Origin of the sequence: Caballeronia grimmiae (genome assembly GCF_022879615.1) — a bacterium.
Lineage (GTDB): Bacteria > Pseudomonadota > Gammaproteobacteria > Burkholderiales > Burkholderiaceae > Caballeronia > Caballeronia grimmiae.
Genome location: NZ_CP084273.1, coordinates 115,343 through 346,028, shown reverse-complemented (window position 1 = coordinate 346,028; position 230,686 = coordinate 115,343). Strand labels below are relative to the sequence as shown.

General features: G+C 63.4%; 194 protein-coding genes and 5 pseudogenes (1 of these 199 only partly in view). 122 read left to right on the top strand and 77 right to left on the bottom strand.

Annotated elements, in window-relative coordinates; all coding sequences use genetic code 11:
* Positions 1–167: 167 nt before the first annotated feature.
* Both LDZ21_RS20845 and LDZ21_RS20840 read left to right on the top strand, forming a co-directional pair.
* Entirely contained in the window at positions 168–1,139 is a 972-nt protein-coding gene (locus tag LDZ21_RS20845) for a serine hydrolase domain-containing protein (RefSeq protein WP_244796582.1), read from the top strand.
* Positions 1,140–1,357: 218 nt separating this feature from the next.
* Positions 1,358–1,771: a hypothetical protein gene (locus LDZ21_RS20840; RefSeq protein WP_244796581.1), complete on the top strand. Its 414-nt coding sequence runs from the start codon at positions 1,358–1,360 to the stop codon at positions 1,769–1,771.
* Between the two features lie 61 nt (positions 1,772–1,832).
* On the opposite strand, the gene LDZ21_RS20835 is transcribed toward LDZ21_RS20840, so the two are convergent.
* Positions 1,833–2,300: a response regulator gene (locus LDZ21_RS20835; RefSeq protein WP_244796580.1), complete on the bottom strand. Its 468-nt coding sequence runs from the start codon at positions 2,298–2,300 to the stop codon at positions 1,833–1,835.
* Positions 2,301–2,513: 213 nt separating this feature from the next.
* Between LDZ21_RS20835 and LDZ21_RS20830 the strand changes: the two genes are divergently transcribed.
* A complete protein-coding gene (locus tag LDZ21_RS20830; RefSeq protein WP_244796579.1) occupies positions 2,514–2,753 on the top strand; it encodes a hypothetical protein in 240 nt (79 codons plus the stop codon).
* 104 nt (positions 2,754–2,857) lie between these two features.
* Positions 2,858–3,376, top strand: a complete 519-nt coding sequence (locus tag LDZ21_RS20825; protein WP_244796578.1) for a universal stress protein — start codon at positions 2,858–2,860, stop codon at positions 3,374–3,376.
* Between the two features lie 33 nt (positions 3,377–3,409).
* Here LDZ21_RS20825 and LDZ21_RS20820 read toward each other — a convergent pair whose 3' ends face one another.
* Positions 3,410–4,162, bottom strand: a complete 753-nt coding sequence (locus LDZ21_RS20820; protein WP_244796577.1) for an IclR family transcriptional regulator — start codon at positions 4,160–4,162, stop codon at positions 3,410–3,412.
* Positions 4,163–4,285: 123 nt separating this feature from the next.
* Between LDZ21_RS20820 and LDZ21_RS20815 the strand changes: the two genes are divergently transcribed.
* Positions 4,286–5,467, top strand: a complete 1,182-nt coding sequence (locus LDZ21_RS20815) for a fumarylacetoacetate hydrolase family protein (RefSeq protein WP_244796576.1) — start codon at positions 4,286–4,288, stop codon at positions 5,465–5,467.
* Between the two features lie 6 nt (positions 5,468–5,473).
* Here the strand turns inward: LDZ21_RS20815 and LDZ21_RS31430 are convergent, their stop codons facing one another.
* From LDZ21_RS31430 to LDZ21_RS20805, 3 genes and pseudogenes are all read right to left on the bottom strand, one after another.
* Entirely contained in the window at positions 5,474–5,902 is a 429-nt protein-coding gene (locus LDZ21_RS31430; protein ID WP_404980716.1) for a type VI secretion system baseplate subunit TssG, read from the bottom strand.
* A 254-nt stretch (positions 5,903–6,156) separates the two neighbouring features.
* Positions 6,157–7,137: a substrate-binding domain-containing protein gene (locus LDZ21_RS20810; RefSeq protein WP_244796575.1), complete on the bottom strand. Its 981-nt coding sequence runs from the start codon at positions 7,135–7,137 to the stop codon at positions 6,157–6,159.
* A gap of 47 nt (positions 7,138–7,184) precedes the next feature.
* Positions 7,185–7,692: pseudogene (locus LDZ21_RS20805) on the bottom strand (GAF domain-containing protein).
* Positions 7,693–7,920: 228 nt separating this feature from the next.
* Between LDZ21_RS20805 and LDZ21_RS20800 the strand changes: the two are divergent.
* The 6 genes and pseudogenes from LDZ21_RS20800 to lpdA all read left to right on the top strand — a co-directional run bounded on the left by LDZ21_RS20800 (position 7,921) and on the right by lpdA (position 14,708).
* The gene (locus tag LDZ21_RS20800) at positions 7,921–9,180 is read left to right on the top strand and encodes an ROK family transcriptional regulator (RefSeq protein ID WP_035968729.1); all 1,260 of its coding nucleotides are present in this window, start codon (positions 7,921–7,923) and stop codon (positions 9,178–9,180) included.
* The gene (locus tag LDZ21_RS20795; protein WP_244796574.1) at positions 9,170–10,726 is read left to right on the top strand and encodes a sugar ABC transporter ATP-binding protein; all 1,557 of its coding nucleotides are present in this window, start codon (positions 9,170–9,172) and stop codon (positions 10,724–10,726) included. The genes LDZ21_RS20800 and LDZ21_RS20795 overlap by 11 nt, the downstream gene beginning before the upstream one ends.
* 18 nt (positions 10,727–10,744) lie before the next feature.
* On the top strand, positions 10,745–11,767 hold the full coding sequence (locus LDZ21_RS20790) for an ABC transporter permease subunit (RefSeq protein ID WP_244796573.1): 1,023 nt from the start codon (positions 10,745–10,747) through the stop codon (positions 11,765–11,767).
* Between the two features lie 118 nt (positions 11,768–11,885).
* Complete coding sequence (locus tag LDZ21_RS20785) at positions 11,886–12,779, top strand: ABC transporter substrate-binding protein (protein ID WP_244796691.1); 894 nt, start codon at positions 11,886–11,888, stop codon at positions 12,777–12,779.
* 126 nt (positions 12,780–12,905) lie between these two features.
* A pseudogene (locus LDZ21_RS31205) lies at positions 12,906–13,124 on the top strand (biotin/lipoyl-containing protein); the annotation flags it as partial.
* A 174-nt stretch (positions 13,125–13,298) separates the two neighbouring features.
* Entirely contained in the window at positions 13,299–14,708 is a 1,410-nt protein-coding gene (lpdA, locus tag LDZ21_RS20775; RefSeq protein WP_244796689.1) for a dihydrolipoyl dehydrogenase, read from the top strand.
* A 17-nt stretch (positions 14,709–14,725) separates the two neighbouring features.
* Here the strand turns inward: lpdA and LDZ21_RS20770 are convergent, their stop codons facing one another.
* The 6 genes from LDZ21_RS20770 to LDZ21_RS20745 form a co-directional block, all read right to left on the bottom strand.
* A complete protein-coding gene (locus LDZ21_RS20770) occupies positions 14,726–15,037 on the bottom strand; it encodes a hypothetical protein (protein WP_244796572.1) in 312 nt (103 codons plus the stop codon).
* A gap of 115 nt (positions 15,038–15,152) precedes the next feature.
* Positions 15,153–15,371 carry a hypothetical protein gene (locus LDZ21_RS20765; RefSeq protein ID WP_244796571.1) on the bottom strand — a complete coding sequence of 73 codons (219 nt, stop codon included), beginning with the start codon at positions 15,369–15,371 and terminating at the stop codon, positions 15,153–15,155.
* 101 nt (positions 15,372–15,472) lie between these two features.
* Positions 15,473–16,216 carry an acetoacetyl-CoA reductase gene (gene phbB, locus LDZ21_RS20760; RefSeq protein WP_244796570.1) on the bottom strand — a complete coding sequence of 248 codons (744 nt, stop codon included), beginning with the start codon at positions 16,214–16,216 and terminating at the stop codon, positions 15,473–15,475.
* Positions 16,217–16,335: 119 nt separating this feature from the next.
* Positions 16,336–17,517, bottom strand: coding sequence for an acetyl-CoA C-acetyltransferase (locus LDZ21_RS20755; RefSeq protein ID WP_244796569.1), 1,182 nt, complete (start codon positions 17,515–17,517; stop codon positions 16,336–16,338).
* Between the two features lie 810 nt (positions 17,518–18,327).
* The gene (locus tag LDZ21_RS20750) at positions 18,328–20,634 is read right to left on the bottom strand and encodes a cytochrome P450/oxidoreductase (RefSeq protein ID WP_244796568.1); all 2,307 of its coding nucleotides are present in this window, start codon (positions 20,632–20,634) and stop codon (positions 18,328–18,330) included.
* Between the two features lie 147 nt (positions 20,635–20,781).
* Positions 20,782–22,122: an Nramp family divalent metal transporter gene (locus LDZ21_RS20745; RefSeq protein ID WP_244796567.1), complete on the bottom strand. Its 1,341-nt coding sequence runs from the start codon at positions 22,120–22,122 to the stop codon at positions 20,782–20,784.
* Between the two features lie 177 nt (positions 22,123–22,299).
* On the opposite strand from LDZ21_RS20745, the gene LDZ21_RS20740 reads away from it, so the two are divergent.
* The 5 genes from LDZ21_RS20740 (at position 22,300) to rpoD (ending at position 30,418) form a co-directional block, all read left to right on the top strand.
* Positions 22,300–24,264, top strand: coding sequence for a site-specific integrase (locus LDZ21_RS20740; protein WP_244796566.1), 1,965 nt, complete (start codon positions 22,300–22,302; stop codon positions 24,262–24,264).
* 162 nt (positions 24,265–24,426) lie between these two features.
* Positions 24,427–25,605, top strand: a complete 1,179-nt coding sequence (locus tag LDZ21_RS20735) for a ParA family protein (RefSeq protein WP_309775141.1) — start codon at positions 24,427–24,429, stop codon at positions 25,603–25,605.
* A complete protein-coding gene (locus tag LDZ21_RS20730; protein WP_244796564.1) occupies positions 25,606–26,574 on the top strand; it encodes a ParB/RepB/Spo0J family partition protein in 969 nt (322 codons plus the stop codon).
* A 317-nt stretch (positions 26,575–26,891) separates the two neighbouring features.
* On the top strand, positions 26,892–28,196 hold the full coding sequence (locus LDZ21_RS20725) for a replication protein O (RefSeq protein ID WP_244796563.1): 1,305 nt from the start codon (positions 26,892–26,894) through the stop codon (positions 28,194–28,196).
* Between the two features lie 218 nt (positions 28,197–28,414).
* Positions 28,415–30,418 (top strand): RNA polymerase sigma factor RpoD, encoded by a 2,004-nt coding sequence (gene rpoD / locus LDZ21_RS20720; protein ID WP_244796562.1) that lies wholly within the window; start codon positions 28,415–28,417, stop codon positions 30,416–30,418.
* A 74-nt stretch (positions 30,419–30,492) separates the two neighbouring features.
* Here rpoD and LDZ21_RS20715 read toward each other — a convergent pair whose 3' ends face one another.
* Both LDZ21_RS20715 and LDZ21_RS20710 read right to left on the bottom strand, forming a co-directional pair.
* A complete protein-coding gene (locus LDZ21_RS20715; protein WP_244796561.1) occupies positions 30,493–30,819 on the bottom strand; it encodes a hypothetical protein in 327 nt (108 codons plus the stop codon).
* A 365-nt stretch (positions 30,820–31,184) separates the two neighbouring features.
* A complete protein-coding gene (locus LDZ21_RS20710; RefSeq protein ID WP_244796560.1) occupies positions 31,185–31,889 on the bottom strand; it encodes a glutathione S-transferase N-terminal domain-containing protein in 705 nt (234 codons plus the stop codon).
* Positions 31,890–32,111: 222 nt separating this feature from the next.
* Here LDZ21_RS20710 and LDZ21_RS20705 point away from each other — a divergent pair, with 222 nt between their 5' ends.
* Complete coding sequence (locus LDZ21_RS20705) at positions 32,112–32,627, top strand: hypothetical protein (RefSeq protein ID WP_244796559.1); 516 nt, start codon at positions 32,112–32,114, stop codon at positions 32,625–32,627.
* 94 nt (positions 32,628–32,721) lie between these two features.
* Positions 32,722–33,489, top strand: a complete 768-nt coding sequence (locus tag LDZ21_RS20700; RefSeq protein WP_244796558.1) for an SDR family oxidoreductase — start codon at positions 32,722–32,724, stop codon at positions 33,487–33,489.
* Between the two features lie 19 nt (positions 33,490–33,508).
* Here LDZ21_RS20700 and LDZ21_RS20695 read toward each other — a convergent pair whose 3' ends face one another.
* On the bottom strand, positions 33,509–33,739 hold the full coding sequence (locus LDZ21_RS20695) for a hypothetical protein (RefSeq protein ID WP_035959924.1): 231 nt from the start codon (positions 33,737–33,739) through the stop codon (positions 33,509–33,511).
* A 221-nt stretch (positions 33,740–33,960) separates the two neighbouring features.
* Between LDZ21_RS20695 and LDZ21_RS20690 the strand changes: the two genes are divergently transcribed.
* From LDZ21_RS20690 to LDZ21_RS20660, 7 genes are all read left to right on the top strand, one after another.
* Complete coding sequence (locus LDZ21_RS20690; RefSeq protein ID WP_244796557.1) at positions 33,961–35,967, top strand: sigma-54-dependent Fis family transcriptional regulator; 2,007 nt, start codon at positions 33,961–33,963, stop codon at positions 35,965–35,967.
* Between the two features lie 197 nt (positions 35,968–36,164).
* Positions 36,165–37,250 (top strand): ATP-NAD kinase family protein, encoded by a 1,086-nt coding sequence (locus LDZ21_RS20685; RefSeq protein WP_244796556.1) that lies wholly within the window; start codon positions 36,165–36,167, stop codon positions 37,248–37,250.
* Positions 37,247–38,245: a thiamine pyrophosphate-dependent dehydrogenase E1 component subunit alpha gene (locus LDZ21_RS20680; RefSeq protein WP_244796555.1), complete on the top strand. Its 999-nt coding sequence runs from the start codon at positions 37,247–37,249 to the stop codon at positions 38,243–38,245. Before LDZ21_RS20685 ends, LDZ21_RS20680 begins: the two co-directional genes overlap by 4 nt.
* A gap of 27 nt (positions 38,246–38,272) precedes the next feature.
* Positions 38,273–39,289: an alpha-ketoacid dehydrogenase subunit beta gene (locus LDZ21_RS20675; RefSeq protein WP_035959932.1), complete on the top strand. Its 1,017-nt coding sequence runs from the start codon at positions 38,273–38,275 to the stop codon at positions 39,287–39,289.
* On the top strand, positions 39,289–40,419 hold the full coding sequence (locus LDZ21_RS20670) for an acetoin dehydrogenase dihydrolipoyllysine-residue acetyltransferase subunit (RefSeq protein ID WP_244796554.1): 1,131 nt from the start codon (positions 39,289–39,291) through the stop codon (positions 40,417–40,419). The genes LDZ21_RS20675 and LDZ21_RS20670 overlap by 1 nt, the downstream gene beginning before the upstream one ends.
* A gap of 90 nt (positions 40,420–40,509) precedes the next feature.
* Positions 40,510–41,274, top strand: a complete 765-nt coding sequence (locus LDZ21_RS20665; protein ID WP_244796553.1) for a lipoyl protein ligase domain-containing protein — start codon at positions 40,510–40,512, stop codon at positions 41,272–41,274.
* Between the two features lie 24 nt (positions 41,275–41,298).
* On the top strand, positions 41,299–42,132 hold the full coding sequence (locus tag LDZ21_RS20660) for a hypothetical protein (protein ID WP_244796552.1): 834 nt from the start codon (positions 41,299–41,301) through the stop codon (positions 42,130–42,132).
* 7 nt (positions 42,133–42,139) lie between these two features.
* On the opposite strand, the gene LDZ21_RS20655 is transcribed toward LDZ21_RS20660, so the two are convergent.
* Together LDZ21_RS20655 and LDZ21_RS20650 are read right to left on the bottom strand one after the other, a co-directional pair.
* On the bottom strand, positions 42,140–42,652 hold the full coding sequence (locus LDZ21_RS20655) for a glycine zipper family protein (RefSeq protein WP_244796551.1): 513 nt from the start codon (positions 42,650–42,652) through the stop codon (positions 42,140–42,142).
* Between the two features lie 28 nt (positions 42,653–42,680).
* Positions 42,681–43,019 carry a hypothetical protein gene (locus tag LDZ21_RS20650; protein WP_404980717.1) on the bottom strand — a complete coding sequence of 113 codons (339 nt, stop codon included), beginning with the start codon at positions 43,017–43,019 and terminating at the stop codon, positions 42,681–42,683.
* A gap of 195 nt (positions 43,020–43,214) precedes the next feature.
* Here LDZ21_RS20650 and LDZ21_RS20645 point away from each other — a divergent pair, with 195 nt between their 5' ends.
* The gene (locus tag LDZ21_RS20645) at positions 43,215–43,817 is read left to right on the top strand and encodes an NUDIX domain-containing protein (protein WP_244796550.1); all 603 of its coding nucleotides are present in this window, start codon (positions 43,215–43,217) and stop codon (positions 43,815–43,817) included.
* Here LDZ21_RS20645 and modC read toward each other — a convergent pair.
* From modC to modA, 3 genes are read right to left on the bottom strand one after another with little or no spacing between them, the layout of a single operon-like run.
* The gene (gene modC / locus LDZ21_RS20640) at positions 43,792–44,901 is read right to left on the bottom strand and encodes a molybdenum ABC transporter ATP-binding protein (RefSeq protein ID WP_244796549.1); all 1,110 of its coding nucleotides are present in this window, start codon (positions 44,899–44,901) and stop codon (positions 43,792–43,794) included. The genes LDZ21_RS20645 and modC overlap by 26 nt on opposite strands.
* On the bottom strand, positions 44,894–45,574 hold the full coding sequence (gene modB, locus LDZ21_RS20635; RefSeq protein ID WP_244796548.1) for a molybdate ABC transporter permease subunit: 681 nt from the start codon (positions 45,572–45,574) through the stop codon (positions 44,894–44,896). The genes modC and modB overlap by 8 nt, the downstream gene beginning before the upstream one ends.
* A gap of 7 nt (positions 45,575–45,581) precedes the next feature.
* The gene (gene modA, locus LDZ21_RS20630; protein WP_244796686.1) at positions 45,582–46,334 is read right to left on the bottom strand and encodes a molybdate ABC transporter substrate-binding protein; all 753 of its coding nucleotides are present in this window, start codon (positions 46,332–46,334) and stop codon (positions 45,582–45,584) included.
* A gap of 263 nt (positions 46,335–46,597) precedes the next feature.
* On the opposite strand from modA, the gene LDZ21_RS20625 reads away from it, so the two are divergent.
* A complete protein-coding gene (locus LDZ21_RS20625) occupies positions 46,598–47,395 on the top strand; it encodes an enoyl-CoA hydratase/isomerase family protein (protein WP_244796547.1) in 798 nt (265 codons plus the stop codon).
* Positions 47,396–47,417: 22 nt separating this feature from the next.
* Positions 47,418–48,083 carry a glutathione S-transferase family protein gene (locus LDZ21_RS20620; protein WP_244796546.1) on the top strand — a complete coding sequence of 222 codons (666 nt, stop codon included), beginning with the start codon at positions 47,418–47,420 and terminating at the stop codon, positions 48,081–48,083.
* A 79-nt stretch (positions 48,084–48,162) separates the two neighbouring features.
* Here the strand turns inward: LDZ21_RS20620 and LDZ21_RS20615 are convergent, their stop codons facing one another.
* From LDZ21_RS20615 to LDZ21_RS20605, 3 genes are all read right to left on the bottom strand, one after another.
* On the bottom strand, positions 48,163–48,348 hold the full coding sequence (locus LDZ21_RS20615) for a hypothetical protein (RefSeq protein ID WP_244796545.1): 186 nt from the start codon (positions 48,346–48,348) through the stop codon (positions 48,163–48,165).
* 367 nt (positions 48,349–48,715) lie between these two features.
* Positions 48,716–49,015, bottom strand: a complete 300-nt coding sequence (locus tag LDZ21_RS20610; protein ID WP_244796544.1) for a c-type cytochrome — start codon at positions 49,013–49,015, stop codon at positions 48,716–48,718.
* Between the two features lie 8 nt (positions 49,016–49,023).
* Positions 49,024–50,292 (bottom strand): PQQ-dependent sugar dehydrogenase, encoded by a 1,269-nt coding sequence (locus LDZ21_RS20605; protein WP_244796543.1) that lies wholly within the window; start codon positions 50,290–50,292, stop codon positions 49,024–49,026.
* Between the two features lie 272 nt (positions 50,293–50,564).
* On the opposite strand from LDZ21_RS20605, the gene LDZ21_RS20600 reads away from it, so the two are divergent.
* Positions 50,565–51,809, top strand: coding sequence for a polysaccharide pyruvyl transferase family protein (locus LDZ21_RS20600; protein ID WP_244796542.1), 1,245 nt, complete (start codon positions 50,565–50,567; stop codon positions 51,807–51,809).
* A 25-nt stretch (positions 51,810–51,834) separates the two neighbouring features.
* On the opposite strand, the gene LDZ21_RS20595 is transcribed toward LDZ21_RS20600, so the two are convergent.
* A complete protein-coding gene (locus tag LDZ21_RS20595; protein ID WP_244796541.1) occupies positions 51,835–52,278 on the bottom strand; it encodes an SET domain-containing protein in 444 nt (147 codons plus the stop codon).
* Positions 52,279–52,613: 335 nt separating this feature from the next.
* Between LDZ21_RS20595 and LDZ21_RS20590 the strand changes: the two genes are divergently transcribed.
* The 4 genes from LDZ21_RS20590 (at position 52,614) to LDZ21_RS20575 (ending at position 55,091) form a co-directional block, all read left to right on the top strand.
* Positions 52,614–52,904: a hypothetical protein gene (locus LDZ21_RS20590; protein WP_244796540.1), complete on the top strand. Its 291-nt coding sequence runs from the start codon at positions 52,614–52,616 to the stop codon at positions 52,902–52,904.
* An 84-nt stretch (positions 52,905–52,988) separates the two neighbouring features.
* Positions 52,989–53,318, top strand: coding sequence for a cupin domain-containing protein (locus tag LDZ21_RS20585; RefSeq protein ID WP_244796539.1), 330 nt, complete (start codon positions 52,989–52,991; stop codon positions 53,316–53,318).
* Positions 53,319–53,455: 137 nt separating this feature from the next.
* The gene (locus tag LDZ21_RS20580) at positions 53,456–54,532 is read left to right on the top strand and encodes an MBL fold metallo-hydrolase (RefSeq protein ID WP_244796538.1); all 1,077 of its coding nucleotides are present in this window, start codon (positions 53,456–53,458) and stop codon (positions 54,530–54,532) included.
* A 169-nt stretch (positions 54,533–54,701) separates the two neighbouring features.
* On the top strand, positions 54,702–55,091 hold the full coding sequence (locus tag LDZ21_RS20575) for a hypothetical protein (protein WP_244796537.1): 390 nt from the start codon (positions 54,702–54,704) through the stop codon (positions 55,089–55,091).
* 40 nt (positions 55,092–55,131) lie between these two features.
* On the opposite strand, the gene LDZ21_RS20570 is transcribed toward LDZ21_RS20575, so the two are convergent.
* On the bottom strand, positions 55,132–55,446 hold the full coding sequence (locus LDZ21_RS20570) for a hypothetical protein (protein ID WP_244796536.1): 315 nt from the start codon (positions 55,444–55,446) through the stop codon (positions 55,132–55,134).
* Between the two features lie 384 nt (positions 55,447–55,830).
* On the opposite strand from LDZ21_RS20570, the gene LDZ21_RS20565 reads away from it, so the two are divergent.
* Positions 55,831–57,642: a RecQ family ATP-dependent DNA helicase gene (locus LDZ21_RS20565; RefSeq protein WP_244796535.1), complete on the top strand. Its 1,812-nt coding sequence runs from the start codon at positions 55,831–55,833 to the stop codon at positions 57,640–57,642.
* Positions 57,643–57,663: 21 nt separating this feature from the next.
* Here the strand turns inward: LDZ21_RS20565 and LDZ21_RS20560 are convergent, their stop codons facing one another.
* The gene (locus LDZ21_RS20560) at positions 57,664–57,867 is read right to left on the bottom strand and encodes a CsbD family protein (protein ID WP_035959991.1); all 204 of its coding nucleotides are present in this window, start codon (positions 57,865–57,867) and stop codon (positions 57,664–57,666) included.
* A gap of 460 nt (positions 57,868–58,327) precedes the next feature.
* Here LDZ21_RS20560 and LDZ21_RS20555 point away from each other — a divergent pair, with 460 nt between their 5' ends.
* Complete coding sequence (locus tag LDZ21_RS20555; RefSeq protein WP_244796534.1) at positions 58,328–59,479, top strand: porin; 1,152 nt, start codon at positions 58,328–58,330, stop codon at positions 59,477–59,479.
* 74 nt (positions 59,480–59,553) lie between these two features.
* Here the strand turns inward: LDZ21_RS20555 and LDZ21_RS20550 are convergent, their stop codons facing one another.
* Positions 59,554–61,947 (bottom strand): ATP-binding protein, encoded by a 2,394-nt coding sequence (locus LDZ21_RS20550; RefSeq protein ID WP_404980724.1) that lies wholly within the window; start codon positions 61,945–61,947, stop codon positions 59,554–59,556.
* 176 nt (positions 61,948–62,123) lie between these two features.
* Entirely contained in the window at positions 62,124–62,999 is an 876-nt protein-coding gene (locus tag LDZ21_RS20545) for a manganese catalase family protein (RefSeq protein ID WP_244796532.1), read from the bottom strand.
* Between the two features lie 338 nt (positions 63,000–63,337).
* Here LDZ21_RS20545 and LDZ21_RS20540 point away from each other — a divergent pair, with 338 nt between their 5' ends.
* The 4 genes from LDZ21_RS20540 (at position 63,338) to LDZ21_RS20525 (ending at position 69,805) form a co-directional block, all read left to right on the top strand.
* Entirely contained in the window at positions 63,338–64,507 is a 1,170-nt protein-coding gene (locus tag LDZ21_RS20540) for a zinc-dependent alcohol dehydrogenase (RefSeq protein ID WP_035960002.1), read from the top strand.
* A gap of 328 nt (positions 64,508–64,835) precedes the next feature.
* A complete protein-coding gene (locus LDZ21_RS20535; protein WP_244796531.1) occupies positions 64,836–66,542 on the top strand; it encodes a glycosyltransferase family 4 protein in 1,707 nt (568 codons plus the stop codon).
* A complete protein-coding gene (locus LDZ21_RS20530) occupies positions 66,539–67,327 on the top strand; it encodes a hypothetical protein (RefSeq protein ID WP_244796530.1) in 789 nt (262 codons plus the stop codon). Before LDZ21_RS20535 ends, LDZ21_RS20530 begins: the two co-directional genes overlap by 4 nt.
* A gap of 126 nt (positions 67,328–67,453) precedes the next feature.
* The gene (locus tag LDZ21_RS20525; protein ID WP_244796529.1) at positions 67,454–69,805 is read left to right on the top strand and encodes a glycogen debranching N-terminal domain-containing protein; all 2,352 of its coding nucleotides are present in this window, start codon (positions 67,454–67,456) and stop codon (positions 69,803–69,805) included.
* A gap of 28 nt (positions 69,806–69,833) precedes the next feature.
* On the opposite strand, the gene LDZ21_RS20520 is transcribed toward LDZ21_RS20525, so the two are convergent.
* The 3 genes from LDZ21_RS20520 to LDZ21_RS20510 all read right to left on the bottom strand — a co-directional run bounded on the left by LDZ21_RS20520 (position 69,834) and on the right by LDZ21_RS20510 (position 72,672).
* Positions 69,834–70,202: a hypothetical protein gene (locus tag LDZ21_RS20520; protein ID WP_244796528.1), complete on the bottom strand. Its 369-nt coding sequence runs from the start codon at positions 70,200–70,202 to the stop codon at positions 69,834–69,836.
* A gap of 74 nt (positions 70,203–70,276) precedes the next feature.
* Positions 70,277–71,386, bottom strand: a complete 1,110-nt coding sequence (locus LDZ21_RS20515; RefSeq protein ID WP_244796527.1) for an NADH:flavin oxidoreductase/NADH oxidase — start codon at positions 71,384–71,386, stop codon at positions 70,277–70,279.
* Positions 71,387–71,526: 140 nt separating this feature from the next.
* Positions 71,527–72,672, bottom strand: coding sequence for a porin (locus tag LDZ21_RS20510; protein ID WP_244796526.1), 1,146 nt, complete (start codon positions 72,670–72,672; stop codon positions 71,527–71,529).
* A 265-nt stretch (positions 72,673–72,937) separates the two neighbouring features.
* On the opposite strand from LDZ21_RS20510, the gene aldA reads away from it, so the two are divergent.
* The 7 genes from aldA (at position 72,938) to LDZ21_RS20475 (ending at position 83,157) form a co-directional block, all read left to right on the top strand.
* Positions 72,938–74,362, top strand: a complete 1,425-nt coding sequence (gene aldA / locus LDZ21_RS20505) for an aldehyde dehydrogenase (protein WP_244796525.1) — start codon at positions 72,938–72,940, stop codon at positions 74,360–74,362.
* Between the two features lie 87 nt (positions 74,363–74,449).
* Complete coding sequence (locus LDZ21_RS20500) at positions 74,450–75,754, top strand: MFS transporter (RefSeq protein ID WP_244796524.1); 1,305 nt, start codon at positions 74,450–74,452, stop codon at positions 75,752–75,754.
* Positions 75,751–76,968 carry a mandelate racemase/muconate lactonizing enzyme family protein gene (locus LDZ21_RS20495; protein WP_244796523.1) on the top strand — a complete coding sequence of 406 codons (1,218 nt, stop codon included), beginning with the start codon at positions 75,751–75,753 and terminating at the stop codon, positions 76,966–76,968. The genes LDZ21_RS20500 and LDZ21_RS20495 overlap by 4 nt, the downstream gene beginning before the upstream one ends.
* 50 nt (positions 76,969–77,018) lie before the next feature.
* Positions 77,019–78,668 carry a GMC family oxidoreductase gene (locus LDZ21_RS20490; protein ID WP_244796684.1) on the top strand — a complete coding sequence of 550 codons (1,650 nt, stop codon included), beginning with the start codon at positions 77,019–77,021 and terminating at the stop codon, positions 78,666–78,668.
* 179 nt (positions 78,669–78,847) lie between these two features.
* On the top strand, positions 78,848–79,759 hold the full coding sequence (locus LDZ21_RS20485) for a LysR substrate-binding domain-containing protein (RefSeq protein WP_244796522.1): 912 nt from the start codon (positions 78,848–78,850) through the stop codon (positions 79,757–79,759).
* A 3-nt stretch (positions 79,760–79,762) separates the two neighbouring features.
* Entirely contained in the window at positions 79,763–80,644 is an 882-nt protein-coding gene (locus LDZ21_RS20480; protein ID WP_244796521.1) for a LysR substrate-binding domain-containing protein, read from the top strand.
* Between the two features lie 242 nt (positions 80,645–80,886).
* Positions 80,887–83,157: a multicopper oxidase family protein gene (locus tag LDZ21_RS20475; RefSeq protein ID WP_244796520.1), complete on the top strand. Its 2,271-nt coding sequence runs from the start codon at positions 80,887–80,889 to the stop codon at positions 83,155–83,157.
* A 409-nt stretch (positions 83,158–83,566) separates the two neighbouring features.
* Here LDZ21_RS20475 and LDZ21_RS20470 read toward each other — a convergent pair whose 3' ends face one another.
* Both LDZ21_RS20470 and LDZ21_RS20465 read right to left on the bottom strand, forming a co-directional pair.
* On the bottom strand, positions 83,567–84,013 hold the full coding sequence (locus tag LDZ21_RS20470) for a type II 3-dehydroquinate dehydratase (RefSeq protein WP_244796519.1): 447 nt from the start codon (positions 84,011–84,013) through the stop codon (positions 83,567–83,569).
* A gap of 4 nt (positions 84,014–84,017) precedes the next feature.
* On the bottom strand, positions 84,018–85,361 hold the full coding sequence (locus tag LDZ21_RS20465; protein ID WP_425306864.1) for an MFS transporter: 1,344 nt from the start codon (positions 85,359–85,361) through the stop codon (positions 84,018–84,020).
* A 128-nt stretch (positions 85,362–85,489) separates the two neighbouring features.
* Here LDZ21_RS20465 and LDZ21_RS20460 point away from each other — a divergent pair, with 128 nt between their 5' ends.
* Entirely contained in the window at positions 85,490–86,275 is a 786-nt protein-coding gene (locus LDZ21_RS20460; RefSeq protein WP_035960030.1) for an IclR family transcriptional regulator, read from the top strand.
* 367 nt (positions 86,276–86,642) lie between these two features.
* Here the strand turns inward: LDZ21_RS20460 and LDZ21_RS20455 are convergent, their stop codons facing one another.
* The 4 genes from LDZ21_RS20455 to fae (LDZ21_RS20440) form a co-directional block, all read right to left on the bottom strand.
* Positions 86,643–88,022, bottom strand: coding sequence for an MFS transporter (locus tag LDZ21_RS20455; RefSeq protein ID WP_244796518.1), 1,380 nt, complete (start codon positions 88,020–88,022; stop codon positions 86,643–86,645).
* An 82-nt stretch (positions 88,023–88,104) separates the two neighbouring features.
* Positions 88,105–89,544, bottom strand: a complete 1,440-nt coding sequence (locus tag LDZ21_RS20450; RefSeq protein WP_244796517.1) for an NAD-dependent succinate-semialdehyde dehydrogenase — start codon at positions 89,542–89,544, stop codon at positions 88,105–88,107.
* A complete protein-coding gene (locus LDZ21_RS20445; protein ID WP_244796516.1) occupies positions 89,541–90,578 on the bottom strand; it encodes an aldo/keto reductase in 1,038 nt (345 codons plus the stop codon). Before LDZ21_RS20445 ends, LDZ21_RS20450 begins: the two co-directional genes overlap by 4 nt.
* 10 nt (positions 90,579–90,588) lie before the next feature.
* Positions 90,589–91,101 carry a formaldehyde-activating enzyme gene (fae, locus tag LDZ21_RS20440; RefSeq protein WP_244796515.1) on the bottom strand — a complete coding sequence of 171 codons (513 nt, stop codon included), beginning with the start codon at positions 91,099–91,101 and terminating at the stop codon, positions 90,589–90,591.
* A gap of 300 nt (positions 91,102–91,401) precedes the next feature.
* On the opposite strand from fae (LDZ21_RS20440), the gene LDZ21_RS20435 reads away from it, so the two are divergent.
* Positions 91,402–92,064, top strand: coding sequence for a 4'-phosphopantetheinyl transferase family protein (locus LDZ21_RS20435; protein WP_244796514.1), 663 nt, complete (start codon positions 91,402–91,404; stop codon positions 92,062–92,064).
* A 78-nt stretch (positions 92,065–92,142) separates the two neighbouring features.
* Here LDZ21_RS20435 and LDZ21_RS20430 read toward each other — a convergent pair whose 3' ends face one another.
* Genes LDZ21_RS20430 through LDZ21_RS20420 form a run of 3 tightly spaced genes read right to left on the bottom strand, consistent with a single transcriptional unit; the run spans position 92,143 to position 94,847 of the window.
* A complete protein-coding gene (locus LDZ21_RS20430; RefSeq protein WP_035960047.1) occupies positions 92,143–93,003 on the bottom strand; it encodes an ABC transporter permease in 861 nt (286 codons plus the stop codon).
* Positions 93,004–93,027: 24 nt separating this feature from the next.
* A complete protein-coding gene (locus tag LDZ21_RS20425) occupies positions 93,028–93,816 on the bottom strand; it encodes an ABC transporter ATP-binding protein (protein WP_244796513.1) in 789 nt (262 codons plus the stop codon).
* 8 nt (positions 93,817–93,824) lie between these two features.
* Positions 93,825–94,847, bottom strand: coding sequence for an ABC transporter substrate-binding protein (locus LDZ21_RS20420; RefSeq protein WP_244796512.1), 1,023 nt, complete (start codon positions 94,845–94,847; stop codon positions 93,825–93,827).
* A 163-nt stretch (positions 94,848–95,010) separates the two neighbouring features.
* Here LDZ21_RS20420 and LDZ21_RS20415 point away from each other — a divergent pair, with 163 nt between their 5' ends.
* Together LDZ21_RS20415 and LDZ21_RS20410 are read left to right on the top strand one after the other, a co-directional pair.
* Positions 95,011–95,688, top strand: a complete 678-nt coding sequence (locus LDZ21_RS20415; RefSeq protein WP_244796511.1) for a response regulator — start codon at positions 95,011–95,013, stop codon at positions 95,686–95,688.
* Positions 95,678–97,063 (top strand): sensor histidine kinase, encoded by a 1,386-nt coding sequence (locus LDZ21_RS20410; RefSeq protein ID WP_244796510.1) that lies wholly within the window; start codon positions 95,678–95,680, stop codon positions 97,061–97,063. The genes LDZ21_RS20415 and LDZ21_RS20410 overlap by 11 nt, the downstream gene beginning before the upstream one ends.
* Positions 97,064–97,066: 3 nt before the next feature.
* On the opposite strand, the gene LDZ21_RS20405 is transcribed toward LDZ21_RS20410, so the two are convergent.
* The 6 genes from LDZ21_RS20405 to LDZ21_RS20380 all read right to left on the bottom strand — a co-directional run bounded on the left by LDZ21_RS20405 (position 97,067) and on the right by LDZ21_RS20380 (position 102,213).
* Positions 97,067–97,696, bottom strand: a complete 630-nt coding sequence (locus tag LDZ21_RS20405; RefSeq protein ID WP_244796509.1) for an HAD-IB family hydrolase — start codon at positions 97,694–97,696, stop codon at positions 97,067–97,069.
* Positions 97,693–98,553 carry a hypothetical protein gene (locus tag LDZ21_RS20400; protein WP_244796508.1) on the bottom strand — a complete coding sequence of 287 codons (861 nt, stop codon included), beginning with the start codon at positions 98,551–98,553 and terminating at the stop codon, positions 97,693–97,695. Before LDZ21_RS20400 ends, LDZ21_RS20405 begins: the two co-directional genes overlap by 4 nt.
* Before the next feature lie 66 nt (positions 98,554–98,619).
* On the bottom strand, positions 98,620–99,291 hold the full coding sequence (locus tag LDZ21_RS20395) for a TerD family protein (protein ID WP_244796507.1): 672 nt from the start codon (positions 99,289–99,291) through the stop codon (positions 98,620–98,622).
* A gap of 26 nt (positions 99,292–99,317) precedes the next feature.
* Positions 99,318–100,325 carry a DUF475 domain-containing protein gene (locus LDZ21_RS20390; RefSeq protein WP_244796506.1) on the bottom strand — a complete coding sequence of 336 codons (1,008 nt, stop codon included), beginning with the start codon at positions 100,323–100,325 and terminating at the stop codon, positions 99,318–99,320.
* Between the two features lie 61 nt (positions 100,326–100,386).
* A complete protein-coding gene (locus tag LDZ21_RS20385) occupies positions 100,387–101,157 on the bottom strand; it encodes a VWA domain-containing protein (protein ID WP_244796505.1) in 771 nt (256 codons plus the stop codon).
* A gap of 24 nt (positions 101,158–101,181) precedes the next feature.
* Positions 101,182–102,213 (bottom strand): toxic anion resistance protein, encoded by a 1,032-nt coding sequence (locus tag LDZ21_RS20380; RefSeq protein WP_244796504.1) that lies wholly within the window; start codon positions 102,211–102,213, stop codon positions 101,182–101,184.
* Positions 102,214–102,502: 289 nt separating this feature from the next.
* Here LDZ21_RS20380 and fae (LDZ21_RS20375) point away from each other — a divergent pair, with 289 nt between their 5' ends.
* The 5 genes from fae (LDZ21_RS20375) (at position 102,503) to LDZ21_RS20355 (ending at position 108,999) form a co-directional block, all read left to right on the top strand.
* Positions 102,503–103,036 carry a formaldehyde-activating enzyme gene (gene fae, locus LDZ21_RS20375; RefSeq protein WP_244796503.1) on the top strand — a complete coding sequence of 178 codons (534 nt, stop codon included), beginning with the start codon at positions 102,503–102,505 and terminating at the stop codon, positions 103,034–103,036.
* A 123-nt stretch (positions 103,037–103,159) separates the two neighbouring features.
* Positions 103,160–103,855 (top strand): ABC transporter ATP-binding protein, encoded by a 696-nt coding sequence (locus LDZ21_RS20370; RefSeq protein ID WP_244796502.1) that lies wholly within the window; start codon positions 103,160–103,162, stop codon positions 103,853–103,855.
* Positions 103,852–106,413, top strand: a complete 2,562-nt coding sequence (locus LDZ21_RS20365) for an FtsX-like permease family protein (RefSeq protein WP_244796501.1) — start codon at positions 103,852–103,854, stop codon at positions 106,411–106,413. The genes LDZ21_RS20370 and LDZ21_RS20365 overlap by 4 nt, the downstream gene beginning before the upstream one ends.
* On the top strand, positions 106,413–107,516 hold the full coding sequence (locus LDZ21_RS20360; protein WP_244796500.1) for a lipocalin-like domain-containing protein: 1,104 nt from the start codon (positions 106,413–106,415) through the stop codon (positions 107,514–107,516). The genes LDZ21_RS20365 and LDZ21_RS20360 overlap by 1 nt, the downstream gene beginning before the upstream one ends.
* Positions 107,517–107,784: 268 nt before the next feature.
* Positions 107,785–108,999 carry a YeeE/YedE family protein gene (locus LDZ21_RS20355; RefSeq protein WP_244796499.1) on the top strand — a complete coding sequence of 405 codons (1,215 nt, stop codon included), beginning with the start codon at positions 107,785–107,787 and terminating at the stop codon, positions 108,997–108,999.
* 3 nt (positions 109,000–109,002) lie between these two features.
* Here the strand turns inward: LDZ21_RS20355 and bluB are convergent, their stop codons facing one another.
* The gene (gene bluB / locus LDZ21_RS20350) at positions 109,003–109,647 is read right to left on the bottom strand and encodes a 5,6-dimethylbenzimidazole synthase (RefSeq protein ID WP_244796498.1); all 645 of its coding nucleotides are present in this window, start codon (positions 109,645–109,647) and stop codon (positions 109,003–109,005) included.
* A 185-nt stretch (positions 109,648–109,832) separates the two neighbouring features.
* Between bluB and LDZ21_RS20345 the strand changes: the two genes are divergently transcribed.
* Positions 109,833–110,852, top strand: a complete 1,020-nt coding sequence (locus tag LDZ21_RS20345) for a polysaccharide deacetylase family protein (protein ID WP_244796497.1) — start codon at positions 109,833–109,835, stop codon at positions 110,850–110,852.
* 24 nt (positions 110,853–110,876) lie between these two features.
* Here the strand turns inward: LDZ21_RS20345 and LDZ21_RS20340 are convergent, their stop codons facing one another.
* Together LDZ21_RS20340 and LDZ21_RS20335 are read right to left on the bottom strand one after the other, a co-directional pair.
* Complete coding sequence (locus tag LDZ21_RS20340) at positions 110,877–111,887, bottom strand: MraY family glycosyltransferase (protein ID WP_244796496.1); 1,011 nt, start codon at positions 111,885–111,887, stop codon at positions 110,877–110,879.
* Between the two features lie 513 nt (positions 111,888–112,400).
* Positions 112,401–112,955 carry a serine O-acetyltransferase gene (locus LDZ21_RS20335; protein WP_244796495.1) on the bottom strand — a complete coding sequence of 185 codons (555 nt, stop codon included), beginning with the start codon at positions 112,953–112,955 and terminating at the stop codon, positions 112,401–112,403.
* A 119-nt stretch (positions 112,956–113,074) separates the two neighbouring features.
* Between LDZ21_RS20335 and LDZ21_RS20330 the strand changes: the two genes are divergently transcribed.
* Both LDZ21_RS20330 and LDZ21_RS20325 read left to right on the top strand, forming a co-directional pair.
* Positions 113,075–114,079: a right-handed parallel beta-helix repeat-containing protein gene (locus tag LDZ21_RS20330; protein WP_244796494.1), complete on the top strand. Its 1,005-nt coding sequence runs from the start codon at positions 113,075–113,077 to the stop codon at positions 114,077–114,079.
* An 88-nt stretch (positions 114,080–114,167) separates the two neighbouring features.
* Positions 114,168–115,250, top strand: coding sequence for a hypothetical protein (locus LDZ21_RS20325; RefSeq protein WP_244796493.1), 1,083 nt, complete (start codon positions 114,168–114,170; stop codon positions 115,248–115,250).
* Between the two features lie 56 nt (positions 115,251–115,306).
* On the opposite strand, the gene LDZ21_RS20320 is transcribed toward LDZ21_RS20325, so the two are convergent.
* Complete coding sequence (locus tag LDZ21_RS20320; protein ID WP_244796492.1) at positions 115,307–116,311, bottom strand: GNAT family N-acetyltransferase; 1,005 nt, start codon at positions 116,309–116,311, stop codon at positions 115,307–115,309.
* Positions 116,312–116,786: 475 nt separating this feature from the next.
* On the opposite strand from LDZ21_RS20320, the gene LDZ21_RS20315 reads away from it, so the two are divergent.
* The 3 genes from LDZ21_RS20315 to LDZ21_RS20305 all read left to right on the top strand — a co-directional run bounded on the left by LDZ21_RS20315 (position 116,787) and on the right by LDZ21_RS20305 (position 120,029).
* The gene (locus LDZ21_RS20315) at positions 116,787–117,929 is read left to right on the top strand and encodes a GNAT family N-acetyltransferase (RefSeq protein ID WP_244796491.1); all 1,143 of its coding nucleotides are present in this window, start codon (positions 116,787–116,789) and stop codon (positions 117,927–117,929) included.
* 489 nt (positions 117,930–118,418) lie between these two features.
* Positions 118,419–119,594 (top strand): right-handed parallel beta-helix repeat-containing protein, encoded by a 1,176-nt coding sequence (locus LDZ21_RS20310; RefSeq protein ID WP_244796490.1) that lies wholly within the window; start codon positions 118,419–118,421, stop codon positions 119,592–119,594.
* Between the two features lie 192 nt (positions 119,595–119,786).
* Entirely contained in the window at positions 119,787–120,029 is a 243-nt protein-coding gene (locus LDZ21_RS20305) for a hypothetical protein (protein ID WP_244796489.1), read from the top strand.
* Positions 120,030–120,140: 111 nt separating this feature from the next.
* Here LDZ21_RS20305 and LDZ21_RS20300 read toward each other — a convergent pair whose 3' ends face one another.
* The 9 genes from LDZ21_RS20300 to LDZ21_RS20260 all read right to left on the bottom strand — a co-directional run bounded on the left by LDZ21_RS20300 (position 120,141) and on the right by LDZ21_RS20260 (position 132,136).
* Complete coding sequence (locus tag LDZ21_RS20300) at positions 120,141–121,337, bottom strand: glycosyltransferase (RefSeq protein ID WP_244796488.1); 1,197 nt, start codon at positions 121,335–121,337, stop codon at positions 120,141–120,143.
* Positions 121,334–122,509, bottom strand: a complete 1,176-nt coding sequence (locus LDZ21_RS20295; protein WP_244796487.1) for a glycosyltransferase family 4 protein — start codon at positions 122,507–122,509, stop codon at positions 121,334–121,336. The genes LDZ21_RS20300 and LDZ21_RS20295 overlap by 4 nt, the downstream gene beginning before the upstream one ends.
* Positions 122,510–122,524: 15 nt before the next feature.
* Complete coding sequence (locus tag LDZ21_RS20290; protein WP_244796486.1) at positions 122,525–123,691, bottom strand: glycosyltransferase family 4 protein; 1,167 nt, start codon at positions 123,689–123,691, stop codon at positions 122,525–122,527.
* Complete coding sequence (gene murJ, locus LDZ21_RS20285; RefSeq protein ID WP_244796485.1) at positions 123,688–125,058, bottom strand: murein biosynthesis integral membrane protein MurJ; 1,371 nt, start codon at positions 125,056–125,058, stop codon at positions 123,688–123,690. Before murJ ends, LDZ21_RS20290 begins: the two co-directional genes overlap by 4 nt.
* Before the next feature lie 10 nt (positions 125,059–125,068).
* Complete coding sequence (locus tag LDZ21_RS20280; RefSeq protein ID WP_244796484.1) at positions 125,069–126,154, bottom strand: SDR family oxidoreductase; 1,086 nt, start codon at positions 126,152–126,154, stop codon at positions 125,069–125,071.
* A gap of 35 nt (positions 126,155–126,189) precedes the next feature.
* A complete protein-coding gene (gene tviB, locus LDZ21_RS20275) occupies positions 126,190–127,467 on the bottom strand; it encodes a Vi polysaccharide biosynthesis UDP-N-acetylglucosamine C-6 dehydrogenase TviB (protein ID WP_244796483.1) in 1,278 nt (425 codons plus the stop codon).
* A 70-nt stretch (positions 127,468–127,537) separates the two neighbouring features.
* A complete protein-coding gene (locus LDZ21_RS20270; protein ID WP_280519437.1) occupies positions 127,538–129,784 on the bottom strand; it encodes a succinoglycan biosynthesis protein ExoP in 2,247 nt (748 codons plus the stop codon).
* Positions 129,785–130,102: 318 nt separating this feature from the next.
* Positions 130,103–130,909, bottom strand: coding sequence for a class I SAM-dependent methyltransferase (locus LDZ21_RS20265; RefSeq protein ID WP_244796481.1), 807 nt, complete (start codon positions 130,907–130,909; stop codon positions 130,103–130,105).
* A gap of 201 nt (positions 130,910–131,110) precedes the next feature.
* On the bottom strand, positions 131,111–132,136 hold the full coding sequence (locus tag LDZ21_RS20260) for an AraC family transcriptional regulator (RefSeq protein WP_244796480.1): 1,026 nt from the start codon (positions 132,134–132,136) through the stop codon (positions 131,111–131,113).
* 166 nt (positions 132,137–132,302) lie between these two features.
* Here LDZ21_RS20260 and kce (LDZ21_RS20255) point away from each other — a divergent pair, with 166 nt between their 5' ends.
* From kce (LDZ21_RS20255) to LDZ21_RS20170, 18 genes and pseudogenes are all read left to right on the top strand, one after another.
* On the top strand, positions 132,303–133,241 hold the full coding sequence (gene kce, locus LDZ21_RS20255; protein ID WP_244796479.1) for a 3,5-dioxohexanoate:acetyl-CoA acetone transferase: 939 nt from the start codon (positions 132,303–132,305) through the stop codon (positions 133,239–133,241).
* A gap of 57 nt (positions 133,242–133,298) precedes the next feature.
* Positions 133,299–134,633 carry an MFS transporter gene (locus LDZ21_RS20250; protein WP_244796478.1) on the top strand — a complete coding sequence of 445 codons (1,335 nt, stop codon included), beginning with the start codon at positions 133,299–133,301 and terminating at the stop codon, positions 134,631–134,633.
* A gap of 28 nt (positions 134,634–134,661) precedes the next feature.
* The gene (locus tag LDZ21_RS20245) at positions 134,662–135,402 is read left to right on the top strand and encodes a beta-ketoacyl-ACP reductase (protein ID WP_244796680.1); all 741 of its coding nucleotides are present in this window, start codon (positions 134,662–134,664) and stop codon (positions 135,400–135,402) included.
* 37 nt (positions 135,403–135,439) lie between these two features.
* A complete protein-coding gene (locus LDZ21_RS20240; RefSeq protein WP_244796477.1) occupies positions 135,440–136,231 on the top strand; it encodes an SDR family oxidoreductase in 792 nt (263 codons plus the stop codon).
* A 210-nt stretch (positions 136,232–136,441) separates the two neighbouring features.
* Positions 136,442–136,864, top strand: a complete 423-nt coding sequence (locus tag LDZ21_RS20235) for an NUDIX domain-containing protein (RefSeq protein WP_244796476.1) — start codon at positions 136,442–136,444, stop codon at positions 136,862–136,864.
* A 108-nt stretch (positions 136,865–136,972) separates the two neighbouring features.
* Positions 136,973–138,007 (top strand): PDDEXK nuclease domain-containing protein, encoded by a 1,035-nt coding sequence (locus tag LDZ21_RS20230; RefSeq protein WP_244796475.1) that lies wholly within the window; start codon positions 136,973–136,975, stop codon positions 138,005–138,007.
* Between the two features lie 124 nt (positions 138,008–138,131).
* On the top strand, positions 138,132–139,874 hold the full coding sequence (locus tag LDZ21_RS20225; protein ID WP_244796474.1) for a DNA-binding protein: 1,743 nt from the start codon (positions 138,132–138,134) through the stop codon (positions 139,872–139,874).
* A 107-nt stretch (positions 139,875–139,981) separates the two neighbouring features.
* Complete coding sequence (locus LDZ21_RS20220) at positions 139,982–140,380, top strand: ester cyclase (protein ID WP_244796473.1); 399 nt, start codon at positions 139,982–139,984, stop codon at positions 140,378–140,380.
* Positions 140,377–140,718 (top strand): GFA family protein, encoded by a 342-nt coding sequence (locus tag LDZ21_RS20215; RefSeq protein ID WP_244796472.1) that lies wholly within the window; start codon positions 140,377–140,379, stop codon positions 140,716–140,718. The genes LDZ21_RS20220 and LDZ21_RS20215 overlap by 4 nt, the downstream gene beginning before the upstream one ends.
* Positions 140,719–140,847: 129 nt before the next feature.
* Positions 140,848–141,456, top strand: a complete 609-nt coding sequence (pssA, locus tag LDZ21_RS20210; protein ID WP_035960079.1) for a CDP-diacylglycerol--serine O-phosphatidyltransferase — start codon at positions 140,848–140,850, stop codon at positions 141,454–141,456.
* A gap of 157 nt (positions 141,457–141,613) precedes the next feature.
* Positions 141,614–142,561: a DUF3034 family protein gene (locus LDZ21_RS20205; protein ID WP_244796471.1), complete on the top strand. Its 948-nt coding sequence runs from the start codon at positions 141,614–141,616 to the stop codon at positions 142,559–142,561.
* Positions 142,561–143,001, top strand: coding sequence for a group I truncated hemoglobin (locus tag LDZ21_RS20200; RefSeq protein ID WP_052005592.1), 441 nt, complete (start codon positions 142,561–142,563; stop codon positions 142,999–143,001). Before LDZ21_RS20205 ends, LDZ21_RS20200 begins: the two co-directional genes overlap by 1 nt.
* Complete coding sequence (locus LDZ21_RS20195) at positions 142,998–143,606, top strand: methylamine utilization protein (protein ID WP_244796470.1); 609 nt, start codon at positions 142,998–143,000, stop codon at positions 143,604–143,606. Before LDZ21_RS20200 ends, LDZ21_RS20195 begins: the two co-directional genes overlap by 4 nt.
* Position 143,607: 1 nt before the next feature.
* Entirely contained in the window at positions 143,608–145,947 is a 2,340-nt protein-coding gene (locus LDZ21_RS20190; protein WP_244796469.1) for a putative bifunctional diguanylate cyclase/phosphodiesterase, read from the top strand.
* Between the two features lie 223 nt (positions 145,948–146,170).
* Entirely contained in the window at positions 146,171–149,983 is a 3,813-nt protein-coding gene (locus LDZ21_RS20185) for a hemagglutinin repeat-containing protein (protein WP_244796468.1), read from the top strand.
* Positions 149,980–150,450: a hypothetical protein gene (locus tag LDZ21_RS20180; RefSeq protein WP_244796467.1), complete on the top strand. Its 471-nt coding sequence runs from the start codon at positions 149,980–149,982 to the stop codon at positions 150,448–150,450. Before LDZ21_RS20185 ends, LDZ21_RS20180 begins: the two co-directional genes overlap by 4 nt.
* A 1-nt stretch (position 150,451) precedes the next feature.
* The gene (locus LDZ21_RS20175) at positions 150,452–151,051 is read left to right on the top strand and encodes a hypothetical protein (RefSeq protein WP_244796466.1); all 600 of its coding nucleotides are present in this window, start codon (positions 150,452–150,454) and stop codon (positions 151,049–151,051) included.
* Between the two features lie 461 nt (positions 151,052–151,512).
* Positions 151,513–153,313: pseudogene (locus tag LDZ21_RS20170) on the top strand (ShlB/FhaC/HecB family hemolysin secretion/activation protein).
* Positions 153,314–153,470: 157 nt separating this feature from the next.
* On the opposite strand, the gene LDZ21_RS20165 reads toward LDZ21_RS20170, so the two are convergent.
* Positions 153,471–154,577, bottom strand: a complete 1,107-nt coding sequence (locus LDZ21_RS20165; protein WP_244796465.1) for a helix-turn-helix domain-containing protein — start codon at positions 154,575–154,577, stop codon at positions 153,471–153,473.
* Positions 154,578–154,888: 311 nt separating this feature from the next.
* Here LDZ21_RS20165 and LDZ21_RS20160 point away from each other — a divergent pair, with 311 nt between their 5' ends.
* On the top strand, positions 154,889–156,469 hold the full coding sequence (locus tag LDZ21_RS20160; protein WP_244796464.1) for a methyl-accepting chemotaxis protein: 1,581 nt from the start codon (positions 154,889–154,891) through the stop codon (positions 156,467–156,469).
* A 300-nt stretch (positions 156,470–156,769) separates the two neighbouring features.
* Complete coding sequence (locus LDZ21_RS20155; RefSeq protein WP_244796463.1) at positions 156,770–157,114, top strand: hypothetical protein; 345 nt, start codon at positions 156,770–156,772, stop codon at positions 157,112–157,114.
* A gap of 395 nt (positions 157,115–157,509) precedes the next feature.
* Here LDZ21_RS20155 and LDZ21_RS20150 read toward each other — a convergent pair whose 3' ends face one another.
* The 8 genes from LDZ21_RS20150 to LDZ21_RS20115 form a co-directional block, all read right to left on the bottom strand.
* Positions 157,510–159,864, bottom strand: coding sequence for a putative bifunctional diguanylate cyclase/phosphodiesterase (locus LDZ21_RS20150; protein WP_244796462.1), 2,355 nt, complete (start codon positions 159,862–159,864; stop codon positions 157,510–157,512).
* Between the two features lie 166 nt (positions 159,865–160,030).
* Complete coding sequence (locus LDZ21_RS20145) at positions 160,031–160,393, bottom strand: YybH family protein (RefSeq protein WP_244796461.1); 363 nt, start codon at positions 160,391–160,393, stop codon at positions 160,031–160,033.
* A 285-nt stretch (positions 160,394–160,678) separates the two neighbouring features.
* A complete protein-coding gene (locus tag LDZ21_RS20140; RefSeq protein ID WP_244796460.1) occupies positions 160,679–161,401 on the bottom strand; it encodes a FadR/GntR family transcriptional regulator in 723 nt (240 codons plus the stop codon).
* Between the two features lie 8 nt (positions 161,402–161,409).
* A complete protein-coding gene (yjfF, locus tag LDZ21_RS20135; RefSeq protein WP_244796459.1) occupies positions 161,410–162,444 on the bottom strand; it encodes a galactofuranose ABC transporter, permease protein YjfF in 1,035 nt (344 codons plus the stop codon).
* Complete coding sequence (locus LDZ21_RS20130) at positions 162,441–163,499, bottom strand: ABC transporter permease (RefSeq protein WP_244796458.1); 1,059 nt, start codon at positions 163,497–163,499, stop codon at positions 162,441–162,443. The genes yjfF and LDZ21_RS20130 overlap by 4 nt, the downstream gene beginning before the upstream one ends.
* Positions 163,492–165,033 carry a sugar ABC transporter ATP-binding protein gene (locus tag LDZ21_RS20125; protein WP_244796457.1) on the bottom strand — a complete coding sequence of 514 codons (1,542 nt, stop codon included), beginning with the start codon at positions 165,031–165,033 and terminating at the stop codon, positions 163,492–163,494. The genes LDZ21_RS20130 and LDZ21_RS20125 overlap by 8 nt, the downstream gene beginning before the upstream one ends.
* Positions 165,034–165,039: 6 nt before the next feature.
* A complete protein-coding gene (locus LDZ21_RS20120) occupies positions 165,040–165,999 on the bottom strand; it encodes an ABC transporter substrate-binding protein (RefSeq protein ID WP_244796456.1) in 960 nt (319 codons plus the stop codon).
* A gap of 347 nt (positions 166,000–166,346) precedes the next feature.
* Entirely contained in the window at positions 166,347–167,846 is a 1,500-nt protein-coding gene (locus LDZ21_RS20115) for a tyrosinase family protein (RefSeq protein WP_244796455.1), read from the bottom strand.
* Positions 167,847–168,294: 448 nt separating this feature from the next.
* On the opposite strand from LDZ21_RS20115, the gene LDZ21_RS20110 reads away from it, so the two are divergent.
* Positions 168,295–169,197 carry an ATP-grasp fold amidoligase family protein gene (locus LDZ21_RS20110; RefSeq protein WP_244796678.1) on the top strand — a complete coding sequence of 301 codons (903 nt, stop codon included), beginning with the start codon at positions 168,295–168,297 and terminating at the stop codon, positions 169,195–169,197.
* Position 169,198: 1 nt separating this feature from the next.
* Here the strand turns inward: LDZ21_RS20110 and LDZ21_RS20105 are convergent, their stop codons facing one another.
* Positions 169,199–169,768: a CpsD/CapB family tyrosine-protein kinase gene (locus LDZ21_RS20105; protein ID WP_244796454.1), complete on the bottom strand. Its 570-nt coding sequence runs from the start codon at positions 169,766–169,768 to the stop codon at positions 169,199–169,201.
* Positions 169,769–170,138: 370 nt separating this feature from the next.
* Between LDZ21_RS20105 and LDZ21_RS20100 the strand changes: the two genes are divergently transcribed.
* The 28 genes from LDZ21_RS20100 to LDZ21_RS19965 all read left to right on the top strand — a co-directional run bounded on the left by LDZ21_RS20100 (position 170,139) and on the right by LDZ21_RS19965 (position 201,982).
* Positions 170,139–170,741, top strand: coding sequence for a DUF1326 domain-containing protein (locus LDZ21_RS20100; protein WP_244796453.1), 603 nt, complete (start codon positions 170,139–170,141; stop codon positions 170,739–170,741).
* Between the two features lie 22 nt (positions 170,742–170,763).
* On the top strand, positions 170,764–171,555 hold the full coding sequence (locus tag LDZ21_RS20095; protein WP_244796452.1) for a DUF2182 domain-containing protein: 792 nt from the start codon (positions 170,764–170,766) through the stop codon (positions 171,553–171,555).
* 180 nt (positions 171,556–171,735) lie between these two features.
* Positions 171,736–172,398 (top strand): carbonic anhydrase, encoded by a 663-nt coding sequence (locus LDZ21_RS20090; RefSeq protein ID WP_244796451.1) that lies wholly within the window; start codon positions 171,736–171,738, stop codon positions 172,396–172,398.
* 81 nt (positions 172,399–172,479) lie between these two features.
* Complete coding sequence (locus LDZ21_RS20085; RefSeq protein ID WP_244796450.1) at positions 172,480–174,039, top strand: SulP family inorganic anion transporter; 1,560 nt, start codon at positions 172,480–172,482, stop codon at positions 174,037–174,039.
* A 400-nt stretch (positions 174,040–174,439) separates the two neighbouring features.
* Positions 174,440–175,225, top strand: coding sequence for an SDR family oxidoreductase (locus tag LDZ21_RS20080; protein ID WP_244796449.1), 786 nt, complete (start codon positions 174,440–174,442; stop codon positions 175,223–175,225).
* Between the two features lie 64 nt (positions 175,226–175,289).
* A complete protein-coding gene (locus LDZ21_RS20075) occupies positions 175,290–176,624 on the top strand; it encodes an MFS transporter (RefSeq protein ID WP_244796448.1) in 1,335 nt (444 codons plus the stop codon).
* Positions 176,625–176,855: 231 nt separating this feature from the next.
* Positions 176,856–179,078 carry a TonB-dependent receptor gene (locus tag LDZ21_RS20070; RefSeq protein ID WP_244796447.1) on the top strand — a complete coding sequence of 741 codons (2,223 nt, stop codon included), beginning with the start codon at positions 176,856–176,858 and terminating at the stop codon, positions 179,076–179,078.
* A 25-nt stretch (positions 179,079–179,103) separates the two neighbouring features.
* Positions 179,104–179,379 carry a DUF3649 domain-containing protein gene (locus LDZ21_RS20065; protein WP_244796446.1) on the top strand — a complete coding sequence of 92 codons (276 nt, stop codon included), beginning with the start codon at positions 179,104–179,106 and terminating at the stop codon, positions 179,377–179,379.
* A 41-nt stretch (positions 179,380–179,420) separates the two neighbouring features.
* Positions 179,421–180,995: a PepSY-associated TM helix domain-containing protein gene (locus LDZ21_RS20060; RefSeq protein ID WP_309775145.1), complete on the top strand. Its 1,575-nt coding sequence runs from the start codon at positions 179,421–179,423 to the stop codon at positions 180,993–180,995.
* A complete protein-coding gene (locus tag LDZ21_RS20055) occupies positions 180,992–181,267 on the top strand; it encodes a DUF3325 domain-containing protein (RefSeq protein ID WP_244796444.1) in 276 nt (91 codons plus the stop codon). Before LDZ21_RS20060 ends, LDZ21_RS20055 begins: the two co-directional genes overlap by 4 nt.
* A gap of 134 nt (positions 181,268–181,401) precedes the next feature.
* A complete protein-coding gene (locus LDZ21_RS20050) occupies positions 181,402–182,142 on the top strand; it encodes a GntR family transcriptional regulator (RefSeq protein ID WP_244796443.1) in 741 nt (246 codons plus the stop codon).
* A gap of 34 nt (positions 182,143–182,176) precedes the next feature.
* Complete coding sequence (locus tag LDZ21_RS20045) at positions 182,177–182,983, top strand: SDR family oxidoreductase (protein WP_244796442.1); 807 nt, start codon at positions 182,177–182,179, stop codon at positions 182,981–182,983.
* A gap of 21 nt (positions 182,984–183,004) precedes the next feature.
* Positions 183,005–183,937, top strand: a complete 933-nt coding sequence (gene kce, locus LDZ21_RS20040; protein ID WP_244796441.1) for a 3,5-dioxohexanoate:acetyl-CoA acetone transferase — start codon at positions 183,005–183,007, stop codon at positions 183,935–183,937.
* Between the two features lie 52 nt (positions 183,938–183,989).
* Positions 183,990–184,736, top strand: coding sequence for an N-acyl homoserine lactonase family protein (locus LDZ21_RS20035; protein ID WP_035966557.1), 747 nt, complete (start codon positions 183,990–183,992; stop codon positions 184,734–184,736).
* 64 nt (positions 184,737–184,800) lie between these two features.
* Positions 184,801–185,928, top strand: a complete 1,128-nt coding sequence (locus tag LDZ21_RS20030) for a sugar ABC transporter substrate-binding protein (RefSeq protein ID WP_244796440.1) — start codon at positions 184,801–184,803, stop codon at positions 185,926–185,928.
* A gap of 25 nt (positions 185,929–185,953) precedes the next feature.
* Positions 185,954–187,495 (top strand): sugar ABC transporter ATP-binding protein, encoded by a 1,542-nt coding sequence (locus tag LDZ21_RS20025; RefSeq protein WP_244796439.1) that lies wholly within the window; start codon positions 185,954–185,956, stop codon positions 187,493–187,495.
* 27 nt (positions 187,496–187,522) lie between these two features.
* Entirely contained in the window at positions 187,523–189,622 is a 2,100-nt protein-coding gene (locus LDZ21_RS20020; protein WP_244796438.1) for an ABC transporter permease subunit, read from the top strand.
* 23 nt (positions 189,623–189,645) lie between these two features.
* On the top strand, positions 189,646–190,587 hold the full coding sequence (locus LDZ21_RS20015) for a 3-hydroxyacyl-CoA dehydrogenase (RefSeq protein WP_244796437.1): 942 nt from the start codon (positions 189,646–189,648) through the stop codon (positions 190,585–190,587).
* A 23-nt stretch (positions 190,588–190,610) separates the two neighbouring features.
* The gene (locus LDZ21_RS20010; RefSeq protein WP_244796436.1) at positions 190,611–191,513 is read left to right on the top strand and encodes an SMP-30/gluconolactonase/LRE family protein; all 903 of its coding nucleotides are present in this window, start codon (positions 190,611–190,613) and stop codon (positions 191,511–191,513) included.
* A gap of 154 nt (positions 191,514–191,667) precedes the next feature.
* The gene (locus LDZ21_RS20005; protein WP_244796435.1) at positions 191,668–194,169 is read left to right on the top strand and encodes a glycogen/starch/alpha-glucan phosphorylase; all 2,502 of its coding nucleotides are present in this window, start codon (positions 191,668–191,670) and stop codon (positions 194,167–194,169) included.
* On the top strand, positions 194,162–196,255 hold the full coding sequence (gene glgX / locus LDZ21_RS20000) for a glycogen debranching protein GlgX (RefSeq protein ID WP_244796434.1): 2,094 nt from the start codon (positions 194,162–194,164) through the stop codon (positions 196,253–196,255). The genes LDZ21_RS20005 and glgX overlap by 8 nt, the downstream gene beginning before the upstream one ends.
* Positions 196,256–196,342: 87 nt before the next feature.
* Positions 196,343–197,932, top strand: coding sequence for an aspartate:alanine exchanger family transporter (locus tag LDZ21_RS19995; RefSeq protein ID WP_244796433.1), 1,590 nt, complete (start codon positions 196,343–196,345; stop codon positions 197,930–197,932).
* 37 nt (positions 197,933–197,969) lie between these two features.
* On the top strand, positions 197,970–198,965 hold the full coding sequence (locus LDZ21_RS19990) for a 2-hydroxyacid dehydrogenase (protein WP_244796432.1): 996 nt from the start codon (positions 197,970–197,972) through the stop codon (positions 198,963–198,965).
* Between the two features lie 57 nt (positions 198,966–199,022).
* Positions 199,023–199,952, top strand: coding sequence for a DUF2950 family protein (locus LDZ21_RS19985; protein ID WP_342346300.1), 930 nt, complete (start codon positions 199,023–199,025; stop codon positions 199,950–199,952).
* An 18-nt stretch (positions 199,953–199,970) separates the two neighbouring features.
* On the top strand, positions 199,971–200,444 hold the full coding sequence (locus LDZ21_RS19980) for a glycine zipper domain-containing protein (protein WP_244796430.1): 474 nt from the start codon (positions 199,971–199,973) through the stop codon (positions 200,442–200,444).
* Positions 200,445–200,482: 38 nt separating this feature from the next.
* Complete coding sequence (locus LDZ21_RS19975) at positions 200,483–201,070, top strand: hypothetical protein (RefSeq protein WP_244796676.1); 588 nt, start codon at positions 200,483–200,485, stop codon at positions 201,068–201,070.
* On the top strand, positions 201,067–201,570 hold the full coding sequence (locus tag LDZ21_RS19970; RefSeq protein ID WP_244796429.1) for a hypothetical protein: 504 nt from the start codon (positions 201,067–201,069) through the stop codon (positions 201,568–201,570). Before LDZ21_RS19975 ends, LDZ21_RS19970 begins: the two co-directional genes overlap by 4 nt.
* A 13-nt stretch (positions 201,571–201,583) precedes the next feature.
* On the top strand, positions 201,584–201,982 hold the full coding sequence (locus LDZ21_RS19965; protein ID WP_244796428.1) for an RT0821/Lpp0805 family surface protein: 399 nt from the start codon (positions 201,584–201,586) through the stop codon (positions 201,980–201,982).
* A gap of 24 nt (positions 201,983–202,006) precedes the next feature.
* Here the strand turns inward: LDZ21_RS19965 and LDZ21_RS19960 are convergent, their stop codons facing one another.
* Positions 202,007–202,993, bottom strand: a complete 987-nt coding sequence (locus LDZ21_RS19960) for a hypothetical protein (RefSeq protein WP_244796427.1) — start codon at positions 202,991–202,993, stop codon at positions 202,007–202,009.
* A gap of 177 nt (positions 202,994–203,170) precedes the next feature.
* On the opposite strand from LDZ21_RS19960, the gene LDZ21_RS19955 reads away from it, so the two are divergent.
* The 8 genes and pseudogenes from LDZ21_RS19955 (at position 203,171) to LDZ21_RS19920 (ending at position 211,017) form a co-directional block, all read left to right on the top strand.
* Positions 203,171–203,359: a DUF2964 family protein gene (locus tag LDZ21_RS19955; RefSeq protein ID WP_244796426.1), complete on the top strand. Its 189-nt coding sequence runs from the start codon at positions 203,171–203,173 to the stop codon at positions 203,357–203,359.
* Between the two features lie 133 nt (positions 203,360–203,492).
* Entirely contained in the window at positions 203,493–203,750 is a 258-nt protein-coding gene (locus LDZ21_RS19950; RefSeq protein ID WP_035966586.1) for an RNA recognition motif domain-containing protein, read from the top strand.
* 19 nt (positions 203,751–203,769) lie between these two features.
* A complete protein-coding gene (gene ppk2, locus LDZ21_RS19945; RefSeq protein ID WP_244796425.1) occupies positions 203,770–204,573 on the top strand; it encodes a polyphosphate kinase 2 in 804 nt (267 codons plus the stop codon).
* Positions 204,574–204,750: 177 nt separating this feature from the next.
* Positions 204,751–207,065 (top strand): annotated as a pseudogene (locus tag LDZ21_RS19940) (DUF3141 domain-containing protein).
* 11 nt (positions 207,066–207,076) lie between these two features.
* Positions 207,077–208,015, top strand: coding sequence for a phosphate acetyltransferase (locus tag LDZ21_RS19935; protein WP_244796424.1), 939 nt, complete (start codon positions 207,077–207,079; stop codon positions 208,013–208,015).
* A gap of 4 nt (positions 208,016–208,019) precedes the next feature.
* Complete coding sequence (locus LDZ21_RS19930; RefSeq protein WP_244796423.1) at positions 208,020–209,213, top strand: acetate/propionate family kinase; 1,194 nt, start codon at positions 208,020–208,022, stop codon at positions 209,211–209,213.
* Positions 209,210–209,992, top strand: a complete 783-nt coding sequence (gene fabI / locus LDZ21_RS19925; protein ID WP_244796422.1) for an enoyl-ACP reductase FabI — start codon at positions 209,210–209,212, stop codon at positions 209,990–209,992. Before LDZ21_RS19930 ends, fabI begins: the two co-directional genes overlap by 4 nt.
* A gap of 59 nt (positions 209,993–210,051) precedes the next feature.
* A complete protein-coding gene (locus LDZ21_RS19920; protein ID WP_244796675.1) occupies positions 210,052–211,017 on the top strand; it encodes a hypothetical protein in 966 nt (321 codons plus the stop codon).
* 226 nt (positions 211,018–211,243) lie between these two features.
* Here LDZ21_RS19920 and LDZ21_RS19915 read toward each other — a convergent pair.
* From LDZ21_RS19915 to LDZ21_RS19890, 6 genes and pseudogenes are all read right to left on the bottom strand, one after another.
* Positions 211,244–211,687: pseudogene (locus LDZ21_RS19915) on the bottom strand (PqiC family protein); the annotation flags it as partial.
* A 35-nt stretch (positions 211,688–211,722) separates the two neighbouring features.
* On the bottom strand, positions 211,723–213,324 hold the full coding sequence (locus tag LDZ21_RS19910; RefSeq protein WP_244796421.1) for a PqiB family protein: 1,602 nt from the start codon (positions 213,322–213,324) through the stop codon (positions 211,723–211,725).
* Positions 213,321–214,607 (bottom strand): paraquat-inducible protein A, encoded by a 1,287-nt coding sequence (locus tag LDZ21_RS19905; RefSeq protein ID WP_244796420.1) that lies wholly within the window; start codon positions 214,605–214,607, stop codon positions 213,321–213,323. Before LDZ21_RS19905 ends, LDZ21_RS19910 begins: the two co-directional genes overlap by 4 nt.
* Positions 214,604–216,091: an efflux transporter outer membrane subunit gene (locus LDZ21_RS19900; protein ID WP_244796419.1), complete on the bottom strand. Its 1,488-nt coding sequence runs from the start codon at positions 216,089–216,091 to the stop codon at positions 214,604–214,606. The genes LDZ21_RS19905 and LDZ21_RS19900 overlap by 4 nt, the downstream gene beginning before the upstream one ends.
* Position 216,092: 1 nt before the next feature.
* Positions 216,093–219,308 carry an efflux RND transporter permease subunit gene (locus LDZ21_RS19895; RefSeq protein ID WP_244796418.1) on the bottom strand — a complete coding sequence of 1,072 codons (3,216 nt, stop codon included), beginning with the start codon at positions 219,306–219,308 and terminating at the stop codon, positions 216,093–216,095.
* A gap of 59 nt (positions 219,309–219,367) precedes the next feature.
* Positions 219,368–220,657: an efflux RND transporter periplasmic adaptor subunit gene (locus tag LDZ21_RS19890; RefSeq protein ID WP_244796417.1), complete on the bottom strand. Its 1,290-nt coding sequence runs from the start codon at positions 220,655–220,657 to the stop codon at positions 219,368–219,370.
* Positions 220,658–221,139: 482 nt separating this feature from the next.
* On the opposite strand from LDZ21_RS19890, the gene LDZ21_RS19885 reads away from it, so the two are divergent.
* Positions 221,140–222,243: an AI-2E family transporter gene (locus LDZ21_RS19885; RefSeq protein ID WP_244796416.1), complete on the top strand. Its 1,104-nt coding sequence runs from the start codon at positions 221,140–221,142 to the stop codon at positions 222,241–222,243.
* Positions 222,244–222,289: 46 nt separating this feature from the next.
* Here LDZ21_RS19885 and ptsG read toward each other — a convergent pair whose 3' ends face one another.
* Complete coding sequence (gene ptsG, locus LDZ21_RS19880) at positions 222,290–224,080, bottom strand: PTS glucose transporter subunit IIBC (protein ID WP_244796415.1); 1,791 nt, start codon at positions 224,078–224,080, stop codon at positions 222,290–222,292.
* 44 nt (positions 224,081–224,124) lie between these two features.
* Positions 224,125–226,662 carry a phosphoenolpyruvate--protein phosphotransferase gene (ptsP, locus tag LDZ21_RS19875; RefSeq protein WP_244796414.1) on the bottom strand — a complete coding sequence of 846 codons (2,538 nt, stop codon included), beginning with the start codon at positions 226,660–226,662 and terminating at the stop codon, positions 224,125–224,127.
* Between the two features lie 192 nt (positions 226,663–226,854).
* Here ptsP and LDZ21_RS19870 point away from each other — a divergent pair, with 192 nt between their 5' ends.
* The 3 genes from LDZ21_RS19870 to LDZ21_RS19865 all read left to right on the top strand — a co-directional run.
* A complete protein-coding gene (locus tag LDZ21_RS19870; RefSeq protein WP_244796413.1) occupies positions 226,855–227,532 on the top strand; it encodes a CBS domain-containing protein in 678 nt (225 codons plus the stop codon).
* 300 nt (positions 227,533–227,832) lie between these two features.
* Positions 227,833–228,375 (top strand): PAAR domain-containing protein, encoded by a 543-nt coding sequence (locus LDZ21_RS31425; RefSeq protein ID WP_425306863.1) that lies wholly within the window; start codon positions 227,833–227,835, stop codon positions 228,373–228,375.
* Between the two features lie 764 nt (positions 228,376–229,139).
* Positions 229,140–230,686, top strand: partial view of a type VI secretion system Vgr family protein gene (locus tag LDZ21_RS19865; RefSeq protein ID WP_244796412.1) — the 5' portion only. 826 nt of this gene lie beyond the right edge of the window; the window shows 1,547 of its 2,373 coding nt (coding positions 1–1,547); it begins with the start codon at positions 229,140–229,142; the stop codon falls past the right edge of the window.

The window sequence follows — 230,686 nt, the reverse complement described above, 5'->3', positions numbered from 1 at the left end:
TGGCTGATTATGTAGCACGATTCGGTCCTGTTGCAGCGTGGCGCATCGATCGCGCATTCCGACACGTCTATGCTTCGGGTTCCTACACATCTCGCATTGACGCCTGATTCCGGCGCGCTTACAGTGAGGCAGCATTTCGCTCTCACGGGCTCACCACTACTCTTGTCATGCGAAGCAACCACGAAAGCGGGTCCAACGGCCGGCATCAGGAACGTCATTTCACTGCCTTGCGGGAGGCACTCGAAGCGGAAGGCAGCGGTGTGCGCGCGTTCGTCGTCGTGCGGGACGGTCACATCGCGTTCGAGCATTATCGGGGCGACGCATCGCCCGATACGCTCGAGAACATCAACTCGGTCACGAAGAGCGTGGTGGGCCTCGCGGTCGGCATCGCGCTCGGAGAAGGATTGCTGCCGAGCCTCGATGCGCCCATCTGCGACTTCATCGATGCGGCGCGCAATCCTAAGCTCGACGAGCCCGTTCGAAGCATCACGTTGCGGCATCTGCTGACGATGACGGCGGGCTTCGAATGGGAACAGAGCGACATCGACGACTGCGTGCTCGGTCCGTGCGAGCGCTTCGCCGGCGACGAGGACCGGCTGACGTTCGTGCTGTCGCGGCCCATCGTTCATGCGCCCGGCACGCAGTTCGTCTATGACTCGCATGCGGTGCAAATGCTATCGATCGCGGTCGAGAACGTCGCTGGAATAACGCTCGCGCAGTACGTCCGCGAGAGACTGTTCGATCCGCTCGGCATCGCTACCGACGAATGGATCGCCGATGAAGACGGCCACACGTTCGCGGGCCGCGGTCTCATGTTGCGCGCACGCGATATGGCGAAGCTCGGGACGTTGATGCTCGACCGCGGAAAGTGGCAAGACGCGCAACTCGTCGATGCGTCGTTCATCGACGACGCCATCTCCGTGCACAGCGAAGGCGGCCCGCCGATGCACGACGCGCGCTACGGCTACCTTTGGTGGATCGCGCCGCGTTACTTCTTCGCGGCGGGATTCGGCGAGCAGTTCATCTTCGTGTCGCCGGAGGAACGTATCGTCGCGGCGGTGACATCGGATAACGACGATGCGACGAAGCACGCGCGCGCGTTGTTCGAGCAGCATGTGTTGAGGATCGGCGGCGATTGATTTTCAGGCTACGCGGCAAGCGTTTCCTTCTCCGACCGCTCGTCTCAAAATTAGTTATTTTTTGTCGATAGGCGATGTGAAGCATTTTCGATACGGTATCTTTATACCCTCGCGCAACAAGGTATCAATATCAAGAATGACGGGAGAGGCCCCGGCTTATTCCCGACGCGAACGGGACACGCCGCGCCACAACACGACCATCAAAAATAAAGGACGCCATGCAGCCGCCCGCCGACCAATCTATCGAAAGAACGATGTACATCCTCGGCCAGATCGGCGCGATCATCTGTCACGAGCGCGGGCCGCGCCCGGACACGACGATTCTCACGATGATGGCGTCGCGCCCCGCCGAAGGTTTCTGGCACGCTGTCGCGCAGATGAACGAGCTTTGCCCGGCGATACGCGGCCCGCGCCGCACGCTGCTTCAATGGAAACGCAAGGAAGTTGTCCGGCTGAGCCGCATGCTGCCACATCCGTTGCCGGGCGATGCCTGCTCGCAGACGCAGATGCCGTTCTGGGCCGGCTACTGTCACTATTGGGACGACGTGCTCAGGCAGCACGTCGAGTGCGAGACCGAACAGCCCGCCGTCGCGATGGACGAAGTGTCCGCGAGGCGCATCATCAACGCCTGACCGCGCGGGCGTTCGAACGCGATTTGCCGGCGCACCTCGGCCCGGGCGCACTTCACGCACTTCAGCACTCGCGCACCCGCCGATCTGCCTCGTGCGCCGAGTAATATGTTCGCATCACGCGGATCATGCGATCCAGTTCGGTCGGCTTGATGAAATAGCCATTGAAGCCGGTGCGCTGCGCACGCGCCCGGTCGTCCGGCGACGTGCGGCCGGTGTGCGCGATGAGCAGCATCGACAGGTCGAGCGCGCGGATCGCTTCGGCCGCTTCCCAGCCGTCGCCGAGCGGCATCATCAGATCGAGCAGCACTACGCCGGGCCGCCACTTGCGCGCGATCGTGACCGCATCGAGGCCGGTATGCACGGCGCGCACGTTGAAGTCGGCGTCTTCGAGCGCGAGACACAGCGCGCGCGTGGCGTCGAGATCGTCGTCGGCGACGAGGACGCGCGGCTCATCGTGATGAGCCGCGCGCTCGGGGATCTGCCAGACGGCTTCTTCCGGTAGCTGTGCCTGTCGTTGCATGGTTTGCATGTTCTAGCCTCGAATGGACCGTGTCGATGAGCAACCGGCGTTCCGCGCCGCAGCATCCGTCGACGGTCCTTGACTGGATGCGGGTCGCCGAATGCGCACTTCGGGAATACCCGGTGCTTGGGTATAGCTCCGTCGCCGGCGGAATCGTGAAGGTTTTGCATCGGCGGCGCACAACGGCGAGCGCCACGCGTTCGTCACATTCGAGAGGAAACGATGTTTGTCGTCTATTGGCTCGATGGCGATCCGGGAGCGGAAGGCAACGCCCGCCATCGAAGATTCGAACCGACCGCGCTCGCGGAAGCCTTGCGCTTCGCCGAGGCGTTGCGCCAACGCCAGGCGAAGGGCGACGCGATCAGTTTTGTTACGCTATGCAGCGAGAATCCGCAGTCGGTCGGCAAGCCGGGCGTCGCCGATCCGCCCGCCGGCTACGACTGGAAGAAGCGCCGGCGCTAGTCGACGAGATCGCCCTTCCCGCTCATTCACCGCTAACTCTCCCGGCCGATCATGCCTCCCATGCCGCTTCGACTCCGAGGCGGCGATCCGAACCGGAGGTCATCATGTACAAGCACATTCTCGTCGCGGTCGGCACGAGTCTCAGCCAGAGCGCACTTTCTACCGCGATTGCCCGCGCCCGCGAGTGCGACGCGCGCCTGACCGCGCTGCATGTGGTCGATCGCACGCCGTGGTGGGCGGTCGTCACCGGCGATTGCAACGTGCGCGATACCGCCGCTCTCATCGACGATCACGCTCGCGCGCTTACCCGCTACAGCTTGCGGCAGATCGAAAGCGCCGGTATCGACGGAACAGGGGTGAGCGTGACCTTGCCGCCGGGCGTGACGGTCGGCGAGGCTATCGCGAAGGCGGCGAACGAAGCGGGCGCGGATCTCATCGTGCTCGGCGGCGAGACAGATTCGGGCTGGGGCCGGGGCCGCGAGCGTCTGCGCGATGTCGTCTGCACGCAAACGCGATGCGATGTGCTGATCGCTGCACATCGCGCGAGGGACGCTCACGCGGACATCGAACGCGAGACGGGGAACACGCGCGCGATGGAAGCGGCGTCGGCGGCGCGGGTATGACCGCGCGACGGAAGACACGGCGGCAATCGTGCATCAAGCGGACAAAGCGCTTCTCAACTGCTCCGCAAGCTGCACGATGCCAATGGATATCTGCTTCTCGCGGCGTGCATCGAGCCGGCCAATCGGCATGCTCGTCGATACCGCGACGCGCTTGCCCGCCGGCGTCGTGCCGACATAGGCCGCGAAGCATGCGAGCCCTTCCGCGACTTCTTCGCGCTCGACGGCGAGACCGCTCGCGCGTATCGCCGCAAGTTCGCGCAACAGCGCGGCGCGGCGAGTGATGGTGCGCGGCGTCACCGCTTCGAGACGTTCGGGCAGGCGCTTGATGACCGCTTCATCGGACAGCCCCGCGAGCAGCGCCTTGCCGAGCGCGCAGCAATGCGCGGGCAGCCGCGAACCGAGATCGGAGACGAGCCGCACCGGCCGATGCGCGTCTTCCCGCGCGACATACACCACCTGCACGCCGTCGAGCACGGCCAGTTGCACGACCTCGTTGTGCTTGTTGATGAACGCGCCGGCGCCCTCGCGAAACGCGGCCTGCAGCTTGTCGTGGCGCACATACGCGTTGCCGAGCTCGAAGAGTCCGACGCCGATCACGTAGCCGTCGTCGCGCTTCTCGATCCACTGCATGCGCGCGAGCGTTTCCAGCATCAGATACAGCGTGCTGCGCGAGAGCCCCGTCTGCTCGGCGAGCGTCGCGGCACGCACGGGCTTCGCGGCGGCGGCGAGCGTTTCGAGGATATCGTTCGCGCGACGCAACGCGGGAACGTCGTAGGCTTTTTCCATGGGAGTCGTCGTCTGAAGTATCGGCGATACTCCAACATATTGGACAAACATGCAACCAATGGACAGTGACGAACACGCGGGATACGATCGATTCTCCCTTTTTTGACGCACGGTGATTGACTCATGCAGCCCGTTTCCATTGCTTCCTGCTTGCCCGAAGACCTGACCGATGCCGTGCTGATCGGCCGTGTATGGCGTCCCGCGCCGGTGGATGGCCCCGCTGTCGTCGCCGTGCGTAACGGCGAAGTGTTCGACATCACCCGCGCCGCCCCGACGACCGCCGATCTTTTCGACCGCCCCGACGCCGTCGATATCGCGCGCAACGCGCCGGGCGAGTCGCTCGGGTCCGTTCAGGACGTGCTGCAAGCGACGCTGGACGCGACGCCGGGCGGCCCGCGTCTGCTTGCTCCGTGCGACGTGCAGGCGGTCAAGGCGTGCGGCGTCACGTTCGCGGTGAGCCTGCTCGAGCGCGTGATCGAGGAGCAGGCCGGCGGCGACGCGACGAAGGCGCAGGAAGTGCGCGACACGATCAACATGCTGATTGGCGCCGATCTGTCGAAGATCGTGCCCGGTTCGGAAAGCGCGGCGAAGCTGAAGGCGGAGCTGGAGCGGCGCGGGGCGTGGTCGCAATATATGGAGGTCGGCATCGGCCCCGATGCGGAAGTGTTTTCGAAGTCGCAGCCGATGTCGTCGGTGGGCTTCGGCGCGGATGTCGGGCTATATCCGACGTCGCAATGGAACAATCCGGAGCCGGAAATCGTGCTGGCGGTGAATGCGCGCGGCGAGATCGTCGGCGCGACGCTTGGCAACGACGTGAACCTGCGCGATATCGAAGGCCGCAGCGCGCTGTTGCTCGGCAAGGCGAAGGACAACAACGCGTCGTGCGCGATCGGGCCGTTCGTGCGCCTCTTCGACGGCGGCTTCACGCTGGACACCGTGCGCGGCACGAGCGTGTCGCTGCGCATCGAGGGCAAGGATGATGGCTTCGTGCTCGAAGGCGTGAGTCACATGAGCGAAATCAGCCGCGATCCCGCGGACCTCGTCGCGCAGACGCACGGCGCGCATCACCAGTACCCGGATGGGTTCATGCTTTTCCTCGGCACGATGTTCTCGCCGATCAAGGATCGCGACAGCGCGGGCGGCGGCTTCACGCATCATCTTGGCGATGTGGTGACTATTTCGACGCCGACGCTCGGCGCGCTCGTCAATACGGTGCGGCTGTCGACGGAAATTGAGCCGTGGACGTTCGGGGTGCGGGCGTTGTATCGGAGTCTGGCGGCGCGGGGCGTGTTGGGGGGAGAGTGAGGGAATCTAGTCGAATTGCGTGTCTGGATGCGCTTGTCCAATACACGGAAAGGCGCTTCTTCTGATCGCGTCGATTGAGACTCGCCGTGGCCTGCGTTGCCGCCCACACGCGATCCAGCACGTGATAAAGATTTGCTGGAAGTTGCCGAGCGTCGGGTGCTCGCGGTGTTCTTTGCGTTTGCCTGCGATTTCGGTGATGTGGGGCGGCAGCGGTCCATGGGGGCCTAGCATGCTCAGGCCGAAGAGCCGGATATGCGGTCTTCGGTCGTTCAGCCGGGCGTCCGCAATTTCGTTTCGGGTGAAGGCGAGACTGAGACGCGGGCCGATGCGAAACGGCGCGCTTGCCAGCAGTTGCGCGGATCGGATCGACGTTAGGCGTCGCGCAATGCGGCGCTTGGGCGGGAAGAAACCGTAACGCCAAGGTTGATGATGCAAGTGCGACTTGCACTGCCGAGATCGGCTCGTGCCGCAGCAGCGTTCGAGGCAATGCCCCGCTCCGTCAGCTCATAGTTTGACTATCCAACTCCACCGGGCGGCGCTCCTAAACCGGCATCAACGACGTCGTTGCATGCTCTTGTCACCGAGTCCACCATCGCGCCTACGCCCTAGGCCGTGTCCCAAACCCCGGCCTACAAGCGCTTCGTTCGAAGCGCATAGCGTTGGACGTCCGGCAGCATACGGTGTTCGTCTCACTTCCCCCCAAACCGTCCCCCCCGCCCCTTCGTCACTACTTGCACCGGCGTCTCCATAAACGGCGACAAGTCTCCCTGCCGCCGCCGTTCCACCAACGCCTTCACCGCCACGTCGATTCCAAACACCGCCTGCCGCGCGCCAAATTGTTCGACGGTCGCGAGCATGCGGCCGTCATCGAGCATCGGTTGGACGGCGTCGATATTGTTGTACCCCGTCACCAGCACCTGCCCCTTCTTGCCCGCGATGCGGATCGCATCGATCGCGCCCATCGCGATGTTGTCGTTCGCGCACAGCATGCCGCGCAAGCCGGGATGCGCGTACAGCATCCGCAGCGCGATAGACTTGCCGCTCTCGAAGGTCCAGTCGCCGGTGTCGAGCGCCGTGACGCGCATCTGCGCCGCCGTCATCGCTTCGCGAAAGCCGGTGGTGCGTTGCTGCGCATTGCGATCGTTGGGCGGCCCTTCGATGATGCCCACCTCATCGCCCGCCTTCAGCCTGGAGCCCAGATACGCACCGACGAGCCGCGCGCCGCGCCGGCTGTCCGGGCCGACGAACGGAATCGTCACGTGAGCGGCGTCCTGCGCATCGTCGTCAAAGGGATTGTCGATAGCGATCACGATGGTCCCCGCCGCAATCGCCTTCGCGACGGCCGGCACGAGCGCCTTCGAATCGGTCGGCGCAATGACGATCGCGTTCACCTTCGCCTCGACCAATGACTCGATAATGCGCGCCTGACCCGCGACATCGTTGTCGGTGAGTGTGCCGTGCGTCGTCAGGTCCAGTTGCGATGCGTAATGGCGCTGGTAGTTCTTCGCGCCGTCGATCATCGAGGCGACAAACGGATCGCCGAGCGACTTCATCACGAGCGCGACGGTGGCTTTGGCATCGGGCAGCGCAGCCGCGTCGCGAATGGTCGCGAGTCCGCACGCGCTCAGGGCGCAGGCGGTGAGCAGACGGCGGCGGACAGGGCTTCTCATGGAGGCGAGACGGGAATCGGCGGTCGCCTCATTTTAGACGGACGAGGTCACGATTCGTCACGCTCTTCCCACGCCAGCGCGATGAACGCCGCACATAGCGCTTCCATGCCCGCCGCGTCTTCATCGTCGAAGCGGCCGGGGACGGGGCTGTCCACGTCCCACACGCCGATCAGCGTGCCATCGCCCGCGACGAGCGGCACGACGATCTCCGAGCGCGATGCCGAATCGCACGCGATGTGTCCGGGAAACGCATCGACGTCGGGGACGACTTGCGTCTTGCGTTCGCGCGCCGCCGTGCCGCACACGCCGCGTCCAAGCGCGATGCGCACGCACGCCGGCTTGCCCTGGAACGGGCCGACGACGAGCTCGTCGCCATCGAACAAATAGAAGCCCGCCCAGTTGAGATCCGGCAACGTGTGATAAACGAGCGACGCGAAGTTGGCCGCGTTCGCGGTGAAGTCGATTTCATCGCCGATCAGCGAGCGCGCCTGCTGCAACAGGGTCGTCGTATTGCGCGGCCTTCGTCGCGTGAGCGGTGGTGGAAAGCGTGTACATGGCGGCATCCCGAAAAGTGTCGATGAAGATAGCACAGCAAATATCGCAAGCCGACTGCAAGCCCTGACGCCTACTGTAGTTTCGGCGGCCTGCCGCAGCCGTCTTTCGAAGCCGGATTCGGGATATCCCTCGTTTACAGCAAGCAGCAATCGTTATTAAATAAATCAACTTGATTTAATTAATGGCCGCAGATCGCAAACGACGGCCAGTCACCCCCGGAGACGTCGCGTGAAATCCCCGAGCGGCAGAGGCAGCAACTCTGCAACCGTGCGCCGTTACAACGAGCGTTTGCTGCTGCAAACGCTGCGCCGCAACGAACCGGCATCCAAAGCCGAACTTGCGCGTCACGCGAATCTGACGAGCACGGCGGTCGGCGGCATCGTCGATTCGCTGGCGCAAGACGGCCTCATCGAATACACCGGACGGCGGCTCGACGGCCAGCGCGGCCAGCCCGCGTCCCTGCTGCGGCTCGATCCGCGCGGCGCGTTCGGCATCGGCGTGCGGCTGGATCGCACGAGCATCGAGACGGTGCTCGTCAACTTCGCCGGCGATGTGCTCGCCCGCAGCGCGCTCGACACCGTGCTGCCGCATCCGTCGGACGTGCTCGGCATCGTGCAGCGCGACATCGACAACATGCTCGGGTTGCTGAGCGCGGCCGAACGCGAGCGGCTGACGGGCGTCGGCGTCGCGCAACCGTACAACCTCGGCGCGTGGCTGCGCGAACTTGGCGTCAGCGCCGACACGGTCAGCGCCGACACCTTCCGCGCCTGGGACGAAACCGATTTCCCCGCCGCGCTTTCGCGCGCCATCGGCCTGCCGGTATTCGGCGAAAACGACGGCAACGCCGCCGCGATCGCCGAACTGTTCTACGGCCACGGCCGCCGCTGCGACGACTTCGTCTATCTGTTCCTAGGCTCGGCGATCGGAGGCGGCATCGCGATCGACGGCGACTGTCTGCGCGGCGCGACCGGCAACGCGGGCGATATCGGCGTCATTCCGGTGCCGCCGAGCCGCCTGCCGTCGGCGCCGCAGCCGCCGCGCCAGTGGGACATCCTGTTGTCGCGGGCGTCGCTCAATGCGCTCGCGCGGCATCTGCGCCATTGCGGCGCGGCGGCGGACAACCGCATCGACTTGCAGGCGTGCATCGAGCGGCGTCTGCCCGCCGTCGACGAATGGATCGACGACTGTATCGAAGCCCTCGCGCCCGCCCTGCGCACGACGCTGTGCGTGCTCGACGTGCCGATGGTCGTGCTCGACTCCGATATCGACGGCGGCCTGCTCGACCGCATCATCGGGCGTCTTGTTGCGACGATGACCGCCAACGCGCCCGAAGCGCGCGGCACGCCGGCGATCGTGCGCGGCAGTTTCGGCCCGGACGCGGGTGCGATCGGTGCGGCCACGCTGCCGATGTTCTTCAACTTCTCGCCGCGCGTGGGGCTGCATCGCGGCGCAGGCGTCAAATCGCAGGAGGTCAACCATGCCGCATGATTCCCCCGGATCGCCTAAATCCGGCACGCCGCTGCTCGAAATGCGCGGCATCAGCAAGACTTTTCCCGGCGTGCGCGCGCTGAACGACGTGCGCCTGTCCGTCTATCCCGGCGAAGTGCATTCGCTGATGGGCGAAAACGGCGCCGGCAAATCCACGCTGATGAAAATTCTGTCCGGCGCGTATCAGGCCGACGCGGGCGGCGAGATTTTCATCGACGGCAAGACCGTGACCATCGACGGCCCGCTCGCCGCGCGCTCGCTCGGCGTCGCGGTGATCTATCAGGAGCTGAGTCTCGCGCCGAATCTGTCGGTCGCGGAAAACGTCTACGCCGGGCGCGAACTGCGTCGCGGGCGGCTGGTCGATCGCGCGGGCATGGAGCGCGGCTGCACCGATGTGCTCAAGCGACTGGGCGCAGCGTTCAAGCCGCATACGCTCGTCGGCGATCTGTCGATCGCGGAGCGGCAACTCGTCGAAATCGCGCGAGCCGTGCATGCGAACGCGCGCATCCTCGTGATGGACGAACCGACGACGCCGCTCTCCTCGCGCGAAACCGATCGCCTGTTCGAGCTCGTGCGCCAACTGCGCGCGGAAGGCATCGCGATCATCTACATCAGTCACCGGATGGCGGAAATCTACGAGTTGTCGGATCGCGTCTCGGTGCTGCGCGACGGCGCTTACGTCGGCACGCTGATGCGCGACGAACTGTCCGCCGAAAGTCTCGTGCGGATGATGGTCGGCCGCGACATTTCCGGCTTCTACAAAAAGGAACACGCGCCGTACGATCCGGGCAACGTCGTGCTGTCCGTGCGCGATATCGCCGATGACAACCGCGTGCGCGGCTGCAGTCTCGATCTCCACGCGGGCGAAGTGCTCGGCATCGCGGGGCTGGTTGGCGCGGGCCGCACGGAACTGGCGCGCCTGATCTTCGGCGCGGAAGAGCGCACGCGCGGCGAAGTGTCGATGCACGGCAAGCCGCTCAGACTGCGCACGCCGCGCGACGCCATCGACGCGGGCCTCGTCTATCTCACCGAAGACCGCAAGGGCCAGGGCCTTTTCCTCGACATGAGCGTGCGCGACAACATCAACATCACGGTTGCCGGACGCGACGCGAAGGCCGGCGTAATGGACGTCGCACGCGGCAACAGCCGTGCGAAGGACGCGATCGCCGCGCTGACGATCCGTGTGCCGAACATGCGCGTGAACGTGGGCGCGCTGTCGGGCGGCAACCAGCAGAAGGTGCTGCTCTCCCGCCTGCTCGAAACGAAGCCCGAAGTGCTGATCCTCGACGAGCCGACACGCGGCGTCGATATCGGCGCGAAGTCGGAGATTTATCGAATCATCAATGACCTCGCGCGTTCGGGCGTCGGCGTGATCGTGATATCGAGCGAGCTGCCGGAAGTGATCGGCGTGGCGGATCGCGTGCTCGTGATGCGTGAAGGCGAGATTGCGGGCGAACTGGGCGGGCATTCGGGCAAGCCGATCTCGCAGGAAGGAATCATCGAACTGGCGACCGGCTCGCGGGCCGCGCTCGATCAGGCGGCGTAGGACATATCGGAGAGAGACATGAGCAACATGACCAAGCAGCACGACAAGGTCGCCGCGTCGAGCGTGGCGGAGCGGCAGACGCGCATCGAGCATCGCGAGCGCATGCAGGTTCTCATGCGCACCGCCGGCATGCTGCCGGTGCTGATCCTGCTGTGCATCGGCTTCGGCATCGTCACCGATGGCTTCTCCAGCTTGCAGAACATGTCGATCGTCACGCAGCAGGCGTCGATCAACATCGTGCTCGCGGCGGGCATGACCTTCGTGATTCTGACGGGCGGCATCGATCTGTCCGTGGGGTCAGTGCTGTCGGCGGCGGCGGTCACGGCGCTCCTCGCATCGAACCTGCAAGGCATGGGCTGGCTCGGCATTCCCGCCGCGCTCGCGGTCGGGCTCGGCTTCGGCGTCGTCAACGGCGCACTGATCGCGCTGCTGAAGCTGCCGCCGTTCATCGTGACGCTCGGCTCGCTGACGGCCGTGCGCGGCATCGCGCGGCTGATCGGCCACGACACGACGATCTTCAATCCGCAACTGCCGTTCGCGTTCATCGGCAACGACACGGTGCTCGGCGTGCCCTGGCTCGTGATCATCGCGCTTGCGGTGGTCATCATTTCGTGGTTCATTCTGCGACGCACGGTGCTCGGCCTGCGCATCTACTCGGTCGGCGGCAATCCCGAAGCGGCGCGGCTGTCGGGCATCAAGGTGTGGGGCATCCAGATGTTTGTCTACGCGATCTCCGGCCTGCTCGCAGGACTCGGCGCGGTGATGTCGGCAGCGCGGCTTTATGCGGCCAACGGCCTGCAACTGGGCCAGTCGTATGAACTCGACGCGATCGCGGCGGTCATTCTTGGCGGCACGAGCTTCGTCGGCGGCGTCGGGTCGATCGTCGGCACGCTGATTGGCGCGCTCATCATCGCCGTGTTGTCGAACGGGCTCGTGCTGCTGGGCGTATCGGATATCTGGCAGTACATCATCAAGGGGCTCGTGATCATCGGCGCGGTGGCGCTCGACCGTTACCGTCAGCGCGGATCGGCGCGGACCTAGCGTGGCCTTGCAAGTTGCAGCATCCATATCAACGAAACCAACGAAACAACCGGAGACAACCAGCATGCGCAAGCACAACAGGCTGTTCGCGAGCGTCGCACTCGCGCTCGGATTCACGATGACGCTCACCGCTCACGCCGCCGACAAGCCGCTGAAGGCGATCGGCATCACGGTCGGATCGCTCGGCAATCCGTACTTCGTGACCATTGCGAAGGGCGCGGAAGCGAAGGCGAAAACGATCAATCCGAACGTGCGGGTGACGGCCGTATCGTCCGATTACGACATGAACAAGCAGTTCACGCAGATCGACAACTTCATCTCCGCGCACGTGGACATGATCCTCATCAACGCCGTCGATCCGAAGGCGATCGAGCCGGCGGTGAAGAAGGCGAAGGCGGCGGGCATCGTCGTGGTCGCGGTCGACGTCGCCGCGGCGGGCGCGGACGCCACCGTGCAGACCAACAACGTGCAGGCGGGCGAACTCGCGTGCGACTTCCTCGCGAAGAAGCTCAACGGCAAGGGCAATGTCGTGATCGAGAACGGGCCGCAGGTGTCGGCGGTGATCGACCGCGTGAACGGCTGCAAGACGGTGCTCGCGAAGAATCCGGGCATCAAGGTGCTGTCCGACGATCAGGACGCGAAAGGCTCGCGCGAAGGCGGCATGAACGCGATGCAGGGCTATCTCACGCGCTTCCCGAAACTCGACGGCCTCTTCGCGATCAACGATCCGCAAGCGATCGGCAGCGATCTCGCGGCGAAGCAGTTGCAGCGCAAGAACATCGTAATCACGTCGGTGGACGGCGCGCCCGATATCGAGACCGCGCTGAAGGCGGACACGCTGATTCAGGCATCCGCGAGCCAGGACCCGTGGTCGATGGCGCAGCAGGCGGTAAGCGTGGGCTACGGGCTGATGAACGGCCAGAAGCCCAGCAGCACGATGATCCTTATGCCGTCGACGCTCGTCACGCGTGAGAACGTCGCCAACTACAAGGGCTGGTCGGCACCGCATTGATCGGCGATTGACCGCTGCATGCGCGGCCGGCGCGGCGTTCGCACGCCGGCCGCGCACACGGCGTATCCTGTGGCTTCTCGCCGTCCCCTTAGTCGATTGCGCGATAGCGCTCACAGGAGAAACTGAATGGCCAGGGTCGAAGTCAAGGTTCCGCAGCTTTCCGAATCCGTCACGGAAGCGACGATGCTGCCGTGGAAAAAGAAGGCGGGCGACCCCGTGACGCAAGACGAGATCCTCGTCGAGCTCGAAACCGACAAGGTCGTGCTCGAAGTGCCCGCGCCATCGTCGGGCGTGCTCGCGGAAGTGCTGAAGCAGGAAGGCGATATCGTGCACGCCGACGAACTGCTCGCGGCCATCGACACCGAGGCGAAGGCCGCTGCGCCTGCTTCTGCTTCTGCTTCTGCGTCTACACCCGCGCCTGCTTCTGCGCCTGCACCCGCTGCCGCTGCGCCCGCAAAGCCTGCCGCGCAAGCAGCGCCCGCGCCCCAGGCATCGGGCGAGAAAGCCGACTTCGATGTCATCGTGATCGGCGCCGGACCCGGCGGATACATCGCCGCCATCCGCGCCGCGCAACTCGGCATGTCGGTAGCGTGCGTGGAAGAATGGATCAACCCGGCCGGCAAGCCGAAGCTCGGCGGCACCTGTCTCAACGTCGGCTGCATTCCGTCGAAGGCGCTGCTCGCGTCATCCGAGCAATTCGAAAACGCGCGCTTACATCTGGGCGATCACGGCGTCAACGTCGAGAACGTGACGCTCGATCTGGCCAAGCTGATCGGCCGCAAGGAAGCGATCGTCGACAAGATCACGGGCGGCGTCGAGTTCCTTTTCCGGAAGAACAAGATCACGTGGATCAAAGGACACGGCAAGCTCGCGGGCAACGATGGCGGCAATTTCCGCATCGAAGTCAGCGGCGGCGATGCGACCGGAAGCCATACCGCGAAGCACGTCATTATCGCGACGGGTTCGAAAGCGCGGCATCTGCCGAACGTGCCGGTGGACAACCGCATCGTCTCCGATAACGAAGGCGCGCTCGCTTTCGACGCCGTGCCCAAGAAGCTCGCGGTCATCGGCGCGGGCGTGATTGGTCTCGAACTGGGCTCCGTGTGGCGCAGGCTCGGCGCGGACGTGACGATCCTCGAAGCCCTGCCCGACTTCCTCGGCACCACGGACGCGTCGCTACAGAATGAGGCCGCCAAGCTCTTCAAGAAGCAGGGCCTGGCGATTCATCTGGGCGTGAAGATAACGAAGGTCGAGTCATCCGATGCCGGCGTGACCATTTCCTATACGGACAAGGACGGCGCCCCGCAAACGCTCGAAGCGGACCGGCTGATCGTATCCATTGGCCGCGTGCCGAACACCGACAATCTCGGGCTCGATTCGATCGGCCTGTCTGCCGACGAGCGCGGCTTCATTCCCGTCGATGGCCATTGCGCGACCAAAGTCCCGAACGTCTATGCGATCGGCGATGTCGTGCGCGGACCGATGCTCGCGCACAAGGCCGAGGACGAAGGCGTGCTGGTGGCGGAGATCATCGACGGCCAGAAGCCGCATATCGACTACAACTGCATACCGTGGGTCATCTACACGCATCCGGAGATCGCGTGGGTCGGGCAGACGGAGCAGGCGCTGAAGGCCGAAGGCCGCGAGTTCAGGAGCGGACAGTTCCCGATGATGGCAAATGGCCGCGCGCTCGGCATCGGCGAGACGGACGGCTTCATCAAGGTCATCGCCGATGCCAAGACCGACGAAATTCTCGGCGTTCACATCATTTCGGCAAACGCGTCGGATCTGATCGCGGAGGCGGTCGTCGCGATGGAGTTCAAGGCGGCGTCGGAGGATATCGGCATCATTTCGCATCCGCATCCGTCGCTGTCGGAAGTGATGCGCGAAGCGGCGCTCGCGGTCGGAAAGCGGGCGTTGAATATCTGACGCACGCTATCGTCGACTCAACCGCTCGCCTGCGACGATACGCACGTGAAGTTGACCGTCGACGTCTGCTCTTCCAGTGACCGCACGCCGCTCGTCGACTCCGAACGCAAGCGCATGGTTTGCTGGCGTTGCTTGCAGTAGTCGCTGGCGGCGTCCATCGCCCGGTTGCGCGCGGTCACCCAGGACATGCGCGTGCCGGTCGCCTTGCCGGTGACGCTGTATATATCGGCTTGGGGGCCAGCGGTGATTTCGCTCGCGGTGCCGCATGCGGCCAGCACGAGAAAGAGCAGCGACGCCGCCATCGTGCGGCGTGGAATGAAGTGAGTCATACGTTCGTGAAGCGACAATTCGAAAAGGCGGCATGGTACCGCCGTCCGCGAATTTCTTCACGAATCGCTCGAATGCGGCCGGCGTGCATCCGTGCACCCGGCCGTTTTTGTTTGCTCAGGACGTTTCAATTCGATGCAGCAATCGCTGCAACCGCGCATGCTGCGACGGCATGAGTCCCGGCGTGGCTAACGCCTGTTCGACGCGAGCGCGCCAGTAGGTCTTGGAGAAAAGTGAGTTCGCGCCATCGAAGTTCAGCACCTGTTCGAGATGCGCGATGGCCGAGTCGAGTTGGTTCACGTTATAGGGACGTGCGCCCGTGCAGGAATCGTCCATGGAAGCGATGCCGGAACGCGCCGTGGCGCGCAGAGCCGGCGATGTTCGTTTGAAGAAGTGACGACGGCGCGCGAAGTCAGCGCTTCGCGCGCATCGGTGCATCAGTGCATGTGCTGCCCGCCGTTGATCGCGATGTTCGAGCCGGTCACGAAGCCGGCGTCATCCGAACACAGGAACGCAACGAGCGCGGCCACTTCTTCAGGCTTGCCGAGACGGCCCGCCGGAATCTGCGGAAGAATCTTCGAATCGAGGATGTCCTGCGGAATCGCGGTCACCATCTTGGTCGCGAGGTAGCCCGGCGAGATGGTATTGACCGTCACGCCCTTTCGCGCCACTTCGAGCGCGAGCGACTTCGTAAAGCCGTGCATCCCGGCCTTCGCCGCCGCGTAGTTCGTCTGGCCGATCTGCCCTTTCGATCCGTTCACCGACGAAATATTGATGATGCGCCCCCAGCCGCGCGCGACCATTTCTTCGCACACCGGCTTCGTCATGTTGAACACGGAGTCGAGATTCGTGCGCAACACGGCGTCCCAGTTCACCTTCGTCATCTTCTTGAAGGTGGTGTCTTGCGTGATACCCGCGTTGTTGACGAGGATGTCGATCGGCCCGACCTCGCGCTGAATCTTCGCGATGCAGTGCTGGCTCGCGTCGTAGTCGGCGACATCGACGGGATACGCGCGGAAGTTGCGGCCCTGACGGTCCCTCTCCGCGAGCCATTCCGACACGATCGTGTTGCCCGGCGAGTGCGTGACGACGACCGCGAAACCCGCGTCGTTCAGCTTGATGCTGATTGCTTCGCCCAGACCGCCCATGCCACCGGTTACCACTGCGATACGCTTAGTCATGCTAATAGTCCTCTCAGGTACTTGACACTCGAATTAATCCCGGCGGCGCATCGATTGTTTTTTATGCCGCGACGCCGGGTGAAGGGCGGACTCGGTCCGCCCTTGTCTTGCGCCCCGAATCAGGGACGCTCGACCGCCAGCGCGACGCCCATGCCGCCGCCGATGCACAGCGACGCCAGGCCCTTCTTCGCATCGCGCTTCTGCATCTCATGCAGCAGCGTGACGAGAATGCGGCAGCCCGATGCGCCGATCGGATGACCGATCGCAATCGCCCCGCCGTTCACGTTGATCTTCGACTGGTCCCAGCCCATCTGCTTATGCACGGCCAGCGCCTGCGCCGCGAACGCCTCGTTGATCTCCATCAGGTCCAGATCGTTCACGCCCCAGCCCGCGCGCTCCAGACAGCGCCTCGAGGCCGGCACCGGACCCATGCCCATCACCTTCGGATCGACGCCCGCGTTCGCGTACGCCTTGATGCGCGCCAGCGGCGTCAAGCCCAGCGCCTCGGCCTTCTTCGCCGACATGACGACGACCGCCGCCGCGCCATCGTTAATGCCCGACGCGTTCGCCGCCGTCACCGTGCCTTCCTTCGAGAACGCCGGCTTCAGCCCCGCGAGCGCCTCGGCCGTCACGCCGTGACGCACGAACTCGTCGGTGGTGAACTGCAGCGGCTCGCCCTTGCGCTGCGGAATCGCGATCGGCACGATTTCGTCGTTAAAACGGCCGGCCTTCTGCGCGGCTTCCGCCTTGTTTTGCGACAGCGCCGCGAACTTGTCCTGGTCCTCGCGGGAAATGCCGTACTCGCGCGCGACGTTCTCCGCCGTCGTGCCCATGTGATAGTTGTTGTACACGTCCCAGAGACCATCGACGACCATCGAGTCGATGAGCTTCGCATCGCCCATGCGGAAGCCGTCGCGCGAACCCGGCAGCACGTGCGGCGCGGCGCTCATGTTCTCCTGACCGCCTGCGACGACGATCTCGGCATCGCCCGCGATGATCGCGTTGGCCGCCAGCATCACCGCTTTCAGGCCCGAGCCGCAGACCTTGTTGATCGTCATGCCGGGAACCATTTCGGGCAGGCCGGCCTTGATCACCGACTGACGCGCCGGATTCTGACCCGAGCCCGCCGTCAACACCTGACCCATGATGACTTCGCTCACCTGCTCCGGCTTCACGCCCGCGCGCTCCAGCACCGCGCGAATCACCGTTGCACCCAGATCCGGCGCCGCAATCTTCGCGAGCGAACCGCCGAACTTGCCAACCGCCGTACGCGCGGCCGATACGATCACTACGTCAGACATGTTTGATCCTCGTCGAACAACCAAGATAATTCCGAAGCCTGGTCCGGCCAGAACCGCCAGCCGGAGCGCTGCGCCCCAAGAATAGAGTCCCGCATTAGGCGGGGCGTGAGAGGGCGCACGGCTGGAGCAGACTGGAGTTGTCTGCCCGGGCGGCGCCGCGCCTTGTTTCTAGGCGCGTTTGTGAAATCGGCGGAAACAGCCAGCCGACGTCGGTATGCAGCGATTCTTCAATGCCGATACCCACAGGTTAAAGCTAACTACTTGGTCCATTTATATGGGCCTTTTAATATGTATCTCTCAGGTTAATCACCAGCCCTTCCCGCAGCCATGCCAATTGTGAATCGCAGCTATGCATATTCGCAGCAGCGGAAATCACACGTCGTTTCAGCAGGGCTATAAGAAGATATTGGGTGCGACGGCTTGTGCGTCGCACCAACTGAAAGTTATTTTAAACGTAAACCATCGACAAAAATTTGCATATTTCTAAGTAATAACCCTAGTGACGGTACATTTTCCCGGCGCAATGATGCGAAGAACATGAGAGTCGATCGAACGTACGTACGGTCGAAGGCCCGAATGCGGCGAAAAATTGCACAGGTGATATGAAGAATACGTGCCTTGTGCGAATTCGGGCGACGAATAAACGCGCCCTTGGTCTTGTCGTTACTTCGCAGATTGCAATGGACACTTAATGTATCGGCGACAGCGAAAATCACCCGGAGCATGGCTTAATGCGCCGTTGTGACGCAGAGATGAATCGGTTCCATTTATTGTTTCATCCCTGCGACGCTTAAAAGCGTGTGATCACAGTTAAAGCGCTAATACCAGTTTGGAACCTTTAGCGCGAGAACAACAGGCCATCATTCGCTGATTCGTTTGCCGCTCGCTTTTTGTCAGGACGAGATCGCGGTGATCGATCTCTCCGTCGATCACGCGAACCTCGCACGATCCGCACAGCCCTTCTTCGCAGTCGCTTTGAACATCGACGTTGGCGCGACGCAGCGTCGCGAGCAGGGTCTCTCCGGCCGGTACAGTCAGCGTGAATCCGGAATCTTTCAGTTCGACTTCGAACGCGTGTTCCTGCGCGGGATCCAGCGTGCCGAGCTTCGCTTCGAAGTGTTCGATTTTCAGTGCATCGTCGGGCCAGGCGGCGCTCGCGGCGATGAGCGCGTCGAGCATCCGCGCCGGCCCGCATGCATAGACCTGGGTGCCCTCCTCGACGCGCAAGGCCGCGATATCGTTGCGCGCGTCCTCTTCCGATGCGAACACGCGCAGACGGTCGCCATGCAGCGCGCGCATGTCGTCGAGCAGCGCCATCGATGCGCGTGAGCGTCCGCTGTAATGCACTTCATAGTCGATGCACAGCTCGCGAGCGCGGCGCGCCATCGCGCTGATCGGCGTTATGCCGATGCCGCCCGCGATCAGCACGAGCTTGCGCGCGGTTTCATCGAGCCGGAAGTGGTTGCGCGGGCCGCGAATGCGCCACGACGCGCCGGGCCTCACGTTGTCGTGGACCCATGCGGAACCGCCGCGGCTCGCCGTTTCGCGCAGCACGGCGATCTCGAACGCGCGGGCGTCGGCGGGATCGCCGCAGAGCGAATATTGGCGCGAGAGTCCGCTGTCGCCGCACAGCACGTCGATATGCGAGCCGGGCGTCCAGCGCGGCAACGGGCGGCCATCGGCGGAAACGAGCCGCACGCGCACGATGCGATCGGCGCACGCCGTCACCGATTCGACGACCACCGCGCGGCTCACCGCATGCGACGACGGCTCCCCGATACGCACCGCCGCGCGCGCCTCGCGCACGGATGGATCGGTGCGCTCGGGATTCATCGACGGGTCCCATTCGACGAACAGATGCTCCGGCCCGCGAAACGACGTGTTCGGCACGTAAGTGAAGCGCTGCTCGGCGAGCCGCATGTGCGGCAGGCGGCGCGTGAGCTCGTCGAGGAAGACCTGCATTTCCATGCGCGCGAGGTTTTTGCCCATGCACTGATGCGCGCCGTAGCCGAAGGTCAGTTGATCGCTGGCGTTCTCGCGGCGAATGTCGAAGAGGTCCGCGTCCGCGAATCGATGCTGATCGTGATTCGCCGATGAAGTCACGATCAGCAGCTTCGCACCCGCTGGAATGTCGATGCCGCCGATCGTCACATCCTTCGTCGCGAGCCGCCGCCAGGCGGCCACCGATCCGTTGTGCCGCAGGCACTCTTCGACTGCGTTCGGAATGAGCGCGGGGGCTTCGCAGATGTCGCGCCATGCGTCGGGATGCTGCAAGAGCAGCTTGATCGCATTCGCCGACGCGTTCGCCGTCGTTTCGTGCGCGGCGACGATGCCGGCCATCATCATCGAATGGAGATACGAGTCGGTGACGACCTCGGGCAGTTCCTTCTGCTTGCGGATGCCGTACTGCATCCAGCCGTCGCCCGACGGGTCTTCGCGCATCTTGTCGAGCACTTTGCCCGCGTACTGCCAGAACTTGCCGACCGCGTGCGCGACCTGAACCTGTTCTTCGGGCCTCGGGCGGCCCCACGTGTTCACCGTATGCGCGATCGAATATTCGCGCAGCGTGTCCATGTCCTCTTCCGGCACGCCGAGAAAATGCAGCGCGACGGTGAGCGGCACCTCCCACAGCATTTGGTCGACGAGATCCGCGCGGCCATCGTCGATGAAGCGATCGACATATTCGCGGGTGAGCGCGCGCACCATCGGCTCGTGGTGCGCGAGCGCCTCGGGCGTGAACGGGTCCATCAACGCGCGGCGGCGCGGCATGTGCGCGGGCTCGTCCTCGTTGACGAGCGTGCGGTTCAGCGCGAAGCCATATGACGCGAGGACCGCATTCGCTTCGAGGCCAGTGGGCGTGATCTTTTCGAGCGCAATCGACGGACTGAACGTGAGGTTGTCGCGGAAGATGGCTTTGATGTCGTCGTAACGCGTGACGACCCAGTAACCGAGCTTCGGACTGTAGAAGACGGGCTCCTGCTCGCGCGCCCAGCGCACGTATTCGGGCGGGTCTTGCTGATAGCCGTCGCTGAACGGGTCGAAGTCAGCGGCGCGCGTGCTCACCGGGCAACCGGTTGGCGCGTTCATGTGGATAGGGCACTGGGCCGCGTCGGTCATTCAATGTCTCCTCTTATATATATAGACGGGTGCGTCGGACTGGCGTGGCTTCGGTCAACGCCCGGTTCGGCAAAGTTTCGTCGGTAAGCTTGCGCCCGATCTTTCGATGAAGTCGCCGGCCATCGCGCGCGTCTGGGTTTTCGCGAACTAGAAGAGCAGCGTATCGGCAAGCAGCTTTACGTTCAATACGATGATCACGCCCGTCACGAGCCAGGCGAGCGCGGCAATCCACCGGTTGATCGTAAAGACGCCCATCTTGCGGCGGTCGGACACGAAGCGCACCAGCGGGACGACGGCAAATGGCAGTTGCATCGACAGGATGACCTGGCTCAGGACCAATAGCTGGCCGGTGCCTTTTTCACCGTAGATCGCCGTGACGATCACCACCGGCACGATGGCGATCGCCCGCGTGATGAGCCGCCGCGCCCAACTCGGCAGGCGGAGCCGGAGGAAGCCTTCCATCACGATCTGGCCGGCGAGCGTCGCGGTGACCGTCGAATTCAATCCCGACGCAAGCAACGCGACGGCAAATAGCGTCGACGCGATCCCGAGTCCGAGCAAGGGCGACAGCAAGCGGAAGGCATCGCCGATCTCGGCGACTTCCTTGTGGCCGCTCGCGTGGAAGACGGCCGCGGCCACGATCAGGATCGCCGCGTTGATGAAAAGCGCGAGCGTCAGCGCGATAGTGCTGTCGATGGTCGCCCAGCGGATCGCATCGCGCCGCGCCTCGACCGACTGCCCGTAAGCGCGCGTCTGAACCACCGACGAGTGCAGATACAGGTTATGTGGCATGACCGTCGCGCCCAGGATGCCGATCGCGACGTACAACATCTCCCGGTTGGTGACGATCTGCGGCGACGGCACGAAGCCGCGCAGCACCTGCGCGATCGGCGGCGACGCGGCGACGATCTGCAACGCGAAGCACACCGCGATGATGACCAAAAGCGAGATGACGAAGGCTTCGAGCAGGCGAAAGCCTCTGTTGACAAGCAGCAGCAGCAGGAACGCGTCCAGCGCGGTGAGCAACGCGCCCGCAATCAACGGAATGCCGAAGAGAAGTTGCAAGGCGATAGCCGTTCCGATCACTTCGGCCAGATCGCACGCGACGATTGCCGTCTCGCAGGCAACCCACAGCGCGAAGTTGACCGGCTTCGAGTAGTGATCGCGGCAAGCCTGCGCAAGATCCCGCCCGGTCGCGACGCCGAGCCGGACGGCGAGCGCCTGCAGGAGAATCGCCATCAGGTTCGACAGCAGGATGACAGCGAGCAGCGTATAGCCGAATCTCGATCCCCCGGCGAGGTCGGTCGCCCAGTTCCCGGGGTCCATGTAGCCGACCGAAATCATGTAGCCGGGGCCGGCGAAGGCGAGAAAGCGCCGGAGCCATCCACCACCGACGGGCACCCTCACCGACGCGTACACCTCCGGTAGACTCGGGCGAAATTCATCGTTGCCCGGCTCTTTGTACGCGGGGCGGCGGGGGTCGCGCATCGGCACGTGCCTCCATCAGATTGCTCGGGAGAGTTGATCGGAATATGCTCCGCACGCGGCGAAGATTCAAGCGGGCACTTCTCGACCAGAGTCGGATCTCTCTATCTGATAACCGGTCTTATCAGACGTAGGGATTTAGCTTGTCAAACTGGACTGTACTTGATAACCTCGCGGCAAATGGCTGATAACAAAGGCGAAAGCTCTATAGGCGGACAACCTTCGGTGCACACGGCCGCACCGCGAAGACTTACGCGCCAGCACTTCGCACTTTATCGCGGTTATCTCGACGGCGTTACAGAAGCGCAGCTTCACGCGTCGTACGGCGAGGCCGGCTCTGATGTCCGCAGCACCCGGCGACTCATCGCCGCATTGCGCGACACGCTCTCGGTGATGGCCCGCCGCGCACACGATGTTGAAGCGGCGCATCTGCTGCGATTGCGCCCGGGCAGCATTCCACCATCGTCCGACACGCCTGCGCCTGAAACGCCGACGCTCGAAGCATTCCGCGAGCGTATCGATCCTGACGGCGTCTACAGCGAGTCCGAGCTGTTGGCGCTCTATAAGGAAGAGCATCGTGATAGCGTCTCCGCAGCGTCCGATCGACGCACAGCGCGTAACGCGCGCTTGCGACGGCGGCAAGCGAACGCCCTTGCCCGCATGGAGGCGAGCCTCGTCCAGGACCCGAGCCAGGAGCATCCGATCGACGGATGGTTCGAGCCGGTCGTCACCGCGCGATTGGCGGCTGCCGGGTTGACGACTATCGCGGATCTCATCGCGCTGATCGAGCGTCGACGGCATCGTTGGTATGCCTCCGTGCCGCGGCTCGGGCCCAAGGGCGCGCAGCGAATCGTCGATTGGCTGGTCCTGCACGCGGAGCCGTTACGGCACACACTTTCACCGCTTGCCCTCGTGCCTCGGCGGCAGTGGCGGAGCGAACAGTTGTCGACCCGGCCGGCGGATTCGGATGTGGATGCCATCGTGATCGCGCCCTTGGAGGCACTGCGCGTGCCGCGGGCGGTCGACGGGTCGACGGGCACTAACCGGGCGCCCACCGGTATCGGAAATCTGGACACGGACGTGGCTGCCATCAAAGCGTGGCTTGACGCGCGCTCGGCCAGCGAGCACACACGACGGGCGTATCGGCGGGAAGCCGAGCGGCTGCTGCTTTGGGCGTTGATCGAAAAGGAAAAGCCGCTGTCGTCGCTCGACCCGGACGACTGTGCGCAGTTTGTATCGGAGTTTTTGACGGATCCGCAGCCGGCAGAGCGGTGGATTTCCAGACAGCGCATCGAGCGATGCCTTCCCGGATGGAAGCCCTTCGCCGGTCCGCTTTCCGATCGGAGTCGTGAAACGTCGCGCGCCATTCTTAATGCGATGTTCCAGTGGCTCGTCGACAGCGGTTATCTGTCGACGAATCCGATGCAAGGACACGATCGCGTGGTGACGCCGCCGGCCTTCGACGCGAGAGAGCGCGCGCTCAATCCGGAAGAATGGCAAGCCGTGCTTCGCTCCGCGACGCGGCCGCAGTACACGTTCGCCGAACACCGCGACCGCCTCGCCCTCCTCCTCGCCTACGCGACCGGCTTGCGGCGAGCCGAACTCGCGGATGCCACGACGGACGCCCTATCGGTGGGCCGCTTACCCGGGATCGACACGCCGGTATGGCGGTTGCGCGTCGGTCAGACGACCGGAAAGCGTTCGGTGAGGACGGTGCTCATACCGCCCGCAGTCATCGATGTCCTACTGGAGAACCTCTCACTCCGCGGACTTCCGAGCCCGCTCGATTGTGCGGAAGGCACGCCCATCCTGGCTCAGAGCCGCGGAGGGCAAGCCATCACTCCGGACGGGATCGGTCGAATTATCAAGAACGCCTTCTCGAACGCGGCTGCCGAATTCGAATCGGCCGCCCCGGGCACGGGCCGGCCGCTGGCACGCGCGAGCACGCATTGGCTGCGCCACACCCATTCGATACACGCACTGGCCCACGGTGCCGAGTTGGCCGATGTAAGCAAAGGGCTCGGACATGCTGACGCATCGACGACGGCGCTATATCTCCAACATGAGGACGCCAGCCGTTTACTCGGCGTCGAACGGTTCATTCGCCACACATTGGCGTTAGGAAACGCTTCGGAATCAGCTTAAGCCAGAGGTTTACGCGGCCGCAGCGTTGTAATATGGCCCTGCAAAGACTTGAGAGTTTACTTGAGGTTTACCGGTTGGCCGTTTATTCTTCGGTTTGCAGTATGTTTTCCACAAACCGAAGAATTATTTGCTTACCCAGGCCCGCCAGTGACCGCGAATTCCATGCTAAGCGCTCGGCTTCCCGAAGTCGACCAGTCCGTTTCGATCGAAACGCTCTTGGGGGTGGCCGCCCAAGCCACTGATATCCTCAACCAGATCCGCGATGCGATGCTGGAGCCTTATCCACGCAAAAGCGCTCCGACGTTCACGAGCGCGCAGGTCGCATCGCTTTGCGGAATCGACAAGCAGCGGTTTCAATACCTGACCACCAAGGGCGAACTGCCTGCGGGGACGTCGAAGGGCGCGGGCCGAAGCAAGGAATTTACGCTCGAAGAAGCGTTGACTTGGATTCGGGCAACCAAGGAGCGCGCTCGTCGGCCGGAGGGTAAGCGCGGGCGTATTGTGACCGTCGCGAACTTCAAGGGCGGCGTCGCCAAAACCACGACGGCCGTGTCCGCTGCTCAGGCGTTGACGCTGCTGGGCCGGCGGGTTCTCGTGATCGACTGCGATCCTCAGGGAACAACGACGCAACTTTGCGGATGGGCGCCCGACGCTGAAATTTCCGATGATCAAACGTTGCTGCCATTGATCTATGGCGATCAATCGACATTGCACTATGCCGTGCAAGAGACGTATTGGCACAACCTGGATCTCATACCGGCATCGTCGTCCCTCTTCGATGCGGAGTTCGAGATTCCTGCGAAGGTGCTGAACGACAGCACTTTCGAGTTTTGGGAAATCGTTCGGCGAGGCCTGATGCCGTTGACGGAGGAATACGACGCTGTCGTCATCGATACGCCGCCCGCCCTCAGCTATCTGACCATTAACGCACTGCTCGCCTCCGACGCGATTCTTCTGCCCTGCCCGCCCGAGGCGCTGGACTTCGCCAGTTCGACTCAGTTTTGGCATCTCTTCGCCGACATCGCCAAGAAGTTACCCGGCGTGCTCGAGCAGAAGCGCTTCGACTTCGTCAACGTCATTCTTACGAAGGCCAAGTCAGACGACGTGTCTCGCGTCGTCCGAGGATGGCTACAAAAAGCTTACGGCGATCGGGTGCTGCCCTTCGAGATCCCTGAATCGACCGTACCAAAGGGCGCATCGGCACAGCTTTCAACGGTATATGACCTGTCGAAGCCCGACGGGAGCACGGCGGCGTACAACCGTTTCAAGGAGCCGCTCGACCGGCTCGCAGAACATCTAGACGCGCAGTTTGTCCGCGCGTGGAATCAGGCGGAGGCGTAAATGGGCATCGGAGATCGGCTTCTCGCGAAGACCGCGAACATCGGCAGCAAACCGACTGAGCCGACGCAGCGCGCCACTAATTCGGAACCGCGCACGTCGCCTGGAAGGTTGATGGACGCGCAGCACCGAATTAACACCGCGCAGGCGCGAATCAAGGAACTCGAATCGCAACTCGAGGCGGGTGCCGCATTTGACGTGCATCTAGATGCGCTTGTCGAGGTCGACGGCAGACGGCGTAAGTTGACCGCCGAGCAGTTCCAGGAATTGAAAGCGAATCTCGCGCAGCACGCTCTCGCTACACCGATCTTGATCCGACCGCTATCCGAAGGCCGTTACGAGATCGTGGCGGGGCACAACCGGGTTGCGGCCTATCGTGACTTGGGACGTAGCACGATTCGGGCGAACGTCGCCTCGATCGACGAGGGGGAAATTGAGTTTGCAGCGTTTTTCTCTAACCTGCTCTCGCCGTCCCTCACGGATTTTGAGAAGTACTGGAACTTCAAACGGCTTCAAGAGTTGAGCGGACTTTCACGCACGGAAATCTCGGAAAGCGCGGGTCTCAGCAAGAGTCACGTGACGCGCATCTTCTCCTTCGATTCCCTGCCCGATGCTGCGAAGCAAGCGCTCGCGGTAAAGCCGGAACGACTTGGAAGCAACGCTGCGCAGAAGCTCGCGGCTCTCGTCGAAGCTGGCAAGGCGGAGAAGGTCGTGGAGGCCGTTCGTCGATTGGTCGACGACGAAACCTTTACGCAAGATAAAGCCGTTGCTTTCGCTGCAGAGAAGCCGAAGGCTGCCGTGCCTAGCACAACGGTAATTCGCTCAGGCAGGAGGAAGGTATGCGAGGTTTCGACGAGAAGCGGCGTTGTAGGCATTCGCTTCTACGACAAAGACTCGAACGACGCGGAAGCGTGGGCACAGCGAATCGCGGATTTCATCAATAGATCGATCGACGAATCACCGCAGGACTGAGGGCCTACTAGAGTTCCCAATGAAATCAACGGCTTAGCGCCGCCAGATTTCGGCAAACACAGAGGCTCTGCTAGGAATCTCTTTCGAATCAACGACTAAGCAAATCAGCAACGATGAGGTTGCCATGTAACGAACTTGCTTCAGAAAGACAAAAGCCTTCGGCGCCAACCGAAGGCTTTTGAATTCGGGCTTTACTGCTGCTTGCCCGTCCGCTTCCCGACGCCAATCGGGTCACGAGCTACACAACTCGAAGTTTAGCGGATAGCGATCGGCAGTCAAGCGTTTGTCCTCCATTTTTCGAAATGGATGCACTTGACATGCATATCGCGCAACTTTCCGTTGCAGGCGAGGTTGTTTTTCGCCCGCAAATCCCCGAAGACCGGCCTGAGGGCGAGGATCAACAAGCCCTCGACGAGTACGCTTGTGACCGCTCAAATCTTCCGTGGATCATCTTCAGAGCTGCTCACCGAGCGAACCATTTGTCCGCCCTGCCCGCTCGCGCTCGCGCAGTTCTCGCCGCATTGGCGCGGACCGTCGACGCTGCCCGCCCGTTCGCTGCCATTTTCGCCCGACGCGAACTCTTGACCGGACGCGCTCTTCAGTCTATGCGCACGTTCTATCGCAGCCTGGACGATCTCGAGTCGTCCGGCTTCATCACGAGGCCGCCTCAAAGTCGATATGGCGGCGCCGGCCTTTTCGGGCGTGCATATCTGCATCTGACGAATAAGGCAGCAGTTCTCCTCGGCTTGCTAGATGAGCAGACACGCCCCGTCGAGCCCGAAGCCTGTATTCAGGAGGACGCTCCTCGCGAAGCCCACGCTGCTTTTCTGAGTACACCGTCTGTCAGCGTGGCAGACGGCGCTATATATAAGGATCTAAGCCCTTCTACTCAAAAGAGACAACCAGGACGCCTCCCCGCCGACCTTGAGCGCCTCACCGGACTGGGATTTCGTGAATTCCTGATCTTTAAACTCATGGCCGAAGCACGCTCACAGGGCAAGCGGCTTTCCGACGTCGTAGAAGCGGCGTGGGAACATCTTCGACGTGCAACCCATCCCATCAGCTATCTTCGGACCCTCCTACGCGCCCCGGTCGACTTCGCGTATAAAGTTCGCAGCAAGCGACGTGAAGCGGCAGAGCGCGATACCGTGTCTGCTCATAACGCACAGGATCAAGCCGCAATCCGCGCCCTAGCAGGGCGAGCCTTCGCGAGCGAAGACCAGCTAAGGCGCTATGTCGTGGCCGCAGATGCGAAGACGGTCACCGTGCACCATCGCGACGAAGCACGTCCTCGCGTACATGCAGGGGAGTGGGCACGCGATTTCCTGACAGCCCTGCGAAGCAGACGGATCGTCGAAGTTGATCGCGATGCATCGCTACAAGGCCATGCTCCTGCATCGCGCACCGCGAACGATGAACCGATACACGGACGAAGCACCGACAACGCCGCTCGCAATCTAGGCGCTCTCAAGCACTTCCTTCGATTGAAAATAGCCGGAGTTGTCACCACATCCGACACAAGCGGAGAGGGGAGCGCTTCTACGCAAGCAAGGGGCAACATGATTCCTGCGCAGCACAGTAAAGCGTCCGTTATCCCCAGCACCAATTTCGCTTGTAAATAAACCTGCTGCGTCGCAGCAAACCCTGATATACTCTAAGGTTGCGTCTGTGATGGCGCTTTGTAATTTCGCGATCCACGCCCCTAGCGTGGTTTGCGCGCTTTGCTCGATGCGATTCTCAGCAAGCCGTCCGTGGTCGAAGCTGTTGTCGATATTACGCGGGCTGTCACGCTCGCTCCCGGGGAACTGTCATCGCCGAGCAAACCTGTCGAGGAGAAAGTATGGCAAGTTTTGATCGGGAAGATTCGGAGCTGGATATCGTCGCGCCGGCGCGCAGGTCAGCGGGACGCAAGGCGGGTAAGAGCAAGGGCCAGGCCGGCACGATGCAGCCCGATGTCGTCATGACGGCGGAGCAAGACGAAGAGCGTCAGCGTCAGATGCGCGCGTTGATTCAACTCGGCAAGGAGCGTGGTTACCTCACGCATGCCGAAATCAACGATCACCTGCCGGACAACTTCGCACAAACCGCGGCGATGGAAACCATCGTCAGCACGTTCAACGACATGGGCGTCGCGGTGTACGAACAAGCGCCCGATGCAGAAACGCTGCTGCTGAGCGACAACGCACCCGCCGTGGTGGCAGACGAGCAGTCGGAAGAGGAAGCGGAAAATGCGCTTTCGACCGTCGACTCGGAATTCGGCCGCACGACGGACCCCGTACGCATGTACATGCGCGAAATGGGCGCGACCGAGCTGCTCACGCGTGCCGGCGAAATCGCAATTGCGAAGCGCATCGAAGACGGTTTGCACGAGATGATCCAGGCGATCGCCGCGTGCCCATCGACGGTTGGCACCATCCTTGCGGACGCCGCACTCGTCGAATCAGGCGAGATGAAAATCGACGACCTCGTCGACGGTTTGAAGGAAGACGACACGGTAGAAGAAGATATTTCGGTTTCCGAAACAACGGAGTCGACCGATATCGATACGGACACCGATGAATCGGACAGCGACGACGAAGAGGACAGCGACCTCGAAGGCGGCGATGCCGGCGCGTCGAACGAAGCGCGCCTCAAGCAGTTGAAGGCCGATTGCCTCGAAATTTTCGCACGTGTACGTGATCTCGCCGAACAAGCCAGCAATCCTAAGGGAACGGGCGCTGCAGCGATCAAGGCGGTCGAGCGCGCGCGCAGCGAGATTCAGCGCGAACTGGGTTCGATCCGCTTCACTGCGAAAACCATCGACCGCTTGTGCGCGGACGTGCAACAACAAGTCGCGCGAGTTCGCGAAATCGAACGCCGCGTTCTGCAGATTGCGGTCGATCGTTGCCGCATGCCACGCGACAAGTTCGTCGAATCGTTCCCGGGTCACGAGACCGATCTCGAATGGACGGCGCGCACGGCGGCGGCTTCGCGTCAGTATGGCGCGTCGCTCGAGCGCAGTTTGCCCGCGATTCAAGCCGAACAGCAGAAGCTGATCGACATTGAAGGCGTCGTTGCATTGCCGTTGCAGCAACTGAAGCAGATCAACCGTCAGATGACGGCGGCCGAGCTGAAGATGCGTCAGGCGAAGCGCGAAATGATCGAGGCGAACCTGCGTCTCGTCATCTCGATCGCGAAGAAGTACGTCAATCGCGGCATGCAGTTCCTGGACCTGATTCAGGAAGGCAACATCGGTTTGATGAAGGCGGTCGACAAGTTCGAATATCGTCGCGGCTGGAAGTTCTCGACGTATGCGACGTGGTGGGTGCGTCAGGCCGTGACGCGCTCGCTCGCCGATCAGGCTCGCACGATTCGCGTGCCAGTTCACATGATCGAAACGATCAACAAGCTGAACCGCATTTCGCGCGAAATCCTGCAGCAGACCGGCATGGAAGCGCATCCGTCAGTGCTGGCCGAGCGCATGGAAATGCCTGAAGAGAAGATTCGCGGCATTCTGAAGATCGCGAAGCAGCCGGTGTCGCTGGAAACGCCGGTCGGTGAAGACGCGGACGCCACGCTGGGCGACATGATCGAAGATCAGGGCGCGGCTTCGCCTGCCGATGCCGCCGTGCACGCGAACATGCGCGCCGCGATCGACGATGCGCTCAACGCGCTGTCGCCGCGCGAAGCGAAGGTTTTGCGCATGCGCTTCGGTATCGATACGGCTTCGGACTACACGCTCGAAGAGCTCGGCAAGCAGTTCGACGTGACGCGCGAGCGTATCCGTCAGATCGAAAGCAAGGCGATGCGCAAGCTGATGCATCCGAGTCGCGCCGACAAGCTGCGTCCGTTCCTCGATCGCTGATCCCCGACGCTTCATCGGGCAGCGACAAGCGTGCCGTCCCTCAGGGCGGCACGCTTTTTTTTCGCCCCGCGATGTCAGCCGCGTGCCGCACCCTTCGGCGCTGCAGTCGCCGAGCACGCCTGCAGCGCGACGATCGCCTTTCGCGCCAGGCTCAGCGTCTCTTCGCATGCGCGCTTGTTCGCGAAGATCGCACATCCGCCGCCCGCGTTGATCTTCGATACGGCGCCGCGCACCTTGTCCAGCGCCTCTTGCGGCGAACCGCTGTCCTTGATGATCGCGGCGATGTTGAAGGCGCTGCCGGCATCGGTTTCGACGTAGCCCGGACAGTCCGCATGCGCTGAAACGCCGATGACGAGCAGTGCGACGGCAGCCGATAAGTGACGAAAGGGAAGGGCGATCATGGCGTCGGTGTCCGTTACCGCATCGCTTGTGAAGTCGCTCAGGCGTCGCGTTGTTGTCCACAGAAAAGTTGGACAAGCATGTGGATATCCTGAGCATCGCCGGGCCAATGCGTTGATGCGAAACGCATTTCGCCCGCCGTGCGAATTACGCGCGTCCGCTCATTGTGAACCAACCGGGCGGGCCGGGTAGGGCGGTCAAAATCCGGCGCAACCAAGGAGAGGCGCAACGCATCGTTGTCCACAGAAAATGTTCACAAGCGTGTGGATATCCTGAGCATCGCCGAGGCAACACGTTGAAGCACAACGTCTTTCACCGTGCGTACGAATTCAACACAGCAACGCGGACGCCAGCGCACCGCGCAGCATCAAACCCGCTGAGGAATCTCCAACCCGCGCTGCACAGCCTGCCGCGCCAAGAACGCATCCAGCACTCGCTGCACATTAGCGAACTGATCGAACTCGACCAGCTCGCGCGCCTCATAGAACCCGACGAGATTGCGCATCCACGGAAACACAGCGATATCCGAGACGCCGTACTCATCGCCCACGATCCACTCGCGCCCGGCGAGGCGTCCGTCGAGTACGCCCAGCAGCCGCTTCGATTCCGCGACGTAGCGATCACGCGGCCGCTTGTCCTCGTAGTCCTTGCCGGCGAATTTGTGGAAGAACCCGACCTGCCCGAACATCGGACCGATGCCGCCCATCTGGAACATCAGCCATTGGATTGCTTCGTAGCGACGCGCCGGATCGCGTGGCAGAAACTGCCCGCTCTTGTCCGCGAGATAGATGAGAATCGCGCCCGACTCGAAAAGCGCGAGCGGCTCGCCGCCCGGCCCGTTCGGATCGATGATCGCCGGGATCTTGTTGTTGGGATTCACCGATAGAAACTCGGGCGACGTCTGATCGTTCTGATCGAAGCGCACGAGATGCGGCTCGTACGGCAAGCCGGTCTCTTCGAGCATGATCGACGCCTTCACGCCGTTGGGCGTCGGCAGGGAATAGAGCTGAATGCGATCGGGGTGTTGCGCCGGCCATTTGCGCGTGATCGGAAAATCGGAAAGCGTTGGCATAGGTCGATCCTGTCTGAATGAATCGCTCAATATAACCACTTCGGGGCCGGAACGCTGAGGCAGCAATTCCCGGTGGCACGCCATTTGTAGCAATGACGTTGTGGCCCGAATCAAGGGACAGCCTTGGAAAGCCAAGTCCGCTGGCTCGCAAATTGCATCATGCGCGGTGCATCAAACAGAGCGGTCCACGACCGCAACCTGACAACCGTGTTTGCCGCTGCCATGAAAAACGTTCCTCTCGCAAGGTCCATCACGCTGGCTGCCGTGGCTGGCGTTCTGGGAAGTCTCGGTCTCGTATCACCCGGCACGAGCCAGGCGCATCCGCTCGAAAGCCAGCTCGATTGTCAGTCGAGCGCGCACCGCTTCATTGCGCCGCTGCGCGACGAGCGCTACATCGACGCCACGCCGATGCGCGTCGAAGCCAACTCGGTCAACGCTTTCAAGCCGACGCACGGCAGCGACCTCACCGCGTATGGCTTCCGCGTCTACGCGGTGCTCGGCTACGAACACGGCGACGCGATGTTCAAGCAGGGCTCCGGCCAGCCCATCAACGATTCCGCTTACGGCGTCGTCGTGATCGGTTCGAAGGACAACGTCGAAGCGCGCGTGCGCGAGGCCGGCAGCACGGCGGTCGTCCATGAGGTCGTGCCGATGCTGATGACCGCCGTCTTCTGCGACGGCAGCGCGCTGCGCAACACGGCGGGCACCATTCAGGCCGATGCGTCGAGCAGTCACTGAAACGGCGTTGCAAGGGATTTCGTCGATAATGTTCTCCCGATCGCGATAACGACCGCGCGCACAGTCGCGCGGACACCAACAGGAGAACGGAGACATGCCCGAGACAACCAACACATCTTCACGCATCGCAATCGTCACGGGAGCGGGCAGCGGCATCGGCCGCGCGGCGGCGCTCGCACTGCTCGCGGACGGCTGGTCAGTCGTGCTCGCGGGCCGGCGCGCCGCGCCCCTCGAAGCTGTCGTCGCCGAAGCGGACGCGGGCGAGCGCGGATACGCCGTGCCGACCGACGTCGCCGATCCCCAATCCGTCGAGCGGCTTTTTGCGGCGGCGGTCGAGCGCTTCGGCCGAGTCGATCTGCTGTTCAACAACGCGGGCGTGAGCAATCCGCCCGGCCCGTTCGAAGACTGGACGCCCGAGCAATGGCAGGGCGTCGTCAACGTCAATCTGAATGGCATGTTCTACTGCCTTCAGCAAGCGTTCCGCACGATGCGCGCGCAGACGCCGAAGGGCGGCCGCATCATCAATAACGGATCGATTTCGACGAGCGCACCGCGCCCGAACTCGGCGGCCTATACCGCGACGAAGCACGCGGTCGCCGGCCTGACGAAATCCGCGTCGCTCGATGGCCGCAAACACGACATCGCGGTCGGACAAATCGACATCGGCAACGCGCTCACCGAGTTGTCGGAGCGCATGTCGCGCGGCGTGCCGCAGGCGAACGGCGAGATCGCCATCGAACCGATGATGGACGTGAAAATCGTCGGCCAGTCCGTGCTCTACATGGCGAATCTGCCGCTCGAGGCGAACGTCATGTTCCACACGGTGATGGCGACCAAGATGCCGTTCGTCGGACGCGGCTAAGCGCTCGCCGCTGCCCGTCCTATTCGGTGCGATACCAGACGCGAATGCCCGAGTACCAATGGCTGACGCTGGTATCGTCGCCGGCGCCGAACGTCGAAAGACTCTCCACGTTCAGCACGTCGATGCGATGTTCCGCAATCCACCGGTTCGCGCGTTCGACGAGCGCCGCGCCGTTCTCATACACGTTGCCCTTGATGAGGTGATGCTGCACCACCTGGCGCTCGAAGTCTTCATAGGCGATCTTCGTCATCGGTCGTCTCCTTGTCGTGGGTATCGCGCGATAGCCATTCCGCCGTGCCGCAGCGCAGCAAGCCCGGCGCATGACGCGTCCTGCCGATTCGAGCATCATATGGCCTGAACGACGCCGCGCGCGGACGGGCTGGCCCCGTGTTTTCCCGACATCGAGCGGCGCAAGACGACGCATCACCAAAAATAAAAGCGCGTCCGAAGGAGACACTCAAGGAGAGCACGATGGACATGCGGCAACGCGAGCACATCGAGGCGGTCGTCGCAGCGACTACGCGGGCGCAGGTTCTAGCGCCGGCGCCCACGCACGAGGGCATCATCCAGAGTTCGTGGCGGCGTTGCGTGCATCAGTACGGGCTCGATCCGTCGCGCATGCAGGAAGCGCGCATCCTGCCGCAGACCCGGCTGCGCGAGCATCAGCAGCGCATCGACGATTTCGCGCGCATCGCGCGTCACGGCCTGCAGACCTTGTACGGGCAGGTCGCGGGCATGGGCTACGTCGTGCTGCTCACCGATGCGCTCGGCGTGACGGTCGACTACCTGGGCGACGCCAATACCGATGCCGCGCTGCGCCGCGCAGGCCTCTATCTCGGCGCGGAGTGGAGCGAGGCGGGCGCGGGGACGTGCGCGGTCGGCACCGCGCTCGCAACCGGGCAGGCGCTGACCGTGCATCAGGTCGATCATTTCGACGCCACGCATATTCCGCTCACATGCACCGCCGCGCCGCTCTTCGATTCACGCGGCACGCTCGCCGCGATCCTCGACATCTCCGCGCTCTCCTCGCCGCAACCGCGCGACAGCCAGCATCTGGCGCTGCAACTCGTGCGCATCTACGCGCGGCACATCGAGAACGCCAATTTCTTGCGCGCGCATCGGCAGGACTGGATTCTCAAGCTGCATACGTCGCCCGAATTCGTCGATGTCGACCCGGAATATCTGATCGCGCTCGATGCAACCGGGCGCGTCGCCGGGCACAACCGGCGCGCGCACGAGATGCTCGCGGCGGAGATGGGCCGGCCGCTCGCACCGGTGTCTCCGGGCGAGGCGCCCGCGTCGCTGATCGGCGTGCGCTTCGATGCGCTGTTCGATGCGCGTATCGAAGATTTGGGGCGCTTCGTCTATTCACGCCCGAGCGAACTGCGCGCGGCGCCGCTCGCGCGAAGCGGCGCGCTGCTTTACCTCAGCGCGATGCCGCCCGCGCCGTGCGTGACACCGGCGGCGAGCGCAGGCGGCAGCGCAACGCGAAGCGCCGAGCTTCCGGCGCCGCTCGCCGCACTGTCGGGCGGCGATGTCACGCTCGCGCGCCAGCTCGAACGCGCCGCGAAGCTCGTCGATTCGCCGATCAACCTGCTCGTCAACGGCGAGACGGGCAGCGGCAAGGAGTATTTCGCCAAGGCGCTGCATCGCGCGAGCGCACGGCGCGCGGGGCCGTTCGTCGCGGTGAATTGCGCGGCGATTCCGGAGACGCTCATCGAAAGCGAACTGTTTGGACACCTGCCGAACAGCTTTTCCGGCGCAGGCGCGAAGGGCAAGCGCGGGCTGATTCAGGAAGCCGATGGCGGCACGCTCTTTCTCGATGAAATCGGCGACATGCCGCGCGAACTGCAATCCCGCTTGCTGCGCGTGCTGGCCGAAGGGGAAGTGCTGGCGATCGGCGCGTCGCGGCCCGTATCGGTCGATGTGCGGGTGATCTCCGCGACGCATCATTCGCTCGACACGCTGATGCGCGAAGGCCGCTTCCGCGAAGACCTTTACTACCGGCTCAATGGCGCGCGCTTCACATTGCCGCCGCTGCGCGAGCGGACCGATCTCGACTGGCTGATCCGCAAGTTTCTCGACGCCGATACCGCGCACGGTGCAGTCACGCTGTCGCCAGCGGCGCGGGAGTGTCTGCATCGGCATGAATGGCCGGGAAATCTGCGCGAGCTGTGCAATGTGCTGCGATATGCGCGGGCAGTCTGCTCGCACGGAACGATCGGTATCGACGACTTGCCCGAGGGCTTCGGCGCGCCTGCGCCGGCGGCGGACACGCGTGCGCAGCAACCCGCCGACGACTTCGACACGCATCGCCTGCCGCCCGAAGGCATGCTGCTGATGCAGTACCTGCGCGCCGCAAGCTGGAACCTCAGCGCGGTGGCGCGGCAGATCGGCGTCAGCAGGATGACGCTTTACCGGCGGATGGAGCGATACGGCATTCGCTCGCCCAACCAGCGCGACGCGGCCGGGCGATAAGGCACGCCGCCCGATACGACACGCCGCCCGATACGACTGTCCACTTCCGCGATACACCTGCGCTGTGACACCTGTCACGCGGGCGCGGTGCAGTCTCCGGCTTTGCCCCGTGGCAACGGCCTCTGGCGCATTGGCATACCCCTTGCCTTGATCCGCGCCACGACGATTCCAAAGCAGAGCACTCAGGAGACACAGGCATGCGTGATAGCGCGAACGCCGGGCCGCCGCTCGTCGGCATCATCGCGAATCCCGTATCGGCGCGTGACATTCGCCGCGTGATCGCCAACGCGAACAGTCTGCAACTCGCGGATCGCGTGAATATCGTGCTGCGGATTCTGTCGTCGCTTGCGGCGTGCGGCGTGCCGCGCGTCGTGATGATGCCGGACCGCGAAGGGCTCAAAGTCATGCTCCAGCGGCATCTCGCACGACGGCAAGGCCCCGACGCCACGCTGCCCGCCGTCGATTTCCTCGACATGCCCGTGACCGCCCGCGTCGACGATACCTTCCGCGCCGCGCGCATGATGCGCGACGCGGGCGCCGATGCGCTCATCGTGCTCGGCGGCGACGGCACGCATCGCGCGGTGGTGCGCGAATGCGGCGCGGTGCCGCTCGCAGGTCTGTCGACCGGCACGAACAACGCGTTCCCCGAGATGCGCGAGCCGACCATCTCCGGTCTCGCGGCGGGCCTCTACGCAACCGGCCGCATTCCGGCAAGGGAAGCGCTCGTCGCCAACAAGCGGCTCGACATCGACATCCGCGACCAGAACGGCGAGCTGCGCCACGACATCGCGCTGGTGGACGCGGTCATTTCGCGCGAGCACTTCATCGGCGCGCGGGCACTCTGGAAGATCGACACGCTCGCCGCCGTCTATGTGTCGTACGCCGATCCGCAGGCCATCGGCATGTCGGCGATCGCCGGTCTGCTCGAGCCGCTCGGCCGTCACGAGCCGGGCGGTCTTGCCGTCGAACTGGCGACGCCCGGCGACGGCGAATTCGACTTGCACGCGCCAATCGCGCCCGGCCTGACCGAGCCCGTGCCGATCGCGAACTGGCAGCGCCTGACCGATGGCGTGCCGCATCGCGTGAAGCAGCGCGCGGGCATCGTCGCGCTCGATGGCGAACGCGAACTCGCCTTCAACGCCGGCGACGAAGTGACCATCACGCTGCGCGAAAACGCCTTCCGAAGCATCGATGTCGCCGCGTGCATGCGTTACGCGGCGCGCGCCGGGCTCATGCGTCGAAGCACCACCGTTGTTCAACCAGTCGAAAGGAGACAGCAATGACAGCGTCGCAACAGCATGCGGGCCGCTTGCCTTTGTCGAAAGACGAGCTGCTGGCGGTCTATCGCAAGATGCGGACGATCCGCGATTTCGAAGAGCGTCTGCACGTCGATTTCGGACGCGGCGACATTCCCGGCTTCGTGCATCTGTACGCGGGCGAAGAGGCGGCCGGCGTCGGCATCATGCATCACCTGAACGATGGCGACCGCATCGCGAGCACGCATCGCGGCCACGGACACTGCATCGCGAAAGGCGTCGATCCTGTCGCGATGATGAAGGAGATCTACGGCAAGAAGGGCGGGTCGTGCAACGGCAAGGGCGGCTCCATGCACATCGCGGATCTGTCCCGGGGAATGATGGGCGCGAACGGCATTCTCGGCGCGGGCGCGCCGTTGATCTGCGGCGCGGCGCTCGCGGCGAAGTTTCGCGGCAAGGGCGAAGTGGGCATCACGTTCACGGGCGATGGCGCGTCCAATCAGGGCACCTTTCTCGAAAGCATGAACCTCGCGGCCGTGTGGAATCTGCCGGTGATCTTCGTGATCGAGAACAACGGCTATGCGGAGTCGACGGCGCGCGACTACGGCACCGCCGTCGATAGCTACGTGGACCGCGCGGCGGGCTTCGGCATTCCCGGCGTGACGGTGGATGGCACCGACTTCTTCGCCGTCCATGAAGCCGCGGGCGAAGTGATCCGCCGCGCGCGCGAAGGCGGCGGCCCGGCGCTGCTCGAATGCAAGATGATCCGCTTCTACGGCCACTTCGAAGGCGATGCGCAGACCTATCGCGCGCCCGGCGAACTCGACGACATCCGCTCGAACAAGGACTGCCTCAAGAAGTTCGCGCACGCGGTGACGAACGCCGATGTGATATCGCCCGCCGAACTCGACGCGATCGACCGCGACGTCGCCGCGTTGATCGACCGCGCGGTGCAGGAAGCGAAGGACGCGCCGCTGCCCACCGCCGCCGATCTTCTCACCGATGTCTACGTGAGCTACTGAACCGCCGACAACAAGGAGACAACCATCATGGCCCGCAAACTGAGCATGAAGATGGCGATCAACGAAGCCATCGATCAGGAAATGACCCGCGATCCGAGCGTGATCGTGCTGGGCGAGGACATCGTCGGCGGTGCAGGCGCGGACGGCGAAAAAGACGCGTGGGGCGGCGTGCTCGGCGTGACGAAGGGACTGTACGCGAAGCACGGCGACAGGCTGCTCGACACGCCGCTGTCGGAGTCCGCATACGTGGGCGCGGCGATCGGCGCGGCGGCGTGCGGCATGCGCCCGATCGCGGAGCTGATGTTCATCGACTTCATGGGCGTGTGCTTCGACCAGATCTTCAATCAGGCCGCCAAGTTCCGCTATATGTTCGGCGGCCGTGCCGAAACGCCGGTCGTCATCCGCGCGATGGTCGGCGCGGGCTTTCGCGCGGCGGCCCAGCACAGCCAGATGCTGACGCCGATTTTCACGCACATTCCCGGCCTCAAGGTCGTGTGCCCGTCGACGCCATACGACACAAAGGGCCTGCTGATCCAGGCGATCCGCGACAACGACCCCGTCATCTTCTGCGAGCACAAGAACCTGTACGGCTTCGAAGGCGAAGTGCCGGAGAACTCGTATGCGATTCCGTTCGGCGAAGCGAACATCGCCCGGGACGGCAAGGATGTGTCGATCGTCACGTATGGACTGATGGTGCATCGCGCGCTCGACGCGGCGGCGACGCTCGCGAAAGAAGGTATCGAAGCAGAAGTGGTCGATCTTCGCACGCTGTCGCCGCTGGATATCGACACGGTGCTCGAAACGGTGGAGAAAACGGGGCGGCTCGTCGTCGTCGATGAAGCGAATCCCCGCTGCAACATCGCCACCGATATTTCCGCGCAAGTCGCGCAGCAGGCGTTCGGCGCGCTGAAGGCCGCCATCGAAATGGTGACGCCGCCGCATACGCCGGTGCCGTTTTCGCCGACGCTCGAAGACCTGTATATCCCGAGCGCCGCGCAGATCGCCGACGCCGCCCGCAAGACCATGAAAGGAGGCAAGCACTGATGTCCGCAATCACACCGATCGTGATGCCCAAATGGGGCTTGTCGATGAAGGAAGGCACGGTGAACGAGTGGCTCGTGGAAGAGGGCGCGCAGATCACCGTCGGCATGCCGATTCTCGACGTCGAAACCGACAAGATCGCCAACGCCGTCGAAGCGCCGGATGCCGGCCTGTTGCGACGCCGGGTCGCGTCCGCCGGCGATACGCTGCCGGTGAAGGCGCTGCTCGGCGTGCTCGCGCCGGCTGAAGTGAGCGACGCCGATATCGACGCCTACGTCGCTTCGTACGTCACGCCCGCCGACGAGGAAGGCGAGGGCGAAGAGGCTGCGTCGGCGTATCACTTCGTCGATGTCGACGGCATTCGCGTGCGCTATGCGGCGCGCGGCGGCGACGATGCAAGCAAGCCTGCGGTGCTCTTCATTCACGGCTTCGGCGGCGATCTCGACAACTGGCTCTTCAACCTCGATGCGCTAGCGGAGCGCAACCGCGTGTTCGCGCTCGATCTGCCGGCGCACGGACAATCGACGCCGCGTCTCGCCGGGACGACGCTGCCCGAGCTCGGCGCGTTCGTCGCGCGCTTCATGGATGCGGTGAATCTCGACCGGGCGCATCTGGTCGGCCATTCGCTGGGCGGCGGCATTGCGGCGCAACTCGCCGTCGATGCACCGGAGCGCGTGTCGTCGCTGGCGCTGATATCGCCGGCCGGCTTCGGCGATGAAGTCAACAACGCGTACACCGATGGCTTCGTCAACGCGCAGTCGCGTCGGGAGCTTAAGCCGGTTGTCGAGTTGCTGTTTGCCGATCCTGAACTCGTGAGCCGTCAAATGCTGGACGACCTGCTGAAGTACAAGCGGCTCGACGGCGTGAGCGAAGCGTTGACGGCGCTTGGCGGCGCGTTGTTCGCGGAAGGGAAACAGAGCGCGCGGCCGGGACGCGATCTGGAGGCGACGGGCAAGCCGCTGCTCGTGATGTGGGGCGGGCAGGATCGCATCATCCCGTCGCGGCATGCGGAAAACGCACCAAAGGACGCGACCGTGCGCGTTTTCGACGACGCCGGGCACATGAGTCAGATGGAGAAGGCGAACGAAGTGAACGCATTGTTGAAGGAGCATGTGCAACGCGTCGCAAGCTGAACGGCGCACTTCGCGTGCATTTGGCCGCCGCCGCCGTTCTTCGCTACCATGCGGATAGCGTCGATGGCGGCGCGGCCAACCATCCATCCCATGTCCTTCGAACTGCTCGACCCCGCTTCGCTTCCCGGCGATCCGCTCGACGCCGAAGAAGCACTGCTCGCGCGTGCCGCCGCTGGCGACGCCGTCGCGCACTTGTGGAGCGCGCCGGTATCGCTCATCGTGCCGCGCAGTTATCAGCGATACGCGCCGCTCGCCGACGCTCGCGCTACCTTCGCGCAACGCGGCTGTCCCGTGTGGCTGCGCTTGTCGGGCGGCGGGCTCGTGCCGCAAGGCCCGGGCATCCTCAATCTGAGCCTCGCTTACCCGGTTCGAGCGACGATGGGCGCGCTCGCCGAGCCGGTCTATCTGCACCTTTGCGGCATCCTCGCCGATGCGCTCAACACACTCGGCGTCCTCACGCAGCATCAGGCCGTGGAAGGTTCGTTCTGCGATGGGCGGTTCAATCTGGCGTGGGGTCCGGGCGGCGATGCGCGCAAGATCGCGGGCACCGCGCAGTACTGGCGGCGCGCGCCACAGACATCCGCGCTGCCGTCCGGCGATCGGGATACGCCGCGCTATGCGCTGCTCGCCCACGCGGTCCTGCTCGTGAACGCCGATCCCATCGAGATCAACGAGCGCGCCAATGCGTTCGAAGCGATGATCGGCAGCGGGCGCCGCTACGAGGAAATGAAAGTGGTGACCGTCGCGCAGGCGCTCGCTTACGAGTGCTTCGACATCCCCGCCGACCTGTTCGATCGCGTGCGCGGAGCCATCGCGGCGCGCGTCGCAGAAGCGGCTTTGCCCGAGGGAAGTTGAGTCCTCATTCGCATCGAGGTGGCCATGCCGCTCAGACGTGCATCGAACGGCTTCTTTTTTGCGCTGTGGGTCGCCGTCTGCGCCGCCGCGCCCGAATTCCTATGGCAGGGCCTGTTTTCCCTCTTCGGACATTTCTCGCTCACGGACGCCGCCGCCGCGCTGCTGATCGGCGCAATTCTCGCGTTTTTCGTCGATCCGGTGCTCGAGCGCGTGCGCGGACTCGCGTCGGATTCCTCGTCTGAACGCGAGGCAAAGTCGCCGGCCTTTGCCGCCTGCGAGGCGTTGAGTTTCGCGTTCGTCGCGGTGTGCGTGCACGAGGCGATCACCGTGTATGTCGCGGCGAGCCATTCCAACGAGCAGGCATCCGAGAATCTCGCAAAGGCGGTTGCGCAGGCGCTGCAATGGGCGGCGCTGCCGTTCGTCATCACGATCGCGTGGCTTGCGGCGCGCGGCCCGGCGTGGGTCGCGTGGCCGGCGGCGATTCTCGCGGTCGTCGCCGGATTGCTATGCGGCCTCGTGTTCCAGTGGGACTTGCGGGTGCTCGTCACGAGTTTCATTCCCGCGCTGCTGATACTGCTGGCGGGCTGCGTCATCGTGCGGCAGCAGTGGGACGTATCGACGTTTGGCCGCTGCGCCCGCGCGACAGGCGTCATCGCGCTGACGTGGCTCGTGGTCACCGGATTGCTGCAAGCCGCGCTGTGGCTCGCGCACGTCCAGGCGTTTCGCGTGTATGAAAACGCCGAGTTCTGGAGCGATTTGCGGTTTTATATCGGCTGGGTGACAGGGCTGCTCGTTGCGCCGGGGCTGGTCGCCCCGGTGCATCCGCGTTCGCGGGCCGCCCACGGCGCGCGCCGCTGACGCGGTCTCAACTCGACGGCGGCGGAGGCGGCTGAATGCCCGGCGGTGGAAGCGGGGGCGCGTAAGAGGAGCCGTTGGGCGGAGCGGTGCGCAGCGGGCCGTACACCGGCACCTTGTCGCCGGCGGCGTACATGCATTGCAGATAGGCGTGGTCGTAGTGACGCTGCACGCCATAACCCGATGTCTGCGCCGCGCCGACGCCGAACGCGCTGCCCGTCAGCAGCCCCGCGCCCGCGCCGATGGCCGCACCCGATCCGCCGCCGAACGCCGCACCCGCCGCCGCGCCGATCGCCGTGCCGACCACCGCGCTGCCGACCGCGCTGTTCGTCGCCGCCTGATCGGCCGTGACGCCGCCGACTTGCTGAAACGCGAACTGCCTGCACGAGGCATCGTCGGCGCGGAACTGGTCGAACGTCTTGCCGCTGCCGGGCAGCGCCATCACGCTGGGGCCGGTCGGCATCACGGTACATGCGCTCAGCCCGGTGAGCGCGATAAGAATGACGAGCCTTCGGTAGTTCATAAAAAATGACTCTGCTATGACTGCGTTCTCAGTTCGAAGGCGGAGGCGGCTGGGCGGGCACTTCGCGCCATCCGCCGGGACATTCCTTCGCATACGGGTAATACATGCGCGAGCCGTCGCAGTAGTACCACGACCCGGCGGGCTGCGCGGGCGCGGCGACGGGCTGACCCTGCTCGACGTAAGTCGTCGGCGCGGCGGGCACCGCGACCACGGGCGGCGGCGGATAGTAGTAATACGGCACGGGCGCGACCGGGTAATACAGCGGCCCGCCGAACCATACGCCGACGCGGCCGCCCGCGTGAGCGGTTGCGGCGACGCCCGCCGTGGCGATCACCGACGCCACCATCAAAGCCTTGAGGCGAATCACGACGTTCTCCAGAAAATTGCTTGCGCCGTTGCCTCTTGGCAGGAAGTCATTCGATTCCCGCGCGGACCCTGTCCGGCGCATTTTTCAACGCTATGCCAGTTGCAGCAAAAACTCAATTACAGCGCGGCCGATGATTTTTTCCGCCCGTTACCCGGTAATAATCTCTGCCGGAAAAGCTGCTCAAAGGAGAGCCGAATGAGTCAGGAAATTGCGACGAAGGATCGCGTGCGCGTCATCGATACGGTCGTCTTGTCGGACGACTGGTACGTGCTCAGAAAAGTGATCTTCGACTTCCGCCGCCGCGACGGTGTCTGGCAACGTCAAAGCCGCGAGACTTACGATCGCGGCAACGGCGCGACGATCCTTCTGCACAACCCGCGCGAAGGCAAGGTGCTGCTGACGCGCCAGTTTCGGATGCCCGCGTTCGTCAACGGTCACGACGGCATGCTGATCGAAACGGCGGCCGGACTGCTCGACGACGCCTCGCCGGAAGAGCGCATTCGCGCCGAAGCCGAAGAAGAGACGGGGTATCGCGTGGAGCACGTCGAGAAAGTCTTCGAGGCGTTCATGAGCCCTGGCGCGGTGACCGAAAGGGTCTACTTCTATCTCGGCGAGTACGACGGCTCGATGCGCGTCAGCGACGGCGGCGGCATCGCCGATGAAGGCGAGGAAATCGAGGTGCTCGAACTGCCGCTACAGGAGGCGATGGCGATGGTCCAACGCGGCGAGATCGTCGATGGCAAGACGATCATGCTGTTGCAGCACCTCGCGCTCAGGCAAGCAGCGACACGGCCTTGACCTGCGCCCACAGGCGCATGCCGGGCGTGATGCCCAGCCGGTCCAGCGAATAGCGCGTGAGGCGCGCGAGCAGCGGCGAGCCGTCGACGTCCAGCCGCACGACGGCTTGCGAAGGATGCGTATCCGCAGCAATCGCGACGACGGTCGCCGGCAGCACGTTCAGCACGCTGCTTTGCGTCTCGCCGCGCTCCCCAGTGATGAGGCTCACGTCGCGCGCCTTGACGGTGACGCGCATCGCGTGGCCCATCGCGGCGGGCGCGTGCAGCACCGTCAGCGACGCGCGGCCGCCGGGCAGCGCGAGCGTCAGTAGTTCGTAGCGCGCGTCGTATCCCGCGACGACGCCTTCGAGGACGACGGACGCATCGTCGACGAGGGCCATCGGCAGATCGAGACGCGCGAGCGTGTCGGTGATCGGACCGCTCGCGAGCGCGCGGCCTGCATCGAGCAGCACGAGATGATCCGCGAGCCGCGCGACTTCTTCGGGCGCGTGACTGACGTAGAGCATCGGGATATCGAGTTCGTCGTGCAGGCGTTCGAGATACGGCAGGATTTCGAGCTTGCGCTTCTGGTCGAGCGACGCGAGCGGTTCGTCGAGCAGCAGCAGACGCGGGCTCGTCAGGAGCGCCCGTGCAATACCCACGCGCTGCCGCTCGCCTCCGGACAGCCCCGCCGGCATGCGCTCCAGCAGATGCGTGATGCCGAGCAATTCGGCCGCGTGCGCGAGATCGACGCGCCGCATCGCGCGGGGCACGCGATCCAGGCCGAAGCGCAGATTCTTCACCACGCTTAGGTGCGGAAACAGGCTCGCTTCCTGAAAGACATAGCCGAGCGGACGCTTGTGCGTCGGCACGAGGATGCGTCGGGCGGTATCGAGCCACACTTCGCCATCGACGACGAGCCGCCCTTCCGTCGGTCGCGCGAGACCTGCGAGACAGCGCAGGAGCGTCGTTTTGCCGGAACCGGAGTGGCCGAAGATCGCCGTCACGCCGCGCCCCGGCAACGTGAGATCGATATCGAGCGTGAAGCCGGCTTGTTCGACGACGAAGCGCGCTTCGATGTCCTTTGCGGGCGCGCGGCTACGCATGAATCGCCGCCCTTCGACGCGTCGAATACAACAGCAGCAGCACCGCGAACGAGAACAGCACCATGCCGCCCGCGAGCCAGTGCGCCTGCGCATATTCGAGCGCTTCGACGTGATCGTAAATCTGCACGGAGACCACGCGGGTGCGGCCGGGAATGTTTCCGCCGATCATCAGCACGACGCCGAATTCGCCGACCGTATGCGCGAAACCGAGCGTCGCCGCCGTCACGATGCCGGGCCGGGAAAGCGGCAGCGCCACCGTGAAAAACCTGTCCCACGGACCTGCGCGCAGGGTCGCGGCGGCTTCGAGCGGACGCCGGCCCATCGCTTCGAATGCGTTCTGCAGCGGTTGCACGACGAAGGGCAGCGAATAGATCACCGAGCCGGCGACGAGTCCCGCGAACGTGAACGGCAGCAGGCCGATGCCCGCCGCCGCCGTGAGCTTGCCGACGATGCCGTTCGGCCCCGCGAGCACGAGCAGATAGAAGCCGATGACAGTCGGCGGCAGCACGAGCGGCAGCGCCACCACCGCGCCGACGACGCCCTTAAGCCGCGACGCGGTATGCGCGAGCCACCACGCGATCGGCGTGCCGATGACGAGCAGCAGCGCCGTCGTCAGCGACGCGAGTTCGAGCGTGAGCGCAATGGCCTGGAGATCGGCGTGGTCGATCGGCATGTTCGGATCAGAGCTGATAGCCGAACGACTTGATGACCGCCGCGGCCTTCGGACCTTTCAGATAGTCGGCGAACTGCTTCGCGACGGCGTTGTCCTTGCCCTTCTGAAGGATGACCGCGTCCTGCCTGATCGCCTCGTGCAGCGAAGCCGGCACGATCCACGCCGAGCCGCTCGTGATCCTGCCGTTCTTGTAAATCTGCGACAGCGCGACGAAGCCGAGTTCCGCGTTGCCCGTCGCGACGAACTGCTGCGTCTGCGAGATGTTCTGCCCTTCGACGATCTTCGCCGACACGGCTTGCGTCAGTCCGAGCCTGGCGAGCGTTTGTGTCGCGGCGAGGCCGTAGGGCGCGGCTTTCGGATTTGCGATCGCGAGATGGGTGAACGCATTCTTCTTGAGCACGTCGCCGTTGGCGTCGACGTAGCCGTCTTTCGCGGACCACAGCGCGAGCGTGCCCGTCGCATAGGTGAAGCGGCTGCCCCGCACGGTCAGGCCTTCGCTTTCGAGCCTGGCGGGCGTGGTGTCATCGGCGGCGAGGAACACTTCGAATGGCGCGCCATTCTTGATCTGCGCATAGAACTGGCCGGTCGCGCCGTAGGAGGCGACGACCTTGTTTCCGGTATCCCTTTCGAAGTCTGCGGCGATTGCCTGTACCGGCGCGGTGAAATTGGCGGCGACCGCGACCTGGACTTCGCCCGCAAGCGCGTGCACGGAGGCGAAGCCGAACGCGAGCGGAAGCACGGCAGAAAGCAGCGAGCGCATCAGACCTATCTTCACGAGAGTTCCTTCCGAATGACCGCGCGAAGGCGCGCGAGGTTCGTAATATAGCCGACTATACGACGTCCGCGCTCGCGGGCTTCGTGACATCATGCTGATGGGCGAAACGCAGCGTATCGTGTGAGTCGGACTCATTCGCCTGAGTTGACGATGCGACCAGTTTTCGCAGAGACTAGCCGCATAGATACAACGAGCAACGCGCACCGAATTGAGCGACGCTCAAGCCACGCGCCAACGGAGAGACAGAGATGAGCGACGCAATGAACCTGCAACGCCTGAAGCTCGCGGTCGATGGCCCCATCGCCCGCGTGACGCTCGATCGGCCCGCCGTGCGCAACGCGTTCGACGACGCGGCCATCGTCGAGCTAACCGCCGCCTTTCGCGCGCTCAACAACGACGCCAGCGTGCGCGCGATCATTCTCGCCGCGAACGGCCCGGCGTTTTGCGCGGGCGCTGATCTGAACTATATGAAGCGCATGGCGGGCTTTACGGAAGCCGAGAATCGCGCCGATGCGCTCGGCCTCGCGACCATGCTCAACACCATCTACACGAGCGCGAAGCCGGTTATCGCGCGCGTGCAGGGCGACGCCTACGCGGGCGGCATGGGCCTGGTCGCCGCGTGCGACATCGCGGTGAGCGTCGACGCGGCGCAGTTCTGCCTGTCCGAGGCGAAACTTGGACTGATGCCCGCGACGATCGCGCCGTACGTGATTCGCGCGATGGGCGCGCGCGCCGCGCATCGCTACTTCGTGACCGCCGAGCGTTTCGACGCGGCTGAAGCGTTGCGGATCGGCTTCGTGCATCAGGTCGTTGCGAGCGATGCGCTCGACGCGACTGTCGACGGCATTGCGGCCAGCATCGCGGCGAACAGTCCGAACGCGGTAGGCGAGTGCAAGCGGCTCGTCGCGGACCTGGCGGATCGCGTCATCGACGACGTGCTCATTTCCGACACCGCCGATCGCATCGCGCGCATTCGTGCATCGGACGAAGGTCGCGAAGGCGTGCGCAGCTTCCTCGAGAAGCGCAAGCCGTCGTGGCTCGGCTGAACTGATTGTTGGGAGGGAGAAGGTGATTACGCTGCATCACTGTGTCAGCGCGCGTTCGTTCCGGCCGCTTTGGGCGCTGGAGGAAATCGGCGTGCCATATGAGCTAAAGATGCTGCCATTTCCGCCGCGCGTGATGGCGCGCGCGTTTCTCGACACGAATCCGCTCGGCACCGTTCCCGCGCTCGAAGACGGTGCGTTGTTCATGACGGAATCGGCGGCGATTTGTCAGTATCTGGCGGCGCGTTTTTCGCCCGGCGGGCTCGATGTCGCCTCGCACGAAGCCGATTTCGGGCGCTATCTCAACTTCCTGCATTTCGGCGAAGCGACGCTGACGTTTCCGCAGACGCTGGTGCTTCGGTACACGCATTTCGAACCGCCGGAGCGCAGGCAGCCGCAAGTCGTCGAGGATTACGCGAAGTGGTTCCACGCGCGGCTGCGCACGCTCGCGCCGTTGCTGGAGCGTCAAGACTTCCTGTGCGCGGGCCGCTTCACGGCGGCGGATATTTCCGTCGGCTATGCGCTGATGCTGGCGGAGCATCTGGGTTTGAGCGATCGATTCGCCGAGCCCATCGCCCGATACTGGTCGCGGCTGCGTGAGCGCGAGGGCTTTATCCGCGCGTTGCGCGCGCAGGATGCGGCGGCGCGGGCGCAGGGCGTGTCGCCGGTGCCTGCGCCCGATACGCGCTGACTCCCTCCTTCAAGTCCCTCCCTCCGTGGGGCTGTCTGTCCTGCTCCGGGACTCTACTCTGCACGTCAGGCGTCGGAAATCATGGGCGCCGATTCTGACGACGAGTTTCCTGCGAGGTGGCGGCGATGTACGTCTTTTCCTGGTTCTTATCGATGATTCTGGCGCTGATGGCAGCGGCCACCATCGCGTTTGCGATGCCCCGTTCCGCCGCCGATGAACTCAGCGCGGTGACGGCGCCGCAATCGGCGATCGGTGCGGAGATCAATCGGGTCGGAGCGATGGTTGCGTCGTGTACGGGTGGGGCAAGGTGAGCACTGGTGCTGCCGCCGGGATGCGTTGCGCAGCGCGGGCGGTTAGTGCTTTGGGATCAAAGCGTTAGGCGATTGCTCGGCAGGATATCCACATGCTTGTCCAAGTTTTCTGTGGACAACCACCGCTGCTTCTCAGCACCGCCAAAAACTCCGCCATCTCAAAATCGACAGCCAAAAAAAAAGCCCGCTCATTGAGCGGGCTTGAATCCACATCGGTTGAGACATGGAGGAGACAAGAGCTAGTATAAACCCTTAGTCCGCCAAGTCAAGCGTCAACTTCAAAAAACTTCGACAGCGGGTAGGCGGCGTGGCGCACACGCATCATTGCTTACCGAGGCTGTGGTAATAAGCCGCCAGATTCGCGATATCCGCATCGGACAGGCCCTTGGCCATCATCGTCATCATCTCGTTCTGGCGCGCGCCGGAGCGAAAGTCGTTCAGCGCCTTCACGAGATACTCTTCCGTCTGACCGGCGAGATTCGGCGCTTCCGGCAGCTTCGACATGCCGTCCAGCCCGTGGCACGCCTGACACTGCGCGGCCTTGGTGCGGCCCGCCTTTGCATCGCCGGCCGCGAGCGACGCCTGCGACAACATCATCAGCATGGCCGCGAGCGCCGACATCGCGGCCCTCATTTCGCCCCCGAGTAAGAGATGCGATAGATTGCGCCGGCATAGTCGTCGGAAACGAGGAGCGAGCCGTCCTGCAGCATCTGGACATCGACCGGGCGGCCCATGTACTCGCCGCTTTGCGTAAGCCAGCCTTCCGCGAAGACTTCCGCCTCGCCGGCGGTGCCGTCGTCCTTGACCGGCACGTACATGACGCGCGCGCCGATCGGCTTCGTGCGATTCCACGAACCGTGTTCGGCGACGAAAATGCCGCCCTGATATTTCTGCGGGAAGCTCTTGCCCGAATAGAACGACATGCCGAGGTCCGCGGCGTGCGCGGCGAATTCGACCTGCGGATACACCACGCCGGCCGGCGGGTTCTGATCCTTGTACTCCACCGTGCGCACCTTGCCGCCGCCATACCACGGGAATCCGAAGTTTTCGCCGGCCTTCGTCGCGCGATCCAGCTCGCCGGGCGGCGTGTCGTCGCCCATGCCGTCGACCTGGTTATCCGTGAACCACAGCGTCTTGTCCTTCGGATTGAAGTCGAGCCCGACCGAATTGCGCACGCCATGCGCATAGACTTCGCGGTTCTTGCCGTCCTGATCGACGCGGATGATCCCCGCCAACCCGTTGCGATCCAGCTCCGCCAGCTTTTCCTTCGGCGGCACGTTCCACGGCTGCCCAAGCGCGATGTACAGCTTCTTGTCCGGCCCGATGCGGCACGCACGCGCGCCGTGGTTGAAGCTTTCGAACTGCGTCGGGATCAGCTTGCCCTGCGCGAGCACGACGGCCGCCGCCACGTCCGGGCCGCCTTCGCCGAAGAACTGCGCAGCCGGGAAAGCGAGCACACGATTCTGCTCGACGACATACAGCACGCCGTCTGGCGAGAAGCACACGCCGTTCGGCACCTTGAACGTCACCGACGACGCGAACTGCGCCACATCGCTCGCCACGCGTTGCTTGGTCCGATCCGTCACCTGCCACACGCGATTCTTCCGCGTGCCGACGAAGACCACGCCCGTCGACGGCTCGATCGCGATGTGCCGCGCTTCGGGCACGACGGCATACAACTCGATCTTGAAGCCGGGCGGCACTTTGATCTGCTTGAGATTCTCGCGCAGGGCGTCGGCGGTCTTGCCGGTCTGCGCGATGGTCTCAGCCGGCTGCGAGTTGCCCGTCTGTCGAAAGTTGGACAGTTCGCTGACGTTGTCCTGCGCCGCGCGGGCGGCGGGCAGACAGGCGATCATCGCGCCGACGGCCAACGGCAAAAGCTTGAGCGTTGCGTTCATTCGTTGTCTCCAGTAGTTACCACTTAGGGAAGCTATTTTTCGAACAACACGAATACTTTCGCCGAAGCTGCGGCGGTGAGCCGACGCGTGCGTGCCAAGCCGCTGCCTACGGTGAGACGAATCTTACGATACGAATCGCGCAAAGTAAGCGACGTGCGAATGATTTTGCAACGATTCGCAATACACGCCGGCCGATCTTTCCGCTTGCCGGCGCGGGATACTCTTGCGGGATGCGCGCTTACGAAGTCTCGATCATTGAATCCGGAGGCTCATTGCCCGACTCTTCTATCTCGACGCATGCAGCAAGGCCGATCATCGTGTTCGGCGCATTCGACCGTCATAACTTCGGCGACATGTTGTTCGCGCACGTGGTCGACCGGCTGCTGCATGAACATCGCATGGACGTGCTGCCGGTCTTCGCCGGGCTGGCGGCGCGCGATATGCGCGGCTACGGCGGTCACGACGTCGTCGCGCTTGCCACGCTCGCGGCGAGCTTGCGCGATGCACCTGTCAGCGTCATTCACGCGGGCGGCGAAGTGCTGACCTGCGATGCGTGGGAAGCCGCTGTGATGCTGTCGCGGCCCGAAGATGCGCAAGCGTGCATCGCCCGATACGGCGCGCGCGACGACGACCGCCGCGCGTGGGCGCGCTCGACGCTCGGCACCGACGCGCTCGCGCCGTATCTCATTGGCAACGCGACGTTCGCGCAGGCGTCGTCGATCGGCTGCAACGCGATTGGCGGCGTGACGCTCGGCTCACGCGATGCGCCGTTTCGCGCGGAAGTCCTGACGAAGCTGCGCGGCGTCGATCACCTGAGCGTGCGCGACGCCCACACGCAGAGCGTGCTCCAGGCGGCCGGCATCGCGGCCCGGCTGATTCCCGATCCGGTATCGGTCATCGCGGAGCTCTTCGATGCGCGCATCCGCGCTCGCGCCCGCCACGATGCGATGGCCTCGTTACAGCGCGCATTCTCTCGCGGCTACCTCGCGGTGCAATTCAGCGCCGATTTCGGCGATGACGCGACGCTCACGCGCCTTGCCCATCAACTCGATGTGATCGCCGTCAGCAGTGGTGTGGGCATCGCATTGTTCCGCGCCGGCGCGGCGCCGTGGCACGATGACATCGCTGTGTATCGACGGCTCGTAGCATGCATGAGTCATCGTCAGGTGACGATCTTCGAATCGCTGGATATCTGGGATATCTGCGCGCTCATCGCGAACAGCGCGGGGTTCGCGGGCAGCAGCCTGCATGGGCGCATCGTCGCGATGGCGTATGCGTTGCCGCGCGTGAACGTGCTTCATCCCGACAATGCCGCGCAGACCGGCAAGCAGGCCGCGTACGCAGAGACATGGGAGATCGAGGCTATGCCGCGCGCCGTGGGTATCGACGAACTCGCGCTGGCCATGCGCGATGCGCTGGCTTCGGACCGCAATGCGCTGATGCGGCGCGCGCGCGAGATGGCGACGATGTATCGCGCGGGCGCGGCTTCGCTCGTGGCTCAGGCGCTCGAAGGTTGAAGCAAAAGCGGCCGCACGCGAACGATCAACGCGCGCTGCAGAGCATCGTTCCCCGGCATTCCTTCGCGAGGCACCGGCAGGCGTAGAGCCGTTTGAGCGCCGCCGTGCGCCGTCCTTCGACCGTCAGTTGATAGTCGATGAACAACTCTTGCCCCTTGCTGATCGGCCGGATTGCGCGGATGAACACGCGCTCGCCGTCCTGCTCCGCCTCGCAATTCGGCGCGCAACTGTGATTGAGCCAGCGCGCCGAGTTGCCGCCGCGTGCGCCGTCGATGACGCGGCCATCGTCGAGTCCGAAGAAGAAGGTGTGGCCGTCTTCCGCGTTCGATTGCTCGTACACGCGCTGCGCTTCCTTCCACGAAAGGCGCTTGCCCTTGTATTCGAAGAGCAGCGCGCAGGCGGGCAGATCGGCGAGGGCGAACACGCCCCGGCCATGAACGGGCGAATTGCGGACAATGGTTCGACGCATGGTGTGGCGGGTCGCAGTATCGAGTTTGAATGTTTGAGCGCGGGCGCGGCGATCGCCGTCATGCCCATGCCCGCAGTTTCCCCGCCGCAGCGCGAGACGCAGGGCGTGCATGCCATTGAGCAGCACGCTTGCGCGTTATCGTAACCGCATCGTGAAAGGATGGGGAGGGGCGCGCGGCAAGCACGTGACGATCCGCTCGATTCGTGACGACGGCGGACGTGCCCGCTTCCGCTCGACCCGGAACGCTACTGAGCCTCCTCATTCTTTGCTCATTCTCGCTAAGCACAATGCACCCATCGACGAACCGGACAGCCACTTCGAAAAGGGAGCATGAAATGAAGACGATCGGAACCGTGACACTGGCGCTGGCAATCAGCATGGGATGCGTGACGGCGGCGCAGGCGCATCCGTTCATCGGCGTGGGCATCGTGGGCGGGCCGGTGTTTCCGGTCGCGTCCAGCGGACAGAGCGCACCGCCGTTGCCGGTGTATCCGCGTGCAACCGATTCTGGCCCCGCCCCGTTGCCGCTCGATGCGCCGCCGCCCGTCTATGTGCAGCCCGCCGTCGGCAACATCGAGGCGGTGATGCATGCGGCCGAAGGCATCGGCGCGGCCAGTTCGATGTGAGCGGCTTTCACATCAGCGTCAAAAGCATTCGTTTGCCCGCGCGCCACACGCTGGATTAGCCTCAGGCTTTAAAGGGAGCCGACGATGATCCAGCCCGTCACACTCGAAGCCATTGCCGCGACGGCGCGCGATGGCTACATGAACCGCGTGATCGCACGCAACAACGATCACGACATCCATATCAGCGTGATGCACGCGCCCTACGCGTGGCACGTCCACCCGGATTCGGACGAGACCTTCATCGGCGTCGAAGGCACGCTTTCGATCGAACTCGACGATGGCGTCGTCGAACTGCGCGCGGGCCAGATCCTGACCGTGCCCGCCGGCACGCGCCATCGCACGCGACCGCTCGGCGGGCGCTCGGTCAATCTCACCGTCGAGCGAAGCGGCAACGCCACCGTGCTCTGCGACTGACCGCGACGCTTTGAAGTAAATGCTGCACGGCATATAGACGCGTGTCCGCAGCGAAGCCTAGTATCCCGACAAAGCCAGCTTTCGCATGATCCACGAGCTTTGGGTTCCCTGTCGGCAGTCTTCCTAGGAGACGTGTCATGAGAACGGCTGGTCTGTTGCGAGCTTTACCCGCGGCGCTGATTGCATCCGCGGCGTTGCTATCCGCGTGCGGTCACGATCACGGTTCCGGCATGACGCCGGCCAACGCAGCGGACGCCCCGCTCGCATCCGATCCCGCGTGCCAGAGTCTCGTGCCCGCATCGCAGGGCGGGCCGCTTCCGCAAGGCGACACCGCCGTGCTCCGCTGGCTTGGCACCGCGAACTACGAGCTTGCGTATCACGGCGTCGTCGTCATCATGGACACGTATTACGAACGCCCCGCGCGCACGGCGTCGCTCGGGTTCACGGTATCGCAGGTGCAGAAGGCGAACGTGATCCTGATTGGCCACGCGCACTCGGACCATATCAGCGATGTAGCCGCCGTCGCGGCGCAAACGAAAGCGCAGGTGATCGGCTCCGCGATCACCACGAAGGAAGCGCAAGTGCTCGGCGTGCCGGCGTCGCAAACGACCACCGTCACGGGCAACAACACCGAAAAGTTCACTTACGGCGATATCACGATCAGCCCGACGCACATCATCCACAGCACCATCGAGGCGGGATTGACGACGCAACTCGCCGCGCTCTATGCGCTCGACGCCCCGCCGCTCACCGCCGCCGAGCAGCAGCAACACGATGCGGTATCGGCGCGTGGTTCGAGCGATCCCAACATCATCACGCAGGGCACGATGGGCTTCACGTTCACGTTTCCGAACGGCTTCAGGATTGTCTGGTTCGACAGCGTGAGCAACCCGAGCCCGGAAGAACTGCAACTGGCGACGAGCGTCGCGCCGGGCGTGGACGTCGGTATCTTTCCTTGGACGCCGCATCCGATCGCCGAGACGCAACTCGGCTATACGTTCCAGCATTTGCAGCTCTTCAAGCCGAAACTCTTCCTGCCCGACCATCACGATGCGATCTGGGGCGCGTGGCTCGACAACGGGCTGTCGCCGCTCTTCACGAAGATCCGCGACGAGTTGCCGGGAACGAAGTACGCGGAGCCGCTGTATCGCTCGCCCATTTGCATTCGCACGACGGGCAACAGCCGTGACGAGCTCTTTATGGGCGGGACGTAAGCCGATGACCAGACACGCGGCGGCTCGCGGCCGCCGCGCGGGCGAGAGCAGGCGGTGCTATAACTGTTGAAGCCGACTCGCACTCATGCGCTGCGACGCTGGATCGTCCTTTGCTAAAGTCGTCGCTCCCCGACAGAACGCGCGTTCACTTCGACGCCAGCTCCACGACATGACCACCCAGCTCAGTGACGAATGCAAATCGCGGCTCTTTCGCTTGACATTGGCGACGCCAGTGGAAGGCGTCGCATTCGTCATGGCCGATAGCCGCGAGGCGGCATCGCGCATAGGCAGAACGGTGATCGCCGTGCTCAACAGCGTCGCCATTTACGACGTGACGCTCAAGGAAGTGCAGTCGTTCAGCGAACTGGTGCGCGGGGGCCAGTCCGATGATGAAGACATGCGCGTGTTCGAAGTCGCGAACGCTGATGCGAAAGCGCCCGCATGGACCGATACGCCTTATTTCCTCACCAACGATCCTTCGCTGCTCGGCAAATGGGCCGAGCTTCGAGCCGACATTGCAGCGAACGTGGCTCACGCCGTCATACGGCGCGCGAAGTAGGTAATCCGGGCAGGCTCGAGCGGGTAGCCGCTCGAATAAGTCAGGCGGCGACGCGCCTGTTCTGGCGCTCTTGCGCGTCAGCAGCGGCCGATGCGGAATTCAGCGCGGCATCGAGAAGGGCGAGCTTGCGTTGCAGCGATGCGACGCGATGGCTCTGCGAGGGCACGAGTTCGTATTCGCTATCGAGTTGCGCAACGCGCATGTCCCAGTACTTCGTCGGCAAGCGTCCGGGTGCGGCGCTGCCTTCGACAAAACACGCCAGAATCGATTCGAGATGTTTCAGTTCGCCCTCTGCCAGTTGTGCAGGGCGTCGCTGTCGGGAATCGGGGGCTGTGCTTGCATCGGTGCTTCGCATTATTTGATCCGGCTAGATTCGAGAAGCGACTATTAGAGCAAGCCTCATACCATTTGACTGTCAACGATACGCAAAAGATGTATCTGGATGAAACGTTCGTGCTCTGAACGTAGGCGGGGCGGGGCTTCCCCGATTTACTTTTTTTCAGCCGAGGAAACCGGTGGGCGCGGCGAGTGATGAATCGCGTTCCGCGACGCGCAATCTTTTCATCGCTCGTGTGGTTTATTCAAATGCATTCACTGGGACTGCAGCTTGCTTGATGCCTTCGAACATCACGCAGCAGGTCTCTCCAAATGCGAAGCGTCGATGACGGCGAGGTCGCCGTTATCGAACGACGCTTGAATAAACTCAATCACGCGGCGCGCTCCATCCGACCCGAACTACATGAACGACACCACTCGCACCGCCACCACGCGCGCGCGCAAGCCGCTCGACCGCGAACTCGAAATCGCGCTACGTAAAGTCTTCGGTTTTCCCAATCTGCGACCCGGTCAGGACGAGGTCATTCGCAGTGTCCTCGATGGCAACGACACGCTCGCCGTCATGCCGACAGGCGCAGGCAAGTCGCTTTGCTATCAACTGCCCGCATTGCAACTCGATGGCATGACGGTCGTCGTGTCGCCGCTCATCTCGCTGATGCGCGATCAGGCGGTGAAGCTCATTGAAGCGGGCGTCGCGACGGCGGTTATCAACAGCACGCTGTCGACGACTGAAGAGCGCGCGGCGATGGACGCGGTGACGTCCGGCGAGATTCGCATTCTCTTCGTGACCCCGGAGCGGCTCGTCAACGCGGAATTCACCGCGACGCTGACCGGCAAGAACGTGCCGGCGGTGCCGCTCGTCGTCATCGATGAAGCGCACTGCATCTCGCAGTGGGGCCACGATTTCCGCCCCGCCTACGTCGAGCTGATCCACGCGATCAGGACGCTCGGCAGGCCGCCGGTGCTTGCGCTCACGGCGACGGCCACGCCCTCCGTCATCGACGATATCGTGCGCGAATTGCAGATGCGCCGCGCCAATGTCATTCATACGGGCGTGTATCGCGACAACCTGCATTTTGTGGTCGAGCAGTTGACGAACCCCGAGGAGAAGCGGGCGCGCGCCATCGAACTGGCTCGCACGCTGGAAGGCAGCGGCATCATCTATTGCGCAACGGTGGCCGAATGCGAGGCGCTGCATGCCGCGCTCGTCGAAGCGGAAGTTTCGACGGAACGCTATCACGGCAAGCTCGCCGCGAGCGCGCGTTCAGAGGCGCAAGACGCCTTCATGGCGGATGAAGTGCGCGTGATGGTGGCGACCAATGCGTTCGGCATGGGCATCGACAAGCCGAATATCCGCTTCGTCCTCCATGCACAAGTGCCGGGCAGCCTCGACGCTTATTATCAGGAAGCGGGGCGTGCAGGGCGCGACGGCGAGCCCGCCAGGTGCATTCTGCTTTTCGAGCTGAAGGACAAGCAGGTGCAGCAGTTCTTTCTCGGTGGACGTTACCCGAACGCTGAAACGATCCGGCGCGTAGGCGAAGCCGTGCGCGATCTTGCACGCGAGAACGACAGCCAGACGCTGGACAAGCCGCTCGAACGCCTGCGTGAAGCGTTGCCGCACGTCGGCGCGAACAAGCTGCGCGTGGCGGCCACCCTGCTCAACGATATGGGCGTGACGCGCCGCACGCGTCGTGGCGGCATGAAGCTCATCGACGACGGCAAGGCCATCATCGACCTCGACAATGCGGCGCAAGCCTATGCTGCGCGCGCCGAACGCGATCGCGCGGTGCTGGAACGCATGATCGGCTATGCGCAGAGCGCGCGTTGCCGATGGCGCATGCTGCTCGACTACTTCGCATCCGATGCGGAGGACACGCGCGCGCTCGAGGCGGCGAGCAAGACCGAAGTAGAGTATCAAGCGCCCGACGACGAACTCGCAGGCGGCACCTGCGGCTCATGCGATAACTGCCTGCATCCGCCGGAAGTGATGGAAAGTCCGCGCGAGGTACGCGAGCACGCGATGTCGCAGGAAAGGTCCAATGACGACGCCAGGCCGAAGCGCGACGTGCAAGCCTTCAATCAGGGCGATCGGGTTCGCGTGCGCCGCTATGGCGAGGGCACGGTGGAGATGGTGAGCGGGGACCGGGTGGCGGTGCGCTTCCCGGACGACGAGACGCGCACCTTCATTGCGCGCTTTGTGAAGCGCGCGGCGTGATGCGTCGGGTGACGGGCGGGCTCAGGTATTGGTCGGCTCGCCCGGATCTTCGACGCCTTTCTCGATGTTGTCCTTCTGGTCGGCGTAGTCCTTGCGGCTCGCGCCGTTCGTGATTTCGACGTCACCCTTTAGCTTGCGTTCTTCGTCGCCGGTCACGGTGCCGATGGCCGTATCGACCCAGCCTTTGACCTGCTCCTTGATGCCGTCCGTCTTGTCCTTGTCCATGTGCGCTCCTTCGAGAGAGAAGTGATTCGCACAGAAAGGACGCAACCGTTATGCCCGGCTCAAGCGAGCGGGACGATTTCCTCTCGCGAAATCGTCCCATGTCCTCAAGCTGCAACTCATGGTCAAGGCTTCAGACGGCGCATAGGTTAGCAAGGGCGTCGCGCGTCATTAAGGCAGCGATCCGTAAGGCACCTCTGCAGATGCAGCATGAATAACGTCGCCCGTGCGCAACGCCGGATCGACGCTGCATGACGCGCCAAAGGCCGGTAAGCGACTGAGTTGAAACGTATATAAGTGTTCGGACTACTGCTATTTCTGTTTTAGCAAAGGATTCTTTCCGACGAATCCACTGAAAAAAGGGCGACGCGTTTGAAGCAGTCACATAAAGTGTGTCCGGTTTCTTGGGGCAAGCGCCGCATCGCCTTGAGAAGCCTTTGCTCTACTAGGACACATAGCAACCATGAAAAAAACTCTCCTCATCGCGGGCGTGCTCGGCGCCTTCGCTGCATCGGCTCAGGCGCAAAGCAGCGTCACGTTGTACGGCATGCTCGATGCCGGCCTCGTGTACACCAACAACTCCGCAGGTCACAGCAACTGGCAGCAAGGCAGCGGCACCGTTTCCGATACGTACTTCGGCCTGCGCGGCAGCGAAGACCTGGGCGGCGGGTTGCACGCGCTCTTCAGACTGGAGAGCGGCTTCAACCTGAATAACGGCGGCTTCGACGGCGACGGCATGTTCAACCGTCAGGCTTACGTCGGCTTGAAGAGCGACCAGTTTGGTACGGTCACGCTGGGCCGTCAATACGACTCGATGGTCGACTTCCTCGCGCCGCTGTCGGACGCAGGCGCCGGCTACGGCAACAACCTGGCCGCTCACCCGCTCGACAACGACAACCTCGACAACTCGATCTCGGTCAAGAACTCGGTCAAGTACCGCAGTGCGAATTACGCCGGCTTCACATTCGGCGGCCTGTATGGCTTCAGCAACCAGGCTGGCCAGTTCGCCAACAACCGCGCATGGAGCGCGGGCGCATCGTATAGCAACGGCCCGTTCAACTTCGCCGCGGCTTACCTGCAGACCAACACGTCGCGCAACGGCAACACGAACGGCGCGGTGTCGGCAGGCGACAGCAACAAGACGAACCTGACCGCCGACCTGCAGCGCACGTTCGGCGCTGGCCTGAACTACACGTACGGCCCGGCGACCGTCGGCTTCGTGTGGACCAACACGCACTACGACAACCTGATCGCGGCCTCGCAAGGCGGCGCATCGCTCGTCATTCCGTCGGGCTCGAACCTGCATCTGAACAACTTCGAACTGAACGGCCGCTATGCACTGACGCCGGCACTGAACCTCGATGCAGCGTACACGTACACCGACGGCAAGCTGAGCGGTTCGAACGGCTCGGGCGATCCGAAGTGGCATACGGTGTCGCTGCAAGCGGACTACTCGCTGTCGCGCCGCACGGACGTCTACGTCGAAGGCGTCTATCAGCACGCATCGGGTCAACTGGGCGATGCAGGCGCGAACGTCGCGATGATCAACACGCTGTCGCCGTCGACCACGCAGAACCAGGTCGCCGCAACGGTGGGTCTGCGTCACCGCTTCTAAGCACGTTTCTCGCTGAAGCAAGAACGGCCGCGATCGTTACGATCGCGGCCGTTTCCATTTGCGGCGTGAGGCGCTTACTTCTTGTCCTGCAGCGAACGCTTCACGAGCTGTTCGATGTCGTGCCCGGTGCCGCCCGTGCCCGCGGCGAGCCGCGCGAGCGCGGAGGCGGCCGTATCGCGCCGCACGCCGCTTTCGGGGCGAAGGTGCTTCGGCAGCGCCATGAAGAAGGTCGCGCCTTCGTTCAGCACCCCTTCGGCCCATACCTTGCCGCCGTGCCGCTCGATGATGCGCCGCACGTTCGCGAGCCCGATGCCCGTCCCCTGAAACTGCTCGTTGACATGCAGACGCTGGAACACGCCGAAGAGCTTGTCGACGTATCGCATGTCGAAACCCACGCCGTTATCGCGTACGAAATAGACGGTGTGTCCGGTCAGTTCGCCCGTGCCGTCGTGCGCGCCGATCTCGATCGCCGGCTGCTCGCGCGGCGCACTGAACTTCACCGCATTGGCGATGACGTTTGCGAACGCCACGTGCAGAAACACCTGATCGCCTTCGATGGACGGCAGCGCATCGACCGACCAGCGCACGCGCGACGAACTCTCTTCGTCGATATCGTTCTGGATGACGGCATGCACGAGCGCATGCACATCCACGTTGTGCGGACGCAGCGCGGCGCGGCCGAGTTGCGCGAACGAAAGAAGATCGTCGACGAGACGGCCGCCGAAGCGCGCCGACGTGACCACGCGTTCGAGATAGCCGCGTCCGCGGTCGGAGAGCTTGTCGCCGTCGATCTGACGCAGCAGATCGGCGAAGCTCACGATATGCCGCAGCGGGGCGCGCAGATCATGCGACACCGTGTACGAGAATCCTTCGAGTTCGTGATTGGCGCGGCCAAGCTCCGTCGCGAGTTGCGCGATCTCTTCGGCGCGGCGCAAGACGATGCCCAGCATCGCCGCGCGGAATTCCAGCGCGATCTCGCGTTCGGCGGCGCGCCACGGCAGCGAGCGATTGCGCACCACGTCGGTCCACGTGTCGAAGCTCACGCGCGGCGAAAGCGAACTGGCGAGCGACGTGAGCTTTGCACGCGGATCGCCGGCCCATTCGATCGTCTGCACGACCTCACGCCGAAACCACACCACGTAGTTGCGATACACCTTCGAAATGGATACCGCGAGAAAGCCCGCGATATCCGGCGAGTCTTGCAGCACCGCACAGTCTTCCGACGCGCGATCCGACATTACGACGTCTTCACTCTGATGATCGAGCCAGTCCACGAGCGCGTTCACGCTTTGCTCATCCGGCGTCACGCCGATCAGCGACGTGCGTCCTTCGAAGATCACCGCTGCGCCCGATGAACGCGTGAAGCCGAGCAGATCGGGGGCATCGTCGACGAGCGCCTCGACGAAGCTGTCCGTGTTCGCCATCGACGAAAGCAGCTTCGACAGCATGCGCCGCAATTCCAGCCGATATTGCGATTCAGACTGTGTCTCGCGCGCTTCGAGCTGCAACGAAACGATCTGCGCGACGTGCTCGCATGCGGTGCGGACTTCGAATGGCGGCAGGCGCGGCGTCGCGTGATGACAGGAGATGAGGCCCCACAGCTTGTCGTCGACGAGAATGGACATCGACATGGATGCAAGCGTGCCCATGTTGCGCATGTACTGCAAATGCACCGGCGAAACACTGCGCAACGACGCGTAGGTGAGATCGGTCGGCCGGCCCGTATGCGGATGCAGCGGCGGCACGAGCGGCGCGGCTTCGTAATGCGCGTTCGAGATCAGGCGGATCGGGTTGCGTCGATACAGCTCGCGTGCCTGAGCCGGAATGTCCGATGCCGGGAAGTACTGGTTCAGGTACGACGGATAGCCCGGCTGGATCGCTTCCGCCAGCACGTGGCCGTGGCCTTCTTCATCGAACTGATAGACGAGCGTGCGGCCGAAGCCCGTGATGCGCTGAATTTCCGTCGCGGCGAACCGGCAAATCTGTTCGACCGTTTGCATGGACTGCACTTCGGTGACGAAGGAGCGCACGAGCGGATACATCGTCGAGAACGGGTCGGCGGTGTCCTGCGCGGGCTCGACCTCGACGAACAGCAAGCCTTCGTGCCGATGCACGACAACCGCGAGCGGTCCGGTATGCGCCCATCCGTCGATACGCACGTTGCCGACGTGAATCGCGGCGCCGTCGCGCGTCAGCTCGGCAAGCCGCGCCAGCGCGCGTTCGCTTGCCTGTTCGCCGAGCAGGGTCGATAGCGGCTGCCCGAGACACGCATGCGGTGCGATGCGCGCAACCAGTTCGATGTTGCCGCTGACCTGAAGCACGACGCCTTCCGCGTCCACGCTGATGAGTACGCCGTGCGGCTGGATGCCGCCCGGAATGTGGATCGGTTCGCGAGCGCATTCGGCGAAAGCGGATACGTCGATAGCGCCGGTGGCGGTTGTCGCTGAAGGGGTGGTTTTGTCGATCATCGTCGGGAAGAGGCGTCGCGACAGGAACTCCATGCGCGAGACGTGGCAGTGTGCACGATTTATGCGGTGAGCGTGCACCAAATGTCATGCAGCCGACACCGCGCCCCCGACGATATTGCCGTGTCCATGTTTCGTCTGAGAGCCCGTCTCACGACGAGCCCTCCGTCGACCATCGTTCATACGATCTTGCCCTGTCCCGAGCCGAGGTCCACGCCGGTTGCCGGATCGGCGGCGGGATTGGACTCGGTGCGCGTCGCGAAGCTGGCGAGCGCCTGCTCTTCCGCCGCGCTGACATTGACGCTCGCGGTGCCATCGCCGCCATCGACGGCCGGCTGCGGCTGCTCGACATACTGCCAGTCGCCGCCTTCGTTCCACGGGCCGCGCATGTCATCGCCTTGTGACATGTTGAAGTACACGCTCGTGAACTCCGGCTTGCCCGGCAGCTTGCCTTGCGGGAAGTTCGGCTGAATCGAATGCAGCGCCTTTTCGAACGACTTCTGATGCGCGATTTCGCGGGTCATCAGGAAGCCGAGCGCATCCTTGATGCCGGGGTCATCCGTGACGTTGATGAGACGCTCATACAGGATCTTCGCGCGTGCCTCGGCCGCGATGTTCGAGCGCAGGTCGGCGGTCGGATCGCCGATGGTGTCGATGTACGCCGCCGTCCAGGGCACGCCCGCGGAATTCGTGAGCGGCGAGCCTGCGCCGAAAAGCAGGGACGTGGTATGCGAATCGTTACCGTTGCTCGTGATCGTGCGATACAACTCCGCTTCTCCCTCGACGGCTTCGGCAAGCGTGCCCTTCGCGCCCTTGTTGAGCATCGCGACGACATTGCCGATCACCTCGAGGTGGCTCATCTCCTCGGTGGCGATATCGAACAGCAAGTCCTTGCGGCCCGGATCGTCTTCGGTAACGGCTTGCGTAAAGTAGCGCATGGCGGCGGCAAGCTCGCCTTGTGGGCCGCCGAACTGTTCGAGCATGAGATTGGCGAGACCGGGATTCGGCGTTGAAACACGCACCGTGTACTGCAGGCGCTTGTTGTGAATGAACATGGCAGCCTCCTTGACTGTGATGTGAGAAACGCCGCCGTGTCGCGTGCATCGTCCGGCGGGCGCAATCATTCCGCAGCAGTGCCTATTCCCACGGCGTTTCAATTTGCCAATTGGGTCGATAGCCATCACGGCTCACGCGCTTTGCGGCGCGTTGCTGCAGTGCACGCCGTTGTGCGCGCGTTCGATATGCCGTCTGCGCTGCCTTTCACGGTTGCAAGACTTGCGTTGTTTGCGGTGCGGAACACGCGTTGCTTGAATCGGGCTACGGTCGTCGCTTGGTACGTCGAGCGAACGGACCCACGCGCGGCACGACTACTCACTCCCGCAGGAGGCAAGCAATGAAGGCGCTGATATGGCAGGGCAAGAAGGACATTCGATACGAAACCGTTCCGGACCCGGTGATCGAGCATCCGCGCGATGCGATCATCAAGGTGACGACGTGCGCGATCTGCGGCTCTGATCTGCACCTCTTCGACGGCTTCATGCCCGGCATGGAATCCGGCGACATCATGGGCCACGAGTTCATGGGCGAAGTGGTCGAAGTCGGCAGCGAGAACAGCGCGCTGAAGAAGGGCGACCGCATCGTCGTGCCGTTCACCATCACCTGCGGCGAGTGCGAGCAGTGCCGGCGCGGCAACTTCTCCGTGTGCGAGCGCAGCAATCGCAACAAGGATGTCGCCGACAAACTGTTTGGCCATACCACGGCGGGACTGTTCGGCTATACGCATCTGACGGGCGGCTATCCGGGCGGGCAGGCCGAATACGTGCGCGTGCCGTTCGCGGACAAGACCCACGTGAAGATTCCGGATGGACTCACCGACGAGCAAGTGCTGTTTCTCGGCGACATCTTTCCGACCGGCTGGCAGGCTGCGGTGCAATGCGACATCGAACCGACGGACACGGTGGCGATCTGGGGCGCAGGCCCCGTCGGCCAGATGGCGATTCGCAGCGCCGTGCTGCTCGGCGCGAAGCAGGTGATCGCCATCGACTGGGTGCCGGAGCGGCTCGAGATGGCCCGTGCGGGCGGCGCCATCGTCATCAATTTCAAGGAAGAGAGCGTGCTGGAACGCCTGCGCGATCTCACGCAGGGCAAGGGCCCGGAAAAGTGCATCGATGCGGTCGGGATGGAATCGCACGCAACGCGTTCCATCGACGCCATCTACGACCGCGCGAAGCAGGCCGTGATGCTCGAAACGGACCGCCCGCACGTGCTGCGCGAAATGATCTATGTGTGCCGGCCGGCGGGCACGCTGTCGGTGCCGGGCGTCTACGGCGGTCTCATCGACAAGATTCCGTTCGGCGCGTCGATGAACAAGGGGCTGACGTGGCGCATGGGGCAGACGCACGTGAAGCGCTGGACCGATGATCTGCTGCACCGTATTCAGGAAGGACAGATCGATCCGTCGTTCGTCATTACGCATACGCTGCCGCTGTCCGAAGGTGCGGGCATGTACGAGACGTTCCGCGACAAGAAGGACGGCTGTATCAAGGTCGTGCTGAAGCCTTGATGTTGATCGAGCCCGCGCGTCGTCCGGCGTGCGGGTGATTTGGTTTTCGTGCGTGTCGTACTCTCCGGTCGATCGCGTGAATGCGGCGATACCGCTGCCTCGACGCGCATACAGTCTCTTCCCCGGTTTTTCATCGCTAAGGGCCGGTCCTGCTTGACCGGCCACTTCCGTCGTGGTCTCCTTCGTTCATGCCGCCCGAGGTCGACGCGACCCTGGCCGCCTGCTACCGACGCAATGAGCCGATGAATCGATAACGGCAATCCGCTTCAACAGTCCTGAATCAAGAGCCTGAATAGCTTTCGCCGCCGACGCGCGGTAAGGAGCGCAAATGGCCAGGATTCTCTGGATGTCGGATGCACCCGACCGCCCCAGCGGCTTTGGACTCGTCACACGTGAGCTTTGCGCTTGCCTGCAAAGGCGCGGGCATGCGGTCACCGTACTGGGCTGGTGGACCGAAGGCGCCCGGCCGCCAACGGACGATCTGAACGTGATCGCCTGTCCGGTCAGTCCTGAAAGCTGTATCGAAGAACTGCGTCAGGCCATTCAGTCATTCCAGCCTAATGTGCTCGTTACACTCGGCGATGTGCCTTGGGTCTATTACCTTGCACAGCAATCCGTTCGAGATACGCTCGATGCGAGCGGGATAAGCTGGATCATCTACTATCCCGTCGACGGCACATTGCCCGATGGTTCCCTGCCCGACGCGTGGGTTCGCATTCTGGCGCAGGCGGACCAGCGCATCGCGATGAGCATGTTCGGCGTCGAATCGTCTGCGCGTTCAGGGATCGCCGCAGCGTACGTGCCGCATGGCTTCGATGAGCATCTATTTCGGCCGCCGCCCGACAAACACGCTGCCAAGCGCCGCTTCGATCTCGATGGAAAGTTCGTCATCCTATCCGATGCGCGCAATCATCGGCGCAAGTTGCTGCCGAGACTGCTCGATATCGTGAAGGCTTTCGCTTCGGGAAAGAACGATTTCGCGCTGCTGCTCAACACGAACATCGTCGCCGATGCCGAGCATGGCGCGTATCTCTACGATCTTCAGACAGACATCGACAGCCTCGGTCTTCGCGACATAGTCAAACTGGCGAATACGCACAGTTGCAAGGCATTGACAATGGATGAAGTGGCCAGCCTGTATCAGGCTTCCGACGTTCATCTGCTTTGCTCGTGGGGAGAAGGCTTCGGCCTGCCGACGCTTCAGGCGGCCGCTGCGGGCGTGCCGACCGTTGCGGGCGGCTTCAGCGCGACAAAAGAACTGGTGCAGCGTTGCGGAATGATCGTCGAGGATGCGGGAACCGTTGTCGATGAGTTCGGCATCGTCCGCCATTTCATCGACAGGGAATCGGCGGTGCGGGCCTTGGAGTCGTTGTATTCGGACGAGACGCTTCGAAATGATTTGAGCGCGAAAAGCATGGCGTTCGCGGGCGCGCTGACATGGAGCGCAGTCGCCATGAAGCTAGAGTCCATCGTCGAGTCATGCGAGCGCAGGACCGGTTGGAATGCGCCACAGCAGTGGTCGTTGAGTCATGTCGCCAGACCCACGGGCCACGACGCGACGTTCCTTCCGACGCCTACGATCACCGTTCCGGTGCGGCATGCAGTCCGTATGCCGCGCGCTGCCCCGATAGTCGTAACGTCGAGCGCGTTCGGCCGCGAACTGGCCCCGCTCGCTCGCCTCTTTCCGGGGCTGGTTATCGAGGACTGCGCGCCTGACGATGACCTTGGGTCGCTACTCGACTCGAGCGCAGTGGTGCTCGTCGTGGACCCGGAAGGGCAACTCGAAGTCGGCGCTGATTTGCGGTGTGCGCTCGCTGGCGTCAGTTTCATCGGCCCTAGCCCTTACTGGACGCAACTAAACGGCGATACCCTCCTGCTTCAAGCGCGTCTAGTGCTGACAGATCATCCGTTCGCGGCGGCACGCTGGGATCACGCACGAGTTGGCGCAAGCGCGACAGAGCGTGTAATCTGCCTGAGTCGATCGCAGGGCCTTGTCACCGCCTCAACCGGGAGCGTCGGATGGAAGGAGCCTTGAAGGAAGTAGGCAACCTCGCTGGAATGATCGGCAGCCGCGCACGACTTCTTATCCTCGGCGTGCTGACGCCCGGCTTTCTCCTGCTCTGCGAGGCATTGGCTGTCGTTTTCTGGACCGACATCAGCCAGCAAGGCGCGCTTATCGCGTGGCTCACGAAAAATTTCGGGTCGCAATCTTTTGCGCTGGCCCTGCTCGTCATGCTGGTGCTGGCCGTCTCGTACGTGCTCGGCTATATCTCGCGTGAAACCACCTTCGCCCTGAGCACGGCATGGCTGCGGCAGGGCTGGCGTCCGGCTCGTTATGTCAGCAAGATGCTCGAACAGATGCGCTTCATCTATGGAAGCGACAAGGTGGATAGCGTGATCGGCCAATACAAGGTTTTCGAACTGGCGAATCACGAAGCGGACTATAAGACTCACGGCCTCATCCGCCCCCCGGAGTTTTATGTGCGCGAGTATTGCAAGCTTTGGCTGCGCACAAAGGTTCCGGCGCTGTCCACCGATCACATGGAGGCGGAAATCAATCTCGTGATCGGGTTCATCGCCCCGGTTCTTTTCGTGGCGCCGTGCGTCGTTGTAAGACACGGACAGATCGGACCCTTCTGGACAGCGGCGACGGCGGTAATCGCCTTGCTGTTCGCAGTAAGGCTGTTCTACACTATCAACGGAGTTCGGGGCCAGGAGACGGAAGAGGCCATCATCAACTTCCTTTACGCTCACTGGGAAGGTCTTGCTGACAAGCCCAAGCCCAGCCTGAGAGTCTGCAAAGCCGCGTTGCCGCGATAGTTCGCAACGCACACGCAATCACGTGGTCAGACCGATGCATTGCCGTGGCCTAGACAAAAAGTGTTATAGGTATCCATCGCCGGGCGTCTCCCTCGACCATTTCAATCTGCGATAGAGGGCGCGCCAGTGGCGAAGTTCCAGATACCCGTTTCGCGAACGCGCTGGCGTTCCCGCAACCTTCATCGATGGTCGCCGCCATCGCGCTGGGCCATCTCCCGACGCGGCGCAGGCTCGCCGCGCGCAAGAACCGCGGGCTTACGCACTCCCGATCTCGATGACACCGTCGGCATCCCGCGCCTGAGCCCGGATTCGGCTGGCGAGCCCGCGCTTCCCGCATGGGACATATTCGGAAAACTAAGCAATGCGGGCGATGATCAGCCAGATCCGCAACGCGCCGTCTCGACATCGTTCATCAGCCGGGCGGGTGCGTCGGCGCTCGTCGTCATTTCCAACGATGGCGACATCGACAGTGCAAAGAACGGCGAAACAGGATTCTATGTCGACGACATGCGGATCGTGTCGCTGTTTCGCTTCCGGCTCAACGGCGCGGCTTGCCGGCTGCAAAGCTCCAGCACCGACTCGACGCTGTCGTATTTCGCGTTCACGTATTGCTCGGCGGCTCACGATCATATCGGTTTGACCGTCACCTATACGTTCGGCGAATCGGACCTGTGGATCAGCATGGAGACGACGAATAGCGGAAGCGGAATCGAAGACATATCCATAGACGTCGATTTCGCAGCCGACTTCTTCGATACCTTCTACGTCAGGTTCCCGCCGAAAGGCCCGCGAGGCACGCTCCATCCCGCGAAGCTCGGAACGTCCGGGCAGAGCGTGGAGTACGACACCCTGGACGGGCGGCGCTTACGCAGCGCAATCGAAGCATCGGAGCATCCGGTCGGCTCGCAAGCCGGAACGATGCGCTTTGCCAGAAGCCTGCAATCTGGCGAAACGTGGAAACTGGTCTTTCAGGCTGGAGCACAGGCATCGACCGTGGACGTGGAATCCTGGACGAAGGCCTGGGACGTCCTCAAACACAGCAGGCTTGCGGCGTTCGCTGGCGGCTGCAACGTCCGCTCCACGAATGCGGACGTGAACAATTGGGTCACGCGCGCCGAAGCAGACCTGTCGATCATGACCGTGACGCTGGACACTGGCCCTTATCCTGTCGCCGGATTGCCCTGGTTTGCGGTGCCCTTTGGACGTGACGGCCTCATCACCGGGTTGCAGACACTGCAGTTCAGCCCGCAAATCATGAAGGGCGTCTTGCTCCATCATGCGAAGTATCAGGCCACGGAGGTCGACACCTTCCGGCAGGCGTGGCCCGGCAAGACCATGCATGAAAGGCGTCTGGGCGAGACATCGAGAGCGAGGCTCAATCCGTTTTACTGCTATTACGGCAGCGTGGACACGACGATACTTTTCGTCATCTGCGTTCATGCCTATTGGGTGCGCTCCGGCGATGATGCTCTGCTGCGCAGCCTGTGGCCTCAGGTCGACCTAGCATTGCAGTGGATGAGCGACTACGGCGATCAGGACGGCGACGGTTTCATCGAATACGCAGCGGACCCGGGCCAGGGTCTCGCGAATCAGGGCTGGAAGGATTCGTGGGACGCGATCATGCACGAAGACGGTACGTTCCCTCGCGGGCCCATCGCTTTGTGCGAGGTACAAGGCTACGCGTATTCCGCCTGGCGCGCCGGATGCGAGATGGCAACCGCACTGGGCTTCCGGAAACGTGCCGGGTTCTGCGGTGCCGCAGCCGAAGTCATTCTCGCGCGCTTCGACGCGTCGTTCTGGCAGGAAGACAAGGGTTACTATGCGCTGGCGCTGGATGGCGACAAAAACCCGTGCCGCGTACGCGCTTCGAATATGGTCCATCTGCCGTGGTGCGACGTCGTTCCCGCGCACCGGGCGGCGTCGATCCTGGCTGATGCGCTCAGTGCGCCGCTGTTCTCCGGGTGGGGCATTCGTACCTTGGCGGAGGACGAAGCGCGCTATAAGCCCGACTTGTACCATCGCGGTCCTTGCTGGCCGCACGAAATGGCGATCGCTGCGTGGAGCGCAAGCAACGTGAGGTCCGCCGGAGCCGTCGAGAGCATTCTTTCCGCGACGCTCGAGACCGCAAAAGCGTTCAACTATCGCCTTCCCGAACTGTTTTGCGGATACGAACGCGAGGCCGGTGTTGCACCAGTCGAATACAAGTCGGCGAATCTGATTCAGGCCTGGACGGCCGGCATTCCTTTCTCGCTGATTCAGTCGGCGCTGGGCATCGTCGTCGATGGACGGACGTCGCACGTGACGATCGACCCCTTGGGCTTGCCGCCCGAGTGGGGCGACGTCACCGTCGAGAACGTTCAGGTCGGGGCAGGGTCGTTCAGCGTGAAGGTTTCGCGAGAGGCGTCCGGCAAGCATGCGGTGAAGATCGTTCGCAGCGAAGGCGCGACCTTCACCATCGCCGATAGCGCACGCGAGTGAGCATCGAAATTACGGATGACTGATTAGTCTATCGCGAGGGCCGCCCCCGCTGCGTCAACTCGATCACACATGCACTGAAGATGCGCTGCACCACGGCGCTGTCGTAGTCGAGTTCGTCGGCCTCAATCATCTGCTCGATGGCGCGGCGGCCGGCGTCGGTATCGAGCATCGGACGAAAGCGCGATGCAAGCGCCTGCGCCTTGACCGATAGCTTTGCGGTCTCGATCCAGTCGGCGGCGCGCTGATGCCGCTCCAGCCAGCGATGCGCCGCCCGCACCTGAAACGACGGATCGGGCCACGCGCCTTCGAGGTAATACGCGCCGAGAAAGCCGCATGTGAGCCAGCACAGGAGATGCACCCGATCGTCGGGGCCGAGTGGATAGCGGACTTGACTCATGATGGCGACAGCTTCGAACTTCCACGCGCGACGCTTTGAAGATAGCACGCCGCAGCGCCGGCGCGTGCCGCGCGTCAGTCCTCGTCGAACAAATCCCGGTACTTGTGAGGCTGCGAGCGCAAATACTGCTTCGGCGCCCGCACGTGCGCGCCGAGTTCCGCCGCCGCGTGCCACGGCCAACGCGGGTCGTAGAGCGCGGTGCGGGCCAGCGCGATCATGTCGGCGTCGCCCGTGCCGATGATTCCCTCCGCCTGCTCGATGCCCGTTATCAGCCCGACGGCCACGACCGGCATTTTCACCGCCGCCTTGACCGCCCGCGCAAGCGGCACCTGATAGCTCGGACCGACAGGAATCTGCTGCGCGGGATCGAGTCCGCCGCTCGACACGTGGATCGCATCGCAGCCGCGCGCGTCCAGCGCCCGCGCGAACGCAATCGTCTGCTCGATGTCCCATCCGCCATCGACCCAATCCGTGCCGGATACGCGAATCGTCACCGGGCGGTCATCGGGGAACGCGGCGCGCACGGCATCGAATATTTCGAGCGGAAAACGCATGCGGTTCTCGAGCGAGCCGCCGTATTCGTCGTCGCGCCGGTTGGAAAGCGGCGATAAAAACTGATGCAGCAGGTAGCCATGCGCCGCGTGAATCTGAATCAGGTCGATGCCGAGCCGGGCGGCGCGCGCAGTGGACGCGGCGAACGCATCGCGGATGCGTGCAAGCCCCGCGCGATCGAGTTCGACGGGCGGCGTTTCGCTGGCTTCGAACGACACGGATGACGGCGCTTCGGTCTGCCAGCCGTGCGGATCATCTGGCGGAAGCTGCGCTCCGCCTTCCCACGGCACTTCCGTCGATGCCTTGCGCCCCGCGTGACTCAGCTGAATCGCGATCGGCATGTCGGACCAGCGGCGAATGCCTTTCAACGTCCGGTCGATGGCGGCTTCTGTCTCGTCGTTCCATAAGCCGACGTCCGCCCAGGTGATGCGGCCTTCCGGCAGAACGGCCGTCGCTTCTATCGTGAGCAGCGCCGCGCCCGACATGGCCAGTTGCCCGAGATGAATCAGATGCCACTCGGTCATGCAGCCGTCGTCGGCGGAGTACTGACACATCGGCGCAATGACGATGCGGTTCGCCAGTTCCAGGCTGCGAACGCGCGCCGGTGTAAAGAGTGCGGGTGGTTGTGCCACGTGGTTCTCCGGTTCGTTGCAGCGCCGCCAGCAAGACGACGCCGTTGCGTGAACGGCAGCAATCGCTATTCCGGCGCGTGAAGCAAAAAAGGCCGCTTCGTACGAATACGGAGCGGCCTTCAGCGTCACGGCGGACTACGTCAGAACGCGTGCCTCAGCGCCACGCGCGCGACGAACTGCTCCGAATTCGACGACACGCCTTGCGCGCCCGGAACGTATGCATGATCGAGCACCGAGTCCGTCGACGATCCCGCGATCTTCTGATACACGCCCTGCACATACACGTCGGTGCGCTTCGACAACAGATAGTCGGCCATCACGCCCGCCGAGTGAATCTTGGGCTTCACCTTGCCGGCGGTCGAATCGTAGGTTTCCATCGAATAGACATACTGCGCGCCGACGAACAGCGCGGGGCTGAACTGGTACTTGCCGTTCACTTCGAAGTTCTGATAGCGCAGATTCCGCAGCGTATTGCCTTCGGCGGCGAGCGATCCGCCGATATAGCCGTTCGTCACGGGGTCGCGATAACTCGCATTCGTGTACGCGAATCCCGCCGTGGCCGCGCCGAACGTGTAGTTGATGCCCGCGCCGAACACCTGCATGCGCTTTGCGACGAAGCTCGCGTCGTTGGCCGCGATTGCGCCGTTATCGGTCAGGCCGGGATCGTTCGCATGCAGATACGCCGCGCCCATTGCAAGGCCGCCATTCGCATACGATGCGCCCACGCTGTATTGCCTGTTATTCGCGAAGCTCGACGCGTTGCTGAAGCTATACGTGCCGCCGAACCTGAAGCCGCCGAAAGAAGGGCTCGCGTACTTGACCGTGTTGTTGACGCGGAACGAATTGTCCGTGTTGTCGTTGTCGAACGGATGCGCGAACAGATAACCGGCGAAGTTGCCGTTGGCCGTCATCGGTGCGAGATAGTCGACTACGGAATCGTACTGGCGTCCGAGCGTCACCGCGCCGAGCCGGGCGCTCTGCACGCCGACATACGCTTGCCGGCCGAACATGCGTCCGCCTTGTCCGGCCGCGCCATTGCTGAGATTCACGCCGCTTTCGAGCTGGAATACGGCCTGGGCGCCGCCGCCCAGATCTTCGACGCCGCGCATGCCCCAGCGGCTGCCCGACGCATAGCCGCTCGTCAGTTCGTACACGTCTTTCGACGCGACATTGCTCGTGTAGTCGATGCCTTCGTCGAGCACGCCGTATAGCGTGACGCTGCTTTGCGCGAAGACGGTGGAGGATGCGCAGCCAAGCGCCGCGAGCAATAAGGTTTTGATTCTCATGAGTGTCTCGAACTCTTCTACTTATTTAGGAAAGCTAGCTTCTAAAGAAAGTTGATCGATCGGCGCGCGCCGAGCGACGAATTGTGCTTCAGCCGTGCGTGTTCTTCAAAGGATTTAGTCGCAGGCCAAGCGTGAGTTTTTCGAATGCTTTGCCAGCGAAAACTTCGCTTGTCGTTGCAGCGCGAGGCGCGAAAGAATGGCCCGCCGCCTAGTGGACAAAACGCCGCAAGCCGGCCCGTCAACCGACAAGGAAGAATCGAGACGCATGAAGCCAGAACGCAATTTCGTGAACGGACGTTTCATCGAGCCCGCCGGCGGTGATATTGCCGCTGTCCTCAATCCGGCCACCGGCGAAGTGGCGGGGCACGTGCATCACGCCTCGCGCGACGAGGCGCTTGCCGCCGTCGCGCATGCTGCCGCCGCGCAAAAGGGCTGGCGCGCGACGACCGCCGCTGAACGCGCCGCGCACATGCGCCGCCTCGCGGATGCGATCGTCGAAGCGTCGGGCCGCATCGGCGCGGCGCTCGCGATCGAATCCGGCAAGAGCGTGGCGGATGCCACCAACGAAGCGGTCTATGCCGCCGAGATCACGCGCTATCACGCGGAATGGGCGCGCCGCATCGAAGGCGAAGTCATTCCGAGCGACACGCCCGATGAGAACCTCGTGCTGCATCGCGAGCCGATCGGTGTCGTCGCGTGTCTGATTCCGTTCAACTTCCCGATCTACACGCTGATGCGCAAGGTCGCGCCCGCGTTGATCGCGGGCAATACGGTCGTCGTGCGTCCGAGCAACAACACGCCGCTGTCGGCGTTGGAACTGGCGCGCGCCGTCGAACGCGCCGCGTTGCCGGCGGGCGTCGTCAATATCCTCGCGATGGATCACGCGGCGGCCGAAGCCGTCTGCACGCATCCGTCGGTCGGCATGATCACGCTGACGGGCAGCGTGTCGGCGGGGCGCAAGGTGCTTGAGTACTGCAAGGCGAACATTGCGAAGCCGTCGCTGGAACTGGGCGGCAAGACGCCCGCGATCATCGAGCCGGATGCGGACTTGCAGAAGGCGGCGCGCGAGCTGGTCGCCTCGAAACTCACGCATAGCGGGCAGCTTTGCACGGCCATCGAGCGCGTCTACGTGCACGAGCGCATCCACGATGAATTCGTCGGCCTGCTGAAGCAACAGATGCTCGCGAAGCAGATCGGCGCCCGCGCCGACGACGCCGCCTTCATGGGTCCCCTTGTGAACGCGGCATCGCGCGACGGCATCCATGCGATGGTCCGCCGCGCCATTGCAGCGGGCGCAACGCTGGAAACGGGCGGTGAAGTGCCCGCGCGACGCGGCTTCTTCTATCCGCCGACGCTGCTTTCGAACTGCCGCCAGGACATGGAGATCGTGCAGGAAGAGACTTTCGGCCCGCTGCTCGCGGTGCTCTCATACCGCACGCTGGACGAGGCGCTCGCGATGGCCAACGATCATCAATTCGGCCTGTCGTCCGTGCTTTACACGGAAGACTATCGCACCGCGATGAAGGTCGCCAACGGCATCGAAGCCGGCGAGCTGTACATCAACCGCACTCCGGCCGATCCGTATCAAGGCTTCCACGCGGGCTGGAAGCGCTCGGGCATCGGCGGCGATGACGGCAAGCACGGCATGCTCGAATTCACGCAAACCCGTCTCGTCGTCATGAAGTACTGACGTTTCCATCCATCATCAAAAGAACATGTGAAGGTCTGCACGGGCGGCGCTGCTGCCCGTGCCAACGGCCTGTCCAGGAGCACTGCCTTGTCTTCCAACCCAGCACGAACCAGCCAGAGCGTGGCCGCCGCGCCGCGCGAATCTTCCAGCGCGAGCCGCTATCTGCAGCTTGCGTTGCTCGTGATCGCCGCAGGCGCGATCTATCCGATTCTGTATCTTCGGCAGGTCTATCAGCCGACGATGCTCGAAGTCTTCCATATCAGCGAAGCGCAACTCGGCTATCTCTATTCCGCGCTCGGCATCATCTTTCTGGTGTGCTATCTGCCGAGCGGATGGCTCGCTGATCGCATCGCGCCGCGCATGCTCATTTCGTTCTCGCTGATCGCAACCGGCGCGCTCGGCGTGTGGTATTCGACGGCGCCCTCGTTCGCATCGCTCGTCGTCATTTTCGGCGGATGGGGCCTCACTACCGGCCTCACGTTTTGGGCGGCGATCATCAAGCGCGTGTCGATGATCGCTTCCGCCGACGAGCAGGGCCGCTTCTTCGGCTTCCTCGATGGCGGCCGCGGCCTCATCGAAGCAATGCTTGCGACGATTGCGATCGGATTGTTCGCGTGGGTCACGTCGACGCACGGCGAATCGAATGCGGCCGGTTTCAAGCTCGTCGTCTACCTGTATGCGTTCCTGTGCATCGCGCTCGGCGTGGTGCTCGGTCTGGTGCGCGATCCGCAAGCGGGCGTATCGGCGCAAGCAGCGCGCAAGGACAGCAACGTGTTTCACGATCTCGCCGCGCTCTTCAAGAACCGCGAGTTGCTGCTGCTCGCGGCCATCGTGTTCTGCGGCTATCAGGTGTTCTGGGCGACGTATAGCTTCTCGGCTTATCTGCACGAAAAGGAGATCGGCTTGTCGGTGGTGACGGCAGGCGCGATCACGACGCTCAAGCTCTGGATGCGCCCAATCGGCGGCGTCGGCGGTGGCTTTCTGGGCGATCGTTTTTCGAAGGTCTCAGTGCTCGTCACGGCGCTCTTCTGCGCGTCGGCGGCGCTGCTCGTGCTGATCGCGGCGCCGGCCATTGCCAGTCACGCGCTGGTCGCCGTGCTGGTCCTCTTCATCGGCGTGATGACGTACGCGATTCGCGGCCTCTACTGGTCGCTGCTCGATCAATGCAAGGTCCCCGCGCAGACGATGGGTCTCGCCATCGGCCTCGTCTCCGTGCTCGGCTATATGCCCGATACGTTCCTGCCGCTCGTGAACGGCTATCTGACGCAGAACTATCCCGGCGTGCTCGGCTATCAGATGTATTTCGGCTATGTCGCGTGCATGGCCGCGCTGGGCGGCGTCGCGGGACTCGTCTTCAAACACAGGATCAATCGCCAGGGAGCGCAACAATGAAAATCGCCGCACTGGAGACGTATATCGTCGCGGTTCCGCCGCCGCATATCGGCGGCATGTACTGGATCTTCGTGAAGCTGCGCACGGATTGCGGCATCGAAGGCGTCGGCGAGATTTATTCGGCGACGTTTCATCCGAAAGCGATGACGCACATCATCGACGATGTCTTCGATCGCTATCTCCTCGGCCACGATCCGCATCACGTCGAGCGTTTCTATCGCGAGGCGTATTCGAGCGGCTTCACGCAGCGTCCCGACCTCACGATGATGGGCGTCGTCAGCGGCCTCGAAATGGCGTGCTGGGACATCATCGGCAAGGCGGCGGGCAAGCCGGTCTACGAACTGCTCGGCGGCCGCGTGCATGAACGGCTGCGGTCCTATACGTATCTCTATCCGAAGAACAGCCGCGGCGAGTACGACTACGACGATCCCGATCTCGCCGCCGAATGCGCCGCGCAGAACGTCGCGCTCGGCTTTACGGCCGTGAAATTCGATCCCGCTGGCCCGTACACCGCGTATTCGGGACACCAGCTTTCGCTCGACGTGATGGATCGCTGCGAAACCTTCTGCCGCAAGGTGCGCGACGCCGTGGGCAGCAAGGCCGACCTGCTGTTCGGCACGCACGGGCAGATGGCGCCGTCATCCGCGATCCGTCTTGCCGAGCGTCTCGCCAAATTCGACCCGCTGTGGTTCGAAGAGCCGGTGCCGCCGGGACACGAAGCCGCGATGGCGCAAGTCGCGGCGAAGACGAGCATTCCGATTGCAGCGGGCGAACGCCTCACGACGAAGTACGAGTTCCACAAGCTGCTCGAAGCGCGCGCCGCGTCGATTCTGCAATTCAACGTCGGACGCGTGGGCGGCCTGCTCGAAGCGAAGAAGATCGCGAGCCTTGCCGAAGTCCATTACGCGCAGATCGCGCCGCATCTCTACAACGGTCCGGTCGGCGCGGCGGCCAGCGTGCAGATCGCCGCATGCTCGCCGAACTTCCTGATTCAGGAAAGCATCGGCACATGGGACGGCTTCCACGCCGAAGTGCTGAAGACACCGATTCGCTGGGAAGACGGCTACATCATTCCGTCGCGCGAGCCGGGCTTGGGCGTCGAACTGAACATGGACGTGGTGCGCGCGCATACCCCTTATACGGGCGATCGGCTGCATCTGCAGATGGCGTCGAAACCCTTCGACGTCAAAGACCTCGCGCCCGCCAAGGGCTGACGGCTAAAGACTCAACGCTCACGCAATCCAACATGAATCGTCAACAAGATATGGAATTCGACTACATCATCGTGGGCGCGGGCTCCGCAGGCTGCATTCTCGCGGACAGGCTGTCCGAGTCGGGACAGCATTCGGTGCTGCTGCTCGAAGCGGGCGGCGAGGATGCATCGTTCTGGTTCAAGGTTCCGGTGGGCTTCACGAAGACCTACTACAACCCCGAGTACAACTGGATGTACTACAGCGAGCCCGAAGCGCAACTCAACGGTCGCTCGCTGTATTGTCCGCGCGGCAAGGTGCAGGGCGGTTCCGGCTCGATCAACGCGATGATCTACGTGCGCGGCCAGCCGCACGACTTCGACGACTGGGCGCGTGCGGGCAATCGCGGCTGGGGCTTTCGCGACGTGCTGCCGTATTTCCGCAAGCTCGAATCGCATCCGCTCGGCGACACGGAGTATCACGGCGCGCAGGGCAAGATCAGCATCTCGCCGATGAAGGGCGCGGCGCATCCCATCTGCGAACGTTTCCTGCAAGGCGCGCAGCAGGCGGGCTATCCGCGCACCGACGACTTCAACGGCCCGCACTTCGAAGGCGCGGGCGTCTACGATGTCAACGCGCGCAACGGACAGCGATCGTCGAGCAGCTTCGAGTACCTGCATCCGGCGCTCGGGCGAAAAAATCTGCGCATCGAGCGCAACGTCACGGTGCATCGCGTGTTGTTCGACGCGAACAAGCGCGCGGTCGGCGTGCTTGCCTCGCGTGGCGGCGAGTCGCTCCGTTTCGGGGCGTCGCGCGAAGTGATCCTGTCGGCGGGTGCGGTCGATTCGCCGAAGCTCATGCAACTCTCCGGCCTCGGCGATGCCACGCTCCTCGCGCAACACGACATTCCGCTCGTGCATGAACTGCCCGCTGTCGGCAAGAACCTGCAGGATCATCTGTGCGTGAGCTTCTACTATCGCGCGACGGTGAAGACGCTCAACGACGAATTGCGCTCGCTCATCGGCAAGGTGAAGGTGGGCTTGCAATATCTGTTGACGCGCACGGGGCCTTTGTCGATGAGCGTGAATCAGGCGGGCGGCTTCTTCAAGGGCGATGCCCGCGAGGCCGAGCCGAATCTGCAACTGTATTTCAACCCGCTGTCGTATCGCATTCCGAAGAGCAGCAAGGCGCAGCTCGTACCGGAGCCATACTCGGGCTTCCTGCTGTGCTTCAACCCGTGCCGGCCGACGAGCCGCGGGTCCATCGAGATCGCGTCGAACCGCGCGGAAGATGCAGCGAAGATTCGCATCAACGCGCTCACGACCGAGAAGGACTTGCGCGAAGCGGTGCAGGGCAGCAAGCTGATTCGCCGCATCATGCATACGGAGGCGCTGCGCCGGATCACGGCCGAGGAGATATCGCCGGGACCGGATGTGACGAGCGATGAAGCGCTGCTCGCGTACTTCCGCGACCAGTCCGGCTCGATCTACCACCTGTGCGGATCGTGCGCGATGGGACCGGACGCGCGCACCGCCGTCGTCGATGACCGGTTGCGCGTGCATGGCGTGGCGGGCTTGCGGATCGTCGATGCGTCCATCTTTCCGAACATCACGTCGGGCAACCTCAACGCGCCGACGATGATGGTCGCGGAGAAGGGCGCGGATATGATTCTCGAGGATGCGCAGGCGACGGCGACGCAAGCCGCCGAACTGGCGGCAGCGTGATGCCGGTGTGCATGGTCCGGAGGACGCGACCGGCATAATTTGCCTCGATCCGTAAAATGCTGCGCGATACGGCCGCAAGAGCCGCGACGAGCGTGTTAAACCGCTCGCACAGCAGATTGACCGGAGCGGCGCTGCGAGGCGCCCGCTTCGGCCGACAGGAGACACGATTGAAGCGAAAAATGCCCGCCCTGAATGCGCTCAGGGCGTTCGAAGTCGCCGGCCATACCGGGAGTTTCACGCGTGCGGCCGCCGTGCTGCACGTGACGCAAAGCGCGGTGAGCCGGCAGGTTCGCCAACTGGAAACGCAACTCGGCGAAACGTTGCTGTTGCGCCGGCATCATCATCTCGAACTGACCCCTACCGGGCGGCTGCTCTTGCAGGCGCTCAAGATGTCCTTCGACGGTATCGAGCTGACCGCGCGCAGCATTCAGGAGAAGAGCCATCTCAGGCGGCTGCGCATCAATGCGCCGCCGACCTTCACCAGCCGCTGGCTCATGCCGCGCCTGCAATCGCTGCGTGAAGCCGCGCCTGAACTGCAGATCACACTGACGACGAGCCTGCGCGACAACCTCGTCGAATCGGGCGCGCTCGATTGCGCGATCCGCTTCGGCAACGGCGAGTGGGACGGCCTCGACATTCAGTTGCTGATGCACGAGCGGCATATCGCCGTCTGTTCGCCCAGGCTGTTCGGCGAGCGCCCGCAGTCGAGCGGCGACATCGATCTCAACGCCTTCACGCTGTTGCACGTGCTCGCCAGCAGCGACCAGCGCTATCTCACCTGGCAGCACTGGCTCAAGGCCGCGCAAATCGACGATGTCGATCTCAACGGCGGCTATGAGTTCGATCTGCTCGATCACGCAATCCGCGCCGCAATCGATGGCCTTGGCGTGACCATCGCGGACCGGCACATGATCGGGCCGGAGTTGCAGCGCCGCGCGCTCGTGCCTTTGCTCGATGTCGAAGTGGACGGACACCAGTCGTACTGGTTCGTTACGCGCACCGGTCAGCAGGACGCGCCGCAAGTCGCGCTGTTTCGCGACTGGCTGCAAGGCGAGATCAAGGCTCAGGCGCGCAAGCGTCAGCGGGGGTAAGCCGTGCGCCGCCTGCCATCGCTGACGGCGCTGCGGTTCTTCGAGGAAAGCGCGCGCCACATGAGCTTCAATCAGTCGGCGGCGGCGTTATGCGTGACACCCGGCGCGGTCAGCCGTCAGATCAGGCTGCTCGAAGATGCGCTCGGCGCGAAGCTGTTCGACCGCGATCACAAGGGCATTCGTCTGACCGCGCAAGGCGTCGAGCTGCTCGAGTGCGTATCGGAAGCGTTCAATTCGATCGAGCGCGTCACGCGCGCACTGTCTAGCGCGCAACGCAGCGAGCGCAAGCGCCTCACCATTTGCGCACCGCCTACCTTCGCCACGCGCTGGCTCTCGCCCCGTCTCGGCTCGCTGATGGACGCCGTGCCCAACATCGTGCTTTCGGTGCGAACGGACTCGACCGATGAACGGCACTGCTGCATCCGTTTCGGGCATGAGGCGCGTGCCGATCATCGTTCCGAATTGCTTTTCATCGAACGGCATGTGCTCGTCGGCGCGATGAAGTTCGCGGGACAGCCCGTCGAAGCGTTGCTGGCACGCCTGCCCGCGCTGCATGTCCTGCACAACGATGCACGCCTCACGCTGTGGCCGAACTGGCTCGACGCGGCGAGCCTGCCTCGCGCGTGCGCGGACAACGGCATCGAATTTTCGACGCTCGATCAGGCCATCCACGCGGCGCGCGCGGGAACCGGCCTGGCCGTCGTGGACCGCAACATGATCGCGGACGAATTGCACGATGGTTCGCTCGTGCAACTGTCGGCGGTGGAATCGAACGGGCCGTATGGATACTGGCTCGATATCGCATGGATTGACGCGGCATCCGACGAGGTGCAGGCGTTCACCGAATGGCTGCGAGGCGAAGGCGCGAAAGCAGTGCAGCAGTGACGCATGGCAGTGCTACGCGTAATCTTTACGCTTCGGGATGCGAACCAGCGCAGCCCGGACGCCCGGTATAAACCGCGCTTCAAACCGGAAGAAATTGCTCGATGCAAGCCTTCTGAAAACGCCCGCCACCGATCATGTGCGACACCGCACAAAGCCAAATCGATTAGGGATACGTGACGGTTTCCAATCTCCTAATGTCCTCTTGCAGCGGGCTAACGCCAGCCATCCTGCAAGGAGAGAAGATGAAAGCGCACATAGGCATGGTCGTCAGAGCCGGACTGGCCATGTTGTTGACATTGGTGTTAGTTCCGACGCCCGGCGTTGCACAAAGCACCACGTCGCTGACCGCGCGTTCCTTCAGCGATCTCAGCGACGATACGGACGCATCCACCGATAATTCCGCCGTCTCCACACCCGGCAGCCTGTCGTCGATTCTTCAGCGCCTGCAATGTCTGCAAGGATTGAATCCATCAGGCAATTCAGGATCGGTAACGTTGAAGGTTCAGAAGGCGAACTATCACCTCTACAATCCGTCGACCGATTCCTTCGATACCGTCTCGATGCGTTCGTACAACGGATGCCCGTCCGGCCCGACGATCAGCATCAAGCCGGGCGCAACGCTCAAGGTGTCGCTCAGGAACACGCTCGGCGCGAACGATCCGCCGTCGAATTGCCCCGACAATCCCGATCATTCGACGCCGCATTGCTACAACAACACGAACCTGCACACGCATGGCTTTCACGTATCGCCATCGGGCACCGCGGACAACGTGCTGCTGACCGTGCTGCCGGGGAAGTCGCAGGATTACAGCTTCAAGCTCCCCGCCGATCATCCGTCTGGCACGTTCTGGTATCACGCGCATCTGCATGGATCGACTGCGATCGATGTCGCGAGCGGCATGGCGGGCGTGCTGATCGTGCGCGGCTCGCGGCAGGCGAAGGCGGGCATGACCAACGGCGGCGCGGATATTGATACCATTCTGCGTCGCCGCGTGCTCTTCTTGTCGCTGCCGTTGCGCGAGCACGTGATGCTGTTTCAGCAGATAGAATACGGCTGCTTCAGCAACGCGACGTCGGACGTGCCGCTTGCCGACCCGACGACGGCGGAATGGGTCTGCCCGCAAGGCAGCGTCGGAGAGATTCGCGGCTACAACAACCAGCTTGGTTTCATTCCCGATCCGAGGCCGGGTCACACGGGGCAACTCAATTCGACGTGGATCATCTCGGGCCGCTATACGCAGATCAACGGCGTCGTGCAGCCGGTGTTTCCGAGCGCGATCGGCTATGTGCCGGCTGGCGATGTCCGCCGTCTTCGCATGGTTCACGGCGGCAACCGCGACACCATCAACGTGAAGATCGTGCGCGCGAATCTCTCGGCGCTTGGCCTCGCGGATTCGGGATCGCTGTCGGCGGCGCAGGTCAGCACCGCGACGAACGCGGCGGCGTCCGCGCTCGCGAGGGCGCACACGAAGCCGTCGCAAACCACGACGCTCGATTCACTGTGCAGCGGTGAAGTGGTCAAGCAACTCGAGTTTGCGGAAGACGGCATCACGATGTCCTCGATGATCGAGAAGGATGTGAACTCGATGAACCCGGGATATCGCAGCGACGTGCTCGTGGCGTTCCCGAGGCCGGGGCTGTACTGCATCCTCGATGAAGCCGCCGATGCGTCCGCGACCATCAACTTCCGCACCAACTCGACGAAAGTGAAAGACCGCCGGCTGCTGTCGCTGGCGCGCGTGGGCCCCGGCGTCAACATGCCGAATACGACGGTCGGCAATCACTCGAAGTACTGGCAGTACATTCGCGATCAACTCGTCGCGGCGAACCCGACGCTCGCGCAACCGGCGAAGTCCGATCTGCAATCGCTGTCGCTGCGCGCGTTCGCACCGACGACTCCCGTCGATGGGACCGTGGCGAACGTCGTCGAGAAGCAGTTTCAGATCGTGCCGCAGCCCTTTCCTGCGCCGGTGCTTTTCCTGATCAGCGGCAAGGCGTACAAGCCGGACGAGATCGGCTATACGGGCGTGCTGGGCAACATCGATCAGTGGAATGTTTCGGCTTCGGCACTCGCCACGCACGTGTTCCACATCCATACGAATCCGTTCAGGATCATGGACATCAAGAACGGAGCGGGCAAGTCGATCTTCAACGGCAATGGCGGTTGCATCGCCGACGAAGGCGCGGACACGCAGTATTGCAACCTGCAGGGCGTCACGCGCGACACGCTGTTCCTCAAGGCCGGCTATACGCTTCAAATGCGGACGGTGTATCAGGACTTCACCGGCGACTTCGTGATGCACTGCCATATTCTCGATCACGAGGATCGCGGGATGATGGAGAACGTACGCATCGTTTCTCCGGCGACGGCGTATCTGCGCGGCGTCACCGCGCCGATCACCGCGATGACGAAGGATGCGGGCCGCTGGTTTGCGAAGCTCGCCGGCCGCGATGAGACGAAGGTGGCGCTTGCCGCTTCGCTGTGCACGTCGAAGGATTATGCGAAACGGTGAGGGAGTAGGGGTGGATGCCGACCCCTTGCCTTGATGGTGAGGGGTTGTGATCGGCGATAGGGCGGGGCGCGTGAGTTTGTTTTGGCCGAGCGAACGGCGCGAAGAATGAGTTCGGCCCGCTCTGGTGATGTCTAACACCACGTTCGCCGGACTCTGGCGATGTTCGGCTCGAGCGAAACGCACTGCCATTCGGTGCGATTGCTTGTTCTGGTTTGATGCGGACACGTTTGGCCGTCTAACGCGGCAGCCCCGATGCCGAAGAGGCACGTTGGCATCGTCCACGTCCACTTTCGGCGAAAGAAGTTGCCATCCGCTCCGTTGCGGGCGTTCGTCCGGCACGCCTCTCACGCAAGATGCCAAATGCGGACTCCTCGCGAAGCCCGCGTGCCTCACAGACAGAGAAAGACGCTTAACTCTGATCGCCCCAAAGATCGTCAACCGCGCGGATTCCCAACAAGTAGCCGTTCGCGCCAGCCCCACATATCACGGCAGTAGCCGCGACCGAGATCGTCGAATGACGGTATTCCTCCGAACGCCGATGGATGTTCGAGATATGCACTTCCACCACCGGCCGACGAATCAGCTTGACCGCATCCAGCACCGGAATCCGCCCGAACGAAAAGCCCGCCGGATTGATGATCAGCGCGGCGTCCTGCAAAAACGCTTCCTGAATCCAGTCGATCAACTGGCTCTCGCTGTTGGTCTGACGGAACACGCAGTCGAACTTCAGATCTTCGGCCAGCGCGAGACAGTTCTGTTCGATGTCCTTGAGCGTCGTATGGCCGTAGATGTTCGGCTCACGCACGCCCAGCATGTTCAGATTGGAGCCGTTGAGAATGTAGAGTCTGCGAGTCATGGTTTCAGTGGGTAGCGCTGCGTTCGAGGGCGGTGTCTTTCGTTTCCCGCGACGTTGCAATTATGAGGAAGGACAGCAGGTTCAGCGAGCCGCAGACAGCGACGATCGCCCACGGCGAACCGTGAAAGGCATTGAGCAGCGCCACCGCGACGATCGGCATCGGCCCGCCGGTGAGCAGGTTCGCGCCCGAGTACGACAGCGCGGACCCCGTATAGCGCGCTTCGGTCGGAAAGGACTCCGCGAACCACACGGGTTGAATGCCGCTTTGAAACTGCGTGAAGCCGAGGAACGCGCCCATCACGGCCATCGTCATGGCGACCGAGTGCTGGTTGAGGATGGGAAAGTAGATCAGGCAGCAGACGAGCGTGCAGAACGAGCCGATCAGCAACGCGCGTTTCCGCCCGATCCGGTCGCTCAGATAGCCGCCCGCCAGCGCGCCCACGATGGCGCAGACATTGGCGACCATCAGCAACATGAAGCCGGTCTGTTTCGGCACGCCGAGGTTCTTCGTCAGATAGCTGAGCGAGAAGACCACGATCAGATAGAACAAGGCAGCCGGGCCGCAGAAGAACAGCGTCAGGCGCAGCGCGGTGCGCCAGTGAAACTTGAAGACGACGCCGAGCGGATTGGCGGCGCGCGCGCCTTCGCCTTTCTTCTTGAGCGCCTCGAAGGCGGGCGTCTCGCTGACTTTCATGCGGATGTAGATGCCGAGCAGCACGAGCACGAAGCTCGCGAGGAACGGGATTCTCCATCCGAACGATTCGAAGTCGTCTGCGGATAACAGACTGGACAGCGCGAAGAGTGCGAAGTTGGCGAGGATCTGGCTGAGCGGCGAGCAGATGCCGAGCAAGCCCGAGTACAGCCCGCGTTTTGCCGGGGATGCGTGTTCGACCGCCATCAGTTGCGCGCCCGTCGATTCGCCGCCCAGCGCGAAACCCTGAACGATGCGCAGCGAGACGAGCAGGATCGGCGCAAGAATGCCGACTTGCTGATACGTGGGCAGCAGGCCCATCAGGAACGATGAAGCGCCCATCACCGAAACCGTGAGGAGCATGAGATTGCGCCGTCCCCAGCGGTCGCCGAGCATCCCGCAGATCACGGCGCCGAGCGGACGTGCAGCGAGTCCCGCCCAGAAGCTCGCGAGCGACGCGAGCAGCGAGGCGGTCGGATCGAGCGAGGGGAAGAACAGCTTCGGAAAGATCGTGGCGGCGACGACGCCGTACAGCGCGAAGTCGAACCACTCGAGCGCCGTGCCGACGGTAGCGCCCGCCACCGCGCGACGCGCCATCAAGTGAGCCTGCGCGGAGCGTTCGCCCGCGGCCAAGTTCGGGTCAGCGGTAACTGACATGGGTGTCTCCTGGATTTTCGGTGTATGTACCGTTCGCTTCTTGCGGCGAACAGATGCTATTGTTTGCGCTCTGAAAGCTGGGCGTTCCGCACCGGAACTGCATTTCATATCACGAAAATCGACCAACGATGTCGCTGAAAAACGGCCTGAGAATGCTCGATTTCCTCGCGTCGCAAGGTGAGGGCGCAGGGCTTGTCGAGATCGCGGATGCGCTGGCCATGCCACGCAGCTCGTGTCATCGCGTGCTGACCGAACTCGTCGAGAGCGGCTATGTGAGGCAATTGACCGATCACAGCCGCTACATCCTTACCATGCGCATGACGTCGAATGGCCTCGAATTTCTGAGCCTGACGGGCATCGCGGATATCGCCCAGCCGATCATCGAACGCGTCGCGGCGCGGACGGGCGAACTCGCGCGGCTGTCGCTGGTGGATGGCGAAGCGATCATCTGGGTGGGAAAGGCGGACGGACACCGCACCGGGTTTCGCTACGATCCCGATATGGGGCAGGCGGCGCGGCTTTCCTGCACGTCGACGGGACATGCGTGGCTCATGACGATGACCGATGAGCAGGCGGCTGCGCTGGTACTTAAGCAGGGCTTCGGACAGCCGAACGAGTTCGGCCCCAATGCGCCAACGACGCTGAAGGCCTTGCTCGGCTTCCTGCACGCAGCGCGCGTGCGTGGCTATGCGATGATCGACGAAGTCTTTGCGCCGCGCATGTCGGCAGTGGCGACTCCGGTGATCAGCGGATCGCGTTGCGTCGGTGTCATCAGTCTGGCGGGTCCGCGCAAGCGGCTGACGGCCGAGAAAATTCACGAGTATTCGGTGCTGCTGCGCGAGGCGGCCAATGAACTGGCGCAGTTGAGCAATCTGGCGGGATTCCCGAGCCAGCCGCCGCTTGGTAAGGGATGAGTGGACTGTGCGGATGAGCCGTTAGCGGTGTTCGAACGCTGGACCACATGAGCGACGGCAATGGATCGGGAGGGGCCTCTGCTGGACATCGGTTGGGACGCGTTCATTTCTTCGGTAGGCGATGAGATAGCTGAAGACGCGGATTGGCGTTTGGACGCAGCGGTGCAGCAGGTGTTGGAGCCGCGCAATCAGAAAGCCCGATGTAATTCGCTGATTGCGCCAACTCCAGGGCGATGAGCGTTGGTCCACGCCAGCGCAAACCGATAAGCCAAGCCCGGTACAACGATTGCCGCATGCCCAGCCACCATCCCCGCCAGCAGCATGAACAACGAAAAGCCCGCCCCGCCCGCCAACGCCGCGCCCTGAATCACCCCCCGCTAGCCTCCCTCAACGTAAGCCCCTTCGTCTCCGGCGCCCAGGCAATGGACACCACCATTCCCACCAAAAGCACCCCCGCCAACGCGAGCATCGTCACCTGAATGCCCGCCTGCGCGATGCCGATCGGCAGCAGAAACGTCCCAATCGCCGATCCTAGGCGGCTTGACGCAATCGCCAGTCCGACGCCGCACGCACGCGCCTCGGTCGGAAAGCACTCGGGCGGAAACACGCCGACGAGATTGCAGAACGCCGACATCGTGAGCGTGAAGACGCCGAACGCGACGATCATCGCCATATTCGCCGATGACGGCAGCACAGCCAGCGCGAGCAGCGAAACGCACGTGATCGCGAACGATCCAATCAGGAATCCACGGCGCGAAAGCCTGATCGTCAGCCAGATGCCGATTACCGCGCCCAGCACGAGAAAGCCGTTGAGCAGCAAGTCGGCGCGCGAGCCTCCGTCGAGATGGATCGCAGACAGAATGCTCGGCAAGAACGTATAAATCGCGAAGTACGGAATCACGAGACACACGAAGAACGCGCGATTGAAAATCGTGCGGCGGATCAGGTCCGGCTTGAACAGGCGCGCGAAGCCGCCCGCAGGCGCGAAGTGCTCGCCGTTGTCCGCTTCGAGCGCGACGTTTTCACCGAAGTGCTTGCGCACGATGCGACGCGCTTCCTCGACACGTCCCTGTCCGAGCAGCCAGCGCGGCGACTCCGGCGTGCCGATGCGCAGCACCAGCACGAGCAGCGCGGGAACGCCCGCCGACGCGAGCAGCCATCGCCACGCATCCGGCGATGCGTCCGCGTAATGCATGCCGACGACGTTCGCGATCACATAGCCGATCGTCCAGATGACGCTGAACGATCCGAGCAGCGTGCCGCGATGCCTGCGCGGCGAGAACTCCGCGAGAATCGCGTGGCCCACGGCGAAGTCGCCGCCCATGCCGAAACCGATCAGCACGCGCAGCGCGACCAGCATCGCGGGCGTCGTCGCATAGAACTGGGCGAAAGCCGCCGCCGTGATGATGACGAAGCTGAGCAAGAAAATCTTCTGCCGCCCGAGCTTGTCCGACAGCCAGCCGAACACAAGGCTGCCGAGAAAGATGCCGATCAGCGCCGATGAACCGAGCAGGCCGATCCAGAAGGCATCGAGCGGAATCTGGCGGTTCAGCGACGCGAGCGCATAGCTGATGGTGCCGAGCGCGTAGCCTTCGGTGAAGTGCGCGCCGAAGGTCAGGCCCGCGATCTTCACGTGGAAACGGTTGAGCGGAACGTCGTCGAGCATCACGCGCTGCGTCGGCGTGCTGGCTGGCGCAGCCCCGTGCGGCGCGAACGCCCTCGGGTCGCTCAGGCTTTGGGTATCCATAGGTATCTCCTCCACTTTGTTCTCGAAGCGGCGCATCGCGCAACAAGGCGACCGATGCCCCGCGCGTGGACCGCGAGCGTGTTCAGCGGCCGAGGCCCGCCATCATCATGTACTTGAGCTCGGTGTATTCATTGAGTCCGTACTTCGATCCTTCGCGGCCCAATCCCGAATGCTTCACGCCGCCGAAGGGCGCAACTTCCGTCGAGATGATTCCTTCGTTGATGCCGACCATGCCGGTTTCCAGCGCATCCGCGACGCGCCAGGCGCGGCCCAGATCGCGCGTGTAAAAGTACGCGGCCAGGCCGTAGGGCGTGTCGTTGGCGACGCGGATCACGTCCTCTTCGGTATCGAAGCGGAAGCACGCCGCGACCGGCCCGAAGGTCTCTTCATCGGCGATCAGCATGGAAGGCGTGGCGTCGGCCAGCACGGTCGGCTCGTAGAACGTGCCGCCGAGCGCATGCGGCTTGCCGCCCGTCAGCACCTTCGCGCCTTTGTGCAGCGCATCGTCTACATGCGCGCGCACCTTCTTCAACGCGGCCTCGTTGATGAGCGGTCCCTGCTCGAACGCGCCCAGCAGCCCGTTTCCAACGCGCAGCTTCTGCACGGCCCGTGTGAGCGCCTGCGTGAACGCGTCGTAGACGCCGTCCTGCACGTAGAAGCGATTGACGCACACGCACGTCTGCCCGGTGTTGCGAAACTTCGATGCGATCGCGCCTTCCACCGCCGCATCGATATCCGCGTCATCGAAGACGATGAATGGCGCGTTGCCGCCCAGTTCGAGCGAGAGCTTCTTGAGCGTATCGGCCGACTGCCTGGCAAGCAGCTTGCCGACGCGCGTCGAGCCGGTGAACGAGAGCTTGCGCACGTCGTCCGATTGCGTGAGCGTCGCGCCGATGGCCGGGGCGTCGCCGGAAACGATGTTGAACACGCCCGGCGGGATGCCCGCTTCCTCAGCCAGCACCGCGAGCGCGAAGGCGGAAAGCGGCGTCTCTTCCGATGGCTTCAGCACCATCGTGCAGCCCGCCGCGAGCGCGGGACCGGCTTTGCGCGTGATCATCGCGAGCGGAAAATTCCACGGCGTGATGGCCGCGACGACCCCGACCGGTTCCCGCGTCACGATGATCTTCGAGTTGGACTTCGGGCTCGGGATCACGTCGCCATACGCGCGCTTCGCTTCCTCCGCGAACCACTCGAAGAAGCTCGCGGCGTAGGCGACTTCGCCGAACGCTTCGAGAAGCGGCTTGCCCTGCTCGCGGGTGAGCACCGTGCCGAGCGCCTCACGATGCGCGACCATCAGTTCGCCCCAGCGCTTCACGCGCGCACCGCGTTCCTTCGCGGTCAACGCGCGCCAGGCGGGGAGGGCTTTCCTTGCGGCGTCGATGGCAAGCTGCGTTTCCTTCTCGCCGCCGCGAGCGACGTTCGCGATCACTTCGCCCGTCGCCGGATTGCAGACGGCGTAGGTCTCGGCGCTCGCGCGCCATTGGCCGTCGATGTAATGACCCGTTCGCAACAGATCGATCATGCCGCACGCTCCAGCTTGTCCGCGAACACGCCTTGCGCCGCACGCGGCTCGCGCGCGATGCGCTTGCCCGCCGTGTAGTCGTTGATGAGATCGCAGGGCGTGTAGTTGCGGTCGAGTTCGTGAAGCTCGTCGGCGTCGAGCTTGGTGTCGAGCGCGGCGAGCGCGCTGTCGAATTGCGCGGCGGTATCCGCGCCGACCAGCATGCTCGAAATGCCGGGGCGGGAAAGCACCCACGCCTGTGCGATCTGCGCGGGCGGCAGGCCACGCCGCGCCGCGACACGCGCGACCGATGCGGCAATCGCGAGCGACGCCGGATCGGCATACATTTGCGCCGTGAAGAAGTCGGTCTGGTTGCGCGTGGACTTCGCATCGCAGGTGAGCAGGCCGCGGGCGAGCGGACTGAACACCGACACGCCCACGCCCTGATCGATGCAATATGGAATCATCTCCCGCTCTTCCTCGCGGTAAGCGGCGTTCAGCTGCAATTGCATGTTGATGGGCTTGTGCCAGCCGTGGCGCTCGCAAGCCTGCATGATCTTCGCGAACTGCCAGGTGGTCATCGTCGAGACGCCGATATACCGCGCCTTGCCCGCGCGCACGATATCGTCGAGCGCGTGCATCGTTTCTTCGACGGGCGTGTTCACATCGAAGAAATGCAGCATGTAGATATCGACGTAATCCATGTCGAGACGCTTCAGCGACGCGTCGATGCCGTCCATGATGTGCTTGCGCGAATGGCCGCCGGCGTTGGGCGTGCTCGCCATGTCATAACCGACTTTCGTCGTCACGACGATATCCTCGCGGCGCACGAGCCGCTTGAGAATGCGGCCGACGACTTCTTCGCCGGCACCCGTCGAATAGAAATCGGCGAGGTCGATGAAGTTGACGCCCGCATCGAGCGCGTGCCTGACGATCGGCTCGCTCTGCGCTTCATCGAAAATCCACGGCTTCCATTGCGGCGTGCCCATGTTCATCGTGCCGAGACACAGGCGCGAAACCTTGAGGCCGGACTGGCCGAGGCGCACGTATTCCATGTCGGTCTCCTTACTTTTTCCTGGGCGTGTAGAACGGGTTCGACACCTCGCGTGCGGCGGCGAACACGGCTTCCTTGCGCGGCAGACCTTCCATCGCCGCGACGATCGCGTTCTTGCACGCGCGATAGTTGTTCGCGAACACGGCGTCGAGATCGTCGGTCTTCGGATTGACCCAGTTCGCCGTCACGACGACCCAGTCGTTCTCCGCTTCGGGCGGCAGCGTGCCGTTTTCGAGCGATTCGGCCACCGCCTTCGCGATGCCCGCCTGCGATGCGCCCCACGTGGCGTTGCCGTGGAAGTCGCCTTCGATCTGCGCCTTGTTCACATAGAGCGTGAGCGGCTTGGCCGGCACGCCCGGTTGCGCGATGACGACGAACGGCGCATGTCCCGCCGAGGGTGTCGCGAGCGCGGTGGCGAAGGCCTGACCGGCGGGACCGCTGCGCGGTCCGACCAGTACGTTGATATGGGCGAGATTGACGCCCGGCCCTTCGAAGCCTTCACCGATAAAAAGATTCTTCTGCATGAACTCATTCCTCTGTCGATTCCGCCTGATAGGTGGATGCGGCCATTCTGCGGCGGCGTTCGACAGCCAAGGAACCGACGATTTGTCAGCGCGGGTGTGAGATGCGATCAACTCCGGTGCGACCCGTAAGGGCTTCTCCCCGGTCTGATTAGGAGATCTCCGATGCGCCTAAGCATTTCTTAAGAATTCATTGCCGAGAATCGATAGCTGCCCGCTCGAGGCGCACATCGTCTAAAGAAAAACCGAAAGGAGCGCCGCCATGCCGCATGAAATTGCCGTGTCACTGGGACTGAATGCGTGATGCACGGCTCGGTCTCCCTGCCGCTGGAACTCGCGGACAACGTGGCCTGGCATTTCCACGATCTCGCCAAGTCGCGCACCGTCGACCGGCCGCCCGCCGAGGGCGAAGTCGGCCTGTGGCTCATCACGAGCGAGTTTCGCTTCGCGTCGGCATCGAATATCGGAAGCTGGCTGAGCGTCGCGGAGCGCAAGCGGGCGCGGCTCTATCCAAACTCGGCGATTGGCCGCCGCTTCGGCGTCGCGCGGGCGACACTGCGGCTCGTCGTATCGCAGATGTTCGGCTGCCGCCCTCAGGAAGTGCGCGTGGAAGATGCGCCCGATGAGCGCATCGTCGTGAAGGACGCGGCGGGGGAGCGCAGCGTGGGCGTCGATGTGTCGTACTCGGGGATCTGGATCGTGATGGCGGTGGCGTCGGCCCATGTGGGAATCGGCCTCAGTGTCGACGCGCCGGGCGCTCAGGGCGCGCAGATCGCGCTCGTCGAAGCGGCGCATATCGCCAGGCAAAGAGCGGGGCGCGGGGAGGGCGCTGCATCGTCGACGTGGCATGGTCTGGTGCTGCCGATGCCCGGCGAGCTACGCGGCGTCGTCGCGGTGGATCGGCCGGTGTCGGAAGTCCACGCGTTCGGCTGGGAAAAGCAGATCAAAGCGAATACGGACGTCTGATCCGCCGAGTCAAAGCAAAAACCCCATGCGCCGCGCATGGGGTTTTGCGTTTCAATCAGGACAGAGTTGGCCCGCGAATCAGGCCGCAGCAGGCCGCCACTTCAACAATCTTTGCTCCACCGCCGTCAGCAGATAGTCCGCCGCCAGCGCGACGACGGCCAGCACGATCATCGCCGCGAACACCCCGCTTGCGTTGAACGCGCCTTGCGCCGTGGAAATCAGCAGCCCGATGCCCTGCTTCGATCCGAGGAATTCGCCGACCACCGCGCCGACGAGCGCGAAGCCGAAGCTCACGTGCAGGCTGGCGAGAATCCACGACAGCGCCGACGGAATGACTACCGAAGTCGTCACTTGCCGCCGCGACGCGCCGAGAATCTGCGCATTCGCGATCATGTAGCGGTCAGCTTCCCGCACGCCCTGGAATGCATTGGCGAACACGACGAAGAACACCATCACGACCGCGAGCGCCACCTTCGACGCCATGCCGAGCCCGAGCGCGATGACGAACACTGAGCCGAGCACCACGCGCGGAATCGAATTCGCAATCTTGATGTAGATGCTGAACACATCCGACAGCAGCTTGTTGCGCCCGAGCACGATGCCGCAAAACACGCCCGCCACCGAGCCGATGATGAAGCCTAGCCCGGTCTCTTCGAGCGTGACCCAGACTTGCGTCAGCAACGGCCCTTGCGACGTGCCCTCGACGAACCATTCGACGATCTGCTCATAGATCGCGGAAGGCATCGAGAAGAAGAACGGGTCGATCCAGTGCAGGCGAGCGGACAGTTCCCAGCCGCCGAGCACGATGACCAGCACCGCGATGCGCAGCCCGATCACGAGCGCATGACGTTGCCGGATGCGCCGTTGCGCCTCGCGTTCGACTTGCGCGAGCGCGCCGGCGTCGATGCCTGCGGGCATCGTCTGTTGAGGTGTTGACATGTTCGATGTTCCTTTCGGACAGGTTCAGCCGATTTGCACTTCTTCGCGCAAGTCGTGCCAGATATCGCGTGAGATTTCGATGAAGCGCGGGTGATACCGAATCTCCGACGTAATGCGCGGACGCGGCAAGTCGATCTCGTAGACCTTCTTGAGCGTCGCGGGCCGCGCGGTCAGCACGAAGACGCGGTCAGCAAGCGCAATGGCTTCTTCGAGATCGTGCGTGACGAACACGACCGATCCCGCGTTCGCCGACCAGAGCTCCAGCAGTTCGTCCTGCATCAGCGTGCGCGTCTGCATGTCGAGCGCGGAGAACGGCTCGTCCATCAGCAGGATTTCGGGCTTGTTGATGAACGTCTGCGCGAGCGCCACGCGCTTTCTCATGCCGCCCGACAACTGATGCGGATAGTGCTTGCCGAATTTGTCGAGGCCGACGCGGCGCAGCCATTCGTTGGCTTCGTCGTAGGCGGCGGACTTCGAACGGCCCCGGTACAGCGGCCCGGCGGCGACGTTGTCGAGCACCGAGCGCCACGGAAATACGGCGTCCGCCTGAAACACGAAGCCGATGCGCGGATCGATGCCATCGACCGGCGCGCCCATCACGCGCACTTCGCCGGTGGTCGGCTTGAGCAGGCCCGTGATCATGCCGAGCGTCGTGGACTTGCCGCATCCCGTCGGGCCGACGATCGCGACGAACTCGCCCTTCGCCACCGACATGCTGAAGTCGCGCAGCGCGACCGTCGCGCGGCCATCGGGCGAGATGAAGCGGCAAGAGACGTTGCGAAGTTCGATCGCGGGTTGCCGTGTCGTATTCATCGCCGGCCTCACTTCGATGCCGACGCCATCGCCGCGCCCGCCACGTACTCGTTGGAATACGTGCGCGCCAGATCGATATGTTTGCCCTTCACCGAAGGATTGAACGCCGACAGCACTTTCAGCACGGTATCGGGGCCATCGGCGGGCATCTTGCCGTCCTTCGTGAACATCGGCAGCGAGGCCTTCAGCGCGCCTACGTAGAGTTCCTTGTTCTTCGCGTAGTAATCCTTCGGCATCTTCTCGGCGATCTGCTCGGCGCTGTGCGTCGCGATGAAGTTCAGCGTCTTCACGAAGGCGCGCGACAATTTAGCGGCCTCCGCCTTGTGCGATTCGGCCCACGCGCGCTGCACGTAGAAGCTCGACGCGGGGTAAGTGCCGCCGAGCGCGGCGCGCGTGCCTTCGATGGTCCGCATGTCGACCAGCACCTTCCCGTCGCCTGTCTTGAGCAGTTGCGACACCGTCGGCTCCGTGGTCATGCCCGCGTCGATGCGCTCCTGCTTGATCGCCGCGATGAAGCTGTTGTCCGCGCCGACCGGCAGCAGCGTGTATTCCTTCGACGTTACACCCGCGCGCTGCGCGAGGTACTGCGTGAGAAAGCTCGTCGATGAACCGAGGCCCGTCACGCCGAGCGTCTTGCCTTTGACATCGGCCATGCTCTTGATCGTCGATGATGCCTTGGTCGACACCACTTCCACTTCCCCCGGCACCTGACCGAACACGACGAGCGCCTGCACTTCCTTGCCCTTGCTCTGCAAGTCGATGGTGTGATCGTAGAAGCCGACCACACCTTGCACCGCGCCGGCGAGCAATTCGTTCTCGGCATCGACGCCCGCGGGCTGCGAGAGGATTTCGACGTCGAGCCCTTCGTCCTTGAAGTAGCCGAGCTGCTCGGTCAGCTTCGCGGGCAGATAGATGATCTTGGTCGCGCCGCCGACCATGATCGATAACTTTTCCGCGTGGGCGGATACGGAAGCGGCGGCGAGCGCGAAAGCAACACCGGATAAAGCAGCGATCTGGCGCAGAGTACGCATCAGGAGTCTCCTTGAGATGGGCCGTCGTGCGCGGCCCGCTTTTCGAATGTGTGCGGCGATTATAGGAATGCCAAACCTTCTGCCAGCTTTCTGAGCCGATGCCGGAACATGGGTGTTAACCCGATGCATCGCGCATTCGCGAGACGCCCTACAATCGCGCGGCATGAAGCTGCTCCTGATCGAAGACAATCCGACGCTTTCGCTCTGGCTCGCCAAGATGCTGGAACAGGAGGCATTCGCGCTCGACGCGGTGCAAGACGGCGAAGCGGCCGATCAACTGCTGCGCGCGAATCACTACGATGTCGTCCTGCTCGATCTCAATCTGCCACGGCTGTCGGGCAAGAACGTCCTGCGCCGCATGCGGCAGCGCGGCGACGCGACTCCGGTGATGATCCTGACGGCGAGCGGTTCCATCGACGAAAAAGTGGAACTGCTCGGCGCGGGCGCGGACGATTACCTTGTCAAGCCGTTCGAGGTCCGCGAACTGATCGCACGCGTGAAGGTGATGATCCGCCGGCGCAGCGCCGCGACGGCGAACGAAGTGTCGTGCGGCGATCTGGTCTTCGATATCGACACCCGCCAGTTCGCGCTCAAGGGCGCGCCCCTCAACGTGACGCCGCGTGAGCGCAGCGTGCTCGAAGCGCTGGTGCTGCGGCTCGGCAAGACGGTGTCGAAGGCGTCGCTGCTGGACGCGATCTTCACGCACGAGGATCAGCCCAGCGAGGACGCGCTCGAAATCTACGTGTCGCGGCTGCGCAAGAAACTCGATGGCAGTTCCGCCGCGATCGTGACCTTGCGCGGCCTCGGCTATCTGCTTCGAAAGAAGGACGATGACCAATAGCCTGCGCGTTCGCCTTTTGTGGTGGCTGCTCGTGCCGCTCGCGTTGTATGTGTTCGTGACGGGCAAGGCCGCATACGACAACGCGCGCCACACGGCCGACCTCTTGCAGGAGAACACGCTGCTCGCGTCGGCGCGGATGATCGCGGGCGAAGTCGAGTGGTCGGACGGCATGTTGCGCGTCGACATACCGCCAGCCGCGCTCGAAGTGTTCGCGTCGCCTCATGGCGATCAGGTCTACTACAACGTGAGCGTCGACGATGGCCGCCTGCTTGCGGGGCTGCCGGACTTCCCGTCGAACCGTGCCGCCGCCGAAGCCGCGACGCACGATACCCCCATTTACTACGATGCGGCCTTGCACGGCGCGTCGATCCGCGTGATCGGCTACGTGCGCCGCATGTACGACAACGGATCGATACGCCACGTGCTCGTGTCGGTCGGCAAGACGCAGGCATCGCGTGATGCGATGGTGCGCCAGCTTTGGCGCGGGCAGCTCGTGCGGCAGATCGAGATCGTCTTGCTCGCGGTGGCGCTGGCGTGCATCGGCCTGACCTTCGAACTGCGTCCGCTCCTGAAGATCAAGGAAGAGGTGATGGACCGCGATCCGATGCAGCTCGAACCGCTGCGCGTCGAGCGCCTGCATGCGGAGTTGCGCCCTATCGTCGATGCGATCAACCAGTGCATCGCGCGGCTCGGCGTGCAGGTGGCGGCGCAGCGGCGCTTCATCGCGGACGCGGCGCATCAGTTGCGCACGCCGCTGACCGTGCTGGAGACGCAGGTGCAATATGCGCGGCAGCATCGTGCGCTCGAGCCGTCGCTGAGCGAAGCGCTGGCGGCGATGCAGCGCAGCACGCGCTCGATGGTCGGCCTGACCAACAAGCTGCTGCTGCTTGCGCAAGCCGAAGCGGCGGACTACACGCAACTGGCGACGCAGAAGGCGGATTTGTCGGGCATCGCGAAAGAGGTGGTCGAGGATCTCGCCCTGGTTGCGGAGAAGCGCGGCATCGATCTCGGCGCGGAACTGGGCGATGCCGCGTGGATCATCGGTCACGAGGGATTGCTTGCGGCGCTCGTGTTCAACGTGACGGAAAACGCCGTGCGCTACACGCAATCGGGCGGGCACGTGACCGTCGCGGTGGCGCGCGAGGGCGAGCGCGTGACGCTCGCCGTCACCGACGACGGGCCGGGCATACCGGCGGAAGCGCGCGGCCGCGTGTTCGAGCCGTTTTATCGCGCATCGGCGGATACCGAGGGCACGGGGCTCGGGCTCGCGATTGCGCGTGAGATCGTGCAGGCGCATCGCGGGGAGATCGCGATTTCGGCAAGCGAGCCTTCGGGGAGGGGCGTGGTGGTGGCGGTGCGGTTTGCGGCGGCGTGAGGATCAGGCGGCGAGAGGCGGAAGCGGGCCGGTTCCACGAATCCATGCGACATCGGCCAGTTCGGCCATTTCCTTGTCGCCCCGGCTATCGCCGTAAGCGAAGAGCTTCGCAGGAGGGTCGTCGCGCCACCAGCCCCTAAGGCGCGCCACTTTCTCGGGACCCCAGCAATTGCCGCCGATGAAACGGCCCGTGAAGCCGTGGTCGCCGAGTTCGAGCTGCGTGCAAAGAACTGTACCGATCCCCGCCTTCTCCGACGCCCAAATCTGCAAATACAACGACGGCGATGCACTGACGAGCACGACTTCGTGTCCGAGCGCCCGATGCGCGTCGATGCGCTCGATCATCTCCGGACGGATCATCGCGATAAGGCGCGATGCGCAGAACGAACGCGCGGCATCGGCCAGTTCGGTGCGCGATACGCCGCGCAAGGCATGACGAAGAAAAGCGGCTTTTGCGACGCCACGGTCGCATGCGCCGATAGCCATGCCAAGCAACTGCGGCCCGGCGAGCACGCCCGCCGTCAAGAATCGCGCGACGCCCGCCGTGTGCAGCACGAATGCCTTCAGGCTGTCGCCGGTGGTGATGGTGCCGTCGAAATCGAATGCGGCGATGGTTCTTGCGCGTCGTGTCATCGGGAAGTGTGCTTCGTGGCCTGACGTGCCGCCAACGCGGCGGGCAGGGTCACGTTCATCAGTTGATCGGTGCGAGACAGCAGATTGACGATCTCCGCTTCGAAGCCGCGCGCCTGGAGCGAGAGCAGTTCCACTTGCTGAAACGCCTGCTGGACGATTGCGCGGCGATCGTGCAGCGCATTCGACGCAGTCGCATCGTCCGGATTGCCGTCGATACCGGCAACGGCGCACAAGGCCGCAAGACCAATGCCCAGCCCCTCGCGCGCCTGCATCACGGTCTTCTGTATCGCGTCGATGCGCGCGGAGAACGATTGCAGCGACACCTTCAGCGTCGTCAGGGCGGCGCGGTAATCGGGCTCGGCCGTGTCGACGCCGAGGTATCGGCCGGCGATGCGGTTCACCAACGTCGGCCCGTGCGTGGCACGGTCGAGCAAGGCAGCCATGATACCGGCCGCGTCGAGGTCCGCGAAGTCGCGCGTCATGCGCGTGAGCGTTTCGACGGATTCGCCGCAAGCCCTGAGCGGCGCATCCGCGATGGATGTCGCGGCGTCGACGCTCGGCGGCGTCAACTGCCGGATCGCGCGTTCGATGCGCAGCTGATGCTTCGGATACAACTCGGGAAACCGCTGCATCGCCAGTTCAAAGCAACGGTCGAGCAGCGGATGACCGCTCTCGCCGAAGAGCGCGCGTCCCGGTTCGCCTCGCGGCGCAGTCTTGCGGGCGCTGCGTTCGCCGAATAGCGGCGCGACTGCTGGCGCCGGCTCGGCGGCTTTTACATCGGCGAAGCGCAGGACGCCGGGTTCAGGACTCGCATCGCCGAAATCGAGGGGCCGGGGCTGGAGATCATCGCGGGACACGCTGGCTTCTCGTTAGCGGAAACATTGGGGGGCATCCGTCACGCGATGCCCCGTTGGCTGGATCGGTCAGGCGCGATCGACGTGGCCGCCGTACGCCGTCACGAAGTCCGCGAGTCCGCGGTTGTAGCCCATGCCGACGGCCTTGAACATGAACTGCCCGTCGCGGCGATAGAAGCTGCCGACCTGCACGGCGGTTTCCATCGAGAAGTCCTCTTCCAGCGCATAGCGCGCGATCACCTTGCCCGATTCCTCCTCCGAAATTTCGATGTAGCTGTTGCGCACCTGCCCGAAGTTCTGCTTGCGCTCCCCTGCGCGGTCGATGGTCACGACCACCGAAATTTCCTCGACGGCCGCCTCGAGTTTCTTCGTGTCGATGAAGAGCACTTCGTCGTCGCCGTCGCCGCTGCCGGTCTGGTTGTCGCCGCTATGAATGACGCCGAGACACTCCGACGCCGACATGCCCTTGCGCGGCCAGTCGTCGCCGGGCTGAAAGAACGTCGTCTCGCGGTCGAGCGTGCGGATCTCCGTGTTGTAGAAGATGAAGTGCTTCTGCGAAATCAGCTTCGGGTTGTTCTGCGCGTCGTAGTTGCAGAGAAACACGGAGACATCGAGATCGAAGTCGTTGCCGGTGTCCGTCGCGTTGGCGTCCCAGCCGAGACCGATCTTGAACCTGGTCGCGTTGGGTGCTTCTTTCGACAGATTGATGCGTCCGCCTTTGGACAGATTGATCTTTGACATGATGTGGATGACTTATCGAAGAATTGTTATTGCGCCGATGCCGCTGCCTGTTCGCGCTTCTGCACGATGATCGAGCTCACCACCGCCACGCAGATGGTGAACGCGCCGATCAGCCCGGTGACGACTTCGGGCACGTCCACCGTGACGCCGAGCATGATGACCGCGAGCGCGCCGATTGCCCAGAACGCGCCGTGTTCAAGGAACCGGTACTGCGCGAGCGTGCCTTTCTGCAGCAGGATCAGCGTCATCTGGCGGATATAAGCCGCGCCGACGCCGAGCCCGAGTGCAATAAGGAACACGTTGTTGGTCAGCGCAAATGCGCCGATGACGCCGTCGAAACTGAACGACGAATCGAGCAGTTCGAGATAGAAGAAGCCCGCGACGCCTTCACGCACGACGCGGTCGCCGGTTTCATCGCCGCCCACGAGATCGCCGACGCCATGCGCGACGATGAAGCCAATCACGCCGCCGCCGCCCGCGAACAGGAACGACGCGCGCTCCGCTTCGGGCAACTGCAACGACACGAGCGCGATGACCGCGAGCGTGAGCGCGGTTTCGATCGCGGTGAGGCGTCCAAGGCGCGTCAAGGGCCGTTCGATGATGCCGATCCAGTGCTCGTCCTTGTCGGTATCGAGCATGAACTTGAAGAAGACCATTAGCAGGAACGCCCCGCCGAATGCGGATACTTCGTGATGCGCGGACGTCAGAATCGCCGCGTATTGCTGCGGCGCTTCGAGCGCGAGCTTGCCCGCTTCGATAAAGCCGATATGTCCCGCGATGCACACGATCAGCAGCGGAAACACGAGGCGCATGCCGAACACGGCGATCGGCAGGCCATAGACCATGAAGCGGTCGCGCCACTTCTGCGACCAGTTGCGAAGCACGGCCGCATTGGCTACGGCGTTATCGAGCGAGAGCGATATCTCGAGAATGCACAGCACCGCGACGAGGATCATGTCCTTGACGCCGCCGAGCACGAGCGCGGCCACGAGCGCGATGAAGGTCAGCGCAAGCGGAATCTTGAAGAGTTTCATGGTGGAGCCTGAGTCGAATCAAATGAAGGCGCGTTGAGGCTTGCCCGATCGCGCGTTGTCGTTACTTGCCGCGAACCCAGTCGCAGAATTCCTCGGTGATGAGCTGCTCGTAGATTTGCTGATCGGAGATATCGAGCGATTCCAGATGCACGAAGCCCGCGTTCGCGAATTCATTGGCGACGTCGCGAAGGAACGTGAATTCGCGCGGATCGCCCACGCCGACGAGTGACCAGTAGATCGGGAACTTCTGCGCGTCGCGCAGCAGCTTTTCGACATCCATGCGATCACGCGGGGGGTTTTGCCCGTCGGTCACGAAAAGCACCCACGCGGGCATCGTGTTCGCCGGTTCGGCGGGCAGCGGCGCGGGCGCCTCGCCGGGCGCGCTGAAGAGCCGCGCGAAGAAGCCGCGCTTGTCCTTCTGCTTCGCTTGCGGAGATTCAGGCGGCGCGAAGAAGAAGTTGACGATATCGGCCATGACGGGCGCGTACATCGTGCCGCCCCACTTGCGGATCTCGTTGTTCTTGAGCACATGCTCCGAAATGTAGCTGCCGTAGTTGTCGGGCGTCGCGGTCGGCAGGCGGTTGAAGCCTTCGGTGAAAGTCCAGGTGTCGATCTCGCCGTTGTCGTCGAGCTTCATCGCGATGCCGAGCATCCGGTCGTGCGTTTCCTGGATGACGCCGGAGTCGTAAAGTGCCTGGGTCGAGCCGGAAATGTCGAGCGCCGCCGCGACGCGCACGACGGGCGGACGCGGCAGCTTGCGTTTCGACAGGACGATGGAGACGGTCTCGCCACGGCTTGCCAGCGCGGGCTTGTGCAGATTGATGGTGCTCATGCTTGCCTTAAGGATGGAACGTTTTTAGTTTTGTGCTTCGTTGAAGCGCGCGACGAAGTCGCGTTCCAGTTGACGCAGACGCGGCTCGTCCGCGCGACGCCGGCGCTGTCCGTCCTCGACGATTTTTGCGATTTCGTCGAGCGCATCGAAGAGCTTTTGCTGCGTGTACTGGAACGTTTCGGTGGCGATGACGGGCCGTTGGCCCAGCGCGGCGACCGCGCCGGCGTTCGCGTGCAACTGGTCGGCTTGCGCGCGCAGTGCGGCGTCGGCGGCATCGAACGTCGCGTTCACCAGATCGGCCGCCTTCTTCGTGCTCAACTGCTTGATGTAGAGCGAGAACGCGTTCGTCCACGCGGGAATCAGCACGGTCTTCGCGGTCGCGAACTTCGAAATGAGCGTGCGCTTGTGCTCTTGTTCGAGACGAATCTGCGGGGCAAGTTGCTCGGACATCAGCATGGCGCGGGAAAGATCGTCGATTTTCTGTTCCAGCGCATTGGCGCTGCGGCGCATGTCCATCGTGCGTTGCGCGGCGAAGGCATCGGCGGCTTCGTGCGGCTCGGCCAGCACCGCGCGATACGCTTCGAGCGATGTCTGACCGAGCGCGCGCGCGTCTTCAAACTGACGAAACGTGTCGTAGTTGTCGGCGTACATCTGGTCGAGTTCCGCGATATCGCGTTTTTGCCGGTTCGCGTTGCTCTCGAGTTCGATGACGAGCGTGCCGATGCGCTTCTCGACCGAATCGAATTGCGCTAGCAGACGCTCCTTCGTGGAACCGAACATGGCCGTGATGCGCCCGACGATGCCGCGCTTTTGCAGCGATGCCGGATCGAGGCCCTTCGCGGTCACGATGAGTTCGTTTAGCTTCGCGCCGAACTGCTCGGCGTCGGATGCGCGCACTTCGGACAGGATGCGCTGCGACAGGCCGGCCACGCGCTCGCCGGCTTTTGCGCCGAGGCCGTGAATTTCGTCCTCGGTCAGGAGTTTGGCGACCGCAGCGGCGTCCGTGCGCGGGGTGACCTCACCGGCCTCGCGACTATCGCCGAATATGGGCTTCATCGTTCTTGTCTCGTTCTTTTCTGAGTCGTGCTGATCGATCTGCGCGCAAAACGCCTCCGAATTGCGCGGATGTAAGGCGGCATTGGACGATGGAAGAAAGCGAATCGCAATAGCGGAGACACTTTGAGTCAGAAATGCTCATTTGATTGGCGACGACGCCTTGCACAAAGTGTCACGCCGGCGGGTCGTCGACTATGAAAAGCGCGTGGTGGCCGAGTGCCCAAGCCCATGGCACCCTCCTTGCATATCCTCACCACTTCGCATAACCGACGACCCAAGGAGCCGCCTCATGCCTCAAGACCTCACCTTTCGCGCCGGCGAAGCCACCGTTTTCGCCGCGCCCGGCCAGGCCACCGACGCCATGCCGGAAATCCTGATTGGGCGTGTCGACGGCCCCGTCGGTCATGCGTTCGCGAACATGATGGCGCAGTCGAAAGGGCATACCGCGATGTTCGCGATCCGCGCATGCAATCAAATGGTCCGGCCGGCGACGATGATCGTCCCGAAGGTCACGCTGAAGGACATGCCGACCATCGAGCTATTCGGCGGCGTGGTCCAGTCGGCCACCGCCGATGCCGTCGTTGATTGCCTGATCGAAGGCATCCTGCCGAAGGAGCACGCCAACGAGCTATGCATCATCAGCCTCGTGTGGATCGATCCGCGCTGCGTGACCGACGCCAATCTCGACAAGAAGGACATGTATCGCACCAACTACGAGGCGACGAAGCTCGCCATCCAGCGCGCGATGAGCAACGAGCCGAGCGTGGAGACGCTGATCGCGAACCGCCACAGCATCAAGCACGATATGGACGACTGGAGCTGATTGAAACGGCATCCTCACTAAAAGCGCGCGGCGGCGCTTCAACGGGCGCAAAGGCACGTTCACATCCGACGAAACACCTAGGCATAATAGGCAACACCCGAGAACACCGGAACGCGCCTGCCTATGACCCGCCCAGCACTGGAATGCCGCCGCCTTCATAAAACTTTCGGTTCTGGCAGAACCATTCTCGCGGGACTGGACTTCACGCTCGGATCGAGCGAATTCATCGCGATCATGGGCGACTCGGGCGTCGGCAAGTCCACGCTGCTGAATCTCATCGCGGGACTCGACGCGCCGGACAGCGGCGAAATCCTCATCGACGGCGTATCCATCTCGGCACTGAGCGACGAAGCCGCCACCCGCACCCGCCGCGAAAAGCTCGGCTTCGTGTTCCAGGCGTTCCACGTGCTGCCGCATCTGACGCTCGTGCAGAACGTCGCCGTGCCGCTCCTCCTCAATGGCATGCCCATTGCGCCGGCGCACGGCATGCTCGCGGCAGTCGGCCTCTTCAATCGTCAGGACGATCTTCCGCGCCAGCTTTCGGGCGGCGAACTGCAGCGCGTGGCGATCGCGCGGGCGCTGGTGCATCGGCCGCGCCTGATCCTCGCCGATGAACCCACCGGCAATCTCGATCCGCAAACCGCGCACGAAATCCTCGGCTTGCTGCGAACCGAAACGCGAGCGACCGGCGCCGCCGCGATCATGGTCACGCACTCGGGAGCGGCGGCGGCCTTCGCCGACCGCGTGCTGGTTCTCGCCGACGGCACCCTGCACGAAGCGGCATCGCTTTCGGCGTTCAATGAAGCGCGTGCACGATGACGGCGCGCCCGGCCGCTCATCGCCTGCTGTCCCGCTGGCTGCTCGGCGCGCAATGGCGCAGTCATCGCGGACGCGCGCTCGTCGCCATTCTCACGATCGCCCTGGGCGTCGGGCTCGGCTATGCGGTGCAGCTCATCAACAGCGCCGCGTTCAACGAATTCTCCGCCGCCGCCCGCAGTCTTTCCGGTCAGGCGGACTTGCAGGTGCGCGGCGTGCAGCCGTATATCGACGAACGTCTCTACCCGATACTCGCGATGCGGCCCGGCGTCGCGATGGCGAGTCCCGTGCTCGAAGTCGATGCCGCCGTGCCGAAGCAGGCCGCGCCGCTGAAAGTCCTCGGCATCGACGTGTTCCGCGCGAAACGCATCGCGCCCGATCTGACCGGCGTGCCGTCGCCGCAAGCGCCGCTCGACGTCTTATCGGACGATGCGATCTTTCTTTCGACCGCCGCGCAGCAATGGCTGCATACCGGCGTGGGCTTGCAGGTCGATTTGCAAAGCGGCACGTCGCCGGTGCCGCTGCGCGTGGCGGGTGGCGTCGTGCGGGCGTTGCCGGGGCAGCGCATCGGCGTGATGGACATTGCCGCCGTGCAGTCGCGCTTCGGCATGCAGGGCCGGCTGACGCGCATCGATCTGCAACTGGCGCGCGGCGTCGATCGCGAAGCGTTTCAGCGCGCGTTGCAGGACGAACTCGGCGCGCGCATCGTCGTCGGGCAGACGCGGGATATCGAAAGCCGCACGGACAGGCTGTCGCGGGCGTATCGCATCAACATGAACGTGCTGGCGCTCGTCGCGTTGTTCACGGGCGCGTTCCTCGTCTTTTCGACGCAGGCTGCGGGCGTGGTGAGACGCCGCGCTCAATTCGCGATGCTGCGCGTGCTCGGCATGACGCGCGGGCATCTGGTGCGGCAGATCATGACGGAAGGCGCGTTGCTGGGCGTCGCGGGCGCGGTGCTCGGTATCGCGCTGGGGTTCACGGTCGCGGGCATCGCGCTGCGTTTTTTCGGCAGCGATCTGGGCGGCGGATACTTCCCCGGCGTCCAGCCGCGCGTTCACTTCGAGCCGGTCTCCACGGCGGTTTTCCTCGCGCTCGGCATCGGCGTGGCGCTCGCCGGCACGCTCGTTCCGGCGCTCGAAGCAGCTCGCGCGCGGCCCGCTCCGGCGTTGAAGGCGGGCAGCGAGGAAGCCGCGCTCTCGCCGCTATCGACGCCATGGCCCGCGCTGTTCTGCCTCGCGCTCGGTGCAGCACTGACGCAGGCGCCGCCCATCGACGATGCGCCCTTCGCCGGCTATGCAGCTGTCGCGCTGTTGCTGATCGGCGGGATTGCGCTGATGCCGCGCCTGACCGCCATCGTCTTCGGCGCGGCGAGCATCACGCATGGGTGGCTGCGCGCGAAGCGCAAGCGCAGCGCGGTGGCGACGCTCGCGCTCGCGCGGCTGGCGAACGCGCCGGGGCAGGCGTCGATTGCAATGGGCGGCGTGCTGTCGAGCTTCACGCTGATCGTCGCGATGGCGATCATGGTGGCGAGCTTTCGCGTGTCGGTGGTGGACTGGCTGGAGCATCTCCTTTCCGCCGATGTGTACGCGCGCGTGGCGTCGAGCGGCGACACGGGCGGCCTCACGCCCGACCAGCAGGCGCAGATCGCGGCGACCAACGGCGTGGCGCATGCGGCGTTCTCGCGGGCGTCGCAGGTCACGCTCGATGCATCGAAGCCGCCGGTCGCGCTGATCGCCCGCGAAATCAACGAGTCCGATCCAGGCGCGATGCTTCAGATGACCGGCGCGACGCTGCCGCCCGAATCGTGGCGCACGGATGAAACGCCGGTCTGGGCGTCCGAGGCGATGGCGGACCTGTACGGCTACCGCACCGGGCAACGGCTGACGCTGCCGGTCGGCGGCGCGAGCGAGCGCTTCGTCGTCGCGGGCATCTGGCGCGACTATGTGCGGCAGACCGGCGCGCTGCAGATTCGCCTCGCGGACTATCGGCGGCTGACCGGCGACATGGGCGCGACCGATGCGGGCATCACCCTGCGCAAGGGCGCGTCGGCGGGGCAGGTCATCGCGGCGCTGCAGAAGCTCCCGTTCGGCGATGCGCTCGAGTTCTCGCAGCCCGGCGATATCCGCGCGCGCACGCTGACCATTTTCGATCGCAGCTTCGCGGTCACGTATCTGCTCGAGGCGGTGGCGATCGTCATCGGCCTGTTCGGCGTGGCCGCGACGTTTTCGGTGCAGACGCTCGCGCGCTCGCGGGAGTTCGGCATGCTGCGGCATGTCGGCGTGACGAAGAAGCAGATTCTCGCGCTGCTCGCCTCCGAAGGCGGCCTGCTCACGGTGCTGGGCATCGCGGTGGGCTGCGTGCTCGGCTTCGCGATCAGCCTGATTCTCGTGTTCGTCGTGAATCCGCAATCCTTCCATTGGACGATGTCGCTGCACGTGCCGTGGACGATGCTGCTCATCATCGGCTGCGTGATGCTGGTGTCCTCGTGCACGACGGCGGTGCTGGCGGGGCGGCGCGCCGTATCGGTCGATGCGGTTCGCGCCGTGCGGGAGGACTGGTGATGCGCGCTTTATCGACGATGCTGATCGCGCTCCTCTCGATTGCCGCGCTCGCCGCCGAACCGCAGTTCGCGGCGGTCGTGCCGGGGCGAGCGATCGACTGGCCGCAGGACAGCGGCGCGCATCCGCCGTATCGCACGGAATGGTGGTACGCGACCGGCTGGCTGGAGACGCCGGACCACAAGCCGCTCGGTTTTCAGATAACGTTCTTTCGGTCCAGTACGGGGAAGGGCGGGGGCGAGGGCGCGTTCGATCCGTCGCAACTGATTGTCGCGCACGCGGCGTTGTCCGATCCGGCGTATGGACGGCTCGTGCACGATCAGAACATCGCGCGGCAGGGCTTCGGGCTGGCCTATGCGAACGCGGGCAATACCGATGTGAAGCTCGACGCGTGGCGCATGGTTCGCGATCCGGATGGCCGTTATGCCGTCGACGCCGACGCCGATGCCGCCGGTTTCGCGCTGCATCTCGTCTTTGCGCCGACGCAGCCGCCGATGATCCAGGGTGAGGGCGGCTATTCACGCAAGGGTCCGCAGCCGCAGCAGGCGAGCTATTACTACAGCGAGCCGCAATTGCAGGTGAGCGGCCGGGTGACGCGGCCGTCGTCGTCGGGGAAGGGCGAGACGGTCGACGTGAAAGGCAGCGCGTGGCTCGATCACGAGTGGTCGAGCACGCTGCTTTCGGCGGACGCATCGGGCTGGGACTGGCTCGGCGCGAATCTGGACGATGGCGCGGCGCTAATGGCCTTCAAGGTCCGCTCCCGCGCTGGCCGGGCGGTCTGGTCGCACGCTGCGCTGCGTGGCAGCGATGGCCGCACGACGCAATACGGCCCGGGCGATGTGGAATTCACGCCGGAGCGCCAGTGGCGATCGCCGCGCACGAACACGGAGTATCCGGTGGCGATGACGGTGCGCGTCGGCGGGATGCGTTGGCGTCTGGCTCCGTTGATCGACGATCAGGAGCTGGACTCGCGCGAATCGACGGGCGCGGTGTATTGGGAGGGCGCGGTGACGGTGACGGGCGAAGCGCAGAGCGCCGGGCGGCGGGGGAGAGGGTATCTGGAGCTGACGGGGTATGCGAAGGCGGTGGAAGGGGGGAAGCGGTGAGTCAACGCGGGCTGCCCGGCTTTGAACAGGCAATGATCCCTTCTTGATTCAATCCCGCTTTGTCCTTTCGCTTGCCCAGGGTGAGCGCAATTGCGCTAGTTGCAATGGGTGGCATGGAGCGAGGTCTCATTGACGGGGCCGCAACCGGCTCAATGCTCGCCCGCGGAACACGCAATGCTTCCAGAAAAGCACTTCACCCCGTGCGCCAGCGCGCCTCCCCCAAAACCCGCACAATACCGGGTTAACCCTTCACAAAACCCAGAAAGTCATGTCCGACCTAACCAGTCCTCTCCCTCGCCGCAGCGATATCAATCCGACGCCGCTCGGCATCGCGGCAATGCTGATCGTCGCGGGCGCGTGGTATCTCGCGCAAACCGCCAGCGCACGCCAGGCCGCGCTCTACGTCGTCGGCGCGCTAATCGGCATCGTGCTCTACCATGCGGCGTTCGGCTTCACTTCCGCGTGGCGCGTATTCATCGCCGATGGCCGCGGCGCCGGTCTTCGCGCGCAAATGGTCATGCTCGCTGTCGGCGTCGCGCTGTTCTTCCCCGCGCTCGCCGCAGGCACGCTGTTCGGCATGCCGGTGACCGGGCTCGTATCGCCCGCAGGCACGTCGGTGGTCGTCGGCGCGTTCATCTTCGGCATCGGGATGCAACTGGGCGGCGGCTGCGCGTCCGGCACGCTCTACACCGTCGGCGGCGGCAGCACGCGCATGATTGTGACGCTCCTCGCGTTCATCGCCGGATCGGTGATCGCGACCGCGCACATGCCGTTCTGGACGGCACTCCCTTCGCTTCCAGCGATATCGCTCGTCAAGTCGATGGGTCTCGCGCCCGCGCTCGCCTTCAACTGGATTCTGTTCGCGTTGATCGCGGCATTGACCGTGTTCATCGAAAAGCGACGGCACGGAAGGCTCGTCGCGGCGCACGTGCAGCCCGCACATACGTCGCCGTGGCTGCATGGGCCGTGGCCGTTGCTGGCAGGCGCGCTCGCGCTCGCCGTGCTCAACTTCGCGACGCTCGCGTTGTCCGGACGGCCGTGGGGCGTCACGTCGGCGTTCGCGTTGTGGGGCGCGAAGGCGGCTTCCGCGATGGGCGCCGACGTCGCAAGCTGGCCCTACTGGACGAGCAAGGCCAACGCCGCGACGCTCGCGGCACCCATCTCGCATGACGTGACTTCGGTGATGGACATTGGCATCGTGCTCGGCGCGATGCTCGCCGCCGCGCTCGCCGGACGTTATGCGCCGGTCTGGCGCGTGCCGATGCGCTCGCTGATCGCCGCCATCGTCGGCGGCCTGCTGCTCGGTTATGGCGCGCGGCTCGCCTATGGCTGCAACATCGGCGCGTATTTCAGCGGCATCGTGTCGGGCAGCCTGCACGGCTGGCTGTGGCTCGTCGCCGCGTTCTTCGGCAACGTGCTCGGCACGCGGCTGCGTCCGGTGTTCGGACTGGAAGTCGAGCGGCTCAAACCCACGTCCTGCTGAATCTCACTCGCGCGGCCACTGGTTCTCGAAGACGCATTCCTCTGGCGGCCGCCGCTTCGCCCAGCCCTCCGTTTCGAGCATCGGCGCGTCGTAAAAGCGGTCGACGTGGCCAATGCACAGGATCGCCACCGGCCGCGCCCCTGCCGGCATCGCGAGCAATTCGGCGATTTCTCGCGGGTCGAACAGTGACACCCATCCCATGCCGATACCCTCGGCGCGCGCCGCGAGCCACATGTTCTGAATCGCGCAGGCCACCGACGCAAGGTCCATCTCCGGCAACGTGCGGCGACCGAACACGTGGTGCTCGCGGCCGTCCATCAGCGCCATCACGAGCAATTCCGCGCATTCGCGCATGCCTTCGACCTTCAGCTGCATGAACGCATCGCGGCGCTCGCCGAGCGCGTCGGCGGTGAGAAGCCGCTCGCGTTCCACCGCTGCATGAAGCTGCTCGCGAACCTGCGCGCACGTGATGCGCACGATCCGCCACGGCTGCATGAAGCCGACGCTCGGCGCGTGCAATGCGGCATCGATGAGCCGCTGCATGATCTGCGGCGCGACGGGATCGCTGACGAAGTGGCGCATGTCGCGTCGTTGCGCGATTGCGCGGTAGACGGCGTTTCGTTCTGATTCGCTGAAAGTCTCGTTCATTCGTCGATAGGCATGCATGCGCGGTAGGGCAACTGTATCCGCATCGCGCAATCGTGCACAGCCGTGACACGCGCAAAGTTGCGCGACGGTGCGGTACGCCACCATCGCCGCCGGGAAAATAGGCGAGCATGTCCGATGCCGTTCGGCACGCTCGCCGTCCGCATTCTCATCGACCAGGCAGGCACATGACATTCGATCACGGCGTATTCACCGTCTCGCTCGACTTCGAACTGCTGTGGGGCGTGCGCGAGACGCGGACCATCGAAAGCTATGGCGAAAATCTGCGCGGCGGGCGGCGCGCGATTCCGCAGATGTTGAGCGTCTTCGGCAACAGCGGCATTCATGCGACATGGGCGACCGTCGGCTTCATGTTTCACAGCGATACCGCCGAGCTCAAAGCGAGCCTGCCGGCAGCGCGTCCGCACTACAAGCGGCCCGGAATATCGCCGTATGAATATATCGATGCCGCGCATGAACTAGATCCGCTCTATCACTTCGCGCCCGAACTGATTGCACGCATCGCCGCGCAGCCGGGGCAGGCCATCGGCACGCACACGTACTCACACTATTACTGTCTGGAAGAAGGGCAGGGCGTGCGCGAGTTCGAAGAGGACATCGCCTATGCGGTGGACGTGGCGCGGCGCTCGGGCGTGGACATCACGAGCATCGTGTTTCCGCGCAATCAATGCAACGATGCGTATCTCGCCGTGCTGATGAAGCATGGCATTCTTTGCTATCGCGGCACGCAAGGCGGACACGCCTATGCAGCCTCCGACAAGGCAGGACAAAGCCGCGTCAGGCGCGCGAGCCGCCTGCTGGATGCCTATGTCAACGTGTCGGGCCACAACACGCACGCGCTCGAGGACTGCTTTCGTTCGATGCCGTTCAATTTTCCGGCGAGCAGCTTTCTGAGGCCCTTCAAGCGCAAGGTCGCGATGCTGGACAGGCTGCGCCTGAACCGGATAAAAGATGCGATGACGCACGCCGCGATCCACAAGCGGCTCTATCACTTGTGGTGGCATCCGCATAACTTCGGGCGCGACACGGCGGAGAGTATCGCGTTCCTGCAGCGTATCGCGGATCACTACGTCGTCCTTCGCGAGCGATACGGCTTCGTTTCGCTGAACATGGAAGAACTGTGCGCGCTCGGCGAGCGTCTTCACGTGAATGGACGTGCGTCCAGCGCGCTCGAAACCGCCGTGTGATCCGGGCGGTTCCGAGCCTGAATATCAGCGGCGCGTCTCGTGCGACGTGGCCGGCGTGATCGAAGAATGACCGAGCAGGAAGCGCGGCGTCTTGAAGCGCACGATGCACGCATAGAACCACACGTACGCGCCGACGAACACGATGTCCGTTGCGAACAGCACGACCGGCTGATTCCAGAAGAACGATGCAGGCACGACGCCCACCGAGCACAACGCCCACAGATATGGCGATGTGCGCGCGTTGCGCCGGCCTCGCTGACGGGCATCGCGAAAATCGGCCCCGCGCAGCGCGATGCGCCGATAGATCAGCGTATGTAGATGCACGCCATCCGGTTCGCTGACGGGCCGCCCGCGAACGAACTTGCGCCGGTAGATCGAAAAGATCGTCTCGAAGAGCGGGTAGATGGCCACCACGGCCGCGTACCACGCCGATACATTTGGATGCCGTGCGATCAGCAGCACGAGCAGCTCCGCCATGAGAAAGCCGATGAAATACGCGCCGCCGTCGCCGAGAAAGATCGCCGCGCCGGGGTAGTTCCATACCGCGAAGCCGAGGATGGTGCCGATCAACGTCAAGGCGACGCTCATGATGAGCCAGTCGCCGACCTGATGCGCGACAAAGCCGATGGAGCCGAAGATGAGGATCGCCGACACCGACGCGAGGCCGTTCATGCCGTCGATGAGATTGATCGCATTGGTCAGGCCCGACACCGTGAGCACGGTCAGGCCGATGGCGACCGGCATGAGCGCGAGCCCGCGATCGACGATAGGCAGATCGACGCGGCCGAGCACCGCGTTCAGCGCATAGACCGCGCAGATCGCGCCGGCCATCGCGGCGAGCAGCCGGATGCGCGGACTCACGCGCTTCGTCACGTCTTCGATGCTTCCGGCAAGAAACGGTATCGCCGCACAGCCGAGCAGCAGCAGCGACTCGCCGGGCGGGTTGGCGTCGAACATGCCGCCTACGATGAACGTGATTCCAGTCCCGCCCACGATGGCGATGCCTCCGACGCGCGGAACAGGGACGGTGTGCATCTTCTGTACGCCCTTCAAGTCGGAATCGAGCCATCGAGACCCGGCGCGAGTCGTGTATTTCACGATCCAAAGAGTCAGACAAAACGATGTCAGGCAACCGAGGGCGAGATTCAGCATTGTCGTGTGCTCATGGTCAACAGCGCGGACGGTTGATCGGATCGCGAAGTAAGCCTACTCCGATGTGGCAGGCCGATGCGCCGGCCCACGAGTCTTGCAATGAAGCTGCTGCATCAGGCGATATTCCGGATATGCAATCGGCGAAACGAGTGATAACCCTTTTTATTCCCGCGTTTTTTATGATTAATCAGGGATATCCCGCTAAACGAATCATGTTGGGAGTCCGAATATCATCTCTCGACATGCCTTTTTAATGGCACGTTTTTTTGTTGGTGAAATGTTGGCTAGGCCGCGTTTCGGTCAACAATTGGCCGCTCTCAAAAGCCTTCTTTTGTGCATTGGAGGCATGGCAGACGCAGCGTATGTCGATATGATGACGGCGACTTTACGCGGCGCTCACGCAATCCATCGGCGAAGCACATATCTACCCGCGCGATTGCGCGCGAGGTCATCGCTCAGCACGCGCGCAGGCACGCCCGCAACGGTGACGTTGGCCGGTACATCCGTGGTCACGACACTGCCCGCGCCGACGGTGACGGAATCGCCAATCACAACGTCTTCGACGATGCATACATGCGGCCCGATATACACGTTATCCCCAATGGTCGCCGCCCGACCATGATTCGAGCCGATGGTCACGCATTGCGAGAGATTGCAGTTCGCGCCAATTACAGCTGTTTCGTTCACCACGATATTTCCAAAGTGCCCGATAAAAAGCCCCGGCCCCACGATCGTGCCGGCCGGAATGACGATTCCGAACTGACGCTGCTTGCGGCGCAGAATAATTCTCAGGAGTACGCCAAGTATTCCGCGCGGTCTTGACGACGCCAGGCGGAACCATACGGAATAGTTGAATCCTTCGGAGGATATGAACTTTCGAACGAGCGTGCCCGTATCGGCTGCCCCGGCATAGCGGTAAAGATCGCTTCTGATCAGATCGATCGCTTTCATCGGTAACCTAACGAAGGTGCGGTGCGCGGTAGCGTAACGGGCCGTTCATCGCGTATAAGTTTGAGAACTCACATTTCATTCGATGTCTTCCAACGACGCAAAGAGGAGTTCGCCGCGTCATGCGAAAAAGAAGGCTTGCGCTGAAACTCATTGCCTCCGGCGCGCTGGTGAAAACCCTTGCTGAAATGCCCGTTCGGGCAGCGGATATCGTGAGGTCGAGCGCGTTCGGCGTAAAGGGCGACGGAACCAGCAACGACCGCTTGCGCCTTCAGGCCGCTATCGATGCATCCGTCGACAAGACGCTCGTCATCGATGGCCGTTGCCGCATCGACGCGACGGGCCTCGATTTGCGCAGCGGATCGCGCGTACGCTTCGAGCCGGGCGCGTCGATCAAGCTGCTTGCGCACGATACGCCCTTTTACCAGATCATTCGCATCTGGGACGTGACCAACGTGGTCCTGGAGAACGCTGTGCTGGATGGCAGCAAGGAACTGAACGCCGCAACGCCGAAGCGTCGCGACGAAGGCTACGGAATGGGTATCTCCATCGCGGGCAGCACGAACGTAACAGTTCGGTCGGCGGTCACCACCGGCTGCTGGGGCGATGGCGTCTACATCGCGAACAGTTATCGCTCGCCGCACGTGCCGCCCGAAGACATTCGCCTGGTCGAGCATCGCGCGAGCGATTGCAGGCGGCAGGGCGTGTCGATCATCAGCGGCAGGAACATCACGCTCGAGCGGTGCACGTGGCAGAACATCGCGGGAACGGCGCCTTCAGCGGGGCTCGACATCGAACCGAATTCCAATCGTGACGTACTCGAGAATATCCGCGTCGTCGATCCGGTCACGCGCAATTGCAAGATCGGCATTCTGGTCTTTCTTGCAGAGATTCCGGGGCCGCTGGCGAAGCACGTCGATATATCCATCAGCGGTCATCGCGATGAAGGATCGAGTGACAATGCTTTCAGCGTCTCCGGCCTCGATACGAAAGGCTTCATCGTGAAAGGGCGCGTGGAAAGCCGTTCACCGACCTGGATCGACTCGCGGCTCGCGTCCGTGGAAAACGTCGACTACGACAAGCGCGGACCAACTATCGTCGTGACGGGATTGCGGCTGATTCGTTAGAGCTTTCGAGATGCTGTGGTACAGCGCACAGACTGCGCGCGCGCATGACAGCACGCTGTTCGACGCCACTAGACGCGAGGATTCTCCGATGAGAGCAAGAGCGATGCAGCGCCGAAGCGCGTCGAACTGGCGTGCCGTGCATCGTGCGCAGCATTTTCTCGCGACGCCGGGCGGCTGGCTGTTCGTCACCCTCGCGGTCGTCATTCTGGTCATCATGGCGACAACGCCGCGCCATGTATCGAGCGTGCTCGATCAGGACAATTACCTCGAGTACTTCCGAAGAACGACGTGGGACTGGTTCGTCAGCACCTACAAGGCGCGCACGTCGACCCTTTCATTCGTTATCAGCACGGTCACCGAGGAATTCGGCTGGCGCGCGTGGGTGGTCGGGCTGAATGCGCTGGGATTCACGCCTGAAACGGGCGTCCGCATCACGGTCGTCATGCTCAACGCGCTCGTGTTCATCGCGCTGCTCGAAGTGAGGCGGCCGCTGCTCGGTCTCGTCCTCTGGGCCGTGGTGCCGATGGCGCTCGCGACGGTCGGCACCTTCCAGATTCGTCAGGGCATGGCGTTCGGCATTGCGATGCTCTTTACGCTGCGTTATCACCGCCCCGTCACCGGATGGGTGCTCGCGTGCTTCATTCACACGACCTTCGCGATACCGGCGCTGCTTCTGCTGACGATACGGCTATGCGGCGACCGCAGGCGGCTCGCCTTCGGCAGCGCGAGCGCGATGGCTTTCATGCTGGTGTCGTCGGCGGGTTTCCTGTTCAAGAACTTCGGCGGCAGGCGAATCGAGGAATACTCGGGATATCAGAACGATTTCACGATCAAGCTCGTCGTGCTGCTCGTCATCTACATGACGGCTTCCATCGTGTTTCTATATTCGGAATGGAAGAACCGCCCGGAGGCAAAATCGACCGTCTGGACGGAGCTATGCACCATGCATATCGTTCTGGTGCTTTATTTGTTGCTCGCGTTTTTGCTCTTTCCATTCGGCAAGGGACGCGTATGGTATTGCATCCCGTTGATGATGACTTTCATCGTGCCGCAGATTCGTTTCAGGAACGCATTCTCGATATGGTGGGTAGTAGGGATAATGCTGGTGCTGTCCGCTGAAGTGATCAAAAGCTATTACGAAGGCGTGTACGCGTACTTCATCGGCAGTTAGAACGAATCGCGCGATTCGTCATCGACGGCATCGAGCCGCCGATGACGAACGCGGTGTCAGGTCTTTTCGAGCGGCGCTTTGCGCAGGCGTTTCGCGCCCGTCTTGCTTGCCATCTTCTCGCCGCGAAGCACGGTGCGCAGCGCGCCGTAATCCGCGCGCATGCGTTCGATTTCATAGCGCGTCACGAGCCGTCCGCCGAAACCCGATAGAAAGTCGAGTATCGTCGCGGTAGAGATGCCGTCCAGGTCGAAGATCAGCTTCTTCTCGCGGGCAATGCGCGCCGCTTCCCAGATCAGCAGACTGATTGCGCCGCCGTGTGCGTCCGCGCGGCGCGACGACAGCATGTAATACACCGCACGGTCGTCCCAGACCAGCGCGGTTTCCGCGACGAGCATGCCGTTGTCGTCGAATGCGCCGAGCATCACTCCGGCATTGCGCGTTCGCACTTCGCCGAGCACGCGCCGCATGATCGTCGAGCCGTAGACGTTGTTGCGTTTGCGAATAGCGAGGTTGCTGTCGTAGAAGTCGACGAAACTATCGGGGCTCGCAATCTCCCGTATCGTGAGGCGTTCCGTCGCACGCCGCACCCAGTTGCGCGTATTCCGGCGAAGCGCGGACCACGCTTCGCTTTCGGTGCGTTCGGGGGGAATCTCCATTGTGTATCCGATGGAGACATCGTAGCCATGCAACGAGAATGCAATAGCCTCCGCTTCCGACATGCGCGTGTCCATCAATTGATGAAAGTGGGCGCACGGCGGCAGCTTCGAGACGAGTTGATCCGCGATCTCCATGCGATAACACCACTCGCGATCACTGCCGCCTGCACGTTGCGGTTTGATGACAGGGCCGAGCGTGCGCGTCAGCGGCGGCAATTCGGAAATGCGCCACAAGCCTTTGCGTTCCAGCATATAGGGCATTTCACCAATGACGTCATCGCCCTGTTTGACTTCGACAACGCCCCATTTTCCGTCTGTCGCTGCTTCGAGCCACCACGGTTCATGGAAGATGGATCGCGCGGTCAGACCTTGCGGCTTGATATTACCCGCCGGGACGGTCTTCACGCTCTCCTTCGCTTTATTCGGTTTCGCTTTCGTCGGCTTCGGCTTCGTTGCAACAGTGGAAGTGCTGACTGAATAGCATTCGTTGTCCATTGTCCCTCGCAACTCGGTTCATGATGCAGTTCGCTACGCGTTTAAATCTGCGAAAGGCTTTGAGACGCAAGCGTTCCTACGCAGTCGACCGCGCTCGGATGCTGGTGAATCGGGTGACGAAGCGTTGTCGACGTTGTATGTCAGAAGAGGCAATGCATAAGTTCGACGATGTCAAGCATGGTCGTCGCGCCACTTATTACAAGCGATTACCGCAGGGTAATGGACCACTCGCGTGCACCACTGTACGGCATCGCACGTTGCGCCGGTTGCTTTGCGATGCAAGATGCGCAAGCACAGGACAGCCAATAGATTGCTTGCCATGCGCGTTTCGGGGCACTGTTCGAGGCGCAGACATCGTAACCCATGCATCGCCGCAGAGACATTCATGATTGCACCAGCCTACCGTATCGACATCATCAAAACGACAGAGGAATTCCATGCGCTCGCCGATGAATGGCAGGCGTTATGGCGTCGTGCCGGCGGACGGCATCACGAATCGTTCGTGACGTGCTGGCTAAGCTGGGAGCGCGTGGCGAAGCCGATCGGACGTTCGCTGCGCATCGTCGCGGTTCTTCGCGATGAGCAACTCATTGCGGTGTGGCCGCTCGTTCGTTCGCGCAATCGGCTGTGGACCGTGCTTCGGCCGTTGAGCCCCGAATCGGCGGACTATACGACCGTGCTGATCGACCCAGAACATGTATCAGTTGAACTGATTGAATCGATCTGGCGTGCGGCACTCGAGCGGTGTCCGTCCGATATCTTCCTGCTTCCTTATCTCGATCACGACGACATGCTGTTCCGCCTCGCCACCAGCCATCAAGGACTGGTGACGTCGAAGGCGCATCCCTATGCGATCGCGCGCTTGTCGCGTGAGAAGGACTGGGAGAGTTTCGCGGCGTCGCTCGGCACGTTGTCGGGAAAGAAGCCGGGCGCATTGCTCAGGCGTCTGGAACGGCAGGGCAAGGTCGAGATGCGGATACTCGGCCCCGACGACGAAGAAGAGAACGCACGCATGATCGACTGGATGCTCACGTGCAAGCGCAGCTGGGCCGAGCGCGTGGACAAGAAGGGCGCTTGGCTCTACTCGCAGGCGTTCCGCGATTATCTCGTGGCGCTGGCGAACCATCCCGCCGATAGCGATGGCAGGCCGTACGCCCGCGTCATGGTGCTGATGCTCGACGGCGTACCGGTCGCGGCGAACATGGTCGGCCTAGGCAGAAGCATCATGCTCGGCGTGATGGCGGGATTCGACCGCGACCACAGCAAACTCGCGCCGGGAGCGATCACGATCGAAGCGTGGGTGCGCTGGGCAGTGGAAAACGGCATGGACTTCGATCTCGGCGTCGGGTCCGAGACATTCAAACCTTACTGGAGCAAGGGGAATATGTCGGCGGCGTCCAGCATTCAGATTGCGCAGTCCTCGTGGGGACGCGTGGCATTCGCCGTCAACGACGGCATTAGCAAGCTCGCGGCGCTTCGCGCTGAAATGCGACGCGGCAAAGCGAAAGTCGCGTCGGAAAAACTCTAAAGAGCGATTTTCGGGGAATAGAGCAATCAAAACAGATTTGAGCCAATAAAATCATAAGAATATAAACGGCAAGATATTCACTTTTCGTCATACTAGAAACCCGTGGTTCGGTAGCAACGACGGGTTTTTTTATCTCCAACCGCGATTCATTTTAATCGTCGGATCAATAGGGCAGCGTTTTCCTCAATCCCACGTGTGGCGGGGGATTGCGCGAACGTACGTACCCGCCATTTCGACCTGTCCCCACTCGATCGTTACATCGCGTTACGAAACATTCCGAATTGTCATACCACGTTCTGTATCATACGGACCCGGTATCGGTATTAGATACTTTGCGCGTAAGCGTTATGAAGTAAGTTTGACCGGCATTCGTGGCCTTGCATGCTTTGGGCGACTTTTTCGCCCCGGTTGAACGGCTTTGCAATTCGTCCGAGTTCGGTCTCGACGGACATTCCTTTCCTCAGTCGCCTATTAATAACGTCAAGCACAATGCCATTTTCCAAAGATAATCTCGTTTCTTCCGATCAAATTCACAACCCGCTTTTCACCCGCCGCAAATTGCTGAACGCGGTTGCCGCCTGCACCGGTGTGATGGTCCTCGCCGCTTGCGGCGGCGGCAGCGCCGATGATCTGGCGGCCACCGACAAGCGGTGGCGTCGCAACCCGGCCGCGGCGACCACGGCGGCGGCATCGAGCACCAACGTTGCATCGTCGACGCAAGCAGCGGCCAGCACCGCGACGTCCGGTACGGTCGTCGACGCAAGCTCGTTCGGCGTAAAGGCCGACGGCGTTACCAATGACCGCGTCGCGCTGCAGAAGGCCATCGACGGTTCGGTCGGCAAGATCCTGCTGATTTCGGGCAAGGTCCGCATCGACTCGGCAGGCGTCGATCTGCGCACGAACTCGCATATCCGCTTCGCCACCGGCGCGTCGATCAAGCTGCTCGCGCACAGCACGCCCAGCTATCAGATCATGCGTATGTGGGACGTGAACAACGTGCAGGTCGAGAACGCCTATCTCGACGGCAGCAAGGAACTCAATTCCGCGACCAACGATCCGAACGAGGGCGGTCAGGGCATGGGCCTTTCCATCGCCGGCGCGACGAACGTCACGATCACGTCGCCGACCACGATCAACTGCTGGGGCGATGGCGTGTACATCGGCAATTCGTATCGCACGCGCACGACGCCGAGCAACGGCGTGACGATCACGAAGCACGTCTCGGACGGCAACCGCCGCCAGGGCGCGACGATCACGAGCGGCAGCAACATCACGTTCGATACGCCGACGTGGTCGAACACGAAGGGCACGATGCCTTCGGCCGGCCTCGACATCGAGCCGAACGACAACAACGCGGTGCTGCAAAACATCAAGGTCATCAGCCCGACGACCAACAACACGCGCTACGGCATCCTCGTGTATCTCGGCGCGTTGCCGGGCCCGGTCGCGAAGAACGTGTCGATCGACATCACCAATCACCGCGACAACGCCGCTTATCACGTGGCGTATGCGGTGGGCGGCCTGCAACTGAACGGCCGTACGGTGACGGGTCATATCACCAGCGACAAGCCGGTCTACATGCACTCGGCGCTCGGCTTCAGCAAGACGGACTGGGACAACGCCGGTCCTTCGGTCGAAGTGACCAACATGACGTACACGCGCTAATCGAAGGGTTTAGCCGTCGATGGGAGGCCGGCGCGTCAGGCCGGCCTCTCTTTCACGCAACTGTCTTTTTCTGACAATCACCTGCACCCACCCTCAACTTTCGGCGGAAAATGCCGAAAACTAATGGCATGGATGCTGCTCTAAGTAATCCCGGCTGCGGGATTACCCAGCGTCGATCCGTCTGGAGAGGGAATGGACTTCGCCACTACTGTCGGCACGATAGTGTTCTTTGCTGTCGTCGCGCTCGCCTTGCTGGCGGCGGCCGACGTGCTGCTGCCTTCGCGCCGGCGGCATCGGCGCGCCAAGGGCAGCGACGAAGGCGGCGGCGAGCGATCGCCCGGTCTGCGGGGCGGCCTGCGCGGCCGCATGCACGAGCCGGACGAACTCGAGCCCAAGGAAGCGGGGCATTCATCGCGCTCCAGTCATCAGAAATGACTCTGCCTGTGCAAATTCTGCGTTCTTGACAGCACGCCGCGCCGCAATCGGTGGCGCATGCGCAATCCTCAGTCTGTCAGTCGACGCCCGACGCATTCCCACATCCACCGTTCAGGCGTTGAGCCGTTCAGCGCGCGATTCGCGCAACGCGTTCGTCGTACGGATATAGGTTTCCTCATAGCGGCGCCAGCTCGTTTCGATCGAAAATACGCGCTCGATCCGCTCGCGAGCCGCCAAACCCAGCCTCGAGCGTTCTTCCGCAGGCATCGTCAGCATGTCGATGAGTGCGCGCCCCAACGCGTCCGCGTTTTCAGGGGGCGTCACCAGACCCGTATCGCCGACGAGCCATGCCGTATCGCCCACATCGGTGGCCACGCAAGGCACGCGGCAGGCCATTGCTTCGCCGACGACAGTCGGCAGTCCTTCACTGCGCGACGACAGGCAGAACACGTCGAGTCCGGCGAGCATCGTCTCGGGATGACGCAACGCGCCGAGCAGACGCCCCGCATGCGCGACGCCTGCTTCTTCGAGCAACGACACGAGTTCGCGATTGTCGCGATCGAGCCCGCGTCCCGCCATCACGAAGCGGCAGTGCGGCAACACGTCGAGCACGCGACGCATCGCGGCGATGAAGTTCGGATAATCCTTCACGGCGTGATATCGCCCGACGATGCCGACCACCGGCGCATCCGCGTCGAAGCCGAGATCGCGGCGCAACGCATCGCGCGCTTGCGGCATCGGCCTGAAGACATCCAGCTCGAAGCCATTGGGAATCACCGTCATTTTTGCGGCGCAATAGCCGCCCTGAACGTGCGATCGCATCGCCGCTTCACCGCAGCATACGATCGAATCCGGCACGCGCGAGGACAGCACGGCGCACGCCTTCGTGACCCAGCGCGTCATGCGGCTGCTGCCAGTCGAACGCAGGTCCGTATGATGGATGCCCCATACGAGCGCCGGACGCGGCGCGCGTGATCCGCGCAGGCGTCGCCAGGCGTTGGCGGCATGCAGGGCGAGACCGCCCATCAGATCGCCGTGATAAAGCCAGCTTTGCACGACATCGGGATTGAGTTCATCGAGCCAGCGCACGAGCGTCGCGAACTTAGCAGGCCCGGGCGCCCCGGGCCGCATGCCGAGGATACGCACTTCGGCGCCGGCTTCGCGGATGCGCGCAGCGAGCGTGTCTTCCGGCGACAGCGATATGACCGCGTGCCGTACCCCGCTGTCACGCGAAGTGCGTATGAGCCGATACAGCAGCATCTCGGCGCCATCTGCCGGCAGCGCGGTGATGACGTGAACGATCTTCACGGCGCAATGCCGACGGACGAAGGCGCGGCCTGACGCACCGGCGCAAGCGTCTGATAGACGCCGAGCGTCTTGTCGATGACGATGGCTTCGTCGAACTCGCGCAGCGCCTTGTCGCGTGCGGCGAGGCCGAGCTTGCGGGCGAGCGCGCGGTCGTCGTCGATGAGACGCATCGCATTGGCGAGCGCGACGGCATCGCGCACCGGCACGATCAACCCATCCTCGCCGTTCACGCTGACGACTTCGCGACAGCCCGGCGCATCGGTCGTGATGAGCGGCAGTGCGCACGCAGCGGCTTCGATCAGCGATTTCGGCAAGCCTTCGCGATAGCTCGGCAGCACCATGACGTCGGTGTCGGCGAGCAGCGCGGGCATGTCTCTGACGTGGCCGCGCCATTCGACGAGCCCTTCGGCCACCCAGCCCTCTATCGTCGCGCGATCGATGGACGCCGGATTGCCCGCATCCGGCATCCCCGCGAGAATGAAGCGGATCGTGCGGCCTTCGCGCTTCAATATGCGCGCTGCATCGATGAATTCGGCAATGCCCTTGTCCCACAACATGCGCGCGGCAAGCAGCGCACGCAGCGGCTCGCGGGCGTGCGGCGCGTCGCCGGAACGCGCCTGAAAGCGCGCGCAATTCACGCCTGAGCCCTTGATGAGATGCACGGCGGTGTCGTCGACGAGGCGCGCCTTCCTGAACATCTGCACGTCGTCCGGATTCTGAAGGATGAGCGCGCAACCCTCGCCGTCGAGCGCGAGCCGCAACACGCGGCGCACGACCGGACGCAACAGCCGCGCCTTGATATCGCGGCTCGTGAACACATAGCCGAGTCCCGCAACCGAGTTCACGCGCGCCGGCACCCCCGCGAGCTTTGCACCGAGCGAGCCATACACGGCGCTCTTGATGGTGAAGCCATGCACCAGCGTGGCGTGTTCCTCGCGAAACAGCCGCGCGAGCCACAGCACGAGATTGAGTTCGCGCAGCGGATTGAGGCTGCGGCGGATCATAGGCACGGCATGCCAGCGAAAGCCCAGTTCGCGCAGACGCGGGCCGTATTCGCCGGGCGGCGATATCAGCACGACTTCGTGGCCCATGTCACGCAAGCGATACGCGAGCGACAGGCGAAAGTTGTAGAGATACCAGTCGGTGTTGGCAAAGAGAATGACTTTGTTCATGGCCCGGATCTCCGTTCAAAGCACTTGCCGCTGATGGTTCTGCATGCCGATCGCCGCAGGCTGTTGTGCGTTTCCTGTGCATGCGCCGACGCGTGCGAAGAGGTCGTCCCATATGCGGAGAATCGCGTTGACCGCGTATCGCTCGCGAATCGATTGCGCGCCCTTGCGTGCAAGGTCCGCTCGCAGGGCTTCATCGCCGAGCAGGCGAGCCAGAGCGTCCGCGAGCGCATCGCGGTCGTGCGGCGGCACGAGCAGCGCATCTTCGCCATCGCGCGTGATATCGCGCGGGCCGCTCGGACAATCGACAGCGACCGCCGGCACGCCGAGCGCCATGCTTTCGGCAAGCGCAAGCCCGAAGCCCTCGAAGCGCGACGACATCGCGAACGCCTGTGCGCGCCGCATTTCCAGCCACGGTTCGTTCGTTACGCCGGGCATGAACACGCGCTCTTTGAGGCCCAGCTGATCGATTTTTGCCTGCAACGCAGCGCGTTCGGCGCCTTCGCCCCAGATGGTCAGATCCCACTGCGGGAAGCGTTGCGCGATCGACGCGAACGCATCGATCAGTAATCCGTAGTTCTTCTGACGATGCAGCCGCCCGAACGATACGAGGCGCATGCGGCCATCGGCGCTCGCGGCGGGCGCGGGCTGCGCGAACAGCTCCGGCGGCAGCGGATTCGGCATGACGGTCATGTGCCGCACGCCCGGCACCATCGCGCGGAACGGCTCGACGACGTTCTCCGTCAGCACCGTCACGGCGTCCGCGTGCGGATACGCGATGCGCGTCGCGAAATTCCAGAACGCGGGGCGGCCATCGGCGGAAGGATCGTTGTGCTCGCAGAGGATGAGCGGCACGCGCTGGCCCATCGTCGCAAGCACGCTTGCCACGTTGACGTTATAAAGAAACGAGATGACGACATCCGCGCGGCTTTCGCGTATCAGCGTTCGCAAGGCAAACTGACGTTCGATATATCCGGCCACGCCGCCACGGCTTTTTCGCACGCGCTCAGCAAGATGAATGAAGCGGACCTTTTCCGACAGTGCATAAAAGCACGGGCGCTTGCGGCTATAAGTAGCGATCAGCGTGACGGTGTCGCCGCGCTCGCTCCATGCGTTCACGAGCGTGGCCGCGACGCGCTCCGCGCCGCCGCTTCCCATCGAGCTGACCAGCAGCGTGATGTTCATCGAACAGCGCCTCCCGTGAGATTGGCTGGCGGCACGCGCCGCGTGATCATCATCGTGACGAAGAACACGGTCGCATGCATGAAGCCGGTGGCGACCAGCACGCCCGGCATGCCGATCCACCGCGTCAGCAGCGCATTCGCGACGACCTTCACCGCGAAGCCGAGCGCGGTCACGATGGCCATGTCCTTATAGCGGCCTTCGACCGACAGCAGGTTCATCATCACGAGTGACGCGAAGTAGAACGGCAACTGCACCAGCGCGTAGCGCATCAGGTCGGCGACGAGCACCGTGTTCTGCGCCGTGAACGCGCCGCGCTGGAACAGCACTTCGACGACCCACGGCGCGAGCGGATACGCGATGACCGCGGCGCCCGCGCCCGCGCCGAGCGCGAGCAGCGACCACTGGAACGCGGTATGACGTGCGCGATTGACGTCGTCTTTGCCGAGAATGTCGGACAGAACCGGCAGCGTGCCTTGCGCGATCGCGAGCGCGCCCATGCTCAGCAGCAGGCCGAAGACACGATTCGCATAACCGAGCGTGGCGACGGCGCCATCGCCCAGATGCGCGACGAAATACTGGTCGATGGCCGGCGAGCAGCACACGACGAGCTGTCCCAGCATGTAGACGCGCACCGCGTGATAGATCGGCCGCCAGCGGCGCGACCTGAACGTCAGGCTCAGGCGGCTGTACCTGCCCTCGACCTTGCCGGCGAGCGGCCACAGCACGAGCACGAGCGCCATATAACCGAGCAGCGTGCCGTACATGAGCGGCGTCATCGCGTTGTTGCCGGTGACGAAGAGCACGAGCAGCAGCGTCATCACGGCGGGCAGGCCGTCGAGCAGCGTCGCGATATGGCGTTCGCGCGATTGAAGCCGCGTCGAATACGCGGTGACGACCATGATGAGCACGCCGATGGGCGCCATCACGATCATCATGTGATGCGCCATCTCGCGCGTCTGCGCGGATAGATTGCCCGCCATGAAGTTGATGACATACGGCCAGACGATATAGATGATCGCGGTGAACACGACTCCGACGACTATCGCCCACGTGAGCAGTTCGCCGAGAAAGCGCGTCTCTTCATCGGCGGATTCACGGCGCAGATCGACGAACACCGGCACGAGCACGATCGCGAAGACGGCCGAGCAAGCGGCGGGCAACCACGAGACGAGCGTCAACGTGATCTGATAGGCGTCGACCACGTTGCTGATGCCGTAACGATACGCAATGACCATCTCCTTCGCCGCGCCCGCGCAACGTCCGAGCAAAACGAAGATGGCCACCCGCGCCATGCCCCGCGCCGCGCGCAGGTGGTCCGGGTGAAGCTGCAAGAGGCGGTTCTTCAGTGCAGCAAATTGTGAGATCAACGCATCTGCCTCATGTCCCGCTGCGTGCGGCCGAAGGCGCGTGTGCGCCGATTGGCCCGCGATCAGCTTGTTCTGAAAGGAAGCGGATGTACCACGGCATGGCGCGTTCGATGCCTTCCGCGAAAGCCACTTTGCGCCCGTAACCGAGCAGGCGCTCGGCTTTGGAGACATCGGCTTGCGAATGACGCACGTCTCCCGCGCGGAATGGCCCGTACTCGGCTTCCCGGCGGCTTTCGATGCCATGTTTGGCAAGTGCCCGCTTGAGTTCCTGATACAACTGCCTGAGCGTCGTGCGATCCCCGACCGCGACGTTGTACACCTGTCCCCGCGCCGCTTTATCCGCCGTGGCCGCGAGGATGTTGACCTGCACCACGTTGTCAATGAAACAGAAGTCGCGGCTCGTTTCGCCATCGCCGTTGATGGTGATGCCTTCGTCCTCGATGAGCGCGGCGGTCCATTTCGGTATTACTGCCGCATACGCGCCTTCAGGATCTTGCCGCTTACCGAAGACGTTGAAATAGCGCAAGCCGGTCGCATGGAAGTCATAAGTCCGCGCGAAGACGGATGCGTACAGTTCGTTCGCATACTTCGTCACCGCATACGGCGATAGCGGCTGCCCGATGCGGTCCTCCACCTTCGGCAGGCCCGGATGGTCGCCATAGGTGGAACTCGAAGCGGCATACGTGAAGCTCCCGACTTGCGCATCGCGTGCGGCGCACAGCATGTTGAGGAAGCCGCTCAGGTTGACGTCGTGCGTCGCGATGGGGTCGCGCACCGAACGCGGCACCGAGCCGAGCGCTGCTTCGTGCAGCACGTGATCGACGCCTTGCATCGCGCGCCTGCAGTCGTCCATGTTGCGGATGTCGCCTTCGATGAAACGAAAGCGCCGCCACTGGCGTTCATCGACGTCGCCGCGCACTTCATCGAGATTGCGTCGATGCCCGGTCGCGAAGTTGTCGAGCCCGACGACATGCTGGTCGAGCGAGAGCAACGCCTCCAGCAAATTCGAGCCGATGAAGCCGGCCACGCCGGTGATCAGCCAGGTTTGCGGACGCGTGCGCAACGCTTCGCACACGGATTCGTATCGGTCGGGCATCGGGGTCTCCGAACGTGTACTCGCCTGAACGCGGGTCACAGGCGCAGATCGCTTGCATCGGCGGGAAGCACGTATTTGAGGTCGTAGACCACGTGCTGATCCTTGCCGAACGCATGCAGCGCCGCTGCGCCCATCTCCGCGAACTCGCGATGCGAAACCGCGAGCACGATCGCGTCGTACACGCCTTTGACCGGCTCTTCGATCGGCTGGATGCCGTACTCGTGGAACGCATCCTCGCGTGAGATCCAGGGATCGTAGACATCGACGTTAGTGCCGTATTGCTTCAATTCGGTGACGATGTCGACCACGCGCGAGTTGCGCATGTCGGGGCAGTTCTCCTTGAACGCCAGGCCCATCACCAGCACGCGCGCACCGGGAATGTAGATACGCGCCTTCGTCATCGCCTTGACGAGTTGCGAGACCGCGTAGGTGCCCATGCTGTCGTTGAGGCGCCGTCCCGCGAGGATGATCTCGGGGTTGTAGCCGATGGACTGCGCCATGTGCGTCAGATAGTACGGATCGACGCCGATGCAATGCCCGCCGACGAGACCCGGCCTGAAGTTGAGGAAGTTCCACTTCGTGCCGGCTGCGAGCAGCACGGCTTCCGTGTCGATGTTCATCTTGTTGAAGATGATCGACAACTCGTTGACGAGCGCGATGTTCACGTCGCGCTGCGTATTCTCGATAGCCTTGGCCGCTTCCGCCACGCGAATGCTGCTGGCCTTGTGCGTGCCCGCCGTGATGATCTGACGATAAAGCGCATCCACCGCTTCGGCCACTTCGGGTGTCGAACCGGACGTGACCTTCTTGATGTCCGGCAGGCGATGCAGCTTGTCGCCCGGATTAATGCGCTCGGGGCTGTAGCCCGCGAAGAAGTCCACGTTGAAGCGCAGCCCCGACACGCGTTCGAGCACCGGCACGCATTCTTCTTCGGTCACGCCGGGATACACGGTCGATTCGTAGATGACGACGTCGCCGGGCTTCAGCGCCGATCCGATGGTTTCGCTCGCGCGCAACAGCATGCCGAGGTCCGGGCGCTTGTGTCGATCGATCGGCGTCGGCACGGTCGCGATGAACACGGTGCAGTCCTTGAGCGCGGCAGGATCATCGTTGAAGGAGAGTGTCTCGGCGGCGCGGAGCTCGTCGTCGGCGACTTCCAGCGTCGCGTCGTGTCCTTCGCGCAGCGCGTCGATGCGATGCCGGTTCACATCGAACCCGACTACCTGATGATGCTTGCTGAACTCGACGGCGAGCGGCAGGCCCACATAGCCCAGGCCGATCACAGCGATTTTCTGGTCAGTAAGCGAACGCATGAAGTCTCTCCAGTCTCGTAGCAACGCGTAGATAGGATGCTGCGGGTGTCCTGCTTCGCGCGGGGTGCGCTTATTCGGGCGCGGATTCGTAGTTGTGCGCGACGTAGGCGCTGCTGCCATAACGTCCTGCAAGCGCCTTGTCCGCCGTATGCAGCGAGACGCCGTTGAGCAGCACGCCGGTCACGCGTGCGCCGGTCTGGTTGAGCCGCTTCATCGACTCCTTGATCTCGCCGACGCGCGTCCGTCCATACAGGCCCACGAGGAAGATCGATGCGGCGGCGGGAGCGATCGCGCCCGCATCGGAAACGGCCAGCACGGCCGGTGCATCGACGAGCACGATGTCATACAGCGACGACGCTTCCTGAATGGTCTCGCGATACTTCGCGCTCAACAGCAGCTCGGCCGGACTCGCGGGATACGGGCCGCCTTGCAGCACATCGAGATTGGGCAACACCTCGCGATGAATGCTGCCTTCGAGCGTATGCGTGCCGAGCAGGATGTTCGCGAGCCCCGGCCCCTGCTGAATGCCGAATTGCCGATGCAGATAGCCCTTGCGCAAGTCCGCATCGACCAGAAGCACGCGCGTGCCGCCCGATGCGAGGACCGTAGCGAGGTTCGCGGACAGAAACGACTTGCCGACGCCCGGCAGCGGGCCCGCGATCATCACCACGTTGTTGCGCGCGCCGACGAGCGTGAACTGCAACGCCGAACGCAGGATGCGCAACGCTTCCACGGTCGGGTCTTTCGGAAACTGCGACGCGAGCACGGCCTGACGCGGCGCCGTGCCGTTGGCGACGCTCGACAGCGCCGGCTGACGCGCGCTTTGCGGGATCGTCGCGAACACGCTCAGGCCGGTCTCGATCTCGATCTCCTGAGTATCGGTGACGCCCCGGAAGATGCGATCGAGCAGCATCGCAAGGCCGACGGCGAAGAACATGCCCAGCGCGAGGCCGATTGCGATGGCCAGCCACTTGATCGGCTTGACCGGCAGTTCGGGCACATCGGCGGTGTCGATCAGTTGCACCGATGCCGCCTTGCCCGCCTTGATCAGCATCATCTCTTCGATGTTGTTGCGCAGCGCCGTATAAAGGTCCGTGCTCACGCGGACGTTGCGCAAGAGACGCAGCGCGCCTTGCTCTTCCATCGGCATCGAACGGGTACGGTCGTTCAGCTTCGCGAGGAACTGCTCCGTTGCGGCGATCTGCTTGTCGATGGAGGTGATTCGCGGGTGCGCGGTCGAAAACGTGGTGGTGAGGTCGTCGCGCGTATGGCGCAAGGAGAGCAATTGCGCGTTGGCGTCGGCGGTTTGCTTCAGCAACAGGCGATTGGTTTCGTCGGTATCGAGCATCGCGTTCTTGTCGCGATACGAGTTGTACGCGTTTTCCGCGTCTTCCATCTGACGCTTCAGCACGGGCAACTGCTTCTGCAAGTACGTCAGCGAGTTCTCCGCGATCACCGCCTTGCGATCGCCGTTGAGCCTCACGTACTGGCGTCCGATTTCGTTGATCGTCGCGGCCACCTGCACCGGGTCAGCGCTTTCGAGCGTCACTTTCAGCACGCTCGACTTGTTGCCCTGTTCGCTGATCTTCACCTGACTCTGAATCGCGTCGATGGTCAGTTGCCGCGAATAATGCACGACGTCGAAGCCTACGCCCGGATTGCCCTTCATCGCGGTGACGAGAAGCCTCACGGGACCTTGCGGCGTCTGCACCAGCAACACTTCGCCGACGGTGCCGACGACCGGCGTGCCGAGCGCGGGATTGCTCAGTTCGTACTGGCCGTCCGCGCGTGCCGTGACGGTGAACTTCGCACCTTCCAGCTGGCGCGGCACGTCGAAGTCAGGAACGCTGATCGATTCATCGCCCCAGGCGTAGTTGCCGAAGCCGAACAAGCCCGGTTCCGACAGCTTGCCGTCGTGATGCGCGAGACGGTTGCCGATCACCGGGAAACGTCGCGGATACGCGCTGATATAGAGCTTGAGCGCATCGACGGCGCGGGAGACGACGAGCTTCGAACCGAGGACCTGCATCTCGCCTTCAGCCGACGAGCGGTCGTCGAGCGTCGGAAGCATGTTGCTCAGCGGGTCGCCGGGGCGCGAATTCGAGACGTCCTTGTTGTCCTCGACCTTGATGAGAATCGCGGACTGATAGATCGGCGGACTCAGATACGCATAGGCGGCGGCGAGCAGCACGGTGAACAGGACCACCAGCGCGATCAATACGCGATGGTTGATCATTGTATCGATCAGCGAAGCAAAGGGGATCTCATCGCCGTTATCTGAAACGGCTTCATCAGACGTTTTGACTTTGGAAATCATATTGAGCAGGTCCCGGCGCGTATGGTTGGCTCAAACGGATTTGGGTGGACCGAATTCGGCGCTTTCCCTTTCGCGTTCATAAGGAAAGCAAATAATCCAGGCCCCGATGCGTGAGAGAGAATTGCGCGTGGTGGAACCGTAGCAGCCTGCATTTTGCGGGTATGCGCGGAAGCCCACATTGCAGCCCGCGGCCGGGTTTTGGCGGGCGAATAAAGCTTGCGAAGCGATTAATGTGGGTATGCCTAATCTATTTTCCGTGACAGAAGCAAGCGCATTCAGTATCGGTATTTATCCGTATCGGACATTTCATCTAAACAATCAGGTTTTCGTTGTCCAGATGAATACGTCCTGCCGGGTTTCCGCGCCGTAGCCTATCTCTTCTTCCGCATATTCAACCGATGAAGCGAAGCGCCGTTCGAGCAACGGCGATGAATCGAACACATGTGCGCAAATGGGATTGAAATAAACCACCGAGAACGCTTCGATGGAACCGCTCTGATATGCAGCCGAAAGATTCGCGAGAAGCCGCGCCATCAGTTGCGCGCCGAAAGGATTGAACATGAACACGACGAGCTTGCCCGGCGGAAATTCAAGTTTCAGCGCGTCGGCGGCATAGGCGTGCATCGGCACGCGTTCGGGGAAGCGTCGCGCGACGATCGCCGCATTGCGATTGGCAATATCGACCAGATGCGCGGCCAGGTCGTAACCAATGACCGCGCGAAACGGAAACTCGGTCGCGACGATCATCGGCCGGCCTTTGCCGCAACCAATGTCGATGAAGGTTTGATCGCGCAGGTCGCCGAGTTGAGCGAGCGCGCAGCGAATGAGGCTCGGTTGCGAGCCCATATAGGGAAAACTCGTCGCATCGACGCTGTCGCCGTAAATCGCTTCGGGAGGTTCGATGCCGCCGGTATTCGTGCCGAGCATTCTGTCGATGGGATGCGTGCGATAGCAGCCGGAATAGACCACCTTGAGGATCGGCACACGCTGCGCGTATTTGCGGATTGACGGGGCAAAAAGAAGCGTCTGCACCGGATCCGGCAGCGATGCGACAGCAGCGATCAAAGGCCATTTGATGCTGCGTTTCACGCGCGTCTTGAATCCGCCGATCGAAGTCGTGTTCATTGCCGATGCCCTCGGTGAGTGATCGCTCAGTGAGTGATTAATACGGACGAATGGAATCAACGACTAGCCGGCAGAGCGCGGGCTTCGCACGTTATAGCTTTCGGGTTCCTTCGTGAATGTGCCTTTGCGCACAGAGCGTTCAGGCACGCTGTTCGTGTGAGGAATAACGGCGTCGAATCGCAGTCCGTATCGAAGCCGAGCTTATCGACGCAACTCGCCCGGCCCCTTGCCCGTCCAGCGCTTGAGCGCCCGGCGAAAGTTCGCGGCGTCGCTGAAGCCGAGCAGCATGGCGACGTCATCGGTGCTCATCTTCGTGGTCTTCAGATATTCGAGCGCGAGCGAACGGCGCACGTCGTCGACGATCGCGAGGAACGACGTGCCTTCCGCTTCCAGACGCCGCCGCAAGGTCCGCGTCGTCATGTTGAGCATCTGAGCCACGGCTTCCATGCCGGCGAAGGTGCCGGGCGTGCTCATCAGGATTTGATAGACCTCGCCCGCGACGCCCGCTGATGTCTTCGCCTGCCCGATCAACCGGTCGCAGGTCTCCTGCAACAGCGTGGCCGTGAGCTTGTGCGCGAGCTGCGGCTTGCGATCGAGAATCGCGCTGTCATACACGAGCTCGCATTGCGGCTGATCGAAGAAGCACGGGCAGTCGAGATACTTCGCATACAGGTCGGCGTGTGCGGGCGCGGGATACGAAAAGCACGCCTTGACGGGCGGGCAGCGGCTTCCGGCGACATCCTGAAGATGCGTGACGTGCTGCGTGTACTGCTGCTCGATGATGAACTCGCGCAGTTCGCGTGAAGGGCTCGACACGAACGCATCGGGAAAGGTCCAGACCATCCTGTCCGGATGCTCGGTCCATTCGATCGCGACCGTGGGCGTCGCGAGACGGTGATACTTCACGCCCAGTTTGAAGTACTCGCGCAGCGAGAGGCACGACATCAGCGCGTATCCGTACATGCCGTAAGCCGACAGATGCAGCCGCATGCCGACCTTGAACGGCGTGGCGGGATCGCACGAAAGCGACACCGCGTTTCTGCATACCGTCGCATATTGCGCGACGGAGGTTAGCACGGCGGCATCGTAGATCTGGTCGGGACGCACGTCCGTGCCGCGCAGGCTGTCGGCGGGCGCGATGCCTTGCTCCGCCAGCACTTCAACCAGCGCGGCGATCTTGTATGGCGCGTAGATGCGCTCGTTGTACGGCGGGCGGCTCGTGGCCACGGCGTCCCTCTGTATGGTGCCTTGCGTTGCGTTTTGTTGTCCTCAGCGGACTCTCGCCTGTCCGAAAATGACCTTACGGGCGCAATGCTATCCCACTAATATCGCCCTCACAAGATGCCGCGCGCGATCGACGCGCGGCACGGACAGCAGATAGGAGGGACGCAAGATGAACAGCAGCGACCGCAAGGTCATCATTTCGTGCGCGGTCACAGGCGCCACGCACGTTCCGTCGATGTCGGAGCATTTGCCGCTCACGCCGTCCGATATCCGCACGCAGGCCATCGAAGCCGCCGAGGCCGGCGCGGCGATCATCCATCTTCATGCACGCGATCCGCAGGACGGACGCCCGACGCCGAGCCCGGACGTGTTCCGGCAGTTCGTGCCGCAAATCGCGGAAGCCACCGATGCGGTCATCAACATCACGACGGGCGGCAGCACGCGCATGACGCTTGCAGAACGCCTCGCGTATCCGCTGCTCGCCGCGCCGGAAATGTGCTCGCTCAACATGGGGTCGATGAACTTCTCGATTCACCCGCTCGCCTCGAAGATTTCATCGTGGCGTTACGACTGGGAGAAGGATTTCGTCGAAGGCATGGAAGACATGATCTTCCGCAATACGTTCAGGGACATCAGGCACATCATGCTCGAGCTTGGCGGCAAGGGCACGCGCTTCGAGTTCGAATGCTATGACCTCGGGCATCTGTACAACCTCGCGCATTTCGTCGATCAAGGGCTCGTGAAGCCGCCGTTCTTCATTCAGTCCGTGTTCGGGATACTCGGCGGCATGGGTCCGGACCCGGAGAACATGACCGTCATGCGCTCGACCGCCGACCGTCTGTTCGGGCGCGAGAACTATCACTTTTCCGTGCTCGGGGCGGGGCGTCATCAAATGGCGCTCGTCACGATGAGCGCGATCATGGGCGGCAATGTGCGCGTCGGTCTGGAGGACAGCGTGTATATCGCCAAGGGCGTGAAGGCAGAATCGAATGCGCAGCAAGTGCGCAAGATACGGCGGATTCTCGAAGAGCTGTCGTTCGAGATCGCGACGCCCGACGATGCGCGCCGAATGCTCGGCCTGAAAGGACCCGACAAGGTCACGCCATGACGTGACATCGGGCAACGCATCACGAATATCGATAAAAAAGACACATACGGAGACACCATGACATCCTTATCGATCGACGAAACTCACCGCATCGCCACACGCAAGGCGATGCTGCGCCTCATTCCCCTGATGTGCGCGATCTACTTCATGTCCTTCCTCGACCGCACGAACGTCGCGCTGGCGAAGACGCAGCTCGCCATCGACGTGGGCATCGACGCGGCGGCGTTCGGGCTCGGCTCGGGCATCTTCTTCATCGGCTATGCGTTGCTCGAAGTGCCGAGCAATCTGGCCGCGCATCGCGTGGGGCCGCGGCGATGGATCGCGCGGATCGCGGTCACGTGGGGCATTCTTTCCACCGCGATGATGTTCGTGCAGGGCACGTGGTCGTTCTATGTGCTGCGCGTGCTGCTCGGCATCGCGGAAGCCGGGCTCTTTCCCGCGCTGATGTACATGGTCACGCTGTGGTTCGCACCGAAGGACCGGCCGGTTGCCGTGGGCTGGATCTACACCGCGCCCGCGCTCGCGCTGATGCTCGGCAATCCGCTCGGCGGCGCGCTGATGCAGCTCGGCGGCATCGGCGGACTGCACGGCTGGCAGTGGATGTTCATGATCGAAGGCATTCCGAGCGTCATCGTCGGCATCGTGCTGTATTTCAAGCTGCCCGAGCGGCCGCGCAATGCACGCTGGCTCTCGAAAGACGAAGTCGATGCGCTCGAACAGCGCGCCGTCATCGACGCGCACGGGCATCCCGAACTCACGTCGGCCGACTGGATCGGCGCGCTGAAGCGCCCGACGACGGTGCTCATCGGCCTCATTTATTTTCTGAATCAGGTGGCGTTCGTCGGCTTGTACTTCTTCACGCCCGCCATGATCCAGCAGATGCAGATCAAGACACCGTTCATTGTGGGCCTGCTGTCGAGCAGCGTGGGTGTCGGCTTTCTGCTGGGCGTGCTCGTGCTGCCGCGCATTCATCGCCGCTATGGGAAGGATTGCACGTATCTCGGCGTGCTGACGGCGGGTCTCGTTGCCGGCGCGTGCGCGTTCGTCGCGACGTCGAGCCCGGTCGCGCGCATGGTGCTGCTCGCGGTGACGGCGTTCTTCGCGGGCGGTGTGCTGCCTTCGTACTGGGCGATCGCGATGAAGCGGCTGCAAGGCATTCAGGCTGCGGCGGGGCTGGCGTTCATCAACACGATCGGTCTGATCGGCGGATTCGTCGGACCGTATCTCTTCGGCATGACCGAGACGGCGACCGGCCGCAGCGATTCGGGCTTCATGGTGATCCTGATCGCATCGGTGCTCGGCCTGCTGCTGGTACCCTTGCTTGCACGCGCGATCAAGCGCGAAGCGGCCCCGAGGCCGGCTGTCGCCGCCGCCGCGGGCGCGCACTCGTGAACGTATGACCAACAACAAGGTGGAGACGATGCGGTTACAGGGAAAAATAGCGATCATCACCGGAGCGGGACAAGGCATCGGCGCGGCGACGGCATTGAAGTTCGCACGCGAAGGCGCGATCGTCGCGGCGTGCGACCTGAACCACGATGCGGTCACGCGCGTCGTCGATGCCTGCCGGGAAGCGGGCGGCCAGGCGAGCGCGTTGTGCCTCGACATGTCGGATCGTGCGCGCGTCGATGACATGGTGGCTGCGGTGCGCGAGCAACACGGACGTATCGACGTGCTCGTGAACAACGCGGGCATCACCCGGGATGCGCGCTTGCAGAAGATGACCATCGAACAGTTCGATGCGGTCATCGACGTGAATCTGCGCGCCGTGTTCCATGCGACGCAGGCGGTCGCGGACCACATGGTCGCGCGGGGGTCGGGCGTGATCCTGAATGCGAGTTCGGTCGTCGGCATCTATGGCAACTTCGGGCAGACCAACTACGCCGCCGCGAAGTTCGGCGTGATCGGCTTCACGAAGACGTGGAGCCGTGAGCTTGGGCCCAAGGGCGTGCGCGTGAATGCGGTCGCGCCGGGCTTCATCGATACGCCGATTCTCGCCACCATCCCCGAAGAAGTGCTGGCGAAGATGCGCGCGCAAGTGCCGCTCGGCCGTCTCGGCAAGCCTGAGGAAATCGCGAATATCTACGCGTTTCTCGCAAGCGACGAAGCCAGTTACATCAACGGCGCGGTCATCGAAGCGTCGGGCGGCATGACGCTCTGACCTGGCGGCATCTTCAACGTAACAAGGCACTGGCAGCATGAATACATTCGATTTATTGAAGCCCGCGCCGGGACTGCGCGTCGTCGTGTCGGGCGCGGCGAGCGGCATCGGCGCGGCGATTGCCGAGGCGTTCATTCAGGCGGACGCGCAGGTTTTCATCTGCGACGTCGATGCTTCGGCGGTCGAGAAGGCGAAGGCGGGTGAGCCGCTACTGCACGCGAGCGTCGCGGATGTGGCGAACATCGAACAGGTGGATGCCGTCATCGACGATGCGCGCCGCACGCTCGGCGGAATCGATTTGCTCGTGAACAACGCGGGCATCGCGGGGCCGACGGGCGCGATCGAGGACATGGACCCGGCGCAGTGGGAACGCACCATCACGACCAACCTCAACAGCCAGTTCTACTTTCTGCGGCGCACGGTGCCGGTGCTGAAGGAGACATCGGACCGCGCCGGCATCATCGCGATGGCGTCGGTGGCGGGCCGGCTCGGCTATGCGTTCCGCACGCCCTACGCGGCGACGAAATGGGCGATCGTCGGGCTCGTGAAGTCGCTCGCCGTCGAACTCGGCCCGAGCGATATCCGCGTGAACGCCATCCTGCCGGGCGTGGTGCAGGGCGAGCGCATGGACCGCGTGATCGCGGCGCGCGCCGAATCGCTCGGCATCGGCTTCGATGAAATGCGGCAGCAGTATTTGCAGCGCATCTCGCTGCGCCGCATGGTGACCGTCGACGATATTGCCGCGATGACGCTGTTCCTCGCATCGCCGGCGGCGCGCAATATCACCGGTCAGGCGATCAGCGTGGATGGCAACGTCGAGTATCTGTGATGCTTTGCCGCTGCGATAACTTCATACGATTCATATCGCACACCGAACCCTAAACTTCTGCATTGCCGTGCCGAAATAGCGGTGTAACCGATTGCGCCATGCGCCCCTTATGCGTTACAACGATCCGACCATAAGGGCGCTTCGACGCTGGCACACACCGCCGCATGCATGCATTAGGCCGGCGCGGCATTTCATCTTGGAGACGGGGGAATGAGGGTTCGGGCAACGGCGCTGCTGGTGCGCCAACACGCGGTGCTGCTCGTCAAGGAACGCGGCGGCCCGTGGTTTCTGCCGGGAGGCGATCTCCGTCCCGGCGAGCTGGCAATGGCCGCGGCGATTCGAGAGCTCCACGAGGAAGCGTGCGTTGAAGCGAGCGCGGCCGCTTTCTTGTGGCAGCACGTCTCGGCTCATCACATGCATCAGGTTTTCCGCGTCGCCGTTCCCGGCGATGCCCGGCCGCGTGCGAACGTGCGTGCGGGTATCGACGACCTACGCTGGGTCGAGCTTTCGCAGCTTGCCCGCATGTCCGTGACGCCTGGCACGCGGGCAATCCTCGAACGCGCGGCCGGCGTCACCGGCAGCGTGTCGCGGCCCGACTGGCGCGGCAGCGCGGGAGCGTCGCCGGGGTTCTGAGGATTCGGCGCTTGCGTTAGGATCGGCATGTTGCGCGGTGCATCGCGCATTACGGGAAGTGTCTCCGCAGCGAGGAGATATTCATCGCCGCCGATCCAACCACGCTTTATGACCGACCTCATCCCATCTTCGCTGTTCGACGAAGTCAGGCGGCTGATCGATTCAGCGCGCGAACGTGCCGCCGCCGCCGTCAACGCCGAACTGACGCTGCTTTACTGGCAGATCGGAAGCCGCGTGCGCGCCGAAGTGCTGCGCGGCGCGCGGGCCGAATACGGCCGGCAAGTCGTCGCGACGCTCGCGCGTGAGCTCAGCGCCCGCTATGGACGCGGCTGGAGCGACAAGCAATTGCGCCATTGCATCCGCCTGGCCGAAGTTTTCGCCGACGAGCAAAGTGTCTCCGCAGTGCGGAGACAATTGAGCTGGACGCATCTCAAGACCCTCATCTATATCGACGATCCGCTCAAGCGCGACTTCTACATCGAGCTGGCGCGCGTCGAACGCTGGTCGTCGCGGCAGTTGCAGGAACGCATCCAGTCGATGCTTTTCGAGCGCAGCGCCATCTCCCGCAAGCCGCAGGACGCCATCGCGCACGATCTCGCCGTGATGCGCGATGAAGGGCGCGTCGCACCCGAGACGCTCCTGAAAGACCCGTATGTGCTGGACTTTCTCGGCCTCAACGACCATTACCTCGAAAAAGACCTCGAAGACGCGATTCTTCGGGAGATGGAGCAATTTCTGCTGGAGCTCGGCGCGGGTTTCACGTTCGTCGCGCGCCAGAAGCGCTTGCAGATCGACGAGGACGATTTCTACATCGACCTGCTGTTCTACAACCGCAAGCTGAGACGGCTCGTCGCGATCGAACTGAAGCTCGGCGCGTTCAAGGCCGAGTACAAGAGCCAGATGGAGCTTTATCTGCGCTGGCTCGCGAAGCACGAGCAGGAACCGGACGAGTTGCCGCCGCTCGGCATCATCCTGTGCGCGGGCAAGAAGCAGGAGCAGATCGAGTTGCTGGAGCTGAACAAGAGCGGCATCCACGTGGCGGAGTATCTGACCGTGCTGCCGCCGCGCGAGACGCTGGAGGCGAAATTGCACCAGTCGATCGAAGCGGCGCGGTCCAGGTTGCTCGACAAAAATGTGGAATAACTTCCTGTTTCGTCGCGTGTGCAACGTTTTCGTCCGGCGAAATTCGGGAAGCCTTGCCAAGTTGTTGGATAATTCGTCCTTTCGTCCGGCACCCCGTGCCCGATGCCTGTAACTTGAGGCGTTTATGTTTACTGAAGCAGACACCATCACCGATGAAGAAGTCATCTCGATCGCCCAGCGTCTGACCGACGAAGGGCGGCCGGTCACCCCCGTCACCGTCTGGTCGGAGCTGCGGCGTGGATCGGCCGTATCGATTGCTGCCGCCTTGCAGCGCTGGCGCGACGCCAGCCAGCCCGCGATGCCCGCGGCGCAACTTCCCGCCGAGATGCCGCACGAATTCGCCGACGCGCTGCTGAACGCGGCGCACCGGATCCGGAAGGCGTCCTGGGACGACGCGCACAGCGCGATCGCGCAGCACACCGACAGCCTGAGCCAGCGGCTGCAAACGGCGCTCGCCGAGCGCGACGAAGCGCTCGCGGTGTATCAGACGGCCGAAGGCGCCGCCGCCGACGTGCGCCGCCAGCACGACGACCTGACGCGCGGTCTGCGCGCTTCCGAGGAGACCGTCGCGCGCCTGCAGGCGCAGCTTGCCGGGGCCACGGAGCGCGCGGAGGCATCGCAGGCGCGTGCGGCGGAACTCGCGGAACGCACGTCGACGCAGGATGCCGTGCTCGCCGCCGCGCGCATGTCGCTCGACGAGGAGCGCAAGGCGCGCGAAGCGTTGAAGGCCGAAGTGACGGCGAAGAGCGAAGAGATCGGCCGCCTCGCTCGCGAGCGCGACGAAGCCCGCGAGGAAAGCGCGGCGAAATCCCAACAGGCGGAGCGGGCGACGCACGAGGCGCAGGAAAGCGCAGCCCGAATCGCCGCGCTGGAAGCCGAGCTGCAGGCAGCGCGCGCCGAACTCGCGACCGAACGCGAAGCGCACACGGCGCGCAACGCCGACGCCGCCGCGTGGGACGAAGAGCTGCAGCGCGTCAAGCACGAGCTGGACGAAACGCGCACACAAAATGACGGAAGCCGTGCGCGCGTCGCGGAGCTGGAAGCCGAGCTTGCAGCGAATCATGAAGTGAATGCCGCGCGTCAGGCCGAGGCATCGGCGCGAGAAGAAGCCTTGCAGCGCGCCACCCGCGAACTCGAAGAAGCGCGCGCGCAGATCGACGAAAACCGGTCGCGCGTCGCCGCGCTGGAAGCCGAGCTCGCCACCGAACGCGAAGCGAATGCGGCGCATGGCGTGCAGGCATCGGCGGGACAGGAAACGCTCGCGCGCATCAGCCGCGAACTCGACGAAGCCCGCGCGCAGCTCAACGCCGCCAACGAAGAAAAGCCCGCTGCACAAGCCGAACTGGCGCGCGTGTCGCAAGAAGCCGCCGCCGCCGTGACGCGAGCGGACGAGGCGCAGCAGCAAGCGGCGCGGCTCGCGGAACAACTCGCCGAGCGCGAAAAGAGCGAAGCCGCCATGCGCGACGAACTGCGCGATCACAAGATCGCATTGCAGACCGCGGGCACGGCCAAGGAAGAGGAGCTTGCCGCCTTGCAGCGCCGCCTTTCGGCGCAGGCGCAGACGCACTCGAAGGCCTACGACGAGCTTCGTGCCAACGCCGAGCAATGGGTCACGTATGCACGCGACCTCAAGCAGCGTCTCGATGTAGCCAACGAGAAGATTCTCTTCATCGATGCCCGCAGCACCGGCGAAGTCGCGTTGCTGCGCCGTCTTTCGACGGAGCTCGAGCGCCTGAAGCCCGATCACGAACTGGTGTTCCGGGAGGCGCAGCAGCGCGTCATCGGCGACAAGATCGCGCAGCAGCTTGCGCAAAAGGGCTATCGCTACGATCCGGCGACGGCGGTCATGTCGAAGATCGAAGGCTAAGGCCGATGTCCCGCGCGCATCGCTCCGGCTTATTGCGGGAGCGATGCGCGTCGCGGACGTGATGTGAGACCATACGCACGAGCCTTGCCACGCAAAGGACCGTTCATATGGAAAGAACCGACCTCGCCGGCGTCTACCGCGCCTACATTGCCTGCCTGAACGAACAGAACTGGCAGATGCTCGGCGCCTTCGTTCACGACGACCTCCGTTACAACGGCCAGCCCATTCACCTCGCCGATTACCGGCAGATGCTCGAACGGGACTTCCGGCAAATCCCCGACCTTCGCTTCGACATTCGGCTTCTCACCGCCGATCCCCCTTATGTTGCGAGCCGCCTGTGGTTCGACTGCACGCCGGCGCGCGATTTTCTCGGCCTCGCCATCGACGGCAAGCGGGTTGCGTTCGCGGAGAACGTGTTCTACGAGTTTCGCGAGCGGAAGATCGTCGAGGTGTGGTCCGTGATCGACAAGGCCGCCATCGAAGCCCAGCTTCGCACGCTCTCATGATCGACGCCTCCTGCCATTGCGGCGCGGTGAGCTTCACCGTCGACGCCCCGCCCGACGAAGTCAACGCCTGCGATTGCTCCCTGTGCCGGCGATACGGCGCGCGCTGGGCCTACTACGATCCGTCGCGCGTGCGCTTTGCGCCCGACTGCGGCCCGACCGATATCTACATGTGGGGCCCGCGCAGGCTCGAGTTTCATCGCTGCGCATCGTGCGGATGCGTGACGCACTGGCGCGCGGTGGATCCCGGCCGGCCCGTCATGGGCATCAACACACGGATGATGCCGCCCGGCGCGCTGGCGAACGCACGCGTGCACAGGAACGGCGAACCCATCGGCTGACGCGGTCCGACTCTTGCGGAGCGCGATGACAGCAGGGCGTGATGATAGACTCGATCCGTTCCGCGGCCGCCCGTGCTCGGCGCTGCCCGAATCCAACGCAACGACAGCAAAACAGCAAAGAAAACAAGCATGAAACGTTTCTCGATGATTCGCGATTTCCATCTCGCCGACTGGTTCACACTGGGCAACGCGGTCTGCGGCACGGGCGCCCTGTTCTCGACGATCAGCTACATCGACGATTCCGACGTCATGCATATCTATCTTGCGTGCGCGCTCGTGTTCGCGGCGCTCGTGTTCGATGTGCTCGACGGCCGCATCGCGCGGTGGCGTCAGAAGGCGTCGCTGTTGGGCAAGGAACTGGATTCCCTCGCCGACGTAATTTCGTTCGGCGTCGCGCCGGCGATCATCGGCTATGGATGCGGCATGCGCGGCCTTTACGACCGCGTGATGCTGGCGTACTTCGTGGCGTGCGGCGTGTCGCGTCTCGCGCGCTACAACGTGACGACCGAAGAGATGTCCGGCAGCGCCGGCAAGGTCACGCATTTCGAGGGCACGCCGATTCCCACATCGTTCGCGATCGTGCTGATGCTCGGCATCGCCGCCTGGTTCGATGCGCTCGGGCCGCGCATGTGGTTCGGTGAATGGCGCATCGCCGGTTTCACGCTGCATCCGCTCGTGCTCGTCTACGCCATCTCCGGCTCGCTGATGATCAGCCGCATCCGCATTCCGAAGCCGTAAGTCTCTCTGCGGGCGCTATCAAGTTTCGATTAGCCCCGCCGTTTACACGTGGATGAAAGGGCGCGGCATATTTGCCGCGTCCATCCCCAGGCGCCAGGCTCGCCGCGTCGACGCACACGTCGCACGCGGCACTCCCACTGCGGCAAACGGGAATCTCATGGACCCGTTTCGAGAGCCCATCCACGTAATGCAATTCATCCGCATGACCGCGAGCCTGGCTGGCGCAGTAGCCGCGCTCGTCTTGTATACGCCGTCCGCCCTCGCCGACGATTCCCCGGACGCGCCGGAGCTGCCGGCCGTGCCGCTCACCAGCGGCAAGCTGCTGCTCACGGGCGGCGTGTCGCAAATTGAAGGCGCGGCGGGCGGCGGTCTCGCGCCGTGGGCCGTCATCGGCGGCTACGGCACGGCACGCCAGCTTGGCGCGAATGTTCACGGCGCCTACGTCCACACGCAGGACTACGCGCTCGGCTCGTGGGGCTTGACCGTGGGCGTGGCGAACCGCGTCGAGTTCTCGCTTGCCCGCCAGCGTTTCGATACGCGTGATGCCGGCGCGAAGCTCGGCCTCGGCGAAGGCTACGCGTTCAATCAGAACATCTTCGGCCTGAAAGTGCGTCTTTTCGGCGATGCCGTGCTCGACCAGGACACATGGATGCCGCAGGTCGCCGCAGGCATCCAGTTCAAGCACAACGAAGAGGGCGGCGTGCTGAAGGCCATCGGCGCGGCGAGCAATTCGGGCACGGACTTCTATCTGTCCGCGACGAAGCTGCTGCTCGCGCAAAGCCTGCTGCTCAACGGCACCGTGCGCTTCACGAAGGCGAACCAGTTCGGCTTGCTGGGATTCGGGGGCGACAAATCGAACGCGTACAAGCCGGAATTCGAATCGTCGGTGGCGTATCTGTTGACGAAGAACATCGCGATCGGCGCCGAATACCGCATGAAGCCCGACAACCTCTCGTTCGCCCGCGAACAGGATGCCTACGATGCGTTCGTCGCGTGGGCGCCCAACAAGCACGTGTCGCTGACGGCCGCGTATGTGTCGCTCGGCGAGATCGCGACCATCCGGAATCAGCGCGGGCTCTACGTTTCGCTTCAGGCGGGCTTCTGATGATGACCATGACCATTCGACACGCCGCGCTCGCGGCCTGCCTGCTCGCCGCATTGACGAGCATGAGCGCCCGCGCGCAGGACGACGCGCTGTACCGGCAATTCGGGGAGAAGGAAGGGCTCGTGCGCATCGTCGACGACATGTACGCGAGCGTAACGGTCGATCCGCGCACCGCGCCGTACTTCGAGAACGCGCCGATCGGGCGCATCAAGACCAAGCTCGTCGAGCAGTTCTGCGTGCTGCTCGATGGCCCGTGCGTCTACACCGGCCGCCCGATGCGACGCTCGCATGAAGGCCAGAACATCGATCGGGCGGCGTTCAATGCGCTCGTCGAAGACTTGCAGGCTGCGATGGACAAGAACGGCGTGCCGTTTCACGCGCAGAACAAGCTGCTCGCGAAGCTCGCGCCGATGTACCGCGATGTACAGGACCGTGAATGATGAAAGCCTACCGATTCTTCTTCGCGCCGTTGCTGGCGCTTTGTGCATCGCTTGCGCAGGCGGCGAGCGTGCATGTTCAGGTCGTCGATCAGGCGGGCGCGCCCGTCCCCGATGCCGTGGTCTATGCGACGCCCGTGGCCGGCAAGCCGCCCGCGACGAAGCCGGCCGGCGCGATCATCGATCAGGTGAAGCGGCGTTTCGTGCCGCTCGTGTCCGTGGTGCAGACGGGCGCGTCGGTGACGTTTCCGAACAAGGACAACATCGAGCATGACGTGTACTCGTTCTCGCCCGCGAAGCGTTTCGAGCTGAACCTGTATCACGGCATTCCGTCGAATCCGGTCGTGTTCGACAAGCCCGGCCTCGTCGTGATGGGCTGCAATATCCACGACCAGATGGTGTCGTATCTGCTCATCGTCGATACGCCGTGGTTCGCGAAGACCGATGCAAAGGGCATGGCCGTCATCGACAACCTGCCCGCCGATGCGCTCAAGCTCTCCGCATGGCATTTCCGTCTGGGCGATCCGAACGCGCAGCCGACGCAGAAGATCAACGCTGCGGCGGACGTGTCCGCGAAGTTCGCGCTGCAACTGAGGCCCGCCGAATAGCATGCGCCTGCACAGCCTGCGGGCGCGCATCGCGCTCGTGTTCGTTGTTCTGATGCTCGCCGCGCAGGCTGCGGCATACGTCGTCATTAACTCAGTCATCCTGAAGAATGCGCACGAGAGCGCGGAACAGCAATTGTCGGTGGCGGAGCGCGTCTTCGGGCAAGTGCAGCGCGGCAATAGCCAGCAGTTGACGCAGGCCGCCAGCGTGGCCGCGTCGGACTTCGGCTTTCGCGAGGCGGTCGCGACGCACGACAGCAAGACCGTCGCTTCCGCGCTTCAGAATCACGGCGATCGCATTCATGCGGCCGTGGTGATGCTCGTGGATCTCGACGGCAAGCTCATCGCCGATAACGAAGGCGCGGCGCACGAAGGCATGGCGTTTCCGTTTCCGCACCTGATTCGCGCGGTCGCGCAAAAGGGCGATGCGTCGTCGTTCGGCATTATCGGCGGCAAGGCGTATCAGCTCGTCGCGGTGCCGGTGAAGGCGCCGATCGTCATCGCGTGGGTGGTGATGGGCTTCGCCATCGACGACGCCCTCGCACGCGAGATGAGTTCGCTGACATCGCTGGATGTGTCGTTCCTCACCGTCGACGCACGCGGCCGCTGGGACGTGGTCGCCAGCTCGCTGCCCGATGCGTCGCGCGCCAAGCTGACCGATCAGGCGCAACTGGCCGAAGATGGTTACGCCACGCGCGTGGTGCGTCTGCATTCCGAGGGGCGCACGGTGGTGGTGCTGCTCGAACGTTCGCTGAAGGAAGCGCTCGCGCCGTTTCACCGGCTGCAATCGACGTTGCTGCTGATCACGATACTCGGCGTGATGGTGTCGATCGTCGGCAGCATGTTGACGGCGCGCTCGGTGACGCGGCCGCTGGCGGCGCTCGCGCGCTTCTCGCGCCGCGTCGGGCAGGGCGATTACAGCGGCGCCATCGAGGTGCGTCATCAGGACGAGATTGGCGAACTGGCGAACGCGTTCAATCAGATGCAGGAGGGTATCGTCGAGCGCGAGCGGCGCATCACCGAGCTTGCGTACATGGACCGGCTCACGGGCTTGCCGAATCGCGCGTTGTTCGCCGACCGTCTGCACCGGGCGATCGCCGCCGCGGGACAAACGCGCCAGCCGTTGTCCGTGATGATGATGGACCTCGACCGCTTCAAGCTCGTGAACGATACGCTCGGGCATCCGATCGGCGACATGCTGCTGTGCGAAGTCGCCGGGCGTTTGCGTGCGGCGCTGCATCAGCCGACGGACACGGTCGCGCGTCTCGGCGGCGACGAGTTCGCGGTGCTCCTGCCGGACAGCGATCTCGCGGCGGCGCGCGTCGTCGCGGCGCGCATGCTGCGTGCGCTGGAAGAGCCGATCACGATCGAAGGGCAGCTCGTCGATGTCGGCGCGAGCATCGGCATCGTGAGTTTTCCGGACAACGGCACGGACATGAACGTGCTTTTGCGACGCGCCGATATCGCGATGTACGTCGCCAAGCGCGCGAACCTCGGCCACGCGCTCTACGACGAGCGGCACGATCACAACAGCGCCGAGCGTCTTTCGCTGATGGGCGAGCTACGGCAGGCCGTCGAGCACGATCAGCTCACGCTCCACTATCAGCCGAAGGTGGACCTGGCGACGCATCGCGTGAAGTATGTGGAAGCGCTCGTGCGCTGGGACCACCCGACGCGCGGCTTCGTGTCGCCCGACCAGTTCATTCCGTTCGCCGAGCAAACCGGCTACATCAAGACCATTACGCGCTGGGTGGCGGACAAGGCCATCGCGCAGTGCGCCGCGTGGCAGGCACAGGGCATCGAGCTTGCGGTATCGGTGAACGTGTCGGCGCGCGAGCTGATCTTGTCGTCGTTGCCCGACATGTTCCTCGGCCTGCTTGCGAAGCATGGCGTGTCGCCCGATTGCATATGGATCGAGATTACCGAGAGCGCGATCATGGACGATCCGAATCACGCGATCGAAACGCTAGACCGTCTGCATGCGCTCGGCATTCACTTGTCCATCGACGACTTCGGTACGGGTTATTCGTCGCTTTCATATCTGAAGCGCATGCCTGTGGATGAGCTGAAGATCGACAAGTCCTTCGTGATGGGCATGGCGCATCACAAGGACGACGAGACCATCGTGCGATCGACGATCGATCTCGGGCACAACATGGGTCTGAAGGTCGTGGCCGAAGGCGTGGAAAACGAGGCGATGATGCTGCGTCTCAAGGCGCTCGGATGCGATCTCGCGCAGGGCTATCATCTAAGCCGGCCGTTGCCGCCGGCGAGACTCGTCGACTGGCTTGCTGCATGGCCAGCGCAAGCCGGCGCCGCGGCTGAATCGCCACTGCCTGCTTAAGCTGCTTCACTCGCTGCACGCCCGCATAACGATGCAAAAGACCCGGGCCATGCAGCGCACCGAGCCACTTCGTCTCTGGCGCAGCAACAGTTGCGACGCCTGTTCATCGCGCTGGCTGCGCCTTTCAACGCGGCACTCACTGGCGGCGGGTTTTCAACATCGTTCTATATGACGGCGTAGGTCCCGGCTTTACACGAGCAACGAGGACGAATACCGCGCGTTGATGACCAACGGCGTGAACTACGCGAAGGAGTTCAACCTGGTGCCGGGCATGGCGCTGACTGCCGCGCAGATGGATGCGTTGACGAGCGACATCGTATGGCTCGTCGAGCAGACCGTGACATTGCCGGACGGCACGACACAGCATGTGCTTGCGCCGGTTGTGTATCTCGCGCAGGCTCACGCCAACGACCTGCTGCCCACCGGCGCCTTGATCGCGGCAGATGACGTCGAAATCCACGCGGCGGGCAGTGTGACGAATAGCGGCGTGATCAAAGGCGGCACGCAGACGGTCATTAGCGCGACCGATATCCTGAATCGTGGCGGCATGATCGGCAGTTCGTCGGCCAATGGCACGACGGTTGTGTCGGCGACAAACGACATCACGAATGCGTCGGGCCGCATCACGGGCAATCGTGTCGCGGTGCTCGCGGGTCACGACATCGTGAACACGACATTGACCGATGCGGCGGGCGTGACATCGACCGCGGGCGACAGCCGCGTCCAGCAGACGCTTGTCGGCGCGCAAGGCTCGATCGACTCGACCGGCGATATGCTGATCGGCGCGGGCCACGATCTGACGGTGCATGGTGCGACCATCGCGGCGGGCGGCAATGGGCAGATCGCGGCGGCCAATAACCTGCTCGTGGATGCGGTGCAGTCCAATACGTCGCAATCGGTGACGAAGAACGCGGACCATCACTGGGAAGAGAACACGACGCTCAACCAGACGAGCGGCATCAGCGCGGGCGGCAGCCTCGCGATGCAAAGCGGCAATGACATGACGTTCAAGGGCGCGCGGGTCAGCGCCGGACAGGACATGGCGGTAGTCGCAGGCGGCAATCTCACGGCGACGACAGTGACCGATTCGCTGAAGTTCGACAACGTCGCCACTGATGATCGCGACAAGCGCATCGAGCATAACTACGATGAGCAGGCCGTGGGCACGAGCTTCGCGGCGGGTGGCAGCGCGACGCTGGCGGCCATTTCGACGGACAAGACCAAGGGTAACGTGATGCTCACGGGCTCATCGCTATCCGCGGACACGGGTGCGGCAAACATTCTCGCGACGGGCAATGTCTCGCTCAACGAAGCTCGAGAAGAGCACGACAGCTACACGTATGTGCATTCCGAGCGTGGCAGCATCGTCAACAAGACGACCGCCAACGACAGCGTCGATATCAAATCGAACGATGCAGTGGGGAGCCTCGTCAGCGGCAACACGGTCGGCATCGCCGCGGGCAAGGACATCACGATACAGGGCAGCGACGTGGTGGCGACGCATGACATGGCGATGGCGGCGCTGGGCAACGTGAACATCACTGCCGCGCAGAGCCAATACCACGACGTCGAGCAACACGAAGTCAAGAAGTCGGGGATATCGGGCAGCGGCGGCATCGGTGTGTCGATCGGTTCGAGTGAGCAGAAAGCCAGCTATGACGCCAGCGCCGTTACCGAAAGCCAGTCGCGCAGCACGATAGGAAGCGTGCAGGGCAACGTGTCGATTTCGGCAGGTAAGGATCTGCATATCGGCGGCAGCGACGTGATCGCGGGACGTGCAGCGGACGATGTAGCGGGCGTTGGCGGCAACATCGCGCTAAAGGGGCAGAACGTCATGATCGATCCGGGCCTGGACAACGCGCGTTCACACGAGCACGAGGAAGCGCGCGCGAGCGGCATGACCGTCGGCATCACCGGCACACCGCTCCATACCGCGCGCAACGTGAAAGACGACGCATCGTCGGGCACGACGCCTCAACGCGCACAACGCGTCGGCGCAGAACTGGCGGCAAGCGCGATGGATACCCCTTCGGTCACCATGACCATCAGCCATAGCAGCAGTTCGAACACGACGGACGTATCGAGCGTGACGAATAGCGGCAGCGCCATTCGCGGTGCGGGCGACGTGAGTGTGATGGCCACCGGCGGCGGCGTGCGCGACGCAAGCGGGCACGCGCTCGATGGCGACATCACGGTGACGGGCTCGACGATCACGGCGGGCGGCACTGCGACGCTCGATGCAAACCGCGACGTCACGCTGCAGGCATCGACGGATCGCTTGCTGCAGGACACGCAATCGAGCAGTTCGAGTTCGAGCTTGCAGATTGCAAGCCCGAGTCTTGGCGACGCGGCGCGCTGGGTCGGCGGCGGGGCGAATAACAGCGGCGTGAGCGCTTCGCCGTACAACGCGTCGAGTGGCCACAGCAATAGTAACGGCGCGTCGACGACGCAAACGGCGTCGGTGGTGACGGGCAATAATGTCTCGATCACCAGCCGCACTGGCGACGTGAACGTGATCGGCTCGGGCGTCGCGGGCACGCAAGGCGTGGATTTGCTGGCAAGCCAAGGCGCGATCAACGTGCTGGCGGGGCTTGAAACGAGCACTAACCATCGAGACGAAAGTCATCACCAGTTTGGCGATCTGGGCAGCAACGGCACGGGTACGGTGATGCACCAGGGCAGCGCGCTTGCGGGAACCAATGTGACGATCGTAGCGACGGGCAGCGGCGCAAAGGATGCGGCAGGCTACGCAGCCGATGGCGACATCAACTCGCGCGGCACGACGATCACCAGCAAGAATGCGACGATGGCGGCCGCGCGTGATGTGAACCTTCTCAGTGCGCAAGAAGCGAGTCAGCAAAGCGGTAGCAACAGCAGCAGCAATGCCAGCATCGGCGTAGGTCTGGGCATTGGCGGCACGCAAAACGGCTTCACGCTGGAACTGGCGGCCAGTGGCACGAAAGGCCATGCGAACGGCAACGGCGTGACGCATCAGAGTACGCAGGTCAATGTGGGCGAGACACTGACGATTACAAGCGGACGCGACACGAACCTGATTGGCGCGGAAGCGGCGGGTAGGACGGTGGACGTGAGCGTGGGGCGCGATCTGACGATCCGAAGCGAGCAGGACACGAATCAATACAACAGCCAGCAATCGGGGGCGGGGTTCCAGGCGAGTCTGTGCGTGCCGCCCTTCTGTTATGGGCAGACGGTGAGCGGCAGCGCGAGCGCGAGCAAGGCCAACATCGATTCGAATTTCGAATCGGTGAATCGTCAGAGCGGTCTCTATGCGGGCGATGGCGGGTTCAACGTCAACGTTCAAGGGCACACGCAGCTTGACGCTGGCGCTATCGCGAGCACGGCGGCGGCAGAACGGAACGCGCTGTCGATGGGGACGTTTGGGTACAGCGACTTGCAGAACCATGCGGACTCCACCGGTACGTCAGTGAATTTTGGCGGCAGCACGGCTATGGACAGCGGGGCGTCCACTCACCCGGGAATCGCTGGACTTGCGCCGACGGGTTTTGGCGCGGCGGGCACGAGCAGCAGCGCATCGGGGACGACCTACGCAGTGGTGGGTCCAGCTACGATCACGGTGCGGGATGACGCGAGCACGGGCCGCGACAGCACAGCGGGTCTGAGCCGGGATGCGGCGCATGCCAACGGGTCGGTATACGATAAGTTCGATGCTCAGAAGATGGCCGACGACATCGCGGTCCAGCAGGCCGCGGTGCAGGTCGGCATGACGGTCGCGGGAGCCGTGGCCGGCAGACTGGAGGAAAACAATTCAACGATGTGGGACGACCGTGGCGTGGGGCGCGAAGCGTTGCACGCGGGCATGGCGGCAGCGGCAGCGGCGCTGGGCGGCGGCAACGTGGCGGGCGCGATCGGAGGCACTGTTGCGGGCGATCTCGCCTCGGGCGCGGTAAGCGATGCGATGGGCGGCGGTGCGGGCAGCACGCTGATGGGCAATATCGCGGCAGGCGCGGCGGGTGCGGCGGCAGGTGCCGCGATCGGGAGCCGGGCGGCGCGATGAGCGGGGCCAACGGTGCGTTGGGGGCTGACGTGTATAACGGCCAAGGTCACCGCAAGGAGCGGGACGAACGACCGGGCCATGAGAACACAGCGGGTAATGACGTTACGGACGCCCACCTGAACATTCTGCCGACGGCTGGCGGTCCGATGTCGAAGGATGCGCAGCCCGAGACATTTACGGTCAGTGGCGCCGGAGCGTTCTCAACCTTCGACACGTCCGTGACGCGTCCCGGAAGCAAATATCTCAACGTTGACACAGATGTGTCCGCGGAGCAGTTTTCGGTCAATCTGATGTCGAATGGTTATAAAGTCAATAGTCAAGGTACGAACAAAAATGGAGATTTCACGGTGCTGAGCAACGGTACTTCCACCTACACGATTTACACTCGATCGAGTACTGGAGAAGCCGGCGGTCAGTACTTTGGACCGGGAGGCGGATCCGTGAAGTTCAATCTCAAGGGGAATTGAAATGCGAGTTCACGTGAAGTTAGGCGAGCTGAACCAAAGTCAGAAAGATGCAATCGTTCATGTAAAGCAGGCATTGAATTCGAATTTTCTGTTTCCCAACAATGTGTTCAGTAGAGAATGGCATACCTTCCGATTCTTTGAATCTGATCGTATGTTCGAAAGTGGATTTGTCGAGGTGGTTCGATCGCTTCTAGCAGCCGAATCCGCGCATCTTGCTTGCATGGTCAATCTTGATAGGTCGGATGACTTCAAGACAGAATTAATTGAGGCCGCTTTCCTTCAATCTCAAACCAGCGGTCACGAGTTCGACGATGTACTTCGGGAGGGCGGTCCCCAAAGCGGCTGGCTCTTTAACGTAGATCGTTATGCGTGCTCTTCGGATGTTGGGGCTTGGTGCATATATTGCGAAAAGAGCAACGATGTAGCGGTCATTGCTTTGCGGTTAGATACAGACTTAAGCATATTCACAGAATCTATGCGTCTGCTCGATGCGCAACCCATACGCGACCTTCTGGATGGCAGTCAGTCAAATCGATTCCCGTTCAATCGGATGGTCGGTGAGTGGCGGCAGGGTCTAAGCGAGTCCTATGTAGATAAGTAATTGGAGGATGCACACGGTAGAGGAGGGCAACGTCAGACAAGCAGAGACTTGTATGAGTTGCGAGACAGCGTACTCACCGGACTGATGGTCGGCATCGGCTCGATAGTGCTCCTGTTCGCGAACGGTGCGCACCTTCTGCTTAGATACGGACCGGCTAAAGCAGGTGCATATCGCATTTGCAAATGGGCAAGCAAAGTCTGCTGAAGACCTTAAGGACCTGCACGATGCAATCTTGCAAGCACTAGAGACAGGCACAGGTAAAGGATGTTTTCAGGCTGAAATACGCCTACTCATGGGGAGCGATTGAATCGTTCCTTGATCCCCGTAGCGGTATGTCTGAAATAGTACTTTCTTGGAGCTAGGCCCGAAGGTCAAGGACGATCATCGACGCAAATATGAACGCGTAACCCTTCGACCCGGCTCATGCCGGGCCTTTCATGACCTGACTTACCAGCAGTCCTATGAATGTCAAGAAAAGGCTGGCGGCTCTGCCGCTTACAGCCCTCGTATCGTTTGCGGCCAATGCGCAACAAGCGCCGACGCCAGCGGACCAAGCCGCTGCGGCACGCGCCAACGCGGAGCAGAATCAGCAGATTCAGCAGCAACGCGAAGCGCAACAACGCGACGCCGCCGTACAAGCGCCAGCCGTGCGTTCGGCGGTTCCAGCAGCCGGGGTCTATCCCGAACTGCCGAGCGAATCACCGTGCTTTCGCGTTGACACGTTCGCACTCGATACGCCTGCGACGTTGCCCGAGGCGGTGCGCGCTAAAGGCGCATCGTCACTGCCGCTGGACCCGTTCGCGTTCGCGCGTGAATGGCTCGATCACTACAAAGGGCAATGCGTCGGCAAGGACGGCGTGAACCTGATCACGAAAGGGCCTGCAACAAGCGATTCTCAGCCGTGGTCTGGTCACGACGCGCGTGCTGCTGCCCGAACAAGACCTGTCGAGCGGCACGCTCAAGGTCGCGCTGGTGCCCGGGCTGATCCGAGAAGTGCGCTTTGCCGATCCCGTCTCATGGGGCACTTGGAAATCCGCCTTCCCCGCGAGACCCGGCGACGTACTGAATCTGCGCGACTTGGAACAATGCCTCGAACAGATGAAGCGCGTCGCCAGTCAGGACGTCGCGATGAAGATCGAGCCGACCAGCGTACCCGGCGAAAGCGATGTCGTGCTCACGCTGAAGCGTTCGAAGCCGTGGAGCTTCGTCGCATCGGTCGACAATTCGGGCAGCCGCGCGACGGGCAAGCTGCAAGGCAACGTCAGTCTCGGCATCGACAACCTGCTTGGGTTGAACGACATCTTGACGCTTGGGGCCAGCCAGGATCTGTACTTCAAGGATAAGGCGCTCGGCTCACACGGCTTCAACGGTTCGTACTCGATGCCGTGGGGCTACTGGACGGCGACGCTGTTCGGTAACACGAACACGTACTACCAGCAGATCGCAGGCGTGAACCAGACCTTCGTGTCGAGCGGCAATTCGCAGTCGGCCGGGTTGAAACTGGCCCGTGTGCTGCGCCGTGACCAGAACGATGTGTTCGGCGGCTACGTGCAATTGTCGAAGCGCTTCGGCGCAAGTTTCATCGACGACACTGAAATCACGCTGCAACACTGCAACAACACGTTCTTCGAAGCGGGACTGACCGATCGACATTACTTCGGCGGTGCGCAGTTCGATGGGACGCTGGCGTATCGGCAAGGCATCGGCGGGCTGGGTGCGACGCCGGATCCGGCATTGCCGCCTGATGATGGCGTCATCGCACCGACGCCTGCGACGAAACCGAGCGGCCCGACGTATCGTTTCCGCATGGCCGTGTTTGACGCGAATCTGTCGGTGCCGTTCGCTGTCGCGAGCCAGACGCTTCGCTACGTGACGACGTTCCACGGTCAATACACGAACGATACGTTGTTCTACGTCGACGACTTGACGATCGGCAGCCGCTACACGGTGCGCGGCTTCGATGGCGAGCAGATGCTGGCGGGTGAGAAAGGTTTCTATTGGCGCAACGAGTTGCAGGCGCCGATCGGCAAGACCGGCCAGTCGCTCTATGCCGGCATGGACTACGGACGCGTGTTTGGTCCGAACACCGCGTTCCTGGCGGGCACGCAATTGGTCGGTGCTGTAGTTGGCGTGCGCGGGGGCATCCCGGGCAAGTATGCGGGACTGAGCTATGACCTATTCGCAGGAACGCCGATTCACAAGCCATCCGCGTTTGCGACTTCCCGCGTAACCGTTGGCTTCCAGGTGATGGCGCAACTCTGAGGAAAGACCGCACAGAAGGCGCGATCGAGCATCGTCAAAAACGCACAACGAACAAAAGGGCGGCGATAGTCGTTGAGCAAACACCGGGCATATCACGCGGGCATGGTTTCTAGCGTGACGCGCGCCCGCAATGTTCAGCGGTCCCGCTGATCAGCCGTCACACCCCCTTGTTCCACCGCTCGAACCGCTTGCGTGTCACCAGCGCAATCCGGTCCGACGCAAGCGCCGCCAGATTCACAAGCCGTCGCTTCTGCACCGCATCGATCGAGCGGGGCTGCCGGTCGATGCCGCACAGCGCGCCCAGCGCATTGCCCTGCGCGTCGCGCAACGGCGCACCGGCATAGAAGCGAATGCGCGGCTCGCCGGTCACGAGCGGATTCGCACTGAAGCGCACATCGGCGGCGGCGTCATCGACGATAAAAACATCGTTCTGCATGATCGTGAAATTGCAAAACGCCCACGGACGCGGCGTCTCTTGCGCATTGAGTCCCCAACGCGCCTTGAACCATTGACGATCCGGCGTCAACAGCGTCATCAGGCTGATCGGCACCCGCAGTACCTCGGCCGTCAGCTGAACGATTTCATCGAACTCCGGCTCGCTCAGCGTATCGACGAGACCCGTGCGCGCCACGGCCTGCACGCGCGCATCTTCATTCGGCGCGACAGGATAGGACGACGCAGCATCGTCGGGAGGCGTAAGCGCAAGGGATTGAAGCAGCGCCGCCGCGAACGCGGGGCGGTCGGCTGGCGTGTGCAGCAGCGTCACGCGCGACAGGCTGCCGAGGTCCGCCTCCAGCTGCGCGCTGCTCAAATCGGTCACGACGAGCATGCGCATATGCGCAAGGTCGCGCGACTGCAGCAGGCGTCGCGCCATCGAGAGGCGCTCCCAGTCGCCGCGCATCAGTTCAATCGCGATGACAGCCGGCATGGCGACGCCCGCGTCGAGCATCGCGTTGAACGGATCGCTCTGGCCGATGCCGTGCATTCCCGCCGCAGCCACCGCCTCCAGGAAGTCCGGCAGCGCGGCTTCCGATGCCACGACGAGCGCCATCGCATTCTCCACGCGCGCCGCAGCCTGCCGCCCGTTTCCGAGTTGCTCGCGCAACGCGATGACCGCACTTCTGCGCACGCGACGATGACCGCCCGGCGTCTTCCACGATTCGATCATCCCCTGTTCGATCCACGTCTGCGCCGTCTTGACCGACACGCCAAGAATGGCCGCTGCGTCTCGGCTGGTCAGAATGGGATCGTCGTTGGTTGACATGAGGCTCCTTGAGTTGAGGTCGCAAACGATAGCTGGCTTCGGCTTAAAGCACAATCGCCGAATTTGATAGAAACGGCAATTTTTCGCTTGCGCGGTTTCTCAGTTAAATCTACGCTTAACGCAGCTATCGCGCTGTCATCTGCGTCCATCGGTCGCAATTACCCGCAGTTACGAGGAGTGCAGGTAATTATGGCTGCCATCGAGTCGATGAGCAAGACGGCTGAAATTGATAAAAACGGAATGTCTCGATAACGAAGCGGGCGCGAATCGCCGGCAACGCCGCGGACCACGGCGCAACACATAACAAAGCCATGAATCTCAACACCATGTCGATGAAGGCGAAACTCGCCTTGTCATTCAGTTTTCTTACGGGGGTCGTGCTCGTCGTATCGGCGGTATCGATCAACGCGCTCGGCGATGCGAACCGGCGCTTCTCCGGCTATGTGGACGGCGCCAACGCGCGGGCCGCGATGGCCGCGCAGGTTCGCACGGCGGTCGACCGTCGTGCGATCGCAGCGCGCAACATGGCGCTCGTCACGTCGCCCGCCGACTTCGCGCTCGAGAAGGAAGCCGAAGTCCGCGCGCAGGCCGATGTCACCGCGAATCTCGCCAAGCTCGACGCGATGATCGCATCGAGCAGCGACACGACTGCGCAAGCACGCGCGCTGATCGCCGAGATCGAACGCGTCGAATCGCTTTATGCGCCGGTCGCGCGATCCATCGTCGAACTCGCGAGCGAGCATCGGCAGGAGGAAGCCGTCCGGAAGATCAACGACGAATGCCGGCCGCTGCTGGCCGCGCTCGTCGCCGCGACCGACGCCTACTCGACGCACACCCATAGGCGCGCCGAGGAACTCGTGGCAGACGCGCACGAATACTACGTGGCGCAGATGCAAATTCTTGCTGCCATCTGCCTGGGGTCACTTGCCGCTGCGGTGCTGGCGGGCGTGCTCATCACGCGCGGCCTGACGCGTGCGCTCGGCACGGAGCCGGCGACGCTCAAGGAAATCACGCAGCGCGTCGCCTCGGGCGATCTCAGCCCGGTCGGGATGACGCGTACAGCGCCCGCAGGCAGCGTGCTCTCGTCGATGGATGCGATGCAAAAGAGCCTCGTCGCGCTGATCGGCGAAGTGCGCATGGCGGCCGATGGCATCGCCACGGGTTCGATGCAGATCGCCTCCGGCAACGCGGACCTTTCCGCGCGGACGGAGGAGCAGGCATCGTCGCTTCAGGAGACGGCGGCCAGCATGGAAGAACTGACGTCGACGGTTCGGCAGAACGCCGACAACGCGCAACAGGCGAGCACGCTGTCGGCGAACGCGTCGCAGGTGGCGCAACAGGGCAACGCGGTGGTGACGCGCGTCGTCGAGACGATGACCGCCATCAGCGACAGCTCGCTGAAGATCGCGGACATCATCGGGATCATCGAAGGCATCGCGTTTCAGACCAACATTCTCGCGCTGAACGCGGCGGTGGAGGCGGCACGCGCCGGCGAGCAGGGACGCGGGTTTGCGGTGGTGGCGGCGGAAGTGCGCTCGCTCGCGCAGCGTTCGTCGCTTGCGGCGAAGGAAATCAAGGAACTGATCGGCGCGTCGGTGTCGAAAGTCGAAGCGGGCTTCGCGCTCGCTCAGGATGCGGGCACGACGATGAGCGACGTGCTGCGAGCGGTGACGCGCGTGTCGGACATCATGGACGAGATCGCGGCGGCTTCGGGGGAACAGAGCCGCGGCATCGAGCAGGTCAATCAGGCGATCGCGCAGATGGATCGCGTCACGCAACAGAACGCCGCGCTCGTTGAGCAGGCGGCGGCGGCTTCACAGGCGCTCGATGATCAGGGGCGTGTGCTGTCGCGGACGGTGTCGCAGTTTCGTATGGAAGGGGCGGTTGTTTGAGGGACGTGCGGTGCTGGGAGGATGTCGTGCGTGGAGAATGGCGGTGCTGTTGGGCGCCGCCGCGCAGTCAGGTCGCTTGCAGCCAAAGTTCGGCTATTTCACGAAGCGGTTGCGTGGCTCGTGTTCGGCCTACCGGGCATTCTCGTCGGCCTGCGCCGACCCTTTGCGCTGGACATCAACGCGTAGCGCCGCGAGGACGCGAGCCGGCGACGTCGCAGTCCTCCGCGCGGCATGCGGTTTGCGTGCATCGTCGCACCGGCGCATCAGCGCTGATCGAGCGAGCACCGCAAGGAGTGTCAATTGAAAACGACGATCGCACGTATATTTCAGTCCATGGAAAAAGCGGAAAAGGCACGCGACGCGCTCGTGCAGTCGGGCGTTCCCCGCGATGCAATCGACCTGAGCTTCCAGGCGGACGAAGCCGGCCCGGTACGCGGCAATTTCCTGACCGGCGACAGCACCGATTCGATCGGCTGGAAGGAGGAATACGACGCCCGGTTCAGGCATCAGGGCGAAGTGTCACGTTTCATTCTTACCGCGCAGGTGGAAGAGGCGCGCGCAAAAGATGTCGAAGCGATGCTGCAGCAAGCCGGCGGATGCACGGTGGATGCGGTGACAGCGGCGCCAAAGACCGGCGAAGCATGAGCAGACGTTGTTCTTGCTTTCGCTTCGTCCACGCAATGGCGAGCCACGGTGAGCATCCAACGATGGCTTTTATCCAGCGTGCGCGCAATTGTCGCCTCGTTGGCTACGCGGGCCGCGCAATTCGCAGTTCCCTGTATTCGCTGCGCTAGGGGATGCCACGGTTGATAACGCTTTGGCATCCGAATCAAATATTAAAGACACGCTACCGCATCTCGACCACGCACTAACACCCCTTGGCTGGATCGGTGCCCGCAAGTCGGGTCGCCCATTACACCTTCGCGCCCAGGGGCGTGGTGCGGCTAATGAAATCAGCTGTCGCCACGGCAGCGGCGCAATGGACCACCGTAAGCATCATCATGACGATTGCGCACTTGCGTTAAAGCCCCGCACCTGAATCAATCCACCGCCTTGATCGACAGCCCCAGCACCTCGTCCGGCGCCACAGGCCGGCTCAACAAGAACCCCTGCACGAGATCGCATGCGGACTCACGCAGCAACTCCAGTTGCGCCGTCTGCTCGACGCCTTCGGCCGTCACACTGACGCCGAGCGTGCGCGCCATCTGAATGATCCCGCTCACGATGCCCTGCGTCGCGCGATCATCCTGCAGGCGCGCAACGAACGAGCGGTCGATCTTCAGCGTATCGGGCGAGAAATCGGCGAGATAGCGCAGGCTTGAATAACCCGTGCCGAAATCATCGATAGCGATCCGCACGCCCAGCGCCTTCAGCGCCGACAACGTGCGCTGCGCGAGTTCCGGATTCTCCATCAACGCGCTCTCAGTCAGCTCGACTTGCAGGCTCGACGCCGGCAATTCATAGCGGCTCAGCGCATCATTGACGACTTCGACGATCGCCGCATCGCGCAACTGCCGCGACGACACGTTCACCGACACGCCCAGCGAACGCGCGCCCGCGCGCCGCCAGAGCGCTAGCTGGCGCAACGCTTCGTCCATCACCCATGCGCCGATCTCGTTGATAAAGCCCGTTTCTTCGAGTATCGGAATGAACACGCCCGGCGATACCAGCCCGCGCGTCGGATGCCGCCAGCGTATCAGCGCTTCGACGCTGCGGACTTCGAGCGTCCGCGGCTCGTGGATCGCCTGATAGTGCAGCAGGAACTGGCGATTCGCGAGCGCGGCGGGCAGATCGCGCTCCAGCTTGAAGTCGACGATGCGCTCCGTCGACGCCTTGTCTGCGAACGAAAAGCCATTACGTCCTGCCTTTTTTGCGGCATACATGGCGATGTCCGCGCTCGTCAGAAGCGTCTCGTGGTCCGCGCCGTTCTCCGGGAACACCGAGATGCCGATGGACGCCGTGACGAACGCATCGGCGCGCGATGGATCGCCCGATCGCGCGAGCGCAGCCAGAATGTCCTCCGCGATGCCGGCAAGGCGCTGCTTGTCCGAAGCGTGATCGATCAGGACAGCGAACTCATCACCCCCGAGGCGCGCAAGCACGGAGTCGTGAGGCAGCGCGGCCTGAATCAGCTCGCTCAGTGACTTCAGCAAGCGATCGGCGGCTGTATGGCCGAGCGTATCGTTGAGCACCTTGAACCGATCGAGGTCGATGAACATCAGCGCGAACGCCGCGTTTCGCCGGCACCGCTCCTCAATCTTGAGCACCAGCGCGCCACGGTTGGCGAGACCCGTCAGCGAATCCGAGAAAGCCAGCCGGTCAAGCTCGGCAAGCCGCTCCTGTTCGACAGTGATGTCCTCGCTGATCCCGACGATACGCACCAGATCGCCGCGTGCATCGAATACGGGATTGCCGGTGCTTTGAATCCAGCGTACGCCGCGGCGCGGATGTTGAATGCGGTAGCGGGCGCGGCCGCCCGTCTTCAGTCGCGTAATGCGGTGCATCGCGTCGTCAAGCTGCTGCCGGTCCTCGGGCAGCACGAGATCGATCCACGCCTGCGGACGCTCGCGCATCGTCCGCGCGTCGATGCCGAAGACAGACGCGCATCCCGCGCTGACGTGGTGAAAATAGGTGTAGTCCGCGCTGTACGAATAGAAGCAGAGGCCGACGTGCGCCTCCATTTCGGACATGAGCAATTCTTTTGCGCGCAGGTCGGCGGCAAGCTCCGCTTCCTGCGTGATATCGAGCGATGCGCAGAGAATCGCGTGCACGCCGCCCTGGCCGTCGTCGATCGGAATCAGGCGCGATTGCCACTTCTTCGGCACGCCCGCCGTGGTGGGACACGAGGCAACGAACGCGCTGCGCGAGCCCTTCATCGCCGCATCGAAGGCGCTGCGTGCGGCGCTCGCCTCATCGCCGGACCAGAAGCCCAGCCAGTTCGCGCCCGCGAGTTGTTCGGGGCCGCTCGCCTGCATCAGTTCGGCGCCGTATTCGGAGATGCGCAACATGCGGCCATCGGCGTCGAGCAGTTTCAGGCATTCGCGGTTGGCATCGAGCAAGGCTTTCGCGAGCGCCGATGTCGCCTTCGCGCGTGTGTGTTGACGGCGCGCATGACGCAGCCCGGCCATGAGGACGAGCATAGCGGCCCCCGCGCCGATGCAGAAAGCTGCCTCCTCCGATACCGACGCGAGCGCGAACCAGGCCAGCGCCCACGCGCCCGCAGCCGCGAGAAAAATCTGCGCGATGCTCGCGAGCGGCAGCGACGTGGCGCTTCTCGCGCGCATCGACAGGAAAAAGGAGAGAAAGCCCTGGTTACGGGCGGACGACGCGATTCGCGGTGTCTCGCCGCGAATAGGGAGGGCTGCCGAAGCTCCGGGACGAATGGTTTGAGGCATGTGCGAAGCAATACCGACGTGCGGTGGACGAGCGGCCAGCTCGGCCCGAAGTGGCCGAAGGGCTATAGCTGGTTTACGTCGCGAGGACGCGATGCTTTAGGGTGATCGTGCGGAGGATCGAAGGATCGGCGGCGGCTCCGCCGATCCTCGCTAAGCGGGAGCCGCTCTATTGCGCTGCATTCCACGTATGCGCGGTGGTGCGCCACTGTCCGTCGCTGCTCCTGGTCATCACCTTGAGCAGCACGCCTTGATACTGCGTTTTCTTGCCGTCCTTGTCGGCTACGGCGGTCCAGTTGGCGGTTTCGTACATGACGTTGCCGACGCGCCGCGCATTGACGACATCCGTCGTGTGGTTGCCGACGCCTGCCTTGAAATAGCCGTCGAATAATTTCTCGATATCCGCACGGCCCTTGACCGTCTTGCCATTTCCCGGCGATACCACGGCGTTCTCGTCATAGAGCGAGGCGAGTTTCTTCGCATCGCCGCTGTTGAAGGTTTTGTCCCAGGCCGCGTTGGCCTTCTGCGCCAAAGCGTCATCCGCTGCATGAACGATATACGGCGCGGCCGCGAACAGCGCGGCGCAGGCGCTCAGGCACGCAATTGTCTTCTTTATCGCTTGTCTCCATGATTGTTTCGTCGTACGTACAAGTACCGACAATGCGAGACGCTGCCGTATTCGGCGTGCGGCGATGCCTGCAGTGTGTGGCGCACGAAGTATAGGAAGCGTGCAACGACGTAAGCAATTAACGGGAGATCGAGGCATGAACGTTCGCACGGCATGCGCGGTGAACGTGCGTATTGCAATGCCGCGCCGCTACTCCTGATAAACCGCCGACAGCACGTTCTCCGCATCCGTCTGCGCGTTATCCAGTTGGACGAGGCTCGCATGACGCGCGCCGAGCGGATCGCGGTTCATGATTGCAGTGAGGATCGCCTTATGGCGAGGCAAGGAAAGCGCGTGCGTATCCGGATGACGGCTCGTCAGCTTGATCGACTCCGACAGCGCGAGCGACAGCATATGGCCGATATACATGAGCATGTCGTTGTGCGTCGCCGACATGATCGCGCGATGAAAGTCGAGGTCGGGCGCGAGCAGCGCTTCAGGTGTCTCCGCACTGGACATGCGCTCGAAGGCATCGCGGATGCGCGTGAGATCGTCGTCCGTCGCGTTCGATGCCGCAAGTGCCGCCGCAGCCGGCTCGATGATCCTTCGCACGACCAGCAGCGAGTTGAAGAACGTGCTCTCGTTCACGCTGTTCATGGTCCAGAAGAGCACGTCGGGATCGAGCATGTGCCATTCGTCGCGCGGCCGCACGATGCTGCCGAGACGCGGCTTCGACAGCACGAGCCCCTTCGCGACCAGCACGCGGGTTGCTTCGCGCAGAACCGGCCGGCTCACGCCGTAGGACTCGCACAGCTTCGCCTCGGCGGGCAGGCGCTCACCGGGCGAAAGCCTGCCGCTCACGATCTCGATGCCAAGCTCCTGCACGATGCGCGCGTGCATGCTCTTGCGGGGAAGGGGATGGCGATAGTCCATGCCGTTCCTCAGCGCGATGCCGCGCGATGACCGAATGCGCGCTGCGACAGGCAGAACACGAGCAGCAGCGCGCCGACCGCGATCTTCGTCCACCACGAACTGAGCGAGCCGTCGAACGAGATCAGCGTCTGAATGATGCCGAGCAACAGCACGCCGAACAGCGTGCCGATTACATAGCCGACACCGCCAGTCAGTAACGTCCCGCCGATGACGACGGACGCAATGGCATCGAGTTCGAGGCCCATTGCATGCAGACCGTATCCTGAGAGCATGTAGAACGTGAACAGCACGCCGCCGAGCGACGAGCAGAAGCCCGACAGAGCATAGGCGCCGATGGTGGCGCCATGCACCGGCAGGCCCATCAGCAACGCGGAGTGCGGATTGCCGCCGACCGCATAAATGGAGCGGCCGAACGGCGTGTAGTGCGCGACGAATACGGCAATCGCAAGCACGACGAGCGCAATGACCGCACCGATCGAAAGCGATGCATCGCTCATTACCGGTATGCGAATCTGCGACACGGCCGCATACCACGGATGCGTGATGCTGATCGAATCGATGCTGATCAGATAGCACAGGCCGCGCGCGAGGAACATGCCCGCGAGCGTCACGATGAACGGCTGCAGCCGGAAGCGCGCAATGAGCCAGCCCATGAACGTGCCGAATGCCGTGCCCATCAGGAGCACGAGCGGGATGACCGCGAGCGGATGCCAGCCCGCTTTCTCGACGAGCGCGGCGGAGACCATCGTCGTCAGCGCGATCACCGATCCCACGGACAGATCGATACCGCCCGACAAAATCACGAACGTCTGACCGACCGCGACGACAATCAGGAACGCGTTATCGATCAGCAGATTGAGGAAGACTTGCGGCGAGAGAAAGCCGGTGTACATCGTCGAGCCGATCACGGAGACCGCGATGAACAGCGCGATCGTCGCGGCGAGCGGCAGATAGCGGCTCTGCGTGCGGCTGCGCCATGGTGCGCGGCCGCCATGACCCGGCGTGATCGGCACGCTTGGCGGTTTCGGCAAGCGCGAATTCATCGGTGCACCTCACGATCGGAAAGGGCAGGGCGGCGCGCGAACTTCGCGACCGTTGCGCGAAACTCGCCGGATTGCAGCATCATCACCGCGAACACGACGATCGCCTTGACGACGAGATTCACTTCCGGCGGCACGCCCAGCGAATAGATGAGATAGGTAAGCGTCTGGATGATCAGCGCGCCGATCACGCTGCCCGCCAACGTGAAGCGCCCGCCCGTGAGCGCCGTTCCGCCGAGCGTGACGGCGAGGATCGCATCGAGTTCCAGCAGCAGGCCGGCGTTGTTGCCATCGGCGCTCTTCACGTTGGAACTGATCAGAATGCCCGCGACGCCTGCACACAGGCCGCTGAACGCATAAGCGCCGAGCGTCAGCCGCCGCGCCTGCACGCCGGCAACGCGCGCTGCGGTCGGATTGATGCCGACGGCCTGCAGAAAGAGCCCGAGCGCCGTGCGCGTGATGGCGAGATACAGCAGCGCGAACACGAGCGCGACAATCAGAATCGATACGGGCAGGCCGAGGAAATACCCGCCGCCGAAGAAGAAGTACGGCGAATAGTAAATGGTGATGATCTGACCGCTCGTGATGAGCTGCGCGATGCCGCGTCCCGCGACCATCAGAATCAATGTCGCGATGATCGGCTGCATGCCCGCACGCGCGACGAGCAAGCCGTTCCACACGCCGCATAACAACGCGACGCCGAGCGCCGCCAACAGCACGACGGGCAGCGGAAAGCGCGTGACGTTGCCTGCAATCGACCCGCCGATGGCCCACGCGGCGACCGCGCCCGCAATCGCGACGATCGCGCCCACGGATATGTCGATGCCGCGCGTGGCGATCACGATCGTCATGCCGAGCGACACCACGGCGAGCGGCGCCGCGCGATTGAGAATGTCGATGAGGCTGCCGTACAGATGGCCATCGCGCCATTCGATGTGCAGGAAACCGGGATTGAACGCCGCGTTCAACGCGAGCAGCAGCGCGAGCGTGACGATGGGCCAGCCCAGCCGATGTTCGAGCGCAGCGCGTAGCGCGTTGGGTCGCACGGCATCATCCATGTTCGGCTCCGATCATTTCGCACACGGTGTCCTCGCTCGTGCCCGCAGGCAATTCGCCGACCTTGCGCCGGTCGCGCATCACGACGATACGATTCGCTATCCGAACGATCTCCGATATCTCAGACGAGATGAAAAGCACCGCCATGCCCGTCGAAGCGAGCCGCAGGATTTCATCCATGATTTCCTGCTTCGCCGCCACGTCGATGCCGCGCGTGGGTTCGTCGAGGATCAGGAGGCGTGGTTCGGTGGCAAGCCATCGCGCGATGAGCGCCTTTTGCTGATTGCCGCCCGACAGCAGCCCGATAGGCATGTCGAGCGTCGCGGCCTTGATGCCGAGCGCACGCACGAACCGTTCGGCGAGCGCGTTCTGCTCTGCACGCGACAGGCAGCGCCGAGCGCCGAGCCGCGCCTGCAACGCGAGCGCGATGTTCTCGCGCAGCGACAGCTCCGCGACGATGCCGTCCGCCTTGCGCTCCTCCGGGCAAAACGCGAGACCGTGACGGATCGCGTGTGCGGGCGTTGCGAATTCGACCGGCACGCCGTCGATTTGCAATTCGCCCTCGTCCGGCTTTTCGAGTCCAAACAACAGTCTCGCGAGTTCCGTGCGGCCCGAGCCGAGCAAGCCCGCGACGCCGACGACTTCGCCCGCGCGCACGCGCAGATCCAGCGGCTGCAATTGCCCCTTCTGGCCAAGGCGTGAGGCGTCGAGCAGCGCGTCGTCGGCCGAGGCCGTATCGGTTTCTTCGGGCGGTGCTTGCCGCGCCTGCGCGGCGGCCAGTTCGCGGCCAAGCATCGCAGCGATCAGCGCTTGCGCATTCAACTCGCTCGCGGGCCATGCGCCGACGAGGCGGCTATTGCGCAATACGGTGATGCGATCCGAGATCGCATAGACCTGGTTGAGAAAGTGCGTGACGAAGAGAATCGCAAGACCTTGCGCGCGCAAGCGGCGCAGTACGTCGAAGAGGAGGCGCACTTCTTCTTCGTCGAGACTGGACGTCGGCTCATCGAGAATCAGCACTTTCGATGACAGCTTCAACGCACGCGCAATCGCCACCATCTGCTGAACGGCGACCGAGTAACTCGTGAGCAGGCGCGTCACATCGATATCGAGCCCGATGCGTGCAAGCAACTCGCGCGCTTCGCGATTCGTCGCGTCCCAGTCGATGCGGAACGCATGCAGCGCCCCGCGCCGTGGGAACGATCCGCTCAGGATGTTCTCGGCGACGGACAGGTTAGGGCAGAGATTCACTTCCTGATAGACCGTGCTGATGCCGAGCCGCTGCGCCTCTTGCGGCGAGCCGGGGCGGATTGCGTGGCCATCGAGCATGATGTCGCCGGCGTCGAGACTGACGACGCCGGTGAGCACCTTGATGAGCGTCGACTTGCCCGCGCCGTTCTGCCCCATCAGCGCATGAACCTCGCCCGGATAGAGGGTGAGGTTCACGCCGGCCAGCGCATGCACGCCGGCGAAGCGCTTGTCGATGCCGCGCAGCTCGAGTACGGGCGCGGCGTCCGTCGGCCTTGGCGATGTCATCGTCGCTCAGTACTTGCGGTTCGGAAATTCCTTCGCCGCGACTTCCATCGGGAAGATGCTTTCCTGCGTCACGATACGCTTCGGGACGGGCTTGCCCGCCTTGATGTCCTTCACTACCGACATCAACTGCGGCCCGAGCAGCGGACTGCATTCGACGGATACGTTCAGCTTGCCGGCCATCATCGCTTCGAACGCGCCCTTCACGCCATCGACCGAAATGATGATGATGTCCTTGCCCGGCTTCATGCCCGCTTCTTCGATCGCCTGAATCGCGCCGATCGCCATGTCGTCGTTGTGTGCGTAGAGCACGTTGATCTTCTTGCCGTCGGCCTTGAGGAACGCTTCCATCACCTCCTTGCCTTTGGCGCGTGTGAAGTCGCCGGTCTGCGAACGGATGATCTTGTACTTCGGGTCCGCCTTGATGATTTCCTCGAAGCCCTTCTTCCGGTCGATGGCGGGCGCGGAGCCGACCGTGCCTTGCAATTCGACGATATTCACAGGCCCGGGATTGCTCTTCATCTTGTCGACGAGCCAGCGCCCTGCCTTGCGGCCTTCTTCGGTGAAGTCGGAGCCGATGAAGGTGACGTAAAGCGATTCGTCCTTGCTGCTGATTGCGCGATCGGTGAGCACGACGGGGATTTTTGCGTTCTTCGCTTCGATGAGCACAGTGTCCCATCCCGTTTCTACGACGGGCGAAAACGCGATGACATCGACTCGTTGCGCGATGTACGAGCGGATCGCCTTGATCTGGTTCTCCTGCTTTTGCTGTGCGTCGGAAAACTTCAGGTCGATGCCCGCCTCCTTGGCGCTCGACTTGATCGACTGCGTATTCGCGGTGCGCCATTCACTCTCGGCGCCGACTTGCGCGAAGCCGAGCACCATGGGTTTTTGCGCGAAACTCACTGCCGGCAACATGCCGCTCAATGATGCAGCGGCCATCGCGGCCAATACGGTGCGGCGTCTCATCAGTGTTTCCTCCATTCGTTCGCTGTTGAATTATTGGTCTTCGAATGCTTTTGGAATGCACGTCTGAATCTGTTTTCAGGTATCCCGCGGCCGCCAGAGGGGCTGTTCTCTCGCTATTTGGGTTTTTGTCTTTGCGAGGACGCGGCGTCGAGATAGGTAGACTATATGAAGGTCTTCGGCGGGTTTTTATCCATGTAAACCCGCTTGAGGGAAGACATAGTCTGACGATCTCGGCGCTGCTCGCCGCAAGCGAATGACTACCCGGCCAACTCGAGCACGAAAAAAAACCCGCCGAACTTCGACGGGTTTCTCGCACAACGAGTCCGGTCCGAAGCCGGACCGCTGAATCAGTAAGTGCCAGCCGGCGCGCGCACGCTGGTGGAAACGATGTACGGGGCCTCGGTACTCAGCTCCACTCGGACTTCTCCGACGGACATCACATCGCCCTTGGGCGCGGCACTGCCGTTCACGCGCACGAACGACACCGCATACTCCCGCCCGGCTGGGCCACCCATCTTCAGGAGCGCTGCGGTCGCCGGAAACTCGAGCGTCACCATGCCGTGATGCGCGGCCCCGGCGACTTCGAATGCACCAACCGTCCCGAGGAAATGCTTGGAACGCACTTCATCGATATCGACGCCGTCCGGCAGATTCAGATAGACGTTATAGAAGTAGCCACCCGCTGCGCCGGCAGTCGTCAGCATCACGTCGTCGAGGACGATCTTGACGGACTTGTACTGGCTCGACTTGCTGGCTGCAGGCGATGCAGCGTTCGACGCGCCGCGCGACGCTGCATCGAAGCTCTCCGCAGTCGTCGACAAAAGATCCTGCAACGGCTTGGTCGAATTCGCTTCGCCGATCACGCGCGCACTGACCGACGCTTCCCTCAGCGTCAGGCCCTTGATGCCGCCAATCGAGCGGCGGCCGTTTGCAATGTTGCGCGCCGCCGTTGCAGCAAAGGTGGCGATGGGCGGGCGAGCGCGAATCTGCGCGACCTGCGCCTGCACGCGGATGATGCCTCCTCGTTGCGCGGACGGCGGCATCGTCGTGGGACGCGTGGTGTCCGCATAGTCATAGCCAAGGCGCGAGCGGTTCGAGTACGTTTGTTCCTTGTTGATCGTGAGACCCGGCGCGTAAGTGAACGTGCCCGCCCAGTACGGATCGCTCGGCGGCGGCATGGTTCGTCCATCGGGCAGCGCCCAGGCGTGCCACAGACGGTCGACGTTCGCGTGATGCAGGTAGAAGATCGGATCGCGCGGCGATTGCATCGTCGCCATTGCATTGCCGATGATGTTATGCACAGGATTGTGCGGAGCGCTCTCGAATTTCTCTTCGAACGAGTTCGCCGTGCCGCGCTGGAAGTTCACGACCGAATACGAGAACGGCGACAGGTCCAGTGCGCTGTACACGTTCGTGTTGAGACGCGGACAGTACAGCGGGTTGCCGCTCGCGTTGTCGGTGAATTCACTGGGAATATGCGGGTTCTTGAACCAGTCCCAGTAGGGCAGCGTGAAGCTCGCATCGCCGGTGATGCGCTTCATCTGCTGCTCGAGATAGTAGAGATAACCGCGGTGCCAGGCGAGGAAGTACGGTGCGCGATGCGGGCAGTAGTTCGCATGCACATTCGTCCAGTACTGCCACGAGTTCGGATCGTTGGCGTTGGGATTGGCCATCATGGAGCGCACGCAGTTCAGAAACGATGCGTATTGCGGGGTCTGCTTGTACTGCTGCCACTCCACGCGGACCACGTTGGTCGCCGCAACGGCCATATAGGGAAACGCAGCCCATGAAAGCGTCGATGCAGCGCCGCCGAGGAATGCTCGTCGGGAAAGTTTAAGGCGGCTCAAGATGTTCTCCGGTACATAGTACGACGAATTAAACACGACACGATCAGTCCATGCGAAGCCAGCGATCTTGCGGTGGATCGCGCTTCGATGCTCGTGCTGGATGACGAACTGGGAGACCGTGGCGACGAACAACGTGCCTTTACAGTCAGGCCATCGAGAAAGGAACGCGTGCCTTGCAGTCGATATACGTCGTGGGTTGTCAGAAAGAAATGTACGCCGATCAGTCGTCCTTTTATCGTGCGCTTCCGCACGTAAATATCCGACTAATGTCGTTTATACATGTGTTGTCGCACTGTGACTACAGCGCTGAACTTATTTTCAGCCAATTGCAGGCCGCGAAAATATCGAATGCGTTAGTAATTCAATGAAAACCATTCGTCATTCCATAATCTTCTGCAGAATAGCGTCACAGGAATTGAAACAGACGGAGCAGTTCAGGAGAACGATGATGTCGATCGGCAAAGGCCTTGTGAAAGCAGTATTGGATTGTCTTCCAGACCGCGTGTTCCTGAGTATCGCGCATCGGCGCAAGGTCGGCAGATTTCCGAACATCAGCCATCCGAAGACGTTCAACGAAAAGATACTGCATCGCTGTCTCTATCCGGATGCGCGCTTCGTCGATCTCACCGACAAGCTGACCGTGCGCGACTACGTGCGTCGAAAAGTCGGTGAGCAATATCTGATACCGCTCATCGCCACGCCACCCGCGTTCACGCGTGACGTGTTCGATGCATTGCCGCGCGCCTTCGTGATGAAAGCGAATCACGGCAGCGGCTTTGTCGAAGTGGTGCGCGACAAGTCGAAGACATCGTTCGAAGAACTGCAGCGCCTCGCGCAACGCTGGCTCGCGACTGACTTCTATCGCGTGGCTCGCGAACGTCACTATCGCACGATCAAGCCGCGCATCTACTTCGAGCAGCTTCTGATCGAGTCGAACGAGGAGATTCCCGCCGACATCAAGATTCATTGTTTCTTCAGCGAGGGCCAGGCCAAGCCGACGATTTACATCGCGGTGATTTCGGATCGTTTCGGCGAACATCCGCGTGGCGATATGTATGACGGCAACTGGAACCGTCTCGATGTCGCGATCGGTCACTATCCGCGCAGTCCCCAGCCAGCGCCGCGTCCGGCGAACCTGGAAGCGCTGCTATCGGTTGCGACGTCGCTTGCGGAAGGCTTCGAGTACGTGCGTGTCGATCTTTACGCGCCGGGTGACCGGATCTATTTCGGCGAGTTGACTTTCACGCCGGGCGCGGGCGTGTTTCCGATGGACCCCGAGCATCTCGACTACGAATGGGGCCGGCTCATGAACCGCCCGTTTCTTCAAAGCGCGCGGGCATGGAACGGTTAATTCACGAAGCAGTGAATGCACGGCGACGTCGTGTCACCATTTCGCCGGCACGGCGCGGCGCGGTGTTGAATACGACGCCGGCGACGTTCGCGCCGCTTCGCTGAAGCGTGCTGACGGCATCGTCGGTCTCTTCCTCGCTGCGTGGGCCGGGGCGCGCGACGACGATGGTCGAGCCGCCGAGCGCGGCCACGGTGCTCGCATCATCGAACGCGAGTATCGCGGGGGTATCGATGATGATGAGGTCATAAAGCGGCGATAGCTGTTGCAGCAGTTCCGGCAGACGCCCGTTCGCGAGCAGTTCGGATGGATCGGCGAGCGCGCCGCCGGCTGTCATCACGTCGAGACCCGGTACATCGACGTGACGAACAGCCGACGCGGCGTCGATTCGGCCCGTCAGCCAATGCGCCAGTCCCGCGCCGGGCGGCAATCCGAATATTGCCGCCACCCGGCCGTGACGCAAGTCCGCATCGATCAGCAGCACGCGCTTTCCGCCTCGCGCGTTGACGTCGGCAAGATTGGCGGCGATGAAGGTCTTGCCGACACCGGCAGTCGGCCCCGCGACGACGAGCACGTGCGACCCGTTACGACCCGCAGTCAGGACTGACCGTTGCCGTCTTCCGAATTGAGAGTATTCGAGCGACATGATCACGAAGCGCTCCTCGGTGAATGGTTTCGATGCGGCGAGTGAGAACGTACGTTCGCACGCTTCGCCGCCGATACAGGCCTGTAAACGGCCAGCGTAGTACACCGAATTTCGGATTGACAGGGGCAAGCGAAACGGGTTCGCGACTTTCGCTTTTCATCCGGCGCCCGAACGCCTAAAACAGGAACCAGGCCGGCTCGATGCATGGAGCCGCCGCGGGCGGACGTCGCTCGAAAGAGAGTTCAATCGATTATGTAACGACGGCCCGAACGTTCGATATCAACGGATGAGGGCGGAAATGAGCTATCAACTGGAAGGCAGCATTCTTGAAGTATGCGAATGCAAAGTGCTTTGCCCGTGCTGGATCGGAGAAGATCCGGATAACGGTATATGCCGTAGTGCGCTGGCTTACCACTACGAAAAAGGCCTGATCGACGGTGTCGACGTCGCAGGCGTGACCGTCGCGTTCGCCGCCTTCATTCCGGGCAACGTGCTGAGCGGTAACTGGCGCGTTGCGGTGTTCGTCGATGACAAAGCGACCGATGCGCAATTCGACGCGCTGCTGAGCGTGCATCGCGGTGAGCGCGGCGGGCCGCTCGCCGAACTCGTCAAGCTGATTGGCGAGGTCGTTGCGGTGGAACGCGCGCCCATCGAATTCACGGTGCAGGACGGCAAGGGCAGGCTGACCGTCGGGCAGACGATCGATGCCGAAATGGAGCCGTATCGCGGCCCCACGGGCGAGCCGACCAAACTCGTCGAAAGCATCTTCTCGACGATACCCGGTTCGCCAGCTTACGTCGGCAAAGCGAACATGTTCCGACTGAAAGACGAGAAACTGGGCATCGACCTTTTGCTCACAGGGCATAACGCCATTCAAGGTTCGTTCAGTTTCGCGTCATAACGGGCGGAAAAGAGTGGTGGAAATGCGCAACGACGCACGCGGCCGGCTGTTCGCACCGATCTTCACCGCGTTGGTGGCGAGCGCATGGATCGTCCTGTGGGCATGGGGCGCGGGACCGTATGCGCGTTATGTTCATCACGCGAGCTGGTCGGACTTGCCGGGCGTGGCGGCGATCTGCGAAGCCATCCCCGGCGGCAGCCTGCTACTCGACGCATTGCTCCACAGCGCGGCCTGGCTACTGATGATCGCCGCGATGATGCTGCCCACGGTTTTTCCGTTGCTGGCGGGCTTCAGACGCCTCACTGCCGCGCGCCCGGACAGGCGCGTCCTGCTTGCGTTGCTCGTGTCGGGCTATGCGAGCGTGTGGGCGCTATTCGGCGTGGCCGCGCATGTCTTCGATGCGGCCTTGCATCAGGTTGCCGAACGCGTGCCAGTGATATCGCTATATGCCTGGGTTCTGGGCGCTGGCGTCGTCGGGCTGGCGGGTGCTTATCAGTTCACTCGCATTAAATATCGATGCCTGGAGAAGTGCCGGTCGCCGCTCATGTTCGTCATGGAGCACTGGACCGGACGAAATGCTCGGCGCAACAGTTTCGTATTGGGTGTCAGTCACGGCGCGTTCTGCGTCGGTTGCTGCTGGACACTCATGCTGCTGATGTTCGCGGTGGGCACGGGAAGCATCGGCTGGATGCTCGGTTTGGGCGCGGTCATGGCGGCAGAAAAGAACTTGCCGTGGGGACGATTCATCGGACGAGCGGTGGGCGTTGCATTGATTGTTTGGGCGGGCGGGATTGGCTTGGTGCATGCGGGATGACGCACCAACACGAAGCAAAGATGCACGCTTTTGGTTCGTCAATGCGGTAACAACTAAAAATCCTATAGGGCCAATTGGTTTTCCTTAGACATTTCTGAACTTTTCATGCGAAAGTGATTCGTAAGGATCTGTGCGTCGACGAGCGGCGGCGCAGATAGACAATCTTTGGAGAGAGAACGCATGAATCGACCGAAACGGATGCTCGTTGAAAACATTGCGTGGGCTCGCGAGACCGCGCATGCAGACCCGCAGTTCTTTCCAGGACTCGCGCAAGGACAAAGCCCGAAGGTGCTATGGATAGGCTGCTCCGACAGCCGCGTTCCGGCGGAAACCGTGACGAACGCCAACCCTGGCGATCTCTTCGTTCACCGTAATATCGCTAATCTGTTTTCCCCGTCCGACGACAACACCGTGAGCGTGCTCGAGTACGCCGTGCGCGTGCTCGAAGTCGATCACGTGATCGTATGCGGGCATTACGGCTGCGGAGGCGTTCGTGCATCGCTGCTGCCGTTATCGAATGAGTTGCCGCACGTGAATCGCCGGATTGCGCCGTTGTGCGCGCTGGGCGATCGTCATCGAAAAGAACTGGACGCGTGCGCCGATCTGGATGCACGGGCGAATCGCCTTGCCGAACTCAACGTGCTCGAACAAGTGCGCCTGTTGCGTCAATCCGCAATCGTTTGCGATCGAGACACGCCCCCACTCGTGCACGGCTGGATCTTCGGGCTCTCTGACGGGCTCATCAAGGTGTTGTCCTCCGGCTACGACGAGGAACCCGCGCGCGATACGCGGCGCGCATCGCAAGCCGACATGCTCGAAGCGGTCGAACTGGCAGACCGATAACCGACTCAGTTTTCCCAGGCATTTCTTTGCATGCGACGTGGCGTCGATCGCGTTGCAGGCCCCAACTCGCTTCAAGAAACCATGAACTCAATAAACCGCCTGACTCATTTTCCGCGCGATATTTTCGCGGGCACGGTCGTCTTTCTCGTCGCCATGCCGCTTTGTCTTGGCATCGCCAATGCGTCCGGCGTCGATGCTTTTGCGGGGCTGTTGTCCGGCATCATCGGCGGACTCGTCGTCGCGTTGCTGAGCGGCTCGCATCTGAGCGTCAGCGGTCCCGCGGCCGGGCTCATCGTCATCGTCGTCGATGGCATCGCGGGACTCGGCAGCTTTTCGTCGTTCCTTCTTGCCGTGCTGCTGTCCGGCGCGATTCAGTTCGGCTTCGGCATGCTGAAAGCGGGGCGCTTCGCGGCCTACGTGCCGTCGTCGGTCATCAAGGGAATGCTCGCCGCGATCGGCCTGCTGCTGGTCATCAAACAGATACCGCTTGCCGCAGGGTTCGCTAACGAAGGCGCAAAGGCCGCAAGCGGTGCGGGCATGATCGATACTCCGTTCGGCACGATGTCGATCGCGGCGTGCTTCGTCGCATTCGTCGCGCTGGCGATGCTGGCCGCGTGGGAAACACGCGCGATGCGGCGCTTTGCGCTCGTGCGCGCGGTGCCCGCACCGCTTGCCGTTGTTGCGTTCGGTATCGGCGTGACGCTGCTGCTCGATGCCGTCGCGCCGGGCTTCTCGCCGCCAGCCCAGCATCGCGTCGCGTTGCCGTCTATGCAAACGTTTGCGTCTTTCACGCATGCGCTTTCGTTGCCCGACGTATCGCAGTTGGTGAATCCCGATGTATGGCGCCTTGCGCTGACGCTTGCCATCGTCGCCAGTCTGGAAACCTTGCTGTGTCTCGAAGCGGTCGAGCAGATCGATCCGAAGAAGCGCGCGGCGCAGCCCGATCGCGAACTCAAGGCGCAAGGCATCGGCAACATGATGGCGGGCGCGATCGGCGCGCTGCCGATCACGTCGGTGATCGTGCGCAGTTCCGCCAACGTGCATGCGGGCGCGCAGAGCCGCTGGTCATCGTTCATACACGGCGTGCTGCTGCTCGCGAGTGTGTTTGCGCTGACGAGCATCATCAACCTGATTCCGCTCGCGTGCCTCGCGGCGATCCTGATTTTCACGGGGCTCAAGCTCGCGAAGCCATCGCTGTTCGCGGCTGTCGCAAAGCAGGGCATCGAGCGGTTTGCGCCGTTCATCGTGACCATCGCTGGCGTGTTGCTGACCGATCTGCTGATGGGCATTCTGCTGGGCATCGCGTGCAGTCTCGCGCTCGCCGTGCGTGCGAACCTGAAGCGGCCCATCACCATCGCGCAGCATGACGATCACTACCTGCTGTCGTTCCGCAAGGACGTATCGTTTCTCGGCAAAGTGTCGCTCAGGCAGCACCTTCATGCGATCCCCGATGGCGCGACGGTCATCCTCGATGCCTCGCGTGCCGATTACATCGACCCCGACGTACGCGAACTCATCGAGAAGTTCATGGCCGATGCGCCAGCACGGCGCATGCACGTCGAATGCCGGCAAATGCCGCGTGCGGGCGCGCAAGCGGTGAAGAACGGCTGGCTCGGCCTGACGCGGCAACGGGGAAGTTGACGAGGCCAGATGCGGTAGTTATACGTGCCTTCGTCCGAGGTCAGGGCGACACTTTGTGCCAGTCGAACAGTCGATAGGTAGCCTGAGCAAGCGAACGGGCGATGCCTAAAAGCTCCCGAACGAAAGCCCGTTCGCGTCTTCCCCTATTCACATTTGCCGTCAACCGGCTGCCGCTGTCGTAGCACCAAGCGGACGCTGTGCTGCAACAACGGGCGAACGCTTGCAGCGTAAGGCTTCGGTGAAGCGGGGCGCCACGCAATAACGCCGTCATCGACGCAGAGATATAACAGTCCCTCATACCCCTATCGCAAACTGTCAATATTAGGCCGGCCTTCTTTTCGCAAGATTCGCAAGTCAGTGCAACAGCCAGATCAAACGAAAAGAACAGGGGACACGAGCGATGAGTCAGCAAGAAAGGCCGCACGCATTGCGAGTCGCCATCGTCACGGGCGCGGGAAGCGGCATTGGCAGCGCGACGGTGCACGCACTCGCCGACGACGGCTGGCATGTCGCGCTCGCGGGCCGTCGGCAGGACGCGCTCGATGCGGTGATTCGCAGCTACGCGGAACGCCATCCGGAGACCGCCGATCGACTGCTCGCAGTCGCGACCGATGTCGCCGATCCCGCATCGGTACAGCATCTATTTGAAACCGTGCAGCGACGCTTCGGCCGGCTCGATCTCCTGTTCAACAATGCGGGGCTCGGCGTGGAAGGCGTATCGGTCGAAGACTTGTCGATCGAGCGCTTTCGCACCATGCTCGACATCAACGTCACCGGAACGCTGCTGTGCACGCAGGCCGCGTTTCGCCAGATGCGCGCGCAAGACCCGGGCGGCGGACGCATCATCAATAACGGCTCGCTGTCCGCGCATACGCCGCGTCTTCATTCCGCCGATTACACCGCGAGCAAGCATGCGGTGAGCGGCCTCACGAAAGCGTGCGCGCTCGATGGCCGCAAGTACGACATCGCCGTTTGCCAGATTGATTTCGGCAACGTTCTCACCGAGATGGCCGCGAAGATGCAGGGCGGCGTGCTGCAGGCGAATGGCGAACGCGCGCCCGAACCGACGATGGACCTCACCCATGCAGCGCGCTCCGTCGCTCACATGGCAAGCCTGCCGCTCGAAGCGAACGTGCAGTACATGACCGTCATGGCGACGAAGATGCCGTTCATCGGACGCGGATAGCAGCAGCGCATCGCGTCTCAACATAAAGCCGCACTCGACAAGAATACTTCGACGGAGACACACCATGCTCGATACCCTGGCGGATGTCGGCTCGAAAGCCGGCGCGCCCGATGAGGCGCGCATCTTCAACAAGGTGACGTGGCGCATCGTGCCGCTCATTCTCGCGTGCTTCGTGGCCGCGTATCTCGACCGCGTGAACATCAGTTTCGCGAAGCTGCAGATGCAATCACAACTCGGCCTGAGCGAAGCGGCATACGGCCTGGGCGCGAGCGTGTTTTTCATCGGCTATCTGCTGTTCGAAATACCGAGCAACGCGATCATGGTGCGGACCGGCGCGCGCCGCTGGATTGCGCGCATCATGATTTCGTGGGGCCTCGCATCGGCGGCGATGATGTTCGTGCGCGACGAAACGTGGTTCTACATATTGCGCTTCCTGCTCGGCGCGCTCGAAGCCGGCTTCGTGCCGGGCGTGCTGTACTTCTACACGCAATGGTTCCCGGCGGAACGGCGCGGCCGCATGAACTCGCTGTTCTTCGGCGCGATCGCGCTGTGCGGAATCATCGGCGGACCGATCTCGGGCGGCATCCTCAAGTACTTCGATGGCGTCAACGGCATGCCGGGCTGGCAGTGGCTGTTCCTGCTCGAAGGATTGCCGTCCATCGCGCTCGGCCTGATGGTGCTCTTCGTGCTCGACGATCGCGTCGAGGATGCAAAGTGGCTCACGCCCGCCGAAAAGAGCCTGCTTTCCGCGATCATCGCGCGGGACCGCAAGGTGGACAGCACGCATTCGTTTCTGGTCGCGCTGCGCTGGCCGGTCATCTATCTGTTCTCGCTCATTTACTTCGGGCTGTGCATGGGCATCTACGGCTTCCTCTTCTGGATGCCGCAGCTCGTGAAAAGCGCGGGCAACAGCGATCCGCTGGTCATCGGCCTCATCACGATGATTCCCTATCTCGCCGCGATGGCCGGCACGGTACTCATCAGCCGCAACTCCGACCGCACCGGCGAGCGGCGCTGGCATCTGACGGGTTGCGCGCTTGCCGCTGCGTTCGGCTATCTGATCAGCGCGACATGGCCGACGAGCACGGTGCTGCTCGTGCTCGGCCTGAGCATCTCGGCGACGGGCGTAATCGCTTCGTTCGGCATCTTCTGGATGTTTCCCGCGCGGATTCTCACGGGCGCGGCGGCGGCGGCCGGACTTGCGCTAATCAATTCGCTGGGGCAGTTCGGCGGCATCGTCGCGCCGTACATGGTCGGCAAGGTCAAGGATTTGCTCGGCAGCGCGTCGATGGGGTTGTATGCGATCGCGGTCGTCTGCATCTTCACGTCGGCGCTGATCGCGTGGGGCATGCCGCACAAGATCCGTTTCCGCGACGCACGGACGTCGCGCGTCGAATAGACGGGCGCACGCCGGTCCTTCACCCGTCCCTTACCGCCAGCGCCACGTGAACCGTGGCGCTGGCCGGCCGCATCGCCCTCATCGCTTCGCCGAACAAACTTCCCGTTTAGTCAAGTATTAGCAACAATTCTTTACCGCGCGCCGCCCGCTTCGCCTACAATTGCGAACGATTCTCAATTCAGCGGCGACGTTCGACCCGCCGCCCTACCATCCAGCAAAAATCAAAGAACAATGTCTCAACGGGTAATCGAAGCGCCGCGTTGCCGGCGCACGGCGGTATCGTGGGCGGCGCATAGCTTTTTCGCCGGGTTCGTGGGTGTCGTGGCGGCGATCGCCGCGCCGGGCGTCGCGATCGCGCAGGAAGCGGCCACGCCGGAAGCCGGCCAGCAGGCGGAATCGGGCGCGACGGGTTCTTCCACGGTGCTGCCGGCCGTCGTCGTCAAGAGCACGGCAACGACCGGCGAACTGCCCGCGCCGTATGCAGGCGGCCAGCTTGCGAAGGGCGGCGGCATCGGCGTGCTGGGAACGTCGAACGTGATGGATCAGCCGTTCAACACGACCAACTACACCGAGCAGGCGATGCAGGACATCCAGGCGCGCACGCTCGGCGATATTGTCGTGAACAACGCGTCGGTGCGTACGCAGCAGAGCAGCGGCGGGTTCGGCGATGTCTTCGAGATTCGCGGCTTCGACGTGCAGGCGACGGATGTGGCGCTCAACGGCCTGTACGGCATGGTGTCGGCGGCGAAGATGCCGGTGAATCTCGCGGAGCGCGTCGAAGTGCTGCAAGGGCCCGGCTCGCTGATGTACGGGATGGGGCCATCGGGCAGCATCGGCGGAGCGATCAACATCGTCACGAAGCGCGCCGACGACGAACCGTTGACGCGTCTCACCGCGCTCTATCAGTCGAAGGGACAGTTCGGCGTGGCCGCCGACGTAGGCCGCCGCTTCGGCGATGAAGGGCAGTGGGGCATCCGCGTGAACGGCCAGTTCAAGGATGGCCAGACGGGCATCGCGCACGGCAATCAGCTTCAGGGCGATGGCGCGATCGGCCTCGATTATCGCGGCAAGCAGTTGCGCTGGTCCTTCGACGCCTACAACGTCTCCGAGAATACCGACGAGTTCCGCTCGCAAATCGGCTTTGGCACGGCGACGGCAGTGCCGGCCGCGCCATCGGGCTATACGAATCTGTATCCCGGATCGAAGCTGAAGCTGCGGGATTCGGCCGTCATGACGCGGCTCGAGTACGACATCAACCGCTACGTGACCGTGTATGGCGCGGCGGGCGAGCACTATGGCACGTCGGAGCAGAACTTCCCGTACGCGAGCGGCATGACCGCTGCCGGCGCGTTCGACGTGACCAACGGCTATTACGACGCGTACAACCGCACCAAGACAGTCGATGCCGGTTTGCGCTTTCACTTCGACACGTTCGGCGTCAAGCACACGCTGGTCACGGGCGTGACCTCGCTGAATCAGGAGCAGGGCTATTTCTACGCGCTGGGGAGCGAGTCGGTGGCGTCGAGCTTGTATAACCCGACGCCGCTCTTGCCGATGACCACCCCACGCGGCGATGCGCAACGCAGCAGCCAGTTGCGCCTCAACAGCCAGCAGATCATCGACACGATGTCGTTCTTCGATGATCGCCTGCTGCTCACGGGCGGTTTCCGTCGACAGACCATCGGTCTCGACAACTACGATCCGACGAGCGGCGCGCAGACGAGCACGATCGACCAGCAGGCGATCACGCCGCTCGCGGGCATCGTGTTCAAGCCGCTGTCGAATATCTCGGTGTATGGCAACTTCACGTCGGGCCTTACGAACGGCGACACCGCGCCCGCCGGCACCGCCAACGCGGGGCAGGCGTTCGCACCGTACAAGTCGAATCAATACGAAGCGGGCGTGAAGGCGGACTGGGGCCGCGTGCTGACTTCGATCTCGGTGTTCCAGATTAGCCGGCCCAACGGCGTCACGAATCCGACGACCAACATCTACGGCTACGACGGCAAGACGCGCATTCGCGGTCTCGAACTCGCGGCGTATGGCGAAGTGTTCCGCCACCTGCGCATGATGGCGAGCGCGACCTTCTACGATCCGAAGCTCCAGGGCACCGAAGGCGGCGCGAACGATGGCAACGATCCTGTCGGCGTGCCGAAATTCGCGTTCAATCTCGGCGCGGACTACGACTTGCCGTGGGTGCCGGGCCTGAGCGTCAACGGCCGCATCATTCACACCGGCGCGCAGTACTACAACGCCAGCAACACGCTGCGGCTGCCTTCGTGGACGCGCTATGACCTGGGCGTGCGTTACGGCATGCGCGTCATCGGCAAGGACGTGATCCTGCGCGCGAATGTCGAGAACCTCTTCGGCAGCCGCTACTGGATCCAGCAAGGCACGTACGTGACGAACGCCGCGCCGCGCACGCTGCTGCTGTCGGCTGAGTTCAACTTCTGAGGCTGAACGCAGAAGAGCCGAGCCGATGAAAGCCGCGCCTCTGATCTCGCGCATCGTCGCTGCGATGTTCGGTGGTTATGCGCTCGCCGCGCTGACGAGCGTCGCCGCGCTCGTCTTGCCGATCGACGCAACGCAAGCGGTGCTCACTGGCATGTTGCTGAGCTTCATCGTGTATGCGTGCGCGGTGATCTGGGTGTTCGCCGTGCGAAGCGCGACGCGCGCCTGGTGCGGCCTCATCGCCGGCGCGGCGCCGCTGCTGCTCGCGGCGGCGAGCGTGTGGCTCACGGGGCGTGCATCGTGAAAGAAGCCGCCGATATCAAGCCGCGCGGCATCCGTCAGACCATGTCGGAGTTGCACACGTGGGCGGGCCTGCTCGCCGGCTGGATGCTCTACGCGATGTTCCTGACCGGCACGGTCAGCTACTTCAAGGACGAGACTTCGCAGTGGATGCGCCCGGAAGTGCCGCATCACCAGCAGCCGGTGGATGCGGCGCGGGCGGCCGAGCGCGTGACCGCAACGCTCGGCACGCTCGCCGCGGGAAGCACGCAATGGAGCTTCGATCTGCCATCGGAGCGCACGAACGTGATGAGCGCGTTCTGGCGCGTGCCGCACGCAACGCCGGGCAGGCGTGCGTTTCAGGAAGGCACGTTCGACCCATCGACGGGACTCCGAACTAATTCGCGCGACACGCTCGGCGGCGAGTTCTTCTATCGCTTCCACTTCCAGTTTTACTACATGCCGCCGCTATGGGGACGCTGGATCGCGGGCTTTTGCGCGATGTTCATGCTGATCGCCATCATAAGCGGCGTCATCACGCACAAGAAGATTTTCGTCGACTTCTTCACGTTTCGCGGCGGCAAGGGCCAGCGTTCATGGCTCGACGCGCATAACGCGCTCTCCATCTTCGGCCTGCCCTTTCACGCGATGATCACGTACACCGGCCTCGTCACCTTGATGACGATGTACATGCCGTGGGGCACGCAGACCGCATTCAGGACGCCCGCGCAACGTCAGGCGATGACGGCGCAGACGAGCACGTTCATTCAGCCCGGCAAACCGGGCGGCCAGGCGGCGCCGCTTGCATCCGTCGATGCGATGGTTCGCCAGGCGCAAGCGCGCTGGGGCAGGGACAACGTGGGACGCGTGACCATCACGCTGCCCGGCGATGCGAACGCGCGCGTCGCCGTATCGCGCGGAGAAGCGGCGCGCGTGTCGATGAGCCCGCAATACATGCTGTTCGATGGCGTCACCGGCAAGCTGATCGACGTGAAGGAACGCGTCGGCGGCGCGGCTGAGACGCGTGGCGTGCTGTATGCGCTGCATCTCGGACGCTTCAGCGATCTGCAATTGCGCTGGCTCTATTTCGTCGTGAGCCTCGGCGGCACTGCGATGGTCGGCACCGGCCTCGTGATGTGGACCATCAAGCGCCGTCAGAAACTGCGCGATCCTGCGCGGCCTTACTTCGGCTTCCGGCTCGTCGAGCGATTGAACATCGCGAGCATTGCGGGGCTTTCGGGCGCGATGGCGGCTTACTTGTGGGCGAACCGGCTGCTGCCTGTTGCGATGGCGGATCGCGCGAATGCCGAAGTCAACGTCTTCTTCGCCGTGTGGAGCGCAACGCTCCTCTTTGCGATGACGCGATCGGCGCGGCGCGCGTGGATTGAATTGTTGTGGCTCGCGGCTGGCTTGCTCGCGCTGCTGCCATTGCTCAATGCGGCCACGACTCAGCGGCCGCTCTGGCGCAGCATCGTGGAAGGCGACCCGGTGTTCGCAAGCTTCGAACTGATGCTGTGGGCGTTCGCAGCGCTGCATGCGGTTCTGGCGTTGCGCGTAGCGCGTCATCGTCCGCGAATCACGCGCTCGACGGGCCATCGGTCGGACGTCGTCGAACCTGAACGCGAGAAACAGAGCGCATGATGCACATCATCGCCTTGCTGTGCTGTGTCGCTTCGTTCGCATGTCTCGCCCTCACGATGGAGCGTCACCAACGGCCGATTCTGCGCGGACACACCCGCAGTCTTCGCGTCGCTGGCTGGTGCGGGCTCTTGCTTGCGCTCGTCATCGCCGTCGCGAATGAAGGCTGGGCGATGGGCCTCGTTCGCTATAGCGGCAACACGACTCTTGGCGCCGGCGTCGTCTATCTTGCGTTGATTGCGTACGAGCGTTTTCGGCCGCGCCCATCCACCTAACGAACACAGTCCGCGTTTTCCCCTAGCGAATCTTCGTTGACGCTCGACCGTTCACGTACCAGAATTCAAACATCGCACTGTGATCACAGGTCACAGTGTCCGCAGCGCACTCTCAGGCACAGGACCGGAAACGCATGGCGCCGACACGCTCCGCAACGGATCTTCCCGCGTTGGAACTCGTGGCACGAGAAACGATGGCCGGCCGCGTCTATGCGCAATTGCGCGAGGCGATCATGACCGGACGCTTCGCGCCGGGCCAGTTGTTGAGCCTGCGCAGCGTCGCCGAAGCGGTCGGTTCATCGACGATGCCGGTGCGCGCCGCGCTCACGCGCTTGCAGGCCGAAGGCGCATTGATCGACGGAGCGGGCCGCGCGCTGATGGTCCCGCCCATGACGCTCGAGCTGCTCGGCGAACTGCGCGATGTGCGCATCGCGCTCGAAGGCGCAGTCGCGAAGCGAGCGGCGTCCCGCATGACGCGCGCGCATCTCACCGCGCTGCAAGCCGTCTACGACGTGATGGACGCGCATGTCGAAGCGGGCGACGTCCCGGCTTATCTGCGCAGCAATTTCGAATTCCACATCGCCATCTACACGCACGGCGCGAGCGACATCACGCTTGCGACGATCCAGAACCTGTGGATGCGCATCGGTCCGTTCCTGAACCTCGTCGCGCCCGACATTCCGCATATGCGGCGTTCGATGGCCGCGCACCGGCATATCGTCGAGGCGCTGTGGCGCGGTGATGGCGAAGGCGCACGCGCGGGCATCGAAGAAGATATCGGCGATGCAGCGGCGGACCTCGCGGAGCGTCTGCAAGGCGCGGAACAAGGCAACGAAGAAAGCGGCAAGAAAGGCGGCGTGCAGGCGAGCGCCTAGCAGCAATAAAGATCAAAACAAACGGAGACAGCGAATGACGGTTCTTCAGATGTTGAAACCGCAGGCGGGCTTGCGCGTGCTCATCACGGGCGGCGCGTCGGGCATCGGGCTCGTGATCGCGCGGGCTTTCATCGACGCAGGCGCACGCGTGCATGTCTGCGATGCAAGCCCCGAAGCGATCGACGCCCTCGCCAAGGCGGAGGCCAATGCGGAGCTGAACCCCATCACCGCAACACTCGCCGATGTTTCGGACCGCGAAGCAGTCGATCGCGTATTCGCCGATGTGCAAAGCCATCTTGGCGGCCTGGATGTGCTCGTGAATAACGCGGGCATTGCGGGACCCACGGGCGGCGTCGAAGAGATGGACGTGAAGGAGTGGGAAGACACCGTCGACGTCAATCTCAACGCGCAGTTCTACTTCGCGCGGCGCGCGGTGCCGCTTCTGCGCGAGGCGCCGAATGGCGGAGCGATCGTCGCGCTGTCGTCGGTGGCGGGCAGGCTCGGCTATGCGTTCAGAACGCCGTATGCCGCGACGAAATGGGCCGTGGTCGGCATGGTGAAAAGCCTCGCGATCGAACTTGGCCCGACGAACATTCGCGTCAATGCGATTCAGCCGGGCATCGTGAAAGGCCCACGCATCGAGCGCGTGATCGCCGCGCGTGCGAAGCAGATGAACCTCTCCTACGAAGACATGGAAAAGCAGTATCTCGCGAAGATTTCGCTGCGCCGCATGACGACGCCCGAAGAAGTCGCGGCCACCACGCTGTTTCTGTGCTCGCCGGCCGGCAGCGGCATTTCGGGGCAGGCCATCTCGGTGTGCGGCAACGTCGAAGTGCTTTGATCCAAAGACTCAGAGGACCACATGGCAACCAAACGCAAGGTCATCATCACGTGCGCGCCGACCGGTGCGATTCATACGCCGTCCATGTCGCCTTATCTTCCGGTGACGCCGCAGCAGATCGCCGATGCGGCGCTCGCCGCGGCACAGGAAGGCGCGGCGATTCTGCACCTGCACGCACGCGATCCGAACGACGGCCATCCGACGCAAGATCCCGCCGTGTTCCAGGAGTTTCTGCCGCGCATCAAGGCGGAAACGAATGCGGTCATCAACATCACCACGGGCGGCAGCCCGCATATGACGGTTGCGGAGCGCCTCAAGCCCGCGCATCACTTCAAGCCGGAAGTCGCATCGCTCAACATGGGATCGATGAACTTCGGCCTCTATCCGATGCTCGATCGCTTCAAGGAACTGACGCACGACTGGGAGCGCAAGCATCTAGAGAACAGCCGCGATCTGGTCTTCAAGAACACCTTCGCGGATATCGAGTACATCCTCACTTCGTGCAGCGCGAACGGCACGCGCTTCGAGTACGAGTGCTACGACATCTCGCACCTGTATAACCTCGCGCATTTCGTCGATCGCGGGCTCGCGAAGCCGCCGTTTTTCGTGCAGAGCGTGTTCGGCCTGCTGGGCGGTATCGGGCCGCATCCGGAAGACCTGGCGCACATGCGCCGCACCGCGGACCGGCTTTTCGGCAAGGACTATGTCTGGTCGATTCTCGGCGCGGGCCGCAACCAGATCACGCTCGGCTCGATGGGCGTCGCGCAAGGCTCGAACGTGCGCGTGGGTCTGGAAGATTCGCTGTGGATCGAGCCGGGCAAGCTCGCCGAATCCAGCGCCGCGCAAGTGCGCAAGATCAAGCAGGTGATCGAAGGGCTGTCGCTCGATATCGCGACGCCCGACGAAGCGCGCGAGATGCTTCAACTCAAGGGCGGCAGCGACACCAACTTCTGATGCGGAGGGCAGCGTGAACGACAGTGCAAGGCGCAAGCTGAAGGTAGTCGCCATGCCGACGGGCTGGCTCACCGTCGACCGCTCGTCGCAGGTCTATGGCCGGTATTTCGGACAACAGATCAAGGTGCCGGTATGGTCGACGGCCATCGTCGGGGCGGAGAAGAAGATCGTCGTGGATACCGGCATCCACGATCCGGGCTGGGTGTCGAACTTCGTTTGCCCGTGCGATCAGGCGCCGGAAGAGCGGCTCGAACGAGCGCTGAAGGAGTACGTGGGCTGGAGCGCGGACGAAGTCGATATCGTCATCAACACGCATCTGCATTACGACCATTCGGGCGGCAACACGCTGTTTCGCAATGCGCGCTTCATCGTGCAGGCGGCCGAGTGGGAATACGCGGGGCATCCGCTGCCGACGCAGGCCACGTACTACCAGGAGTTTCTGATCGGCCGCGAACCGCTCGCGTACTTCCGCTGGCAATTCGCGCATGGCGTGACGGATATCGTGCCCGGCGTGCGCGTGGTGCCGACGCCCGGACACACGCCGGGGCATCAATCGGTGGCGGTGGATACGGAAGAAGGCGTCGTGCTGATTGCGGGCGACTGCGCGAACTGCATGGAGAACATCGTCGATCTGGTGCCGGTCGGCATCGTGCATGAAACGCTCGCGGAAATGAGCTCGCTCACGCGCATCCGGCAGATCGCGGACTTCGTGATACCCGGACACGATCCGAACGTGGTGCCAGGAAGTGCGGGTATCGCGCTGCCGGCGAGCGCACGTCTTCCGCATGTCGCGAAGTGAGTTGCACAGTCGCAGAACCACGAGCTGTAGTCGGGATACCAATAACGAAGGACCGGAGGAAGACATGAAAGCATGGACGCATTCGATTCGCCGTGCGGGCCGGGCAGCGCTCGGCGTCGCAATCGCGGCGGCGCTCGGGGTATCGGCGCACGCGGAAGCAGCGGGCAAATACAAGGTGTTCCTGTCGATGAGCTATGTGGGCAACGACTGGCAGACCGAAGCGGCGAACATGGTGAAGGCGATGGCCAACACGCCCGCGCTGAAGGACAAGGTCGATCTCGAAGTACAGGTCGCGGGCACCGACGCGCAGAAACAGATACAGCAGATCAACTCGATGGTGCAGGCGGGCGCGAAGGCCATCATCATCTATCCGATCTCGCCGACGGCACTGAATCGCGCGATCAAGAACGCGTGTTCGAAGGGCGTGGTCGTGGCCGCTTACGACGGGGAAGTGACCGAGCCGTGCGCGCACAACGTGACCATCGACCAGCATCAGGCAGGCACCGTGACCGCTGAATGGCTCGCGAAGACCATCAACGGCAAGGGCAATATCGTGATGATCAACGGCGTGCCGGGAACCTCGGTCGACCGCGCGCGCACGGAGGCCGCGAAGGCGGTGTTCGCGAAGCATCCCGACATCAAGGTCGTTGCCGAGGGCACCGGCATGTGGAGTCAGGCGACGGCCAAGACCGAACTGTCGAAGATTCTCGCTACGAATAGCTGGGACAAGATCGACGGCCTGTGGATGCAGGTCGGCTGTTACACGGCGGCGTCGATGCAGCTCGAAGCGGGCATCCCCGACGACAAGATCAAGCCGTGTGCGGGCGAATCGTCGAACGGGCATCGCGTGCAGATGCTGCCGCCGGGCACGGTGAAGGGCGAGGGCAGTTATCGTTCGATCGGGTATCGGTCGATCTCGTATGGCGCGCCGCCGTATTCGGGCGCGATGGCGCTCAAGATGGCCGTGCAGAAGCTGGACGGCAAGGAGTTCCCGCAGCGCGTGACGCTCAAGCTGCCGCTCGTGCTGACGTCCGAATCGAAGCTCTGCAAGAGCGGCAGTATCGACGAACTGAAGGCGGGTTGCACCGCGTTCCCGCCGGACAAGGTGCCGCCGGGCTGGTTCGCCGACATCTATTCGGAAGACACGCGCGAAGTCGGCTTCAACGCGGCGCTGACCGGCAACCAGGACTGACGCGGCCAACGCGAGGAGGCGAGCAATGACGAGCGCATCCATGAGCGGGAACGGCGCGCTGGCGATCGACGTGGCGAACGTGACCAAGCGCTTCGGCGCGACGGTCGCGCTCGACGGCGCGTCGTTCAAGGTCACGCGCGGCACGGTGCACGCACTGCTCGGCGAGAACGGCGCGGGCAAGTCCACCACCGTGAAGCTGCTGTCCGGGCTGATGCAGCCGGATAACGGCAGCATCCACGTGATGGGCAACGAGGTGACGATGCGCGGCCCGAAGGACGCGCATCGTGCGGGCGTGCAGACCGCGTATCAGGAGATGACCCTGGTGCGCGATCTGACGGTCGAGCAGAACCTGCTGATGTCGTATGAACCGACGGGCTTTCTCGGCCGCATCAGGAAGCGCGAGGCGCAACGGCAGGCGTCCGAATGGCTCGAACGACTGGAGCTATCGGACATCCGCCCGAGCGCCTATATCCGCGACCTCGCGTTGCCGGTGCGTCAGAAGATCGAGATAGCGAAAGCGATCGTTCGGCGTCCGAAGGTGTTGTTGCTCGACGAGCCGACGTCCGCGCTCTCCGGTGCCGATGTCGCGTGGCTCGCGCGCCGCATCGACGAACTGAAGGCGGACGGCGTCACGTTCGTGTTCATCTCGCATCGCATGCAGGAAGTGCGCGAGTTCTGCGACAGCCTCACGGTGTATCGCAACGGGCGCGATGTCGGCGCGTTCGATGCTTCTGACATCTCGGACGAGGAAGTCATTCGCCTCGTCATCGGACGCTCGATGGAAGCGAAGTATCCGCCGAAGGTGACGCCGCCCGCGCTCACGCAAGCGGCGGCGCAGCCGCCCGCGATGGAAGCACGCGGCATTCGTGTCGATGGCGTCGTGAGCGACTTCGACCTCACGCTGAAAGCGGGCGAAGTGCACGGTATCGCGGCGTTGCAAGGCATGGGGCAGCGCGAACTCTTCGAGGCGCTGTTCGGCGCGCAGTACATCGACGAGGGCGAGATTCGTATCGACGGCAAGCCGGTCACGCTTACATGCACCGCCGATTCGCTCAAGGCCGGCGTCTCGACGAGCTTTCTGCCCGAAGACCGCAAGACCGAAGGTTTGTTTCTGCGGCTGCCCGGCGGCGAGAACGTCTCGCTGCCGGTGATCGGACGCTATGCGCGCTTCGGTCTCATCGACCGCAAGCGCGAGCGGGCCGCCATCGCGAGGTCGCTTGCGCAAATGGAAGTCAATCCGCGTGCGCTCTACAAGCCGTGTCTCTCTTTCTCGGGCGGCAATCAGCAGAAGATCGCGATGGCGAAGTGGCTGCTCACGCAAAGCCGCGTGTGGCTGATGTTCGATCCGACGCGCGGCATCGATGTCGGCACCAAGCATCAGATTTTCGTGCTGATGCGCGCGTTCGCGGCGGCGGGCGGCGCGGTGCTGTTCTATTCGACCGACGTGCCCGAGCTGGTGAACGTGTGCGATCGCGTGTCGGTGATGTATCGCGGGCGCAATGTCGGTGAGCTGGAAGGCGACGCGCTCACCGAAGAAAGCGTGATGCGCAAGATGCTGTCCAGTTAAGCGGTCCAACGCTACGGAGAAGTGTTCATGAAGATTGCGATTGCGTCGCCCGAAAGCGAGATCGTGCGGCCGGGCGCGCGCGTGGGATGGGGCGCGCGCATCGATCATCATCGCGGACTCATCATCGCGATCAGCGCACTCGTCGCGATGCTGGCCGCCTGGGTGTCGCTGTCCGCGACGCCGGTTGGCATGTACGACATCGGCTCGGTCATTTCGAGCTCGACGACGCTTGCGCTCGCGGCCATCGGGCAGACCATCGTGGTGCTGTCGGGCGGCTTCGATCTGTCCGCGTCCGCGGTGGTGTCCCTCGCCAACGTGCTCGCGGTGCGCTTCGTCGCCGGCACGCCGATGGAGCAATGGGCGGGCGCGGCGCTCATTCTCGCGATCGGCGGCGGCATCGGGCTCGTGAACGGCGCGTTGATCGCGTGGTTCCGGCTGCAATCCATCGTCGTCACGCTGGCGACGATGTTCATGGTGCAAGGTCTCACGCTGCTGATTCAGAACAAGCCGGGCGGCGCGGTAGGCGAGCAGTTCGGCGCGTTCATCACGTCCGATGTGATCCCCGAGAAGCTGCCGATGTCGGCCGGTGTACTGATTATCGCGTTGCTGGTGTGGGCGTTCATCCGGCGCACACGCTTCGGCGTCGGGCTGTATGCGCTCGGCAGCGACCCCGACGGCGCATTCGCCAACGGCATGCCGGTCACGCGCTATCGCATCGCCACGTATGCGCTCGCCGGCGTCTTCTATGCAGCGGCGGGTCTGTACGTCTCGGCACAGACAGGCTCGGCCGATCCGCTCGTCGGCAGGCCGCTGTTGCTGTCGATGTTCACGGCCGTGGTGCTCGGCGGCACGCTGCTCGGCGGCGGGCGCGGCGGCTGCACCGGAACCGTGTTCGCCGCGATGACGCTGATGTTTACCGTGAACATCCTGCTCGTGCTGAACGTGTCGGCGTTTTTCACGACGATAGCCGAAGCGGTGATCCTCATTCTCGCGGTGCTCGGCTCGTCGATCGGCAAGCAATCGGCAGCGCACGAGTGCGCGCGCCACGCGGCGCAATGGCTCAAGGCGGTGCGAACGGGCACGCGAGCAAAGGATGATCCACATGCGCGGCGCGTGTCGTTCGAAGTGAGCGACTATCAGCCGATGAAGAACACGGAGCTGAAGGGCCGCGCGCTGTCGGACTGGATCGAGCGCAATCGCGAATGGGTGAAGTACGTAGTGCCCGCGTACCTGCTCTTCATCGCGGTCGTCGTCGTGACCGGCTTCGTCTACGGGCCGGGCGTGCTCGCGAGCGCGGGCTTTTACAGCAGTCTGCTGACGCTCACCCTGTTCCTCGCGATTCTCGGTCTCGGCCAGGGCGCGGTCATTCTGACGGGCGGTCTGGATCTGTCGATGCCGTGGCTCATCACCTTGTCCGGCGTCTTGCTGACGGGTCTCACACACGGCGCGAACGGAGCGGCGGCGTGGGCGGTGCCGGTCGTGCTCGGCGTCGGCCTGCTGGTCGGCGTGTTCAACGGCGTGGGCGTCGTGATGCTCGGCCTGCCGCCCATCGTCGTGACGCTCGCGGCCAACGGCCTGCTGCAAGGGCTCACGCTCATCTACTGCAACGGCTCGCCGCAAGGCTGGTCGCCGTCCGTGATCAGCGAGTTCACCAACGGACGGCTCGGGCCGCTGTCGCTCGCGGCGTGGAGCGTGCCCGTGTTTCTCGTCGTCGCGTTGTTGCTGCTGCATCGCACGCCGTTCGGACGGCGCGTGTATGCGGTCGGCAATTCGCAAGTCGCGGCACGGCTTTCCGGTGTGCGCGTCGGCGCGACGCTGATCGCGGTGTACTGCCTCTCGGGTCTGTGCTCGGCCATCGTCGGGCTGCTGCTGGCGGGCTTCAGTTCGCAGGCGTTCCTCGGCATGGGCGATCCGTATCTGCTGCCATCGATCGCGGTCGTCGTCGTGGGCGGCGCGCTTATCACCGGCGGGCGCGGACACTATCTCGGCGTATTCGGGGGCGCGCTTCTGCTGACCGCGCTCGGCACCCTGCTCGCGGGCACGACCGTGCCGCCTGCGGTCAGGGACATCATCAACGGGCTCGTCGTGCTGGCTGCGGTCATCACGCTGCGCGACAAGCGGGCCTGAAACCATCATCGAGGATGCATCGAATGCAAGGAAGACACATCGCGGTCATCGGGTCGGGGCGCATCGGCCGCGCGTGGGCCATCGTGTTTGCGCGCAACGGCTTTACGGTGAAGATCCACGACGCATCGAAAGACATGCTGACGGGCGCCATTCCAGCGATACGCGAGAGCGTCGAAGACCTAGCGTCGTTCGGTCTCGTCGACGAACCTGTCGATACGATCGTCGCGCGCATCTCGACGTGCGACACGCTCGCCGAAACAGTCGCGGACGCCGACCTCGTGCAGGAGAACATCGCGGAAGTGGTCGAAGCGAAGCGTGCGCTGTTCGCGGAGCTGGATCGCCTCACGAAGCCCGATGCGCTGCTCGCGAGTTCGACATCGGGCCTGCCGGCATCGACTTTTACCGAAGGGCTGGAAGGGCGTGCGCGTTGCCTTGTTGCGCATCCCGTCAATCCGCCGTCGCTCGTGCCGCTCGTCGAATTGTGCGGCGCGCCGTGGACCGCGCCGGAAGCGCTCGAACGTGCGCGCGCGCTGTACGAGGAAGCGGGACAGAAGCCGGTGTTGGTGAACCGCGAGATTTCGGGCTTCCTGCTGAACCGCCTGCAAGGCGCGGTGCTCGATGAAGCCTTGAGTCTCTATGAACAGGGCTATGCGAGCGCCGCCGACCTGGACACCGTGATGCGCGATGGCCTCGCGATGCGCTGGTCGTTCATGGGTCCGTTCGAAACCATCGACCTGAACGCGCCCGGCGGCGTCGCCGATTATGCATCGCGCTATGGCGGCACGTATCGCAGCATCGCCGGGACGCGCGTGCCATTCCACTGGTCGGACGAAACGCTCGCGCGGCTCGATGCCGAACGCCGCGCGGTGCTCGACCGGGAGCGCATCGAAGAGCGCAGCCGCTGGCGGGACCGCCGGCTGATGGCGTTGCTCGCGCATCGGCGGTCGCTGAAAGACCAGGACTGAACCCTAAGCTCAAGGAGACGACGATGGCCGAAGTGCGCTTGCTCGTGGACGCGAACAATCATCTGGGCGAAGGCCCGCTGTGGGACGTGCGGGAAGAACGGCTCTACTGGATCGACAGCACGGCTGCGGAAATCTACCGATGCCGCGCGGACGGCAGCGATGTCGAGCGATTTTTCGTGCCGCGTCACATCGGTTCGATGGCCCTGCGCGAAAAGGGCGGCGCGGTCGTCGCACTCGCAAACGGGCTGCATTTTTACGACTTCGAATCGCAGACCGTCGAGTTCATCGCCGATCCCGAGGCCGACGATCCCGAAACGCGCTTTAACGACGGCAAGGTGGATCGCCAGGGCCGCTTCATTGCGGGCACCATGGCCTACGACTTCGACCGCTACGATGCCGATCGCGGCCAACGCTCGACACGCAGCGGCGGACTGTACCGGCTCGACACGAACGGCAAGGTCACGCGGCTCGACAGCGGCATCAGTTGCTCGAACGGGCCGTGCTGGAGCCCCGATAACCGCACGCTTTATTTCACCGATACCTATAGCAAGGAGATGTACGCCTACGACTACGACATCGAAACGGGCGCGGCGACCAACCGGCGTCTCTTCGTATCGGCGCAGAACATGGCGGGCACCTTCGATGGCGCGACCGTCGACGAGGAAGGATTCATCTGGTCGGCGCTCGTGTTTGGCGGGCGCATCGTGCGCTTTGCGCCGGATGGCACGCTCGATCGCGTGGTGCCGTTTCCGGTGCGCAATCTCACGAGCGTGATGTTCGGCGGGCCGAATCTCGACACGCTCTATGTTACGACGATGGGCCGCCCGATGTGGGGCATTCCGCAGAAAGAACGCGACAAGGGCGGATTGTTTGCGGTGACGGGCTTAGGCGTAAGAGGTTTGCCGGAGCCGCGCTTCGCCGGTTGACATCGGCACGCGTTTCGATAGCGGCGGGTCGCGCCGCCGCTATTTCACTTACGTCAACAACGCGCCTGTCGCGTGATTTCGTGCGTTGATTGGTAATCCAAAGAGGTTGGCATATTCTTTCTGAGGGACAAGAGCCAACCGCGAGGAACCGATCATGGCCGATGACCTTGCAACACACGTGCGCGCCGATGCGAACACGACAGCGGAAGCCGTCACCAAAGGCGCCGCGTTGCTGGACGACGTGATCCGCAATCTCATCTCCCGGCAGGGCCGCTATCCGGATATCGCCAGCGCGCACGACTGGTATCTCGCACTCGCCTACACCGTTCGCGATCGCATGCTGGCGCGCTGGGTCGCATCGGCCAGAACGTACTCGATTCAGGGCGTGAAAGTCGCGTGCTATTTATCGGCCGAGTTCCTGATCGGTCCTCAGCTCGGCAATAACCTGCTGAATCTCGGTATCGAAGACGACGCCCGTAAAGCGATGTTCGCGCTCGGGCTCGATCTCGACGAGCTATTGGCAGTCGAGGAAGAGCCGGGACTCGGCAACGGCGGCCTTGGACGGCTCGCCGCGTGTTATCTGGATTCGCTCGCCTCGCTCCAGATTCCCGCGATCGGCTACGGCATTCGCTACGAGTTCGGCATCTTCGATCAGGAAATCCGCGATGGCTGGCAAGTCGAACGCACCGACAAGTGGCTCGAGAAAGGCAACGCGTGGGAGATCATACGTCCTGAAGTGTGCTACTACGTCGGCTTTGGCGGGCACACCGAGCACGCGGCCGATGCCAGCGGACATCTGCGCGTGCGCTGGATTCCGGCGCGGCAGGTGAAGGGCGTCGCATGCGACATGCCGATGCAGGGCTTTCGCGTCGATACCTGCAATCTCCTGCGCCTGTGGAAAAGCGAGGCGGTCGAGTCCTTCGACTTCGAGGACTTCAATGCAGGCGAATACTACGAGGCCGTTCACGAAAAGGTTCACTCGGAGACGCTCTCGAAGGTGCTTTATCCGAACGACGAACCGGAAATCGGCAAGCGCCTGCGTCTTGCGCAGCAGTACTTCTTCGTGTCGTGCTCGCTGCAGGACATGCTGCGCCTGATGGATATCACCGGGACGCCGATCGAGGATTTCGCGGAGCACTTTGCGGTGCAGCTCAACGATACGCATCCGTCGATTGCCGTCGCTGAACTCATGCGCCTTCTCATCGACGTGCGCGAGCTTTCATGGGATGCGGCATGGTCCATCACGCAGCGGACCTTTGCGTACACGAATCACACGCTCCTGCCCCAAGCGCTCGAAACATGGAGCTTGCCGCTGTTCAATAGCCAGTCGCCGCGGCTGCTGGAAATCATCTATGAGATCAATCGCCGCTTCCTCGAAGACGTGCGCCGCGCGTTCCCCGGCGATGAGGAACGCGTCGCCCGGATGTCGCTAATCGACGAGACCGGCGGCAAGAAGGTACGCATGGCGCATCTCGCGACGGTCGGCAGTCACGCGGTCAACGGCGTGGCCGAACTGCATTCCGAACTGCTGAAGCAGACGGTGATGCGCGACTTCGCTGAGATGTTCCCGGAGCGCTTTCTTAATGTGACCAATGGCGTTACCCCGCGCCGCTTCGTGATGTTGAGCAATCCCGGTCTCGCGCAACTGCTGGACAAGACGATCGGCGACGAGTGGAGAAGCGACCTTTCGCGTCTCGGCGCGCTTGCCGCCCACGCCGACGACCCGGCCTTTCACGAAGCATGGCGTGCGATCCGGCGCGACAACAAGGCCGCGCTCGCATTGCGCATCCAGAAGACGGTCGGCATCGACGTCGATCCGGACATGCTGTTCGACGTTCAGGTGAAGCGCATCCATGAGTACAAGCGGCAGCATCTTAATGCGCTTTACATCATCGCGCTCTATCGACGGCTCTGCCGCAATCCCGATCTCGTGACCGCGCCGCGCTGCTTCATCTTCGGAGGAAAGGCCGCGCCGGGATACGCAATGGCCAAGCTCATCATCCGTCTGATTACGGGCGTGGCGGAAGTGGTCAACCATGATCCGGCGACGCGTGGCCGCATCAAGGTCGTGTTCTATCCGGACTTCAACGTGAAGAACGGTCACTGGATCTATCCGGCCGCGGATTTGTCGGAGCAGATATCGACGGCGGGCAAGGAAGCATCCGGTACGGGCAACATGAAGTTCATGATGAGCGGCGCGCTGACCATTGGCACGCTGGACGGCGCGAACGTCGAGATTCGCGAGGAAGCCGGGCCGGAAAACTTCTTCCTCTTCGGACTGACGGCGCAACAGGTCGAGGACAGCAAGCGCGCAGGCTATCGCCCGCAGCAGTATGTCGAAGCGAACGACGAGCTGCGCGACGCGCTGGAGCAGATCGCGCAAGGACGCTTCTCGCGCGGCGATACGGACATGTTCCGCCCGCTGCTCGACAACCTGCTGCATCACGATCCGTTCCTCGTGCTCGCCGATTTCGCGGATTACGCCGCGTGCCAGGAGCGCGTGAGTGAAGCATGGCGCGACGTGCGGCAGTGGACGCGCATGTCGATCATCAATACGGCGCGCTCGGGCAAGTTCTCATCCGATCGCGCCATCCAGGAATATTGCGAGCGCATCTGGGAAGCGCGCGCCGTGAGGATCGACCTTGCTCATGCGTGATGCGGACGCGAGCCGGGCGTATCGCACACAGCCCGGCTCGCGCTTTCCTCCGGGCGCGACGGCGATGCCGGGCGGCGTCAACTTCTGCGTGTTCTGCCGGTACGCGACGCAGGTTGACTTGCTGCTCTTTGCTTCGGTCGAAAGCATGGAGCCGTTTCAAATCGTCACGCTCGTGCCGGAAGAGAACCGCACGTTCTATTACTGGCACGTTTTCATCGAGGGGCTGCCGGCTCATTCTTGCTATACGTGGCGCGCGCATGGCCCGCGCGGTTTGCCGCAAATGGACGACGAAGCCGCGAGCCGCAAGCAACTGCTCGATCCGAACGCGCGTGCGGTCAGCGACCGTTTCTATGACCGCCAGCAGGCCGCCGATGCGGCGGGGGACGATCGTGCGTCGATGCGGGCCATCGTCACCGAGCCGATCAACGCGCCTGCAAGCGCCGACGTGCGAACGCTCGATGACGCCATCATCTACGAACTGCACGTCGGCGGCTTCACGCGGCATGCATCGAGCGGCGTCGCGCAGCCGGGAACATTTGCGGGACTCGTCGAAAAGATTCCTTATTTGCAGGCGCTCGGCGTTACGCACGTGGAACTGCTGCCGGTCATGGCCTTCGACGAACAGGACGTGCCTGCGTCCGCTGCCGAAAGAGGGTTGTGCAACTTTTGGGGCTACAGCACGCATAGCTTTCATAGCCCGCATCCGCGCTATTGCGTCGAACCGCATCGCGCGCCGCAAGAGTTCCGCGCGCTCGTCGATGCGCTGCATGCGGCGGGCATTCGCGTGCTGCTGGACGTCGTGTTCAATCACACGTCGGAAGCGGGGCTCGCGGGACCGGTCATCAACTTCAAGGCGCTGGCGAACGATATCTTCTATCTGAAGGACCGTGCCGATCCACGCCATTACCGCGACTTCACCGGCTGCGGCAACACGGTCAACTGCAATCATCCGCTGGTGACGGCGTTCATTCTTCGAAGCCTCGAATATTGGGTGCGCGAACTCGGCGTCGATGGCTTTCGCTTCGATCTCGCCAGCATCTTCACGCGCGGCGAACACGGCGAGCTGCTCGGCACGCCGCCTTTGCCGTGGGCGATGGAAGCGTCGCCGGTGCTTGCGCGCGTGCCGTTGATCGCCGAGGCATGGGATGCGGCGGGGCTGTATCACGTGGGCGCGTTTCCCGGCATGGCGTGGGCGGAATGGAACGGGCGCTATCGCGATGTGATCCGCCGTTTCGTGCGCGGCGATGCGGGTCTCATCGGACAAGTATGTACGTGCATGTCGGGAAGCGCCGATCTCTATCAGCACGATGGCCGCCTGCCCGCGAGCAGCATCAACTTCGTGACGAGTCACGACGGCTTCACGCTGCGCGATCTCGTGACGTATGAGGCGAAGCACAACGAGGCGAATGGCGAAGACAACCGCGACGGCACGAACGACAACTTCTCGTGGAATTGCGGCGTCGAAGGCGACACGGACGATGCGGCAGTCACGCGCATGCGCAATCGTCAGGCGCGCAACTTCATGGCGATTCTGCTGCTGAGTCAGGGCGTGCCGATGATCCTCGCCGGCGATGAATGCCTGCGCAGCCAGCGCGGCAACAACAACGCGTTCTGCCAGGACAACGAACTCTCCTGGCTGAACTGGGACTTCACGGACGATGGCCGCGCGATGCTCCGTTTCGTGCGCGAACTGATCGCGCTGCGCAAGCGTCATCCGAGCCTGCGGCGCCGCACCTTCCTGACAGGGCGTCCGGCAGCCGGACAGGATCACGCCGATGTCGCATGGCACGGCGAGCGGCTCAACGAGCCTGCCTGGCACGATCCCGATGCACGTTTCGTCGCTTTCACGCTGGCAGGGACGGTAGCGGACGAAGCGATGCTGCATATCGCGTTCAACATGAACGACGATGCCCGCACGGCCGCGCTTCCTGATATAGATGGTCTTTGCTGGCGCTGCATCGTCGATACGGCCGCCGATCCTCCGCGCGATATTGTTTCGCCAACCGAAACATCGGCGGACACGCGAAGTTCGATCCGGCTCGACGCCCGCAGCGTGGTGGTGCTCGAATCGCACCGGCGCGGCTGATGCATCGCCCTGGACTGCGCCCGGCCGAGCGTCTTTAATGTCCTAGGTATGGCGACGGTGCGACGCTGCGTATCGACAGGAGGCCGCATGGACGCAGTCAGAACGTTTCTCGAGAATCAGTCGTTGTTCGCGTTGTTTTTGACCATCGCGCTCGGCTATCTGATCGGCGAGATCAACATCAAGGGCGTCGCGCTCGGCTCCGGTGCGGTGCTGTTCGTCGGGCTCGCCGTGGGCGCGTTCGCGCCGAAGTCCGCGCCTCCGGCCTTGCTCGGCACGCTCGGGCTGCTGTTGTTCCTGTATGGCATCGGCATTCAGTACGGCGCGCAATTCTTCAAAGGTCTCACGAGCCGCGAGGGCGCGAAAGCGAACGCCGCCGCGTGCGTCGGCGTGATCATCGCGGGCCTCGTGTCGTGCGCGTTCATTCCGCTCGGCATCCGGTTCGCCGATGCACTCGGCATGTTCGCCGGCAGCGGCACCAGCACGGCCAGTCTGCAAGTTGCGATTGCATCGATGAAAAGCAACGACCCGGCCGTCGCGTATAGCGTCGCGTACCCGTTCGGCGTCGCCGGTCCGATTCTGTTGCTGTACGCGCTGAACGTCCTCCTCAAAGTGAAGATTGAGAAGCCGCCCGCGAAACTGCTCGAAACGGCGGAGATCGCGTTGAGAAACGAGAGCTTCTTCGGCCTCACGCTGGCCGAACTCACGACGCGCCTGCCTGCCGGCGTGTCGATCGCGGCGGTGCGGCGCGAGCATCACAACCAGTTGCCGGCCGACGACTTCATCCTCCGTTCCGACGATGTGCTGCTCGTCACCGGCACCGATCGCGGCCTGCTCGAACAGGCCACCGCGCTATGCGGCGAATTGCAGCCGGGGCGGCTGACGAGCCGTCGCGAGGACCTCGACTATATGCGCGTGTTCGCATCGAATCCGGCGGTCGTCGGCATGACGCTCGGCAATCTCCGCTTTCCCGATGGCGTGAAGTGCGCGGTCGCTCACGTGCGGCGCGGCGACGCCGATCTGCTATCGACGCCCGATCTCGTGATCGAAGCGGGCGATCGCGTCGGCCTGCTCGTCAATCGCGCGCATCAGGCGACCATTCGCGCGTTCTTCGGCGATTCGATCAAGAGCACGGCGGATCTCAGCTTCATCTGCCTGGGCATCGGCGCGGCGGCGGGCCTGCTGATCGGCGCGCTGCCGCTGCCCGTGCCGGGCCTCGGCGCATTCAGTCTGGGGCTCGCGGCGCTGCTTCTGCTCGCGCTTTGCCTCGGCAAGCTGCGGCGCAACGGCCCGTTCGTGTGGGTCATGCCGCTTTCCGCGAATCTCGTGCTGCGCAACCTCGGGCTCACGATCTTTCTCGCGCAGGTCGGCATCTCGTGCGGGCCGAAGTTCATCGCGACGGTCGGCACCGCCGGCCCGCTGCTGCTGCTCTACGGCGCGATCACGCTGATCGTGCTTGTAGGCGTCACCGCTGCATGCTGCCTGTGGATATTCAAGCTGCCGTTCGATACGACCGTGGGCGTCATCTGCGGCGCGACGGGGAATCCGGCCATCCTTGCGTTCGCCAATCGCATCGCGCCGACGGAACAGCCCGACATCATGTACGCGATGATTTTCCCGTCGATGACCATCGTCAAAGTGCTGTTCGTGCAGATCGCCATATCGCTCGCAAGCGGCTAGCCGCCAGGCGTCGGCCACATCTCTTAGGGAGGGCATCATGCAAGTCGCGATTTTCAGTTCGACCCCTTACGAGCGCAAGTTTCTCGACGAGGCGAACAAGGCCGAGCAACACACGTTGCGCTACCTCGACGTTCAACTCGGTCTCGACACCGTCGGGCTCGCCGCCGGCTTCGGCGCGGTCTGCATCTTTGTCAACGACAAGGCCGACGCGCCGACGCTCGAAGCGCTGCACCGTGGCGGCACGCGGCTGCTCGCGCTGCGCTGCACCGGCTTCAACAACGTGGATCTCGAGGCGGCGGCGCGGCTCGGCATCAAGGTGGTGCGCGTCGTCACGTACTCGCCGAATTCGGTCGCGGAGTTCGCCGTGGCGTTGCTGCTCGCGATCAACCGCAAGGTGCATCGCGCCTACAACCGCACGCGCGATTCCAACTTCTCGCTCGATGGCCTCATCGGCTTCGATCTGTTCGGCAAGACGGTGGCGGTGGTCGGCACCGGGAAAATCGGCTGCGTGTTCGCGCAGATCATGATCGGCTTCGGCTGCGACGTGATCGGGTACGACCCGTATCATTCAGCGGAATTTGAGGCGCTGGGCGGGCGGTATGCGAAGCCCGGCGAGATCGGCTCGAAATCGGACATCGTTTCATTGCATTGCCCCTTGACGCCCGAGACGCATCACATCATCAACGCGGACATGCTCAGGCGCTCGAAGCCCGGCGCGCTGCTCATCAACACGAGCCGTGGCGCGCTGATCGACACCGAAGCCGTCATCGAGGCGCTGAAGAGCGGCCAGTTGGGCGGGCTCGCCATCGACGTGTACGAGCAGGAAAGCAGTCTTTTCTTCCGCGACCTGTCGAACGAGATCATTCAGGACGATGTGATGCAGCGTCTAGTCTCGTTTCCGAATGTGATCGTGACGGGGCATCAGGCGTATCTGACGCGCGAAGCGCTGACGACCATCTGCGAGACGACGCTGCAAAGCGTGACCGCCTTCGAGAAGAATGAACCCTTGGAGAACGAAGTAAAAGCGAGCTGACAACCCGACGCCCGCGACGCTTGAAAACGCAACGGCGTTTGCATATCTTCAAAGTGCATGGGAGCGCGCGATGAGTCGACTCGTCGCATGAGGCGCTTAATCGCTCAGGTCGGGCAGATCGCAAGCGGCGGCCGGCAATGGACAGGACAAGAGGGCCGCGGCGAGAAGGGCATTCGAAGACGCTCAAGCAAGCGGCCCGATAGCGCAATGCCGGCGTTTTCACCGCTTGCCGGCCGCGCCCGCGCAACGCACGAGGGCGCGCCTTGCAGGCGGCAAGCCTGCGGCACGACGTCATGGCGTCGAAACGCGCCGGCAATGCAACCACCAGGCCGTGTCCCCGCCATGACAGGCTCGCAAGCTGGACGACGATGCGACATACCTCATTGCGTTCATCATCGCGTGGACGCTCGTCTGCGAGACGGCCGCTCATGCGCAGGCTCCGGCGGCGAGCGGCGCGGAGCCTGCCACGTTGTCGTCCGCGCAGGTGGACAAACTCGTCGGCCCCATCGAGTACTGCGCGCCAATCTCGATGCGCAGCGCGAGTACGCGACGCGCGACCGCGTGGGCGACGGCGTGCTGCAGTACGCGCGCAAGCTGGGCAGTTCGCCCGGCAAGCAGGACGGGCTCTACTGGCCCGCCGACCCAGCACGCGGCGAGGAACCCAGTCCGTTCGGGCCGCTGATTGCCGCCAGCTCGCAACATTTCAAGGATCGAAAAGCTGGCGACGCTTATCACGGATATCACTTCCGAATCCTGACGAAACAGGGAAAAAACGCCCCGGGCGGCGCATTCAGCTATCTCATCAATGGCCGCATGCGGGCCGGCTTTGCGATGGCCGCGTCTCCGGCGCAATACGGCGAAAGCGGCGTGATGACTTTCATTGTCAACAACAACGGGGTGGTGTATCAGAAGAACCGGGGCGCATCTGCGCCGCCGCTGACGGAATTCGATCCGGATGCATCGTGGACGCGCGTGCAGGACCCATGACTTGGAAGGAGTTGCCACATGAACGCAAAGACATTGCGAGCGAGCTGTGCCATCGTGATCGCCGCCCTGACGCTCGACGTCATGGCGCAAGGCAAGCCGATCGCTTATCCGTCGAAAGGGCAGAGCGCGCAAAAGCAGCAGGCGGACGACGGCGCCTGCTATAGCTGGGCTAAAAGCAACACGGGCATCGATCCGGCGACCGCATCGACGGCGCCGCCGCCGCAAAGCGGACCGGCTGTCGGCGGCGGCGAGCGCGTCGGCGGTGCGGCGCGTGGCGCTGCGGGCGGCGCGGTGATCGGCGCGATCGCGGGCGATGCGGGCAAGGGCGCGGCCATCGGCGCAACAGCCGGCACGATGGCGGGCGGTGCGCGCGCGCGGCAGAACCGGCGCGAACAGCAGGCCAATGCACAGGCGCAGAGTCAGGGCGCGATGTCCACCTATTACCGGGCGTGGGCGGCGTGCATGCAAGGGCGCGGCTACTCGATCCAGTAACGTCGAACCGTCACGAGCGATTTCGAAGGAGGGAGATGATGAAGCGCATGAGCCTGCTTTTGCTGTCATGCCTTGCGGTTTCCGCAAGCGTCCTGTCCGCCGAACCCGAAACGGACATGAGCATCGTGAGAGGACCGGATAGCGCATCGGTGCAGGGCGTCGCGAAAGTGACGGCAACGATCGTCGGCATCGACCCGGCCACCCGCACGGTCACGCTCAAGACCAAGGCGGGCAAGGTGCTGGAACTCGAAGTGACGCAGGAAGCGCGCAACTTCGACCAGCTCAAGATCGGCGACATCGTTACCACGCAGTATCGCGAATCGCTGACTTTGAGCCTCGTCGATGCGAAGACCGCGCTCTCGCGCACCGAAAAGGATATCGAAGCGCGTGCGCCGAAGGGCGCGAAGCCGGGCGGCGAGATCGGCCGCGAGGTGACGATCATCGCCGACGTGATCGCGGTCGATCGCAATTCGAAAACGGTGACGCTGCGCGGGCCGCGCGGCGAGACGGTGAATCTGCTCGTCGAGGACCCCGATCGCCTGAAGCAGGTCAAGAAGGGTAACCAGGTGAAGGCGGTCTTTACAGAGGCGCTGGCCATTTCCGTCGAACCGGCGAACACCCAATGAAACGCAACGCAAGGGGCGTTGCAATCGCGTGCGCCGTGCTGGCCTTCGCCGGTTGTGCGCAGCAGGAGGCGCGCGTCGATGCCGGCATGGATCAGCAGGCGATCGTCGCGCGTCTGGGCCCGCCGAAGGAAAGCTACGATCTGCCCGGCGGCGGCAAGCGCCTGATGTGGCCGACTCAGCCGATGGGTTCGACCACTACGGCCGTCGACGTCGACGCATCGGGCAAAGTCCTGAGTGTGCGGCAAGTGCTTCAGGACAACGAGTTCTATCGCGCTGAAATCGGCAAGTGGACGCGCGACGACGTGCTGACGCATTTCGGCCGCCCGTTCGAGACGTCGTATTTCAAGCGGATGGATCGCGAAGTGTGGTCGTACCGGTATGTGGAGAACAACATCGACCATCTGCTGTTCCATTTCTATTTCGACCCGCAGGGCGTGCTCCGGCAGACGCAGAAGCAGCCCGATCCCCGCTACGATCCGAGCCAGCGGAACGTGTTATGAGAGGACCGCAACGATGAGTGCACCATCCCGCGTTTCGTCGTGCCGTCTCAGGCGATGCATCCTGTGCGCCGCGCTCGCGCTGCCGTGCGCGAGCGTCTTGGCCAATAACCTCAACTTCCTGAAGGACACGCCGGTCAGCTACATGAAGCCGCCTGACCGGCAAGCATTGAATCGCGCTGCGCAACGCGCGCTCGAATCGAACAAGGATGGCGAAACGATGAAGTGGAGCAACGAGGGTACGGGCAATCCGGTGCATGTCGAAGGGACGGTGACGCCTCGCGATACGGCATCGAACGGCGGCGAGCGATGCCGTCAGGTGACGCTCGTGGCCGTCGCGAAAGGACAGACGCAAAGCTGGACGCCGACGGCCTGCAAGACCGCCGGCGGCGAGTGGCGCATCAAGAAGAAGTAGCCGGGCGCGGCGTCGAAGCGTGCGTCAGAAGCTGACCGCAAACCCGAAGGACACGCCGTGCACGTTATGGCCGAAGACGTATCGCACCATCGCCCGCGTGCGCGTGATGACGATCGGATATTTGCTGCTGTCGAGTTCGAGTCCGACGCCGAGCGATGTCAGATCGTTGAAGCCGAGGGCGCCGGCGCTGTCGCCAAAGTAGTGCGTGTAGGCGGTTTCGAGCACGTAGCGCAGCGGCTTGTCGAGCGCGACGAGCCCGGTCGGCGCACGCCAGCGCGCCCACAGGCTGAACTGCTGTGAGTTCGCCGAGCCTTGCACGGCGTCCGACGAACTGCCGAAGCTGCGCAGATGAATATCGGTGGCGCGCAGTTCGAGATCGACTTCGTAGTGCTCGCGATAGTGCTCCAGATCGAGCATCAGCGAGCCGCCGACGCCATACGCGTTGAGCGCGCCGTCTTCGAGAAACTGGAGGTTGGCGTCGGCTGCGTGATTGAAGAGCGTTTGCGCGATGCGCAGGTCGCTCGCGACGCGGCCGACCATGCCGTTGAGTATCGGCCGGATGCGCAGTTCGTCGGTGATGGGAAAGTCCCAGCCGATGCCGACTGTCGTGCTCGCGGTGTTCCATCGTGTCGGGACGGCGCGCTGCTGGTTGCCGTCGGTGGCGACAAAGGTCGGATCGTAGCGGCTATACGCGAGCGTGCCTTCGAGATAGAGAGGAAAGGACTTGCTGATGGTGAAGCCGCCGCCGAGCTGCGTCTGGCCGAATCCGGGATCTCCCGTGGAGCCGCTGTTGATCGAAAGCGAACTGGTCGTCACGTCGGGCACGGCGGTGTAGGACATGATGGCGAGCACGGCGTCGGCGTAGCGCTTCACGTTGCCGGCGATGACGGTGCGGTCCCCCGGCGCCGCCGGCGCGGCTTGCGCGTGCGCTGCCGCGGATGCCACGGCCACCGACGCCGCGAGCAACGACGCGGCGCAGGACCGGCGCAATGAGCGTATCGGCTGTTGCATGCAAGGCGTCCCGGCGATACGTTGAACGGTTGATGGCCGCACGTCGCTTTGCGCCATCTACGGTTGTACGAGCAAAGCGGTTGTCCGCGCGCTTGCCTGGCATGCGCACGCAACGAATGTAGTGCAAGCATTCACGCGCGCCAAGTCCCACGCATCACGCACGTCATGGAGGCATCGATGCAACGAACCGAGCTTCGAATGGTGATCGCGGCCATTGGCGTGTTCATCTGGCTGGGCGGGCTCTACGGAACCATTCACGGCCTCATCTATGACATACGGCCCGAATTCCGTTATGGGATGCTGGCGCTTGCAATCGGCATCGTCATCTTCGTGGCCGCGCTGAATCCGCTCGCGCAACGCAAGTAGAAATATGCGCGTAAGCGTGATGATCGCGCCGAATGTGTACTACGCTATAAAAGCTGCAACGCGGTGCGGGCGAACGAACTGGATGCTGACCGAAGCGGCGGGATAGCCCCGCCAGGCGATGGAGGGTGTCGCAATGGGCGATCTCTGGCTAGGCAATATCGACGAGGACACGACGGATGATGAGATCCGCGAGTTCCTCTGTAAATACGGATTCCCTTCTTTCGATTCCATCAAACGCGTGCCGGGCACCGGCGAACGTCCGGCGGCGGTGGTGACCTTCGACTCGGTGGAGCCGCATGTGCTGCGCCGCTTCCAGCCGCGCCTGCACAACATGCTCTGGAAGGATCGCAAGCTCGTGGTGCAGGTCATGCCGGAGCGTCACGAGCATTGAATGACGCGGGAGAAACGCAATGAACGTGAACGAGGCCGTCGCGGAGCATGAGCGTTTGAGCGCCAAGGCTTATGAAAAGGAACTGGCGCGCCTGCACGTGGAACTCGTGAAGGTGCAGCAATGGGTCGTGCATGCCGGCGCGAAAATCTGCGTCGTGTTCGAGGGACGCGATGGCGCGGGCAAGGGCGGCACCATCAAGGCGATCACCGAGCGCGTGAGCCCGCGCATTTTTCGCGTCGTGGCGCTGCCCGCGCCGACCGAACGCGAAAAGACGCAGATGTACGTTCAGCGGTATCTGCCGCATCTGCCTGCAGCAGGCGAGATCACGCTCTTCGACCGGAGCTGGTACAACCGCGCGGGCGTCGAGCGCGTGATGGGCTTCTGCACGCAGGAACAGGCGGAAACCTTCTTGCGCGGCGTGCCGCTCGTCGAGCGCGCGATCATCGATTCGGGTGTGATCCTGCTGAAGTACTGGCTCGAAGTGGGGCAGGAGGAACAGACGCGCCGCCTGGAGGCGCGCATCAGCGACGAGCGCAAGGTCTGGAAGCTCACGCCGATGGACCTGCGCTCCTATAGCCGCTGGTACGACTACTCGCGCGCACGCGACGAGATGTTCGCCGCAACCGACACCGAGCACGCGCCGTGGTACGTCGTGCGCTCGGACGACAAGCGGCGGGCGCGGCTCAACATGATCAGCCACATGCTGACGAACATCCCCTACACCGACGTTCCGCGCGAGAAGGTGAAGCTGCCGAAGCGGCAGAAGCCCGAGGGCTATCGCGAGAACGATCGTCCTTTGCGGTACGTGCCCGAGCGCTACTAGGCGCGGTCCGCTTCATCTGCCGATGGACGCCACGTTGCGCGCGGGCTTGGTCGATGGTATCAATGCCATGTCGTGCCATCGATCAGTTGGGCTGAACGAATCGAATCATCCACGAGAGCAGCCCCCGTCTCTGTTGTAAGCGTTTCCCTCTCAAGCTCTCGTAGCGGAGGCCGCGCCATGACGTATGCAGATCAGTTCGCCCGCAGTCAGGACATCGCGGGCAAAGTCACACGGGTGTTTCAGAAGCGCGCGCAAACCGCGCAGCAGCAATACGGCGAGCGCGTCCGCGCGGCGGGCAAGCATCTGCTCGAGAACGGCCACGCCAGTTCGAACGGCTACGACTATGCGGTCGACGTGTTTCAGCGTTCGATTCTCTTCTGGGATACGTTGCGCCGGCGCGGCAATCAGTTCGTCGAGCAGGCGAAGCGCGGCTCCGAACCGGTGCTGCATTTCGAGTACGAAATGCTTCTCGACGGTCGCGGCTTTTCGCGGCCGGTGAACTATGCGTTGCTGCGTATCGTGCCGCCGCAAGGCGTCGTGATCGACGACAAGAAGCGGCCGTATCTCATCATCGATCCTCGTGCGGGGCATGGTCCGGGCATCGGCGGCTTCAAGGACGACTCGCAAGTGGGCGTCGCATTGCGTGCGGGTCATCCGGTCTACTTCGTCACGTTCTTTCGCGATCCGCAGCCGGGCCAGACGCTGCTCGATGTCTGCGCCGCCGAGCAGCGCTTCGTGAAGCACGTCCGCGCATTGCATCCCGAGAGCCGCAAGCCCGCGATCGTCGGAAACTGCCAGGGCGGCTGGGCCGCGATGATGCTCGCCAGTTCCGAGCCGGACGAAACAGGCCCGCTCGTCATCAACGGTGCGCCGATGTCGTACTGGAGCGGTGCATGGAGCGAAGGCGACGGCGACAACCCAATGCGCTACTCGGGCGGCATGCTGGGCGGCACGTGGCTCGCGTCGTTCACGGCGGACCTTGGCAACGGCAAGTTCGACGGTGCGCATCTGGTGCAGAACTTCGAATCGCTCAACCCGGCGAACAGCCTGTGGGACAAGTACTACCACCTTTATGCGAACATCGACAGCGAGCCGCCGCGCTTCCTCGACTTCGAACGATGGTGGGGCGCCTACTACCTGATGAACCGCGACGAGATCGAATGGATCACGCGCAATCTCTTCGTCGGCAACAAGCTGTGGTCGGGCGAAGTGCGCGGCATGGAAGGCGTGTCGTTCGATCTTCGCGCGATCAAGTCGCCGATCGTTCTTTTCGCCTCGCTCGGCGACAACATCACGCCGCCGCAACAGGCGTTCAACTGGGTCGCCGATGTCTATGGCAGCACCGAGGAAATCAAGTCGCGCGGACAGGTGATCGTCGGGCTCATGCATCAGGATATCGGGCATCTCGGCATCTTCGTGAGCGGCAAGGTCGCGAAGAAGGAATACACGCAGATTGCATCGGTGCTGGAGGCGATCGAATCGTTTCCGCCGGGGCTGTACGGCATGGAGATCGCCGAGCGAAAGACGGCGGACGGTACGACCGAATACGACGTGACGTTCCGCGAGCATCGGCTGGAGGAGGTCGTCGCGCGATTCAATCGCTTCGAGCGCATCGATGAATTGCCGTTCAAGGCGGTTCAGCAGGTATCGGACTTCAATCAGCGCGCCTATGAGCTTTTCGCGCAGCCGTTCGTGCAGGCGATGTCGAACGATGTGACCGCGACCTGGCTGCGGCAGTTTCATCCGTTGCGCGCGCAACGCTGGATGGTGTCCGATATGAATCCGTGGCTCGCGTGGCTCGGCCCCGCAGCCGATGCCGTGAAAGCCGCGCGCAAGCCCGATGCCGCGCCGGGCGCATGGCATGCAGTCGAGCATTTCGGGTCGGACATGCGAGCGCGGGCCTCGACTTCTATCGCGCGATGCGCGATGCCGCTACCGAGAGCCTCTTCTTCTCCATCTACGGAAACATGTTCTCGACGCATCACGCGCAAACCGCCGATGGCCGCGCGGCCAGGCACGAACCGGCCGATCCGCGCGATCTGCCGTTCGTGCAGGAAGCGCTGGCGGGGATCGCGCGTGGCGGCTATCCGGAGGCGCTCGCGCGTGTCGCGTGTCTGCTGGTGCAGCATGACCTGCCGATTCCGTTCGCACGCATGCTGCTGCGGCAGGAACTCACGCGAGAGTACGCGCAGTACGTGCCACAGATGCCGCCCGACGCATGGCGGAGGCTGCGCGGCGAGCAGGAGATCGTCGTGCGGCTGGAGCCCGGGCAGGCGCTCGCGGCACTGCCGGAGTTACTTCGCGATACTGATGATCGAAAGAAGCTTCTGACTTTCATAGATACGCTGCTCGCCGATAGCCGCGTGCAGAGTGTGGAGCCGACCGCCGCGCAGCGCGAGATGCTCGCGCGCATCCGTGCGGTGCTGCCCGTGCAAGCCGCGAAGCCGGCGAAGCAGCCGAGGCAGGCGAAGGGATCGGCGCAGGCGCATTGAAGGGAGATGATATGGAGCACACGCACGAGAAGTACCAGCGGCTCATCGAAATCTGCAAGACGCTGCCGCCGCTCGCGACCGCGATCGCGCATCCGTGTGACCGCACTTCGCTGGAAAGCGCGGTCGAAGCGGCGGCAATGGGGCTGATCAAGCCTTATCTGGTCGGGCCGCGCGAACGCATCCATGAAGTGGCCGAGGAGCATGGCCTGAAGATCGCCGGCTTTCCTATCGTCGATGCCCCGCACAGCCACGCAGCCGCGAAGCTGGCGGTCGAGCTGGTGCGCGAAGCGAAGGCTGAAGCGTTGATGAAAGGCAGCCTGCACACCGACGAACTGATGGCCGCCGTCGTCGCGCGCGAAGGCGGACTGCGCACCGCGCGGCGCGTGAGTCATTGCTTTCTGATGGACGTGCCGGGCCACGAGAACGTGCTGCTCATCACCGATGCGGCAATCAACATCGCGCCCACGCTCGCCGACAAGGTCGATATCCTGCAAAACGCGATCGATCTGGGCCACGCGCTGCGCATGCCCGAAGTGCGCGTGGCGATTCTCTCCGCGATGGAGACGGTGAACCCAAAGGTGCCATCGACGCTCGAAGCCGCCGCGCTCTGCAAGATGGTGGACCGGCATCAGATCACGGGCGCGCTCGTCGACGGCCCGCTCGCGCTCGACAACGCGATCGACCCGGAAGCCGCGCGTGCGAAGAAGATCGATTCGCCGGTCGCGGGGCGTGCGAACGTGCTGCTCGTTCCCGATCTCGAAGCCGGCAACATGCTCGCGAAGAGCCTGTCGTTTCTCGCGGGCGCGGATGCGGCGGGCATCGTGCTCGGCGCGCGCGTGCCGATCGTCCTCACGAGCCGGGCCGACTCGCTGCAATCGCGGCTGGCGTCGTGCGCCGTGGCGTCGCTCGTCGCCGCCAAGCGCACCGAGGAAGCGCAACTGCTGGGGTAATGCGATGGCCGACCTTATTCTCGTTCTCAACGCGGGTTCGTCGAGCCTGAAGTTCTGCGCGTTCGATGCCGGCGGCTCCGGCGGTCTCGCGCTCGTGATACACGGCCAGGCCGAAGGGCTCTTCAGTTCGCCGCACTTCACCGCGTTCGATGCGCACGGCCAGCCGGCCGGCGAACACGCGTGGGGGGAAGGCGTACAGCTTTCGCACGCGGAAGCCATCAAGCATATCGCTGACTTTCTGCGCGGGCAGGGCGGCGGGCATCGTCTTGTGGCGGTGGGGCATCGCGTGGTGCATGGCGGCGCGAATTTCACCCAGCCGGTGCTCGCCACCGCCGCCATCCTCGACGAACTCGAAACGCTCACGCCGCTCGCGCCGCTGCATCAGCCGCACAATCTGAGGCCGATGCGAATCATCGCCGAGCGCATGCCGTCGATGCCGCAAGTCGCCTGTTTCGACACCGCGTTCCACACGACGCAACCGCCGCTTGCGCAGGCCTTCGCGCTGCCGGAGTCGGTGACGAAGAAGGGCGTGCGGCGCTACGGCTTTCATGGCCTGTCGTATGAGTACATCGCGAGCGTGTTGCCGGATATCGCGTCGGAAGCGGCGACGGGGCGCACCGTGGTCGCGCATCTCGGCAACGGGGCGAGCCTGTGCGCGCTGCGGGCGGGCAAGAGTGTCGCGAGCACGATGGGCTTTACCGCCGTCGACGGTCTCATGATGGGCACCCGCTGCGGCACGCTCGATCCGGGCGTCGTGCTCTATCTGCTCGATGAACTGGGCATGGATGCGCGCGAAATCGAAGACTTGCTGTATCGGCGTTCGGGGCTGCTCGGCGTATCGGGCATCTCGGGCGACATGCGTGCGCTGCTTGCCGCCGACGACGCGCGCGCCGTCTTCGCCATCGACCTCTACGTGTACCGGATCTGCCGCGAGCTCGGGTCGATGGGCGCCGCGCTGCACGGCCTCGATGCGCTCGTCTTCACGGCCGGCATCGGTCAGCATTCGGCGGAGATCCGGCGGCGGGTGTGCGAGGAGGCACGATGGTGGGGCATCGACCTCGATGACGCCGCCAACGCGCGCGGCGGCCCGCGCATCAGCACGCCATCGAGCAAGGTCAGCGCGTGGGTCGTGCCGACCAACGAGGAACTGATGATCGCGCGCCATACGCTCGCGTTGACACAAGGAGCATCGGCATGACGCCACTCGCACCGCAACCGCCGCTCAGAGGCGCGAAGGCGCTGGTAACCGGCATCGCCAATGAGCACTCGATCGCGTATGGCTGCGCGAAGGCGTTCCGCGAACTGGGCGCGGAGCTGGCCATCACGTATGCCAGCGACAAGGCGAAGCCTCATGTCGAGCCGCTCGCGCGGCAACTGGAAGCGCCGGTGTTCATGGCGCTCGATGCGTCACGGCAGGATGAACTCGATGCGGTCTTCGAGCGCATCGAGCGCGAATGGGGCGTGCTCGATATCCTCGTCCATTCGATTGCATCGGCGCCGAAGGACGATCTCCAGGGCGGCTTGCTGAACTGCTCGGCGCAAGGCTTCGCGGCGGCAATGGACATCTCGTGTCATTCGTTCGTGAGGATGGCGCGGCTCGCGGCCCCGTTGATGAAGAACGGCGGCACGATGTTCACGATGAGCTATCAGGGCGCGAACAAGGTCGTTCCGAACTACAACGTCATGGGTCCTGTGAAGGCCGCGCTCGAGGCATGCGCGCGCTATCTTGCGTATGAACTCGGTCCGCAGGGCATCCGCGTGCATGCGATATCGCCCGGTCCGCTGAAGACGCGCGCCGCATCGGGGTTGAAGGACTTCGACCTGTTGCTGACCGAGGCCGCTGCGCGTGCGCCGCTCGGTGAACTGGTCGACATCATGGACGTCGGCTTCACGTGTGCATTTCTCGCGACGCCCTTTGCGCGGCGCGTGTCGGGCGAGACCCTTTATGTCGATGGCGGCGTGCACATCATGGCATGAACATGCTTCGTCGACTATTCGGGAATGCGAACGATGATGCGAGCGCATCGAAAGCTGACGTGCGTGAAGCACTGGAACGCGTCGTACGGATTGCGCCGCATGTACGGCTCGCGAATCGCTGCGATGCGCGGCTCGCGCCGGTCATCGGCGGGGCGCTGCGTTATGCGCGAGAGCTCGTCGAAGCCTTGCCCGCCCCGCGCGACGCCACCCCCGCTGCATGGGCCGACGATCCGCATCTGCGGACGATGTTCGCGACGGCGGACGACATCACGCGAACCATCGGCCAGTCGCATGAGTTGCGCGGCTGGTTCGATGATCATTACGTCGCGGAGCACGCCTATGCGGTGCTGAGCAGCCGCTTCGTCGAACGACGCGTGCTGGCGGTGGCTCACGAAGGCGGCGTGCTGCGCTCGGAAGTGCCGCGCGTCGCGGTGAGTTTCGACGAAAAACGCATTCGCATCTGCGACGAAACCGACCCCGCGCTCAGGCATGAGATCGTGCTGCGCGTGATCGAACAGCTTGCGCTCGAAGGCATGTCGCGCGTTGGCGCAAGGGAAGCGCAGCGCGAGGCGCTACAGGAGGCGCGGGCGCTGCTGTCCGCTCGAATGCAGATGCTCGGACGACGCGGCGCGGGGATGTCGGGGTTGAGCGGCGCGTCGTCTGCGTCCGCCGATGCGTCGACGGACGTCGCGCGGCTTCAGCGCGATATCGCCGATAACGAAGCCGCGATCGCCGCGCTCGGCTCGCGCGCCGAAGCGGTCGAGCAGCAGTTGGGCGCGATCATCGACGTGTTCGAGGAGCCGTCGGCGTTGATCCGCGTGACCCAGCGCGCGTTGCGTGTGAATCAGATGAACCTGATCGTGGACGAGGGCAGCGACGAGCCCGCCGCCGATGTGAGGCTCGAGCTTGCTTATCTGCCGATGCAGCCGCCGGAAACGCGTGCGGTCGAGATCGTGCGGATCGCGCGGCGGGACTTGCCGCCCGCTGGAACCGCGCTCGATGATGCTGCGCGGTGGGTGTTGTGAGGCGGCGCGTGGTCAAGGACTCAATCCGGATAAGGACAGCACGCGTGCCGCCCTGGTACGGCGAGAGACACGTCGTTGGTCTTCGATCGCAACCGCCAACGCAATACCTCGCCAACGCCATAGCAACACCCTCAACGCCCCCACCCCCACCGCCCCGCAATATCCCGGCTAACCCTCCCAACGCGCGGCTATGCGCCGCCACGAGCGCATCGAAATCCGGCCCCGTCACCGCTTCCCGCACGAGCGAACGCCCCGTCGCGCCGGCATCGTCCATATTGCCGCGCACGCTCCAGCGCGCGTCGATCATCACCGCATCGCCCGGAATCGATTCGAATTGCTGAATATCCACACGCACTCGCAACGCCTGCGTCTCGGGTATCGCACGTGACGCCACTGCCACCCGGTCCGAGCCCAGCAGGACCGTCAGATCGCCGGCGATCGCATCCGCGATACTGCTCTTCAGCGGCTCGCCCCAGCGCGCGAACTCATTGAGCGCCACTTCGTTGTCCGTGTTGCGCGTCACGATCTGCGGTCGATCCACGAGATCGGGCACCGTCACCGGACCCACGATGACCGGCCGCGCCGGCGCTTGCACAGCCGTCGCCGTCAGCGTGTCGTCCGTGCTCAGCCGATAGAAACTCGCGCGCGGCGACGCGCATGCCGCCAGCATGGCGATGATCGAAAGGGACAGCCACGCAAGGCGCATCACTTCTTGTCCTCCGGTTTTCCGCGCAGCAACGCTTCGGGATGCTCCTGCAGATAATCCGCCAGGCTGCGGAACGACGCCGCCGTGCGCGTCAATTCCCGAATCGCTTCCGTCGTGTCCTGCTGCAAGCCGGAGCCGGGCAGCAAGGTCGAATGCGCCGCGTCGAGCGCGGCGCGCGCGGCCATCAGCGTTGTCGCCGCTTGCGGCACGACCTCGGTGTTGAGGTTCTGCATCAGCCGGCTCGTGTTGTCGAGCGTCTGCTGCGCGCTGGCGGTAAGCTGCTCGATCGGCAGCTTGTCGATGCGCGTCATGATGCGGTTGATCGAATCCTGCAGCGAATCGAGCCCGCTCGGCGTCGTCGGCAGTTCGGGCGGCGTGCGGCTCCAGTCGACGCTCGCCTTCTTCGCGGTCGGGAAAAATTCGAGCGCGACGTACAACTGCCCGGTCAGCAGGCTGCCGGTGCGCAACTGCGCGCGCAAGCCGTGCGCGACGAGCATATCCGCGAGCGCCTTCGGGTCGCTCACCATGCGCCCGCCCTTCGGGCCTGACGCGAAGCGGGACGTGAAACGCTCCGGATACAGCTTCACTTCGACAGGAATGCTGATCCGCCCCGTCGCCGGATCGAATCGGGTATTGATCGCCGATACCTCGCCGATGGGAATGCCCCGGAATTCCACCGGCGCGCCGATTGAGAGGCCGCGCACCGAGCCCGTGAAGTTGAACACGTAATGCTCGACGATGCGTTCCTGCACACGCAGCGCTTCCGAACGCGTCTGGAACAGTGTGAAGCTCGTATCGGCCGGGGCCTGCGCCCAGCTCAGCGACACGGCGGGCGTCTCGAACGCGAGACCGCCGATCAGCATCGAGACGAGCGACTGCGTGTTGACCTTGAGGCCCTCCGTGCTGAGCGTGACATCGAGGCCGCTCGCCTGCCAGAAGCGCGAATCGGCGTTGACGTAGCGGTCGTAGGGCGAATTGATGAACACGTTCAGCGTGACGCCGCTGCCGTCCTTGTCGAGTTCGAACGACGTCACCTGGCCCACTTGCAGCCGGCGGAAATAGACCGGCGCGCCGACATCGATGGAACCGAGATCCGGCGAGCGAAGGACGAACCGCCGCCCCGGCACGTCGCTCGCGAAGACGGGTGGCGTCTCCAGCCCCACGTAGTCGCGCTGCACGTTCTTGTGACGCCCGATATCCATGCCGATATACGCGCCCGACAACAGCGTGCTGATGCCGGACACCGAGCCGCCCGCGACGCGGGGACGCACGACCCAGAAGCGCGTATCGTCGACGAGCATGTTCGCGGCATCGCGCGTCAGTTCGGCCGTCGCGACGACGCGTGTGTAGTCCTTGGAAAGCGCCACCGATTTGACGATGCCGATGTCCACGTCCTTAAACTTTATCTTGGTCTTGCCCGCTTCGAGCCCTTCGCCGGTCTTGAACGTGATGGTCACGACCGGGCCTTTTTGCAGCACTGTCTGCACCGCGAGCCAGATGCCGATCAGCACCGCGAGCGCCGGCACGACCCATATCCACGGAATGCGCCAGCGCTTCTTCGGCACGACTTCGGCATCGGGAGGGTCGCCGGGAGAGCTCATCGCGGCGTCTCCTTCGCATCGCTCGTGTCCCAGATCAGGCGCGGATCGAAGGACATCGCGGCGAGCATCGTCAGCACGACGACCGCGCCGAACGCGATCGCGGCCGGCCCGGCTTCGATCGTCGCCATCGCGCTGAACTGCACGAGCGCGACGAGCACGGCGATCACGTAGATATCGAGCATCGACCAGCGTCCGACCATCTCGACGATGCGGTAGATGCGCGCGCGTTGCTCCGTGTACTGCGTCATGCGCAGGTTGACGCTCGCGGCAAGATAGCCGATCGCGAGAATCTTGAGCATCGGCACCGCGATGCTCGCAATGAACACGATGATCGCGAGCGGCCACGACCCCGACGTCCACAGATACGCGACGCCGCTCATGATCGTGTCCTTTTGCGCGCCGAAAAGCGAACTGGTGTTCATCACCGGCAGCAGGTTCGCGGGTATGTAGAGTACCGCGGCCGCGATCAGATACGCCCACGTCCGCGAGAGGCTTGCCGGCTTGCGCAGATGCAGCCGCGCGCCGCAGCGCGGGCAGCACGGCTGTTCATGCCGGAGCACGCCGCGCGTGGCGAGCCCGCAGTCATGACAGACGCATATGCCGCTCGACGATGCGGTGCGTCCTTTAAGCGTCGGGCTTTCCGGCATTGCAAGCGATGCGCTGTCGACGCCGCGCCACATCGCGCGCTCGTCGAACGCCGACGCCGCCGCGACGAGCAGCAGCATCAGCGCGGCGAGCGACCACAGCGCCGGCCCCGTCACCACCGATGCGATATGCGCGAGCTTCACGACCGCGACGAGCAGGCCGAGCATCAGCACTTCGGTCATGCCCCACTCGCGCGCGATGCGCAAGAGCCGGAACGCTGCGTCCGCACGATACGGCCGCCGGTGCACATGCAGCGGCAACAGCAGCCAGACCATGCCGAGCGCGTGCGCGGCGGGCATCAGTATTGTCGTGACGAAGATCAGCCCCGCAAGCGGCCACATGCCGTCGCGATACAGCACGCGGACCGCGCCGAAGAGCGTCGTCTCGACGAGATCGCCATTGACCGACAACCCGACGATTGGAAACGCATTCGAGATCAGCCACAGCACGCAGGCCGCGAGCGCGCAGGCAAGGGCGCGGTCGAAACCGCGCTGGCGCCGCCGGTAGAGCACGGCGCGGCATCGGCAGCAACGCAGCGCGCCGCCGGGCGGCACCGGATGCTCGAACTGGAGCAGATCGCATTCGGGGCACGCGGTCAGCTCGCGATCCTGCGCCGCCGTGGAGGTTGCCGTGTTCATTGCACCGTCGGGGCCGCGGGTGCAGCCGGCTTCGCTCCGTCAGCGGGCGTCGTCGCCGTCTGCGTCGTCATCTGGTCGGCGGTGACGACCCAGCCGCCGCCCATCGCCTTGTACAGCGTGACGAACGATGCCAGCGCCGCCGCATGCGTCTGCGTCTCCGATAGCTGCGCGTTGAAGAGGCTGCGCTCGGCGTCCAGCACTTCGATGTAGCTCGTATAGCCGCCTTCGTAGCGCGCCCGCGCGAGCCTTGCGTAGGTCGAAAGCGCCGTCACCTGACGGCCCTGCACTTCGAGTTGTTCGTGGAGCTTCTGCGACTGGATGAGCGCGTCGTCGACTTCCTGAAACGCCACCTGTATCGCCTTTTGATACGTGAGCAGCGCCGCGCGTTGCTGCGCTTCCGCCGTCTGCACCTGGCCCGATATGTTGCCCGCCGTGAAGATCGGCTGCGTGACCTGACCCGCGAACGACCACAAGCGCGCCGGCCCGGTGAACAGCGACGAGAATTGCGTGCTCGCGGTGCCGAGCAGACCCGTCAGCGAGATTTGCGGGAAGTAGAGCGCGCGCGCCGCGCCGATCAGCGCGTTCGCCGCGACCAGATCCTGTTCCGCCTGCAAGAGGTCGGGCCGCCGTTCGAGCAGGTCCGACGGCAGGCCTGCCGGTATCACGGGCGTCGCGAGTGCACCGAGTTGCAGGCCGCGCACGATCGGCCCGGGATTGCTGCCGAGCAGGACCGAGAGCGCGTCTTCCTGCTGCGCGATTTGGGTTTCGAGCTGGGGAATCGTCGCGAGCGAGGCTTCGTATTCGGACTGGCTCTGCGCGAGTTCCATCTGCGAGACTTCGCCGCCTTCGAAGCGCAGCGTGAACACGTGCACGGATTCGGCGCGGCTCTCCGTCGTCGCCTTGGCGATCTCGAGTTGCCTGTCGAGACTGCGCAGGTTCAGATACGACGACGCCACCGACGCGACCAGCGAGAGAATCGTCGCGCGCCTGCCTTCTTCGCTCGACAGGAGATTGGCGCGGGCCGCTTCCGTCAGGCGGCGGGTGCGCCCGAACAGATCGAGTTCCCACGCCGCCGACACCGACAACTCGAAGCTGTTATAGACCGGCCCGACGCCGCCCGGCAATTGCTGGAGCGCGCCGAGCGGCGAGCGTTGCCGCGCCGCCGTCGCGCCCGCGCCGATCTGCGGGAACAGCGCAGAGCGCGTCGTGACGAACTGCCCCATGAACTGTTCGACGCGCGCCGCCGCAATCTTCACGTCCTTGTTGTTGGCGAGCGCGGTCGCAATCAGTTCGTCCAGAACGGGGTCCTGAAACTGCTTCCACCATTCGGTGTTGGCGGTATCGGCGACATCGGTGGCGGCGAAGCGATACGTCGCGGGCGTCTCCACCGGCTGGCGCGAATAGTTCGGTCCGAGCAGGCAGCCGCCAAGCGATACGGCGGCGATCACGCCCGACAGTGTGCGGAAGAACCGGTCGGACCGCATCTCAGTGCCCCTTGTCCGGAGCCGACGGCGTCGCATTCGGGCCGCTTCCGCCGGGTGTGTGGGTATCGGTCGGCGTCGGGGCGGGCGCCTGTGCGGCCTTTTTCTTCCTGCGCGTGGACATCGTTTCGAGGCCCCAGAAGAACATCGGAATGAAGAACACGGCGATGGCCGTCGCGCCGAGCATCCCGCCGATCACGCCGGTGCCGATCGAATGCCGGCTGTTCGCCGATGCGCCCGTCGCGATCGCGAGCGGCACGCAGCCGAGGATGAACGCGAGCGATGTCATCACGATCGGACGCAGGCGCTCTTCGGCGGCGGACATCGCAGCGTCGAACACGGACTTGCCGGCCTCCACGTTCAGCACGGCGAACTCGAAGATCAGGATCGCGTTCTTCGCGGCCAGCGCGACGAGCATCGTGAGGCCGATCTGGAAGTACACGTCGTTATTGAGCCCGCGCAAGAGAATCGCGAGCAGCGCGCCGAAGATGGCGAACGGCACGGCCATCAGCACGCCGAGCGGCAGGCTCCACTTCTCGTATTGCGCGGCGAGTATCAGGAACACCATGATGAGCCCGAACACGAAGACGAGGCCCGAGGTCCCGCCCGACTGCTTCGCCTCGTACGCCTCGCCGCTCCACGCGATGCCGTAGTCGGAAGACAGCCCCGCGCCGATTTCCTCCAGCGCCTGAATCACCTGACCCGACGAATAACCCGGCGCGGCGTTCGCGGTGATCTTCACCGCCGGGAAGTTGTTGAAGCGCGTGATGAGATCCGGCCCGGTCACGTAGCGCGTGGTGACCACGGACTTGAGCGGCACCATGCTGCCGGTCTTGCTCTTCACGAAAATCTGCGTGAGGTCGCCGGGTTTCAGCCGATATGAAGGCTCCGCCTGGAGAATCACCTGCCACAGCCGGCTCGACCGGTTGAACTGCGAGACATAGAGCGAGCCGAACATCGTCTGCATCGCGCTATAGACGTCTTCCACGGGCACGCCGAGCGTCTCGGCCTTGTCGCGGTCGACGTCGGCGAGCAGTTGCTGCGACGACGCGTTGAAGGTCGATGTGACGCCGGTCAGCTCCGGCCGCGACTTCGCCTTGAGCACGAAATCCTGCACGACGCCCGCGAACTGCGCGATGGTCGTATCGCCCTTGCTCTGTATCCACACTTCGGTGCCGCCCGTCGTGCCGAGGCCCGGAATCGACGGCGGATTCAGCGGCACCACGATGCCCTGGCTGATCTGCGAAAGCGCCTTGTACGCATCGACGAGCACCGCGCGGGCATTTTGCGTGCGAATGTTCGCGGACGTGTAGCGGTCATCGAAGCTCTTCAGGCCGACGAAGAACGTCGATGCGTTGTTCTTGTTCTGGCTGTCGAGCAGGCTGAAGCCATCGACCGTCGCGATGCTGCTGACGGCGGGCTGCTTCATGAAATATTCGGTCACGCGATCGGACACCGCGCCGGTGCGATCGAGCGATGCGGCATCGGGCATGATGACCGCGCCGAGCAGATAGCCCTGATCTTCGGGCGGCAGGAACGCAGTGGGGATGTCCTTCATCATCACGACGGCGAGCGCGATCATGCCCACGAAGAGCAGCAGCGCGATCACGAAGCGCCGGATGATGAGCCGCACGACGCGCGTATAACCGTGCGTCATCCGCAGGAACTGGTTATCGAACCAGCGGAAGAAGCCTTTCTTCTCGTGATGGCCGGGCTTCAGCAGCAGCGCGGCCAGCGCGGGCGACAGCGTCAGCGCGACGATGCCCGATATCACCACCGATATCGCGATGGTGATGGCGAACTGCTTGTACATCTGCCCGGTGATGCCGCCGAGAAACGCCACCGGCACGAACACCGCGCACAGCACGAGCACGATCGCGACGACCGGCCCGGCCACTTCGTCCATCGCCTTCTTCGCGGCGGTCTTCGGGTCCAGCTTGTTGACCGTCATGTTGCGCTCGACGTTTTCGATCACGACGATCGCATCGTCCACGACGATGCCGATGGCGAGCACCATGCCGAACAGCGTCAGCATGTTGATCGAGAAACCGAGCGCCTGCATGCCCATGAACGTGCCGACGATGGAGACCGGCACCGCGAGCACCGGAATCAGCGTCGCGCGCAGGTTCTGCAGGAACACGAACACGACGATCACCACCAGCACCACGGCTTCGAAGAACGTGTGCACGACATCGCTGATGGACGCGCGGGTGAACTCGGTCGTGTCCATCGCGATCTGGTAGTCGATGCCTTCGGGGAACGTCTTCTTCATCTCCGCAAGACGCGCGCGCACCTGCTTCGATACGTCGAGCGCGTTCGCGCCCGGCTGCTGATACACCGCGAGCACCGTCGCCGACTTGCCCTGAAAGCGGCTGCGGATCGAGTAATCCTTCTGCCCCAGTTCCGCGCGCCCGACGTCCTTCAGCCGCACGATGGCCGCGCCACCGGATTCCGCGCGAATGATGATGTTCTCGAATTCGGCAGGCTCGGTGAGTCGCCCGGTCGTCGTGACCGCGAACGACTGCTCGACCGGCGCGCCCGTCGGCGATTGCCCGAGACGGCCGACCGCGAACTGCTGATTCTGATTGGCGACCGCGCGTTGGATATCGGCGGCGGTGATGCCGAGCTGCGCCATGCGGTCGGGCTTGAGCCAGATGCGCATCGCGTAGTCCGGCGTGCCGAAGATGCTCGACTGATTCGCGCCCGGGATGCGCTTCAGCGCATCGAGCACATAGACGTTCGCGTAATTGGCGATGTAGGTGGCGTCGTAACGTTCGTCGGGCGAATAGATTGCGACCACCATCATGAAGGCCTGCGACTTCTTCTGCACCTGCACGCCCTGCGCCGTCACCGATTGCGGCAGTTGCGGCAACGCAAGGTTCACGCGATTCTGCACGTCGACTTGCGCGAGTTCCGGGTTCGTGCCGATTTCGAAGTACGCGTTGATCGTCAGGTTGCCCGTCGATGAACTCGACGAGCTCATGTAGATCATGTTGTCCGCGCCGTTGACCTGCTGCTCGATCGGCGCGGCCACGTTGTTCGCGACGACTTCGGCGCTCGCGCCCGGATACGTCGCGGAGATGGTGATCTGCGGCGGCGTGATGTCGGGATATTGCGCGGTCGGCAGCGCGAGCATCGTCAGCGCGCCGCCGAGCGTGATGATGATGGAGATGACCGAGGCAAAAATCGGGCGGTCGATGCAGAAATGTGAGATGTTCATTGGCCTTTTCCGCTCGCCGTGGCTCCGCTTATTCGATTAAGCCGCTTAGTCTGGCCTGCTCACTGCTGGCTCTCGCCTGATGCCTTTGTGCTGCCGATCGACGCCTGCGCGCCCGATGCCGACATCGCAGCGGACGCGGGTGCGGCAGGCGGCGCGCCTTCAGCCGGCGCGCTTACGACGCGCACTTGCGAATCGGCCCCGACGCGGATCGCGCCATCGACGATCACACGCTCGCCCGCGCGCAAGCCGTTCGTGATGAACCAGTCGTCGCCATGCCACTCGCCGACATCGATCACACGCTGATGCGGCTTCGACTGATCGTCGAGCACCCATACGAAGTGGCTCTTCGCGCCTTGCAGCACCGCCCGTTGCGGCACGAGAATCGCGTTCGGCCGCAGCGCCCCCGACACGCGCGCCTTCACGAACTGGCCCGGACGCAGCGTGCCCTTCGGATTCGAAAACGATGCGCGCACGAGGAAGGTGCCCGTCTGCGTGCTGAAGGCCGGATTCGTGAAATCGATACGCCCGGTCTGCGGATAGACGGAGCCATCGGCCTGAATGACGGTCACATCGAACTTGTTGTCGGCCGGAAAACGCAACTGGCCTTTTTGTATCTGCTCGCGATACATCAGCAACTCGTTCTCCGAGATACTGAAGTTCACCCACATCGGGTCGAGCTGATAGACATACGTGAGCAGGCCTGATTGCGTCGGCGTCACGTAACTGCCTTCCTGCACGCGTGCAAAACTGGAAAGGCCCTTGAGCGGCGAGCGGATCGTCGTATAGCTGAGATTGAGCTGCGCGGTCTGCACTTCGCCTTGCGCTGCGATCACGGCGGCTTCCGCGCTCTTCTCGTTGCCGACGGCGTCGTCGAGATCCTTCTTGCTCAATGCGTTCATCGCGGCGAGCGGCTGCACGCGGGCGAGGTTCTGCTTCGTGACGAGGAGCCGCGCCTGCTGCTGGGACAGCGCGCCCTTGGCCGTTTGCAGGGCGGCCTCGAAGGGGCGCTTGTCCATCAGGAACATGATCTGGTTGGCTTCGACGAGCGCGCCTTCCGTGTACATGCGCTTTTCGAGGAAGCCGTCGACGCGCGCGCGTATCTCGACTTCACGCGAGCTTTGAGTTTGCGCGGTGAATTCGAACTCCACCGGCGTCGTTTTGGTGGCAACCGTCACGACGGTCACGTCGACGGCGGCGCGCGGCGCTTCGGCAGGCGGCTTCTTGCAACCGGCCAGCGAGATCAGCGCCAGCGCGGCGACCGGCAGACAGCGATGAGCGCCCATCCGGTGCGTTTCCCGCGATGCCCGCGCGAACCAGCCATTCAGTATTCGTTCCGACACCAACGCCATGAGCGCCTCCCCCGTGGGATGGCCTTAACAGAATGCGGGCGCAGGGTGGCGCGCTCGCCGTCGATTGCTCGCAGTACGCGGTGAATCACGCGCGAAAACGGATGGACGTGCCGATGTCACCGGACGCGAGCCCCGAGCTTCGAATGTGCCGTCGCTGCCTCCGTTTTCGATGATTTGCGTTATGGCGAGAGAGCCGCTTGCGCGATCGGCCAGGGCGGTCACGCTTCATTGCAGTGCGCTGACGAATCTACTAATAGCCGAATACCGATGAAAACGCCATAGGGTTCGTGAGCTTCCGGCAAGCGCCTCTTTCGTATCGATTTATGAAACGCTGACTGACAACGTGAATGCTTTCTTGTCCGAAGTAAATGTTTCGGCTAGGCATGCAGACGTGCCTCGCATGTGCGTTGATCGTCGTGCGCGGCTGTCCTAGACTGGAACGCAGTGCCGGCCAGCCGGGCGGCGTCCGGCAGGAGACGACCATGCTGCACCCGCGACCGCTTCAACGTGAGCTGTCCAGAGAGCTGCTCGATGTGTTGATCCGGGTCGGTTTGATCGCGGTGCTCGCGGTGTTCTGCTTTCGCATCTTCGCGCCGTTTCTCAACCTGATGATCTGGGCGCTGATTCTCGCGGTCACGCTCTATCCGCTGCAGACGATGTTGCGCCAGCGCTTCGGCGCCCGTGACGGCCTCGCTGCAACACTGATCGTGTTCGTCGCGTTTGCCGTCGTGCTGGCGCCGACGTGCATGCTCGCACTCGCGCTGGCCGATTCGGTCGAGCATGCGTTCGCGGTCCTTCGTAGCGAAAGCATCCACGTTCCGCCGCCGGATGCATCGGTGGCGAGCTGGCCGCTCATCGGCCAGCGCGTGTTCGATTTCTGGTCGCAGGCGTCGACCGATCTCGCCGGCGTGCTGCATCGCTTCGCGCCTGAGCTGAAGGTCGCGGGGCGCACCGTGCTGGGCACCGTCACGGGATTCGGCGCGGGGCTCGTGATCTTCTTCGTGGCGCTCATCGTTGCGGGCATCGTGATGGCGCACGGCGAGAAGGGACATCGCAATGCGCTGCAGATCGCCTCGCGCATCTCCGGCGCGGATAACGGGCCACGCATCGTCGAGCTTTGCACGAAGACCATCCGCGCGGTGGCGCAGGGCGTCGTCGGAATCGCATTCATTCAAACGGTGCTGATCGGTGTCGCGTTCGTGATGATGGAGCTGCCCGGCGCGGGGCTGCTGGCGCTCGCGGTGCTGCTCATCGGCATCATGCAATTGCCGGCGACGCTCATCACCGGACCGGTCATCGTGTTCGTGATCGTCACCCATGGCGTGAACGTCGCGACCGTCGTGTTCTCCGTGTACGTGTTCATCGCGGGACTCGTCGATAACGTGCTGAAACCGCTGCTGCTTGGACGCGGCGTTTCCGTGCCGATGCCCGTCGTGCTGATCGGCGCGCTCGGCGGCATGGTGACGAGCGGCGTCATCGGGCTTTTTATCGGGCCTGTGATGCTGGCCGTCGGCTATCAGCTTTTCTGGCGCTGGGTGCGGCGAGATCGCGAGGCGGTGACGGCGGCGGAGTCGTCGGGGCCTTGATATGCGGTTCGCGGGCCGTGCGCTGCTCTGTGGGCGTGTCCCTGTGTCAGCGCATCGCGCCTGCGAGATCAGCCGCGCCAAGTCCGACGATCAAATCGATCTCGCCGTTCGTCAACGGCTGTGTCGCCGGGACGCCCGCCGAGCGGAGCGCGGCGGCGTCGAGCCGCGCCGGGTCCGCGAGCCGCACGCGCAGGCGGGTGAGCGCGAGCGCATCGAGCGAGCCGATGTTGCCCGCACCGCCGAGCGCCGCGCGAATCCGTTCGGCGCGCGCCGGCATATCCGCCATCGCGAGGGCCGGGGACGCGGCGGCCGTCGCAGTTGCCGTGGCGGGCGGCGCGGCTGCGGCGGCGGCATCGGCAGGCGCGAGATCCGCCTCGCTGCCCGCCGTCTTCATGTATTCCTGCATGTCCGTCTTCATGTTCTCCGAGAGCGGGCCGAAGATCGCCTGCACGCCGTTGCCCATGCGCAGCACGCCCGCCGCGCCGAGCGCCTTCAGCCTGGCATCGTCGACGAGCGCGGGGTTATCGACGGTGATGCGCAAGCGCGTGATGCACGCGTCGAGGCTCGCAATGTTCGAGCGTCCGCCGAACGCGAGCACGAGATCGCGTGAGCGTCCACCGGGGCCGGGCGCAGCGCCGGGTGACGCAGCGTCGGCAACATCGTCTTCGCGGCCGGGCGTCTTGAGATCGAAGCGCGAAATGAAGAAGCGGAACACGCCGTAGTAGATCACTGCATAGATCGGACCGAGAAAGAAGACGTACCAGGCGTGCGTCGACTTGTTGCCGATCAGGTTAAACATGACGAAGTCGATGGCCCCTTGCGAGAACGTGAAGCCCATGTGCATGTTGAGTGTGTTCGCGACGAACTGCGCCAGCGCCGCGAGGCACGCATGAACCAGATAGAGCACCGGCGCGACAAACAGGAACGCGAACTCGATCGGCTCGGTGATGCCGGTCAGAAACGACGTGAGCGCCGCCGACACCATCATGCCGCCGACCGCGACTTTCTTTTCAGGCTTCGCGCAATGCCAGATGGCGATTGCCGCGGCGGGCAGGCCGAACATCTTGAAGATGAAAGCACCCGAGAGGATGCCGGCGGTCGGGTCCCCGGCGAAGAAACGGTTGATGTCGCCGTGGACGATCTTCCCTGTCGCCGGATCGAGGAAGCTGCCGGCTTCGAAGAAGAACGGCACGTTCCAGATGTGATGCAGCCCGAACGGAATCAGCAGCCGTTCGACGAAACCGTAGATGGTCGCCGCCATGCGCGGATCGGACACCGCCGCCCAGTGCGAGAACGCCTTGATGAGCCCGCCGATCGGCGGCCATACGACGGAAAGGATCGCGCCCAGCACGATAGCGCCGATGGCCGTCACGATCGGCACGAAGCGCTTGCCCGCGAAGAAGCCGAGATAGGGCGGCAGCGAAATCTTGTAATAGCGGTTGAACATCCAGGCGGCGAGCCCGCCCGCGAGAATGCCGCCGAACACGCCGGTCTGGATCGACGGAATGCCCATGATGGTGTCCGTCTCGACGCCCTGCGCTTTCGCGATCACGCCGAGCGTCGCCGTCATCACGAGAAAGCCGATGGTCGCGGCGATGCCCGACACGCCGTCGTTCTCGGTGAAGCCGAGCGCGACGCCGATTGCAAAGATGAGCGGCAGGTTCGCGAAGATGACATCGCCCGCGTTGCGCATCAGCGCGAGCACGATGGCGGGCACGTGGCCGTGGAAATCGGTTGCGCCGAGGCCGAGCAGCAGACCCGCGACGGGCAGCACGGCAACGGGCAGCATCAACGACTTGCCGACTTTCTGCACGACGCCGAAGGCATTCTTGAACATGGCGATCGCTCCGGATCGGGACGAGGATGGCGTGTGGACGCGCTTCAGCCCGCGTAAGGCGCGAGACGTGCGCGGACTTCGGCGGCCGTGCCGAGCGCGAGGACATCGGCGGCGAGCGTGCGGGCTTCGTCGAGGGTGAAGCGCGCAAGCTGCGCCTTGATCGAGCCGACGGCGGGCACGCTGACCGACAACTCGTCGATGCCAATGCCGACGAGCACGGGCACCGCCATCGCGTCGGATGCGATGCCGCCGCACACGCCGACCCACGCGCCATGCCGGTGCGCGCCCTCGACGGTCATCTGCATCAGCCGCAGCACGGCCGGATGCAGCGCGTCGGCTTGCCGGGCGAGCTTCGGATGACCGCGATCCATCGCGAGCGTGTATTGCGTCAGATCGTTCGTGCCGATCGAGAAGAAGTCGACTTCGCGCGCGAGCGGCTCCGCGATCAGCGCGGCGGCCGGCACTTCGATCATCACGCCGACCTTCACCTCGCTCGCGCGATCGCCCGCTTCTTCGCGCAACATCTGCCGCGCCGCGCGCACTTCCTCGATCGTCGTGATCATCGGAAACATCACGTGCAGCTTGCCGATGGACGCCGCCCGCAGAATCGCGCGCAGTTGCGTGCGAAACATGTCGGGACGGTCGAGGCTCACGCGCACGCCGCGCAAGCCGAGGAACGGGTTGTCCTCGTGCGGCAGCGGCAGATAGGAAAGCGGTTTGTCGCCGCCGACATCGAGCGTTCGCACGACGAGCGTCCGTTCGCGGCCCAACGCTTCGGCCACGGCGCAATAGGCGGCGGCCTGCTCGTCCTCGCTCGGCGCGGTGTCGCGGTTGTCGAAAAGAAACTCCGAGCGCAACAGGCCCACGCCTTCCGCGCCCGCCGCGACGGCATCGCGCGCCTCCTGGGCATTGCGGATGTTCGCGGCCACTTCCACGCGGTGACCGTCCGCCGTCATGGCGGGCTTGCTCGCGGCCAACTGCTCTTGTTCGCGCCGCGCCGCCTGCCGCGCGATGCCGTCGCGTGCGGCTTTCAGTTCCGCGGCGTCCGGATTGCGGCGCAAGATGCCGCGTGAGCCATCGAGCACGACGAGCGTGCCGTCGGCAAGTTGCAGCGCATCTTCGTCGATGCCGCAGATGGCCGGAATGCCGAGCGAGCGCGCGAGAATGGCGACGTGGCTCGTCGCGCCGCCGGTTGTCGTGCAGAAGCCGCGCACCTTTTCGCGGTCGAGCGACGCCGTATCCGAAGGCGACAACTCCTCCGCGACGAGGATCGAATCGGCCGGCACGCCGATGCGCGCCTCTTTCACCCCGGCGATGAGCGCGAGCACGCGGCGTCCGACATCGCGGATATCGCTTGCCCGTTCGCGCAGCAACGCATCGTCGAGCTCTTCGAGGCTGGCGGCTTGTTGCTGGAAGGCTTCGCGCCACGCGAAGGCCGCGCTTTTGCCGGCGCTGACGCCGGCGATCGCGAGATCGTTGAGATCGGGATCGTCCAGCAGTTCGAGATGCGCGTCGATGATCTGCGCCTTCGGGCCGCTCAACTTGAGCTTCAGTGATTCGATCTGCTGGCGCGCGTCGTGCAGGGCGGCGTCGAGCCGGGCGCGCTCGCGCTGCGGCGATTCGCCGGTTTCGGCGACATCGATCACTTCCTGGCGGAACTGCACGATGGCGCCGACCGCGATCCCCGGCGACGCTGAAACGCCCGTGAATTCGTTCGCGTCGGTGCGCGTCGCGCGCAGCACGTCGGGCGCGGGTGGCGCGCCTGCGTCTGCTGCTCTTGGAACGGGCGCATCGGCGGCTTTCTCGCCCGAGCCGGCGGCGAGCAGGGCGGTGAGCGCGGCGGCGGCGGCTCCGGCGTCGGGACCGGTGGCTTCGACGCGCACCTTGTCGCCCATGCGCGTGACGAGCTTCATGATCGACACGACCGATTTCGCGTTCGCGCTATCGCCGCCGCGCACGAGACGGATGTCGCATTTGAACTTCTTCGCTTCGCTCGCAACGACCGCCGCGGGCCGCGCGTGCAGCCCGGCCGGATTCGGCAGCGCCACTTCATCGGAGACGACGGCTTTGCCCGTGCCGTCGCCCGATGCGCCCCGCGCCGCGCCGACGAACTCCACCGACAGCGCGACGTCCTTGCCCGCCGTGACGATGCCTGTCGCGGGTTCGTAGCGCGTCACGAGTTCGCCATTGGCGATGACCATTTGCGTGAGCAGGCTCACCGCTTTTGCGCCGACGAAGAGCGGATCGAAACGGATCAATGGCTGGCCGGTTTCGACCGTGTCGCCTTCGTGCACGAGCGCCGTGAAGCCTTCGCCGCGCAGCATGACCGTGTCGAGGCCGATGTGGATCAGCACTTCGATGCCGCTGTCGCCCGTCACGGTGACGGCGTGCGCGGCGCGATGCAGCTGGGTGATCTTGCCGGCGAGAGGAGCGAGCAGTTCGGCGGAGACCGGGTCGATGGACACGCCGTCGCCGACCATCTTCTCGGCGAAGACCGGATCGGGCACGGATTCAATCGGGACCATGACGCCGGAGAGCGGCGCCATCAGCGCGACCCGCGTCGAACGCTGCGGAGCTTTCATGGGAACGACTCCTTGGCCGCGGACGGTTCGGAGTCGCGGACGTGAGACGTACTGGAAGATGCCTGCAAAGTGCTTTCACGATCCTGAGTCGAATCATAGGCAAAAGATTCGTGTTTTGCGCATCGAATGCGTATAACGTAGGAATCGATTTTCTTCCGGTTCGATGTCCTTTCGGTTTCGATGGAGCCAGACATGCAAGCATCCGACATCATGACGAAGTCAATTATTTCTGCGAGTCCTGAAATGTCGGTGCGCGACGCGGCGGGGACGATGGTCTTCGCGGGCATCAGCGGGATGCCTGTCATCGACGAGGAGGGCAAGCTGCTTGGCATCGTCACCGAGGGCGATCTCATGCATCGCGCGGAGCTTGGAACGGGGCTGAAGGACCGCGCGTGGTGGCTGGAGATGCTGCCGTCGGCGCGCGACATGGCGAGTCAGTACGTGAAGGAGCACGCGCGGAAGGTCAAGGACGTCATGTCGACGGACGTCGCGACGATCACCGAATCGTGCCCGATCGGGGACATCGCCGATCTCTTTGCGCGGCGGCATATCAAGCGAGTGCCCGTGATGCGCGATGGCCGGGTGGTCGGCGTGATCAGCCGGGCGAATTTGATTCGCGCGCTGGTGACGAGGACGCCATGTCCGCCCGATGCCGGCGAATGCGACGACGCCGCGTTGCGTGACGCGGTGCTGCTGGCGATGGAAGGGCATCCGTGGGCGATCGCACGCGAGAGTGTGGTCGTCGAGCAGGGGACGGTGCATTTATGGGGCGCTGTGAAGAGCGTGGAAGAGGGGAATGCGCTGAGGGTCGCGGCGGAGAATGTGGCGGGGGTGCGGGGGGTGGTGACGCATTTTGGGGAGGGGGAGTGACGTTCGGCGGTAGGTTGGCGATGCCGGTGGCTAGAGGTACGTCCTTTTCTGCCGAACGATTGCGATTACTTTGCTGCTTCGTTGTGAATCGTTTGGGACTACATTCGATCGTGATTTCTGTGCGGTGTGATCCGCGATTCATTGCTGATTAACAAGGATTGCAAAGCGAAGGTTTACCAAAAGCCATACAACAGTGTCGTGACCCATGTAGCCTCTACGGGTTGTTCTGATGCGGTCGCATTGCAATAAATTATCCCTCAAACCCGCCATTCAGGCGGGTTTTCATATTTCAATCGAAGCATGAGACGTTACTTTCTGAAGCTCGGCGACATGTCGTCTGCCGGCGGATTCGTGCGCGAAGGCGATCCGACCACGACACATGAAGGCACTGCGCTGACTTATCTCGGCGCGGCAGTCGACTGCCACGCTTGTGGGGCTACTGGTCGACTAATTCCCCGCGGCCCGCGACGACCAACCATGTTCTTGGGGAAAGACGCGGCACTGGACGGTAATCGTTGTGCATGCCAATGCTCGCTTCGCAAGACACAATGTTCGAATCATTCGGAGGCAACGAACTGGCGACGATGGGATTCACTTATGACGGCGTCTCAATCGAGGGCGGACAGGCAGCATACGACGAACAATTCGTCCTGCGCGACGCATCGAGTGGAAAGCCGTTGGCGGACGTGTCGTATCAAGTGCTTGCATATGGAGCGGCTATCGCAAGCGGACGGACAGACGCCGCAGGGCGGACGAACCGAATCCGGGCGGATGGCCCCGATACACTTCGACTTGAATAGCAGGGGCGTGAGGCGAATGGCAAAGCAAGAGTTTTCCCAGTAGCGACTGCTACGGCCAACGCAAAGGAGGGATCGACACATGAAGTCACTGTCGATTTGCCCGAATATGACCAACGCGGAGTTTCGCCAAGTCTTCAGAAACGCGCAAGCCGAAGCTCTTCAGTTGCTTGACGCGAGAATTGCAGCACTAATACACCGGGAAGCTGGGAGAAGACACGAGTCTTTCAATGGTTTGGAAAGAATGACGAAGCAACGCTGTCGCATCTGCTAGACGGACTGAAGAAAGTCCGCGAAGTCATTGCCAACTTTTGCCCCCACAATGTTGTGAGAAACGACAGCGATGCGGACCGTGCTGTTGGTTGCGTGCCTCATCCGCGTTCGGATGGTCTTGGTGCACATGTATGTCAGCCGGACACTGCTACGCACGTAATGGCTATCCATCCGCGCTTCTGCAGCAGCCACGGCGGTACGCTCACCGTGCCCGAGGCGAAGGTTGACCGAGCGAGGCGGCTGTCTCAGTCGGCGGAGCCTTGAGTACAAGCAGCCATAAAGCACCGTGTCCAATCAAGTAATTGATGTTTGGCAATCGTATTTCGGCCTGCTTAGGCGCGCTCGCTTATCACGCGAATCGGCCTTGATACATCTGCTGCATGTGATTCGTCACCAATTTTCACCGAAGTGTAGGGTTTTCAATACGCGGATCATGCGAGGCATTGACCTGGATACGACGTAATCCTAAATTCAAGGTCAAAAAAAATGGGCGTACAACGATCTTACGTCGTTGCTCTGAACAAGAAAGGTTGCCGTATGAGTGCTGTGATCCAACCGCTGATCGACGCGCTGCGTCATCCAAGCGCGCGCCTCAGTCAGCACATGAGCATCTGGATCGGAACACATGAGTTCGATCTTGACGTGCTCAAATTCAAGATGCGTTCTGGCTTTTGCGAAGACTACGTCGTGGATGTCACGGTAACTTCGTCGCAGCTCGACATCGACGGCAAGCTTTGTGTCGGACGCCGCGCGGGTTTGCATATCGACGAGCGCGTCACGGTGCCCTCAGTCAACTATGTCGATGCCGTTGATCATGATGCGGCGGCCTTCAATGGCGTTGTCACCCGCTGGAAACGCATCCGCACGAGCCGGGACGAGTCTGCCTATAAATTACGCATCGAACCACGGTTCGCTGCGCTCTGCAAGCGCGTGCACGGGTCCCGGCGCTTCGTCGATAAGACCTTTCAGGAAATTGTCACAGAACTGTTGGTCGACCGAAGGAACTTCGATGCGGTCGATGTCGAGTTCAAGCTGGAAGGTTCGCAAGAGAAGCTCGAACAGGTCGTGATGTACGAAGAGTCCGTGTGGGCGTTTATCGCGCGCCATTGCCGACGCAACGGGATCGTCTGGTACTACAAACAAGGGCGCGGCAAGGACGGCCAGCTCGACACGATCGTCTTTGCGGACAACCCGCGCGCCTATGTGCGTTCAATCGACGTTCCGCTGCTACCGGCATCCGGGCTCAACAACAACTGGCACGAGGCGATCCTGACGCTCGATGGCGAGCGCGCATTGGTGCCGGAGACGATCGAACTGTGGGAGCGCAACTATCGCACGCCGGAAGAGCCGCTGCGGGCCGCAACATGTGTGTCCGACGAGGACGGTGACCGCTCGGTGTTCGGTCAGATCAACCGAAGCACGGAATTCCATCTGACGCAGGAAGGAGGCAACGCTCGGGCGCAGATTCGGCGCGAGGAGCAAGTTTCCCGTCAGCTCATGGTTCGTGGCACGAGTAACGTGAAGGCGCTCCTGCCGGGCGTGGTGGTCAAGCTGACTAATACGAAGTCGCCCATCGCCCCATACGGGTTCGTGATCAAGTCGATGATCATGAAGGGCAGCCGCACGAAGCCGGCGCACAACCGGTTCAAGGCGATGCCCGCGCATCTGGTCTACCGTCCGAAGTTCGATTACGAGAAGCATTGGCGTTTTTTGAGCGGTCCGGTTGTCGGCGTGGTGACTACGTTCGATAGCTCGCCCTACGGATGCATGGACGAACACGGGCGTTATCCCGTGTTGCCGAAGTTTTTGCAAGGCTCGGACAGCGTCGAAAAGCAGGTGCTTAACCTGCGCTTGTTGCGTCCGTCGTCGTCGTATCAGGGCGGCTTTCACGCGCCTTTGCTTCCATCGACAGAGGTTTTGCTGGAAGGAGCGCACGGCGATGTGGACCGCATGCATATTTCCGGGGCGCTGCACGACTATTCCCATCCCGATGTCGTGCATGGCGCAGACGCGATGTTCAGCTACGCGATCTGGCGTTCGCCGTTGCGTGGCGCGGAAACCGTGTTCAATGACTTGCAGGGCAA

Bases quoted from the DNA above. Each gene is read 5' to 3' on its own strand.
- LDZ21_RS20845 (WP_244796582.1), top strand. From the start codon at position 168: ATGCGAAGCAACCACGAAAGCGGGTCCAACGGCCGGCATCAGGAACGT.
- LDZ21_RS20840 (WP_244796581.1), top strand. From the start codon at position 1,358: ATGCAGCCGCCCGCCGACCAATCTATCGAAAGAACGATGTACATCCTC.
- LDZ21_RS20835 (WP_244796580.1), bottom strand. From the start codon at position 2,300: ATGCAAACCATGCAACGACAGGCACAGCTACCGGAAGAAGCCGTCTGG.
- LDZ21_RS20830 (WP_244796579.1), top strand. From the start codon at position 2,514: ATGTTTGTCGTCTATTGGCTCGATGGCGATCCGGGAGCGGAAGGCAAC.
- LDZ21_RS20825 (WP_244796578.1), top strand. From the start codon at position 2,858: ATGTACAAGCACATTCTCGTCGCGGTCGGCACGAGTCTCAGCCAGAGC.
- LDZ21_RS20820 (WP_244796577.1), bottom strand. From the start codon at position 4,162: ATGGAAAAAGCCTACGACGTTCCCGCGTTGCGTCGCGCGAACGATATC.
- LDZ21_RS20815 (WP_244796576.1), top strand. From the start codon at position 4,286: ATGCAGCCCGTTTCCATTGCTTCCTGCTTGCCCGAAGACCTGACCGAT.
- LDZ21_RS20810 (WP_244796575.1), bottom strand. From the start codon at position 7,137: ATGAGAAGCCCTGTCCGCCGCCGTCTGCTCACCGCCTGCGCCCTGAGC.
- LDZ21_RS20795 (WP_244796574.1), top strand. From the start codon at position 9,170: ATGCCGCATGATTCCCCCGGATCGCCTAAATCCGGCACGCCGCTGCTC.
- LDZ21_RS20790 (WP_244796573.1), top strand. From the start codon at position 10,745: ATGAGCAACATGACCAAGCAGCACGACAAGGTCGCCGCGTCGAGCGTG.
- LDZ21_RS20785 (WP_244796691.1), top strand. From the start codon at position 11,886: ATGACGCTCACCGCTCACGCCGCCGACAAGCCGCTGAAGGCGATCGGC.
- LDZ21_RS20770 (WP_244796572.1), bottom strand. From the start codon at position 15,037: ATGACTCACTTCATTCCACGCCGCACGATGGCGGCGTCGCTGCTCTTT.
- LDZ21_RS20765 (WP_244796571.1), bottom strand. From the start codon at position 15,371: ATGGACGATTCCTGCACGGGCGCACGTCCCTATAACGTGAACCAACTC.
- phbB (WP_244796570.1), bottom strand. From the start codon at position 16,216: ATGACTAAGCGTATCGCAGTGGTAACCGGTGGCATGGGCGGTCTGGGC.
- LDZ21_RS20755 (WP_244796569.1), bottom strand. From the start codon at position 17,517: ATGTCTGACGTAGTGATCGTATCGGCCGCGCGTACGGCGGTTGGCAAG.
- LDZ21_RS20750 (WP_244796568.1), bottom strand. From the start codon at position 20,634: ATGACCGACGCGGCCCAGTGCCCTATCCACATGAACGCGCCAACCGGT.
- LDZ21_RS20745 (WP_244796567.1), bottom strand. From the start codon at position 22,122: ATGCGCGACCCCCGCCGCCCCGCGTACAAAGAGCCGGGCAACGATGAA.
- LDZ21_RS20740 (WP_244796566.1), top strand. From the start codon at position 22,300: ATGGCTGATAACAAAGGCGAAAGCTCTATAGGCGGACAACCTTCGGTG.
- LDZ21_RS20735 (WP_309775141.1), top strand. From the start codon at position 24,427: ATGCTAAGCGCTCGGCTTCCCGAAGTCGACCAGTCCGTTTCGATCGAA.
- LDZ21_RS20730 (WP_244796564.1), top strand. From the start codon at position 25,606: ATGGGCATCGGAGATCGGCTTCTCGCGAAGACCGCGAACATCGGCAGC.
- LDZ21_RS20725 (WP_244796563.1), top strand. From the start codon at position 26,892: ATGCATATCGCGCAACTTTCCGTTGCAGGCGAGGTTGTTTTTCGCCCG.
- rpoD (WP_244796562.1), top strand. From the start codon at position 28,415: ATGGCAAGTTTTGATCGGGAAGATTCGGAGCTGGATATCGTCGCGCCG.
- LDZ21_RS20715 (WP_244796561.1), bottom strand. From the start codon at position 30,819: ATGATCGCCCTTCCCTTTCGTCACTTATCGGCTGCCGTCGCACTGCTC.
- LDZ21_RS20710 (WP_244796560.1), bottom strand. From the start codon at position 31,889: ATGCCAACGCTTTCCGATTTTCCGATCACGCGCAAATGGCCGGCGCAA.
- LDZ21_RS20705 (WP_244796559.1), top strand. From the start codon at position 32,112: ATGAAAAACGTTCCTCTCGCAAGGTCCATCACGCTGGCTGCCGTGGCT.
- LDZ21_RS20700 (WP_244796558.1), top strand. From the start codon at position 32,722: ATGCCCGAGACAACCAACACATCTTCACGCATCGCAATCGTCACGGGA.
- LDZ21_RS20695 (WP_035959924.1), bottom strand. From the start codon at position 33,739: ATGACGAAGATCGCCTATGAAGACTTCGAGCGCCAGGTGGTGCAGCAT.
- LDZ21_RS20690 (WP_244796557.1), top strand. From the start codon at position 33,961: ATGGACATGCGGCAACGCGAGCACATCGAGGCGGTCGTCGCAGCGACT.
- LDZ21_RS20685 (WP_244796556.1), top strand. From the start codon at position 36,165: ATGCGTGATAGCGCGAACGCCGGGCCGCCGCTCGTCGGCATCATCGCG.
- LDZ21_RS20680 (WP_244796555.1), top strand. From the start codon at position 37,247: ATGACAGCGTCGCAACAGCATGCGGGCCGCTTGCCTTTGTCGAAAGAC.
- LDZ21_RS20675 (WP_035959932.1), top strand. From the start codon at position 38,273: ATGGCCCGCAAACTGAGCATGAAGATGGCGATCAACGAAGCCATCGAT.
- LDZ21_RS20670 (WP_244796554.1), top strand. From the start codon at position 39,289: ATGTCCGCAATCACACCGATCGTGATGCCCAAATGGGGCTTGTCGATG.
- LDZ21_RS20665 (WP_244796553.1), top strand. From the start codon at position 40,510: ATGTCCTTCGAACTGCTCGACCCCGCTTCGCTTCCCGGCGATCCGCTC.
- LDZ21_RS20660 (WP_244796552.1), top strand. From the start codon at position 41,299: ATGCCGCTCAGACGTGCATCGAACGGCTTCTTTTTTGCGCTGTGGGTC.
- LDZ21_RS20655 (WP_244796551.1), bottom strand. From the start codon at position 42,652: ATGAACTACCGAAGGCTCGTCATTCTTATCGCGCTCACCGGGCTGAGC.
- LDZ21_RS20645 (WP_244796550.1), top strand. From the start codon at position 43,215: ATGAGTCAGGAAATTGCGACGAAGGATCGCGTGCGCGTCATCGATACG.
- modC (WP_244796549.1), bottom strand. From the start codon at position 44,901: ATGCGTAGCCGCGCGCCCGCAAAGGACATCGAAGCGCGCTTCGTCGTC.
- modB (WP_244796548.1), bottom strand. From the start codon at position 45,574: ATGCCGATCGACCACGCCGATCTCCAGGCCATTGCGCTCACGCTCGAA.
- modA (WP_244796686.1), bottom strand. From the start codon at position 46,334: ATGCGCTCGCTGCTTTCTGCCGTGCTTCCGCTCGCGTTCGGCTTCGCC.
- LDZ21_RS20625 (WP_244796547.1), top strand. From the start codon at position 46,598: ATGAGCGACGCAATGAACCTGCAACGCCTGAAGCTCGCGGTCGATGGC.
- LDZ21_RS20610 (WP_244796544.1), bottom strand. From the start codon at position 49,015: ATGTCGGCGCTCGCGGCCATGCTGATGATGTTGTCGCAGGCGTCGCTC.
- LDZ21_RS20605 (WP_244796543.1), bottom strand. From the start codon at position 50,292: ATGAACGCAACGCTCAAGCTTTTGCCGTTGGCCGTCGGCGCGATGATC.
- LDZ21_RS20595 (WP_244796541.1), bottom strand. From the start codon at position 52,278: ATGCGTCGAACCATTGTCCGCAATTCGCCCGTTCATGGCCGGGGCGTG.
- LDZ21_RS20590 (WP_244796540.1), top strand. From the start codon at position 52,614: ATGAAGACGATCGGAACCGTGACACTGGCGCTGGCAATCAGCATGGGA.
- LDZ21_RS20585 (WP_244796539.1), top strand. From the start codon at position 52,989: ATGATCCAGCCCGTCACACTCGAAGCCATTGCCGCGACGGCGCGCGAT.
- LDZ21_RS20580 (WP_244796538.1), top strand. From the start codon at position 53,456: ATGAGAACGGCTGGTCTGTTGCGAGCTTTACCCGCGGCGCTGATTGCA.
- LDZ21_RS20575 (WP_244796537.1), top strand. From the start codon at position 54,702: ATGACCACCCAGCTCAGTGACGAATGCAAATCGCGGCTCTTTCGCTTG.
- LDZ21_RS20570 (WP_244796536.1), bottom strand. From the start codon at position 55,446: ATGCGAAGCACCGATGCAAGCACAGCCCCCGATTCCCGACAGCGACGC.
- LDZ21_RS20565 (WP_244796535.1), top strand. From the start codon at position 55,831: ATGAACGACACCACTCGCACCGCCACCACGCGCGCGCGCAAGCCGCTC.
- LDZ21_RS20560 (WP_035959991.1), bottom strand. From the start codon at position 57,867: ATGGACAAGGACAAGACGGACGGCATCAAGGAGCAGGTCAAAGGCTGG.
- LDZ21_RS20555 (WP_244796534.1), top strand. From the start codon at position 58,328: ATGAAAAAAACTCTCCTCATCGCGGGCGTGCTCGGCGCCTTCGCTGCA.
- LDZ21_RS20550 (WP_404980724.1), bottom strand. From the start codon at position 61,947: ATGATCGACAAAACCACCCCTTCAGCGACAACCGCCACCGGCGCTATC.
- LDZ21_RS20545 (WP_244796532.1), bottom strand. From the start codon at position 62,999: ATGTTCATTCACAACAAGCGCCTGCAGTACACGGTGCGTGTTTCAACG.
- LDZ21_RS20540 (WP_035960002.1), top strand. From the start codon at position 63,338: ATGAAGGCGCTGATATGGCAGGGCAAGAAGGACATTCGATACGAAACC.
- LDZ21_RS20535 (WP_244796531.1), top strand. From the start codon at position 64,836: ATGGCCAGGATTCTCTGGATGTCGGATGCACCCGACCGCCCCAGCGGC.
- LDZ21_RS20520 (WP_244796528.1), bottom strand. From the start codon at position 70,202: ATGAGTCAAGTCCGCTATCCACTCGGCCCCGACGATCGGGTGCATCTC.
- LDZ21_RS20510 (WP_244796526.1), bottom strand. From the start codon at position 72,672: ATGAGAATCAAAACCTTATTGCTCGCGGCGCTTGGCTGCGCATCCTCC.
- aldA (WP_244796525.1), top strand. From the start codon at position 72,938: ATGAAGCCAGAACGCAATTTCGTGAACGGACGTTTCATCGAGCCCGCC.
- LDZ21_RS20495 (WP_244796523.1), top strand. From the start codon at position 75,751: ATGAAAATCGCCGCACTGGAGACGTATATCGTCGCGGTTCCGCCGCCG.
- LDZ21_RS20490 (WP_244796684.1), top strand. From the start codon at position 77,019: ATGGAATTCGACTACATCATCGTGGGCGCGGGCTCCGCAGGCTGCATT.
- LDZ21_RS20485 (WP_244796522.1), top strand. From the start codon at position 78,848: ATGCCCGCCCTGAATGCGCTCAGGGCGTTCGAAGTCGCCGGCCATACC.
- LDZ21_RS20475 (WP_244796520.1), top strand. From the start codon at position 80,887: ATGAAAGCGCACATAGGCATGGTCGTCAGAGCCGGACTGGCCATGTTG.
- LDZ21_RS20470 (WP_244796519.1), bottom strand. From the start codon at position 84,013: ATGACTCGCAGACTCTACATTCTCAACGGCTCCAATCTGAACATGCTG.
- LDZ21_RS20465 (WP_425306864.1), bottom strand. From the start codon at position 85,361: ATGTCAGTTACCGCTGACCCGAACTTGGCCGCGGGCGAACGCTCCGCG.
- LDZ21_RS20460 (WP_035960030.1), top strand. From the start codon at position 85,490: ATGTCGCTGAAAAACGGCCTGAGAATGCTCGATTTCCTCGCGTCGCAA.
- LDZ21_RS20455 (WP_244796518.1), bottom strand. From the start codon at position 88,022: ATGGATACCCAAAGCCTGAGCGACCCGAGGGCGTTCGCGCCGCACGGG.
- LDZ21_RS20450 (WP_244796517.1), bottom strand. From the start codon at position 89,544: ATGATCGATCTGTTGCGAACGGGTCATTACATCGACGGCCAATGGCGC.
- LDZ21_RS20445 (WP_244796516.1), bottom strand. From the start codon at position 90,578: ATGGAATACGTGCGCCTCGGCCAGTCCGGCCTCAAGGTTTCGCGCCTG.
- fae (WP_244796515.1), bottom strand. From the start codon at position 91,101: ATGCAGAAGAATCTTTTTATCGGTGAAGGCTTCGAAGGGCCGGGCGTC.
- LDZ21_RS20435 (WP_244796514.1), top strand. From the start codon at position 91,402: ATGCACGGCTCGGTCTCCCTGCCGCTGGAACTCGCGGACAACGTGGCC.
- LDZ21_RS20430 (WP_035960047.1), bottom strand. From the start codon at position 93,003: ATGTCAACACCTCAACAGACGATGCCCGCAGGCATCGACGCCGGCGCG.
- LDZ21_RS20425 (WP_244796513.1), bottom strand. From the start codon at position 93,816: ATGAATACGACACGGCAACCCGCGATCGAACTTCGCAACGTCTCTTGC.
- LDZ21_RS20420 (WP_244796512.1), bottom strand. From the start codon at position 94,847: ATGCGTACTCTGCGCCAGATCGCTGCTTTATCCGGTGTTGCTTTCGCG.
- LDZ21_RS20415 (WP_244796511.1), top strand. From the start codon at position 95,011: ATGAAGCTGCTCCTGATCGAAGACAATCCGACGCTTTCGCTCTGGCTC.
- LDZ21_RS20410 (WP_244796510.1), top strand. From the start codon at position 95,678: ATGACCAATAGCCTGCGCGTTCGCCTTTTGTGGTGGCTGCTCGTGCCG.
- LDZ21_RS20405 (WP_244796509.1), bottom strand. From the start codon at position 97,696: ATGACACGACGCGCAAGAACCATCGCCGCATTCGATTTCGACGGCACC.
- LDZ21_RS20395 (WP_244796507.1), bottom strand. From the start codon at position 99,291: ATGTCAAAGATCAATCTGTCCAAAGGCGGACGCATCAATCTGTCGAAA.
- LDZ21_RS20390 (WP_244796506.1), bottom strand. From the start codon at position 100,325: ATGAAACTCTTCAAGATTCCGCTTGCGCTGACCTTCATCGCGCTCGTG.
- LDZ21_RS20385 (WP_244796505.1), bottom strand. From the start codon at position 101,157: ATGAGCACCATCAATCTGCACAAGCCCGCGCTGGCAAGCCGTGGCGAG.
- LDZ21_RS20380 (WP_244796504.1), bottom strand. From the start codon at position 102,213: ATGAAGCCCATATTCGGCGATAGTCGCGAGGCCGGTGAGGTCACCCCG.
- fae (WP_244796503.1), top strand. From the start codon at position 102,503: ATGCCTCAAGACCTCACCTTTCGCGCCGGCGAAGCCACCGTTTTCGCC.
- LDZ21_RS20370 (WP_244796502.1), top strand. From the start codon at position 103,160: ATGACCCGCCCAGCACTGGAATGCCGCCGCCTTCATAAAACTTTCGGT.
- LDZ21_RS20365 (WP_244796501.1), top strand. From the start codon at position 103,852: ATGACGGCGCGCCCGGCCGCTCATCGCCTGCTGTCCCGCTGGCTGCTC.
- LDZ21_RS20360 (WP_244796500.1), top strand. From the start codon at position 106,413: ATGCGCGCTTTATCGACGATGCTGATCGCGCTCCTCTCGATTGCCGCG.
- LDZ21_RS20355 (WP_244796499.1), top strand. From the start codon at position 107,785: ATGTCCGACCTAACCAGTCCTCTCCCTCGCCGCAGCGATATCAATCCG.
- bluB (WP_244796498.1), bottom strand. From the start codon at position 109,647: ATGAACGAGACTTTCAGCGAATCAGAACGAAACGCCGTCTACCGCGCA.
- LDZ21_RS20345 (WP_244796497.1), top strand. From the start codon at position 109,833: ATGACATTCGATCACGGCGTATTCACCGTCTCGCTCGACTTCGAACTG.
- LDZ21_RS20340 (WP_244796496.1), bottom strand. From the start codon at position 111,887: ATGCACACCGTCCCTGTTCCGCGCGTCGGAGGCATCGCCATCGTGGGC.
- LDZ21_RS20335 (WP_244796495.1), bottom strand. From the start codon at position 112,955: ATGAAAGCGATCGATCTGATCAGAAGCGATCTTTACCGCTATGCCGGG.
- LDZ21_RS20330 (WP_244796494.1), top strand. From the start codon at position 113,075: ATGCGAAAAAGAAGGCTTGCGCTGAAACTCATTGCCTCCGGCGCGCTG.
- LDZ21_RS20325 (WP_244796493.1), top strand. From the start codon at position 114,168: ATGAGAGCAAGAGCGATGCAGCGCCGAAGCGCGTCGAACTGGCGTGCC.
- LDZ21_RS20315 (WP_244796491.1), top strand. From the start codon at position 116,787: ATGATTGCACCAGCCTACCGTATCGACATCATCAAAACGACAGAGGAA.
- LDZ21_RS20310 (WP_244796490.1), top strand. From the start codon at position 118,419: ATGCCATTTTCCAAAGATAATCTCGTTTCTTCCGATCAAATTCACAAC.
- LDZ21_RS20305 (WP_244796489.1), top strand. From the start codon at position 119,787: ATGGACTTCGCCACTACTGTCGGCACGATAGTGTTCTTTGCTGTCGTC.
- LDZ21_RS20295 (WP_244796487.1), bottom strand. From the start codon at position 122,509: ATGAACAAAGTCATTCTCTTTGCCAACACCGACTGGTATCTCTACAAC.
- LDZ21_RS20290 (WP_244796486.1), bottom strand. From the start codon at position 123,691: ATGAACATCACGCTGCTGGTCAGCTCGATGGGAAGCGGCGGCGCGGAG.
- LDZ21_RS20280 (WP_244796484.1), bottom strand. From the start codon at position 126,154: ATGCCCGACCGATACGAATCCGTGTGCGAAGCGTTGCGCACGCGTCCG.
- tviB (WP_244796483.1), bottom strand. From the start codon at position 127,467: ATGCGTTCGCTTACTGACCAGAAAATCGCTGTGATCGGCCTGGGCTAT.
- LDZ21_RS20270 (WP_280519437.1), bottom strand. From the start codon at position 129,784: ATGATTTCCAAAGTCAAAACGTCTGATGAAGCCGTTTCAGATAACGGC.
- LDZ21_RS20265 (WP_244796481.1), bottom strand. From the start codon at position 130,909: ATGAACACGACTTCGATCGGCGGATTCAAGACGCGCGTGAAACGCAGC.
- kce (WP_244796479.1), top strand. From the start codon at position 132,303: ATGAACAGCAGCGACCGCAAGGTCATCATTTCGTGCGCGGTCACAGGC.
- LDZ21_RS20250 (WP_244796478.1), top strand. From the start codon at position 133,299: ATGACATCCTTATCGATCGACGAAACTCACCGCATCGCCACACGCAAG.
- LDZ21_RS20245 (WP_244796680.1), top strand. From the start codon at position 134,662: ATGCGGTTACAGGGAAAAATAGCGATCATCACCGGAGCGGGACAAGGC.
- LDZ21_RS20240 (WP_244796477.1), top strand. From the start codon at position 135,440: ATGAATACATTCGATTTATTGAAGCCCGCGCCGGGACTGCGCGTCGTC.
- LDZ21_RS20235 (WP_244796476.1), top strand. From the start codon at position 136,442: ATGAGGGTTCGGGCAACGGCGCTGCTGGTGCGCCAACACGCGGTGCTG.
- LDZ21_RS20230 (WP_244796475.1), top strand. From the start codon at position 136,973: ATGACCGACCTCATCCCATCTTCGCTGTTCGACGAAGTCAGGCGGCTG.
- LDZ21_RS20225 (WP_244796474.1), top strand. From the start codon at position 138,132: ATGTTTACTGAAGCAGACACCATCACCGATGAAGAAGTCATCTCGATC.
- LDZ21_RS20220 (WP_244796473.1), top strand. From the start codon at position 139,982: ATGGAAAGAACCGACCTCGCCGGCGTCTACCGCGCCTACATTGCCTGC.
- LDZ21_RS20215 (WP_244796472.1), top strand. From the start codon at position 140,377: ATGATCGACGCCTCCTGCCATTGCGGCGCGGTGAGCTTCACCGTCGAC.
- pssA (WP_035960079.1), top strand. From the start codon at position 140,848: ATGAAACGTTTCTCGATGATTCGCGATTTCCATCTCGCCGACTGGTTC.
- LDZ21_RS20205 (WP_244796471.1), top strand. From the start codon at position 141,614: ATGGACCCGTTTCGAGAGCCCATCCACGTAATGCAATTCATCCGCATG.
- LDZ21_RS20200 (WP_052005592.1), top strand. From the start codon at position 142,561: ATGATGACCATGACCATTCGACACGCCGCGCTCGCGGCCTGCCTGCTC.
- LDZ21_RS20195 (WP_244796470.1), top strand. From the start codon at position 142,998: ATGATGAAAGCCTACCGATTCTTCTTCGCGCCGTTGCTGGCGCTTTGT.
- LDZ21_RS20190 (WP_244796469.1), top strand. From the start codon at position 143,608: ATGCGCCTGCACAGCCTGCGGGCGCGCATCGCGCTCGTGTTCGTTGTT.
- LDZ21_RS20185 (WP_244796468.1), top strand. From the start codon at position 146,171: ATGACCAACGGCGTGAACTACGCGAAGGAGTTCAACCTGGTGCCGGGC.
- LDZ21_RS20180 (WP_244796467.1), top strand. From the start codon at position 149,980: ATGAGCGGGGCCAACGGTGCGTTGGGGGCTGACGTGTATAACGGCCAA.
- LDZ21_RS20175 (WP_244796466.1), top strand. From the start codon at position 150,452: ATGCGAGTTCACGTGAAGTTAGGCGAGCTGAACCAAAGTCAGAAAGAT.
- LDZ21_RS20165 (WP_244796465.1), bottom strand. From the start codon at position 154,577: ATGTCAACCAACGACGATCCCATTCTGACCAGCCGAGACGCAGCGGCC.
- LDZ21_RS20160 (WP_244796464.1), top strand. From the start codon at position 154,889: ATGAATCTCAACACCATGTCGATGAAGGCGAAACTCGCCTTGTCATTC.
- LDZ21_RS20150 (WP_244796462.1), bottom strand. From the start codon at position 159,864: ATGCCTCAAACCATTCGTCCCGGAGCTTCGGCAGCCCTCCCTATTCGC.
- LDZ21_RS20140 (WP_244796460.1), bottom strand. From the start codon at position 161,401: ATGGACTATCGCCATCCCCTTCCCCGCAAGAGCATGCACGCGCGCATC.
- yjfF (WP_244796459.1), bottom strand. From the start codon at position 162,444: ATGAATTCGCGCTTGCCGAAACCGCCAAGCGTGCCGATCACGCCGGGT.
- LDZ21_RS20130 (WP_244796458.1), bottom strand. From the start codon at position 163,499: ATGGATGATGCCGTGCGACCCAACGCGCTACGCGCTGCGCTCGAACAT.
- LDZ21_RS20125 (WP_244796457.1), bottom strand. From the start codon at position 165,033: ATGACATCGCCAAGGCCGACGGACGCCGCGCCCGTACTCGAGCTGCGC.
- LDZ21_RS20120 (WP_244796456.1), bottom strand. From the start codon at position 165,999: ATGAGACGCCGCACCGTATTGGCCGCGATGGCCGCTGCATCATTGAGC.
- LDZ21_RS20110 (WP_244796678.1), top strand. From the start codon at position 168,295: ATGTCGATCGGCAAAGGCCTTGTGAAAGCAGTATTGGATTGTCTTCCA.
- LDZ21_RS20100 (WP_244796453.1), top strand. From the start codon at position 170,139: ATGAGCTATCAACTGGAAGGCAGCATTCTTGAAGTATGCGAATGCAAA.
- LDZ21_RS20095 (WP_244796452.1), top strand. From the start codon at position 170,764: ATGCGCAACGACGCACGCGGCCGGCTGTTCGCACCGATCTTCACCGCG.
- LDZ21_RS20090 (WP_244796451.1), top strand. From the start codon at position 171,736: ATGAATCGACCGAAACGGATGCTCGTTGAAAACATTGCGTGGGCTCGC.
- LDZ21_RS20085 (WP_244796450.1), top strand. From the start codon at position 172,480: ATGAACTCAATAAACCGCCTGACTCATTTTCCGCGCGATATTTTCGCG.
- LDZ21_RS20080 (WP_244796449.1), top strand. From the start codon at position 174,440: ATGAGTCAGCAAGAAAGGCCGCACGCATTGCGAGTCGCCATCGTCACG.
- LDZ21_RS20075 (WP_244796448.1), top strand. From the start codon at position 175,290: ATGCTCGATACCCTGGCGGATGTCGGCTCGAAAGCCGGCGCGCCCGAT.
- LDZ21_RS20070 (WP_244796447.1), top strand. From the start codon at position 176,856: ATGTCTCAACGGGTAATCGAAGCGCCGCGTTGCCGGCGCACGGCGGTA.
- LDZ21_RS20065 (WP_244796446.1), top strand. From the start codon at position 179,104: ATGAAAGCCGCGCCTCTGATCTCGCGCATCGTCGCTGCGATGTTCGGT.
- LDZ21_RS20060 (WP_309775145.1), top strand. From the start codon at position 179,421: ATGTCGGAGTTGCACACGTGGGCGGGCCTGCTCGCCGGCTGGATGCTC.
- LDZ21_RS20055 (WP_244796444.1), top strand. From the start codon at position 180,992: ATGATGCACATCATCGCCTTGCTGTGCTGTGTCGCTTCGTTCGCATGT.
- LDZ21_RS20050 (WP_244796443.1), top strand. From the start codon at position 181,402: ATGGCGCCGACACGCTCCGCAACGGATCTTCCCGCGTTGGAACTCGTG.
- LDZ21_RS20045 (WP_244796442.1), top strand. From the start codon at position 182,177: ATGACGGTTCTTCAGATGTTGAAACCGCAGGCGGGCTTGCGCGTGCTC.
- kce (WP_244796441.1), top strand. From the start codon at position 183,005: ATGGCAACCAAACGCAAGGTCATCATCACGTGCGCGCCGACCGGTGCG.
- LDZ21_RS20035 (WP_035966557.1), top strand. From the start codon at position 183,990: ATGCCGACGGGCTGGCTCACCGTCGACCGCTCGTCGCAGGTCTATGGC.
- LDZ21_RS20030 (WP_244796440.1), top strand. From the start codon at position 184,801: ATGAAAGCATGGACGCATTCGATTCGCCGTGCGGGCCGGGCAGCGCTC.
- LDZ21_RS20025 (WP_244796439.1), top strand. From the start codon at position 185,954: ATGACGAGCGCATCCATGAGCGGGAACGGCGCGCTGGCGATCGACGTG.
- LDZ21_RS20020 (WP_244796438.1), top strand. From the start codon at position 187,523: ATGAAGATTGCGATTGCGTCGCCCGAAAGCGAGATCGTGCGGCCGGGC.
- LDZ21_RS20015 (WP_244796437.1), top strand. From the start codon at position 189,646: ATGCAAGGAAGACACATCGCGGTCATCGGGTCGGGGCGCATCGGCCGC.
- LDZ21_RS20010 (WP_244796436.1), top strand. From the start codon at position 190,611: ATGGCCGAAGTGCGCTTGCTCGTGGACGCGAACAATCATCTGGGCGAA.
- LDZ21_RS20005 (WP_244796435.1), top strand. From the start codon at position 191,668: ATGGCCGATGACCTTGCAACACACGTGCGCGCCGATGCGAACACGACA.
- glgX (WP_244796434.1), top strand. From the start codon at position 194,162: ATGCGTGATGCGGACGCGAGCCGGGCGTATCGCACACAGCCCGGCTCG.
- LDZ21_RS19995 (WP_244796433.1), top strand. From the start codon at position 196,343: ATGGACGCAGTCAGAACGTTTCTCGAGAATCAGTCGTTGTTCGCGTTG.
- LDZ21_RS19990 (WP_244796432.1), top strand. From the start codon at position 197,970: ATGCAAGTCGCGATTTTCAGTTCGACCCCTTACGAGCGCAAGTTTCTC.
- LDZ21_RS19985 (WP_342346300.1), top strand. From the start codon at position 199,023: ATGGGAGCGCGCGATGAGTCGACTCGTCGCATGAGGCGCTTAATCGCT.
- LDZ21_RS19980 (WP_244796430.1), top strand. From the start codon at position 199,971: ATGAACGCAAAGACATTGCGAGCGAGCTGTGCCATCGTGATCGCCGCC.
- LDZ21_RS19975 (WP_244796676.1), top strand. From the start codon at position 200,483: ATGAAGCGCATGAGCCTGCTTTTGCTGTCATGCCTTGCGGTTTCCGCA.
- LDZ21_RS19970 (WP_244796429.1), top strand. From the start codon at position 201,067: ATGAAACGCAACGCAAGGGGCGTTGCAATCGCGTGCGCCGTGCTGGCC.
- LDZ21_RS19965 (WP_244796428.1), top strand. From the start codon at position 201,584: ATGAGTGCACCATCCCGCGTTTCGTCGTGCCGTCTCAGGCGATGCATC.
- LDZ21_RS19960 (WP_244796427.1), bottom strand. From the start codon at position 202,993: ATGCAACAGCCGATACGCTCATTGCGCCGGTCCTGCGCCGCGTCGTTG.
- LDZ21_RS19955 (WP_244796426.1), top strand. From the start codon at position 203,171: ATGCAACGAACCGAGCTTCGAATGGTGATCGCGGCCATTGGCGTGTTC.
- LDZ21_RS19950 (WP_035966586.1), top strand. From the start codon at position 203,493: ATGGGCGATCTCTGGCTAGGCAATATCGACGAGGACACGACGGATGAT.
- ppk2 (WP_244796425.1), top strand. From the start codon at position 203,770: ATGAACGTGAACGAGGCCGTCGCGGAGCATGAGCGTTTGAGCGCCAAG.
- LDZ21_RS19935 (WP_244796424.1), top strand. From the start codon at position 207,077: ATGGAGCACACGCACGAGAAGTACCAGCGGCTCATCGAAATCTGCAAG.
- LDZ21_RS19930 (WP_244796423.1), top strand. From the start codon at position 208,020: ATGGCCGACCTTATTCTCGTTCTCAACGCGGGTTCGTCGAGCCTGAAG.
- fabI (WP_244796422.1), top strand. From the start codon at position 209,210: ATGACGCCACTCGCACCGCAACCGCCGCTCAGAGGCGCGAAGGCGCTG.
- LDZ21_RS19910 (WP_244796421.1), bottom strand. From the start codon at position 213,324: ATGAGCTCTCCCGGCGACCCTCCCGATGCCGAAGTCGTGCCGAAGAAG.
- LDZ21_RS19905 (WP_244796420.1), bottom strand. From the start codon at position 214,607: ATGAACACGGCAACCTCCACGGCGGCGCAGGATCGCGAGCTGACCGCG.
- LDZ21_RS19900 (WP_244796419.1), bottom strand. From the start codon at position 216,091: ATGCGGTCCGACCGGTTCTTCCGCACACTGTCGGGCGTGATCGCCGCC.
- LDZ21_RS19895 (WP_244796418.1), bottom strand. From the start codon at position 219,308: ATGAACATCTCACATTTCTGCATCGACCGCCCGATTTTTGCCTCGGTC.
- LDZ21_RS19890 (WP_244796417.1), bottom strand. From the start codon at position 220,657: ATGGCGTTGGTGTCGGAACGAATACTGAATGGCTGGTTCGCGCGGGCA.
- LDZ21_RS19885 (WP_244796416.1), top strand. From the start codon at position 221,140: ATGCTGCACCCGCGACCGCTTCAACGTGAGCTGTCCAGAGAGCTGCTC.
- ptsG (WP_244796415.1), bottom strand. From the start codon at position 224,080: ATGTTCAAGAATGCCTTCGGCGTCGTGCAGAAAGTCGGCAAGTCGTTG.
- ptsP (WP_244796414.1), bottom strand. From the start codon at position 226,662: ATGAAAGCTCCGCAGCGTTCGACGCGGGTCGCGCTGATGGCGCCGCTC.
- LDZ21_RS19870 (WP_244796413.1), top strand. From the start codon at position 226,855: ATGCAAGCATCCGACATCATGACGAAGTCAATTATTTCTGCGAGTCCT.
- LDZ21_RS31425 (WP_425306863.1), top strand. From the start codon at position 227,833: ATGAGACGTTACTTTCTGAAGCTCGGCGACATGTCGTCTGCCGGCGGA.